The sequence below is a fragment of the Methanofollis aquaemaris genome (assembly GCF_017357525.1).
In the GTDB taxonomy this organism is placed as follows: domain Archaea; phylum Halobacteriota; class Methanomicrobia; order Methanomicrobiales; family Methanofollaceae; genus Methanofollis; species Methanofollis aquaemaris.
The window spans coordinates 906,070-1,133,129 of sequence record NZ_CP036172.1; the positions used below are offsets into that span (position 1 = coordinate 906,070).

Below are 227,060 nucleotides of genomic sequence, written 5' to 3' on the forward strand. Positions count from 1 at the left end.
CACATCTGAACCCCTGCGCGGGGAACACCCGGTGGTACTCATGGGCTTTCCCGGCAACGGGCTTGTCGGGAGCATCGCCCTCCAGTACCTCGTTGAACAACTGGACTTCAACCTGATCGGGAATATCACCAGCAAATACTTCCCGCCGGTCGCCATGATGGCAAACGGGGTCATCAACGTACCGGTCAGGATCTATGAGAAAGGCGATGTCGTGGCCATCGTCGCAGACATTCCCATTCACCCGATGATCTGCTACGAGGTGGCGAACGGGATCATGGACTGGATCACCCCCTACCAGCCCAGAGAGATCATCGCGATCGCCGGGATCGTCACCAACGAACCTGAGAAACGGGTTTTCGGGGTTGCAACACAGAAGGGGATGCTTGAGAGGATCCAGGAGCATACGGTTGTCCTGCCGATGGGGAGCATCTCGGGGATCGCCGGGAGTGTCCTGACCGAGTGCAAGATCAGAGACATTCCCGGCTTCGGATTCCTGGGCGAGACGGTCAACACCCCCGACCCCAGGTCTTCGGCGGCCACCCTTGCGGTCCTCAACACCCTCTACGGCTTCGACGTCGATATCGACCCGCTCCTCGAACAGGCGGTCGATATCGAGGCGACGATGCACAAACTCGCCGAAGAGGTTCAGCGGAACGAGCCGGTACAGAAGAAAGAGTACCTTCCGATGTACGGGTGATCGAGATGAAGATGACCGCATTGACAGGGATCTCAGGGGCCGTTCTCAACGAACTGAAGATGGGCAAGCCTCGGACCCTTGAACTGCAGAGCGCCCACAACGTGATCTCGATCGCCTCCCTTGAGGCCGGACCTGACACCTACCTCTTCCTCACCAATGTCGACCTCGAGGATCTTTCTCCGGGCGACGTCGGGATCATCGTCAGGGTACTCTCGGTGAGCGTCAGCATGAAAAGGGTGGTCGACTACATCCATCCGGTCTATTATGAGGAGCGGGAACGGCTCACGGCACGGACCCAACTCCGCTACTGCGCAAACTCGATGGTGAAGACCGTGCGGACCGGCACGATCTGCGAACCGGTGACCGTCGAGGTGGTCAAGGCAGCCCACTACCGGGCGATCTGACCTCCTCCATTCAAAAATTTAATAATCTGGGAGAGCAATAGTTATTGGCTCAGCCGGGGCCTGTGGCTTAGCCAGGATATAGCGCCGGGCTTCTAACCCGGACGTCGGGGGTTCGAATCCCTCCAGGCCCGTCTAATTCTGCCAATGTCTCGATATTCTCCCGGATGATCATTCTTATAGTATCAACGCCTGGTTCTCCTTCTTCATAGCGAGGGGCGATGTTCTCGCCTGCTGCTCTATCATGAAGAGCATGATCGATGGGGGTCACCAGATTTCTTCTTCCGGTGACTCGTCTTTAGACGTCCATCAGTGAGGGCGATCTCCTCATCGGGATCTCCGGCGTGAGCGTGGGGGAAGGCGCGGGATCGATCAGCGCGAGATGAATCCGCAGGTGATCAGGATCTCCCGCGTAGCCTTCCCGCCCCAATCGCAGTCCCGGGTGTCCGGGGGTGGAGCCCCACCGTGAGGATGGGGAAAGGCGTGAGAAGTGATCAGTGTGAGAGCCAGCAGGTGATCTGAGGGCCGCACAGCCCTAAAAACGTATGAAAAACTCTACAAAACCAAAAAAAGAATTTTAGCAGATCTTCGTCCCCGGCTTGACGTCCCTGAGGGGCGTCAGGAGGGAGGCCTCCTCGCCGGCGGCCAGGATCATGCCGTTGCTCTCGATCCCGAAGATCTTTGCGGGCTTGAGGTTGGCGATCATCACCACGTTCTTGCCGACGAGGTCTTCAGGATCATAGAACGGCGCGATGCCCGAGACCACCTGGCGCTGCTCCTCTCCAAGGTCGACCTGGATCTTGAGAAGTTTCTTCGAACCCTTCACCGGTTCGGCGGCGAGGACGCGGGCGACCCGCAGGTCCATCGTCGCAAAGTCATCGATAGAGATCTGGTTTGCTTCGGTCATAGTTTTCAGTTCCTTCTTCTTCGCTTCTGCGACGCGGCCTTCGAGGATCTTCTCAAGGACGGCAACCTGATCGTCCTCGAGTCTGGCAAAGAGCGGCGACGGCGCGGGGAGAGCGCCCTCCTGCACCGGTGCAAGTCCTTCGCTGACCGGATGGGTCGAGACAGAGTCCTCGTGGCCGAGCATCTCCCAGGCCCGCTGGGCGGCCTCGGGCAGCACCGGTTCGACCAGGAGAGTGAGAGCCTTGGCCACCTGGAGACAGTCGACGATGACCTGGGCGGCGGCCTCGCGGTCCTCCTTGATCAACTTCCAGGGGGCGTGGTTCTGGATATGGGTGTTCCCGTAGGCGGCCAGGGCCATCATGGCGTCGACCGCACCCTTGAACTCGTACTCCCGCACCGCGTGGTCGACGGCCGCAAGCGACCGCTCGATCTCGGCCGTCACCTCGGGCGCCGCCGTCCCCGCCGGCACCCCGCCGAAGAACTTCTGGGCAAAGTGGAGCGTGCGGTACAGGAAGTTGCCGAGGGTGTTGACGATCTCAGAGTTCACCCGCTCCTGGAAGACCTTCCAGGAGAAGTTCAGTTCCTTGGTGTGGCTGGTGTACGAGAGGAGATAGTAGCGGAGATAGTCGGCGGGGAGGCCCTGGTCCAGGTAGTCCTCGTTCGTCCAGACCACGTACCCCCGCGACTTCGAGAACTTCTGGTCGTCGATCTTGACCATCCCTGAGGCCACGACCGCAGAGGGCGTGCCGTAACCGGCACCGCTGAGCAGGGCCGGCCAGAAGATGCAGTGGTGGTAGATGATGTCGCTGCCGATGAAGTGGACGATATCGCCGTCGCCGCACCAGTACCGCTTCCAGTCGTTCCCGGTCTCCTCGGCCCACTCCCTGGTGAAGGAGATGTAGCCGATGGGGGCGTCCACCCAGACATAGACGACCAGGTCGTCGCGGCCGGGGAACTTCACGCCCCAGTCGAGGGTGCGGGTGATGCACCAGTCGTGCAGTTCTTCCCGCACCCACCCGGTGGCATAGTTGCGGGCATTGGCCGTGCCGCCGAGGTGGCTGAGATGGTCGAGGAGAAACTGCTGAAACTCGCCGAGTTTGAAGAAGTAGTGCTCCTGCTCGCGCATCTCGGCCGGCGACCCGCAGACCTTGCAGATCGGGTTCTTGATCTCGCCGGGCTCCAGGTGGCGCCCGCAGCCCCGGTCGCACTCGTCGCCCCGCGCCTCGGCGCCGCAGTACGGGCAGACGCCCTCCACGTACCGGTCGGGGAGGAACCGCTTGCAGGTGGTGCAGTAACTCTGCTGGATCGTCTCGGAGTAGACATACCCGTTGTCGATCAGGGCCTGGACCATTGCCTGCGTCTGCCGGTGGTTCATCTCGTCGTCGGTCATCCCGAAGTGGTCGAAGGTGATCTCCATGCGCTTGAAGGTCTCGTCGAAGTGCGCGTGGTAGCGCATGGCGAGGTCGCGGGGGGTCGTGCCCTCCTGCTCGGCGCTGATCACGATCGGCGTGCCATGGTTGTCAGACCCGCAGATGAAGACCACGTCCTCCCCGCAGCGGCGGAGATATCTGACATAAAAGTCAGCCGGGACATAGGTCCGGAGATGCCCGAGGTGACAGGGGCCGTTCGTATAAGGGAGGCCGCATGTCACCAGCAACGGTTTGCCACTCATCTCATACCTCTTGGTGGTGAAGATATACAAACATTATTTAAACCGCATCCGCTCATCCGAGTTCAAAGGTCGTGACGCCGAAGACCCGGTCCAGGGGGACGGCCGGCGCCGGGCCGAGATAGATCCGTGCGGTCTCGAAGACCTGCTCCATCCCCCGCGCTTCGGTGAGGGCGAGGGCGGCGGCGTTCGGTTCGGGGACGTCGAAGAAGTACGCCTCGCCGGGGACCGAGGCCGCCAGGCCGTCGAGAAGCGTCCCGGCGGTCGCCGGCGAGTCGGCGAAGAGCGGACCGATCTTGTAGCCCTCGAAGCACGGCCTGACGACGCCGTATCCCTGCAGTCTCCGGTCGGCCCCCAGCGCGGCGAGGGCGGTCGCTCCCTCCTGCGCGAGCCATGGAGCAAGGAACCGCGGGCGCCCGGCCCGGAAGATTTCGGCGTCGTAGGCGACGACCTCCTCGAACGGCACCTCGGAGATCGGAACCAGTCCCTCGGGCATCTCCCCCCCTCCCATACCCCGGAACCTGATGTTCCGGTAATGGAGGGCAAACCCGAACCGGTCGCGGTACTTCGGCTGCATGGCCACGACCCCGTCGGCGCCGATCGCCCGGCCGCCGGCATGGGCGAAGGCGGCCCTGGTGACAGCAAGCCCATAACCCAGGCCGCGGTATTCGGGCTTGACGATCAGGAGCCCCCAGAAGGCAAACTCATCGTCGTAGCACACCATCGAGGAACAGGCGACCGGTTCGCCGTCCGCCTCACCGATAAAAAAACCCTCAGGATCCTGGGCATAGAAGGCCCCCGCATCGTGGAGGCCGGGGTTCCACCCCTCCTCCCGTGCGAGGCCGACGGCAAAGTCGACATCGGCGCGCTCCATTCGCCTGATGACACACTCTCTCTCCATGGAGAGGATGGGAGAGGAGGGGTACATCAGTGTTTCTCTTCATCACTCCTATATGGGGGGAAGGAGCATTTCTGGTTATGAAGCGGATACCGGTCAGGACACGGGGCTTCGGGGCCGAGGTCGGGACGCCTGCGGTGGGGGATCTGGCCGATTGGGTGGAAAGGCGAAAGGGACGGGGCGGCGACCTGCTCGCGTACCGGATCGAACGCTCCGCCGCACTCCAGGACGGCGTGGACTTCCCGGCCGCCGGCGGGCTCTTCTACGGCGAGCGGGTGCTCGAGTGTCTTGCCGGCGTCGTTGACGGGGCGGTGACCGGCGAGGTCGGGAGCGTGCCCGACGCCGCGCTCGACGATCTCAGGGGATGGAAGAAGAACGCCTGGATCTCCCTGCCCGCGCCCTCGGTGCTCGGGCTCGAAGACCGGTACTTCGGCGATCCCGAAGAAGCGGAGGAGGAGGTCTGCCGGGCCTTCCGCCGCCTGCTGCGCGAGATGCGGGACGCGGGGGCCGGGGGGCACGTGCTCCTCATCGACGAGGCCAACGAGGTCGAACTCGATCTCCTGACAGGGACCAGGTGCATCGTCTTCCCGCTCACGCGCGATTCCTCCACCCTCGAAGCAGTGCTCGAACACCAGCACCTCCTCCCCCTCGCCCCGGCCGAACTGAGACTGGCCGCGGACCTCGTTGACCGCTACGAGATCCGCGAACTCTCGCTCCTCCACCCCGACCACCAGGCCCTCGGCGAGGCGCTCGACTTCTTCGATCCCGACGAGATCTCGGCCGGGGGCTACACAAAAGCAGGTGAGGAGGAGGCCTGGGCCGCGCTCCTCGAAGAAGCGTACGTCCTCAAATAACTTCAGCGACTTTGACGAGTTCCTTGAAGTGGCGGTTGCGCTTCAGGAGCCAGAAGAAAAAGCGGTCCATAAGAGAGAAGGTGAAACTCCCGCCGGCGGCGTTGGGGTGCCCGCCGCCCCCGAACTTGCGGGCGATGAGATGGCTGACCGGCGGGACCGATCGGATAGAGAAGCGCCCGTTTTTGGAAACGATCACCTCGATGTCGGTGCCGAGGGCGTCCCTGATGGCGTGGGCGGTCTCCGAGGGGTAGCCGTGGAGGGGAGCGAAGGCGATGGTGTATTTCTCCCGGTAGATCTTCGCCTCACTGATGCTGGCCCCGATGGCGGCGTCCATCTCGGCCCTGATCTCCGCATAGATCTCCTCGACCTTCCGATCAGTGAACTTCCCCTGCGAGAGAAGGTTTCTGATATGCGGAAGGAGGTGGCGGCGCTGAGTGACGAGCCCGAGGACGTCGGCGCGGGGATCCTCTTTCTTCCAGAGGTCGTAGTCGCAGACGACCCTGGCCACCTCCACGGCTGCACTGTCCCCCGGCCGAAGATCCTTTGCGACGATCCCGGTGGCGCAGACCGAGGTGTCGATGGTGAGAAGGGCGCAGTGCGGCCTGACCAGATCGGCCTCGGCATCGGTCCACCGGTGGTGGTCCCGCCACTCGATCTTCCATCCGTTCGCGGCCGCGGCCTTCGCCGAGGCTTCGACCCCTCTTTTGTACCCGAGGTCGCTGATCGAGAGGACGTCACCGCGGCCAGGGAGTCCGGCGATGAGTGCAAGGGTCGAGTCATACCGCCCGACCGATGCGAAGATCGTGGTGATCTTCCCGTACACCATCCGGTGGATGGCATCGGCGCCGGCGGCGTCGAGGTCGTTGTGCGTGAGGTGGAGGATCCCGTTCTTCCGCCCCTCCACAGCGGCGACAATATCCTCGTCGGTGGTCTTCCTCCCTTCGATGACGCTTACCATTACCTATTCTTGGAACCATGGAGGGATAAAAAGGGCGGCGGTGGAGACCGCACCGTTTATTAATCAGGAGTGCCAACATGTAATGGCTGCCCTAGTAGCTCAGACTGGGAGAGCGCCAGACTGAAGATCTGGTTGTCCCCGGTTCAAATCCGGGCTGGGGCACTCCTTCTTATTTTCTATTCAAATACTGAAAGCGCCAGTGCAAGCGCTTTTTATCACACTATTCATCTCGATGCATCCTCCTCAAAGCGCTCCCGCCCACGCGGGACGACACCCTTATCCCTCCTCCAGAGGAGAAACGAGGCCATGCTGCTAGACGTGATCATCCATACGAGCATGAGCATCGACGGTGCGGTCACCGGATTTCTGCCCGACATCGGCCTCCACTACGAGGTCGCCGCAGAGTTCACGCCCGACGCCATGCTGGTCGGGTCGATGACCGCCGTGAGCGGCGTCGAGCGCTACCTGGAGGAAGTCCCGCCCGAAGAGGTCGGGGACCTGGAACGGCCCGCGGTGCACGCAGGAGACACCCGCCCCCTCTGGGTCTTCGTAGACAGCAGAGGAAAACTGCACGGCCTTCTCCATGTCTACCGGCGCTCCGAATACTGCCGGGACATCGTCGTCCTCGTCGCCGAAGAGACGCCGGCGGCGTACCTCGAGTACCTCAGCGCACGCGACTACCCCATCATCAGGGCGGGGGGAGAGCGGGTCGACCTGCGAACCGCCCTGGAGGCGCTGCACAACCGGTTCGGCGTGCAGATTGTCGTCTCGGACAGCGGCGAGCGGTTGAACTCCGCACTCCTGGAGGCCGGTCTGGTGAAGACCCTCAGTCTCGTCCTCACCCCCACGCTCGCCGGCCGCGGCGCAAAGCACCTCTTCGAGAGCCTGGACGAGAAGAGAGAGAATTTTGTTCTGGAGCGGTTCGGCGAAGTGGGCGACGGGTGCGTCCATCTCGTCTACCGGGTCGGGTGAATGGGATTAAGAGCTCTGTTAAAATCCCTGTCTGCAATGGAACAGGATCACCATCTGAACGGTCCCTGGCGCAAGGGTGTGGGAAGGAGTGATGATCAGGCGTGCCGCCCTCAATCGCAGGATCGTCACCGGCATCTCGCACTGGGGGGAGATCCCCCGGACCCCCTACGGACGACGATACCCGAGGGGCGACGATTGAGTGCAATACTCACTGTTGCCCTGTCGTGAGGAGAGGGAACCCTCAAAACTCTGAAGCGCAGCTCTGAACAATATTCAACCGCGTATGCCTGAGCCCGGGGTTCATGCCTGCTCCAACAGAAGAAGGCGAGAAAATTCATCGTCGTCCGGTTTGCACCTCTGCATCGGCATACACCTCTTTGCACTCAGCAACTATCACCAAATAAAAGATATTTAGATCTCCGTTCTTCAATACGGGCCTTTTCGTTCCGATCTCATCCTCATGTGCATCCAGATCTCGATCGCACACAGGCCCTCACAGAGAGCCAGAGAGATCAAGGGCGGTGTGTGTGTTCTCTCGTTCTGGTGCAATATAGTATTATGAGAGAGATCTCTCTCTCTCCTCTCTCTAGAATAGGTACTCTGAGCCCTCTTCTCCGTCCGCGTCCATCACACTTTTTCAGTGCATTTTCGGTGCAGATGAGGTGCAAATGTGCCAGGCATGCTCTCGACTCACGTCTGATTCTACCTGGCCGAAAAAAAGGAAATTCAGAGTGCCGCCGCCACCGCGCCGGCACATCCCCGCCCGGCATAGAGCGCGAGGACGGTCAGCAGGAGCGTCGCCCCTATATAGGCCCCAAAGCCGAAGAGATTGTCGTCCTCAAGGCGCCTGAACGACTCCAGCCCGAAGGTCGACATCGTCGTGAAGGCCCCGAGGAGCCCGACGGTCAGGAAGATCCGCATCTCCTCGCTCACCACGCCGGTATACTCGGCAATATAACTCACCCAGCTGAGCGCAAAACAGCCGAGCACATTTACTCCAAGCGTCCCGACAGGGAAGGAGGCATACCCTTCATGGAGCCATCCGCTGATCTCGTAACGCAACAATGCACCGGCAAACCTGCCGGTCCCGATAAGCAGCAATCCATCATGGCCCCTGCGCGCTTGAAAACCCGTGGAAAAAAGAAGTCATCAGTTAGGACGGCGGTTCAAGGCGACTTCATCGCCCGGCCCCCCGAAAAGGGGCTCGAATCTATGGTGTGTAATAACACGGCCCGGAGAGATCTCAAGATGGCGGAGTCCACCGATCCCCTACAAAAAGAGAAAAGGAAAGAGACCCCTCACTCGGCCGCCAGCGCCGTGATCGGGGAGAGACGCGAAGCCTTCCAGGCGGGATACACCCCGGAAAGCACGCAGATCCCGATACCCACCCCGATCCCGACGACCACGTTCATCAGCACCGACGGGGCGAAGAGATACGAGATGTCCTGAAGCATCAGCACGATGAGGATCGCACCGGCTATCAGGCTGAGTATCCCACCGATCACCGCTCCGATCGCCCCCAGGATCCCGGCCTCGTACAGGAACATCTTGATGATCTCCCTGCTTTTGACCCCGATACTTCGGAGGATCCCGATCTCGCGCGTCCGCTCGGTCACCGACATCATCATCACATTGAAGATGCTCACTGCCGCGACTAAGAGCGAGATCCCGGCGATCCCGGTGACCGCCATCGATACCGCCCCGAGAACCCCCGAGATCATCTCGACCAGGGCCTTCGGGTCCGAGATATCGACCGTCTCCTTCCTTCCGTTGAGACTCTTGTCCAGGCTCTCTCGCACCTTCTCGACCCCGTCGAGATCCTCGACGATGACCAGGGCCCTATCGTACCCGCTGTCTTTCCCGTTGAGTTCCTGGTACAGCCGGTCGGTGATGATGATCGAACTGTAGGTCGAGATCCCGGTGCCGAACCCGGAGTTCTTCAGGATGCCGGCGACCCGCACCTTCTTGGCATGCTCATCGTCGCCGATGGTGATCCTGCTCCCGATCGTGAGGTCATGCTCCTCGGCGATGTCCGAGGAGATCAGCGCGCGGTCGCCGCCATGGATCATCACGCCTTCCTCGACCTTGACGACAAGAGGCATGTCGGCAGGGTCAAGCCCATAGACCGAGGCATACCCATCCTCGCCGGCCGCCCTGAACTGCGAGAAGGTCGAACGGTACGGGACGACCGGGTTGCCCATGCTTGCCCGCTCGATCTTTCTCACCTCAGGGATGCTGAGCGTCTCCTTGCTCCCGCCGAAGAAACCGCCCCCGCCACTCGCGGGGGAGACGGTGATCTGCCCGCCTCCGTCGCCCAGGTCGCCGGTCACCGCGACCTGGAGGGCCGAGCCCATGATCCCCATCGTGGTGATGGCAAAGACCCCGATGACGATCCCGATCGCCGCCAGGACCGACCTGAGGAAGTGGAGGCGGACATTGCGCTTTGCCAGGTCGAAGTAGATGTCGGTGCCGATCACGCCACCACCCTCCCGTCCATGAGCCTGACCACCCGGTCGGCGTACTCCGCCGTGCTCGGGTCATGGGTCACCATCACCACCGTCTTGCCGGCCTGGTTCAGTTCGGTCAGGAGTTCCATGATCTGGACCCCCATCTTCGAGTCCAGGTTCCCGGTCGGTTCGTCGCAGAGAAGGATCGCCGGGTCGTTGACCAGGGCCCTGGCGATGGCCACCCGCTGCTGCTGCCCGCCGGAGAGTTCGTTGGGAGTGTGAGTGGCGAGTTCGGCGTCGAGCCCGACCTTCTCCAGGAGTTCCAGGGCCTGCCCCTCCTCTTCCCCATGTTTGTGCTTGATGATATAGGGATACTCCACATTCTCCCTGGCCGTCAGGACCGGGATGAGGTTGAACTTCTGGAAGATGAACCCGATGGCGTCCCGGCGGAGATCGGTGAGAGCGTCGTCGGAGAGGTTTCTGGTGTTCACCCCGTTGATGACGACGTCTCCTTCGGTCGGCGTGTCCAGGCAGCCGACCTGGTTGAGGAGGGTCGACTTGCCTGAGCCGGACGGGCCCATGATCGCCACGAACTCCCCGGGGTCGATGGTGATCGAGACGCCGTCGAGCGACCTGACGTCTCCGGCGACCCTCGGATAGATCTTGACGACGTCAACGAGGCGGATGACCGGCTCGTCTCCCATTATTTCCTCCACCTGTTCAGGAGCCCGCTGCTCTTCAGGATCGCCCCGAGGACACCCAGGCCGACCACGCCGAAGAGGATCATCACCGGCAGGGGGATGGACTCGTCCTTTGTCTCGGTGGCGGCGGGGGCATGCACCCCGGTTGAGATAGTCTGGTGCTTGGTGATGGCGAGTGGCATCGTCCGGGTATACGGCGTGCCGTCGGCGTCGCGGTAGGTGATCACGAGCGGGACCGACGTGGCGTTCTCGGCGCTGAAGTCGAGTTCAAAACTCGCGAGGTCGTCGGGGTCGAGGCTGCCGATGGCGTACTCCGGATAGGGATTCTCAGGCACGGCCGGGTCGCCGGAGGTGACGACGACCGACTTGGCGGCCTCGAGCCCGGCATTGGCGATGTCGCCGCTGACCGAGTACGAGCCGAAATTGCCGTGGACCTCGATATTGTTCACCACCAGCTCGGCCCGGGTGTTGGACTGGCCGAAGACGACCGGAAGGGTGACGGTGGCGGTGTGGGTGTTGGGCCCGGTGTGGTAGGTGACGTCGAAGGCGAGGTCGGTCTCCTGGGTGGCGGTGACGTCGAGGGTCACGTTGGCCTGGGCCGAGGGGGCGAGGGTGCCGACAAACCACCCGGTCTGAGCGGCCTCGATCCCCTCGCCTCTGGGGGTGACGGTGATCCCGGTCACCGGGGAGGTGCGTGGATTGCCGACGACGAGAGTGATGTGCTCCTTCTTCCCTTCGGTGAAGGCGTCCGGACGGCCGGTGACGACGACCGTCAGGGGAGTCTCCTCGACCCTGACCGGGACACGGGTGCTCAGACTGCCGTCCTGACCGTAGTCCAGCGAGAACCATGGGTAGTAGACGCCATCATGGGTGTTTGGATCGGCCCTGATCGTGAAGGTATACGAGACGGTGGTACCGGGTCCGATGGTTCCGGCAGCTTCGTAGGCCCCGTCGTTGAGGGTTTTGATTTCGGTGCCTTTCAGGACGGCCCTGCTGACCTGAACCGGTTCGGTGCCGCTGTTCATGACTTTGGCGGTGATTGTCCCGGTGTCGCCGGGCATGAGGGTGGCCGGGTCGACAGTCGTGTTCGTGACCGAGACATGCGAGGCCGCTCCGGTCGCGGAGGCCGCGGCGGCGGAGCAGACGAGGATCATCAGCCCGAGAATGAGGGCGAGAGGTGTGCGGTATGTCATAGATATACTGATCTCCGTGGGTGGGCACCCGCGCCCACCTTTGTGTAAAGCATGTTGTACATTTTGTCTTTAATACCTTACCATATGTCAATAGTAGTATTCATATAGACAAACACATCTTACATTTCTCTGCACCAGGCCGCCGCAGCGGCCACTGCTCTAAGGAGAACACCATGGACACAGACACATCCTTCATCGACATCCTTACCGGCCCAGAACGGTTCTTCGAATCGCTGGGCGAACGTATCGAGAGCATCAAGATCCCCGGCATCATCATCCTCTTCACCGCCCTGCTGGCGGCGCTCACCGCCTACCTCGCCGCCGGGGCCGTGCCCCTGACCGGCCTGGAAGGCGCCGACGCAGAAGCCCTGAGACCATTTGTCGGGATCTTCGCCGCAGCCGCCATCTTCATCGGCATCTTCATCATCTGGGGCATCCAGTCGCTGATCCTCCATGTGATCGCAAAGGTTCTCGGCGGCACCGGCTCATTCAAGTCGACGCTCGCCGTCGTCGGGTACGGCAACCTCCCGCAGGTTCTGATGGGAGTCTTGGGCCTCGCCCTCCTCCTCGTCTACCACATGGACATCGAGAAACTGAGCGCCGCCCTCGGCCTCGTCATCATGGGACTCATCTTCACCCTCTGGTCGACGGTGATCTGGTTCTTCGGCTTCAAGCATGCCCACGAACTCACCACCGCAAAGGCCGGCGTAATCGCAGGGATCATCCTCATCATCTCGATGCTGTCCATCGCGATCTGAGGGCGAACAGACACCTCCGGACCCTCCAACCAGCACACACACAGATGGGCGGGAACATACCACCGTCTCCCCCGCCCCCACTTTTTTGGGACGTTCTTCCCCCGGTTTTGTAGGACCGGGCATGAGGTGAGAGCAGGCCGCAGGCACGATTACTATGGGGTCATCCCAGAACTTCTATGGCCCTGATAGGTGAGTGGAAGAAGTTTCCGAAGCACGGTTTCGTTCAAGAGATTGGTGCCGCCCCGCCCCTATCTTCGTGGTGGGGGGGTGGGGGGGTGGGGGGGTCTCCCCACGGCGAGGATCGGCGGGGGGCAATGAAGTGGTGGTCCTATGTGGTGTCCTACTCTGAAGAGGGAACAAGGATTCACTCACCAGAAACCAACAAGAATTTTCATCCCGTATGCTTGAACCCCGTGTTCATGGTGAATCTACAGAGCCCTCAACTGCCACCCCCTCCCCATCCTCGCCGTGGTGGGGGTGAGAGTCAGTGTTCCTCATCTGCTGTTCTGTCATGAAGTGAGGAGTCAGGATCTCCGGCATGCCCTTCCGGCACCCGGCAGACGCGAGGCGGTCACCGACCGTCATCCGGCGAGAAGATCTCCTCGATTGTCACATTAAAATAACGGGCGATCTTGAAAGCAAGGTCAAGGGAAGGGTCGTATTTTTTCTTCTCGATGGCGATGATCGTCTGCCGGGTCACCCCCAGAGCCACCGCCAGTTGCTCCTGGGTGAGGTCGTGCAGTGCCCGGTAGACCTTGAGTTTATTATTCATCGTCCCCTTCATCCCAGAATGGCTTTATCGCGATGATCCAGAGGACCAGGTACAGCAGGATGATCCCGCCCGCAAGTTGGAGGAGGAACATCCCGTCATTCATCGCTCTCTCAAGTTGGAGGAGCGCCCCCGAAACAAAAAAGCCCAGTCCGAAAAAGATCATCAAGAAAAGCGCGATCTTCAAGGTCTTCTCGGCCACCTGCTCTTCAACCTGACTCAACCGCTCGTCCCAGATCACCCCCTTCACCCGCTGCCTGCAGACAAAGACCAGGAGCAGGGCGATATAGAAAGAGAGTTCTGCAAGGTTGTCAAAGCCCGCGCTCAGGACGAGCGTGAAGACGACAACCTCAACAACGGCGATGAGGGCGATACAGAGGAAAAACTGGCTTCGATTCATGTACAGCCTTATAAAACGTGTTCGCGGCCACTGTTAATATACCTTGACATCAGGGGATGGAGAGGCTCACTCCATCGCCAGATCATAGATCCTGGCATAATACCTGGCCTGGAAGATCGACAGCGGGATCGTAACCAGTGCGAGAAGTGCAAACGCAACCACGTCCACCGGGATGAGCATGACAAGAGCGATGACTGCATTTGAAAAGGCGGCGACAAGGACCACGGCAGCTACATACTGCCAGAAGCCGATACGGTCGATGCACCTCCAGATCTTTCCGAACGAGAATGCGGCAAAAAATCTCCGCTCCCGGGCAAACAAGATCAATGCAATGTTTACAAACAGAGACAGCAGGATATAAAGTACCAGAACACCAAGGACTCCGCCGATTATCTCGGGCAGAAGAGGCTCGATCGCACCGACGCCTTCCATCTCGTAGAGAACCAGGACAGAACCGGCAAGCGCCATGACCCCCACGATCACCGGGACGATATAGAACATCCAGATCATACAGATCTTGATCCCATCGACGAACATCCCCCAGGACCACCGCACCGGCGGCGCCGGATCTTCCCCACGCAGAATCGAGACAAGATACCCGAAGAAGAGAGGGAAGATGACCAGACTGACAAGCAACTTGAGGTTATCCTTCCACCGCCCCCAGAATGCGCCCTTCGTATAATGGGCCGCGTCCATAAAGTGTGCACCAAGATCCATCAGATACTCACGTCTCTCTCATAGGTGTGCCGGGGGGGTAGAGAAGACTTGCGGCGTCTACCCGGAGAGACGGAATCATGAATCCGAAGAAGTTCGATAGATAAGTATTCTCGCTCACAACACAGTAGCAGGCGAGAGCACAAACTATCACCGTCCCCCGGCGCGAGAGAGCAGGTTAGCATATCCTTCTGGTGGGGCGGCCCTTCTGATCGACGTGCCTTCCCACTCCATCAGCAGGAGGCGCGGCCTCCGGACCTCCGGGATTGCGATGGGGACGGGAAGGCGGCGGGGAGATCATGAAGGGGGTGTTGCCGTCACAAGCGGAAGTGTCGGACAGGTGAGGGACGCCGCCCTCTCGACCAGCGGCACCGGAGTTACGGGGCCGGAGGACAACACGAAAACGCTCCATCGATACTCTCCAGGAGAGGGCGACGGGCGATCGAACAGGCACTGAAAGAGAGCCTCGACGGATCAACCTGCAAAAAAATGGTCCAGCACCTTTTTCAACTCCAGCGGTGCGATCGGTTTCTCGAGCACCTCGACGATTGAACCCTGATGCCGTTCGTACTCGGCCGATTCCAGGGGACGCGCGGTGAAGAGCATCACCGGGGTCGCCGGGAGGTCCGGGTCTGCGGCCAGGGCATCGAGCACCTGCCAGCCGTCGACCGGGGCCATCGTCACATCGAGGAGGAGGAGTTCAGGACGGGCCGACCTGACGAGGGCCAGACCTTCATCTGCCGAAGCGGCGAGAAGAGGCCGGTACCCGATCCGTTCCAGGACTATCTTCATCATCTCCAGGATGGGACGGTCATCGTCGATCACCAGGACCTCAGGTTTCACTGCCGTCCCTCCGCCTCCAGCACGATGGTGAAGGTGCTCCCCTCTCCAGGTGCGCTCTTCACCTCGATCCTCCCGCCGTTCTGGCGGGCATATCGCTCGGCTATGGGGAGACCGAGCCCCATCCGCCCATATCGACGGCTCAGCACCTCGCCGTCTCCGATGGAGAAGGGCTCGAAGATCATACTCTGTTTGGCCGGGTCGATCCCCGGACCGTTGTCCCTCACCCTCACCCACTGTCGCCGTCCCTCCTGACCGCAGGAGATCTCGACGAGACCTGGTCCTTCGCTGTACTCGACGGCATTGGAGACCAGACCTTCCAGCACCTGGAAGAACTGTTCCCGGTCGACCAGGACCGTCATCCCCTCAGGGACCGACACCCTGAAGGTGGCCCTGGAGGTGAAGTCAGGGCGGTCGAGCACCTCCTCGACCAGGGCGGCAAGGTCTACCTCGGCAGGCCTGCTCTTCATCTCGCCGCTGTCAAGGAGACTCAGTTCAAGCATCCGGTTCACGATACGCCGTTCCCGGTCGATATTCTCAAGGCAGACACCCAGCATCCTGGCCGCCTCATCTCCCACCCCATAGTGATCGCGGTCATCGAGGAGGAGGCTGAGATAACCAAGGACCGGTTGGAGTGGGGTTCTGAGTTCATGGGCCGCCGTGGTGGTAAAATCCTGCCACCTCGCCGCCTCGGCCCCGGCCCTCTCTTCCATCTCTCTGAACAGGTAGAGCGAGGAGAGGTCGAGGACGGTGCACTGACACCCCCGATCTCCCGGGACACAGGATAGGAGGACCGGCACCTCCTCCCCTGATCGGTCACAGAAGATGGTCTCAAATCTGGCGACCTCCATCCCGCCACCAACCAACCCGGAGAACACCTCCGCCTCATTCGGATCGGTGCAGAGCGACGACAACAGAATATTCCCGGAAGAAGACTCAGGAAATCCAAGACGGACTGCAAGATCCCGACTCATCTTGTTGACCTCAAGAGTTTCAGGGTTCAGAGAGAAGAAGAGAGACGATCCCCCGGGCATGGTCATAGGAGATGACTGTTCAGAAGAGAAGAGAGTGACCGCCGTCATCCCCCAGAGATAGAGCATGGTGAAGAGGAAGAGAAGGACCGGATCGAGGGAATAGCCACCGAAGGCGAGGAAGAGCGTTACGGTGGTGTATCCCAACGAGAGAGCAGCAGCCGTCCATATCGACCGGTTCGAGTACCAGACCGCCACCATAACGAGTGGGATATAATAGAGATATGATTGCGCCACCCCTACACTGGAGAAGAGTGAATAAAGGACGGTAAGAGAAAGAAAAGCCAGTATAAATCCTTTTACTCCTACGGTCTGGATGTATGCCATCCACTGAGTGAAAGGGACATCTGGTACGCTCAAACGCCTTGAAAACATTGTACAAATGAGATGTAAACGGGATCGTTATTTATGCCCTTTCATTTCTTTCAAACAGGCACATGAATAAGTAATCATCCATCGAACCTCAGGACATGCGTCCATATGTCTTTGTCAACCTCGCGATGAGCGCAGACGGCAAGATTTCGACACGAGAACGACGACAGGTTAAGATCTCAGGCGCAGACGATTTCAAACGGGTCGACGAGATAAAAGCAGGCTCTGACGGGATCATGGTAGGGATCGGCACAGTCATGGCCGACGATCCGTCGCTCACCGTTAAATCGCCCGAACTGAAGGCCGCGCGCAGGGCGCGGGGAGAGGATGAGCACCCGCTCAGGGTCGTCGTCGACTCGATGGCCAGGACATCCCCGGACGCCGACATCCTCTGCAAGGGCGCGGGGCAACGGGTCGTCGCGGTCTCGGCTGCGGCGCCGGCCGGAAGGGTCGAAGCCCTTCGAGAGAAGGCCGAGGTCGTCGTCGTCGGAGAGAAGGGCGTCGACCTCACCCTCCTGATGCATGAACTGGCCACCCGCGGCGTGAAGCGACTGATGGTCGAGGGTGGAGGCACACTGATCTGGGGACTCTTCAAGGCAGGTCTGGTGGACGAGTTGATCACTTATATCGGCTCAACCGTCATCGGAGGAGTAGACGCCCCGACCCCTGCCGACGGCGAGGGGTTCGTGAGAGAGGACGAGTTCCCGCGTCTCGAACTCGCCGGCGTCGAACGGGTCGACGACGGGGTGTTGCTGCGTTGGGTCGTGAAAAAAGAGGAGTAGTCCCGGTCACTCAAGAGGGAGAGCCGAGTCGTAGATCTTGAACACGGTCTTTCCGTCCGCACCGAGCGGCCGGTCCATGGTGGCCCAGACCTGGATCCTGTCCTGTTTTGCAGTCCCTGCAAACTCAACGCTCTCTCCGGTCGAGAGTGACTTACCCGACGGCTTGGTCATCGTCTGTGTCTCGGTCGTGCCATCCGAGCGGGTGACCGTCACCTTGATCTCCTTCACATTCTCCTGTCCCATGCCCCCGGCAAAGGTGACGGTGATCGTGTTGTAGATGGAGTCCTTCCGTGCGGATGCCTTGACCTGATAATTGGTCGGCATCTCATCGGTTGGTTCAGGTTGAATAGATGGCGCAGGCGTCGTCTCAATCGGGGCCACGGTGGTGGTCTGGACCGGTGTCGGGGTGGGGGTCGCCTCCGGCGATGTGCCCGTGCATCCCGCAAATATCGCCGCTACGGCGACAAATGCAAGAGCAAGGAAGAAAGGTACTGTTTTCATACCTTCGTGTCTGCGAAGTACCTCTATTTGAGTGTTGCGATTGTCAGCCAGGCAAAGATATATCATAGGCCCGGTGCATCTCCCGCCGAGGGGGAGATATGGACGAGATCGCAGTGCTCATCGGAGGGAAAGCAGGTGAGGGGATCAACATCGCGGGTTCGGTGGTCATGCGCCTCATCTCGGGCTGCGGGCTGCGGACCGCGATGTACTACGACTATCCCTCCCTGATCAAGGGAGGGCATAACTTTGCCGTGATTCGGGGGGCGGCAGTGCAACCGTACTGCCACCGGGAGGGGATCGACCTTGTCCTTGCCCTGGACCAGGAGACGGTCCGCCGCCACCAGGGACGGATCCGTCCCGGCGGCCGGATCATCTACGACACCGGCAGGGTGCGGGAGTTGGATGGGACCGGTCTCCCCCTCGATGAGATCGTGAAAGAAGAGGTAGCACCCGCAGTGACGCGGAACATGGGACTGATCGGGGCCTTCTGTAAGGCCTGCGCCATCCCGTGGGAGACAGTGGAAGCGGTGCTCCGTCGGACGGTGCCAAAGGCGGTGGAGGCGAACCTGCGGGTGGCCGGGCGCGGCTACGAAGCGGCCGGGACGGTCAGGTCCCTCCCGGCCCCGACTGCAGGCAGGCGGGTGCTCCCGGCGCTCACCGGGAACGAGGCCGTCGCTCTCGGTCTGGTGGAGGCCGGGCTCGAAGGCTATATCGCCTACCCGATGACTCCCGCCTCAAGCATCCTCCACTTCCTGGCCGCGGGGCAGGAGGAGTTCGGGATAAGTGTCGTCCACCCAGAAAACGAAATCGGGGTGATGCTGATGGCACTGGGTGCGGCGTACGCCGGGCGGAGGGTGGCGGTCGGCACTTCGGGCGGAGGGTTCTGTCTGATGACCGAGGGGTTCTCCCTGGCCGGGATGGCCGAACTCCCGGTGTTGGTCGTTCTCGCCCAGCGGCCGGGGCCGAGCACCGGCGTCCCGACCTACTCAGGCCAGGGCGATCTGTCTTTTACGCTTTCGGCCGGGCAGGGCGAGTTCCCGCGCCTGGTCGCCGCCCCGGCCACACTTGAAGAGGCATGGTACTGGGCCGGGGCACTCCTCGACCTTGCCTGGCGGTTCCAGACGCCGGCGGTCCTGCTCACCGACAAAAATCTCGGCGAGGGGATGTACACCTTCCACAGTGCGCCGGAGAGGCCTCCCCTCCCGCCGGTACGCTGGGACGGGGACGGCGGGTACCGCCGGTACGCTCCCGGCCCCGACGGTGTCTCGCCGCTCGCCGATCCCGGGACGGCCGGGGCGGTCGTGAAGGTGAACTCGTACGCCCACGACGAGGCCGGGGTCACCGTCGAAGACCCGCCAACTGTTACCCGGATGGCCGAAAAACGGAAAAAAAAGGAGAAGGCCATGGCCGAGGTGCTCAGGGGCTACCCTTCGGTCATGACGGCCGGCGATCCCGCGGCCGGGACTGTCCTCCTCTGCTGGGGCTCGACCGCCGGGGTCTGCACCGAGGCGGCAGGAGACCTGGGGCTCCGGGTGGTCAGGCCGGTCGTCCTCTCTCCCTTCCCGACCGAACCATTCGGTGCGGCGCTTGCAGGGGCCGGGCGGGTCGTCGCCGTCGAAGAGAACCTGGACGGGCAACTCGCCCGACTGGTCAGAGGAGAGGGACACTGGGTGGACGCCATGATCGGGAAGTACGACGGACGGCCCTTCTTCCTGGAAGACCTGGAGCGGCGGCTGAAGGAGGTGGGGGTATGAAGTGGATCACCGGTGCGCAGAACACCTGGTGTCCTGGATGCGGCAACTTCGCCGTGCAGCACGCCCTCAAGGACGTTTTCGCCGATCTCGTCGCAGAAGAGGAGCGGCGGGCCGAGGAATTCGTGCTCGTCGCAGGGATCGGGTGCCATGCCAAGATCGCCGACTACCTCGCGGTCAACAGTTTCTATGCCATCCATGGCCGGACCCTGCCGGTGGCGACCGGGATCACCCTGGCCAATCCGGAACTCACCGTGGTGGCCTGCGCCGGCGACGGCGACGCCTACGCCGAGGGGCTCGGCCACTTCGTCTTTGCGGCCAAGCGGAACACCGACATCACGGCCATTATCCACGACAACCGGGTCTACGGCCTCACCACCGGGCAGTACACCCCGACCTCGTACACCGGGTTCAGGGGGCGCTCGACCCCCTCGGGTGTGAAAGAACGCCCCTTCAACCCGATCGAACTGGCCCTCGCCTCGGGAGCAACCTTTGTGGCCAGGGCCTACACCCGCCGCCTCGACCACCTCAGGGAGGTGCTGCGCCGGGCGATCCTTCACCGCGGCTTCTCGTTTGTGGAGGTGCTCCAGATCTGCGCCACGTACAACAACCTCACCGCTGCCTACAACGACCAGGTCTACGAACTCGACGGCCACGACACCTCTGACCTTAACGCCGCGCGGGAGCGGGCGCGTGAATGGGACTACTCGGACGGTGCCCCCATCGCCCTCGGGGTCTTCTACGAGACTGAGCGGGAGCGCGAGGCCTGGCCGCCGATGGGACGGTTGCCCGACCACCAGCGCCGGGAGGTGGTCAGGGGGGTGCTTGAGGGGAGGAGGTAGGGAATACCGTTCCTCACTCCCCGCACTTCGCCGCCGGCAGGGCCAAACGATCCCTTTATTGCCGGGCATGCCAAGGAGACATCTGGTGAGAGCATGATCTCGCACACGATGCTTGAGGCGCTGAACCGCCAGATCAACCGCGAACTGTACTCTGCCTACCTGTACCTCTCGATGTCGTCCTGGTTCTCGGACCGCGGCCTTCTTGGTTTTGCGAACTGGATGCAGGTCCAGGTGCAGGAGGAGCAGTTCCACGCGATGAAACTTTACGACTACTGTATCGCACGGGGCGGACGGGTGACGATGCTCCCGATCGAAGCGCCGCCCAACGAGTGGGAGTCGCCGCTTGCGGTCTTCGAGGCCACCTATGCCCATGAACAGCGAGTGACCAGGATGATCAACGACCTCGTCGACCTCGCCATGGCCGAGAAAGACCACGCCACCACCAACTTCCTCCTGTGGTATGTGGACGAGCAGGTCGAGGAAGAGGCAAACGACACCGAGATCATCGGGAAACTCCAGTTGATCGGGGACGAGACCAACGGACTCTTCATGCTCGACAAAGAACTCGGGACAAGGGTCTTCACTCCCCCGGTACAGGGGGCACCCTGAGATTCTTTTTTTTTTTTGCTCGTTGGGGTGATGAGAAGTTCAGCATTTCAGCAGATATTCAGCAGAACTTCAGCAGTTGCTGTCATGATCAAAAAGCCAGGAAAGGCGTTCAATCTCACTGTACTATTACAGAGAGAGAGTTAGATCTCTCTCTCAGTATGAAAGTACAGCAGCACACACACCCGCACGGCGTCACCGGTTCCCCGGTCTCAGGGTGTGCGTGCGCACCCCGGAATGCTGACACCGATCCTGTGATCTCGCCGTGTGAAGGCGAACTCCGTGATCAAACCCCTCGCCGCCGCTTTTTGAATGGCGTCACATGCTGAAACCTGCTGAAGATCACTGAATAACAGGGAGGTCTGCTGAATGAACGGTTGTGTGCGATCGATCTGAAGGCTACCCCCCGGCCCCCCGCGCCAGGATAGGGGTGGAGACAGCAACACCCTTTTCATGTTCATCGATTTTATCTTCACGCCCCAATCGCCAGCCCGGGGGTCCGGGGGCAGAGCCCCCGGCGCGAACATGTGGGAAGGCAAATGTTCTGAAGACTTGAACGGGATGACGCGAGATCAGAACTCCAATCAAACGCTCTCAAAATGAGAAAAACACAGAAATTCGCCGTTTTCGCACCATCCATTCTCCGCCACTATACCGCCCCTTCCGCAGGCGTACCGGTGAACATGATGGTTTGATTCCCTGTGATCGGATCGGCCATCAGAAGGCCGGGATTGAACCGGTTTCCTCTCCGCACCGGCTGAAAAAACGGCGATATGAGGAGATCTGAAACGAAGCCCACACCGACCCCCGATATGAGGGGATATTCCCGGAACGGGGGGAGGTATGACAGTATCCGGGGGTGGGTCACCCCTGCCTCCCAGACCTCTATCCCTGGGTGAAGGAGGAGCGATTTAACAATGTTTTTCGTTCTTTTGAGGGCCAATAAAAAATAGATCGCACATCTATCATATAATATTTATTATTTCCCAAATATATTCGATATTCGGGCACATTTGAGAGAAACCTATATATGGAGCAATGACGTATTCTCGGATCAGAGGGAGGTGACAGTAGCCTGACAAACACGCGTCCGGGAAGAGTTCACCACCGGCCTGATCCCTGCACGGGCAGCAGGCAGGCCAGACAGGGATGTCCGGTCATCTGAGACAGACCATTATAGTTCAACATTCTTCTTTCATCCGCCCACCGGACCGGAGACCGTCTTTCAAGACCGGGATCTATCCAGAACCTGAGTGCATCTGTACAAAGTCCGCTCGAAAGAGCGGAAGCTCGAACGATGAATACTGAACCTGGAGGAGAATCGTATGAACGCGATATATACCAAAATGGTAGACGAAGCCATGGCGGCCCAGCGTGCCGACGTGGCGACGATCAAAGAGAAGCGGGGGACGAAGTACACCGTCTCTGACGGGAAGGCGTACCTCGATGCCGTCACGCAGATGCGGGTCGGCGAGGGGCAGAGCAAGGAGGTGATCGACCTCCACGTAGAGTCGGTGAAGACTCATTACAAACACCTCTCCACCCTCACCGATTATGTCAGGCCTGAGGACGACCCCTTCGTCGAGCACTACCAGACGCCGCCGGTGCTTGAGATCCTCTGCGAGGAAGACCCGGCCTTCAAGAAGAGCATGGAGGTCTTCATCGAGGGGATCGGAAAAGCCGAAGCCCTTATAGGGCGCGAGTCGGCCCGCCGGTACGCCGGGTTCTACGGCCCGACCTGTGTCGTGGACTTCGCCCTCATCCCTGGAAGCACCTCGAACGTCGTCAACCAGATCCTCAGGACCGTCGATATCCCTACACCGCACAAACAGGCGATCCTCGCGGCAAAGTCCTGGGGGATGAACACCAGTTACGGCGTCGGCGAGGTCTTCGCCCAGGCGGTTGAGGCCGGCGACACGCTGGCCGACGCTACCCGGAAAGAGATCGAGCAGCTCCAGGCAATCTACGACCACCCGGTCGAGGCGCAGGTCGATTTGATGGAACGGGCCGGGATGAACTCCTTCGACCCGAAGAAGTACATGGAGGGGTACAAACAGGACATCAAACCCTTCGTGAAGGCCGCGATCGACGCCGGCGTCCACTACGGCAACATCGCCACCGTGCCGGCCTACTGTGTCGGCGACATCTCCCACCACATCGCCCAGTCCACCTACAACATGTGCAAGGACGACGTGATCATGGGGGTGATCGAGGCGGTGACCGAGGTGATGGAGCAGAGCCTGCGGGCCTCGCTCGACAAAGTCAGGAGCGAGTATCAGATCCTCTCCCTTGCCACCGGCTCATCGGCGGCGGCGACCGAGTACATCCTCGAACTCGACGGCTTCAACGCCCCCACCGTCGTCGACCTCCTCACCAAACGCTTCCACAACTATGTCCAGCTCTACCCCACCCGCGGGGCGGCAGCGGAGTTGCACAACTGCGACTTCATGGACATGATCTGGCGGGGCTGGCGGCTCCTGGATTCGGCCAGGCGCAAACGCAACGGCGCCGGCGACGACCTCGTCCCGCTCGTCGCGGGGTACCCGGTCGACCTCTCGCCCATCCACGAGAATGAAGTGCTGATGAACCCGCAGCGCTACGCCTACCCGGCCTCGGCGATCACGGTGCGCTTCTCGGCCCTGATGCGCCTTGCCGACTACCCCTGCCTGTTGACCAGCGAACCGGTGACCGCGACGATGATGACCAATGTCATCGCCCTCCACCCCGAGCAGATCGCCGCCCCGGTGCGGGCCTGCAAAGACTGCGCTTCGGCCTCGATGGTCGACTTCAGGCACGAGTACTGCCAGTGGAGAGAGGCGGTCTGAACCGACCCCGCGCTCAGGTGAGGCATCATGAAGTGCTATGTCTGCGCCCAGGAGGGCAAGGAGACCGAGGCCGCAGGGATCTGCATCGTCTGCGGGATGGGCCTCTGCACCAGGCACATGGTGCGGGAGGACGTCGACCTCTGGGAGGGGGGCTACCCCTTCCCTGCACAGAAACTCGAGAAGAAACTCCCCAGGATCCTCTGTCCTGAGTGTGCGGTGGCGTTGAAGGAGTGACGACCTATGGTATCACTCATAAAACGGAGCGTCGCCGAACTGGTCGGGACCTTCATCCTGGTATTCTTCGGCGCCGGAGCGGCGGCGGTCACCCTGATGATCGCCCACGGGGCAGCGGCGCCGAACGAGTTCAACGTCGGGATCGGCGCCCTCGGCGGCCTGGCCGACTGGCTTGCCATCGGTCTGGCCTTCGGGATCGCCATCGCGGCGGCGATCTACGCCTTCGGCCGGGTCTCGGGGGCGCATATCAACCCGGCTGTAACCGTCGCCCTCTGGGCCATCGGGAAGTTCCCGGCAAGAGACAGTGTCGCCTATATCGTCGCCCAGCTCGTCGGCGCCGCCCTCGCCAGTCTGGCCTTCTTCGCCTGCGCCGGTATGGACGCCGTGTCCATCGGCGGACTCGGTGCCACGACACCCTTCCCTGGCATCTCAATGGGGCAGGCGGTCCTGGTCGAGGCGATCGGCACCTTCCTTTTGATGCTTGCCATCATGGGGGTGGCCGTGGACAAAAAGGCCCCGGTGGGATTTGCCGGCCTGGTCATCGGGCTGACCGTCGCCGGGATCATCACGACGACCGGGAACATCGCCGGCGCGTCGCTCAACCCGGCCCGTACCTTCGGGCCGTTCCTCGGCGACTGGCTCATCGGCGGCACCAACCTCTGGGGTTTCTTCCCCATCTACATCATCGGACCCGTCATCGGGGCGGTCGTCGCGGCGTTCCTATACCAGTGGATCGCCGCCGAGGACTGAACCCCTCTTTTTTTCCGCCCGCCCTTCACTGAACGCCTCCGCTCAGGTTCAGTCCGACGACGCCGACGACAATGAGGAGGACAGATACAGCCTTGAAGAGGGTGAATGATTCCTTGAAGACGAGGAATCCGATCACCGCGACGAGTGCGGTGCCGAGGCCCGCCCAGACGGCATAGGTGACACCGACGTCCAGTTCCTTCAGGACAAGGGAGAGGAGCCAGAAGGAGGTCGCATACCCCGCCACCACCCCCAGAGACGGGAGAGGCTGGGTGAACCCGTTGGAGAGTTTGAGACAGGTCGTGGCGCAAACCTCGATAGCGATCGCACCGAGAAGGGTGAAGAGTGCATTCATGCAAGACACTGATGCGTGATGCCAGGTTATTAAGGAAGATGAAACCGGCGGGGTTGCAAACCGTCGTCTCCTCCTGGGTCCGGGTAACGGTGATGACCGACGATCCGGTATAGCATGCCTGAAGGCGATCTGGCGGAACGAATACGAGGCGCGAACCTACGTCGCCCTCGTCGGCATGGGAGAGGGTACGGCCAGGACGATCACGCAGATGAGAGATGTATCCGGGACGGCACCAACCTCTTCACGATCATCTCTCTGCCTTCCTGCCCAATCTTCACAGGGAGTCAGGTGGTCGCAAAGACCTGGCACAAAGATAGGAGAAAGCGTGGGATCAGAGAGTTATAACCAAAAATATGAGGTTTTCTCCACGGTCGGGGCACCATCTTTTTTCTTGAAGCAATGATAGACGGAGTACTATGACAGCCACGGTCTACTTTGCAGAGGCCGGGATCGGCCCCCGGCGGGAGAACACCCTCACGAAAATCAGGCGGCTCTTCGACGCCGCGGGGATCGCTTCGTGCATCGGCGACGGCGACCTGACGGCGATCAAACTTCACTTCGGTGAGTGGGGTAACGATACCCATATCAGCCCGGTCTGGGTGCGGGAGGTGGTCGACGGCGTGCGGACGGCCGGGGGCAACCCCTTCCTCACCGACACCAACACCCTGTACTCGGGGATGCGGGAGAACACCGTCGACCACCTCGCCACCGCCCTCCGTCACGGCTTCGGGTACGAGGTGACCGGGGCGCCGCTGGTGATCGCCGACGGCCTCAGGTCAGGGAACTGGCGTGAGGTCGCGATCAGGAAGAACTATTTCGAGCAGGTGAAGATCGCCGGCGATATCCTGGACGCCGGGAGCATGATCGTCCTCTCCCATGTGAAGGGACACGGGATGGCCGGGTTCGGGGGCGCGATCAAGAACCTCGCGATGGGGTGCGCCCCGGCCGCCGGAAAGATGGCGCAGCACCAGGGGCTCTGCCCGGTCGTGGACGAGGACGCCTGCGAGGGGTGTTGGGCCTGCGTCAATGCCTGCCCAAAGGGCGCCCTCGAAGCCGGGGCCGAGACGGTGGAGGTGGTCTCGACACGGTGCATCGGGTGCGGCGAGTGCATGACCGTCTGCCCGACCGGGGCGCTCGACTTCGACTGGGCAAACGGGCTGGTGCCCTTCATGGAGATGATGACCGAATACGCCCTCGGCGCTGTGCAGGGGAAGGAGGGGAAAGTTGGGTACCTCAACTTCCTGGTGGACATCACCCCGGACTGCGACTGCTGCCCGTGGAGCGACTCGCGGATCGTCCCCGACATCGGGATACTCGCCTCCACCGACCCGGTCGCCATCGATGCGGCAAGTTTCGACCTGGTCAATGCCAGGCAAGGGATCAAGGAGAGCCGTCTTCTCGGCAACCATGCGCCCGGCGAGGACAAGTTCAAGGGCGTCGCCCCGTACACCGACGGGATGCGGCAGGTACGGTACGGCGAGGAGATCGGACTGGGCGATGCCGACTATGAACTCATCACCATCTGAAGGGCCCGACCTCGCAGGACTCAGGGAGGAGGAGGCCGGGCTTGCGGCGGCGGCTGCCGGGGTCACTGGGGCGCCGGGGGTGACCGCCCTCGACCACCTCGTCATCAGGGCCGGGGCGGGAGAGGCGACGGCGGTGGCCGGTGAAATCCTCGGGCTCTCCAGGTACTGCCCGGCACGGGCGACTGAGGCCGACGGTCTTCTCACCATCGTCCTGGAGCGTCCGAACTGTCCGCCGCTTCTGGTCAGAGAGGAGAGAACGATCGGGAAAGGGACCGGATGTGCGGCGGTGGCGTTCAGGGTGCGCGATCTCTCTGCGTTCACCAGAGCGTGTGCGGCCGCGGGCGTCCCGTACCGCCCGGCCGGTGCCGTCATGGTCGAGGCTGGCCGCCCGACCCTCACCGGTGTGCGTTACCTCTTCACCGCCAGCGGAATGCCTGAGTCCGAAGGGCGGGAGGTCAATCTCTCCCTCAACGTCCCGGATCGTCCCTACCTCGCGGCCGCCGGATGCCCGGACCACCTGGCCGTACGCCTCGACCCCCGCGACCGTGCGGCGGCGGTGATCGAGTGTCTCCACCTCACCGGTGGGATCTTCGAGGGTTCGGAGTATGTCACCCCCTTCCGCTCGGTCAACAGCGTGGTGCGAGTGAAGAATGCAGACTTCGCTCTCAATTTTGTCTCAGGAACAACACCCGGCGCACCCGACCCCTTCCTCGCCCGCTTCGGCCCCGGTGTCCACCACCTTGCCTTTACGACTCGCGGCGTCGCGACCGTGGCGGCGGGGCTGGAGGAGGACGGCGTCGGGTTCGCCCTCCCGCTCACCGAGTCGCCGGCTGCCGGCGTCAGGCAGATGATGGCCGCGAGGTCCGAACTGACCGGGTTGATCGTCGAGTACATCGAACGGTTCGAAGAGTTTGCGGGCTACTTCGATCCAGGCGCCACCGTGCGGCTCTGATAACTTATTCGACAGGAGGCTCGCCGGCCAGAGCCCGCACCACCAGTCCCCTGAGGTACACCACCTGACCGTGCTCAGGGCAGACCTCCAGAACGGCATCGCAGGTCTCAAGCGCTTTCTCATACTGTCCGAGTTGGTACAGGGACCAGGCCGCGTTCTTGCGGGCGTCAAGGTCGGTCGGGTCGAGTTCGATGGCCCGGTCAAAGTTTGCGACCGCCTCCTCATGCTGTTCCATGAGGGCGAGGACGATCCCGCGCATGAACCAGACCGCCTGGTTCTCGGGCTCGATCTCCGCGGCCCGGTTATAGGCGTTGAGGGCGCTATGCAGGTGGCCCACCGCCTTCAGGGATCGGCCGAGAACATACCAGGCGTAGGCGTATCCCGGGTCGATCGCGACCGCCTGGCGGGCGCTCTCCGCCGCCTCCCAGAACCGGTCCACATAGTACAGGGCCACCCCCCGCCGCAGCCAGACCTCAGGGAGGTCGGGGTTGACGGCAAGCGCCCGATCAAAACACGCGATCCCCTCGTCGGTCCGCCCGGTCTCGGCGAGGACCATACCCTTTCGATACAGGGCACCGGGATGGGCCGGTTCTTCCTTCAAGGCGGCGTCATATCTCTCCAGCGCCCCGGCATAGTCGCCCTGCTCCATGCGGGCATCCCCCTCAGCGACCAGCCGCGCCGCACTCTCAACCAACTGCTGCATGGGGCCGGGATCGGTGCGTCCCCTGATAAAATATACGGTGAAGCGAGGGTTTCATCATCTTACGTTTCCTACCCTGAGAGGCAATGGACCTCCCCACAGTATTCCTCATCGCGGTCGGCCTGGCCATGGACGCCACCGCCGTCTCGGTCGCGGGCGGCGTCTCGGTCAGGGAAGGGCGAGCCAGGACCGCCCTCACCCTCGCCCTCATCTTCGGCGGGTTCCAGACTGGAATGACCGTGCTCGGTTGGTATGCCGGGTCGGCCCTCGCCGGTTTCATCGGCTGGATCGACCACTGGATCGCCTTCTTCCTCCTCCTCGTCATCGGCGGGAGGATGGTCTACGATGGAATGAAAGGGGAAGACGGCGAACCGGTCGCCTTCGAGAGCCCGCTCGTCCTCCTCACCCTGGGTATCGCCACCTCCATCGACGCCCTTGCCGTCGGCCTCTCCTTCGCTGTCCTCGGGTCGGCCGTGCTGGTGCCGGCTGCGATCATCGGGATCGTGAGCGCCCTCCTCTCGCTCGTCGGGTTCTGGTTCGGCGGAGTCTTTGGCGGCAGGCACCGGGAGTGGGCCGAGGTCGTCGGTGGGGCGGTGCTGATCTTCATCGGGGTGCGGATCCTCTTCGAGCACCTCTTCATCTGACCGGCCCGACACGCCGGCGCATCTTCTCGAAATAGCGCTGGTGATACTCTTCGGCCCGCCAGAACCGGCTGGCGGGCGAGATCTCGGTGACGACCGGCCGCCGATATTTCCCGGACCGATCAAGTTCTTCTTTTTCTGCAAGGGCGAGATCCCGCTCCCCCTCGTCGGTGGAAAAGACCGCCGAGCGGTACTGGCTCCCGACGTCTGGCCCCTGCCGGTCAGGTGTCGTCGGGTCGTGGAGCGTCCAGAAGTGCCGGAGGAGGTCGGCAAAGGTGACTTTCTCGGGATCGTAGATCACCTCCACCGTCTCGGCATGCCCGGTCTTCCCGGTGCAGACCTGCCCGTAGGTGGGACGGTCGACGGTCCCGCCCATGTACCCGACCGCGGTCTCGACGACGCCCGGCACCTTCCGAAACGCCTCCTCCACTCCCCAGAAACAGCCGGCCGCAAAGTATGCCTTCTTCAGGCTCATGCCCCCTCCTCTGCAGGAGGGATGATAGTCCTTATGGGGAGGAGACGCCACCTCCCTCCATGCACCCGATCTGGGCCGACGATCCCGCCGAGGCTCTGGCTCTCCAGGCACGCCTCCGCCGCCGGGTCGTCGCCAGAGGTGCGCCAGCACCCGCTCTCGTCGCCGGGCTCGACGCGGCGTACTCCCGCGACGGCGCGACTATCTACGGAGCCGCCGTCCTTTTTTTGTTTCCGGGCCTGGAGCAGGTCGGCGAGGCATGGACCGAGTGTGAGGCGCGGTTCCCATACATCCCAGGGCTCTTCGCCTTCAGGGAAGGCCCCGCGCTCTGTGCCGCCCTCGAAGCGCTGGACCGAACCCCCGACCTCATCCTTGTCCACGGCCACGGTATTGCTCACCCGCGGCGGTGCGGGATCGCCTCGCACCTCGGCGTCCTCCTCGGCACCCCTTCCATCGGCGTCGCCGACCTCCTCCTCGTCGGCGAGGCCGGGGAACCAAGGGGTGAGAGGGGCGCCGCCGCCCCGGTCCGCTTCGAGGGCGAGGTGGTCGGGTGGGCGGTGCGGACGAGGACCGGCGCCCGCCCGATCTATGTCTCCCCCGGCCACCTGGTAGGCCACGCCGCCGCGGTCGAGTTGGTCCTCGCCATGACCGGGAATTACCGGAGACCCGAACCCCTCAGGGCCGCCCACCGCTGCGCCGTCTCGGTCAGGGCGGGCAAAACCAAGCGTTGATATCAGGGCAGGGCATAGAGAGGCGCATGGAGACCGGGGAGGGGGAAGAGAAGAAGGAGAAGGAGACCCGCACCGAGACCCTGAAAGTGACCGGGATGCACTGCGCCACCTGCGCCATCACCGTCGAGAAGGCACTCAAAGAGATGAAAGGGGTGAGCAGCGCCTCGGTGAACCTCGGGGCCGAACAGGCATCGGTGGAGTACGACCCTTCCAAGGTCTCGCCGGTCGAGATCGAGCAGGCGGTCACCGGCGCAGGCTACGGGGTCGTCACCGGCAGGGCCACCCTCAAGGTCGGCGGGATGATGTGCGCCACCTGCGTGAAGACCGTCGAAGCGGCGCTGCAGGCCATCCCCGGCGTCCACACCGCGATGGTGAACCTCGGGGCCGAACGGGCCTATGTCACCTACAACCCCACGGCAGTCGGCGTTCCTGAGATGAAGGCGGCGATCGAGGCCGCGGGATACCAGTACCTGGGGATGGAGGGGGAGGAGACCGGTGAGATCGAACGCAAAGCGCGGGAGGCCGACCTTCAGGACCGACTCCGGCGGACCGTCGTCGGTGCCGTCGCCTCGGTGGCCCTGATTGCGCTGATGTTCTTTGCGCCGCCGCTCCCGGTGACGATGCCCTACGTCCTCCTAGTCGTCGCCACCCCGCCGTTCCTCTACCTCTCATGGCCAATCTTCCTGGCGGCCTGGCGGGCCCTGAAGAACCGGTCCCTGAATATGGACGTGATGTACTCGATGGGCATCGGCGTCGCCTTCGGCGCTTCGGTGCTGGGGACCTTCAGGGTCGTGCTCACCACCGACTTCCTCTTCTACGAGACGGCGGTGATGCTCGCCACCTTCCTCACCCTGGGCCGGTACCTGGAGGCCAGGGCGAAGGGACGGACCGGCGAGGCGATCGCCGCCCTCGTCCGTCTCAGGCCGAAGACCGCCACGGTGCTCGTCGACGGCGAGCGGGTGGAGCGGCCCATCGACGAGGTGAAGCCCGGAGACGTGGTGCTGGTCCTGCCCGGCGCACAGGTTCCGGTCGACGGCGAGGTGAGAAAGGGAGAGAGTTATGTGGACGAGTCGATGGTCACCGGCGAACCGGTCCCGGTCGGGAAAGGGCCGGGCGAGAACGTCGTCGGTGGGACGGTCAACGGCGACGGCGTGCTGGAGGTGACGGCGACGCGGGTCGGGAGGGACACCGTCCTTGCCCAGATCATCAGACTCGTCGAGGAGGCCCAGGGGACGAGGCCGCCGGTCCAGCGGATCGCCGACACCGCGGTCACCTACTTTATCCCGACCGTCCTCGCCATCGCCGCGGCCTCTTTTGTGACCTGGTATTTTGTCCTGGATGCCCCGCTCATCTTCGCTCTCTCCACGCTCATCGCCGTCCTGGTCGTCGCCTGCCCCTGCGCTCTGGGGCTTGCCACACCGACAGCGATCACCGTCGGGGTCGGGCGCGGGGCCGAACTCGGGATCCTGATCAAGAGCGGCGAGGCGCTGGAGGTGGCCGAGGGCCTGGACGTCGTCGCCTTCGACAAGACCGGCACCCTCACCAGGGGGACGCCGGCCGTCACCGACGTGGTGGGTATCGGTGAGGACGAGACCGGGGTGCTTGCCCTGGCCGCCGGCGTCGAACAGAACTCGCAGCACCCGGTGGCCGCCGCCATCGTCCGCCGGGCCGAAGAAGAGGGACTCGCGCTCCCGGAGAGCACGGGCTTTGAGACGGTCCGCGGCAAGGGGATCGTCGCCGCGGTCGGCGGACGCCGGGTGGCCCTCGGCAACCGCGCCCTGCTCGCGGACGAGGGGGTCGTCCTGGCGGGCCGGGCCGCGGAGGAAGGGGCGCGGTACGAGGGCGAGGGCAAGACCGTCTCGTACCTCGCGGCCGACGGCGAGATCATCGGGGTCGTCGCCGTCGCCGACACTCTCAAACCGACGGCGGCGAGAGCGGTCGAGGCGCTCATGAAGATGGGGCTCTCGATCGTGATGGTCACCGGGGACAACCCACGTACGGCCAGGGCCATCGCCGACCAGGTCGGGATCGAACGGGTTCTGGCCGAGGTGCTCCCCGACCGGAAGGCGGCCGAGGTGAGGGCGCTCCAGGACAGGGGCAGTCATGTCGCCTTTGTCGGGGACGGGATCAACGACGCCCCGGCGCTGGCCCAGGCCGACCTCGGGATCGCCATCGGCGGCGGGACCGACGTGGCCATCGAGAGCGGCGACGTGGTCCTGGTCAGGGACGACCTCACCGATGTCCCCGCTGCGGTGCAACTCGCAAGAAAGACCATCGGCCGGGTGAAACTCAACCTCTTCTGGGCCTTCGCCTACAACGCCGCCCTCATCCCGGTGGCCGCCGGCGTGCTCTACCCCTCCTTCGGGATCGTCTTCAGGCCCGAACTGGCAGGCCTCGCCATGGCCGCCAGTTCGGTCACGGTCGTCTCCCTCTCGCTCCTCCTGAAAGGATATATACCGGAAGCAAAGAGGGGAGAGACGAGGTAAATCAGATGGAGATCGACCCGGTCTGCAAGATGAAAGTCGACCCGGCGACGGCGAGACACACCACGGAGTACCGAGGAAAGACCTACTATTTTTGCGCCCCGGGGTGCAAGAAGGCGTTTGAGGCGGAGCCTGAAAAGTATCTTAAGGAGTGAGGCGGGAGCGGAGGGAATACAGTTCAATCGCCGGAGACCCCGACCTTTTTCTTCACGAAATTACGGCTTTATAGAATCGTTCATGAACCCCGGGCTCAAGCATACGCGATGAAAATAATTCTGAGCGGTACTTTTAAGTGTGGAGGTATTTCTGATCACATTCCTTACAGCAGGGCAGTGGGCGGGGACACGGTTCTATCGCCGCCCCCTATGTCCATAATCATACCCCCTCCTTCCGGCCTCTATCGCGATCCCGCCCCTTCGAAAGAGTGCCAGGAGGGGCAGGAACCGGATTGTGGTTTGATACAGCATCGGTCTGATTCCCGATCTACGACGCATCTATATGCGATCTCTGATCACTTCCTCTACATATCACTTCCCGGACAAACGAGAGACTTTGAAAAATATCTGACACTTTCTGACCTCTAAAAGAGGAGGTAATCACTCTAAAATAACTCCCTACAATAATTCCGATATATCCAGTCTCCAGATGGCAGAGTATGAGGACACCACCACTTGATCACCATGATGAAATCAATTTCAGACCGGAAAACAAGGAAAACCCGTCTCAACAGACAATATCACGAAATCTCGAAAATATTCTGCAAAGAAATATACTTTTAAGTAGGGGCGGGTCTCAAATAGAGACGCAATTGATTTTACGGGTGAGCGATGGATTGACCAGAACATTTGTGCCAAAACGGGTGTTTTTCACCTGCGGCGTGGGACGGGACTCCGAGTATCTCGGGTCCTTTGAGATGGCGTTGCGAGCAGCAAAGATCGAGTGCTACAACCTGGTGACGGTGAGTTCGATCCTGCCCCCCAAGTGCCGGATCATATCGCGCCCCGACGGCCTCGCCGACCTCGAACCGGGAAGCATCGTCTTCACCGTCATGTCGCGGATCGCCTCCAACGAACCGCACCGGCGGATCTCGGCCTCTATCGGCGTGGCCATCCCCGAAGACATGGAGAACCAGTGGGGATACTTTGCCGAGCACCACGCCTTCGGCGACAACAAAGAGAAGACCGGAGAGTACGCCGAACGCCTTGCCTACAATATGTATAACAGCATCACCGACAAGATCCCGGAAAAAACCCTTAATATCACCGAGAGTGCAGTCGTAGATGAAGAAGGCACATGGACCACCGTACTCGCGGCCACCGTCTTCCTCATGGAGTAGAGATGACATCACGCACACGCGCACACCATACCGTCTGTCCGTATTGCAACGAAGAGGTCTACCTTGAGGAGTTAATCGGCGGAAAGTGCCCACTCTGCGGCTCCGCCCTCGAAGACCTCGAAGACGATTGCCTCGAGATCGATGACGGACTCGAACGCTCCGACCTCTCCTGGCTCATCTGCCACTACTTCCTCTTCAAGAAACTCGACGACCTCGGAGCCAACCCCCTCCAGGCCATGCAGATCATCGAGAAGTTCGAGGAGAAGAGAGAGAGCGGAAACGATGGCGAAAGCGTCACCTTCGAGATCGAACTGCCATACACCCGCCGGGAACAACTGCTCCCTAAACGCTGCGCAGACTGCGGCCACCTCTTCCTCAGGGGCGGCAAAAAAATCTTCACCGGGGACACGGAGAAGCCGGGATATTCCGTCTTCTTCCGATGCCCCGTCTGTTCTCAGTAAGTCCGTGCGATCACGGTCGAAGTTCCCTGCCGGCCACAGACCGCACACGGACCCTCTGACTTTTTGATATGCGGGCTGCGCACCTCGGTCCCGAGGACGCTCCCGTTGGTCACTTTTTCCAGTTCTTCGGCGCATGCCTCGTCACCACACCAGTGGACGACCGCGATCCCGGTCTTGACCGCCTCAGCCGCCTCCTCGACACTCCCGGCCTCGGTGATGTGCGAGGTGAGGAACTCCTCGGCCTTCGTGCGCAGACGGGCCGCATAAGCTCCCAGGATCTCGGGAACCGCGGTGACGACCTCGTCCCGCTGCACCGTCATCTTCTCGCCGTCCCTGGTGGCGGCGACGACCGTGCCGGCGTCCAGGTCGCGCGGCCCGACCTCGATCCGCAGGGGCACGCCGTGCATCTCCCAGTGATAATACTTCGCGCCCGGACGCATATCCCTGGTATCGATCTTCACCTTGAGACCTGAGGTTTCGAGTTCGGCCTTCAGCGCCTCGGCCGCCGCCAGCACCTCGTCGGCGCGCTTCTTCATGATGATCGGGATGACGACCACCTGGACCGGGGCCACCTTCGGCGGGAGGACCAGACCTTTGTCGTCGCCGTGGACCCCAATCGTCGCCGCAATACACCGCTCCGAGATCCCGTAGCAGGTCTGGTGGACATACTGCTGCTGCCCCTCGGCGTCCTCGTAGGTGATCTCGAAAGTCTTCGAGAAGTGGTCGCCGAGATGGTGGACCGTTCCCACCTGGAGCGTCCGGCCGTCAGGCATCAGGGCATCGACGGCCATCGTGTAGTCGGCGCCCGGGAACTTGTCCCAGTCGGGCCGGCGGGAGATGGTGATCGGGATGCAGAGGTCGTCGTAGAACCGGGTGTACAGCGAGAGGGCGATCTCCACCTGTGCTGCCGCCTCATCCCAGGTGGCATGGGCGGTGTGGGCCTCCTTGAACGAGGTGATCTCCCGCAGACGGATGAGCGGTCTCGTGTGCTTGGTCTCGTACCTGAAGGTGTTGACGATCTGGTAGACCTTGAGCGGGAGGTCGGCATGCGACCTGATCCAGAGGGCGAACATCGGGTAGATGGATGTCTCGCTCGTCGGCCGCAGGGCCAGGGGGATGTCGAGTTCGGAGAGACCACCGTGGGTGACCCAGTAGACCTCGTCCTCGAAACCCTTGATGTGCTCGGCCTCTTTCATGAACTCGGTCTTTGGAATGAGAAGCGGAAAAAGCGTCTCCTCATGCTCCGAACCGTCGAGGAGGTTGCGGAGGATGGCATAGGTCTGCCGCCGCAGCCCGAACCCGAAGGGGTACCAGACATACAGCCCCTTGACCGGGTAGCGGACGTCCATGATCTCCGCCCGCCAGAGCACGTCATTGTACCATGCCGAAAAGTCAGATTTTGATGGGAGTGAACCGCTCTCTTCTTCCATTGGGGTACCTCAAATCACTACCTGTAGGAGTGCGGGCGTAATAAATGCCTCTATAACGGCCGCCACAACGAGAAGAGGGACGACAATACGGAGAAATTGTCCGCCCATCCTGGTGGCCTCGGCCACCGCGTCGCCCCGGCCCATCAACTCCGCCACCATCGCCCTGGCCAGGGCAAGACCAAGGGCGCCGGAGATGAAGATGGCAGGAAGCTCGAAGATTCCGTGGGGAACGATCCCCGCCGCCAGGCCGAGGGGCCCGAGGGTGTCGATGATCTCGTTGACGAAGATGCCGACGACCAGGCCGTTGGAGAAGAGGATGAAGAACGTGAGCAGCCCGAAGGTCGCCCCTCCGAGGAAGAGGATTGCACAGGCCTGGAGGTTGTTGAGGAAGATCTTTGCGGCGAGCATGAGGGGTGCATCATCGGCGACCTGGGCGAAGACGCCTTCTTTAACGGTATCCAGGAGCATCTGGGCCGCGGGGTCGCCCGAGGCCGCAAAGACGTAGCCGGCACCGGCCCCGCCGAAGAAGAGGAGGAGGGCGACGGCCAGCGGGAGGAGGAGGGCGTCTCTAGACATAGAGCACCATACGCATCAGATCCCTGATCCCCGGCGCCATCCCGACAACGATCATCGCCAGCAGGACCAGGTGCCAGAAGGCGGGGTTCCCCTCTTTCCGGTAGAGTTCGAGGATGTAGATCGCCGGGACGATCACCGCCAGTTTCAGGAGGAACATCGAAAAGGCCGTGCCGGTCAGGTCGATGAGATGGGAACCGACGACGTGCTGCTCCACATAGTGGAGGGGGTGGAGGTCGATCCCGAAACTCGTGGCACTCGCATCGAGCATGTGTCCGAAGATGAGGAGGGCGTACAGGGGCTCGGTGACATATTCCCAGCCGGCAAGGTAGCGGAGGGCGCCCCAGACGGCGGCCGTCGTGGCCACTGCCATCGCCGGGATGACGAAGAGGACGACAAAGTCGATCTGCGTGTGCGTCGCACCCCAGACCATAAGCAGGAGGAAGGACGCCACCGAGAGGGCGATGCCGGTCCAGGCATAGGGCCGGGTGTAGTCGGAGACCACGCCTTTGAGTTCGAGGAGACGGGAGACAAACAGGGCCCCGGCGGTGATGAAGAAGATCGCAAAGAAGATGAGCGGGGTAATCAGCAGGAACCTGATGTCGGAGGTGATCATCCCGGTGTCCTCGACCACCCGCAGGAGACCGCCGAGCACGACGAAGGGGATGGTGGAGAGGACGAACTTCCGGTCCACCGGAATTCCAAACCGCTGGAGGCCCCGGTAGACGAGATATACCGCGATGATCAGGATTATCGCATACGTGAGCGTATCGACGACCGTGTACGCCTGACCATACCTGATCGGATCGATGTAATATTTGTAGATGAAGTCCCTAATCATCTGTGATCTCATGGGTGGAGAGGGTATTAAAGTACTGAGGGAGAAGGTCTTTGACAAGTCCAGATGGATGCAGCTCCCGCGTGACGTGCTCATCGGGCATAACATGCTCGAAGAACTCCCCTCAGTCTGCCAGGACCTTGGTCTGGGCAGACATGCCCTGCTTATCACCGGTGAACGGACACGGGAGATCGCGGGCAATCGGATCGCCTCCCTTCTGGAAGGGCGGTGCGAAGTAACCACCTTTATCGTCCGCACCGGTTCTCTCGACGAGATTGCAGCCGCCGAGGAATTTGGGACCGGATCGGACTTCGTCATCGGGGCCGGGGGGGGTCGGGTCATCGACACCGCCAAGATCGTCTCGTACAACCTCGACCGCCAGTTCGTCTCGGTCCCGACCGCAGGGGCCCACGACGGGATCGCCTCGGCGCGGGCCTCGATTCCGACCCCTGAAGGGAGTGTTTCCCTCGACGCCCACCCGCCGATCGCCGTCGTCGCCGACACCGCGATCATCGCCGCCGCCCCGACCCGCCTCCTGGCCGCGGGGTGTGCCGACATCATCTCCAACTACACCGCGATCCTGGACTGGGAACTTGCCCACCGCCTCAGGGGTGACACTGTCTCTGAGTATGCGATAGCCCTCTCGAAGATGACCGCAGAGATAATCGTCAAGAACACCGGCGTGATCAACGCCCGGACCGAGGAAAGCGCCTGGATCGTGATGAAGGCTCTCGTCTCCTCAGGCGTGGCGATGTCCATTGCAGGTTCCTCCAGACCCGCGAGCGGGGGCGAACACAAGTTCTCCCACGCCCTCGACCGCCTCGCACCAGGGCAGGCGCTCCACGGGGAACAGTGCGGGGTCGGGGCGATCATGACGATGTACCTCCACGGCGGGGACTGGCGGTGGATCCGGGACTCACTCAAGAGAATCGGGGCGCCGACGACCCCGGCAGAACTCGGGATCGACGACGAGACCGCGGTCGAGGCTCTCCTGGAGGCCCGGACCATCAGGCCTGAGCGGTTCACGATCCTGGACATGGGCCTCTCCAGGGAGAGTGCCCGGCGACTTGTCAGGATGCTCTATGAGGAGTGAATAGTCATGGCCAAACCAAAAGCAAAAGTGACCCTGCTCGGGACGTGTCTCGCGGAGAAAGGGCTTGAATTCGTGTACGAAAGCGAGGCGACGGCATGCAGGAACTGCAAACTCTGGAAGGTCTGCCACAATCTCCAGCCAGGGAAAAAGTATCAGGTCGTCGGGGTCAGGCCGAACACCAAGCAGGAATGTGCCGTCCATAAAGATGGGATCTGTGCGGTCGAGGTGATCGAGGCCCCGGTCACCACCCTCATCCCGGCCGACCGGGCCATCCTCAACTCCAGTATCCACTTCGAGTCTCCCTGCACCAGAACCAGGTGCCGGAGTTATCATCTCTGCCACCCCGACGGGATCATCGAGGGCGAGAAATACATCGTCGCCAAAGTGCTGGGCACCGGGCCGGACGTCTGCGAGAAGGGACGGAACCTAAAACTCGTAGAACTGCGCCCGGCGGGGGCCTGATCAGAGGAACTTAGACCCTATAGAATCGCTCATGAATTGAAACCTCATACATTTTTCGTAACCCTCTGTTCTCACGCCATCCCCCATCAAATCGCGCCGGGAGGGGCATGATAGACATGGTGCCGCCCCCCCATAAGGCAAACACCAGATCACAAACCCCCTCAACCCGGGGCCGCAGCGCAGAGTCTCCTCGAGAGGGCGAGGAGCCTGCCAGTGTGGCGGAGGTCAACGAGCCACCGGTGCGGTATGGATGGAAAACCGTAGCAGGCCCCGGCAAGCGCCCCCGCGATCGCGCCCACCGTGTCGGCGTCGCCACCCAGGTTTATTGCCCGCACCACCGTATTTTCAAACCCGTCCGAGCCCATGAAGACAGCCACGGCCGCGTGGGTGGCGAGTACAGCGTCGAGAGATGGTTCGATCGGCCATCGGTCGAACTCGCCCAGGCGTTCGGCGACCTCAGGGCTCTGGCACCGGTCGAGAGCATGGGTGAAGGCCCGCACCTTCGGGACGCCCCGGCACATCTCCGAAACCATCTGGTTCACGAAGGCCGAGCATTCGCCGGCGACCGGGTCATAGTGGGTGAGGGCGGAGCACACAAGGCTCACCTCACGCACCGCGTGCGGCGGGTAATAGATCCCGAGAGGCGGGGCACGCATCACGCTCCCGTTTGTTCTGCTCCCCTTGTTCATGAGGTGCGCGACGGCCGCAGCCTGTTCTAGAGCGCACCCCTGCCTGACCAGGGTGAAGACTGTCCGTGAGGTGGGCCCGTAAAATTCAGGTGCCCCTTCGAAGGCCCTGACCAGTCTCTCCATGAAGTCCTCGGGCGAGAATCCGCGGCACGAGACGAGGGACTCGGCAAGTCCGATGGCCTGAAGGGCATCGTCAGTGAACTCACCCCTTTGAATATCATGAATTCCTCCCCCAAGCATTCTGGTCACGCGGTTTTCAGGCGGGGGCAGCCCCTCGAGGGGCGCACCCAACGCGTCGCCTACAGCAAGCCCAACAAGGCACCCGGCCGCTCTCATGAAGTCCGATATAAAGATCACCAATAAACTATATCAATCGAAGAAAAAATGTAATTTTTGAAGTTAGGTGATTGCGTGCAGAAGGAAGAGTTGCTCCACTTACACATGCTCTTGATGCATATCAAGAAATATTACGAAACTACCACCGGAGATGAGGTTTACACCCCGGATTACGATGTGCTTGGCGTCTCCCCCGCCCACATCCACAAGAACAAGATCTCCCACAAGAAGGCGATCCTTGCACTCGGCGAGGACCTGGTTCACTAGCTGCGCAGTTCCACTCCCCTCGCCCAGCAGGTGGAAGGGATCCACAAGGCAACCCATAATGAGGGCGTAGCACAAGAACATTAAGACGGTATGGATGATGTCGACCTCTGCCGGGAGATCATCTCCCGCATCTCTTCTCAGCCCTGCGGGACATCAGATCTCCAGCGGGTTAAGATTGCGGTCTGCCGAAAATATAGCGTGAGTTCCATCCCCAAGAACTCCGCGATCCTCGCCGCAGCCACGCCCGACGAGGAGAAGGTGCTGCGCGAGGTGCTCATGGTCAAACCGACCCGGACGATCTCGGGCGTCGCCCCGATTGCGACGATGACCTCACCGGCCCCCTGCCCGCATGGCAAGTGTCTCCCCTGCCCGGGCGGCCCTGAACACCCCTTCGGTTCGCCGCAGAGTTACACCGGCCAGGAACCGGCGGCCCTCAGGGGCACCCAGCACGAGTTCGATCCCTATGCCCAGGTGCAGGCCAGACTCTCGCAACTCGAGGCCCTGGGTCATCATGTGGACAAGGCCGAACTGATCGTGATGGGCGGGACGATGACCGCACGCCCAAGAGAGTATCAGGAGTGGTTTGTCCACTCGTGCGTCCACGCGATGAACGAGTACCGCTCCGGCGAACACCGTCCCTTCGACCCGGCGACGGTCCTGGAGGAGAACGAATCAGCACCGGTGCGGTGCATTGCCACGACCTTCGAGACCCGTCCCGACTGGTGCCGGCGCGAGCACCTCGACGGGATGCTTGACCTCGGGGTGACCAAGGTCGAACTCGGTGTCCAGCACACCGACGACGCCGTCCTCACCCTCAACCGGCGCGGGTGCATGGTGGCCGATGCGGTCGAAGCGAACCGTCTCCTGCGGGACGCCGGGATCAAGGTCGGGTTTCACATGATGCCAAACCTCCCGGGAAGCGATCTCGAAAAGGACCGGGAGATGTTTCAGACACTCTTTGCAGACGAGGGGTTCAGGCCTGACTTTCTCAAGATCTATCCCACCCTGGTGACGCCCGGCTCAGAGATCGAAACCCTCTGGGAAGAGGGGGGGTACGCCCCATACCCTGAAGACGACCTGGTGGATCTCGTCGCCTATGCAAAGTCTCTCCTGCCCGAATATGTCCGTCTCCAGCGGGTGCAGCGCGACATCCCGGCGCGGTTGATCGTCGCGGGGTCGCGCCACTCCAACTTCAGGCAACTCGCCCAGCAGCGGTTGCACGAACATGGCGGGGCGTGCCGGTGCATCAGGTGCCGGGAGGCCGGGCGACGCCGGCCCACCGGCACCCCGGCGGTGCGAGACCTGACCTATGCGTGCTGCGGCGGGACCGAACACTTCATCCAGGTCGAGGCCGGCGACGCCCTCATCGGCTTCGCGCGCCTCCGCTATCCGGGGGAGGCGGTCAGGCCCGAACTCGACGGGGCGGCCCTCCTGCGCGAGCTCCATGTCTACGGGGCGATGGTCCCCCTCGGGACGAACAGCGGAGAGGGAGAATTCCAGCACCGCAACTTCGGCAGAGAACTTCTTGCCAGGGCCGAGGAGACCGCACGCGCAGACGGCTTCGGCCGCCTCGCCGTCAACAGCGGGGTGGGGGTCAGACCCTATTATCGGGGTCAGGGCTATGAACGCGAAGGGCCATACATGGTAAAGAGACTGCAATGAAACCCGCAACCCTCGAATTCCTCAACCAGCGCTTCAATTCGTATTATCGCGAGAATTTCCTCGCCATGCCCCCAGGGCTCCAGCAGCGGGAGTGGGGTTTCGTCTTCTTCGGCCAGGAGCAGGGGATACGGATGCGCCGTCACCTGGGCTTCGGGTCGCGCGAGGAGTGCACCGACTACATCAGGTCGATGGCACCGGCGCACGCCTATTATTCGACAGCCTACTACACCGATCCCGGCGCGGGGACGATGGGGGAGAAGGGTTGGACCGGGGCCGATCTCATCTTCGACATCGATGCCGACCACCTGGTGAAGGGCGTGCCCTACGATGCGATGCTCGCGCGGGTCAAGGAGGAGACCGAGAAACTCCTGACCATGCTCACCGAAGAACTTGGCTTCTCCCGAAAGTCGCTCACTCTCGTCTTCTCAGGCGGGCGAGGATATCATGTCCATGTCAGAGACCCAAGAGTCCTCGGCTGGGAGAGCCAGGAGCGCAGGGAAATCGTCGACTATCTCTGCGCCACCGGTCTCGCCCCCGGTTCCCTCTTTGCCATGGGGAATAGTGGGGGCTGGCAGGGCAGGTTCGCCTCGGCCCTCCAGGAGTACGCCAACCGGCTTTTTGCCGACGGTGAGAAGGCCGCCCGCAAACACCTGCTCGAGATGGAGGGGGTAGGGGAGATCTATGCCGGGCGTTTCCTTGCGTCGATGCAGTCTGCAGAGTTCGCCGCAGGCAGAATCCCCAGAGATCTCCTCTCCTCCTCGGTACTGCAGACTCTCCTCTCTGGAGAAGGTGGAGAACTCATACCCCTGATCAAGGACCGGGCCGCCCTGGTCGACGAACCGGTGACGACCGACATCAAACGGTTGATCAGAATGCCGACCTCCCTCCACGGCGGGAGCGGACTGCGGGTCGTCGAAGTCCCGCTCAAGGAACTTCCCGACTTCGACCCGCTCGTCGACGCCGTCGTCTTCTCTGAGCGGGAGGTGAAGGTGGACGCGGCCTTCGGACTCTCGATGCCGATCCTCGGGAAGACCTACACTGTGAAGAAGGGGACCAACCTCGTCCCCGAGGCCCTGGCCGTCTTCCTCTGCTGTCGCGGGATCGCCGAGATCGGGGGTGGGCGGCGATGATGGACCTCGACGATCTCAGGATCATTGTCTGGAACGAGCGGGAGAGCGGGAAACTCTCCGAGATCCCGGGCGACCTCTTCAGGACGGCGAAGCGCTCTCTGGACGAACTCTACGAGGAGATCAATCAGATCCATGACCCCTTCTCCGAGGAGAGCGCGGTCCTCCAGGACCGGTTCCAGGCGATCAAGGAGACGCTCAATGGCATCATCAAGATCAGACTCAAGAAGATCATGAGACTTGCCGAGGCCCAGAACGAGGCCGAGTACTCGGACAAGGAGGAACTGAAATTGATGCTCCCGGCAGAACGAACGATGTTCGATGCGGTCTGCCGCGAGATCGCCGCATGCCGCGAGGGCCTCCTCGAAGGAACAGAGAGAGAGTTCACCCCCACGGCGCCGGTCGAGGACGAACTGATCTTCCCCGCCGGTGAAGAGGAAGAAGTGCCGGCACCGGGGGCCGCGGCCGCGGCCGGGACTGCGCTGGTGTTGATCAGAGAGGAAGTCCCTGAGTTCATGGGACTTGACGGCCGCACCTACGCCCTTGAGACAGAGGACATCGTCACCCTCCCCAGGGAGAATGCGGACGTGCTCTGCGGGCGCAACATAGCCTTAAATATAAGGCTTATCAAATAATACAGATATTCGAGAGAATAGTGCCGGGCAATCAGGGTGGGAAGAAAATGGGATATCCTTCATTGGATCCCGGATTCCCCCCGATAATAGGTCGGACCCGGCACTGCCGCCAAGCCCGGAACGGGCTGCAACGACCATCGTGAGGGGCTTATTTCATGAAAATGCCAGCAAAATTTAGGGCTTACTGTCCGCACTGCAGATCGCATGAGGTACACGAAGTTGAGAAGGTGAAGAAGGGCCGCGTCAACGGTCTGCACTGGATCGACCGGCAGAAAGCCCGGAGAGGGAAAGTGGGCAACATGGGCAAGTTCTCAAAGGTACCTGGTGGCGACAAGCCAACCAAGAAGGTTAACGTCAGGTACCGTTGCACCAAGTGCGGGAAGGCACACCTCCGTGCGGGATGGAGAGCAGGCAAGTTCGAGATTGTGGAGTGAAAATATGGTACATCAGCACAGAGAAAACAGGAGCAAGTTCTACAGGGTCAAGTGTCCTGACTGCGAGAACGAGCAGGTGATCTTCGAGAAGGCCGCCACGGTCGTCGACTGTGCGGTCTGCGGGCATGTCCTCGCCGAACCCACCGGTGGCAAGGCAACGATCAAAGCTGAGATCACGGCAGAACTCCAGTGAGATTGTCAGATGCACGATATAGACGAATGGCCGGAAGAGAGCGAACTCGTCGTATGCACCGTTGAAGACGTCAAGGACTTTGTAGCCTTTGTGCGTCTGGACGAATACGCGAGCAAGAAAGGTCTTATTCACATCTCCGAGATCGCAACCGGCTGGGTCAAGCACATCAGAGACTACGTCAGAGAGGGTCAGAAGGTCGTTTGCAAGGTTCTCAGCGTCGATCCCAAGCGCGGACACATCGATCTCTCCCTCAAGGATGTCAACGACCACCAGCGGCGTGAGAAGATCCAGGAGTGGAAGAACGAGCAGAAGGCCGAGAAGTGGATCGGTTTTGTCGCAAAAGGTACCGGCGCCGATCCCCAACTGATCAGGGATGCCTTCTACTCCAACTTCGGACTGCTCTATTCGGCATTCGAGGAGATCGTGACAAAAGGCGACGCCGCACTGAAGGATCTGGACTTCAAGACAGAGGTCAACGAAGCCCTCAAGACCGTCGCTCAGGAAAACGTAAAGATTCCGAAGGTGACGATCACCGGGACTCTCGTCCTTGCCTCGACGAAGCCGGACGGAGTGAACATCATCCGCAGGGCTCTCCGGAGCGCACAGCCGAAGGTTGAGGAAGAAGTCGACATCGAACTCGTCTACCTTGGGGCCCCGAACTACCGGATCAAGGTCACCGCACCTGACTATAAGATGGCCGAAAAGACCATCGATAAAGCGTCATCTGCGGCGATCGGGGTCATGGAACGGGCCGGTGACACCGGAAAGTTTGTAAGAAAGGCAAAGAGCGCATGAGCGGGCGGATCCGGTACTGCGAGCGGGACCACCGCTACACCCTCTTTTTCCGCTGTCCAGTCTGTGGGGAACCGACAAGGACGGCACATCCCGCCAGGTACTCTCCCCAGGACCATTACGGTGCTTACAGGAGGCTGGCGAAGCAATGGACGACATAGGCGTAGCATATCTCACCGAAGACAAGGTCCAGGCAGACATTCTCGTCGAGGGGCTGCCGGGGATCGGTCAAGTCGGCAAACTCGTCGTCGAGCATATGATCCAAGAACTCGGCGCGGAGAAGATCGTGGATATCATCTCCGTTTTCCTCCCGCCGCAGGTGCTCATCGACCCTGGCGGCGTCGTCCGCTTGCCGGCCAACGAGATCTATCTCTGGAAGGGTGAGGAGAAGTCAATCGCGTTTCTCATCGGCGACTTCCAGAGCACTTCCAACGAGGGGCACTACCTCCTTGCCGACGCGTATCTCGATGTCGCCGAGGAACTCGGGGTGAAGCGGGTCTACACCCTGGGCGGCTTCGGAGTCGGCCACCTGGTCGAGGAACCGAGGGTGCTCGGTGCAGTGAACGACGAGAAGCTTATCGAAGAGGTGACCGAAGCCGGCGGTGTGATGGCCGGCGACGAGCCCGGCGGGATCGTCGGGGCCGCGGGTCTCCTCCTCGGGCTTGCTACGGAGCGCGGGATGGACGGGATCTGCCTGATGGGCGAGACCCCCGGCTATCTCGTCGACCCGAAGAGTGCCGGCGGGGTGCTCGCGGTTCTCACCAGACTCCTCGGGGTCGAGGTCGATCCCACACAACTCGCAGTGCATGCGGCTGAGATGGAAAAGATCCTCGCCAGGTACGAAGAGATGGAGCGGGGCAAAGAGGAAGAGTCCCTCAACTATATCGGGTGAGCATGGCCGTCTACGCCGACCTCCACATCCACTCTCCTTTCTCGATGGCCACTTCGCCCTCGATGACACCGACGGCCCTCTGCGAGGCCGCGGCCCTCAAGGGGATCAGGGTGCTGGGAAGCGGGGACGCCCTCCACCCGGAGTGGCGGGCGGCCTGGAAGATGTATGAGGACGGGACCGGGACGGTCGTCCTCCCGACCACCGAGGTGGAAGGGAAGGGGCGGGTCCACCATCTTATCATCATGGAGGACTTCTCCCTCTTCGAGGAACTCGCCCGGGTCTTCGCCCCCCATTCCCGAAACCTCCTGACCGGGGGGAGACCGCATGTGCATCTTGAGGGAGAGGCGATCGCCGCGGCGGTCCATGACCTCGGCGGACTGGTCGGTCCGGCCCATGCCTTCACCCCCTGGACCTCGCTCTATGCCTCCCATGACTCAGTCGCCTCCTGTTATGGCGAGGAGTCGATCGATTTTCTTGAACTCGGACTCTCGGCTGACACCACGTACGGCGCCGGGATCCCCGAACTCGACGGCGTCCCCTTCCTCTCCAACTCCGACGCCCACTCGGCCCACCCGGTCAAACTGGGCCGCGAGTTCAACCGCCTCGACCTCGGAGAGGCCACCCCGAAGGCCGCCTTCGACGCGTTGAAGCGGGGGAAGATCATGCTCAATGCCGGGTTTTTCCCTGAAGAGGGGAAGTACAACCGCACGGCCTGCACCAGGTGCTACCGGCAGTACTCTCTCGAAGAGGCGGGGACCCATGCCTGGACCTGCCCGGTCGACGGTGGGAAGATCAAGAAGGGGGTGCAGAACCGCGCCCATGAACTCGGCGGCGGTGGCGACCTCTCGGATCGCCCCCCGTACTATCACATTATCCCGCTTGGTGAGATCATCAGGGTGGTCCTTGGCGTCTCCTCCCCCAAGACCAGGAAGGTGGAGGCGCGATATGCCAGGCTAACCGAGACCTTCGAGACCGAGATCGCTGTCCTCGCCGAGGTGCCGCCAGCCGAGATCAGAGCGGTGGACCCCGAGGTCGGGGACGCCATCGCCGCCTTCAGGGAGGGACGGGTGAACCTTGTCCCCGGCGGCGGCGGGAAATACGGCACGTTTTCTTTTCTTTAGGTGCGGGAGAGAGAGGCCGGACTGATCGGTCTGGACCTCCCTTTTGAAGATGCAGTACAATTTTTGAGAACTGGATTCCCATCCTCTCCTCGTGGCGAATCAATACCAGAAGGTCGCCAATAGAGTGTACCCGGACGATAGAGAACTCTGGCCGTGAAAAAATATTCTGTACTCTCTTGCGAAGATAGCGCCGGGAACGACACCATTTTCTTCACGATCTCTCCTCCACCTTTCCGGCCCAATCGCAATCACGGGGGTCCGGTGGTCTCCCCGGTGCGAGAGGGCGATGAAAATTCTTTGATGGGGGCGGCCCCCCGATCACCTGACGTCCCCTCCTCAATCGTTCCTGCTCTCACGTCTTCCCACAGATTCTCGCCGGGGGCACTGCCCCCGGACCCCTGCACGATGAGAATAGGTGAGGGAGCGACGATAGCGTTGTTCATGCCCACTGTCCAGTCGTGGGGAGCGGATCAAGGGGCCCTACAGGTTGAGATTTGAGCGATGACGTGCCACAAAGTGCCTCGCGCCCCCGTTCCATCTGCAATGGCGAGTGGCGAGGGACAGAAGAGCAGAACAACCTGCGAGTGCGATCCCCTCCCCCCACCTGCGCGCGCCCCCCTCCAACGGCGGCACGACAGTCAGGTTCATATCAGAGGAGATCACGTCGTCCAGAGGGACAGCGCAGGATAAATATCATGACCACACAAAAGTACGATCGACTTTCCCTAAATCAAATAAAATTGTTAATGGTGAGATCGTGCATATTATGGAAGGATTCCTCCCACCGGCCTGGTGCCTCTTCTGGTTCCTGGTCTCGGCCCCGTTCGTCGTCTACGGGATGTACCAACTGAGAATACTGATGAGAGAGAAGAGAGAGGCGCTCCCCCTCCTCGCCGTCGCAGGCGCCTTCATCTTCGTCCTCTCCTCCCTCAAACTCCCCTCGGTGAGCGGGAGCTGTTCCCACCCGACAGGGACCGGGCTTGGCGCCATCCTCTTCGGCCCCTTCATCACCTCGATCCTCGGGCTGATCGTCCTCCTGTACCAGGCGGTCTTCCTGGCCCACGGCGGCCTCACCACCCTAGGCGCAAACCTCTTCTCCATGGGGATCGCCGGCCCGCTCCTCGCCTATGCAATCTACCGGGGCGGCCAGAAGGTCGGGCTCAACACCTACCTTACCGTCTTCCTCGCCGCAGCCCTCGCCGACCTCTTCACCTACGTGGTAACCGCGGCTCAGCTCGCCCTCGCCTTCCCGGCAGAGGCCGGAGGGTTTGTCACCTCGTTCATCGCCTTCGCCGCCGTCTACGCAGTCACCCAGATCCCCCTCGCGATCATCGAGGGCGCGGTCATCGCCCTGACCTTCAAGTACATCATCGACGTCCGCTCCGAGATCCTGGTCAGGCTCGGCGTGCTCTCCGACGCAGTGGCCGCACGCCTGCAGGAGGTGAAGGCATGAAGTACACCATGGAACTCGCGGTCCTTGCGGTCGTCCTCCTCTTCGCCGGGTCCTTCGTCATCGCCCTCAACACCGGCGAGCACGAGTGGGGCGGGACCGACGACCAGGCCGGCGACGTCATCAACAAGATGACCGGCACCGAGTACGAACCCTGGGCCGACCCCATCTACGAACCTGCGAGCGGCGAGATCGAGTCGCTCTTCTTCTGTCTCCAGGCAGCCGTCGGGGCGCTGGTGATCGGGTTCTTCTTCGGGTATTATTACCGCGGACGGCGGATAAATACCTGAAAACTCTCCCCTTTATGCAAAGAGGGGGAAAACCGGAGAGAGACATGCAGAATATCCTGGACGATTATGCTCACCAGAACGCCCTGCGGGACGTCGACACCAGGCTCAAACTCGTCCTCGGCGGAGGGGCGATCGTCGTCGGCATCCTCTCGACAGGCCCGGTCGCGCCGCTCTTCATCGCCATCTCCATGGCGGCGATCACCCTCTTCCTTGCCCGGATACCGGGGAGGTTCTACGCGACCCTCCTCACCATCCCCCTCTCCTTCGCCGTCCTCTCCGCAGGCGTGATCCTCTTTCTCCAGGGCGGAGGAGAGACCCTCTTCGCCCTGCCCGTCGGCGGGTTCACGCTCACCGCCACCACCGGCAGCGCCGACCAGGCCGCCCTGGTCCTGGCCCGGACCTTCGGGGGGATGTGCTCCCTCTTCTTCATCGCGCTCACCACACCGATGGTCGAGATCTTCGCGGTGATGCGGGCGCTCAGGCTCCCGGCCGAGTTCGTCGACCTCGCCATGCTTATCTACCACTTCATCTTCATGCTCATCGGGGAGGCAGTGGCAACCCACAACGCCCAGGAGATCCGCCAGGGGTACGCGGGTTTCAGAAACTCGCTCCGCTCTTTTCCGATGCTTGCCGGGGCGCTCTTCGTGCGGGCCTGGGAGAAAGGAGAAGATTTGATCCTCGCCATGGACGCCCGGTGTTATGACGGGAAACTCGCCCTCGAAGAAGAGGGAGACAGCCCCTCGCCCCTGAGCACCGCCGGCGTCGCCGTCTACCTCGTCACCGCCGGTGCGATCGCCCTCCTGACCGGAGGCGTACAGTTATTCTGAGAACGACCATGAGAGACGCAATTGAATTCCAGGACGTACACTTCGCCTACCCGAACCGCCCCGACTCCCTCCGCGGCATCGATATCGCCGTCAGAGCGGGGAGCAAGGTCGCCCTGGTCGGCCCGAACGGCGCCGGCAAGACGACCCTCCTCTTGATGTGCAACGGGATGCTCAGGCCGACGAAAGGGGTAGTGCGGGTCGGGGGGGTGCCGGTGAAGTACGACGCTCGCTCCCTCCGCGAGGTGAGACGGAAGGTCGGGCTCGTCTTCCAGAACTCCGACGCCCAACTCTTCGCCCCCACCGTCCGACAGGACGTGGCCTTCGGCCCCCTCAACCTCGGGATGGAGAAGGACGAGATCAAGGAGGCGGTCGAGCGGGCCCTTCACCAGGTCGGGATGAACGGGTATGAGCGACGCCCGCCCCACCACCTCTCCGGAGGAGAGAAAAAACGGGTCGCCATCGCCGGGGTGCTTGCGATGGACCCCGAAGTGCTGGTCTTCGACGAACCGACCAGCGCCCTCGACCCTGCCACCGCCGAGGAGGTGATGGACCTCCTGGACGAACTGAACCATGAGGGCAGGACCGTCCTCCTCTCCACGCACGACGTCGAACTTGCCTACCGCTGGGCCGACGAGGTCGTCCTGATGGAGAACGGAGCGGTGCTCAGGCATGGGAGCCCGGAGGCGATCTTCTCTGACACCGCCCTCCTGCACCAGGCCAGGCTCAAACCGCCTGCGGTGCTGGACCTCTACCGGGAACTCTCCGACCGCGGCCTCTTCAAGGACGAGACGCCGCCACGCAGCGCACTTGAGTTCACCGACCTGGTCGAGGGTCTGGCCGGCGACCAGCGGTCGCACGACAGTTGCGGGGCCATCCATATCTGGGACGCCGCAGGAGTCGACAGCACCGCCCTCGAAACCCTTCTTTCCTCAGGCGCCGTCACCCGGGTGGGAGCGATGGGCACCAGGGCGAAACAACGGGCCTCCGAGGAGGGGATCGTCCCTGACTTCACCTACGGCGTCATCGACAAGTGTCTCCTGCGGGCGGTCGCCGGCGAGGACTCGCTCATCCTCACCTCAGGCGGAATGCTCGCCCACACCCGCGAGCGGATCGATACCTATGCCATGGAGAGCGGGCGGGAAATCGGGATCCGAACTGTCGAAACTGGCTTTCTGGGCCGGAGGAGCACAGGGCCCGAAGCCCCTGCCAGAACCAAAGACCAGGACGGACGCAGCAAGAATGAGATCGCACCTGACTGCGAGCAGTCGGGGCGGGAAGATAATATTAATGGAATGGCGGGATAATATTGAGTACAATGCTCAATATTCGCCGGGAGATATGTGGGTACTGTGGTGCCTGTGTCTCTGTATGCCCTGAAGGGGCTCTCGAACTGATCGACGCATACCTGACCGTCGACAGCGAGACCTGCATCAGCTGTGGCATCTGCACGAAGGCGTGCCCACTCGGGGCTCTGGAGGTAACCGATGAAGTCTGAGTACGACGTCCTCGTCATCGGGGGCGGACCCGGTGGTGCCGTCGCAGCGTGGACCGCTGCCAGGAAGGGACTCTCGGCCTGTCTCATCGAGAAGAGACCGGCGATCGGGGCCCCGGTCAGGTGTGCAGAAGGGATCGGGAAGAAACTTCTCACCGATTTTCTTGAGCCTGACCCGCGCTGGATCTCCGCAGACATCAAACGCGCCCGGATTGTCGCACCTGACGGAACACAGATCCAGCTCAAGGAAGATCAAGCCGGCGCGGAGGTTGGTTACGTCCTCGACCGGAAATTCTTCGATCGTGAACTGGTCTGGAAGGCCTCACAAGCCGGTGCCGATGTCTTTGTCAAGACACGGGCCGTCGAACCGATCATCGAGGATGGCATCCTCAGGGGAGCAGTCGTCGAGTCCTGTGGCAGGAGACAGGAGGTCAGGGCACAGGTCACCATCGCCGCCGACGGTGTGGAGTCGAAGTTCGCCCGCTGGTGTGGGATCGACACGACCGTCCCGGTGCAGGATCTGATGAGTTGTATCCAGTACCTCGTCACCGACATTGACATCGATCCGGTCTGCAACGACTTCTACCTCGGCAACGAGGTCGCCCCGCAGGGGTACCTCTGGGTCTTTGCCAAGGGGGAACGGTGCGCCAATGTCGGGATCGGGATCCCGGCCTCGAAGACCGGACCAGGCAACCGCGCCAAGGACCATCTCGACCGCTTTATGGCTGAACACTTCCCTGACGGCAAGATCATCGAATGTGTCTTTGGTGGCGACCCGGTCTGCCGGCCTCTCGACTGCACGGTCTCAGACGGGTTGATGATCATCGGCGACGCCGCACGGGTCGTCGACCCCATCACCGGCGGCGGCATTGGCAATGCCATGCTCACCGGCAGACTTGCCGTAGAGGTGGCGGCGAAGGCGATCGCCACAGGCGACACCTCGAAGGCTGCCCTGATGCCGTACGACGAGGGATGGCGGAATGCAAAGATGGGTCGGGATCTTGAGCGCAACTACAAGGTCAAGGAGTTCTTTATCAAACTCTCCGACGAGAAGATGAACGACCTCGCCGATTCGATCGCAAACATCGACTTCGACGAGTTCTCGGTCAAGGCCCTGGTCCTGGAACTGATCAAGAGAAACCCGAAGATGCTCTTTGAGTTGAAAGAGCTCAAAGACGCTATCAAGCATTAGACCGATCGGTGCCGGGTCACGGACCATATAGGGCTCCCGGCCCTCTTTTTCCGACTGATTGTCTTGAAGAGGTTTTGAGGGATGATCGGACACCTGAGGGCAAAAAAAAAGGAGAGACGCGACTGTTTCAGTCTTCTGAGCCCTTCAACTGCCGGTTGAGGATGGTGATGCACTCTTTTTCGGCTTCTTTCTTGGTGAAGACCGTGATAATGTCGCCGGGCCGGATCTTGACGTCCCCGCTCGGGATGATCAGTTCGCCGCCCGCCCGTCTGATCGCGATGAAGACGAAGTTCTTCACCTCAAGTTCTCTGATCTCATGGTCGATGATCGGGGCGTCGTCCTCTGCCACAACCTCGAAGATCGTCCCGCCCGGAATGGAAGCGAGTTGTTGCATGTTCGGGCTTTCGGCCCAGTAGTAGAGACGAGTCGCCACGAGTTCGTCCGGGTTCTCACTGATCTTCACTCCCACCTCTTTGAAGAGGGCCGAGTGCTCCTTCTGGTTCACGATGGAGACGACGTTTGGGACCTTGAAGCGTTTTGCCAGCCAGCAGGTCATCAGGTTCACGGCATCATCGCTTGTCGTCGCTACGAGGCTTTGCGCCCGATCGATCCCGGCGTCATCGAGAACCGAACTGTCAGTGGAGTCACCGGCAATCGCGAGCACGTCGTAGTGCTCCAGGATGTCGTTGCATTTCGCTTCGTCCTGGTCGATGACAACGACGCTGTTCCCTTGATTCGCCGATATCGCTGTCAGGTTTCTTCCGATCCCACCGAGACCAACGATGATGATGTACACACACCAGTTTGCCGCCCCCGGCTTGAAATATCTTGTGCATCCAATCTATCCCACATGATCTGTGGTGTCGATGAGGCGGGAAAGGGCGCAGTCTTTGGCCCCATGGTGGTGGGGGTCGTCGGGTGCGAGGCCGACGACGATCTCCCGGCAGGGGTGCGGGATTCAAAGACTCTCACGCCCAGACGGCGGGAGGCGCTCTATACCGAGATCACCGGATCGTTCCCCTGGCAGGTGGTCGAGATCCCGGCGGCCGAGATCGACCGGCTCAGGGAGGAGATGACGATGAACGATGTGGTGGCGAGGGCCCACGCCGAGGCGGTCAGGAGTCTTGGCGCGGGGCGGGCCTTTCTCGATGCCTGCGATGTCGACGAGGAGCGGTACCGTTCGAAGGTCGCCGCCCTCGTCGGAGGTGGCTGCGAGGTGGTCGCCCGCCACCATGGGGACGCCCTCTTCCCGGTGGTGAGCGCCGCAAGCATCGTCGCCAAGGTGACGAGGGACCGGGCGCTCGAAGATCTCAGGGCCGAGTATGGTGCGATCGGGAGTGGCTATCCCTCCGATAAAGTCACGATCGCCTATCTCAAGGACTACGTCGCGGGACACGGCACCGCCCCGATCTTCGCCCGCACGAGCTGGGAGACGGTGGCGCGGCTCTTCGACCAACGGCGGCAGACAAGTCTCGGCGACTTTTAGGGTGTGAGCGCCGGGGCCAACCAGCCGGTGAGCACCATCAGCACTCCGGTGAGGAGGGTGACCAGGAGGAGGAGGGTGATCGCCCTGACGGTCCGGTGAGGGTAGATTTCCGACCGGCGCGACCGCCATAATCGCCCTCTATCAGTGTAATGGGACGCGATGACAAGAGAGACCATGGCTGCGGCCAGCGTCCCGGCAAGTGCGTGATAGTACCCTCCCGGTCCGGTCTGCCCAGGATATCCGATCTCGACGACCGCAACCCCCACAGCGGCCAGGATCAGGAGCATCCCGATAAGGGTCTCCCGCTCCGATCCCTCCGGGAGCACGCCGCGGGACGCCGCCCGACTGCGGCTGTACGCAAGGAGAGCGATGCCGAGGAGAGCGGGGAGCCAGTGGAACATCAGGCCCCGGCCTCTGGTGTTTGCGGGGGTGAGAGAGGTGGGCGTCGACGTGACGGTGGGCTGGCCCTCATCCCCGGTCTCATTCTCAATTCTGGGATCGTCCCCTCCGGCTGGCGGAGAGGGGATCGGATTCACCACCCCGCTGCCCCGCATCCCTGATAAGGAAGGGGAAGAGGGGATCTCGGTGAGGAGATAGGTGACCTCAAAGGAGAGGGTGTCGCCCTGGGCGTCGTTCTGGGGTTTGTAGATCTCCTGAAATTTCCAGTGCCAGGTGAGGGCGACGCTCTCCCCGGCATCGAGTCTGGAGATCGTGATCATGTTCTGATCGTCCGGTCCGTGCGGGAAGGCCGCAAGCGGCGCCGGGAACGTAACCCCACTCTCCAGTCGCTCGCCCGAGAGGGTGAAGAGGAGGTAGCGGCCGAGGGCAGCACCGTCACCCTCGCCGTCGGTCTCGATGACGCCGCTCACCCAGAGGGAGAGGGTGCCGGCGCTGATCCCGGCGTTCCTGAGCATGACGACATTTTCGCCTTCCTCTCCCGGCGCGAGACCGCTCTCGTTCCAGGGGACGGCCGTCCCCTCGTCGACGACCAGGTCGATTGTCGCGGCGGAGGCGGGGGCGGCGAGAGTTAGAGCGAGGGCCGCGATGAGGAGGAGCGCGGTGACTCGCACCGTCAGTACCCTCCTGGCGTGTACCAGACCCGCACCTCCTCGAGGACCGAGGTTCGAGTGTTATCGGTCGTAGAGAGGTTTGCCCGCCACTGGAGGTAGCGGCCGGAGGAGAGATTTGTGCTTACCGGGGAGGTGTTCCCCACTGGTTTCCAAGGAAGGGTCGCGTTGTTATATGAAAAGCTGGCGTTGGAGGCCCGCACTTCGAACGATATATTGATTTCTGGAGAGGTGATGGCATTCCAGGCGAGGGAGTCCCACTTTGAGTCGTTGGCGCCGGTGTCGAAGACGTTTGAGGTGATGGTGCCGTTCGTGTGGTAGCCAAAGGTCGGCGAGTACTTGCGGACGATGTGTTCGTCGCGGAGTTGTTCAGTTAAATCATTTACATAGAGACCGGTCTTCCCCGAGATTGGGGCATTATCTGGCAGGTTGGCACTGCCAAGCCATTGACCGTCGACAAAGAGGTCAGCCCGCCGCCCGGAGAGACCAAGTTCTTCCGTATGCCATGCATCCCAGACCCCAGAGACATCCCAGTATTCACCATTCGACCATTCATTACCCTGAATACAGCCAGAGATCATGACACGAGCAGATATAGAGAACAAGTCTTTCCGAAACTCTGCCGAAACATAGTTATTTTTACCCACATATCGAGTTGTGATCTTACCCCGTCCAACGAGGTCACTCAACTTGATACGCTCTCTGACAGCGACATCAGACCATTCTCCTTGATTTACAGTGAGATATCCTCCCTCAAAATTGAATAGACCAGTATTTTTTACAGACAATTCGTGATCTCCGGTCACTTCGGCCCGAATCCGCCCCGTTTTTGTCCATCCGTCTGGTATTTCTCCGATAGTATCATCATCAAAGTCGTCATAGAAGAGGAATGTGGCCGTCCCATTGCTCGCATCCTGTGCATCCCCATTCCCATAGTGAAGGTCGATGGTTGAATCTCCGGGGGGTATAGTCGGCACCCGCACCCAGAAGACGGCAGGATTAGATCCAGCGTGCCCATCATGCCAGTGCGGGAGAAGATGGCCCTTGTCATTCGTAAATCTGATATCACTAAAATTATCCAGCATCCCCTCTTGATGCGACACATTAACCCTCACTTGATAATCAGTGAGAATATTCTCACCGAGGTTGGTGATGGTGACCAGCGCACAATGGGTCCAGATCCCCCCTTTGGCCGCCATCACACGGGGAGGGGCGGCCGGTGCGGCGGCCTGTTCATTGCCATCGATGAACACCTGGTCTGATGGTTTCTGAAGAGGTTTTTCTCCCACGCTCTCGTTGCACGCCCCGGCTCCGTGAGGAGTGAGGATATCTGCGCCCGGAGAAGAGGGCCCTTCAAACACACTTTCATTCAGATCTTTGTCTCTTACCGCGGATGATTCATTGAATCCTATCAAAGCATCGGCCTCGCCTTCCCCTACTATCGTTTCCACAGCAGTTGCGTTTTCTCCGGCCACAGAGGATAGAAAAGCTTCCGCACCGGCATCTCCCTCAAGAACAGGGGGGGGTTCAGGCGCCTCACCGCTCACTTCTCCCTTCCCTATGATCGATTGATCAGGTGCTCTCGACCCTCCCGTCTCATTACCCACTACCGGAGCACTCACATTCGTCGCATTTTCGCAGGAAATGGTGAAAGAGATGGGTTCTTCTTCTGTGATCCCCTCAGGGATGGCAGGGGTTCCAAAATACCCGTCGTCTCCCGACTCACCAGCAGGCGTGGCTACATCATCATCATCGACACTCTGGGCCGTAGCGTACGACGCTGTCTCAGGCTCAGACCAGAGAATTAAATTCCCGGCTCCCACAATGGCTCTGGGCTCTATCGGTCCTCCGCTCTCATTTTTAGCGAGGATTACGTCACCTTGCTGTATGGTCGCATTAACATTCAGGAGGGTACAGTTCAAAAAGTCCCCCTTCGTCGTCCAGATTCGACACTCCGAGTGCCACGCCTCGAAGGTGATCTGCCCGGTCTTCTCAGTATCAACAAAGACACACCCGCTCTCGCCGAACGGAACGGTGCAGAGGGCGAAGACAAGGAAAAAAAGTATTACCAGTCTGGTTCCCCGCACGCCGGGGCCCACCTAGGCCCCCCCCTTTCTGACCTGCCGCAGGAGCGACACAGCCTCGGTCAGGAGGAGGAGGGAGGCGGGGACGACGATCAACAGGACAAATCCAGGAGGGCTCCGGATAAAGTGGCTGACATAACCAAGGAAGGGCAGGTGAAGAAACACGACGCCGACCACCTCCTTCGCCGCCACCGGCGAGGGATCAGGATCTTCGTTGGCGTCGCCCTTCGTCACGAAGGCGCGCGGCGGGCCGGGGATGACCTCGACGACGCGGTGGGTGGTGAGGTGGCCGCCCTCCCGGTAGGTGATGACCTCGCCCTCACCTATCTCGGAGGCCGCCGCCGGCCTTGTGACCACCACCCCGCCGACGTGAATCGCGGGTTCCATGCTCCCCGAGAGCACGGTGTCCACCCGCCACCCTCCCATCGCCGCAAGGAGTATGGCACCCGCTGCCACGACCAGGAGCAGGAGGAGCACCCCCCGCCTCCCGGTCAGCGCCTTTCCTATTTCTGCCATTGATCAGTTGTGTGCCGTTTCAAGACTGTCGTTCAAGCCTGTTTCAGCATGAAGGTGATGTTAAACGAGCAACTGTCGCCCTGTACCTCGTTGCCGGTCTCGTAAGGAAGTTTGTAGGCGATTGTGAAGGTGCCGATGTTTGGTGAAGCATCAACTTGGGGGGAACCCGTTGTTGTATTCGTATTGCTGAAATTATCCAGGAGGAAGTAGTTGTTGTCATTACTGGGATCGCCTGAAGAGGCCCATACTAGAGAAGAATCTCCAATATCAGGAATAAGATGATAACCAGAACCGGTCCCATTATCAAGCAATAAAGCGACTTTTAGTCTCTTCTCAAGACCAATTGGTCCACCTAATAAAGCCTCGGACACATTCTCAGGTTCAGTCCCCACACCCCCTTCATTGGTCGCCAATCCACCCACCGAGACATTGAGCACGCCAGCAACATTTCCAGTGTTGTTAAGGATCAACTCGGCATAGGACTCATTATAATCTCCTGGCTTCAGCGGATTGACAACAACCGGTAGAGTGGTATTCCCAACCACTAGGTCAAGCGTCCCGGCCGTGAAGGTACTGTTCTGAACCTCTTCGACATCACTGAAGTACGCGTACGTCCCGCCTCCGATGAAGAAGGCGATTAAAGCCACCCCCAGAGACGTTAAAATAATTTTTTTTGTCTGATCCATGGTTTCTATCACCCAATGTTTATATGTATGATCATAAGATATGCTTAAATTATAAATAAATTCCGATATGCCTGGTCGCGACCTTTGCGGAAAAATATCATCGCAGAAAGGCGACAGAGCATCGCCCCTGCCCCATGCACTCACCCAATCGCCGGGAACGATGTAGAATAAATCGGCAACAGGATCACAGCACCCTCAAAAAAAGTTCGGGCACGGCACCCGCCCCCATTCAATCTCTGACGGCGGCTTCGCCCTGTGTCAGGAGGCCGGCACTTTAATCAGAGAGGGACAACCATCAGTATTTCAGATGGACTGGTCACTGGTACTTGCATTTCTCCTCGCGATCTACATCGCTATCTCCCTCTATATCTGGAAAACCGGGCGATTCAGCGATCACATATCGTTCTATGGCCCGATCATGATGATCCGGACCTCCAGAGTAGGGTTCTTCGACCGCTTCAAACCGATCTCCGGGTTCCTCCGCGCCTACGGGACGTTCGGGGTGGTGATGGTCGTGGTGGCATCCATCGGGATGGCGCTCATGGTCATCCTCTCCTTCCAGTTGACCCTCACCCACATCGAAGAGCAGGCCGGTTCGCTCTCTCCCCAGGCCGTTCTCCTCATCCCCGGACTCAACCCCTTCATCCCCTCGACCATCGCCGTCTGGCTCGCCTTCTTCGTCACCCTCCTCGTGCATGAATGCGGCCACGGCGTCCTCTGCAGGATCGAGGACATCAAGGTGAAGAGCGCCGGCCTCCTGTACGCCGTCATCCCCATCGGCGCCTTCGTCGAGCCCGACGAAGAAGACGTCGAGAAGACCACCGGCATGCCGAAGGCCAGGATGTACGGGGCAGGGATCACGAACAACATCGTCCTCGGTGCGGTCTGCATCGTCCTCTTCGTCCTCCTCATGGGGATGGTTGTGCCGACGACCGCACCGGTGGTCTACGGCATCTACCAGGACGGCCCTGCCGACCATGCCGACATCCCGACGCCCGGCATCATCACCGAAGTGAACGGCATCGATGTCTCGACCCAGGCCGACGTCGCCGCCGTCCTCAACACCACCAGGCCGGGCGACACCCTGGACCTCGTCCTGGAGAAAGACGGAGCAGAGACACCATACACCCTCACCCTCGACGCCTGGCCCGAGAGCATCACCGCTCAGACCGGACCGCGAGAGAGCGGATACATGGGCATCTACTATTACCAGCCCCAGATCGTGACCAATACCGCCGAAAGTATCCTCTCGGTACCGGGATTCTTCCTCTTCATCTCGATCCCCCTCGCGCACCTCTATAACCCGGTGATCGGGCAGCACCTACTGATCCTCACCTCGCCCTCGCCGGACATCCAGTTCTTCACCGTCCCCTTCCCCTACTTCTGGGAAACGGTCCACCTCCTCTTCTGGATGGCCTGGATCAACATCAACGTCGGGATCTTCAACGCCATCCCCATGCTCCCCCTCGACGGTGGATACATCCTCAAGGAAGGCCTGGACCGCGTCCTCGAACCGCGGGGACTGAAGCGATACTCCCAGACGATCATCTCGGCCATCACCTGGACTTTCTTCGCCCTCATCGCAACGACCATCTGGATCATGGTCTTCTACCAACCATGAGGGGGGAGGCCGACAGCCTCCCCTTGAAAGACCTCCTTCTCATTTCTTACCCCGGCCAACGGCAAGAACATCTTTTTTCGGCTCTGTTGAAAACCTCTTCTTGAGTGTGAACCCGGTGCTGACCACACCTCCCCCGGCATGGACTTGATAGACCGGGGACGTCACCGATCTCAGAACAATTCCTTTCTCTGCCTTCCCGCCCCTATCGCAATCCCAGGAGTCCGGGGGCAGCGCCCCCGGCGCGAGCGTGTGAGAAGGGGTGAGAGCATGAACGATTGAGGGGGAGACGTCAGGTGATCGGGGGGCCGCTATCGAAGAATTTTCATCGTCCTCTCGCGCCGGGGAGACCCCCGGACCCTCACAGACAAAGAGAGCCAGGGGGCGGCAACGGGTCCTGTATAACCTCCCCCCGCAGAAGATACGGACGGAGGATAGCGTATCGCCCTCATGATGGCATGCATGGATCAATCCATCCCACAGACGACTTACCATGGGATTCTTCCACTTCTGCATGGAGAAGGTTGCCGACCCCTCACCTTCATTCGAGGGGGTCCGGCGGGGAAGAGCAGTTCAGAATTCCTGGCCCCGTAAAATTCCTCTTCTCGAGCGAACATCAGGGGTTGACCACACCCCGCCCCCGTGTGACTGAGAGACAGAGGACAGGAACACCCTCCGAATGATCACCCCACTACCCCACTGCCCGGCAGCGAGGAGCGGGATCTAGGATCACTATGAAATTGCCCTCATGCGACATGCCTGAGGCATACGTTCGCTTCATGAGCGATTCTACAAAGCCAAAAAAAAAGAAAAAGAAAAAGATCAGTCTAATCCTTTCTTTCCTGATTTCAATTCCTCGATCGATTCTCCTTCCTCGATCTTCTCTTCAAGCTGGCGGAGGAGGATGTCGACCTCTTCAGGGCTCGGGATCTCTCCAAGGATCGTCTCGTCAAGACCCTCAACCGCCTCGGTCCCCTCTTCCTCGGGCATCTCCTCGGTCGCCCCGAGGAACTTTGCGCTCTGCTTCACCAGACTTGAAATCTCGAACGGGAAGATGATCTTCGTCGCCTGACCCTCGGCCATCTGCTTGAGGGCATCGAGAGAGAGAACCGTGATCGCCTTCTTGTCCAGCGGCCTCGAACCGAGGGAGAGGATCCGCAGCCCCTGGGCCTCGCCCTGTGCCTGGAGGATCTTCGAGAGCCGCTCGCCCTCGGCACGGAGCACTTTGCTCTGCCGCTCACCCTCGGCCTGGAGGATCATGGACTGCCGCTCACCCTCGGCACGAAGGATGGCGGAACGCTTGTCACCCTCGGCACGAAGGATCGCCGCACGCCGCTCACGCTCGGCCGCGGTCTGCTCGGTCATCGCCTGCTTGACCACACCCACCGGATCGACCTCCTTGATCTCCACCCGCTCGACCTTCACGCCCCACTGGTCGGTCTCACGGTCCAGAATGTCGCGGAGTTTGGTATTGATCAGGTCCCGGTTGTAGAGAACCTCATCGAGTTCCATATCACCGATGATCCCTCTCAGACTCGTCTGGGCCAGAGCGACCGTCGCCATCCGATAGTTCGAGACCTCGAAGAACGCCTTCTCGGGGTCGACCACCCGGGTATACACAATCGCATCGACATTAGTCGGCGAGTTGTCCTTGGTGATCACCTCCTGCGAGGGGACGTCCATCACCTGGGTTCTGAGATCAAGTTTCTCCACCGTCGTGATGATCGGGACAACCCACCGGAAACCGGGGTTCAACCTCCCGATATATTTCCCGAGCCTGATCTGCAACCCCTGCTCATACGGCTGGACGATCACAACCCCCCTGGACATGATATAGATCACGACCAGGATCAGAAAGATCGTGATGAGATTGCTTGCGATCTCTTCAAGTACCATTATTTCATCTCCTCCACCACAATGTGCACCCCCTCGGAACGCACAACAACCACCTTCATCCCTTTCGGGATGATGCCATCTGTTGAGCGGGCACTCCACTCAACCCCCTCGATCGAGACCTTGCCGCGGATACTCTCAGGTTCGACCTCTTTTATCACCAGCCCTTCAAGCCCAACGACCGAGTCGCGGCTGAGAGTCGTCGGCGGGTTCTCATCCGGGGTGATCCTGGAATAGAGCCAGACCGTTACGGCTGCAGCAGCAAGGGCTGTAACAACGCCCACGATGACCCCGATAGATGAGCCGAAGACATCGACCCCGAGTACGAAGAGAATCCCGAGGATGATCATCACCGTACCCGGAACTGCGATGAAAAAACCCGGGTTTGTTGCTTCGATCAAGAAAAAGAGGGCGCCGAGGACGATGAGAATCCATCCGATAGAGATGCCCAGCAGTTCCATGTGTTGGAATTGAGTTCTCAGGATATAAAGATGCTCAATCAAGAGAATAGCAGATATAGCAGGACATATGGAATATGGAATCTATGGGGCCCCATAGGGGGCCGATGAGAATCTCACAACTACCGTCGCGTCAACCCCCAAATGTCTGATAGGAGGCCCACCGCACTCTTCACGGCAGAGCAGCGAGCAGGATCACCACTTCGTCGCCGCCCCGCCCCTATCCTCATCGTGGAGGGTCCGGGGGGATCTTCCACCACTCGCACCGGGGGTGTTGCCCCTGCGGACTCCCGGGATAAAGATCCGGACGGGAAGGCAGCGGGGTGATCGTTCAGAGGGTGTTCCCGTCCTCTGCCGATTCATCACGCAGGGACAAGGGCATGATCAACCCCCGATGTTCACCCCCAGAAGAGGGATAACCATGAAAATACTTTCATTCGGTATGCCTGAGGCGTGCTTTCGACTCATGCCCGATTCAACACAGCCGTAAAATCACTTTTTTTGTCTTCTTCATAAGGAGACCGCGATCATGAGAGCGGACACGCTCAGATCCCGGAGAGGAGAAGATAACCACATAAAGAGCAAATAAAGAGGACGAATCGGAAAAAAATGCTCAAAATCTACAATTTCAAGACATATAATATTCCAAATTAGAAGAAATCATAAATATTATTAATGAGATCAAGGAGCATGGCGAGCAGGTGACCAGGAAACACGAGATCCCGAGACAGAAACACTACGCCCTCGGCTGGTACCACGAAGGGGTTACCCACCTCTCCATGCACGAATATGAGGAGGCCCTCTCGTACTTTGACCGAGCCCTCAAAGCTGTTCCCGATCACCCGGACTTTCTCATCGGCAAAGGCGAAGTCTTGATGGCCTTCGGAGAGCACCAGGACGCATACGAGTGTTTCCTTGCAGCCGCAACCGCCGAACCGGAGAACCTCAAGGGATGTATCCTCCTCGGCACCGCCCTCCTCAAACTCCGGAAATACGAACCCGCCGACGAGGCCTTTCTCGCCGCGATCACCCTCAACCGCTACGACGGCGAAGCATGGCTCGGCCACGCAATCGCATCCTATCATCTCGGTGAAGAGGCCGGAGCGAAGGAGGCACTTCTCACCTCATATCACCTCAAGCCAGAACAGCCCGAACTTATGTATTACCTTGCAAGGACCGCCAGTTCAGATCAGGAGGCGATCAGTTATCTCGCCAGAGGCTGCCGTCTCGACCCGAAGAACCTCAACCTCATCACCGCAATAGCCGAGCGACTCATGAACATCGGACGATTTGAAGAGGCCGCGATCTTCTGCAGACGCGCCTGTGAACTCTGCCCCGAACATCCGGAAGTCAGAGCGGCCGCAGGGAGATGCAAAGAGGCGCAGAAAAAAAGTGAGTTAACCTCTCAGAAAAGCAACGCGTGAGCCCTTCGGCACGCCGACCATCTCCGCGATCGTCTCGCACTTGACGGCCATCAGATGCGCGACCGGCGGGAAGTCATCGTATTCGGTCAGAGACTCGTAGTTTGCCATTCCCTTCGCGATGACCAGCGTGCACCGGCCCAGGGCATCAAGCAGTTCTGGCGGGGCCAGGTCCAGGTTCACACCGAGTTCGCGCTCGCCGGCTGTCGTCGTGAGAACCGCGTCGGCAAGAGCGTCAAGCCCGAGAGCGCGGGCGTCCTCGATCGTGGCATCATTCAGGATCGGAGCCCCCCTCACCACGACGGTCACCTCGGCCCCGGCCTCCTTGAGGTATCGGATCAGGAGCCGGTCAAAGACCACCTCACCGCAGTTGTCAGTCAGATACACCACACGATCACAGAGAGAGAGGATCGCATCGGTCTCGTCGATGGTCAGACCTTTCGGGAACTCCTCATCAAAGAACGCAAGAAAGTCGTCGGTCACCTGGTGGGACTGGACGCCATAGTCGAAGGTGTTGGCAAGGACCGCAGCACAGACATAGTCCCTGAAGGTCGAGAGCCCGGGCCCGATCACCTCGACGGCGGCGAGGGCATCGGCATTGTTCTCCCCTTTAAGCGCGAGATAGGGATCGTCGGAACCGATCATCTCATACGCGCACCGGTGAACAGCACTCGCAATGACCGGGGCCGCAATTCCGGCATCCCGACCGGAGGCAAGAACCTCGGCCGCAGCGCGCCGCACCGCCTCGATCCGCTCCCGATCATCAAGCACCAGACCTGCCTCATAGACTACTCTTGAGAGGAGACAATCAGTACACCGCGGCTGAAACTTCATAAAAACACCAAAAACAAAGAAATGGGGTCACCGCGATTCGAACGCGGGTCAGAAGACCCCCAGTCTCCTAGGATGGTCCAGGCTACCCTATGACCCCAATGACTCAATACTATTCGACCTCACGATATATGTACCCTTCCGTCCGGAGCGTATGCCCGGCCGGGTGTTGAGAGGCGATGGCCATCCAAACGCAGGAAAAAATTAAACCAAAAAAAGATGAATGGCCTGAATCAGGCACACAACTCAGATCCTGAGCTGCTTGAATTTTTCGACGTTTTTCGTAAGTGCTTCAAGTTCGCTGTCGGTAATCTGCATCCTGCTCCCAAGGACATTCACCTCACTGAGGAGTTGCTGGATCCTGACGTACATAATGTACATGATAAAGAGCTGGATGACGATCACGATACCAAGAATGATGAGGAGAATTCCTCCCATGTCAAATGCTTCTGCTGTCATCTAGTTTTTCCCCCTGAACAGTGTTCTTGCAAGACGGTCAATGAACCCTTCACGCTCCTTAGCGCCGTCGTCATGATACTCGCAGCCTGCGATCTCCGCGGCGATCCTCTTGATCGCCCGTGATGCTGGGCTGGTCGGGTGTTTGATCACGATCGGCGTCTTGTAGGCCGCCGACTCCCGGACAAATGTGTCCTCAGGGACAGCGCCCAGGGACTGAACCCCGAGCGACTTCTCGATCTTGCGCTCGACAAAATCGACGTTATCTCTCCCGGCCCGATTGATGATCGCATACCTGACATTCCCCCCAACCAGTTCGGTCAGGATCTTCGTCTTGAGGGCGTCCACAATCGAGGAGAGTTCAGGGTTGACGACAAGGATTACCTCATCGGCGATCGCAAGCGGGACCACCCCGTCCCTGCTGATGCCTGCCGGAGCGTCGATAAGGAGATAGTCGCACTTGTTGACAAGTTCGTGCATCACCTCGCGAAGGCGGTCAGGATTGGCGTCCTGGAAGCCCTGAAGCGATATCCCGCAGGGCACCACCTTCAAACCGGCAGGGCCGTCGTAGACCGCCTCTTCAATGGTTGCCTTCCCGGCAAGCACCTCATGGAGGGTGACAGGGACATTCTCAAGCCCGAGCAGGATCCCGATGTTTGCCATGCCCACATCGGCGTCGAGGATATAGGTCTCCTTGCCAAGTTGTGCGAGGGCCGTCCCGAGATTGACCGTCGTGGTGGTCTTGCCCGTCCCGCCCTTGCCTGAAGCAATCGTATACGCTTTGATCATCTCATTCCTCGCCTGTTTCAATGTCTCTTCGTACAGATGGATGCAGAGGCCCTACAACCACCGTCGCAGAACCTCCACCGCATCATGCTCCATGTCCTGGACCCATGTATCAGGGATGTTGTGCTCAGTATGCAGGATGCCGACCAGACTGGAACCCTTGTGCTGGATGCCGAAGAGCATCACCGTCGGGTCATCAGGGAGCCCACCTTCTGAGAAGATGTAACTGTATTTTGCGGCATCCGACGCGGCGTCTCCCTCAGAAGAGGCGACGACAAGACCATCGTCGGTCGAGATCGTGAAGGCATCGAGGTAATATTTCTCACAGAGTGCCTTCATACTCTCCAGAATATCGGCACGTCCCCCGATGAGTTCAATCTTACGAGGAGGCTTCTCCCACTCGACCTCGCGGGAACGCTGGATATGTTTGAAGAGTTTAAACATATCCACCGGCCCCCGACCTGTGCCGCCAACCATCTCCCGGAGACGCCCGACCTGCTGGCTCTCCTGAGTATCCGTCCTCACCTCTTCGAGAAGGCCCCTGACCCGGACCATCTGGAGCACGCACCCTGCGATGCCGACCCCGATCAGGGTGAGGAGGACAACTATGATCTCCCCCAAAACAACAAGTGTCGTTCCGTCATCCATACTCTTACTTCACTCCTTTTTCCTTGTTTTCCCCGATGAGATGTCCGAGTTCCAGGCGGTCGAGTATCGAGACGTAACTGTCCTTCAGGTCGGCCGCCATCTGATCGGCATCGATTCCATCAAGGGCAGCCAGATCCCTGAATACCGGATCCTCATGAGGAACCTCTGCGGGCGCCCGGACATGACGCTCCCTTTCCAGATGTTTCCCTGCCCCGGATCCGCGGGTCAAATCCTTTCCAGCAGGAGACAAAGGTTCGGGCGCAGCACCAACCTCGCGCCTGCGCGTGGGAGGGACAGGGGGGGACGGGGGCTGCTCTTCGCCACCCTCCACCAGGCACCCCTGATTGAACTCCCTGGCGAGGGCGAGTTGCGGATCGGTCAGGGAGTATACGGCCACCTCTCCAGGGGCCGTCATCTCCCCGACTTTCACGAGCGCCGAGGCCCCGCGTTCACGCTCCCCCCCGGCGAGGATACATACTCCTCCCGAGAAGACGAGGGTAAAACTGTCAGAACCAAGGTTAAAAATGGCATATCCCGTGAAACCAGAATGTTTCAGACCATCAAGCATCTCCAGACCGGTCGCATTCCGTTTGATCTCGATGAGGCAACCTCTGGGCACCTGAAGAGAGGCGTTCTTCCCCTTCGCTGGCCCCGGCTCCGATTTCTGGCGATTACGAGGTTTCTCCTGGGAGGAGCACATATCAGAGCGTGGGACCGAGGCCTTCGCATTGAACTCAGCCGCCAGACGGATCTGCGGCCCGTTCAGGAGATACAAGGCCGCTTCTACCGGATCATCCGCCAGGCCTCTGACCGCATCCCATGCACGAGCACCCTGAAGATCCTGGTACTCGGCAAGTATGCAGGTACCTTCAGAGAACACCAGCGAGATCGGGGCACCCTCATGGTTCACCATCACGTGGCCTGAGAAGGAAGTCTCCGCTATCTCAGCAAGTATGAAAGATAAAGAGATATCTCGCCTGATAGAAGAGAAGTTACCTCTCGGAATATCCATTACTAGTTTGTAGTGATTGTAGATAATATAACTATATGTTAATCAGGCGAAATAGAACAAGATATATATGACCTCACAATGGCAGAGGGCAGGATTTAAAAACATACCCATAATAGATAACACAGAATAGAAGTTCAGACACCAAAAAGGAGCATTTTCAAACTGAAAAAGAATATAGAGGGGGCCAATTGGCCCATTCAACTTCCAAAGACAAAAAATCCGAAAAATTTTAACAAATATCATAGAGAGTAAGGGGAAGGGGAATTTGAGCACCTTTTATTGAGAAGTAAGCCCCACATTTTCATCAAGAGAAAGCAAAATAAGTTATATGAGCAGAGGCAAGGTACGGTGGGCATGACAGAACAACTGGGATTGAAGGAGAGAATCAACCGGTTCATCAAGGGCATCATGGAAGTAGAGGGAGTCTCGGCCTGTGTTCTCTCTTCCAGAGACGGGATCCTGATGGGCAAGGCATTTCCTGATAACATATCCGTACCCTCTTTTGCCGCCATGAGCGCAACGCTCCTGGCCTCCGCCGAAGCAGCAGCCAGCATCGCACACGTCCACCCCCCGCAGAAAATCGTGGCCACCGGCCAGGGCACATCGATGATGGTGATCAGCGCCGGGGAGCGGACACTTGTCGCAGCAATACTCAAAGAAGACGCAGACCAGGAAGAGATCTATGCATCTCTGACGGAGATCGCGCGCGAGATCGCGGAGGTACTGTGATGTATTCCATCATGGTCATCGACGACAGCCCTTTCATCGTAGATGTCTTCGTCACGATGCTGGAGCGCGGAGGGTACCAGGCAATTGCAGCCTACAGCGGAGAAGAAGGGCTTGAAATCCTCAAGACCGTAACCCCCAACCTCATCCTCCTCGACATCATGATGGAACCGATGGACGGTTGGGAAACCCTCGAAAATATCAAGATCAACCCTGAAACCAGAGACATCCCGGTGCTGATGCTAACCGCCAAGCAACTGACCCCCGACGAAGCCGAAGGTTACGGGTCGTACATCGAGGACTATATTCTCAAACCGATCACCCACCGGGAACTCTATGAAGCGATCGAACGGGTGCTCCAGCGCCGCGAGATGATCAGAGACGATGTCGAGCGCGCACATCAGGTCGGACTGGACCGACACCTGGTCGACGAATATGCCAGGCTTGCCAAGGGAGTCGATGTGAACACCCGACTGCTGCGCATCCTTGAGACCACCTACAACATCAAAGACTCCAAAGCGAGCGAGAAGATATCGCTTGCAATCAAGAATATGGAGAACAGCATCAGGTTCCAGGAAAGCAGACTCAAACAGATCAAAGAAGACATCGAGGCCCTCCAGCAAAAAAGTCCCCAATAACAACTCTGCTAAAATTCTATTCTAGAGTTTGACAGCGAGGGGCCAGGCAGCCCCCTCCTTCAATCCCGTTATCTCCTCAGCCCCAACCCGAGTAGAGGCGTGTGGGCGACATCCCAGGCACCCAACAATGTTGTGCCGGGTTCCACGACCCTGCTGGCGGTCAGGAGCACAGGTCGCCAGGAGAATACACTTGAACGACAGACCTTTTTGGCCGTGAAGAGAGCGCCGGGGACGACAACACCCCCCATGATCTCCTCGCTGCCCTCCCGTCCCCATTCCATCCCGGGGTTCCGGGGGCAGCGACCCCGACGCGAATGGTGGGGAGGCGAGAGACCAGACGGACCCCCCAACATAAGAATGAGAAATACGAACCCCCCCTCTCGCGCCGGGGGCGCTGCTCCCGGACCCCCCACAGCGAAGATAGGCAGGGGGCGGCACCACGCGCGTCACGATCACTTTCTGGCGATCGTTATGACCGTGCACTCCGGGGCGAGAAGAGAGAGAGTGCGGGGACCACAGGGTTGCGAAAAAAGTGTCAGACATTTGAGTGATGACAGGGCACTACTTTTCTTTTCCGATCAGCGCGACAGCCAGGGTCAGCACAGCGATGATGGCCACCGTCCCGGCCACATCATAGATATCAAGAGGTTCCAACCCATAGACAAGGATCTTGCGCACCATCGCCGTGAGACCAGCAATGAGGATCGGCCTGACCTGGAGCCGGCAGGTTCTGAAATAGGCCGTCACAGTCTCCAGGATCTCGATAATAATGATTGTGACCAGGAGTGCATGCAGAACCCCGAGCACCCCTTCGGTCATCGAACCCCCGTCCAGAAGAACAAAAAACCTGAGTGCAACGTCATATAAAGAAACGACAGCGAGGAGAGAGAGCACGATGGCGATCACAATATAGATGACCGAGTTGACGCCCATGATCGCGCGTATCGCCCATCCCATACCCAGATGACACTCATCTCCGTTCTTCATCATCCGATGTTGCAAATCGAAGCAGTTAAATCTTATCATGACCTATAGAGCAATGGATAATCGGGAGCGTATGACCATATGGTCCCGAAACCCTTATCTTCTCTGAAAGCATTGTAATAGTGCTGTCTGGACAATGGGCCCATAGCTCAGTTAGGTAGAGCGCTTGGCTTTTAACCAGGTGGTCGGGGGTTCAAATCCCTCTAGGCCCGCTTCCATGGCCAGACTGTGGTTTTTACGTGGTGATAACCTGAACTTGACTCTTTCTCACCCGGGGGATAAAATTGAGCACCAGATTTAATGTTATAGATCATGAGATGGTGCCAGATCACCAGATAATGAGCGAGGGAGAGGTCGCGGAACTGCTGTCCCGCTACCAGATCGCGCTCGAACAGCTTCCACGGATTTACGGCGACGATCCTGCAGTGAAGTCAATCGGGGCAACAACCGGAGATGTCATCAAGATTGTTCGGAAAAGTCAGACAGCAGGACTTGCCGAGTCGTATCGGTACGTGGTCAAGAGACCGAAAAAATAATCGGGGCGGATAAACCTGTTAGATAGAAGTATTTTATCGCGGGCATACTTCTCAGGCGATCATGTCGCCCGCCACCAGCTGGACTCGTTCAATTACTTCCTTGAACACAACCTTCAGAAGGTGGTGGACGAACAGCGGATCATCGAGACTGATATCGAGAACAGAGGCAAGAACAGTGAGGCGGTCTGGGTCGAACTCGGGACGATCCATATCAAGAAACCGAGGGTCAGGGAGGCGGACGGCTCCCAGAGTACCCTCTTTCCCACCGAGGCGCGTCTGCGCAACCTCACCTATGCAGCACCACTCGAACTGGATCTAACCCTGGTCCAGGGAGACATACGCGGCGAACCCATCACAACAACAATCGGGCAGATGCCCATTATGATCGGGTCGGTAGCCTGCAATCTCTCAGAGATCCCCGGCAGCGAGCAGATCGACCATGGCGAGGATCCGTATGACCCGGGCGGCTATTTCATCGTAAACGGCTCCGAACGGGTGTTGATGACCCTCGAAGACCTCGCCTCGAACAAGATCATGACCGAGTTCACCGAGCGGTACAACGAGCGGATCTATGTGGCGAAGGTCTTCTCACAGTATCGTGGTTACCGTGCACTCGTCGTCGTCGAGAAAAACAAGAAGAACCTCCTCGAGGTCTCGTTCCCCTCGGTCGCCGGGCACCTCCGCTTCGTCGATCTGATGCGGGCCCTCGGTCTTGGGACCGACCGGGAGATCGTGGAGGCCGTTTCGACCGATGAGGAGATCCTCACCTACACGATGCAGAACCTCGAAGAGTCGGAGTGCGATTCGATCGAGAGTGGCGTCATGTACGTAGGCAAGAAACTCGCCCCCAACCAGACGAAGGAGTACCAGCGTCGGCGGGCTGAGTTCGTCCTCGATTCCTATCTCCTGCCCCACCTCAACTACCTGATGCCCGAGCACCTCAAAGAGGGCGACGAAGGTTACGAACGGACTATCGAGAGCGTCAGGCTCGCAAAGGCTCATTACCTCGGCCGCATGGCCGAGGCCTGCTTCGACCTGGTGCTTGGCCGTCGTAAGGTCGACGACAAGGACCACTACTCGAACAAGCGGCTCAAACTCGCCGGCGACCTGATGGAAGACCTTTTCAGGATCTCGCTCAACCGACTCACCAGAGATATCAAGTACCAACTCGAGCGGGCAAGCATGCGCCATCGCGACCTTTCGATCTCAACTGCGGTCAGGGCCGACGTGCTTACCGAACGGCTCCTCCACCCCCTGGCCACAGGAAACTGGGTCGGAGGGCGGACCGGTGTCTCCCAGTTGATGGACCGGACCGACCGGATGAGCGTACTTTCGCACCTGCGCCGCGTTATCTCGCCGCTGTCCAGGTCACAGCCCCACTTCGAGGCCCGTGACCTGCACCCGACCCAGTGGGGACGGATCTGTCCATCCGAGACCCCAGAAGGTCCGAACTGTGGCCTTGTGAAAAACTTTGCACAGATGGTAGAGATCTCAAAAGGCTATGACAATACAGAGGAGGTCAAGAACATCTTTTACAACCTCGGTGTCGAACCGTTGACCATCGGGATCGGAGGTGAGCAACAGTGAAGAAATCACGCGTATTCCTTGACGGCTCACTCATAGGGCTGGTAGAGAACCCGAAAGAACTCGTCGATAAGGCCCGGGCGATGCGCCGACATGGAGCGGTCTCGGCCCAGGTGAACATCGCCTACGAGGAGTTCAACGGCGACGTGGTCATCAACACCGACCGCGGGCGGGCACGCCGCCCCCTCATCGTCCTCAAGGACGGCAAACCTCTGATCACCAACGACGACCTCGCCCACCTTCAAAACAACGATGAAACCTTTGGCGACCTTGTCAAACAGGGATTCATCGAGTTCGTCGACGCAGAGGAAGAAGAGAACCTCCTCATCGCGATCACCGAGGACCAGGTCACCCCCGAGCACACCCACCTCGAGATCGACCCCTCGCTGATCCTCGGGATCGGGGCGGCACACGTTCCCTTCCCCGAGCACAACGCATCACCTCGTGTCACGATGGGCGCAGGCATGGTCAAGCAGGCTCTCGGTTTTGCGACGGCCAACATGAAATTGCGTCCCGACACCAGGGCCAACTTCCTCCACTATGCCCAGAAACCGATGGTCTACACCCAGGCCTCGGACCTGATCGGATCTGACGACCGGCCAGCGGGCCAGAACTTTGTCGTGGGCATTCTCTCCTATGAGGGGTACAATATTGAAGATGCCCTCATCTTCAACAAAGCCTCTATCGAGCGCGGCCTTGGCAGATCTCACTTCTTCAGGACCTATGAAGGTGAAGAGCGGCGGTATCCGGGCGGTCAGGTCGACAGGATCGAGATTCCCGACGAGGAAGTTTCGGGCGCCCACGGCGCAGAGTTCTACCAGAACCTCGACGACGACGGGATCATCAACCCCGAGACAGCCGTGCGCGAGAAGGACGTCCTCATCGGGAAGACCTCTCCACCGAGGTTCCTCGAAGAGCCAAGCGGCGAACTGATCGCCGTCGAGAAGCGGCGCGACACCTCGGTAACGATGCGGAGCAACGAGCACGGGATCGTGGACACGGTGATCATCACCGAGGGCGAGAACTCAGCCCGCCTCGTCAAGGTACGGACCCGCGATCTCAGAATGCCAGAGGTCGGGGACAAGTTTGCGTCCAGGCACGGACAGAAGGGTGTCATCGGGTGGATCGTCCCGCAGGAGGACATGCCCTTCACCGAGGCCGGGATCGCCCCCGACCTCGTTATCAACCCACACGCCGTCCCGAGTAGGATGACCATCGGGCACATGCTTGAGATGCTCGGCGGCAAGGTCGGCGCCCTGGAAGGACGGCGGATCGACGCCACGCCCTTCCGCGGCGAGAAAGAAGAAGACATGCGCGCGGCCCTCAAAAAACTTGGGTTCTCACACACCGGCCGTGAAGTGATGTACGACGGCTACACCGGCAAACACTTCCAGGCCGACATCTATGTGGGGATCATCTACTACCAGAAACTCTACCACATGGTGTCCTCGAAGATGCATGCCCGGTCCCGCGGCCCGATCCAGGTGCTCACCAGGCAGCCGACCGAGGGGCGTGCCCGCGAGGGAGGTCTCAGGTTCGGTGAGATGGAGCGCGACGTGATGATCGGTCACGGCGCCGCCATGGCCCTCAAGGAACGTCTGCTCGACGAGTCCGACAAGGTCGAGCAGTATGTCTGCGCCAAGTGTGGGATGATCGCGATGGTCGACCGCAAGCGTAACGTGACCCGCTGCCTCAACTGCGACAGCGAGACCGATATCTACCCTGTAGAAATGAGTTATGCGTTCAAACTTCTCCTCGACGAGATGAAGAGCATGGGCATCGCACCCAGGATGCGGCTGGAAGACATGGTATAGGGGGGATGAGGAGATGACAAGCCCGAAGAGAGTTGGAAAGATCGAGTTCGGCCTTCTCTCGCCGAAGGAGATCCGCCAGGTATCGGTCAGAAAGATCATCTGGGCCGACACCTATGACGACGACGGTTATCCCTATTCACAGGGATTGATGGACCTCAACCTCGGGGTCATCGACCCGGGGATGCGATGCAAGACCTGTGGCCAGAAAGCAAGCGATTGTCCGGGCCACTTCGGCCATATCGAACTCGCAAAGCCAGTGATCCATGTCGGATACACCCGGTTGATCAGGAAACTCCTGCGAGTCACCTGCCGCAGCTGCGGCAGGATCCTTCTCTCCCCTGAGGAGATCACCAAGATCGTCGGGGACGAGAAAGACGATGTCATCGGCGAACTGGTCACCGAGAAAGATATCAAGAAAGAGCGGGTCTGCCCATACTGCGACGAGCAGCAATTGAAGGTCAACTTCGAGAAACCGACGACCTTCTCAGAGGTCGTCGTCACCACCGACGACGCCGGGAAGGAGAAGAAAGAAGAGCACAAACTGACACCGGCAGATATCCGTGCCAGACTCGAACGGATCCCGGACGACGACCTCCGCCTCCTCGGGATCGACCCGACGGTGGCGCGGCCAGAGTGGACAATCCTGACCGTGCTCCCGGTCCCGCCGGTAACGATGCGTCCGTCGATCATCCTGGAGAACGGACAGCGTTCTGAGGACGACCTGACCCACAAACTCGTCGACATCATCAGGATCAACCAGCGTTTCAAGGAGAACCAGGACGCCGGTGCCCCGCAGTTGATCATCGAGGATCTCTGGGAACTCCTTCAGTACCATGTGACCACCTACATGGACAACGAGGTGGCCGGGTGCCCACCGGCACGTCACCGTTCTGGCCGACCCCTCAAGACCCTCTCACAGCGTTTGAAGGGGAAAGATGGCCGTTTCAGGGGTTCGCTCTCAGGGAAGCGTGTAAACTTCTCAGCCCGTACAGTCATCTCCCCCAGCCCATATCTTCACGTGAACGAGGTCGGGGTGCCCATGGCGATCGCCAACGAGATGACGATCCCGGTCCCGGTAAACGCACAGAATATCGAGGTGGCCAGGTCATATGTCAGAAACGGCCCTGAACGCATAAACCTCACCGACCCACCGGGCGCCAATTATGCCATCAGGCCAGACCAGCGGCGTATCCGCCTTTCCGACGAGAACAAGGAGGATGTTGCCGAGCAACTCGAACCAGGGTGGACCGTCGAGCGACAGATGCAGGACGGCGACCTCGTCCTCTTCAACCGTCAGCCCTCCCTGCACCGGATGTCGATCATGGCCCATCACATCAAGGTCATGGACGGCAAGACCTTCAGGTTGAACCCGGCAGTCTGTCCCCCATACAACGCCGACTTCGACGGGGACGAAATGAACCTCCATGTCCCGCAGACCGAGGAGGCGCGGGCCGAAGCCGAGATCCTGGTCAATGTTCAGGAGAACATCCTCTCGCCGCGTTTCGGCGGGCCGATCATTGGCGGTATCCACGACCACATCTCAGGGATCTTTATCTTAACCCACGAAAAGCGCTGGTTCGATAAGAGCGAGACCCTCTATATGCTGCGGAACGTCGAGTTCGATCACCTCCCCGAGCCCGATAAGGTCGTGGACGGGAAGCCCTACTGGACGAACAAGCAGGTCTTCTCGATGATCATCCCGGACAAGATCAACATGATCTTCCGGGCCTCTTCCTGCGAACACTGTGATGTCTGCAAGCGGGAGGCATGCGAGCGGGACACCTACGTCAAGATCAGAGACGGTGAACTGATCACCGGCACCATCGACAAAAAGGCGATCGGCGCCTTCGACGGTGAGATCGTAAACCGTATCATCCGTCAGTATTCCCAGAAGCGGGGAGCACAGTTCATCGACGACGTGACCAGGCTCTCCATCCGCGGGATCATGCACGATGGATTCTCCTTCGGTATCGACGACGAAGATCTCTCCAAGACCGAGTATGGTCTCATCCGTGAGATGCTCGACAAGGCCGAGGACGACGTCCGCCGGCGGATCCAGATCTATGAGGAAGGACAGCTCGAACCGATGCCAGGCCGGACCGAGGAGGAGACCCTTGAAATGCAGATCATGCAGGTGCTCGGCAAGGCTCGTGACCGCACCGGTGAGATCGCATCCCAGCACCTGGGTCTCTCAAACAGTGCTGTTGTGATGGCGGTCTCCGGTGCTCGTGGTTCGATCCTGAACCTGACCCAGATGGCCGGTTGTGTCGGACAGCAGTCTGTTCGTGGTGAGCGTATCGTGCGTGGTTACGACCAACGGACCCTGCCGCACTTCAAGCGCGGCGACCGGGGCGCGGGGGCTCACGGGTTTGTCAGGTCCTCATACAAGACCGGGCTCAACCCGACCGAGTTCTTCTTCCACGCCATCGGTGGGCGTGAAGGTCTGGTCGATACTGCGGTCAGGACGTCGCAGAGCGGGTACCTGCAGCGGCGGATGATCAACGCTCTCCAGGACCTCAAGGTCGAATACGACCGTTCGGTGCGGACCACCGGCGGCCGGATCCTCCAGTTCAAGTTCGGCGAGGACGGGACCGACCCGACAAAGAGCAACTATGGGGAACCGGTGGATGTGAAAGGCGTCATTGAGAACGTACTCAAAGAGGAGGTCTGAAGATGGACGAAGCAATGCGTACCGTCATCGAAGCGACAGATTTCCCTGACAGTACAAAAAACGACATGATCAAGTACCTCGAAGACCGGGAGATCACCCCCGAGCAGTTCGAGACGATCATGAAAGGGATCACCAAGGAGTACACCCGGACCAGGATCGAACCCTGCGAGGCCTGTGGAGTCATCGCAGCCCAGTCTCTGGGCGAACCGGGCACGCAGATGACCATGCGTACCTTCCACTACGCAGGTGTGGCCGAGATCAACGTTACCCTCGGTCTCCCGCGTCTTATCGAGATCATGGACGCCAGGAAGGAACCCTCCACCCCGACGATGACCATTTATCTCGAGCCCGAGTATGCCTCCGACCGTGACAAGGCCCGTGAGGTCTCATGGCAGATCGAGGCGGCGCCGCTCCACGAGTTCGGCGACATCGTCACCGATATGGCAAACATAAAAGTGGAAATGCGGCTGAACCCGGCGGTCTGCGACAAGCGCAAGATTTCGGTGGAGGAGATCATGGAGCGGGCCCCACAGAAGATCAAGGACCGTCGCCACTACCGGGACTTCGAGTCTGATTCCGACGTCGCCGAGGCCAGGATCACCTTCTATCCCAAAAACGAGAGTTACCAGAACCTCTTCCAACTTGCCGAGCATGTCAGAGGTGTGATCGTGCAGGGGATCGACGACATCGAACGAGTCGTTGTTCGGAAAGAGAAGGGAGAGTATATACTTTATACTGAAGGCTCCAACCTAAAAGACGTGTTCGAGGTCGAAGGTGTCGACACCACCCGTACCCGCACAAACAATATCAACGAGATATCTCAGATTCTCGGGATCGAAGCGGCACGGAACGCGATCATCGACGAGATGAAAAACACCCTGGGTGAACAGGGTATCTCAGTCGATGTGCGTCACATCATGCTCATTGCAGATATGATGTGCATGGACGGTGAGGTCAAACAGATCGGGAGGCACGGAATCGCAGGCGAGAAGGAGAGCGTCCTTTCGCGTGCAGCCTTCGAGGTGACGGTCAACCACCTCCTCGATGCTGCGGTCGCCCATGAGACCGATATTCTCAATGGCGTGACCGAGAATGTCATCGTCGGCCAGCCGATTCAACTCGGAACCGGGGACGTCAAGTTGATTGCAAAACCCTTACACCAGGAGAATTAAAAATGGACTTTAACGAGTCTTTAAGAAGAGCTATCAAAACCGGAGAGGTCTTCCTTGGGCAGAACTCGACCGAAGAGTGTGTCAAGGCAGGGAAGGCCAAACTCGTAGTCGTCGCAAAGAACTGCCCTGCAGAGTTCAAGGAGGCCATCCTGGTCCGCGAGGACGTCGAGACATATGTCTACAATGATTCAGGTGTCCAGCTCGGGAAGGCATGCGGAAAGCCTTTTGTTGTTAGCGCACTCGCCATCGTAGACGCAGGCGAGTCCGACATCCTCAGCATCAAGAGGGCCTAAATGGCAGAAATTAAAATTACCGAAGACTGTATGCGGTTGATCTCCCAGTTCGAGAACATGACCGGCGCTGGGAGCCGCGACTGCATCGTCGACGAGCGGAACGACCGAATCATCTTTGTCATCAATCCTGGCGATATGGGGCTTGCAATCGGGAAGGGCGGTTCGACAATCAAGAAGGCTTCCGAAGTCTTCGGCAAGAGGATCGAGGTCGTCGAGTACTCAAACGAACCTGAACAGTTCATCAAGAACTGTTTCCTGCCGGCCCAGGTGACCTCTGTCGCCTTCGAGGAGGATGAAGAGGCCGGGACGGTTGCGTATGTGGACGTAAAGGCCGAAGAACGCGGTCTTGCCATCGGAAAGGAAGGCAAGAACATTTTCAAGGCAAAGAAGCTCGCAGCACGGCAGCACAGCATCGGAGATGTGCAACTCGTGCAGGACGACGAAGGCTTCTAAACCTCTTTTTTTTTCTGACGACCAGATCGTCTATATAGTGGGGCAGCACCTGCTCCGTTATGGTACTGAAAGCGCTCTTTCTCAACTGCACTCTGAAGTACTCTCCCGAAGTCTCAAACACCGAGGCACTGATCCGGAAGGCGATGGGGCTCTTCCATGACCTGGGAGTGGAGAGCGAGGTGGTGCGGGTCACCGACTATGTCGTCAGGTTCGGGACGTCATCAAACGAGGGGCAGGGGGACGAGTGGCCCGTGATCCTGCACAAGATCAAAGACTGCGATATCCTGGTGATCGGGTCGCCGATCTGGTTTGGGGTGAGGTCTTCAGTGGCACAGCAGGTTCTTGAACGTCTCGATGGCACCTATGCCGAAGGTAATCCCCAGAGCGGGCGGTATCCCCTGTACGGGAAGGTGGCCGGGGTGATCGTCACCGGCAACGAGGACGGGGCCCACACGGTGGCGGCCCACACGCTCTTCAACCTCACCCATCTGGGATGCACAATCCCGCCGAACGCCGACTGTTACTGGGTGGGAGATGCCGGACCCGGGCCCAGTTATATCGAGGCCGGGGGCGACCGCCACCTGTATACCAACCGGACGGTGCGCTACATGGTCCACAACCTTGCGTTCATGGCCGGGCTCCTGAAGGAGCACCCGATCCCGACGAACCTGAAAGCACTCGACGAGGAGGCGAGGGCGGTCAGCCGGTGAGAATGGATCGTTTTATATCGACCGGTAGAGAGTGAGTGACATGGAGATCGCATTCAGGGGTCCGGTTCTCTTTGTCAAAGATATGGAGCGTGCAAAGGAATTTTATATCGACATCCTGGAACAGGAGGTGAGCCTGGACCTGGGGGTGAATGTCGGGTTTGTCGGGGGACTTGCCCTCTGGGAGCGAGGGTACGTGAACGACCTCCTCTTTGAAGGGAAGATGCCGGCAGACGAGGGGGCGCCGAGGATGGAGGTGTACTTTGAGACACGAGAGATCAAGGAGGCAGCTCGCCGCGTCGAGGCAGCGGGGATCAGGTTCCTCCATCCCCTCACCGAGCAACCCTGGGCACAGATGGTGATGCGGTTCTATGATCCGGACGGCCACATGATCGAAGTGGCCGAACCGATGGACACAACGGTTCTCCGCCTCGCCGACGAAGGGCTTTCAGAGGCGGAGATCGTAGAGCGGACCACTCTCCCCGGACCGGTGGTCGCGGCGTTCTTGCGCGGCGAGTGTTGTGACTGAGGCCGGGTTCAGGGAAGTGCAACACTTCACCTCCCCCCGCTCTGGGCACTCCTGCTCTTCATTGCAGGGTTGACCTGGTGGGGTGCGGTGCAGCAACTTATGCTGGGTGTTCCCTTTGGGAACTGGCCGGCGCCGACTCCTCGATCGCCCCGGTCACCGCGGGGTCGTCGGAGAAGGTGGTGGTAAGCGCCCTGACCGGGCCGAGTGCCGGGGTCGTCGCCCAGACGATGAGCCAGGGCGGGACGCCCCGCACCACGAAGACCGCAAGGAGCGGGCCCCAGAGAAGGAACCAGCGTCTGGCCCGCGCCCCCATCGTGCCAAGCACCTCGGCGTTGATGATCGCGTTGTCGATGGATGAGATGATCTCGAAGAGACAGAGGCCCGCAACCGTGAGGAGGATCCCGAGGAGGTCGAGCATGGATGGTCAGAGGAGGAGGGATCTCTGAGAAATAAATCCAAGCGAAACGGGGAAGTGCGCCAGGTCATCGGATCGTCAGAACCCGACATATCCCCCGCACGCCGGCCATGAAGGCCGTCTCCTCCCCAAGAAGAGGGGTGACGGCGGGACCGGTCCGGCACACCGCTTCATCATATGGGAGGTAGGTGATCGTGGAAAAGAGGTGGCAGGGACCGACGGAGCGCCCCACCTCCTCCAGGTCGGTCTCACCGCATACCCGGTTCACCACCAGGTGAATATCACCGATCCCGAGGGTGCGGGCGAAGTCGGCCGCACGGAGAGCGACGGAAAGAGCGCTCTGCGAAGGGTCGGCCACCACGAGCGCCCGGGAAAACCCTTCCGCCACCGCCCGGCCGAGGTGCTCCACCCCGGCGAGGGTGTCGAGGAGGACCACCCCCTCTGTCCGGCGGACGAACTCGCTGATCGTCCCTCCAAGGCCGGTGTTCCCGAACTCTCCGACCCCATCGGCTACAAACAGCGTGAGACGCTCACCGAGCCGCATTCCACAGCGCTCCAGAGCGTCCGACACCCTGGGGCGGAGGTGCAGGAGCATGCCGGTGCCGCCCGTATCCTCCTCCACTCCACCCTCATGCCATGACGGCGGGACAAACTCGATCCCAGGGAGGCACCCCAGGGAAGCGGCAAGACGCCGCTCCGGATCGGCGTCCACGGCGAGCACCTCCATGCCCTGCATGACAAAGAGATGTGCGAGGAGGGCGACAAGGGCAGTCCTGCCCGTGCCCACCCTGCCGGTGACAAGGAGCCTGAGCCCCCTCTCCTCTTCCCTGACCCCGCCCCTCATGACATCGAACGCCCGCTGGACCCCATCCTTCTCGATCATGATCTCGACCCCCGGTTCCACTCTTCTGTCTCTTCATATCCATCTCGACAGACGTGGACCCTCCTCTCTTCAGACCGGGGAGGCATTGCCTCCACCAGGGAGAGACACAGCCCTTCATCTCGTGAAACCGGGATCAGCCGGCGATCAAATTCTCCATTTTTATCCCCATTGTCCATTCCCCCTCCGTAACTCCGGGCATTCCATGCCGCTCATCAGCAATAACTCTTGGGGCGAGGATCCGATGTCGGGAGATAATGGGGAAAAATGCCTCAGGGCTATACAAAGGCCCTTATAACGCGAGCAAGTCTTTCCATCCCTTCGTTGATGCTCGCCTCATTAGCATTGGAGAAGTTGAGACGGATGGTGTTCTCTCCACCGCCGTTTGCGTAGAAGGGGACACCAGGCAGGACGGCGACGCCCTCCTTCACACCGGCGGAGAAGATGTCCAGCGAAGAAACCCCCTCGGGCAGCGTGACCAGCATGAACATACCTCCCTGCGGGGTGGTGTGGGTGACGCCGGCAGGGAAGCGGTCATCGAGGAGGTCGCACATCAACCGGCAGCGCTCGCCATAGATTGCAGAGACTTTCCTGACATGGGCGTCGAGGTCGGTCCGGGTGAGATAACGGTGGAGGATCATCTGGCAGAAGAAATTGGAGTGGAGGTCTGCCGCCTGTTTAGCGACATTGAACTGTTTCAGGATGGAGGCCGGGGCGTATATCCATCCGATCCGCATACCGGGCGCAACGATCTTCGAGAAGGAACCTGAGATGAGCGCACCGTCTGGGAGATATTTCTTCACGGGAAGACGGGGTTGGCCGTCGAAGAAGAGTTCCCCGAAGGCGTCATCCTCGTAAAAGACTGTCCCCGAATCCTCGAGGATCGAGGCGACGGCCTGCCGTTTCCCCTGCGAGTAAGTGAGACCCGAGGGGTTCTGGGAGTTCGGGATCCCGTAGAAGAACTTGGGGGCCTTCTCGGCGACCATCGTCTCGAAGGCCTCCAGGTCAGGACCGTCCTCTTCAAGAGGGACGGCACAGAACTCAGGCTCGTACATCGAGAAGGCCTCAATGGCCCCGAGGTACCCGGGCTGCTCCACCCCCACGACGTCGCCGGGATCGAGGAAGATCTTGGCCACCAGGTCGAGGCACTGCTGGGAACCGTTGACGATCTGGATCTCCGGGGCAGTGGCCGGGATGCCAAGACGTTTCCGGTATCGTTCGGCAATGAACTCACGCAGCGGCAGGTAGCCGTCGGTCGTCGAATACTGGAGGGCGCACGCCCCTTCTTCGTCCATCACCTCGCGAGTGGCGCGGGCGATCCCTTCCACGTCGATGAGCGACCCGTCGGGGAGGCCGCCGGCAAAGGAGATGACGCCAGGCTCTCCCGAGACCCGGAAGAGTTCTTCGATAAATGATTCAGGTGCTTTGTACATCCGGTCTGCAAAACGATAACTCATCATGATCCTTACCTCCCTTCCATACGCTCCCGAGCACATCGACCCTCTCTACCTCCTCCGGGCCGGGCACTGTAGCAGCACGTATCTCAGAGATTCGAGGAGAGAGACCAAAAACATATCCTGTCGCAGGAGATGTCGCAATGTTTATCCCTTCCAAAGGCCGATGCCGGTCGATGAAGTATCCAGTCACAGCCATCACGCTCCTGACCCTTGCCCTCGCTCTTGCCCTCGGTGCCGCCGGGTGCATGGGGGCCCCGGACCTGATCAGGGTCGGCGAGGAAGAGAATGGGAGCACGGTCACGATCGCCTCAGGTGGGCAGGTGGTCATCACGCTCCCATACGATACCATCACCGGGAGTCAGTGGCGGACCGACCTCAGCGACGGCCTCGTCATCACCGACGAGCAGACCGCACCGGGGAGGCAGGAGTGGACGGTCGAAACTCTCTCCACCGGCACCTTCACCTTCAGGGCCTCCCTGACGGGGACATGGGATCCCGAAAGTATGGCAGAAAAACGGTTTATCCTTACGATCCGGGCGGTTTGAAGCAGAATCTGTGATCAAAGGATCGGAACGGATCAGGTCTCGGCCGAAAGGGAAGATGATCGCACTCACCAGTCCTTCCACTCGGCCGTCCCCCACCTATCGCCATTGCGAGGGTCAAGGGGGCAGAGCCCCCGGCGAAGATGAGATCCCCCTCCCCCCCACTCCTTCACAACGAATTCCTCCGCCTTCTCCCCTTCTCGCACTCCTCGGTCCGCTCGATCAGCCCGTCCCTCAGATAGATCACCCGGCAGAAATAGTCGATGTGCCAGTCCTCGTGGGTGACCATCACGATCGTCTGGCCGCGTTCCTCGTTGAGCCGCTCGAAGAGATCGAGGATCGTCTTCGAGGTGGTGGTGTCGAGGTTTGCACACGGTTCGTCGGCAAAGAGGATGGATGGATTGTTCATCAGGGCGCGGGCGATGGCCACCCGCTGCTGCTCGCCGCCGGAGAGTTCCCCCTGCAGGTGGGCCCGCCGCTCCAGCAGCCCTACTTCGGCCAGGATCTCCCCGCTTATCCTGATCGCCTCCTCCTTTTGCATTCCGCCGACGAGAGCGGGAAGAAAGACATTTTCTTCGACGGTCAGTTCGGGCATGAGGGCATAGTCCTGAAAGACATAGCCCAGACGGTGCAGCCGGAACCTCGTCTTCTGCCGTTCAGAGAGGGCGAGGACGTCGGTCCCGTCGATCTCGATCGTGCCGGCGGTCGGGCGGTCGAGGAGACCGAGGGCATGGAGGAGGGTCGACTTGCCAGAGCCCGACGGCCCCATGATCCCGACAAACTCGCCGCTCCCTATGGTGAAACTGACGCCGCGCAACGCATGGACCGCGACCTTCCCCATCAGATAGGTCCTGGCAAGGTCGGCGACGACGATCATCCCCTACCCCCTGATCGCATCCAATATCTCCTCCCTAGTGGTCAACCATGCCGGGACATACCCGGCGACGAGCGAGACAGCAAAGAGTCCAAGGATACTCCGGGCGATGACCCCGGCGCCGACCACCGGTCGCACCTCGCCGCCCGGAAAGACCAGGGGGTTGGCGGTGAGGTACAGGAAGAGTGCGGCGGTGAGGGCAAGGCCCGCCGCCGTACCCAGAAGAGCGATGAAGGCGACCTGGGCAACGTACGAGTTGATGATCACCTGCCGCTCGATCCCGATCGCCTTGAGTATCCCGATCTGTTTGCGCTTGTTGACGGTGTTGATGAAGATGATGATGAAGATGACGACGATGGCGATGATCAGGGAGACCAGGGTCGAGATGGCGTTGATGATGTCGAAACTCCCGATGGCGTCCTTCACAAACCCCTGGGCCTTCTCCCTGAAGGTCTTGACCTCCTCCTGGACGCCGTAACTCAGGAGCGTGACCTTCATCTCGGCCTCGGTGCCGGGCTCGACCAGCCTGACCAGCACCTGGGAAGCCTGGTCCGAGAGGCCGTAGACCTCCTCGATCTCCTGCATCGTGACATAGGCCTGGGCGTCCACCCCGACGGCCTGGGTCTCGATGATCCCCTTCACCCGGAGATCCCGGGTCACCCCGTTCCCGAAGGTGACCGTGACCGTGTCGCCTACCTGCACCCCGCCCAGCGAGTCGATCTTGTCTTTGGTCTCGTCCTCATTGCCCGCGAGGAGGGTGCCGAGGAGGACCTGCCCCCTGTCCCCATCGGAGAGAAACTCGCCGTCCACGACCCTGGAGGCGATCTGCGTCACCTCCTGTTCATCGCTCGGCTTAAACCCGACGACCGAGGTGGCAAGCGAGGTGCCCCTGTACGCGATGGTCGCCCCGACCTGGATCCGCGGCGAGGTGCCGGCGACGCCAGGCACCCGATCGACCCGGTGCGTGAGACAGGTGACATCGTCGATGTAGAGATTGTTCTCTCGCGGCTCGATGACCAGGTCGCCGTAGGTGTAGTCGACCGACTGGCGGTCGAAGATCTCGATGACCCCGAGGATGATGGAGGGGAGGAAGACCAGGTTGACAAAGACCAGGGCGATGATCGCCACGGTCAGGAGAAAGGTCCACCGGTTCCCGCGCTGCACCGCCCGCGCCGCCAGGAAGAGCGAGACTGAAAGACTCATCTCCTTCACTCCTCCTCGTTCTTCCTCCGTCTCATCCAGATGATGATCCCGACCGCCACGACGACGAGGACGACGACGGCGATGAGAAGTCCGGACCGGTCCCTGGTCTCGACGGTGAGACGAAGGTCCTCTTCGGCGACATGCTCTCCCCGGTCGTCACGGTAGGTGACGGTCAGTCGGTAGGGCCGGTCGCCGGCCTCCCCCGCCCTGAGGATGAAGACCGCAGGTGCGTCGTTGTCGGGCTCGATCGTCCCGACAAAGGCCTCTTTGTTCCCCTCGAACGGAAGGTCGACCGTCGCCCGCACCGAGTTGGCGTCGTCGGTGCCGGTGTTCTCGATCCTGATGATGAGAGTGAAGGGGTCACCGGCGGCAAGGCGCGGCGGGTCGGTGGAGAGGGAGGCGATCCCCATCTCGGCCCGGCCCTTCACCTGCACCCCGACAGTCTCAGTCATGTTCGTCTCGGTGGTGTCGGGGGCGCGGTAGGTGAGGGCGAGCGGAACCTGCTGGACGCCGGTCGGGGTCTTCCGATCGGTCATGAAGGTTAGGTTGAGCCCGACCTTCTCGCCCGGTTCGAGCGACTCGAAGTAGTAGTGTTCAGGGGTGAGGGAGACGAGGGAGTCGTTGGGCGAGACCTGAACTGAGAGGTCGCGGGCCCCGGCCCCGCCGACATTCATGAGATCAAGGGCGAGGGAGAAGGACTCTCCGGGGACTACCTCATCGGGAAACGTCCTTGCCACCGTGATCGCCGGTCTCTTGATGACGGCATAGGCCGAGTTCACATTGACAGGAACCGGGAACTTCACGCTCCGCGCCCCCTGAACCCGCACCCAGACCTCGGGAAAATAGATCCCCTCCTCGACCGGCGCCCTGACCAGGAAGGTGAGGGTGACCGACTGGCCGGGACCGACCTCGCCGACCCGGCCATAGGCTCCGTTCAGCACCTGGAGCCCCTCGCCCTTGAGGGTGACACTCTCGACGTAGGCGTTGATGGCCGTGCTCGTCGTCTCGGTCTGCGTCCCGGTTCCCGGCCCGACCGAGGTGTCCGAACTGGTCCTGACCGCCTCTTTTGCGGTGTTGGTGAGGGTGACGGTGATCGTCCCCTCGTCTCCGGGCATCAACACCCGGGGGGTGAGCGTGGCATTCGAGACGATCACCGTCGGTTCGTCGGCGGCCGCCTGGGAAACCAGGCAGAGAACAACAAGCAGGATAAGCGGTGGTATGTGGTGGTTCGTGTGACTCCCTCCACACCGGGATCAGGAGGATGACTTATTATGGTTTTGTGTGGTGTGCTGAACCGCTCATGCCAGCCCAGGGCATACCTGTTGTTCAGGGCAGGTCTTCCAGGTCCTGACAGGGGGATAAGGCCAGGGAGTGCTGGGATGACCTCGTCGTATGCCCCCGGGGTGCGCCTGGTGCATGGGGGATCTCCTGGTTCTGTAGAATCGAGCATGAACCCCTGGCTCAAGCATACGCGATGAAAATTGTTCAAATTCTGATCGACGTGCCTTCCCGCACGCTTGCGCCGGGGGCTCTGCCCCCGTACCCCCGGGATGAAGATAGGGTCGGAAGGCAGAGGACTGATCGTTCTGAAAGTGGTTCTGTCTTCTGCGTATCAAGGTCATGCGGGGGAGCGGCGTGGTCAAATCCTCATTCCCCCCTATAGAGCCGATATTCGGGATCATTTTCATGATAACCCCTCACTTTTCGGGCACGAGCATGAACCACCTGTCACCCCCAGAGCCAATTGATATATGTTATCCTGACAAATGAAGAGGGAAGATCATGGGGATCGCGTTCTGGAGTCCGGTCCTCTTTGTGAGAGATATGGAGCGTGCGAAGGAATTCTATATCGATGTCCTCGGGCAGGAGGTGGCCCTCCGCCTAGCCGACGAAGGGCTCTCTGCCGACGAGATCACAGAGCGGACCATGCTCCCCCTCCCGGTGGTCGAGGCGTTCCTCCGAGGGGCGTGCTGTGACTGAGGTGAGGTGCAGGGAGGTGCAGCACTTCACCTCTCCCTGGCTCTGGGCGTTCCTGCTCTTCATCGCAGGATTGGCCTGGTGGAGCGCGGTGCAACAACTTGTGCTGGGCATTCCTTTTGGGAATAATCCGGCGTCTGATGGGGGGGTAGTGATCATCGCCCTTATTTTCGGTATACTCTTCCCCCTTTTCTTCGTCGTCACACATCTCACCGTCGAGGTGCGGGACGACGGGATCTATTACCGTTTCTTCCCTCTCCACCTCGGGTTCAGGGCTATCCCCTGGGAGGAGATCAGTCGCCTGGAGGCCTGCACCTACCGTCCCTTCGTCGAGTTCGGAGGGTGGGGAATCAGGTGGGGCGGCCGGAACCGGAGGGCCTACTCCACCGGCGGGGACCGGGGGGTGCGGGTGTACCTGAGAGACGGGCAGATGGTCCTCCTTGGGAGCCGGGATCCTGAGGCGCTCGTTGCCGCAGTGAACGCCGAAATGAGATGAGAGACTCTACATGAAGGGCCTGGCGGGGGTTGCGAATTCTACGCACTCCACTCTCCTATGATGAGGGCAGGTGAGGAGGGGCGGAGCAGAGAACTTTCCCCATAAGGCTTTGTACAACAGACCCTCACTAATTCCTGGTGTGAGCGCGCCTCCCCCGCCTTCCCTCAACTTCTCGCCGGGGGCCCTGCCCCCGGACCCCTGTTATCCTCGCATCGACAGACTCCGCACCATCTGATCCCTCCGTTGTGATTAGGGCAGGAAGGCAGAGCGACAGATCCTGACAGAGAACACTGTCGCCCCCCACCCATCCTCAATGCAGGGACAACTCATATCACTCCTCGCCGCAAAACCCGGAGCAATGATTGGTGCTCTGCCGGCAGAGACCGGGATCGTCCTCGACGCCCAGGGATATCTCGGATGGGCTGCACCATTCTGGACGGTGGTCTCCTTCACCGGGGCGGCGGCGTTCTTTCTCCTCCTTCTCCCCCTCGTCTACTGGTGCGTCAGCCCCCGCCTGGGGCTGCGGCTCGGTCTCCTCCTAGCGATCTCGGTCGGAGTCAACACCGGTGCGAAACTTCTCCTCGCCACCCCGCGTCCGTACTGGGTGAGCACCGCGGTGCATCCGCTTGCCGTCCACCCCTCCTTCTCGATGCCTTCAGGGCATGCCCAGAACGCCGTCCCCTTCTGGGGACTCCTGGCTGCCTGGACCGGGTGGAAGCGGTGGGCCGTGGCCGGGGCGACGGTGCTCGTCCTCCTCACCGGGCTCTCGCGGGTCGTCCTCGGCGTCCACTTTTTCAGAGATGTCCTGGCCGGTTGGGCGATCGGGGCTGTCCTCCTCGTCGGTTTTCTCTGGCTGGAGAGGCCGGCATCGGCATGGGCGAAAGGTGTCCCCTGGCCCAGAAAGATCGCGGCTCTCCTCATCGGGGCGGCCGCCCTGGTCGTCCCCGCGGCGGTGGCCGTCCTCTACCTCCAGGCACCGCTCCCTGCCGCGTGGGTCGAGACGGCGACGGCAACCTCAGGCCTCCCAGCGGCGCTCGCCATCGATCCCTACTCCATGACCCCGGCCCTCTTTGCGGCCGGCACCCTCTTCGGGATCGGTGCCGGGGCCGCCTGGACCGGCACCGACTTCGACGCCGGCGGCAGTCTCCGGGTGCGGACTACCCGCTATCTCCTCGGGACATTCCTCGCCGCCCTCATCTGGGTGGCCCTCGACCTCGCCTTCGGATGGATGGGCGGTGCGCCGACCTGGCTCCTCGATCTGCTGCACCCAGCGGCCCTCGGGTTCTGGATGACCGGGGGGGCTCCGCGGCTCTTTGCCAGGGCCGGGCTCCTCGGAGCGAAAGAGGAACAGAGATAAAGTGACAACGCCATCCAGGATTTCTCCCGGACGGTGCCGCACCTTCTCTCCTCTTCCCAGACCTCACAGAAAAAGAAATTTCAGGACACTCTCGGGGAATATTCAGACAATAGGCGTTTCGATCCACCGGATCCCCTCTCCGTCCCGGAGATGAATTTGTATTTCGACCGAAACAATAGATCCAGATATATAGAAATTATTTAATTTGGTAGCGCCATCCCAGAGCTATGTTCCAGATCCATGGGGTTAACCGGATGACACCCCTCACTCAGCGCGGCACCCGCCTCATCTGCTGGTGTATGCTCATTTTTCTTGTCCTCGTCCCGGCATGGGGGGCCGGACTGCAGGTCGGCGTGGAGGGTGACCTGCCCGGCGAGGTCGCCGAAGGGGAAGGTGTGGCGTTCACGCTCATCCTCACCGGCCTCCCGCCTGCCGCCGACGACCTGGTACTTGAGACCGATCTCGTCCCTGAGGAGGGCACGCCTCTCTTCTCGCTTGAAGGAACAGAGACCGTCTCCAACAGCACACCGTTCATCGTCCCCCTCCCCGCGGCGAACAGCCCGCTGAAGATCGCCGTCACCGGCCAGACCCCCAGAGCCGCGGATGTGCGGCAGTGCGGGGCGGTCACCCTCACCACCTATGACCCCAGGCTGAGCGGCTACGCCTACTACCGGGTGAGGTTCACCGACGACGAAGGCAACCGTCTGGCCGAGAGCGACACGCGGGTCTTCGCTCTCAGGGTCGAGGCCATCGAGGAGTTCAACGAGAAACTGAGAGGCATATCGGATCCCTTCATGGACGCATACCTCCAGGACCTCTTTGACAAAGGACTTGTCGGGGAGGCGAACGCCCTTGCCGACCACGAACTCTCAAAAGAATCGACAGTCCCGACCCTCTGGGCGGTCGCGGGCATCGTCCTCGCCGCAATCGCAGCCCTGATCGTCGGGATCAGGATCGGCGGACGAGAATCTGAGGTGAGTGAAGAATGAAGCGTGAAAGAGAGGCCGGAACCGCCCTCCAGCTCCCGATAGACCTGACGATCTGCGGACTCGGCGGGTGCGGGAAAAAACTGGTCGGCGAGATCTGCAGACAGGAATGGTTCCTGAACTACTACTCCAGGACAGGCCGACACCTGAGCATCTATACGATGGACACCGACGCCAACGAGCGGTTTCAGGACGAAGCCATGCGGGAGAGGGTGCTTGAGACCGTCGACACCCTGGGTGGCCGGGGCAATATCGAGTACGACGCCCTGTACCTCCCCAACCTCGCGAACATCAGCCAGGTCTCCGACCTCGCCGGTCTGGACATCGCCGAGAAGATCAAAGGAACCAAATCCGAACCCGGCACCGCGGTCTGGTGGCTGAACGACCCCTCGGAAGAGGGCCTGCACTTCGACGAACTCAGGACCATCGACCCCTTCGTCACCGACGACTTCGGCGGCGGGGTGCACAGGCGGCGGGCGATCTCCAAGGCGATCCTGTATAAGGTGATCAACGAGGGACAAGCAAGCGGGTTCCCCATGTTCTCGACGATGGGGACGACGGTCATCGTCGTCGGGCTCGGCGGGGGGACAGGTTCGGGGATGTTCATCGATCTCGCCCGGTATATCAGGGGACAACGGGGCGAGACCGCCCAGGTCTGGCTGTATATCGTCCTCCCGACCACCATGGAAGGGGAGAAGGAACAACTCAACGCCGCCGTCGCCCTGACCGAACTGGAATATCTCAACCAGAACGAACGACTCTTCAACTACATCGTCCTCACTCCGCTCGGCCCGACCGGGTACAAAAAAGGTGAGGAGGCACGGGAGGAGGTGCACGAGTTCGACGCTGTCTTCCCGTACATCTTCACCAACTTCCTCCACCTAGAGAAGGGCGACATCAATATCGGAGACGCAAAAAAACCGTACGCCTCGTTCATCATCGCCGACGCCCATGTCATTTCCTATCCGGTCGAGGAGTTGCGGCGCCTCAAGGAGGAGTACGAGGTGGTCATCGAGGAACTGGAGGAGATCACCGCCAGCAGAAAACACCTCAACCAGGCGGTCGGCGACCTCCTGGACGAGAACGGGTTGACTGCAGTGGTTCCGCCGACGAGGAGCGACTTCGACTATATCAAAAAGGAGTTCGGGACCATCGAGAAGGTCTGGAGGAATGAGATCGGCAGGCTCCTCGACTACCAGACCGGCATCGCCGTCGAGTTCTTCATCGAGAACAATGTCCCGCCGGAACTCCGTCCCGACATGGTCAGGACCTACGACGACCTCGTCGCTTTTCTCGCACGGGTCAGGACCTTTGCCCAGGCGGTGAAGGAGGACGAACTCAAGGACGACCTTGACCGGAAACTCTTCCGAAGTCTTCCCGAGTCGTTTCATGCCCTTGAGACCACGGCCAGGCTCTTCAGGCGGATCGCCGCCATCGACGACGAGGCGATGCATGCCGCCCTGATGGAGACTCTCAAAGGGAGAGAGGAAGTCGCGCCGTTTGTGCGGGAGGTGGTCGGCAGACGAAAAGAAGTTCTGGACGAGGCCCACCTCCTTGAGACGGCCCTGGCGGAGAAGAAGGGCGACCTCGATCGAATGGAGGCCCAGAAGGAGGAGATCGACCGGTCGGTCGAGCGCACTCTCTCGGACGTGGACATCATGCTCGACCAGTTCGTCACCCTGAAAGAGAAGGCCAGGGCAATCGAGGGGCCGGAGAAGGGGTTGCAGGAGTCGATCAACAGGAGTATCGAGGCCCTCCAGAAAAAAAAGGTCAAGGCCGGGGACAAAGAGGCGTGGCTCAGGGCCGCCGGGGTCGCCGAGGTCCAGCAGGAGATCACGGCGTTGTCCCATGAGAGCGGCGAAGGTCTTGACAGCCTGGCCGACCTCGTCGAGGCGATCGCCCTGTATCACTATTATGAGATGCGGGTTGCGCGGATCGACGCCGGGGGCATCGGCTCAAAGGTTGTCGGGTTCATCAACAAAAAACCTGCACGGGAACGGAAAAAATTCGAGGCGCTCAGAAGAGAGAAGGAGGAGTTCATCAAGGCGAACGCGAGGTACTGGAACCTCCAGATCGATCCGTCCTTCGAACTCAGGTTCCCCGAGGACTTCATCGTCGCGGGTCTGCAGCGGCGGGCCGAGGAACTGAGAAGAAAGATCACCGAGACCCTCTTCGCCCACCTTCCTCTCGACGACCCGGAGGGAGTCGAGGCCCTCTTCGAGGCCGGTGAGCGGGGAACAATCAGGGCGGCCCTCAGGGACCGCCTCAACGGAGCGGCCCTCAGACAGGAAGGGTTCACCGAGAAGTACACCGCACACGAAGAGGAGTATTCGAAACTCGGCAGGCAGACCAGGGAGAAACAGGAGATGGTCCATGCCCTCGAAGAGACCGAAGAGGTGACCGACAGAACCTTCCCGCAGAGGCGGGAGATCAACCGGCACTACCGGACCTTCTCGGATACCATCGTCAGGATCAACGAGGAGAAGACCTACGGGAAACACACAAGGAAGGGGTTGTATATGACAAAATTCGGGGACATCAACCCCAGGATCCTCTCGCTCATCCATGACGACTCCTCACTGTGGGACCTGGACTGGGAAGACAACGGCCGCAAAGAACTGGACAAACTGGTGGCCGAGATCACCGGGACGTACAAACATCTCATCGACAACTACAAACTCGGCATCCACAACCTGATGGTCCCGATCAGCGCGACCGAGCGGTGGAACTTCGGGAAGGTCGGTCTGATCGTCGCTTCACCCTCTGACTACATTGCACGGACCATCGCAAGCGCACGGGTGGGGGATCTGATGACCCGCGAGGTCAACGAGACCCTCGCGCTCAGGAACATCAACGATTCCCGTCTGGTCACGCACAACCACACCAGGCCCTGGGAGATCGCCCTCACCTTCGTCGCCTCCGCCTCGTTCCTCGACAATATCTCGCCGCTCATCGCCGGGGGCGGATACTGGGAGATATATGAGAAGAATCGGGACAATATCCTCCATCATGTCCTCCTGATGCATGAGGGCAAATATATCACCAGAGAACGGTTGCTCGATCTCAAAGAGGCGGGACAGCTCTCGAACCTGGAGAAAAAAGGGACCAATATCTCTGATGTGATCCTGGAACTCTACACGGTCAAGGGGATCCGGGAGGCACTGCCCAGATGAGAGTGCGCAACCGGGAAAGGCTGCTGAGAGAGGGCGTCGTCGTCGTGCTGGCCTTCGCCCTCTCGGTGGTGCTGCTCAGAACCACACCGCAGGTCATCTCCGGGCCGATACCACCCTGGTCCGGGTCGCCGGCGATGTTCTGTCTGGGCTTTCTGGTTCCCGGCGCACTGGGTCTGCTGGTGGAAGAACGGACGAGGTCGGGGGGGGTGGCGCTACTCGCTTTCACCGTACCTCTCTTCTTCTTCTCCTTCCTCAATTCGCCCCAGCCCGGGTTCACTGCCCTCCTCGGCGGCCTGGGTGCCGGAGCGGCCGTCGCCCTCGGCACCTTCTGGAAGAACCGCTCCGACATCCTCTCATGGGCCAGTCGTTTCGTCGTCAAACTCTTCTCGGTCACCATGGCGGCCGTCATCATCATCCTGCTCGTCTCCGCACCCGTTCTCTCCCTGGCGGGAGGGTTGGCCGTCATCATCGCCCTCACTTTCCTGGCCCTCTGGGCCGTCCGCAGGGTCAGGAGGTCGGAGACCTTCATCCTGGGACCGAAGGGATCTGGAAAGACTCTCCTTCTCCTCGCGATGTACAGCCATATCGTCAGGGAGTTCTCAGGGCGGAGAGAGGAGGTGATCCTCGCGGAGGACGAAGAAAAAATGCGAATTGAAGATCTCCTCTCAGGTCTGGAAGAGGGAATACTCCCTCCTCCGACAGAGGAGACTGGCCTTGCGGTCTATCGCCTTTCTGGACAGAGGTTCGAGATCGCGCCGGTCAGGGTCGCCTTCGTCGACTATGCCGGGAAGTACGCGGCGCCGCTCTCCGGGACGGCATATGCCGATGCCCTCAAGAGGGTCGCCGCAGCGGTCGGGGCCGAGCCGCGCCTGGTCGAGGCGAAGATCGGCAGTTTCGAGTACCTGAAACACCTCAAAGAACACCACGCCGGGGCGATCGCCGGGGAGATGGACGTCCTCGTTCCCGTCTGCATCCACCGGCACCTGGAAAAGGCCGGGAAGGTGCTCTTCCTCATCGACGGCGATCATATCGTACACTTTCACCAGGAAGGGCGCAGGGCGCTGACCCATCTCTTCGGGCAATACTCGCGGGTGATGGAGAGCCTGGGTGACGATCGGGTCTACGGTTTTGTCGTCACGAAGACCGACAGGATACGGGATCTTGCAGAGATCGACGAGACATCAGAAGGAGCGGAGCGGATAGAACGCGAGATCTATCAGCAACTCATCCAGATCAGCACCTTCAATGAGATCCACAACCGCGCCCTCTCGGTCCCGGTCTATTTCCTTGCGGTCAGCACCGATGCAACGCTCAAACCGGCCGGGGCGGGAGAGGGCAATGGCCGGGAAGATACACTCAGACAACTCTATCCCTGGAGGATCGACGAACTTGTCAGGTTCGGGTTCTGAAATGTTCGTCAGAGCGTGAGGAGAGACAATGGGAGAGAAGGTTGAGAATATTGTCGTCCTCCTCGTCGGGGTGCTCCTCCTCGTCGGTGCCCTTGCAGTCCAGCAGCCGTTCCCTCTCTTCCCGCCGGAGAGGAACGGAGAAATAACACCCACGGTGCCCACACCGGAGAGCACCTACACCCCTGCCGGCACACAGGAGATCTTTCGCTATGCCTCCGCGGGGTACGAGAACCAGACCTTCGTCGTCCCGGTGAATGCGACAGCACCGCCGCTGACGATCAGGTACTCGGTCACCCCGCGGCTGATCGAGGAGGGTTCGGACCGCGTTCCCTCACTCGACTCCTGGTTCGTGGTCAGGGTCGTCGACGAGGAGGGCACCGTCGTCGGAGAAGATGGATACGGCACACCTGCGGGGGAAAAGGGAGGATACAGTCGGAATGAGAAAGGAAATCTTGAAGTCTTTGCCGCAGGGGTCTACACCGTCGAGATCAGGTTCCACGAGATGATCGCCGAGATCGTCGTCGAGACAGAGACACCGCTTACCCCACAGCCATCCCCAGGATCTCCTTGAGCCTGACCATGTGCCCGACCTCGGTCCCTTCCCTGGCGGCGATGACGTCCACCCGAAGCCTGGCGGTTCTGGTCCGCCCGTCCCTGGCGGTGATCTGGACCACATAGGGTTGATCGAGGAGGGCGGCGGTATGGATGTCGTTGAGGAGCGTCATCCTGCCAAACCTGACCGGGGATGAACGCTCTTTCATCACCAGGACGGCCGGCAGGGGTCTGAGGAAGGCCTCTTCATATCCCCAACCGGTGAGGCGGCAGGCAAACCAGTTCATGAAGATGATCCCGCCGTCCTTCCCCGCGAGGAGATAGGCGTCGTCATGGGCCATCATCGAGAGGAGGGCGGTGCGCCTCTCTTCGACACCCGGGTTGTTCAGCAGGAAGGTGCGATACGCCACTTCGAGCGCAGCACCGAGGGACTCTGCGGTGAAGGGCCTGGTGAGGTACCCGATGGGCTCCGCTTTTCTGGCCCGTCCCAGGATGTCGGGGTCGGCATGTGCCGTCAGGAAGGCCACCGGCGTGTTCAGGCAGTGGAAGATGTAGGCTGCGGCATCGATCCCGTCGAAGGTCGTCCTGAGATCGATATTCATCAGCACCAGACCAGGAGCCCTCTCCACCACCTGCTTGAAGGCTTTCACGGGGGTGGCGACAATCCCGGTCACTCTATAGCCGAGGCTGACGAGCATCTCCCCGGTACGTTCGGCGAGTTCGGCATCGTCTTCGACGATAAGGACATCGGGCTTTTTATCAGGCACCATATCACATGATCCCCCATGAAAAGGGCATGCTACCATATTTGTGAGATAATATATATGTCTTGCGTACTTCTGACGCGTAAAAAATGATAGAATGGACTTTGTTGCAATTCTGGCTTTGTTGAATTCGGCATGAACCTTGGGCTCAAGCATACGCGATTGAAAATTGTTCTGAGTAGGGTTTCGAGGTATGGATAGTTCCCTCTCCTCGCAACAAGGCACCTGGGAGGATAATATTCAATCGCCACCCCCTGGCTATCTTCGTCGTGGAGGGTCCGGGGGGCACGGCCCCCCGCCGTAAGAAAGCGGTGAAGATTCTGCGATGAGGGCGGCCCTTCGTTTGCCTGCCTTCCCCCTATCAAATCGCGCCGGGGGCGGGATCAGGTCAGCCCCGAATTCACACTCCTGAAGAGAAATTTTACCCGGCCAGAAGATCTCAGATCTTGCCCCGGCGTCTCCGCCATACTTCGAGGAGACCAAAGCACCCGGTGAGCATCATGTCCCCGAAGGGCGCCGCCTGGTAGGCGTCAGGGAGGAGACGGGCGCGGTTCGGACCGGTGACCGCGATCGGTGTCTCGCCGATCGCCTCCCTCACCGCCGCACCATGCCCGCCATCCTCGAAGACCTCCTCGTTGGTGAGGGTGCCATCCTGCAGTTTTCCGAGGAAACGATTGAGTCGTGCGGGGTCGAGAGAGGAGGTGTGATGCTCGAAGAGTCCCAGCACCTCGGTGCCCCGTAGCGTGAAGGCCAGGGTGTGGCCGTTGCCGACATTGACCAGGGTCACGCCGTCGGCGTTCGCCTGCGCCGCAACCCAGGGGTCGAGGAGGGCGCCGATCGCCGCCACCGGTCCGGTGTCGGTGACCAGGGCGTCGGGCGCCCCCGAGAGTACGGCCTGCATCCTGCTCATCGGAGGGTACGGCGGGTCGGGGGCAAGGGCGAAGAGATCCCAGTCCCCTTCTTCCAGGAGTTTCTGGAAGACCGAGAACCGGAAGATCCGGTTGGAGACCTTCGGGGAGAACCCGTGGTCCTGGACGGCGATTGCCACCCGTTCGGGATACGGGACGCCAAAGAGCGCAAGGGCGGTCTGCAACTCGTGGACCATATAGTCCCCGGTCCGCACCGTCACGGCATCGGCAGGCGCCTCGTCGGCGACCTCCACTCCGAAGGCCGCCACCCGTGCCGGGTCGTCGTGGACCGTCAGGGCGGCCTCGGGCGTGGCCGTCACCCTGACGCCCGCGGCCAGGGCGGCCTCCCGCACTGCGAGCACGCTCCCGCCCCCGCCCATACACGCACCCTCCAGATGAATGGGGCGGCCCGACCGGGCGGCCTCGCGCACGGCATTGCCGACGACGACCGTCGGGGACGGGAGGACCAATTTGACCGAGTTCTCGACCGGCACCTCGGGGTCGTACAGGAGGACGTCCTGTGTCCCCCGTCCGACATCGATGGCAAGGATCCTCCTATCAACCATCGATCACGCCTCCAGTTTTCCCCTGACCTGCGGATCGCCGTGATATTCCTTGAACCGTTTCAGGGAGACGGTCAGGTCGCGGGTGAAGGCGAAGTAGCCGATCTGCGTCTTCCGGCAGAGGTTCATCGCCATATCGTACAGCCCCCGCGGGTCCGGCCGCGCCTCGCCGAGCCAGATATGGAAGATGTTGCCGCCGTCGACGATCGGGAAGAAGACGTGCTCCACCTCCATCCGCCTGGTGAGGGGGACGTCGGCCCCTGGCGAGACATGGGTGCCGTTGGTGTAGTAGACCGGGAGGTCCCGTGTCGTCCCGCAGTCGGCGACCGCCGTCTCGGTGTCGCCCTGCATCACGCCGAGCGCCGCCTCCCTGAACTGGTCGTCGAGCATGTCCGCGACCGCAAAGCGTTGTCCGGTCGTCTCGGCCGGCGTCCGTGCCAGGGCGATGGTCATCCCGTTCTTCTCGGAGAGCGTCCGGGCATAGAGTTCCATCTCGGTCATCGCCCGCACCGCCATCTTGAAGGCCCCCTTCGACTCGTGGATCTGGTGGCCGGTATGGTGCTGAACCATCTCGTTCACCCCCACGACCCCGATGGTGTAGACCAGACTCTCGAGGTCGACGGCCACCGCCCCGCGCTCACCGGTCTGCGGGTCTTTCGGCCGCTGCATCGCAAAGGGCATCCGGCCGTTCGTCCGGATCGTCTCCATCCACCGCCGTTTGACCTTGAAGACCTCGACGGCCACGTCCATCAGAGCGCGGAGTTCGGCGAAGAGACGTTCGTCCTCGCCTTCGGCCTTGAAGGCGGCCCGCGGACAGTTGACCGAGACGACCTCCCAGGAGCCCATCGAGAAGTGCGACCCGTCCTTGAAGGAGAGTTTCTCCTCGAAGTGATCGTCCTTCTCGTAGGTGGAGGAGAACTGGTAAGCGCAACACTGGTAGCACGAGATCCCCTTCCCGGCCCCGCGGTACGGCGGGAGCTGGTTGTCGTAGTAGGGTGTCCCGAACTTGGAGGCAAGTTCGAAGGTGAGAAGATAGAGATCCTGGTAGGTCGGGAGGTCGGGATGAGTACGGTTGAACACCTCGTCTTCGACCATGAAGTCGGGCTCGATGGAGATCTCGGGCTTCGGGAAAGAGAAGGGCTTGCCCCAGTAGTCGCCCTCGAGCATCACCTCCATCATCGCCTTGAAGAGGAGGCGGACCTCGCGCTCGAACTCGCCGTAGGTCCGGAGAGGCGCCTGTCGGCCGTCCCAGACCTTGCCCTTGTAGACGCAGGGTTTGTCCCACCAGAGGCTTGGGACACCCGGCGAGAGCTGGACCGACGAGAAGACGAGTTGTCCGCCGCGGGCGACCATCATCTGGGTCATCTCGTAGACGAACATCTGCATCAACTGCTTCATCTCGCCGTACTCCATCCCCTCGAAGTACGGGGCCATGAAGGTGAGGAAGTTGTAGTAGCCCTGCCCACCCGCAAAGTTGGTCTGAGCGCTTCCGAGTGCCTTGACCGCATGGAGAACCGCGACCTCGGCGCGCCTGGCTGGACCGGCAACCGAGGCCTTGGTCCCGTTGCCGTCGGGCATCAGCCCGTAGTAGAAGAAGTAGCGGAGATCCCAGTCCTGGCAGAAGGGGCGAGAGCCAAAGTATTCCAGGTCATGGATATGAAGGTCGCCGGCCAGGTGGCGGTCGGCAAGTTCGGGCGGGAGTTGGAGGAGGTACTGCTCCTTGGAGATCTTGTCGGCCTTTTTCTTATGCGAGGTCTCGGCGTTCTCCTGGAGGTTGGCGTTGTCGTGGGCTTCGAAGCCGCGGCCGACGTCGATGAGGTGGGCGTCGTAGACCGGGGTGCCGACCCTGGTGCAGACATTCCTGTACTCCACCATCCCCTTCTCCAGGAAGACCATGTTGACGATCTCGCGGATCAGCGCCCCGGAGAGGAAATGCAGGTCCAGGTTCCGGATCCGTTCTTCGACGATCCGTCCAATCTCCTCGGCCTGCTCCTTCGTCGCCGGCGCATACCCGTAAAAGTGCTCGACAAGCCGGGTTTCTTTCTCGATCTGAGCGACGATCTTGGCGCGGTCCCACTCGAAGATATGCCCCTCGGTGGAGCGGACCTTCGGGAGGGGCGGGACGAAGACACCGTCAAGCGTCGCCTGTTTGCTCTGCCGGTCCACCGTCACTCACCCGAGGCAAGACCGTCGACGAGTTCGCCGCGCACATGTCCGTCCTCGAAGAGATCTGAGGAGGTGTAAAAATCGTCCCCGAGCCTGAGCACCGGGGCTTCGTTGACAAAGACGCCATTCACCCGCATTTCGGTCAGTGACTCGGCGGATGACATATCCTGCTCCTCATAGGGGTAGCCTTTCTCGGCGAGGTATGCCTTGAGGAGGTCGCAGTTCGGACAGAATTCAAGGGTATAAACAGTAAATTGCGGATATCCAGCCATGGAAAATACTCTCCCACGATCCTCTAAAGTGATCAGTTCAGCCCGTATAGTATCGGGATGATCCCATATGGATTGATCCCATCAGCACGGAAGACCTTCAATGGGAGAGAGAATGAAGGTTGTGATCTCGTGCGATGGTGCTTTGTAGAATGGTGGCATATCATGCTGGTATGGTCCGGGCCTTTGTCGCAATAGAACTCTCTGAAGAGATAAAAGAGGGGCTGCGGGACGCACAGGTGCACCTCGGTGACTGTAACGCGCGGCTGAAGATGGTGGACCCAACGCTGGCGCATATCACCCTCAAATTCCTCGGCGAGGTGGAGCCTGAGCGGATCGAGCAGGTGGAAGAGGCACTGCGCGGGGTGCGGGGCGCGCCCTTCACCCTCACGGTCGGAGGGGTCGAGGGGAGCAACCGGCGCCGGCCGCGGGTCGTCTGGTGCACGGTGGCGGACGGCGGCGAGACGGCACGTCTGGCGGCGGCGGTGGAGAAGGCCCTTGAACCGCTCGGGTTCGAACGGGAAAAACGGCAGTTCACCCCGCATATCACCCTGGCGCGGGTGCGTGAGTTCGACCCGTCGCTCCTTGAGGTGATCGAGGATCTCGCCACGGCCAAACCAGGAGCATGCGAGGTGAGGGCGATCATCCTCAAGAAGAGTACCCTGACCAGGACCGGTCCGATCTACGAGACCTTGATGGAGGTGTCTCTGGGTGAGAAGTAATGTCGAAGAGGTGGTGCTCGGACGGATCAAGCCGCGCCCGCCCGAACAGCAGGAAGTCCTCGGGGTGGCCGAGGAGATCATCGGGGCGGTGAACCTCTCCGGCCGGGCCGAGGCGATGCTCGTCGGTTCGGTGGCACGCGGCACCTGGGTACGGGGCGACCGCGATCTGGACATCTTCATGCTCTACGACCCGGAGCTCCCACGCGAGGCGCTGGAAGAGTACGGGCTTGGTCTTGCGAGGGACGTTGCAAAGCGGTTCGGAACCGACTGGCGGGAGAAGTACGCCGAGCACCCGTACATCAATGCCACCATTCATGGAATGGACGTCGACCTGGTCCCCTGCTACCGGGTGGCGAGCGGGGCGGAGATCAGGAGCGCGGTCGACCGGACGCCGTTCCACACCCGCTATATCAGGGAACGGATCGCACCGCTCGTCGAGGACGTCCTCCTTCTGAAACAGTTTACAAAGGCTGGTGGGGTGTACGGTTCCGACCAGATGACCGAAGGGTTTGCCGGGTATCTCTGCGAACTGCTGGTCCTCCACTATGGGGGGTTCACGCCGCTAATCGAGGCCGCAGCCCGCTGGAAGCCCGGACTCTTCATCGATCTCGAAGAGCACGCGGCCAGGTCTTTCGACGACCCGATGGTAGTCATCGACCCGGTGGACCCAAGGCGGAATGTGGCGGCCTCGGTCTCCATCTCCAAGATGTTCGCCTTCGTCGAACTCTGCCGGGGCTACCTGGAGGTACCCTCGGAGGACTTTTTCTTCCCGCCGGAGGTGGTACCCTTCACCCTGGAGGAGTTCGAGGTCGAGGCCGCCCGCCGCGGGACGCATCTCTTTGCGGTCTCCTTCGAGACCCCTCCCTTCATCCCCGACGTCGTCGTCCCGCAACTCCGCCGGAGTCTGGAGGGGATGCGGGCACTTCTTGAGCGCTCAGGATTTTTGGTGAATCGTGCCGAAGAAGTGATGGGGGAGGAACGGTGTCTGCTCCTCTTCGAACTCTTCTGCCGGGAGATGCCGGCGGTCGTCAGGCACATCGGCCCGCCGGTCTGGAGTCGATCGAATGCCGAGAAGTTTGCGGGCAAATGGCGCGAGTGCGAGCGTTTCGCTGGTCCGTACATCGAGGACGGACGGTACATCGTCGAGGTGGAACGGAAGTACACGCATGCCGCCGACCTCCTGGCCTCGCCTGAGGTGCTCGGCGTGGGCCTGGGCAAGCATGTGAAGAAAGCAATGGAGAAGGAATGGGTGGTGCTTGAGGGTTCGGAGTGCTGGAGCCCCGAGTTCGCCGATTTCCTCACCCGGTTCCTGCAGAAGGAAACGCCCCTGACAAGAGTGTTGCGGGAGCGGGAAGAATAGGCACTACCGCCCAACGATCCATTTTTTCACTCGTCGAACCGCACAACAGATGTCACGGCCCTGAGTTTTTATCCTGCCCGGAAACATCCTCGATCGCCCTGGCGACTTCGTCAATACCTTCGAGTGACTTTGAAAAGACCCGGAGTCTCTCGTTTGTTTCGGCTTCTTTTCGCACTTTCTCCCTTGCCCACATCATCCCTGCACAGAGGAGGCCCAGAAAGAGTACGAAGAAGAAAGGCAAAATAAGCACGCCGATCTCGATGCCGAAGACCATATACATCAGCACCAGGAGGAGAAATATCTCAGCGATGACGATAGGGGCCAATATCACAAATTTTGATGAGAGTGTTCTGTGCATTATCCCAACTCCAGACCGGAATACCAGAAATATATTTTCAGACATATCATTATTCTGATCCAGGTCATTGGAGGGGGATCTGATGAGAAGAAGAGAGTTCTAGCGACCGGTCATTCGATATCCCGGATATATCGGATGAAAGAATCGAGTGCCCCTTGAACGGCCGGAGGGATCTCCGCTCTTGAAAATGTAACTCTGTAGATATCCGCCATCTCCCCTCTCATCTTGACCCGACAATCGGATCGATCGACCGGAGGGCTTCCGGAGAACTGAGATCTAAACTTCATAGCAACATTTTCCGGGGTCCAGAGTCGGACCCCGGGAAACTGGTGTAAGAAAATTGTAGAGAGAAGGCTTAGATTGCCTCCTCTCCCTCCTCGCCGGTCCGGACCCGGATGGCCCGTTCCACAGGAAGGACGAAGATCTTGCCGTCGCCGATCTGACCGGTCCTGGCCGCCTTCGCAATAGCATCGACAACCTCCTCGACCCGGCCGTCAGGGACGACCACTTCGACCTTGGTCTTCGGGAAGAGATCGACGACATACTCGGCACCACGCCACTGTTGCATGACGCCTTTCTGCTGACCCCGACCCTTTACTTCGGAGACCGTCATCGAGGCGATCCCGATCGCCTCAAGGGACTCCCTTACTGCCTCGAACTTCATCGGTCTGATCACCGCTTCGATCTTTTTCATCCATCCACCTCCTTGGCAGGGTCGGTGACTACGAAGTACGGGTAGGCTGTAGTCCCGTGCTCCCCACGGTCGAGCCCCTCGAGTTCCTCGGTCCCGGACACGCGAATCCCCACGACCACTCTGAGAAGGCCGAAGAGCGCGAGGCCCGTCCCGAAGGCCCAGGCAAAGTTGACCGCAACCGATACCGCCTGCACGACGAAGAACCCCATGTTGCCGTACAGAAGGCCGGTCACGCCACCATAGGTGCCGTCCGCGAAGATACCCAGGGCAAGCAGCCCCCAGGCCCCGTTGAAGCCATGGACAGGAACCACCCCGACGGGATCGTCGACACGGAGCACATGGTCGAGGAACCAGACTCCGAAGACCACAACCGCACCGCCGACCGCACCGATCAGGACCGAGGCCTGCGGGCTCACCCAGGCACAGCCCGCCGTGATCGCGACGAGCCCACCGATCGCGGCGTTCCCGGAGATGGAGACGTCGGGCTTTTTCTGCCAGGCCCAGGTGATGATCATCGCCGTCACCAGGGCCGCCGCGGCCGCCAGCGTGGTGTTTGCCGCGATGACTGAGATCCGCAGTTGGTCTGCCGCAAGGGTCGAACCGCAGTTGAACCCGTACCACCCGAACCAGAGCACAAAGATCCCGAGCACCCCGAGGGTCACCGAGTGGCCGGGTATGGCCTTCAGCGTACCGTCAGGCCCGTACTTCCCGATCCTTGGACCGAGCAGCATGGCCGCGGCCAGGGCAAGCCACCCACCGAGAGCGTGGACCACCCCCGAACCGGCAAAGTCAAGGGCGCCGAGGTCGGCAAGCCAACCGCCGCCCCAGAGCCAGTGGCCATAGATCGGATAGATGAGTGCCGTAATCATGATGCTTGCGATCACGTAGGTCGAGAACTTGCACCGCTCCGCAACCGCACCTGAGACGATCGTCGCTGCGGTGGCCGCAAAGACCATCTGGAAGAACCACGAGGCGATGGTCGAGACATCGTAGGCGTCTCCGATCAGGAAAAATCCCGACCAGCCAAAGAGCCAGGAAAGCGTGCCGGCGGTTCCGTACATCACCGCAAACCCGACCGCCCAGTATGAGAGCGCCCCGACCGAGAAATCCATCAGATTCTTCATCATGATGTTTGCCGCGTTTTTCGCTCTGGTAAACCCGGTTTCGACCAGGGAGAATCCCGCCTGCATGAACATTACCATGAAACCGCAGATCAGGATCCAGATGAAGTCCAATGCCGCACCAGGGTTTTCTTCAAGGGTCGTTACCCCTCCGGGGTCTGCAGCCGCTACGGGCGCGGCAAAGAGGCCCAGAAGGACGAGGACCAGAATTGGCAAGAGCCTGTGTCCTGTATGCATGGATGTGTCGCTCCCTCCTCTGCGAGGAGATAGAAGGAAGTTTCCATCCAATCTATAAAAAAGTATACATTGGGGCAGGGCCAGGACACTTCCCGGTTAGACCATATCGACAGACATATAAAATCAGAGACATTTCCGATCCTATGGACCCCATGAGCACCATCACAGGGCCACACCCACGAGGTTGAACTATGGAAGAAGAGTATGAAGGCCCATTCTGTCAGAACTGCGGGATGCCGATGAGAAATCCCGGCGAACACGGAACCGAAGAGGACGGGTCACCCTCTGAAGACTACTGCGTCCACTGCTACCGGCAGGGGTCATTTATCGACCCCGATATCACCATAGAAGAGATGGCCGAGCTCTGTGCGAAAACGATGGCAGAAATGGACATTATGCCCCATGAAAAAGCCAGAAACCTGATGTATTCTTTTCTCCCCGCCCTCAAACGCTGGAAGTCCTGAAGGCCAGGCGAAAGGGGGGAGGCTGCTCCCCTCACCTCCGAGCCATCTTCTTCTCCGCCAGGGCCTCCACCCGTGCAAGGTCGACCGGTTCCCCCACCTCAAGGAGACCGGCGTTCATCGCCTCCTCGAAGAAGCCCCTACCCGCCGAAGTCCTGATGAGCAGGGTGGTGTAGCCCTCCGGACTCCCCACCGCACCCGCCGAGATGTCGGCCCCCCACGCCGCAAAATCGGTGCAGTGCCGGCACCCCTCGGGGATGCATGTCTCCAGTTCGTCGAGCGGGATCTCGAAGATCTGCTCGCCGGCCGTCACCTTGAGACTCCCCCTGACATCCATCCTTTCGATCTCCCAGGGCTCGATCCCGAGTTCGCCCCTGACCTTCCCCTCCATCAACCGCTCGTAGTCAAACGTCTCGGTGCAGAAGAGCCCGACCACCAGGCGGACCGCCCTGGCATAGGGGGCATGGAGATCGAGGCCGCTCGAACGTATCCGTGCGAGAGCCGCGGCCGCACACGGCAGGGCGACAACGGCGACCCGCCGATACTTGCGGACGACCACCGCCTCCTTCAGGGCGGCAAGGAGCGGCACCCACCAGTTGTACCTGCTCCCCGCCTGAGCGACGAGCGCCTCCTTCTCGGTGATCACCACCGACTGCGGCTTTCTGGTCCAGGGATCCTGGGCGACCGTAACAACCGCGTCGACCAGGCCTCTCTCAAGGGCGTTGACCAGGAGCGCCGTCACCGCCCCACCACTCTGCCGTCCCGGAATCGGGAAGGTCGCCTTCGCCGTCACCGCCAAGAGATAGTCGCCGACCGGATCCTCTGGCAGACTCAGATCCTCGACCCGCGGACACGCCAGATAACAGGAGCCGCACGATACATCGTCCGCCTCCATCTTGCAGTACCTCGGCGGCTCAGGGTGGGCGGGCGAACCCGGCGGGAAGGTGAAGGCATCGGCCGGGCAGACCGCCGTGCAGGCCCCGCACCGCGTGCAGAGCCCTTTCTCCCAGACTTCGCGTTCAAGATCCTTGTAATTCTTCTCAGCCATTCTCTTCACTCCCACGTATATTTCCCGGCAAACGGACGGGCGCTCGCCGGCCCGATCCTCGTATAGTCGTCGGCAAGGAGAGGGGCGGCATCGCATCCGAAGTGTCGGCAGTACTCCTCGATAAGCGGCCTGATCCCGGCGCGTTCCTCGTCGCCGAAGGATTTTTTCACCGCACCCACCGCCAGACAGCCATCGTCGACCTCCCCCCTGACAAAGATCTCGCCGCCATGGATCCCGCTGGCAAGCCCCCGTTCGGCAAAGGGCTCTTTTGAGCCCCGTCTCAGGAGGAGGATCGTCCCCCCGGCCATATACTCGCCAAGGAAGGCCCGCGCCTCCCCGCCGACAACCAGGTACGGGTGGCGGGCATTGTAGGCCTTCATGTGGATCCCGCCGCGGTAGCCGATATCGTCCCTGACAAAGACCATCCCGCCCCGCATCGAATGGGCGACCGCGTCCCCCGCACTCCCGTGGATGACCAACCTCCCGGCCTCCATCGTGTTCCCCGGCGCATGATCGGCATTGCCGTGGACGACCACCGTCGGCCCCCGCATAAACATCCCGATATCGCCGCCCGGCACGCCGTTCACGACGAGCGTCACCTCGCCCACCAGACCGTCGGCGATGAACCGCTGGCCCAGCACATGCTCGATGACGATCTCGTCCTCGCCCGCGGCCACCGCCTCGCGCACCTGCCGGTTCAGGGGGGTGTAGTGAAGACCCGCCGCATCAATTTTCTTGACCATCTTCACGCCCCCGCCGGCAGAACATCCAGCACCTCTAACATCCCCTCGTCGAGCATATACCCGCGCAACCGATCGCGGTTGCCCCGCAGACTCTCGATCGCGTTGATCCCCGCTGCGCCCATCAGTTCGGAGACCTCCAGGGTCCAGGCCTCGATGAGGTTGGCGACATGCACCGCCTCCTTCTCCGGGTCAAGACGGGCAACCAGGTCGGGGCGCTGGGTGGCGATCCCCCACGGGCAGAGCCCGCGGTAACAGTTGCCGCAGACCCGGCAGCCCATCGCCACCAGAGCCGCGGTCCCGATATAGATGGCATCGGCGCCTAGGGCGATCGCCTTGGTCACGTCGGCGGAGTTCCTGATCCCGCCGCTTGCAATGACCGAGATCTCGTTACGCACCCCCTGGTCGCGGAGTTTGGCGTCCACCGCCGAGACCGCCGCCTCGATCGGAATGCCCACATGGTCGCGGAAGACCTTCGGCGCCGCCCCGGTCCCGCCGCGGAAGCCGTCGACCACCACGGCGTCGGCACCCGACCTGGCGATCCCGGCTGCGATCGCCGCGGCGTTATGGACCGCAGCGATCTTGACGAAGACCGGCTTTTTCCACTCAGTCGCCTCCTTGAGAGAACGCACCAGCTGCGCCAGGTCCTCGATGGAGTAGATGTCGTGGTGGGGCGCCGGGCTGATCGCATCGCTCCCGAGCGGGATCATCCTGGTGCAGGAGACATCGGCGCAGACCTTCTCACCAGGCAGGTGGCCGCCGATCCCCGGCTTGGCGCCCTGCCCGATCTTTATCTCGATCGCCGCCCCGCGTTCGAGATAGTCGATCCCGACCCCGAACCGCCCTGAGGCCACCTGCACGATGAGGCGGTCCTGGTACGGGTAGAGGTTGGGGTGCATCCCACCCTCGCCGGTCCCCATGAAGGTTCCGGTCTTATGCACGGCCCTTGCCAGGGCGAGCTGGGCGTTGAGCGAAATCGCCCCATAACTCATGTGTCCGATCATGATCGGTGTCTCAAGCATGAGGTTGGGGGTGAGCTTCGTCTCCAGTTCCACATCGCCGGCCCCGGTCCGCGAGAACTCCAGTCTCTTCGGTTTCTTGCCGATGTAGGTCCGCAACTCCATCGGCTCCCTGAGCGGGTCGATGGAGGGGTTGGTGACCTGGCAGGCGTCGAGGAGGAGGCGATCGAAGATCGAGGGAAGGGGTTGGGCATTGCCCATCCCGGCAAGGATCACCCGACCGGTCCTGGCCTGGTTGAAGATCGCCTCCCGCGCCTCGACGGTCCAGACCGGATGAGAACGGTAGTCCACCGGCCGCTCCTCCAGACCAATCGCGTCGCGGGGACACATGGCGATGCAGCGATGGCATGCCGTGCAGTTCCTGGAGACGGCGGTGATTTTGTCGCCCTCCCATCTGAACGTCCCATACGGACAGTTCTCAATGCACCGCCCACACTCCATGCACCGGTCGCGGTCGATGGTGACCCTGTACTTCACAGGGACACTCCCCAGCACCATCAGCGCACCCTCCCGATCACCGGTTCGCCTGCACGCGGCATCCAGACGCGGTCCAGTTCAGGGGCCATCCTCCGGATCGCCGCCTCTTCACTGGAGATATAGAGGCGGTCCCCCTCCTCGGCGGCGACCAGGGGCCTGAGTTTGATCCGGTCGGTGAACCCGACGATCCCGTCCCGGTTGGCGACCACGATCGCAAACGGCCCGTTCATCATCGCTGAACCGTAGGTGAGACGGATGGCCCGGTATAGATTCTTCTCGCGCTCGGGCATCCCGTCGATCTCGTCCCAGAACGGCGGGGCAAGTGCACGGACGGCGAGGCCCTCGTCGAGGCCGTGCCGACGCGCCAGCAGGTCGACGAGATAGGCCACCACCTCGGTGTCGGTGAACATCGTGCACTTGTAACCGAAACTCTCGATATACCGGCGGTTGGTGCCGTAACTGGTGATCTCGCCGTTATGCACCACACTCCAGTCCAGGAGATTGAAGGGGTGGGCCCCGCCCCACCAGCCCCGGGTGTTGGTCGGGTAGCGGTTGTGGGCGAGCCAGATGTAACCCTTATAATCCTGGATACGGTAGAAATCGGCGACCTCCTCGGGCCATCCTGCCGCCTTGAAGACCCCGATATTCTTACCGGAAGAATAGATCAACGTCCCCGGTATCGCGGTGTTCACCTTCATCACCAGATAGGTGACGATGTCCTCCTCAGGCGAGGGCGTCCCGGTCATCAGCGAGGGATCGGGCCTGAAGAAGTAGCGCCACGGGGTGTGGACCTTCTTCAGGTGCGGTTGCTCATAGGTCGGGATCTCTTCTTCATGGACGATCGCTCCCCAGGTCTCAAGGAGGGTGTCCAGCGCGGCCTTGGTCTCGATGATATTGTCAAAGAATACATGGAGGGCGTAGCACTCGGCATACTCGGGGTAAGCACCGTACACCGCATACCCGGCACCTTCGCCGCTGCCCCGTTCATTCATCATCGCGAGAGCATCTCTGATCCTGGCGCCGTCCATCGCCGCCCCCGAACGGTCGACGACACTGATGATTCCACACATAATCCGCTCCAACACCACCCAACAGGGTGGCAGTGCTCGCAACCAGTTGACCCAGTAACCATATATAGTATTGGGTGGAACCATGTTTCCATTATGCCAGCCGATGAGGTTACAGCACTGCTGGAGAGAATCAAAGCAGACAACGTCAAATTTATCCGTCTGCAGTTTTCCGACCTCCAGGGGCAACCGAAAAATGTGGCGATCCCGCCCGTCCAGGCAGAGAAGGCCCTGACCGATGGCATCTCATTTGACGGCTCATCGATCGAGGGTTTTGCCAGGATCGAAGAGTCCGACATGGTGCTGAAGCCCGACATGGCGACCTACACCCTCCTCCCCTGGAGGAAGGAAGAAGGACGGGTCGCCCGTTTCATCTGTGACGTCCATCTCCCGGACAAGAGACCGTTCGAGGGCGACCCGCGGCAGATCCTCAAGAAGGTCGTGGCCGACGCGGCCAGGGACGGGTACGAGTTCAACACCGGACCTGAACTGGAATTCTTCCTCTTCAAGATGATCAACGGGAGGCCGTCCCTTGAGTTCCAGGACCATGGCGGGTATTTCGATCTCGCGCCCACCGACCTTGCCGAGAATGTGAGACGGGCCATCGTCCTCGCACTCACCGAGATGGGCTTTGTGGTCGAGGCCTCGCACCACGAGGTGGCCAAGAGCCAGCATGAGATCGACTTCAAGTACGGACCCGCCCTCCAGACGGCGGACAACGTGGTCTCCTTCAAGTTCGCCACCAAGACAATCGCCCTCATGAATGACCTTCATGCCACGTTCATGGCCAAGCCGATCTATGGGATCAACGGGAGCGGGATGCACACCAACTGTTCGCTCTTCAAGGACGGCGAGAATGTCTTCTATGATCCGGACGCACCGCGCCAGCTCTCTGAGACCGCCCTGCACTTCATCGGCGGTGTCCTGAAGCACATCCGGGGTATCACCAGGATCGCGAACCCCACCATCAACTCTTACAAGCGCCTGGTCCCCGGCTACGAGGCGCCGGTCTACATCTCATGGAGCGCCTCGAACCGGACGGCCCTCTGCAGGGTCCCCTCCCCCCGCGGCAAGTCCACCAGGATGGAACTGCGCAGCCCTGACCCGACCTGCAACGCCTACCTCACCTTTGCGGTGATCCTTGCTGCAGGGATGGACGGGGTGAGGAACAGGATCGAACCGCCGGCAAGCGCCGACCAGAACATCTTCGAGCTCTCGAATGAAGAGAGACAGGCCGCCGGGATCGACACCCTGCCCGACAACCTCCTTGAGGCGAACGAGTACCTGCTGAAGGACGAACTCCTCTGCTCGGTCCTGGGGAACCACGTCGTCGAGAACCTCACCAGGCTCACCGAGATGGAGTGGGACAGTTACCGTTCGATGGTCCACCCCTGGGAAGTGGAGCACTACTTCTACCAGCACTGAGGGTCAGGACTCACTTCCCCTATTTTTAGTCGCGCTCCATCCCATACGTTGAGCACCACACCGCTCTCTTCCATGAGATAAACGGCCGTTTGAGCGGCAGAAATCTATTTATGTACATTGGCCTGGAGTTCAACAGATTAAACAACTATGATATGGACCCATATTTTAATATTGCCCATAAATAGATCATAAAATCGCAATCAAAGGTATTTGGGAGCATTTTTCATTCATCCAACCATACCGATCAGACATAGAATTCATAGAACTGGTTGAACCATGTACCGATGTAAACAAGAACACCATACTCGCGCGGCCGCACTGGCCGTGGCCGTCACGCTCCTCTGCTGTGTGCTGGTCATGCCCGCTGCCGCCGAAGACACAGCCCTTGGGGCGGCAATCGACGCCCCAGACCTCGTATGGACGACCGACACCTCCACAAAGGCGTGGACGGTCGATACCGAACATGCCGTGAAAGGCGGAAGTTCTGCCAGGAGCGGGCCGGATTTAAGCTGGGGCGACTCGAAGATCGAGACCTCGGTCACCGGCCCAGGCACTCTCTCCTTCTCATGGAACGTCTCCTCCCCTTCGAGTGACTATTACATGTTCTCGATCGACAGTGCCGAGCAGAAGCAGATCTCCGGCACCGAGTCTGTCTGGACAGAGGAGTCTTTTGAGATCAGTGCCGGCGAGCACACCCTCACCTGGACCTATCACAAAGGGGGCATGGGCGTCCAAAACCAGAACGGCGGATGGCTCGACGCGGTCACCTTCGCAGCGGGAGAGTGTACCGACTTCTCCGCCAACGTCACCACCGGCATGGCACCCCTTGCCGTGCAGTTCACCGACCTCTCCACCGGCGACGTGAGCGGATGGGACTGGGACTTCGGCGACGGTCCAGACCACGCCACCGTGAAGAGTCCGGTCCATGTCTACCAGGACGCCGGCACCTACGATGTCACCCTGACCGTCCAGAAAGGTGGGTCTCCTGACACGGTCAAGAAGACAGAGTTCATCGAGGTCGTACAGGCCCGGACTCTCGGCGACGCTGTGGGCGCATCCTCCCTTGCCTGGACCACGGGCGGCAAAGCCACCTGGGGCGTCGACATCACGGACGGCGTGACAGATGGAGACAGTGCCAGAAGCGGTTGCCTCTCCAGCTCTGGGTCCACCGGGATCAACACCACAGTCAGCGGCGCCGGCACCCTCTCCTTCGACTGGAAGGCAAACATCCAGTATAACTCTATGTTCGGATCCCAGGGCAGCCTGGAATTCTCCATCGACGGTGCGACCTCATCTGACGGGAACAACTACAGGAAGATCACGGCGACTAAAGACTGGGCGCATGAGTCTTTCGACCTCGGCGAGGGCGAGCACACACTGCAGTGGACCTACGCGGCCAAGATGAGTGACAAACCCGAGAACGGCGGCTGGCTCGACAACGTCACCTTCACCCCGAAGGCGGTGCCAGAACCCACCACCCTCAAAGAGGCCCTCGACGCCCCGAACCTTGAGTGGACCACAGATGGAGCATTTGAATGGACGGTCGACACTGAGAACGGCGTGAAAGGCGGCGGCTGCGCACGGAGCGGTCCGCTTGAATACAGTTACCAGGAATCAAACCTCCTCACCAGCGTCACCGGCCCCGGCACCTTCACTTTCTGGTGGAACGTCTCCTCCAGCACTGAGGAATACTATTATTTCGCAATTGACGAAGACGAGAATGTCATTTCCAGTATCAATGGTACCAACCACACGTGGGAGGAGTGTACCGCTGAGATCGCACCTGGCAAGCACACCCTCAAGTGGTGTTACTTCCGGTTCACTGATGAGCCAGAAGGCGAGGACTGCGGTTGGGTCGACAATGTCTCCTACACCCAGCATATCGCCACCGCCTTCACTGCCAACACCACCGGCGGTGAAGCCCCGCTCACCGTGCAGTTCACCGACCAGAGCACCGGCGCGATCACCTTCAGACTCTGGGACTTTGGCGACGGCACCACCTCCGACGAGCAGCACCCGGTCCACACCTTCGAGGCCGGCACCTACGACGTCTCCCTGACCGTCACCAGAGACGGCGTGGAGGAGACCGAGACAAAGACCGGGTATATCCATTCGGTCGGCGAGGTCACCCTTGCCGAGGCCCTGGACGCCCCTGACCTCGCGTGGACCACCGGCGGCAATGCCACCTGGTCGGTCGTGAAGGGCCCAGAGTATGTCGGTGCCTGCGCCGGCAAGAGCGCCGGGGCACTGACCTGTAGCCAGAACTCCTGGGTCCGGACCACCGTCACCGGTCCCTGCACCCTCTCCTTTGACTGGAAAGTGAAGCCTGGCAAGGTATATGGGATGGCAATGGGCAGGATGGAGTTCGCAGTCGACGACGCCGACCAGTACGACGACCTCTACAAGAAGATCCAGCACGGCTCCGACTGGTACCATGAGACCTACCACATCGGCCACGGCATTCACACTGTCACCTGGACCTATTCAACATCCACAACCGACGCCGAGGAGAATGGCGGTTGGCTCGACAACGTCACCTACACCTACGGCGGCGGCGAACCGGTCGCGGACTTCGTCACCAACGTGACCGAGGACCGCGGCATGGCGCCCCTGGCCGTGCAGTTTGCCGACAACTCCACCGGCTTCCCGACCGCATGGTCCTGGGACTTCGGCGACGATTCGGCACCGGCCACCACGGAGCGGGCGACCCATGTCTATACCAACCCCGGCGAGTACCCGGTCACCCTGACGGTCACCAACATCGTCGGGAAGGACGCTGACGGCAAGGCCGTCCTCGGCACCGACAGCGTGACAAAGACGATGAAGGTCGTCAAGGCCATCTCGCTCGGCACTGCGGCCGACGCTCCCGACGAATTTGTCTGGACGACCGGCGGCGACGCCGAATGGTTCACTGACCTTTATTGTGCCCTGAAGGGCGGAAGTTCCGCGAGGAGCGGGGTCATCTCATCCAAGGAGAACACCTCCTGGATCGAGGCGACGGTCACTGGTCCGGGCGTGCTCACCTTCAACTGGAACATCAATTCCAGTGCCACCACCTACAGCGGGCTGCTGAAGTTCTCGGCCAACGGCGTCCCGGTCTCAGAGATCAAGGGAACCCATGACGGCAAAGACTGGCCTGGCGTATACTATGAAGTCCCGCCCGGCGAGCAGACCTTCAGGTGGACCTACTCCAACGAATACCGGTACAAAGAGAACGACTGCGGTCACCTCGACAATGTCACCTACACCTCGGGCGCCATCCTCCCGACGGCCGCCTTCGAGGCCAATGTGACGCGGGCGATGGCCCCGGCGACAGTGCAGTTCAACGACACCTCTGCAGGATGCCCTACCGCATGGTCCTGGGACTTCGGCGACGGCGCCACCTCTGACAAGCGGCACCCGACCCACACCTTCGAGGAGGTCAGGGAGTACACTGTCACCCTGACGGTCACCAACGACGCCGGCACCAGCACCACGACGCAGACCATCACGCTCGTCCCCTTCGCCACCCTCGGCGAGGCCGTCGAGGCCCCTGACCTGGAGTGGTCCACCGGCGGCGACGCCCCATGGTTCGTCGACGTCGACTGCGTCCACATCGGCACCACCTCGGCGCGGAGCGGCGCCATCGGCAGCAGCCAGGAGTCCTGGCTCCAGGCAAACATCACCGGCCCAGGCTACCTCGCCTTTGCCTGGAACGTCTCCTCTGAACCCAGGCACGACTACCTGAGACTCTACATCGACGGGGAAGAGGAGAAGAACCTCTTCGGTTTCCCTGAGAACTGGACAGAAGAAGAGTACAGGCTCGGGTTCGGCACGCACGCCGTCAGGTGGGTGTACGAGAAAGATTCCACCTCCGATATGATGGAGGACTGCGGCTGGGTCGACAATGTCACCTTCACGCCCGTAGACGACACCGACTTTGTCGGCAACGTCACCTGGGGCGAAGTCCCGCTCACCGTTGACTTCACCGGGTACACGACCGGCACCGCGACCCGCTGGGCCTGGGACTTCGGCGACAAGGAGTCGACGGTCGGCAGGAACCAGACGCACACCTACACCACGCCCGGTGTCTACAATGTCACCCTCATCGTGAAGAAGGACACCGCCCCTGAAGGCCAGATGGAGGTCAAGAACGGCTACATCACCGTCACCCCGACCTTCGAGGAGGCCCTCGACGCCGAAGGCCTCGTCTGGAAGACCGGTGGCGACGCCCCATGGTTCGTCCAGTTGAACGAGTCCTTCACCGGCGGGAGTTGCGGGCAGAGCGGCGCCATCGACGAGCGCCACCAGCAGTCATGGATCCAGACCACCGTCACCGGCCCCAAGAACCTCACTTTCGACTGGAAGGTCTCCTCCTATAAGGGCTACTCGATGAAGTCCTCAGACGCCCTCAACTTCTCCATCGACGGCGAAGTGCAGGACGAGATCGCCGGCACCGACGAAGGATGGCAGCGCACGACGTACACCCTGGCGAGGGGCGAGCACACCCTGCGGTGGGTGTATGAGAAGCGTTCATACAGCAGCACCACCGGGGAAAACTGCGGATGGCTCGACAACGTCACCCTCACCGATATCGCACCGGTGATCTCGTTTGCGCCGGCCCCGGCGATGGTCGCCGCCGGCACCGAGCGCGAGGTCGCCATCGTGGCGGATCACTTCCCTGAAGGCTTGAAGAACATCAGCCTCACAGTCAGCCTTGAGAATACGCACGCCGAGATCACCGGCGTGACCTCGGCCTCCATGGCGGACACCCTCTCGTACTCGGGTGTGCCAGGCACCACCGTCACTCTCTCCGCACGCGACGACGGCAACACCATCGAGGCAGGTGCCGAGGATGTCGTCCTCGCCACCCTGAAGGTCAAAGGTCTTACCGACGGCACAGCCGGGATCACGGTCAGCGACGCTGTGGTTTACACAGACAACAGCGAAGAGACTGTCGTAATCTGCAGGCCGGGCGCCATCGATGTCGTCGGCCTCTCGCCCCTCCCCGGATGCACGCACATCCCCGGCGACGGTGACGGCGACGGCCTCTTCGAGGACGTGAACGGCGACGGCACCCTGAACGCCGACGATGTCAGGGTCTACTTCGAGCACTTCGAGAGCATCTTCTCGCAGAAGAACCCGCGGGTCTTCGACTACAACAGCAACGGCCGGATCGACTTCGACGACGTCGTGACGGTCCACCGCGCCATGGAGACCGACAGAACATGAGACAGGTGGCTTGAGAAATGAATTCCAACATACTGAAAGGTCTGGCAGGCGCGCTCCTCTGCGTCTGTCTCCTTCTCTGGGTCGCGGCCCCGGCAGCCTCCGCACTGGAGGTGACCGAGGCACCGCTCAACCCTGAGTTTGTGAAATATCTTGAGGAGAAAGAGGCCCCGGCCGACCGCATGATGACGGCCGCCGCCGCCCCTATCGAAGAAGGCGAACACACCGACAAGATCTGCGGCGAGATCCCCTCGCCGGTGACCGTCGCCTGGCCCGAGGGCAGCGAGGTGCAGACCACCTCGGCCTTCAGGCCCGCACCCTCGGAGAGCCGTTGTGACCTCCGCGACGAAGGGCGGGTCGGGTCGGTGAAGGACCAGGGAGAGTGCGGGAGTTGCTGGTCGTTTGCGGCCCTCGGTTCCCTGGAGTCCACGCTCCTCCCCGAAGAGGTCCGGGACTTCTCCGAGAACAACCTGAAAAACACCCATGGCCTGGACTATGCCCACGACAAAGGCGGGAACGCCTACATGGCCACCGCCTACTTCTCCCGCTGGTCTGGCCCGGTGAACGAGTCCGACGATCCCTACAGCGAGGTCTCGGGCGTCTCCCCCACAGGGCTCACCGTGCAGAAGCACGTCCAGGACGTGGACTTCCTCCCGGTGCGGAAAGACCGCTCCAACGTCACCCTGATCAAGCAAGCGGTCAAGGAGTACGGCGGGGTCTACTCCTCGATGTACTGGTCGAACGGGTTCTACGACGAGGGGCATGCCAGTTACTATGACCCCTGGCTCGTCGGCGGCGGCCATGCCGTCCTGATCGTCGGCTGGGACGACACCTACAGCAAAGACAACTTCACCTTCACCCCGCCTGGCGACGGTGCGTTCATCGTGAGGAACTCCTGGAACGCCGACTGGGGCGACGACGGCTACTTCTACCAGTCATACTACGACGCCGACCGCGGCTGCAAGGCGATCTTCACAGCAGAAGATACCAACAACTACCGCGACGTCTATTTCCACGACCCCCTGGGTTGGACCTCGGCGATCGGGATTGGGAGCGAGACGGCGTACGCCGCCAACGTCTTCACCGCCACCTCTGGCAACAGCCTGGGCGCGGTCGGGTTCTTCACCCCGGCCCCGAACGCCGCCTACGAGGTCTCGGTCTATCTCGACCCGACCGACAGCCCTCTCTCCGCAGACGGTCCGGCGACGACCATCTCAGGCACCCAGGTGTTGCCTGGCTACCACACGCACCCGCTCACGACGCCGGTGCCTCTGAAACCCGGCCAGACGTTCTCGGTGGTCGTGAAACTCACGACGCCGAACTATTACCAGCCTCTTGCAGTCGAGAAACCGATCGCAGGCTTCTCCTCCGGCGCAAAGGCGTCGGCAGGCGAGAGTTATGTCAGCGCCGACGGCGTCGAGTGGGAAGACCTCACCACCACCATGCCCAACACCAATGTCTGCCTGAAGGCCTACACGGTCTACGAGGAGCCGAAACTTTCGTTCAATACCGCCCATTCATCTCTGAACGCAGGTGACGAGACCGAGGTCGCCATCACGATGAGCCGCGCTCCCTGGGGGCTTGCCGGCTACGAGATCGACGTCTCGGTCGCCGACCCTGAGGTCGCCACCATCACCGGCGCCTCCTACCCCGCCTGGGCGACGCTCAACCTCTCGCGCGAGACCGACGGCGGTCTCATGATGCGGGCGGTCGACCTTGAGGACGCCGTCCATGCAGGCGACGAGGACGTCGTGCTCGGCACGGTCAGGGTGAAAGGCCTCATCGGCGGGTCTTCAGACCTGAAGATCGCCGTGCGGCAGATCGACGGCGACGGCGGCGATCTGGTCACCACCACGGCAAACACGAGCAGCGTCGCGATCACGCCGGCCGGAGAAAATGAACAGGCCGAGAAAGTCAGACTGGACCTGCCGGGATGCAACTTCTCAGGTGCGAATGTCTCGGTGACGGCCTCGGCAGACGCCCGGGTTTCTGAGGACAGAAAGAGCATCATCATCTCCGGGGATTCCTTCGACCTGACCATCAGGACCATCGGAAGGGTGACCGAGGAGGGCGGCACCATCAAAGGCACCGTCGAGAACTTCGTCATCCAGACCAGGGCACTCACGGTCCGATCCGAGGATGCCGGCGAAGTCCGCGGCTCGGCCATGGCAGACCTCTCCAGCGTGCCTGAGGGTGCCGCCGTCACCACGGCCCTGAGAACCGAAGCAAGGGCCGGGACGATGGAGATCTTCGAGCGTGCGGCCGCAGAAAACGGACTGACAATCGACGCCCTCGCCGCGTCCCTTGAGATCCGGACCACCAATCTCAACGACGGCGAGGAGATCACCGGCGCCACCGTGCTGATGAGCGTCCCGACCGCCTGGGTGGAGGCGCACGGCGGTGCAGAAAACATCACGATCATCCGCAGTGGCGACGACGGGACGGCAACAATCCTCCGGACCCACGTTCAGGGGACCGAAGACGGCATGACCACCTTTGCCGCCACGTCACCTGACGGATTCTGTGAGTTCGGGCTCGTTGCCGTCTCGGCGGCACCGATCGAACCGACACCGGTACCGACCACTGAACCTGTCCATGTCTCCTCGCCCAGCAGCGGCGGCAACAGTCAGTCGGACACCGCAGTCGGTACGACGGGCGCCCTCCATGCAGGGGAGAACATCACCCTGAAGATGCGCAACACCCCGATCACGGCGGTAACGCTGAGGGCGAACGAAGACATTGACAGCCTCATGCTCTCGGTGAAGAAGACTTCACGCCCGTCGGCAGCCGATGCCCCTGAGGGCGCGGTCTATGCTTACGTTGAGGCGACCCTGTACCACACCACCGAAGACCACCTCTCCAGCGAGACCATCACCTTCGCCGTGCCCACGGCATGGATGGAGGCGCATTCCTGCACTGCCAGCGACATCGGCCTCTTCAAGCATGTCGACGGCGCATGGAAGCCTCTCAAGACGGTGGTCACCGGTGAAAACAGCGGCATGGCACACTTTGATGCGGAGAGCGACGGCTTCTCCACCTTCGCCATCGCCGCAACCGCGGGGACGCCTGAGACCCTGACACCGACCGTGACCTCGACCAGCGCCGAATCAGGTGTGGTGACCCCGGCAGAGACCGGAGCGGTCCCGGCGGCGACGACACAGAAGTCGCCTCTGCCCCTCTGGGCCGCGGCCCTCGCGATCGGCGCCGCCGTCCTCCTGGCAAGGAAACACTAAATCTTTTTTTTTGTTCAGTTGTGCATATGACAGGGGAACAACAACCCCCCCTCACAAGATCACATCATTCAACACGTCGAGCCAGTCCCTGAGCAGCCTCGTGATCAAGAACTTCTCCTTCACCGTCCTCCTCGCGTTCTTCCCGAGGCGCCGGGCCAGGCCGTCGTCCTGGAGGATCTGGACCACCCGCTCGGCACACCCATTGATGTCCTGCGGGTCGACCAGGAATCCATTCTCGCCATCGGTGATCTGGAGACCGATGCCCCCCACCGACGAGGCGACGACCGGCCGTCCCTTCCAGAGCGCCTCGGTGACCGTGAGCCCGAACCCCTCGCGCAGCGACTTCTGCACCACCACGTCCGAGGCCCGCTGGAGGGCGTTGACCAGGATGTTATTCTCGCTGTTGATGACGATGACATCACCGTTATTACTGAGTTGCGACGCCTTGCGCTCCACCCGCTCGAAGATCTCCTGCCCTTCGGGATCGTCTGCCGCCATGCTCCCGCAAAGGACAAGCCGGCAGTCCACCTCCTTCTCGACCTCCTGGTAGACTTCGAGGACACCCTCCGGGTCTTTCCAGGTATCAAAACGCGAGATCTGGGTGATCAGGGGTTTGTCGGTCGGGATGCCGAACTTCTCGAGGTACCGCTCGGCCAGGTCTTCGGGGATCTCGATGTTTTTGGGGGAGAGCGGGTCGAGGGCCGGGTGGACCACCTGCTGCTCCACCGGCAGATCCTCCTTGAGATATCTTGTATTGGAGACGAGCATCAGATCATATCTCAGCAGATACTGCTTGAGATAATCCCAGAGTTCTTTGTTCGGGTCGCTGAGGTCGATATGGCAGCGCCAGATCCAGGGCTGCTGTTTTCGGCAGCACCTGACAAGGGGAAGAGGTTGGGGGTCGTGGATGATGACACAGTCGTGATCGATGTGGGTGTAGACCTTGAAGTCCTGACTCGCCCTGACATACAGGCTCTTCTTCATCTCGGTGAGGTTCACCTCGGCGCCCTGGAGGGCATTGTGGAACTTCTTAGTGATAGTGAAAAAGTCCGGATTGCCATGAAGAATCCTCCAGCCCATGTCGACGCCGAGGTCGTTCATGAGCGGGACCACCGAGGAGAGAAGTTCGGCCACCCCTCCCCCCTGGTAGGTCGAGTTGATGCAGAGGACATGTTTGCCGGTCAGGCCCCTGGCCTTCTGGTAGATCTCATAGATCTGCCGGTCGCTCACGATCCCATGGTAGTCATCCAGGCTTCGCATACCGTCTCCCCCGGGTGCGTCCATGCACCCACCCCCACGGGAACCCGCGCCCTTATATCTCTTGCCCGCCGTCAGGCCGGAGGCAGTCTTCGAGGAGGGCTCGCACTTCCCTGAGCGACCTCACATGGACCCTGGCCTTGGAGAGGCCCATCCCGACCTTGACCGAGCACGCCCCCTCAGGAAGGGCCTCGAAGAGATATTCGTCGGTCCAATCGTCTCCCACACCAAGGACAAAATCCCATGGACCTTCATCCAGCCACCTGGCCGCCGCCCGCCCCTTGTTGTAGCCGGCACTCTTCACTTCGAGCACCCGACTCCCTTTCAGGATGTCCAGGTCGCGATGGGCGGTCAGGTCAAAGAGCATGCTCCTGAGTTCCTTCACCCTGGCAGAGGCCAGGTCGGGATCGGCCATCCGATAGTGCCAGACCAGGGAGAAGTCTTTCTCCTCGATGAAGGAACCGGGAGTCCGGTCGACGTAGATTTCAAGGACCGGTCTGATCTCCTCCTTCCACTCCTGCTGGAGGGGGCCGGTCATCTGCCACTCGCTGCCAGGCCGGCATGCCCAGACCCCGCGCTCGGCGATGAGTCCGACGTCCAGGCCGCCGAACCACTCAGTAAGGGTCCGGCGGTCCCTGCCGCTGATCATCACCACCTCGGTCCCCTCCTCGGCGGCCAGGGTCCCCAGCAGGGAAAGAAGAGCGGAGTCAGGGACCGCATGTTCCGGCCTGGAAGCAAACGGAGCGAGAGTACCGTCATAGTCGAGGAGAAGGAGACGCCGCCCGGCTGCCTGGTACTTCCGGACCAACCTTTCACGCTGCTCAGTCGAGAGGAGTGAGGCCTCAAGTTCTCTCTGTCTCGTTTTCGTTGCCTTCAGACGCTGCATGAAGTCCCTGGCCCAGTGGAGGATATGGTAGCGCCGGAGCCGTTCCTGCATCCACCGGTTCCGCCGCACCTGCTCGTTCTCGGGCATGGTGAGGGCATCCTTGAGGGCGCCGACCATCTCCTCGGTGTTGAAGGGGTTGACGATGATCGCCTCGCCGAGTTCGGCGGCGGCGCCGGCCATCTCGCTCAGGACCAGGACACCAAGGCCGTCGTGTTTGGTGGCCACGAACTCCTTGGCCATCAGGTTCATCCCGTCCCGCAGTGAGGTGACAAAGGCGACGTCCGCGATCTGGTAGAGGGCGACGAGAGTCTCGAAAGGGAGGACGTCGTAGAGGTACCTGACCGGTGCCCAGTCGATGGTGCCGTGCTTCCCGGTGATCTCACCGACCAGCCGGTCCACCTGCCGTTTGAGGGTACGGTACTCCCGCACCGCCGTCCGGGACGGGACGGCGACGACGATGAGGACCACCCCGTCCCTGTACTCGGGGTAACGCTGGAGAAAGAGGTCGAAGGCGCGCAACCGCTGCGGGATCCCCTTGGTGTAGTCGAGGCGATCGAAGGAGAGGATGACCCGTCTGCCGCCGTACTTCTCTCGCAGCCGTGCCGCCTCCTCCCTCACGCCCGGATCATCGACCGCCCCGGAGTACCGGGTATAGTCGATGCCCATCGGGAAGGTGTCCACCTTCACCAGGCGGTTTCCGGTCAGGATCTCACCTGAGGTGTGCTGGTACCCAAGGATCCGCCGGACGCTGTCGGTGAAATGGCGGACATAGTCGTAGGTGTGGAACCCGATGAGATCAGCACCGAGGAGGCCTTCGAGGATCTCCCGGCGCCAGGGGAGGATCCTGAAGATCTCGTAGGATGGGAAGGGGATATGGTTGAAGAACCCGATGGTGGCCCTCGGGAGTTCTCTGCGGAGCAGGGCAGGGAGGAGAAGGAGATGGTAGTCATGCACCCAGATTATGTCGCCCGGCCGATACTCCCTGACGACCGCCTCGCAGAAGGCCCGGTTCACCTGTTGATAGGCCTCCCATGAGACATTCTCCCAGGTGCTGCTGGTATGGAAATAGTGGAAGAGCGGCCAGATGGTGGAGTTGCAGAAGCCGTCATAGTAGGCACCTATTTCGTCGGCGTCGAGGAAGACCGGGATGCAGGCGCGTTCCTCCAGCATGGCGGCGACCTCTTCCATACCTTTCTCGCCGAGTGTCCCCGAGTCGGCGCCCGGCCATCCGACCCAGACACAGTTGTGGTCCTGGTAATAAGATGCGAGTCCTGTTGCAAGTCCGCCAACGCTCGGCTCCACGCTGAGATTCTCGCCGTCCTGCCGGACACTGTACGGAAGCCTGTTCGAGATGATGAGCGTCCGCCGCCCTTCTGTGCCGGTATCGATCGTTCCGTCCCCCGACCCAGGATCTGCATTCTTTACAGATAATCTTTCTCTGACGGTCGGGGTCGGATCCGGTCGGCATCCTCCGACCCCGTTAGTTCACGAAAAATTATGATCAGACGACTCTGGTGAATTCCTTAACCACTCTCCTTATGGCAAAGCGGCGGGTGGTTACAGAATACGTTGCCGTCCCTCGGCTATCTTCGTCCGTGGGGGGTCCGGGGGTCTCCCCCGGCGTGAGAGAACAGTTGAAATGTCTTCATCCTTCTGGGGAGTCATGTAGGGGCAAGGGTGTGAGCAGCCCCTCATGGTCACGCCAGAAGAGGAATGCAACAGAGCCAGAATTACTGGATCCTGCGGGGGTGGGAGTGGTCCCCCCTACTCGCGCACCACCGGTGAGGCGTTCTCGTCGAAGGGGTTGGTCCGCATCGCCAGGGAGAAGAGGTACGGATAATTTTCCTTGAGATATGCCATGTAGTCGAGCCACTGGACGACCAGGAGGCGGTAGGCCCGGTTGACATCGTTGTTCAGGTGGGCAAGGTCGGTCGCGGGGGTATGCGCAAGGTCGTCGCGCCGTTCGAGTTCGTCGGCAAGGTGGAAGACCGCTCGCAGCACCTCGGTGAAGTGTTCGTGTTCGAGGAGTACCGGGTTTTCCAGGAGACGCAGGAGGAAGGGACGTTTCTGGATCAGAAACGACCTGATCTCACTGAGTTCGTCGGCGTCCACCGTCACCTGAGAGGGGTGGTCGGTGATACAGGCCCGCACTTCATCAAACTCTTTCGCAGACCAATCGTCCCCGACCATCAGGTCGCACCGGATCGCGTCCATGCCGACGTCGCGGTCGGAGAGCCTGACCAGGAGGCGGGTGCCGACCTCAGAGAAGAAGGTTCCGATGACCATATTCAACTTCTGGAGTTTGTCCCGTCTCGCCCGCACCGTGAGGAGTTGGTTTAAGATGAGCGTGACAAGCAGAACATTGATCGGGAGGAAACCCAGGGCATTGAAGATGTAATAGTAGGTGTTCTCAGGGGTGCCGAGGACGAGGAACTTCACCGTATAGATCGCAACACTTGCCATCACCAGGAAAATTCCAAGCCTGGTCTCCCAGGTTAGCCGTATCATGGACCGATTCATCGTGCATCATGGTTGATGCCCGACAACAAAAAATACCTGCGATTGAAGAAGACGGAAAAAAAGAGTGCGTGAATTTTATACAGGTCGGCTCAGACCCAGCCGCGCAGCTTCATCGCGTCGACGACGCGCTTCATGGCCAAGGTGTAGGCGGCCTGGCGCATGGAGATGCTGTGCTCCTGTGCGATCTCGGCGACCTCGTGGTAGGCGCGGGTCATCTTCTTGCCGAGACGGGCCTGGACATCGTTCTCCTCCCAGCGGTCGAGGGAGAAGTTCTGGACCATCTCGAAGTATGAGACCGTCACACCGCCTGAGTTGCAGAGGAAGTCAGGGATAACGGTGATGCCCTTCTTGAAGAGGATCGCGTCGCCCTCCGGGGAGATAGGGCCGTTTGCAAGTTCACCGACGATGGTCGCCTGGACTTTGTCTGCGTTCGTCTCGTTGATGGCGTTCTCAAGAGCCGCGGGGATGAGGATGTCGACCTTCAGGGCAAGGAGATCGTCGTTGGTGAGATTCTCCGCACCCTCGAAGTCCCTGACTGAGCCGGTCTTTGCCTTGTGGGCGGCGAGTTTCTTGAGGTCGAGGCCTTCTTCGTTGTAGATCGCACCGTGGCTGTCGCTGACCGCGACGATGGTGCATCCGAGTTCTTCGCCCAGGGTGGCGGCGTGAGAGCCGGCATTCCCGAAGCCCTGAATCGCGATCTTCGCCTGGGTGAGGTCGATCCCGTGGTCCTTTGCCGCCTCTTTGAGGACATACCAGCCGCCGCGGGCGGTGGCGTCGCCCCTGCCTGCCGAGCCGCCGAGGAGGATCGGCTTGCCGGTGATGACACCACAGGCATTGTGGCCGACAAGGGTCGAGTACTCGTCCATCATCCAGATCATGATCTGGGGGGTGGTGTAGACGTCAGGGGCCGGGACGTCGCACTCAGGGCCGATGTCCTTGTAGATCGCCCGGATGTAGGCGCGGCTCAGCCGTTCGAGTTCGCCCTCGGAGAGTTCCTTGGGGTTGCAGATGATACCGCCCTTGCCGCCGCCGAGGGGAAGGTCGAGGAGAGCGCACTTCCAGGTCATCAGTGCTGCAAGAGATCGGATGGTGTCGATGGTCTCGTGGGGGTGGAACCTGATCCCGCCCTTCGTGGGGCCAAGGGCACTGTTGTATTGGACACGGAAGCCCTGGAAGACACGGACTGTGCCGTCGTCCATCCGTACCGGGAGGGCTACGTGGATCTCACGCATCGGAGTTTTGAGGAACTCCTCGACATTCGGGGAGATCCCAAGGAATTCGGTACACGAGCAGATCTGCTTCTTGACATTTTCAAAGGGGTTCTCATTGGTCATTGGATTCACCAGTTTCCCTCTAATAATTAACCGTAATCGGGCTTATAGATGCCGAATGGGCCGAATAATAATATATTGCAGATAAAGTTTAAAAAACCCCCGATTTTGAATTTGTGAGAGGAATACAGACGATAAAACGTGGCCGCCCACGAAGGAAGGAAACTTCCTACCTGCGCCCCTCGGGGGCGGTGCAGAATAGCGAGCGGTGAAGGGAAGAAGGAGATGCAGATGGTGTAAAAAAGAAGATGAAGAGATCTGAAAATTCTACGATCAGCATAGGCAGAGTGCTCGTCACTTCAGTGGTGAGATGAATATTGTTTTCACCGACAACCAGATCTCAGGAAAAGATAATAGTGCGGTTCTGTTGGATCCCTATTCTGGAGTGTGAATCAGTGGCTGACCACCTCTCACCACGCGTGGACTTGATACGCAGAGGACAGGAACAACCTCTGAACAATCATCTCCTCTGCCTTCCCGCCCCTATCGCAATCCCGTGGGTCCGGGGGCAGAGACCCCGGCGCGATTCATGGGGGAAGGCACGTCGATCAGACGTGCCGCCCCGACCGCAGAATCTTCACCGCCGTCTCGCACCGGGGGGCGTTGCCCCCCGGACCCCCCACGGATGAAGATAGCCGAGGGGCGGCAGTTGAACAGTATCCTTCAGGTGCCCTGTTGCGAGGAGAGGAATCAAGTACCCCTTCGCACTCAGGAGAACTACAACGAGAAATTTTCATCACGTATGCTTGAGCCAGGGGTTCATGCCTGATTCTACAGAATCCATGAAGATTCTAAGAACAAAAAAAGAGGATGAAAGAATCCAGAGATTCTATTCGGCTGCAGAGGACTCAGCCTCTACCATCAGGGAACCGAAGATGAGCCGTTCGAGCACCTGGGCAACATACTTCATCCACTGTGTCTGCTCGATATTCTCATAGCGGTGGATGTCGGCATAGACCTGGAGGCGCACCAGCGCGAAGCGCAAGTGCTCGAGTTCAGGGTCAGGGAGGGCCGAGGCTGCGGCGACGATCGGTTCGAGCCGATCCGGAAACGTCGCAACATCCGCCAGGACCGCGGCGATCTCGGTATGGATCTCCAGGGGCTCCCCGGCCCCCCGGAGCACCCGGAGAAATTTTTCCATTTATTCCTCGACGACTTTGACGAGGTTCTCCATCACGGCGTCGATCGCCTTCCAGGACGAAGAATCGTTGTGCCGGTTGATGAACGGCCTGCCCTCGTCGCCGGCCTCGCGCATCGCAGGGTCGATGGGGATGGCCCCGAGGAATGGGACACCGAGTTCCTCGGCCGCGATCTTGCCGCCGCCCTTGCCGAAGATGTCGATCTCCTTGCCGCAGTCAGGGCAGATGAGACCGCTCATGTTCTCGACGATCCCGAGCACCTTGAGGTCGAGTTTCTCGACAAAGCGCACCGCCTTGCTTGAGTCGAGCGTCGAGACCGCCTGCGGGGTGGTGACGATGACCGCACCCTCGATCCGCGGGGCGAGCTGGATGATCGAGAGCGCCTCGTCGCCGGTTCCGGGCGGGAGGTCGACAACCAGGTAGTCGAGGTCGCCCCAGTTGACTTCCTCCAGGAACTGCTTGATCGCCGTCATCTTCATCGGACCGCGCCAGATCACCGGGGTCTCGCCATTGGGGAGGAGGAACTCCATCGAGACCACCGAGAGGTTGCCGGTCACATGCACCGGCTCGATCTTGTTGCCTGCCACCATCAGTTTCTCGTCCTCAACACCGACCATCTTGGGGACATTCGGGCCGTGGATATCCAGGTCGAGGAGACCGACATTCTTACCGTGGTTTGCAAGCGCGAAGGCGAGGTTGACCGAGACCGTGGTCTTGCCCACACCGCCCTTGCCAGAGAGGACAAGGACCACATGTTTCACGTTCAGATCTACCTTCGGCGGGAGGCCACAGGTGGCCTGCCCGTTCTCGTCCTTCTTAGCGCTCGGGCAGGTGCCGCAGTTGCCGTCGCACTCTGATCCCTGTTGAGACTGATTCTCTGCCATGACTATCTCCTCATTTTGTGTGCTCTCAACACTTCTATAAGTATCTGTTTGCGCGGCCCTTAAATAGTTTAGATCCAGGCAACAGACCCCGGAAAGGAACCAGAACATCTCGCCCCTACGGTCCCGCCCGTGAACGCGACCCCCAGGTTAAGTTTATCATGCCGACGACGCCCATGGGGGACGGAGGAGGGAGTATGAAAGGTTATGCCGACCGTCTCCTTGCGGTTGACCTCACCGCGGGGAGGTGCAGAGCACGCCCCTATCCGGACGAGTGGAAGCATGACTATCTCGGTGGCCGGGGCCTCGGGGTGAGGCTCCTCACCGAGATGATCGACGCATCGACCGAACCGCTCAGCCCTGAAAATCCGCTGGTCATCGCCACCGGCCCACTGACCGGCAGCGGTGTCCCGTTGGGATCGCGTTTCGACATCGTCACCAGGTCGCCCCTGACCCGGACGCTTACCAGTGCGAATTCAGGGGGGTTCTTCGGGAAAGAACTGAAACGAGCAGGGTTTGACGGCATCATCGTCACCGGCCGGGCCGAGCGGCCGGTCTATCTCTGGGTCAACGACGGAGCGGCCGAGATCAGGGACGCCTCCGGCATCTGGGGGAAACGGGTGAGCGAGACGGTGCGGGAGATCGAGGCCGAGACCCCGGGGCCTTCGACCGAGGTGCTCTGCATCGGCCCGGCCGGCGAACGCCTCAGCCCGATCTCCTCGATCATGAACGAGACCTTCAGGTCGTCGGGGCGGGGCGGCGTCGGAGCGGTGATGGGGAGCAAGAACCTCAAGGCAGTCGCCGCACGGGGCGAGCAGAAGACGGAGGTCGCCGACCCCGAGGGGCTGAAGGGATTGAAGGCCGCGGTCAGGGCAAAACTCAGGGAGAACCCGGTGACCGGCATCGGCCTCCCGACCTACGGGACGGCGGTCCTGGTCAACATCATCAACGAGCACAACATCCTCCCGACCAGAAACTTCCAGCGCGGCTACGATCCGGAGGCCGGGGCGGTCTCAGGGGAGGAACTCGCGGAGCAGTATCTCAAGAGCAAGAAGTGCTGCTACTCGTGCATGGTCTGCTGCGGGAGACTCACCGAGATCGACGGCGTCGAAGGGGACGGCCCCGAGTACGAGACTCTCTGGGCTTTCGGGTCGAACATCGGGTGCCACGACCTCGGGATGGCGATCCGGGCGAACAACCTCTGCAACGATCTCGGCCTGGACACCATCTCGGTCGGCGGGACGATCGCCGCGGCGATGGAGATGAACGAGCGGGGATACCTCGACACCGGGATCAGGTTCGGGGAATGCGAGAAGGTTCTCGATCTGGTCGAGGCGATCGGCGAGCGGCAGGGGATCGGCGACGCACTCGCCAAGGGGAGCGCCGCCTTCACCCGGCGACACGGCCATCCCGAACTCTCGATGGGCGTGAAAGGGCAGGAACTCCCTGCCTACGACCCCCGCGGGCTTCAGGGGCACGGCCTGGCCTACGCCACCTCGGTGAGAGGAGGCGACCATGTCTATGCCTACCTCATCTCGCCGGAGGTGCTCGGTCTCCCCGAGGCACTCGACCCCTTCACCGACGAGGGGAAGGCCGATTGGACGAAGGCCTTCCAGGACCTCACCGCCGTCATCGACTCGATCGGGATCTGCCTCTTCACCTCCTTCGCCCTCGACGCCGACGACTATGCGGCGTTGGTCAGGGGAGTGACCGGCATGGAGATGAGCGCCGCCGACCTGATGGTGATCGGCGAGCGGATCTGGAACCTCCAGCAGCTCTTCAATCTCAGGGCCGGGTTCACACGTGCGGACGATACCCTGCCTGGCAGGCTGCTTGCCGAGCCGCTCACCGACGGCGCACCAGCCGGGAGGGTCTGGAGACGCGAGCCCTTGCTCTCAGAATATTACCGGGCCCGCGGCTGGGACCGGCACGGGGTTCCGGACCCGGAGAAACTGAAGGAACTCGGGATCGCCTGGGCGGCACCGCTTCCCGTGACATGACCCAGAAGTAGAGGCTGCCAAGAAGCCCGAGGGCCCCGGCCGCCCAGAAAACCCCAAAGACCCCGGCGACGTCCATGACGACGCCCGAGAGGAGGGGGCTTATGATCATCCCGACGGAGAAGGCGGTGTTGAAGACCCCGAGCGACGCCCCCACCCCCCAGACCCTGCCCCGCTGCACGGCCATGGCGGCGGCCGCGGACATGGAGAGAGCAGTGCCGAGGCTTGTCAGCGAGCAGGCGAGGAGGAGGGTGACGAAGTCGCCGGAGAACGGGATGAGGAGGAGAGCCACCGAGGAGACGACCGACCCGGCGAAGACCAGGCCTCTCTTGTTGCCGTGGTCGGCCCGTTCGCCTGACGGGATCTGGAGTACGGCGATGGCGAAGATGTGGACGAAGAGGAGGATGCCAATGCCTTTTGGTCCGATCGCGAGCGTCGAGGCGAAGATCGGGACGAAGGCAAGGATGCCCCCGCGTCCGAGGGCATGAACCGCCCTGAAGACCAGGAGACCTCTCATGCCGGGGTCGGCGGCGATCGCACAAAACGAGTGCTCTGATGCGGGCGGGGGCGGCCTGACCGTTCCCGGCGGCAGGGCAATGGCGAGGAAGCCAGCCGCACCGGCGACCAGGGCCATCACGGTGAACGCCCCCTGCACCCCGGCATACTCGCTGATCACCCCGCCGATGAACGGCCCGGTGGCCATGCCAAGATAGATCGCAGCGTGAAAGATTCCCATCGCCGTCCCTTCCCGGCCGGGCGGTGCCGCTTCGGCCATGCTTGCCATGGCAACGGTGATCACCACCGCGGCCGCCGCACCATGGAGGAACCTCACCAGGAAGAGTTCGGGGGCGGTCACGGCAAAGGGGTACAGGGCCGAGACGACGGCAAAACCAAGCAACCCGGCGACGACAAACCATCGCCGGCCCTCCCGGTCGGAGAGTGCCCCCGCATAGGGAGAGAAGATCCCGCGGGCAAGGGGGAAGGCCGCAAAGATGAGGCCGAGAACCAGGCCGGAGGCGTCGAGAGCTCCGGCATAATAGGGCATGAGCGGACTGATGACGCCGAGCCCGGCCATGGACGCAAAGACCGCTACCGAGGCGATCGCGAGGGCTCGGATGTGAGGAGAGATATGAAACGCCGTTTGCCCCTCACCTTCTGGATTTCCCAGGGATCTCGATCAGCGGCAGAGAGGGCTTGAGGTCGAGGAGGGGGCTGCCGTCAAGGGCCTCAAGTCCCTGCACCCGGAGGGTCGTCCCCTTGATTGCAAGGAGGTCGACGACCGAGAGGGCGATGGGGTTGGGGCGGTGCGGGGACCGGGTCGAGAAGACGCCTCTCGAACGGGTCTGGCCGGGCGGGGTCGCCCTGAGAAGAGAGCGGTCTGCACGGTCCAGCCAGTAGAGAACGACCAGACGATCGCACCCTTCGAGGTCTTCGAGCCCCTCCGCATACGCGGGGTAGACCTCGATCTCGGATTCCACATCGTTCAGCCACCCCTGACGCGGAGCGTCGTCGGGTGTTGTGTATGGGGACCGGATCGTCCCGATCGCTACCAGTTCCATCATCGCTCATCTCCGAGGGCGGACCCGCACTCCTCCCGATAGGTGCAGGACCGGCACCGCACCGCCGCGTTGTGGTTCCGCCTCGCGGTCCCGTCCTTCAGGCAGGTCCGCATCTCGTCCACGGTGGCAAGGACCTGTTCCCTGAGGTCGGGGGTGAACTCGATCCGGTGCTGCCCCCCGTTCCCGTAGACCAGGGTTCCGTACGGGACCGAGGTGCCGTACCGCTCCTCGACAAGGATACAGTATGCGGCGAGCTGGAGGATGTGGTTCCAGTACGGTTTTCTCGCCCGTCCGCTCTTCACCTCGACCGGGATATAGGCCCCGGTCATCTCGTCTCTGAGCACATAGTCGGGTTTGCCCGAGATCCGGTGTGCCTCTGAGAAGAGCACCTCAGACGGGGCGTCGAGGTCTGAGTAGAGCAACTCGCCTTCGGGGATCCCGAACTCCTTTCGCACTGTCCGGGTCTGATAATATTTTCTGAGAGCGACGGTGAAGAAGACCGTGGCAAAGACCAGGAGGAGCAGAATTTCCATGTAGTTCCCAACCTTCCCGCCCATTGCACCCTCCCCGAGCAGGACGATGAGGGCGAGGGCAAGGAGAGCATAGCCCACGACGGTGAGGAGCCAGAAGATCCGCCGTTCTTGTTCGACCTGGAAGAGGGTCCTGCCCACCTCGGCATGCACCCGGCGGCCCCGTTCGACCGATGGCGTGACCGGTTGGGTCGGGGCTGTTTTGCTCCGCTGGAACTGCCATGAGAGCGCACAGTATGAATATTCGGCGATCTCAGAGGCCGAAACCACCGGGACGTTCTGCTCTGTCTCGTTCATCCCCTTTCCCTTCTGTCGAGTGCAAGGTTGCAGAGGGCGTCGGCCCTGCTGACATAGCGGTCGGAGCGCCGTACCGAGGAGAAGGTGACCTCGCTGAACGCTCCGGCAAGGGTGAAGACCTCCTCTCTGAGGGTACGGAGGTGTTCTTTGTTCACCCGGTATTCCCCGCGCAACTGGCGGACCACCAGTTCGCTGTCCGAGTGAAGCGCGACCGGCCCGTCGGTCCAGTCCATCGCCTCCCTGAGAGCGTTGATCACGGCCAGATATTCGGCGGTGTTGTTGGTGGTGACACCGGCAAGCCCGGAAGACTCGTGAACGACCTCACCGTCTCTGACAAAGAGATAGGCATAGGCCGCGGGCCCCGGGTTGCCCCTCGATGCCCCGTCGGTATAGATGGCCAATCCCCCTCTTTCCGTAGTGGTCATCCTGATACAATGGTGGGGGCCGCCCCCAGATATGGATACTGGTCAGGGAAAAAGAAGAGCATGAAGATGAGCGCGTCATCTTCAATTATTCTGCATATCAAGACAGATGATCCGGTAGCCCTTGACGGCCTCCCAACCGACGAAGAGGACGCCGGCGAGGACGAGCAACATCCCCACCAGGAAGGAGGCGATGGTGAGGAGGCCAAGGGCTTCGATACCTCCCAGCACCGAGAGGCCGATGAAGATCGAGGTGAGGACGAAGAACGCCACTGACGCTGAGTAGCAGACGATGGCGTCCCTCTCGAACTGTGCACGTGTCCGGAGTTCTGAGAGTTGTTCGAGCACGCACGAGAGGCGCGGGTCGTCGTCTTCCTGGCGGCCGGGTGCATCGTGGAGATGGATCCGCTTCTCCTCGTCAAGGACGCGGATCCGGTTGAGCACCACGGAATATTTGTTGCTCATGCCGAGGAGAAGGAGACCGCAGGCCGAGATCATAAGTCCGGGGGCGAGCATGGTCTGGATGATGTCAGCGGATGTCACAGGATCCTCCAGGTTTTCATTCGGTTTACTATAGGACAGCATGGAAAAAATATCTTGGTGAAGAGGCGGCATTCTCCATCCTCTCTGGAAAAAGGAGATCAGATCTTCGGTCGGCCTGCCCTGATCACCTCTGCGATCCGGCCCATCTCCTCTGCGAGCAGAGCGATGATATCGTCGACCGTGATGATCCCGGTAAGGGCGCCCTGCCCGTCCACCACCGGGACACGCCTGACATTCCGTTCCCGCGCCTTCCCCAGCGCCTCGTAGAGGCCGGCGGTGGCCGGGAGGACCATGAGGTTCCCGGTCATCACGGCGCGGACCGGCACCTGCGCCGGGTCCAGGCCCTCGGCAGTGACCCGGACGGTGATGTCGCGGTCGGTGAGGATCCCGACCGGCCTCTTCTCCTCCACCACGACGATGCTCCCCACATTCTGCTCGGCCATGATCCTGGCGGCGTCATAGACCGGTGTCTCAGGCGGGACCGTCACCACCGGCACCTGACAGCAGTCCATCAGTGTCATCTATTCCATCCCCTCCGTTGCGTCACCCCTCTGGGGAAGCGAATATTTGAAGATGCGCGCGCGCCGAACCTGCTGACAATGGCGATCGAGGTACCGGAATGGGAAGAACTGGCCCGGGCCCTCACTCACAGGGGGGCGGCGGGCACAATCTATCTCCTCGGAGCCACCGACACCGGCAAGACCACCCTGGCCTCCTTCCTCCTCGGTTGTCTCGGTGAGCGGACGGCCTACCTGGATGCCGACGGTGGCCAGGCCGCCCTCGGGCCGCCCGGGACACTGGGCGTCGTCCTGCCGGGTGGGGACATCCGTCTCCGTTTCACCGGCGCGCTCACGCCGACGCGGGCGCTGGATGAGACCTTCGAGGCTCTCGGAGCCCTGCTCATGGAGGCATACGCGGCGGGCGCGGAGACGGTGGTCGTCGACTCCTGCGGATATGTGGAGGGGCGGGGCGGCGTCGCCTTCCAGCGCCGTTCGGTGGCGGCCCTCAGGCCCGACCATATCATCGCGATCCAGCGGGGTCGGGAACTCGAACCTGTCCTCGGCCCGTTCAAGGGACGGTTCGGCCCGAAGTTTCACCGTATCCCCCCGTCACCTCATGCACACGAACGATCACGGGGCGAGAGGCGGCGGTACCGGGAAAGAAACTTTGCAGCCCATATGGAAGGGGCGGTCAGGACAACTTTCCCTCCTGACCTCCCGGTCAGGGGGGCGGTCCCAAAAGACCCGAACGGGATGGCCGCTGCGGTCTGCGACGCCGCGGGGTGGGTCCTCACCATCGGGGTCGTCGAGGAGATCGATGAAACTGGGGTCACCCTCCTGGCCCCGCCGCCGGCCTCCGGCGTGCCGGCCTTCATCATGATGGGACAGTATCGGCCCGGTCACCGCGGCCGGCCGGGCACAGCGTGAAGGAGAAGGCCGCCCCCTCCTCAGGCCGGCCAGGCACCCGATCGCCGACCCGGATCTCGCCGCCGTACCGCTGGACCAACATCCGGGCAATATACAGCCCCATACCTCTCCCGGGCTTCTGCTGTCCGTTGCGGTAGAGACGTTCGAAGACGCGGGGTTTGGCCGGGTCCGGGATCCCGGGACCGTTGTCCGCTACGGTGATCACCGCACGGTCGCCTTCCTCCCTCACCGAGACTATGATCCGCACCCCTTCTCCGCCGAACTTGATGCTGTTGCCAAAGAGATTTCCAAAGACCCGGCCGAGCAGTTCGTCGGCGAGGACGGCCATGCCGCGGCCTTCATACGAGAACTCAGGCCCCTGAAGGCGGGCGGCCTCGGCCCTGACCACCCGGTCGAGCGGGACCGGGCGGAGGGCCGGTTCCTCTTTCCGGCACGCCCGGATCACCCTGACCTCCTCGATGATCTCGCAACTCTCCCTGATCCCGGAAAGGCACCGTCCGGCGAGGGCATGTTCCTGTCCGGAGAGGTCATCCATGAGCAGGTCCAGAGAACAGAGCGAGACCATATTGGCATTGTTGATATCATGGGCCATCAGGTCGAGGTAGAACTCGGCCTCCTCACGGGCGGCGGCGAGGTTCTCGGTGAGGACGGCCCGGTGAACAAGCCCGCCGATCTCCCGGCCGACCGCTTCGAGGGTCTCCTGCTCGATGGGAGTGAAGCGATGGGGGCTGCTGCTGGCGGCGGCAAGCGCCCCGATGACCGCACCCGACGGCCCGAGCACCGGGACGGCCGCGACCGAGTAGATCCCGAGTTCTCCCTTCTCATGGGGAACGCCAAGATAGGCCTCGGCATAGGAGGCGCGGCCCTCGCAGAAGACAGTATGCCAGTAGCCTTCCCGCTCACCGGGCCCGACACTCTCGGGGAAATACAGGCGATACAGACCATGGTATGCCTGCAACCTCGCCGACCCGCCGGCGCGATCAGCCAGATAGACCGCCCCGGCATCGAAGTCAAGGAGCCTGACGGTCAGCCGCGCCACATTGGTCAGAACCTCGGCAAGGGTGCCAGGGGCGGCGGCCGCCCTGATGATGGCGTTGAGGATGGCGAGACGGCGACCGGCCTGCTTTTCGGCGGCGTCATCGGGGAGGAGAGTGACGGTCACCTGGCGGCCCCCTGATCCGGGGACCGCCTTCCCCCGCACCTCGCAGAGGTCTGAACCGATGCAGAGGGACACCGAGGCAGCACCCTCCTCTCCGGCACGGGTGAGGAGGATAGAGAAGTCCGGCGAAGAGAATGTTTCCTCCGGCACTGACAGAAACCTCGTGTTTGCATCGATTACCCGACCGTCCCGGTCGACCACGCCGACAGGCATGGGGAGAGACTCCAGCACCGCTACGAGATCGGGATCATCCATAGTCATGACTTCAGATCACCTCTCTGGCAGGAATAATAAAAATATGGAATTGAAAGGGGATGGTGTCGATCAACCCGGTCCCCTGAGAGGGGAGAGGGCTGTCATCCGATCTCCTCGGTGGGCATGGGTACCCCGGTCTGCACCGGCGGGGGCGCGGTCGGCCCGCCGAGGACGACCGCCCCGGCGCGGGTGCAGTCGGGAAGAGCGGTCAGAACAATCGATTGTTCAGAGACGGTGGCCAGGGTCTCGCCGAACCGGACGGTCCGCTCCACCCTCCCTTCCCATGACGGTTCATGAGTGACAGTGCCGATATGGTCGATGCCGTCCTTTTCAGAGACAGTAAAGATGTACGCACCGTTCCACGGTGTAGAATACCCGGTGCCGTCCCGGTCCCGGTCAGAAACCGGGAGGGCGAGGACGCCGCGCCTCTCGTCGAAGAAGAAGGCCTTATGATCGTCGAGGGCCGGGGAGTGGGTTCTCCCGGTGCCGATGACCGCGGTGTCGATGACGGCCGGGGCCGAGACATTGCCGACGTCGAAGAGGGCGACCTTCAAGCCGCCGGTGACGGTGCCGCCCCACTCGTTCACCGTCGTCTCCCGGCCGACGCCGATGAGGCAGTGATCGCCGCAGGGGTGGAGATACTCGGAGTAGCCCGGGATCTTCAGGGCGCCGAGGACCGCGGGCTTCGTCCCCGATAGGTCGATGACAAAGAGGGGGTCGATCTGCCTGAAGGTGACGAGGTAGAGACGATCGCCGATGAAACGGGATGCATAGATCCGCTCGCCCGGGGCGATTCCCTCGAGGGCGCCCCGCACTTCCATCCGGTCGTCGAGGAGGTAGACCCCGCTCGTGCTGTTCCCCTGGAAGGAGGTCGTCGCCACCCTGAGGGTGTCCCCGGTCTCGTCCATCGAGAACTGGTTCTTCACCGTGCCGTTGACCATGCCGGTCGCCGCATACGCAGCACCGCCGGATGTGAGGGCGAAGCGGTGGATGACTGACCGGCCTGCCGGGCGGTCATGATAGGCGATGTAGAGATTTTTTTCAGAGACGTACATTGTCCCGCCCTCGCCGAGGAGGAAGGAGACCGCCGACGCCTCGCGCCCGCCCGCGACCGGGAAGGAGGCGAGGGTGTGGAATGCGTAATACCGCTGGGGCATGGGCGGGGTGTACATCGGCGGACGAATACCGCCGGCCTCGGGCAGAGGATAGACCGGATACTGCGGGTGTTCCACGGTCATGAGCCAGACTTCGCTGTCGATGAGCCGCGCCTCTTGGAAGGTACCGGTGATGGTGACGGTGTCGATGAGGTGAGGGTTCGCCGGGTCTTCCACCGACCAGATCCGGGCCAGGGTCACGGTCCGGTGCACCGGCACCGGGGCGACGCTCCCCTCAGGGGTGACAAGATCGTCCTGCATCTCCTCGGTGAAGACGACGAGACGGTCGCCCTCCAGGAAGAGGGCTCGGGGCCGACCGTCCACCGCGGTCCGGCCGACGACGGCCGCCTCGTCGGGTGGGACGGCGCGGACGATGACAAACTCATCCTCCCTGAGAATATAGAGGAACTCGCCATCGTTCTTGACGATGTCGGCCTCGTCCACCCCGGCGACCTGGACGTTTGTTGATGAATGGTCGACGCCCCCGGCACCGGGTGCGAGCGGGGCCGGCGGGGCCGACGTCGGTGCCTTCACACCCTCAGTCGCCGTACCAGGCATGATCTGACCCGTGGATTCACGGGACGGGTCTCGGGCATGCTCTTTGAGGAAAACGATCACCTCGTCGTCCGAGGAAAAAGCGCGCAGCCCGCTCTCTTCGATCTCTTCCCCGGCGTCAGGGAGCACGAGGGCGAGACCACCTACAAGAATGATCAGGATGGCCCCGATAAGGGGCAGAAAGATCCAGCGGTCCATAGAGGATCATGGGGACAACATTATATATCAGAATCGATATCTACGAATTTTTTCGCACCCTTCCTCACTTATTCCGGTTTTGGCTTTGTTGAATCAGACATGAGCCGAAAGCACGCCGCAGGCATACCGCATGAAAATTGTTCTGAGCAAAAGGATCTTTGCTCCCTCTCAATCGCCGCCCCTCGCCTATCTTCGCCGTGGGGAGGGTCTCTCCCCGGCGCGAGACGGCAGGTTCGGATCGGTCAGGTGGGGCGGCCCATCTGATCGAAGTGCCTTCCCACACGCTCGCGTCGGGGGCGCTGCCCCCGGATCCCAGGGGTTGCGATAGGGACGGGAAGGCGGGGAAAATCGTTCAGAGGGTGATCCTGTCCTCTGCCGATCTGTCACGCAGGAGCAGAGGTGTGGTCAACCCCTCATGGTCACGCCAGAAGAGGTGTTCAACAGCGCCCCGGTTTCCTGAAAAGAACAATCCGGTTCGTGTTCGTCCCTCCCCGGTTGTTCCTGATCCCCCAGATGTTCGAGGTCTTGGTGAAGACCTGGGTATTGACCATCACGCCCTCAGGCACGAACCCGACCCCCGCCCCGAGCGGGACGACGTGCTCGTCGAGAGAGACGCTGCCGTTACGCACCTCGCCGACCTCGAAGGCGACCCGGCCGCCGGGCTTTGTCACCCTGAAGAGTTCGGCAAAGACCTGGCCCATCGTCTCCTCCCACTCCCTGACCGTCCTCGCCATAGTGATCCCCTCGCCGATCGCCCTGGCGTCCAGGCCGTTGAACCAGCACCTGAGCCAGTTGTCCTTTGCGTACTGAACGATATCGAGAAAGGGGGGCGAGGTGACGGTGAGGGCGACCGAACCTGAAGGGAGACGAGGCGTCGAGGCGGCGTCGCCGGTGAGAAAGAGGGCGTCCTCTCCGGCGCGGCGGAGGGCCGAGAGTTCTTCCTTACTCATCCGCCCGAGGAGCCGCCGGGACTTCCGGAGAATGAGGGCATGGGTGTCGCGGTATTCAGGCACCTGGCCGCGCTTTGTGTTGATCCGCCGCTGACTCTCCGGCGAGACCGCCTGGTTTGGCGGGAGAGTGTAGACCGAGAAGAACCCCCTCGAGTGGCCGGTGAGCCTGGTGGTCGCCACCATCCTGATCCAGCGGTCGACGGCGTCCTCCTCGTCGCCCCGGCCGATCAGGTACGAGCGGAGGGCCACCAGTTCCCCCTCGGTCTTCGGGTGATAGAACATCGAGAGATCGGTCCCGGCACACAGCCCCACACCCCGCGGGATCTCCTCCAGCCGCGCTCGCACCTCGTCGAGGTCGGGTGGGGAGAGACGGGGACGCGCCAGGATCCCGGAGAGCGGATTGGCATCGTTTGCGGCGACCCGTCGGCCGAGCAGCGCGGCCTCGACCGCCGTTGTCCCCCGCCCGCTGAAGGGATCGTAGACGAGGTCCCCTGGCCGGGTAAGAAGATCGATGAAAAACCGCGGGAGTTGGGGCTTGAAACACGCCCGGTACGAGACCTCGTGGATCGACGACGCCTGCCTCTGCCGCGCCGTCCAGAACTCATTTGCATACCGCGGGACCGTCACGCCTCCACAGGTCGCCTCGTCATGGCGGGTCGGCGTGCCGTCGGCCGCGGTGAAGTCCTCAAAGTAGTCGTCGAGGGAGGTCGGTCGCATCAGAGAAGATTTCTCCCCCCGAGTACCTGAAGGCTTCGATCGAGGAGGACTCGATCGATCCGGAGGCTCTCAACAATGCCCGTTTTCCGGCTCCGGAAAAAGCCTCTTCCGGACCGATCACGGAATGATCTCGCAGCCATTGTATCGCTCGTACGCAAAGTCGTCCAGGGAGACGACCCCTTCCCTGATCAGTTCCCTGATCTCGGGGAGAGACGAGACGACGGCATCGCGGAGGTTTCGGACCGTCCCGCAGACCATGTGCCGCCCAACCTCCGGCCAGGGGCGGAGGATACTGGAGTACAGGCACCTCCCCCCACAGAAGTCGATAAGGTCGCAGGCGGTGCAGGGCCCTTCGACCGACACTTCGGGCAGATCCTGCGGTCTGGTCGTCGCCACATTGCCGAGATACCAATCCCGCATCCCGACCATGCAGGGGCACGGGATGATCGTCCCGTCAGTCATGACCGTGTAGTTCGCATACCCGCATCCGCACCGCAACCCCCCCTCCCGACCGAGGAGGAGGTCGGCGGTCACGCCGAGGAAGGGGTACCATGTCGGAACTGTTCCCTCCTTCATCCTCTCCACCCAGTGGCCGACCAGGCGGCGGATGCCGGGGTTGTACGACCCGGCCGCCCAGCGACCGAAGTCCCGCTTCGAGTAGTCGCCCCAGAAATCGGCGTCGATCTGCCAGTGGATCGAGGAGAACGAGTGGTCAGAGTTTTCTGAGAGATAGAGAACCGCCTTCTCGATATCGGTCTTCTCCGTGATGGTCATCCTGGCGATAAGTTCGCCGGTGTAACCCCCATCGAGGAGAGCATGCACATTTTCCATCACCCTCCGGTAGACACCTTTCCCGCGGTGGGCGTCGGTGAGAACTTCGGGGCCGTCGATGGAGACCAGGACCGTCGAGAAGCGGTTCCGATACTCGGGTTCCAGGCGGTCGAGGAGAAGGGCGTTGGTCTGGAGCATGAACCGTCCGATCGGGGCATGGTCCATCACCTCTCTGACGAGGTCAAGGCGCAACAGCGGTTCGCCCCCATAGAAGGTGAGTACGGCACCAGAGTCTTGTGAGAGGAAACGATAGAGATCTCTGAGGTCGAAGGAGAGTTCGGGCGGGACATCCTCATCAAAGGCTATCCACCTCCCGAAGGGGTCGCTCTCTTCGAAGTCCTTGGCCCGACAGTACGAGCAGCAGAGATTGCAAGCGTCGGTGAGAATGAGGTGGTAATACATCTGCTCCATACAAATTTGCAGCGATTCCCGATAAATCTCTCCGCAGAACCCCAATCGATCTGCAACCCATACGGGAGAATTTAAAGAGTCAATTTCCGAAAAAACATATTATAAATAAATATCCACGACATTATATCTACCATAGTCGATTAATTTCTGGACGGAGAATTCAGATGATCACCGACACGACGACAGCACATGAGATCGCCATGCGAATCGATGCCGACATGGCTGTTTCCAGGTGGAAAGATTGGCGCTGGCAGGTCAGCCACTCGGTCAGAGACATCAAGACCTTCGAGCGGGCTCTCGGTATCACCTTCCCCCCCGAAGAACGGGTCGAACTGGAGCGGACGGTCGAGAGGTTCCCCCTCTGTGTCACCCCCTATTACCTCTCTCTCATCGACCCCGAGGACTTCAGAAACGATCCCGTCTTCATGCAGTGTTTCCCCTCGGTCAGGGAACTCGACGTAGAGGACTACGATCTCTCTGACCCCCTGGCCGAGGACGCCGACATGGCGGCACCCTGCATCACCCACCGGTACCCGGACCGGGTGCTCTTCCTGATCTCAAATATCTGTGCGATGTACTGTCGGCATTGCACCAGGAAACGAAAGGTCGGCGACACTGACTCGGTCCCGGTCAGAGAGGAGATCGATGCCGGCCTCGCCTATATCAGAGATCATCCCGAGGTGCGCGACGTCCTCCTCTCGGGCGGCGACCCCCTCATGCTCCCTGACGAGAGCCTCGACCGGATCCTCACCGAACTCGACGCCATCGAGCATGTGGAAGTGGTGCGGATCGGCACCCGCGTGCCGGTCGTCCTCCCCTACCGGATCACCCCCGACCTCATTGAGATGCTCGGCCGCCACCACCCCCTCTGGATCAACACCCACTTCAACCACCCCAAAGAGTTCACTGCCTCTTCAGAGGAAGCGCTCGGGAAACTTGCCGACGCCGGCATGCCCCTCGGCAACCAGACGGTTCTCCTCGCCAATGTCAATGACTGCCCGCGGCTGCAACGCACTCTTGCTCACAAACTGGTCAGAAACCGGGTCCGCCCCTATTATCTCTACCAGTGCGACCTCTCGGAAGGTCTCTCTCATTTCAGAACCTCGGTCGCCAGGGGGATCGAGATCATCGAGAACCTGATCGGGCATACGAGCGGGTTTGCGGTGCCGACCTATGTGGTCGACGCACCGGGCGGCGGGGGCAAGATCCCTCTGATGCCAAACTACGTCCTCTCCTGGGCCGACAACAAGGTGGTGCTGCGCAACTACGAGGGAGTGATCACCACCTACCAGGAGCCCAAGGACTACTCTCCGGTCTACTGCGACGGAAACTGCAAGGAGTGCACCCTTCAGCTCAAGGAAGAAAGTGCCGAAGAACCGGGACCGGTCGGGATCGCCAGGATCCTCTCAGACCTCGACGAGACCTCGACCCTGGTCCCAGAGCATACCGAACGGATGGAGCGGCGCAGCGATGTCTGATGTAGTGGTGACCATCGGGAAGTCGCGGGTTCAGCATGGCCCGGCCAACAACCGGGTCTACCTGATCAAACTCAACCCTGCAGATAGCGCCACAATGCCCGACCGTCTCCTGACCCTTGCACGGGAGCACGGGTACACCAAGGTCTTCTGCCGTGTCCATGCGGGGGCGCTGGAGGCGTTTCTCAAGGCGGGGTACCAGATCGAGGCGCAGGCACCGGAACTCTTCCGCGGGGTGGAAGACGGCTACTTTCTCAGTTATTTCCTCGACCCGACAAGGGAGAGGATCAAGGTGCCTTTCCCACCCGTCCCACCCACGAAGACCGGGGTATGCCTCCCTCCTCCTCTCCCGCCGGGGTATAGAGTGAGAGAGGCGGGCGAAGAGGACGCCGGGAGTCTGGCCGCCCTCTATAAACAGAACTTCGAGACCTATCCGTTCCCGATCGACGACCCTGCCTACATCATATCGGCGATGAGAGAGCAGGTCAGGTTCTTCGTCGTCGAGCGCGAGCAGGACGGCGGGGTGGACGTGGTCGGGGCCTCGTCCGCCGAGATGGACCCGGCGGGCAAAAGTGTGGAGATGACCGACATGGCGATCAGTCCGTCCTGCCGGGGCCTCGGGCTCTCGGTGCATCTCCTGCATGCGATGGAGGCGGAGATGCGGCGGGCCGGGATGATCGTCGCCTACACCATCTCTCGGGCGGCGTGGGAACCGGTCAACCGCCTTTTTGCCAGCGCCGGGTACCGTTACGGTGGTACGATGGTCAACAACACCCAGATCTGCGGGCGGTGTGAGTCGATGCATCTCTGGTACCGGCGACTGGACCGCCCCGCATAAGGCATATATGAGGGCACCGCTATTGAGGGGAGTATGCAGATGTACAGGTGCACCAAGTGCGGTTATGTCTATAACCCGAAGACCGGGGACCAGACGCAGGGGATCGCCCCAAACACCCCCTTCGAGGATCTGCCTGAAACCTGGGTCTGTCCCCGATGCAACGCCCCCAAAAGTGCCTTTGAACCTATCGATTAAATGAACCAGAAAAGCGGACGCGTCGCCTGCGTCGACATGGAGTTCGGGCATATCTACGGGACGCACCGCGCCCTGGTCATGCCCATCGAGGTCGGGGCGGTCATCTATGATCCGATGTCCGACCAGGCAAAATTTGCCGGGATTACCTCGGGCTATGATATCGAGGTCGAGGTCTGGCTGAACACGACCGACGCCCTCGGCCGGAAGACCGGGGTGGTGACGCATGTGGCGAATCCGGGAAGGATGCACACAGACATTGCATACGACCCCCGCCACCGCCTCGACCGGGACGGGTGGCGGGCGGCACGCAAGACCGTCGCGGCATCCTTCGACGACCTCGGGGTATTCATGGAGCGGCTTTGCCTGGAAGAGGAGGTGGAGAGATTTGCTTTCTTCGCCAAGAACATGGAGTGCCGGGCTCTTGACCGGGCCGGGTTCGACCTTGCACCGTACCGGTGTACCGATCTCCAGCGCGATATCAAGACGGCCCTCCACATGAAGGACTTCCTCTCTCTTGACCGCAGCGCCAGCATCATCGGTTTTGAGACAGAAAAAGGAGAAATAAAGTCAAACCGTTTCTCATATTCGGTCCCTGACCGATACCTCCCTTCCATCCGCCCTCACTCTGCGGTCGGGGACGCCGCCAGGATCTTCCTCCTGGCCCGCGAGTTCTATACCGGCACCGAGCGATTCCTCTCTGAGGCGGAGATCTATCTGACCAGATGTGAGAGGGAAGGATCCTCAGCCTGAGGCGAGGCGCTTCCCCAGTTCATAGGCCCGCCGCATGAGTTCCCCATCCTTTGCCGCGTCGCCGACATCAAGAAGTCCCGCACCGACGAGGGGCGCCGCCACCTCGATGCCGAAGAACTCCATGGTGACGGCAAGGTGGGTGGCCATGGGGCCGTAGACGTCGGGGTTCGGGTCGCCCTGCGCAAGGATGATCGCCGCTTTCTTGCCGGGCCTGAGCCTTGAGGTGAACTCAGGGCCCATAAAGGCGTACCACCGGTCGATGAAGCTCTTGGTGATCCCGCTCACCATCCCGAAGTAGACCGGCGAGCCCAGGATGATCCCGTCGGTCTCCTCGATCATCTGGTAGAGGCCGGTCATGTCGTCCTCAAGTTTGCATGTCCCGCCGTCATTGCAGAAGCCGCAGCCCTGACAGTCCAGAAAGGCCGCATCGTTGAGGTAAATCAGGGTCGTCTCGGCCCCGGCGTCCTCCGCACCCTGGAGGGCCTCTCTGACCAGCACCTCGGTGTTCCCGCCAGGCCGCGGGCTCCCGACAAACGCAGTGACTTTCATGATCTCTCTCCGGGAGAGGCATGCCTCTCCTCCTATATCAAATAAATACACGCGAAAAAAGGGAACGGCAGTCCGGACCGACTTCAGGCCCTGGGGACTACCTTGAGAACAAGGGAGAAGTTCGTCTCGGTCCCGGTCGTGTTCTCCCACGGACGTTTGTAGATCGCAGAGAAGGTCTGGTTGCCCTCACCGGCGGCTTCGATGAGCCAGGTGTGCGTCCCGCCGACACCGACCATGCCCTCGGGGTGGGGGTCGACGGTGTAGGTGTCGTTGAGGAGGGTCAGTCCGTCGGTGAGGGTGGCGTTCCACTCATATCCGGTCGTCGGGTTCGCCCGCAGGTCGACCTGCACGATGCTCCCGAGGCTCACCTCGACAGAGGTGTTGTCTGCGGTCTCGTTGAAGACGAAGGCAGGTGTTGCCATGGCGGCGCGGTATGCCTCCCATGCGTCCATCTCAGTGCCGTTCTCGAAGATGCAGACGCCGTATTCGCTCCCGTCGGCGTCCTTCCTGATCTCATACCCATAGCCCATCTCCTGGCACCAGACCGCGGCGGGGTTCGGCATCCCGATGGTCGTGTTCTCGGTCGGGGCCGGCGTTTCGTTCGTCGTCGTCTCAGGGACAGGCGTAGTCTCTGGAGTCTCCTGCTGGTCCGCCGAGGTGCATCCTGCACCGATCAGAGAGGCGGCAAGGACCAGGAGGACGACTCCGGCAAGGATCTTTGCTTTCATACCTAACACCTTAGCATCATCTGAAATAAACGATTCCTTGAGCGCGAAGATTTTCACACTCAAATTTCACTTTTTACGGCTGCGTAGAATCGGGCATGAGCCAAGAGCACGTCTCAGACATATCGCATGAAAATCTCTCATCGCGGTTCTTCGGGGTATGGAAGGATCCTTGATCCCTCCCCTGAACACTGTTCAATCGCCTCCCCTCGGTGATCCTCATCGTGGAGGGGTTAGGGGGGTCTCCTCCCGGCGCGAGACGGGGGTGAATCCTTCTGGTGGGGCGGCCCTTCTGATCGACGTGCCTTCCCACACGAATCGCACCGGGGGCGCTGCCCCCCGATAGGGGCGGGAAGGCAGAGGGATAACCGTGCAGAGGTTGTTCCCGTCCTCTGTCTATCAACCCCATGGGAAATCAGGGGCGGCCCCCCCCAACGAGATCAATCCAGAAAAGTTCAACAGAGCCTTTACCCACATGAAACAGCGAAGCCTTTTGATCGAATAATTTTACCTATCCGGACATCATCCAATCTTCAAGTGTCGCCATTAAGAACCAGACTGTTTTTCATCCTGAAACACACATATGCACCAATATTTTTTGAAATATAATTAGAATTATGCGAAATCTATTAATATTCAAACACAATATTACCCAATCATGCCCCCATACCCCCCTGCTGAGATCCGCGTCCTCGCGGTAGACGATGATCCGGGACTTCTCGATATTATCAGAATTTTTCTCGAAAGCACCGGCAATATCGTCGTTTCCCGGGACATGTGTGCCAGAGATGCCCTTTATACCCTTGAAACAGAATATTTCGATGTTTGTATCTCAGACTTCGATATGCCCGGCATGAACGGAGTCCAGTTCATCAGAAAGATCCGGGAAGACGGCTATGACCTCCCCTGTATCCTGATGACAGGGAACAGACGGAAAGAAGTGCATGACGCTGCCCTCGGCGCCGGTGCATGGTGTGTGATCCAGAAGGGTGGGAAAGGCCCGGCCTTCTTCAGTGAACTTGCAGAGGCCGTAAAAGAGGCTGCAGAAAGAGGACCGACCAGCGGCTATCCGGGAGTCAGAACCAGTGACGGCGGCCGTGATGTTCGCCTGACAGTCAAGGGAGGAGCGGACGTTTCCTGAGTCTGCTCACGCAGGACTCATAATTAATATCACCTGGCGTCGCACATTTCTGCATGGTACAGTGTAACGCGTCCCACATCCTGGTAGGGAGCATGGCAGAGGCGCATGAACTGATCGAGCGGATCAAATCAGGAGAGGACTTCGAGGCCCTCGCACGGAAACACTCCATCTGCCCGTCCGGAAAAGACGGAGGGAAACTTGGATGGTTCGGGAAGGGGCAGATGGTTCCGCCCTTCGAGAAGGCTGCATTTGCAGGGAAGGAAGGCGAGGTCGTCGGGCCGGTGAAGACTCAGTTCGGCTGGCACGTCATCCGGATCAACGGCAAGAAATAATCCCTTTTTTTTCTGACCGGTTCGAATCGTTCACAGGCCGGGAGCACGCCTCATGCCTTCCTCTCCAGATCCTTTTCCTCAGAACAACCTGATGTGCCGCCGTGCGGCCTCGGTCGTCTCCCGCCCTTGCGGGGTCCGCTTGAGAAACCCGATCTGGATCAGGTACGGCTCGTAGACCTCCTCGACCGTCCGCACCTCCTCGCCGATCGAGATGGCGATCGTCCTCGCACCCACCGGGCCGCCGCCGAAATCGTCGGCGATCACCGTGAGGATCCGGCGATCGAGATCGTCGAGGCCCAGACTGTCGATGCCGAGCATCGTCAGTGCACGGTCGGCCGTCTCGCCGTCGATGGTGCCGTCGCCCCTGACCATCGCAAAGTCCCGCACCCTCCTGAGAAGCCGGTTTGCGATCCTCGGCGTTCCCCGACTCCGCTTCGCAATCTCTTGCGCTCCGTCCGGGGTGATCGGGGTCTGCATGATCAGAGCGCTCCGCTGCACGATCCCCACCAGGTCGGCCACTTCATAGAGGTTGAGGCGGAAGACCAGACCGAACCGGTCCCTGAGCGGAGATCCCAGCAACCCGATCTTCGTCGTCGCACCGACCAGCGTGAACTCCTCAAGCGGGAGCGGCACCGACCGCGCCCCCGGTCCCTCGCCAATCATCACATCGATGCAGTTGTCCTCCATCGCCGGATAGAGAATCTCCTCGACCACCGGGTTGAGACGGTGGATCTCGTCGATGAAGAGGACGTCGCCGCGAGAGAGCGCCGTCAACTGAGCGGCAAGGTCGCCCGGACGGTCCAGCACTGGCCCTGAGGTACTCCTGATCCCGACCCCCATCTCCCGCGCCACAATCCCGGCAAGCGTCGTCTTGCCAAGGCCCGGAGGCCCGGAGAAGAGGATATGATCGAGAGACTCCCCCCGTTTCTTCGCCGCCTCGATGGCGATGGCAAGTGTCTCCTTGATCTGGGGTTGCCCCACGAACTCGTCCAGCGACCCCGGCCTGATCCCCGCCTCGTCGGTCTCGTCCGGGAGCATATCCGGTGAAGGGATGCGTTCGTTCATGCCGACCCGCGCCCCCGCAGAGATGCCAGTGCAGCGCGTATCAGGGCCTGCACCGTCGGGCCTTCGCCCAGACCGGGCAGGACGGCGTCGATCGCTTCCTGCGCCTCGTGCGCTGAAAACCCGAGCGACACCAGGGCGCTCGCCGCGTCGCAGACCGCCGCGGGACGCCGGTCAAGGGAGAGCGTCGCCGCATGTTTCTTCATCTTCTCCTTCAGTTCAAGGATGAGCCGTTTCGCACTCTTCGGGCCGATGCCGGGGATCCGGGTGAGCACCTTCTCGTCGTCGTTGAGGATGGCAAGGGCGAACTCCTCGAACGAGATCCTGGAGAGGATGTTCATGGCGATCTGCGGCCCGATGCCGCTGACCCCGATCAGGATCGTGAAAAGTTCGAGTTCGCCGGGATAGAGAAACCCGAACAACTGGATGTCGTCGTCGCGGACCGCCATGTGCGTGTGGAGCATGACGCGCCCTCGCGTCTGCTTGAGAGTCGCCAGTGCAGGTTCGGTCACCTGCACGCGGTACCCGACGCCGCCGACGTCGATCACCACCCACCGCTCGCCGGTGGATGCCAGTTCTCCGGAAAGGTGTGCGATCATCTTATCGTACCATATTGATGTGGCAGAGAGCGACGGCAAGACCGTCGGCGGTGTCGTCGGGCTGCGGCACTTCCCGCAACCTGAGCAGCCGCCTCATCATCTCCTGCACCTGGTGTTTGTCGGCACGCCCCGAACCGGTGACCGCCTGTTTGATCTGGTTGGGGGTGTACTCGGCGATCGGTATCTTGCGCTGCTCGGCGGCGAGGAGGAGGATGCCTCGCGCCTCGCTGACGCGCATAGCAGTCGTGACGTTTTTGGAGAAGAACAGTTTTTCCAGGACGACCCATGCGGGTTCGTACTCGTCGAAGAGTGCGGATACGCGCTCGTAGATCTCCAGCAGACGCTCGGGCTGACTGCGGTCGGCCGCGGTCTCGATACAGCCGTAGTCCAGCGGCACGGGGTACCGGCTGCCCTTCCTGAGGACGCCGTACCCGGTCCTCGCCACGCCGGGGTCAATACCGATCACGATCATGCTCAGCACGGAGTACTCCGTGCTCCTGGTTGATACGGTTTTTGCGAGGGGCGAAGCGCGAGAAGATTCTCATCTTTTTGCGCTCTCCGCCCCGGCCTTCCCGGCCAGGACGAAGAGGGCGGCGACGGCCAGGGCAAGGGCCGCCGGGACAGCGAACCCGGCCGCATATCCGACGCTCCCGATGACGATGCCGGCGACGAGAGGGCCTGAGGCATGGCCGATGTCCATGATCGAACCGAGCGCCCCGACCGAGGCGCCGAGTTCCTGGGTGCGGGCGACGTCGGCGACATAGGCGCCGGTGGAGACGGTGACCAGGGAGAGGGCGAGGCCGAAGAGGACTCCGATCGCCATCACCACCGGCACCGCGGCGGTGAGGGGGACGGCGGCGATGCACCCGGCGATCGCGAGGAGGCCGAGCACGATCTGCGCCCGCCGGCCGGTCCGGTCGGAGAGCGCCCCGAAGAAGGGTTTGGAGAGGGCGATGGCCAGCACCTGGAGGGCGAAGAGGAGGCCGATGAGGTACTCCTGCACCCCGATGCCGGTGAGGTACAGGGGGAGCCAGGTCTCGAAGATCCCGAAGGCGAAGTAGGTCGCCATCTCCACCAGCGCAGTGGAGAGGAGAAGACGATTTTTCCCGAAGCCCGCGAGGCGTTCGCCGAACTCGCCGAGGGTGACCCGGCTCTCGCCGCCCTCGGACGCCCTTCCTTCCTTGATCCCGAGGATGAGGAAGACGACCGGGAGCGAGGCGAGGAAGGCCGCGACATAGACGATGCGGTAGTTCAGGAGCCCGGCCGAGGCCGCGAAGAGCGAGATGAGGATGCCGCCCACGAGCGGGGCGATCGTCCTCCCGACGAGGGTGGCAGAGGAGTAGATGCCGCTCTTCTCTCCCTTCGCATCAGGGTAGGCCGAGTAGATCATCATCGCGGCGACCGGGCCGAGGATGGCGGTCGCGAGGCCGTGGAAGAACCTGACCGGGATGAGCCAGAGGGGGTCGACGACGAGGAGGTACAGGAGCGGGGCGGAGAGGAAGACGGCACCCGAGGCGATCAGAAGACGCCGCGGGCCGAGGCGGTCGGCCATCACTCCGACCGGGAAGGAGAAGAGGATCCCGGCCGCGGGGGAGACGAAGGCGATGAGGCCGATCATCGTCTCGTCCGCGCCGAGGGCGCTGGAGAAGAGGGGGAGCACGGGGTTTTTCGAGATGGTCGTGGAGAAGATCGCGAAGAACCCGATGATCGAGAGATAGGTGATGAGGGACGGGCCCGCCCGTCCGATTTTTGTCGGTTGCACCATGCCGGTCACCTGGTACCGGAAGATGGACACCGGCGAGCGATGAACCTATCGGGGACATGGTGATATACCGGGAGGTGCCAGAGGGACGGTGGTGACGGATATGGTTGTTGACGCCATTCCCCGGATCGTCGGTTTTGTCTATGCGATCGTTCTTGCCCCCGCCCTTATACTGCTCTGGCGCAGCGGACGGATCACGCGGCGGCGGGCGCTGCCTCTTCTCGCCGTCTCCGCCGTCCTCGGTTTTCTGATCTTCGCCCCGATGGCGCCGTACCAACTCCAACTCCTGGTCGCCGGCGACCTCGCAGGGCTCGACGCCCCCGTAGCCCTGGTCCTCGGAGGTCTCGCCTTCTTCGTTGTCGTGGCCCTCGTCGGGGGCAGAACCTTCTGCGGCCACCTCTGCCCCGTCGGCGCCGTCCAGGAAATTCTCTCCCTGGCCGGGTACGCACGGGTCGGCCGCACCAGAAAGAAGGAGACGATCGTCCTGCGGTCTGTAGTCTTCGCCGCCGTCCTCCTTGCCGGTCTCCTCTTCTCTGAAAATATCCTCGGTGCCCTGGGGCTGGAGGACTTCTTCTTCCTGAATGTAACTTCGGTCTCCTTCTTCGTCTTCGCCGCCCTGATGATCCTCGGCGTCGCGGTGTATCGACCTTTTTGCCGCGTCATCTGTCCGTACGGTGCGGTGCTCGCCCTCGCCGCCGCTCAGGCGCAGTACAGGTTCAGGAGGACCGACCTCTGCATCAAGTGCCGGAAGTGCGAGAAGGCCTGCCCGGTCGACGAGGCAAAAGAGAGCGACCGAAAGGTCGAGTGTTATATGTGCGGGAGGTGCGTCGAGGTCTGCCCGGTGGAGGGAGCGCTCCGCTATGCCAGACGGTAGATGACCGAGGGCGGCCCGGCCCCGGTCACTTCGCGTCCTTCATCCGGTACTCGGCGTCGTAGACCGTTCCCCCTCCCTGGCCCGGCGCCGCGGCCGCTTCCTGGTAGATGACGGTCCCGGCCTCCTGGAGGACGGCCTTGAGTCTCTCCACCTCCGACCTGACTGCGTCCATTTCCTTCCCGGCAAGGGCGCTCTTCAGGTCGGCGAGGGCCCCCTCGACCTTTTCTTTCGGCCCGGCACCCATCCTCTCCCCCAGATCGGCGAGGGTCTTTTCCGCGGTGTAGACAAGGGCGTCGGCCTCATTTCTTACCTCGGCCTCGTCCCGCCGTCTCTGGTCCTCGGCCTCGTACTCCTCCGCCTCCTTCACCATCCGGTCGATCTGGTCCCCGGGAAGTTTGGTCGAGGCGGTGATGGTCATCTGCTGCTCTTTGCCGGTGGCGCGGTCCTGTGCCGAGACCTTGAGGATGCCCGAGGCGTCGATGTCGAAGGTGACCTCGATCTGCGGGATGCCCCGCGGCGCAGGCGGGATGCCGACGAGGTTGAACTGGCCGAGGCTGGTGTCGTCCTGCGCCATCGGGCGTTCGCCCTGGAGGACGTTGATGGTCACCGCGGTCTGGAGGTCAGCGGCGGTGGTGAAGATCTGGCTCGTCCTGGTCGGGACCGTGGTGTTGCGCGGGATGAGGGCGGTTCTCACATGGCCGAGGGTCTCGATCCCGAGGGTGAGCGGGGTGACGTCCAGGAGGACCATGTCGGTGATCTCGCCGGCCAGGATCGCTCCCTGGACCGCCGCCCCGACGGCGACGCACTCCATCGGGTCGACGCCGTGCTCGGCCGGTCGGCCGGTCTTCTCCTCGACGAACTGCCTGACGACCGGCATCCTGGTCGGGCCGCCGACCAGGATCACCTTCCCGATCTCGTCCTTCGTCATCTTCGCATCGGCGAGGGCCTGCTCGAAGGGGGCGCCGCACCGCTCGATGATGGGCCCGACCAGGCCTTCGAGTTTTGCGCGGGTCAGTTTCATCACCAGGTGCTTCGGTCCCGCCGCCCCGCCGGTGATGTAGGGGAGGTTGATCTCGGTCTCAAGGACGGTCGAGAGTTCGATCTTCGCCCGTTCGGCCGCCTCTCTCAGGCGTTGCACCGCGATCCGGTCTTCGCGCAGGTCGATCCCCTCCTGCCGTTTGAACTCGTCGGCGATCCAGTCGATGACGGCGTCGTCCATGTCGGTGCCGCCGAGATGGGTGTCGCCCGCGGTCGCGAGCACCCGGAACGTCCCTTCACCGAACTCCATCACCGTGACGTCCAGGGTACCGCCGCCGAAGTCGAAGACCAGGATCTTCTGCTCGCCCCCCCTGTCCAGGCCGTATGCCATCGAGGCGGCGGTCGGTTCGTTGATGAGCCGCACCACCTCCAGACCCGCGATGGTCCCGGCGTCCTTCGTTGCCGTCCGCTGGTTGTCGTCGAAGTAGGCCGGGACGGTGATCACCGCCTTCGTCACCGGTTCGCCCAGGAAGGCCTCGGCGTCCCGTCTGATCTTTTTGAGGAGGAAGGCGGAGATCTGCTGGGGCGTGTAGTCGGTGCCGTAGATGTGGTAGATGTGGTCGGTCCCCATCTTCCGCTTTGCCGCCATCACCGTCCCCTCCGGGTTGGTGACCACCTGCCGCCGGGCCGGTTCGCCGACGAGCACCTGTCCGTCTTTCGTGAAGGCGACGTACGACGGGAACATCTTCCCCGCCCAGGTCGCCCCCTCTGCGGACGGGACGATCGTCGGTTTCCCGCCGATCATCACCGCCGCCTGACTGTTCGAGGTTCCGAGATCGATCCCGATGATCTTCTGGTCTGACATGGCCACATCCCCCTGTTGGTATGCCGTCTTCGGGTGCTCTGGAGAGATAAGGGTTGCTGGGGCGGGGGAAGAGACGGCGCATCGTCTCCCGAAATCGCGCCGATTTCCACGCGATTCTCCAGGCCATCTCTCCCGCGTGGCAGAAGGAACCGGATAGATTCTATCACCTCCAATCATATCGGCCCTCAGCGAGCGATTATACCCTCTGCATTTCAGAGCATCCGACAAACAGACCCCATTTTCCCGGCATCTCAAAAAAGGCCAAAACTATCGCTGATCAAAGCGGCCGATCGCAAAACGGAGGGCAAATCAGCGGCATAAGGGTCGGTAAGGGGGCAGCCCCGCCACCCCCGCCCGTCCGGGCACAACCATAATGAACCGGGGAGGGAGAGATCTCCACATCAGCACCGGAGAGACGGCATCCATGAACGAGAAAAATGAACCGCCCGACGTCGGGTACGTGACCGCGAACGGGATCAGGATCGGCTACCGGGAGTACGGGAGCGGCGCACCCCTGCTCCTGATCGCGGGATACACGGGGAGGATGGACGACTGGGACCCCCGGATCATCACGGCCCTTGCCGCGGGCTTCAGGGTGATCGTCTTCGACAACCGCGGCATGGGGGAGACGGGGTCTGACGGGAGGCCTTTCTCCATCGAACTCTTCGCGGAGGACACCCGCGCCTTCCTCGACACCCTCGGGATCGCGCGGGCGCATATCTGCGGCCACTCGATGGGATCGTTCGTCGCGCAGGAACTCGCGATCCGCCACCCCGAACGCGTGGACGGACTCGTCCTCGCCTCGACCCTCCCTGCGATCGATTCCGATCGCCACACCGCCCTCACGGCATTCCTCGGCGAGATCGCGGAGGACACCGCCTCCGTCGACCTCACCCTCAGGAGATTGTACGGGGCGGCGTACGCGGCCCGGCATCCTGAACTGGCCGCGGTCCTCAGGATGAACCTGACATTTCTGCACACCTCCGGCCTCTTCGATCCCGCATCGATACGCGGGCAGGAGCAGGCGATCCTCTCGTGGCCGGGAAGCGCCGGGCGCCTGGACCGGATCAGGGCGGACACGATGGTCCTCGTCGGGACCGACGACGAACTCAGCCCGCCGGAAGATGCGGTCAGGGTGGCGGCCGGGATACCGGGGTGCTGGCTCATTCAGGTCCGCGGCGCCGGGCACGACCTCTTCTTCCAGGCCCCCGACCTCTGCGCAGAGGTGATCAGGATGGTGCTCTCTTCACCGGGGCTCACGCCTCTTCCCAATCATAACCCCGGCGGTAGCGCGATCCCTCCTCCACCGCCTTCCCCAGGGCCAGCAGGTCGGCAAGGGCCTCGGTGACCTCCTCCTCGGCGGCCCGGATCTCGTACCGGCGGGCGAGCGCCGCCCTGATCTCCGCCGTGGTGAGGGGCTCTTCCAGGAGCACCTTCTCGGTGAAGCCCGTCAGGTCCTCGTGGAGCGCCCACGGATAGACCACCCACCGCCACCCGGCAAGATATTCGGCATAATAGTCGGGATCGAAGGAGGAGGTGTGCTTGTGCTGGAGCACGCCGGTCCTCACCTCCCGCGGCCCGAACTCCTCCACGTACCAGACCGCACGCTGGAGGGTCTCGCCCGTATCGGTGATGTCGTCGACGATGAGCACCGAAAGGTCTCCGACATCGGTCGCCAGCGGGTAGCGGACCACCGCCTCCTTCTTCTTTCTCGCCGCGATCCCCCAGTGCTCGATCTTGATGCTGGTCAGGGTGTCGATGAGCAGACGGTCGCAGACGATCCTGGCCGGGACATACCCGCCGCGGCCGATGGCGATCACCAGGTCCGGGCGATAGTCCGCGGCCCGCACCTTCGCCGCGAGGGCACGGGAGAGGCGGACGGCGTGGTCCCAGGCGACGAGATCGCAGGTGAATGATTCGGGGATCATGAATCCCCGGAGGGCGTGCGGGGATATAAAACCGGGGCATGGAGGGGAAGGGGGCGCCCGGGGTGCCGGTCACCCTGCCTGCGTTCGATCCCGGGGAGGTCGAGCGCCTTCTCAAGCAACTCGAAAAAGAGGTGGAGAGCGGCGAGACGATCGAGGAGGTGAAGACCAGATCTGTTTCAAAGGCCCCGCGATCTTTTTTCGGCACGGATACGATTTTTCCCGGTTCAGGAAAAATTCCTGCCTCTTATCGGATCTTCCTGAAGTGATACCACTCTCTGACGTGCTCGTTGAAGTAGGTCCCGTGGGAAGGGGCCGCCATCAACTCCCGATAGACCGGCTCCGGGACGTCGGAGTACTGGTAGAGAGAACCGTTCGTGAACTCGATCTCCAGGGTGCCGGAGAGAGCACTGTATCCGACCGATTTGATGGTGCCGGAGGTGACGGTTTGGCGCAACATGGATCTGCCTCTAGCGTGTCTGTTGATATACTGTTCTATTTGAGGTATCGAGCCTCAACAAGCAAGGTGCATGGTTTCTCGGGGCAACTAACTCAGTCCATATCCGGTGTGTCGGTGCAGCCCGCGAAGGCGACAACGACGACGACCATCACGACCGCCGCGAAGATGAATTTCTTCTGTACCACACCATACCCCTCCGTTCATCCGCCGGATTGGGATGGAAAGATGATAAGAACGATCCCGGATGCAGAACCTCCGGATTTCCACCGCCGGAGATTTTATACATCCGGGACTTTGAATCCTCTGTACGGTGAACGATGAAAAGGAGCGTCTATTTCTTCGCATGTCCTGCTTTTGCCGACTGGGAACCGCCGCTTGCGGTCTCCATGATCTCTGATACGAACGAATTCCCGAAAAAAAGAAGTTACAGGGTGATCACCTTCGGGCTTTCGAAAGATCCGGTCTCGTCGCTCGGCGGGATCACGGTCCTCCCGGACGTCGACGTCGACGGGGTCGACCTTGCGGATGCGGCGATGGTGATCCTGCCCGGGTCGTCATTCTACGAAAATCACGACCCTGTTGAACTGTTCCCTCTGATCAGGGAGTGCGTACGGCACAAGATCCCCGTAGCGGCGATCTGCGGCGGGACGCTCTTCCTCGCACGGCACGGTTTTCTGGACGACGTCCGCCACACCAGTTGCGGTCCAGAGTGGCTGAAGGAGCACGCTCCCGACTATCGCGGGGAGGTGCATTACGTTCATGCGCCGGGCGTCGCCGACGGCGGCATCATCACGGCAAATCCCTTCGGTTTCGTGGAGTTTGCCGCCGAGATCATCAGGGCGCTGGACGTGTTCCCACCAGAATATCTCGAATTCTGGGTGCGCACCATCAAGACCGGCTACCTGAACGTCGATTCGGTCGACCCGACGGCGGGAAAGATGAATGAGTGAGGGGTGGCGGGGCGGCGGCGACCTCTGGCGCGGCAAGCCCGAGACTCCTGTCCGTCGTCACCTTTCCTCTCTCTCGATGAACTCCCTGATCTCGGCGGTCGCACGTTCCCCTTCGGGCGTGTCCTCGACGACGAAGAAGATCGTCCCGGCAAGGAGGGCCGCACCCCCGGCCGCCAGGACCGGGAGGGGAAGCGTAACGAGCATGAGGATGCATGAGCCCGCACCGACCAGGGGGATGAGAGGGCCGAACGGGATCCTGAAGTAGGTCCGATCGCCGGGGACGGGCCTGTGCCCGAGGGTGAGGATGACGGCGCTGATGTTGACGAGGCCCATCGAGACGAGAGCGACGGTGTTGGTGAGGTCGACGATCACCCCGAGGTTCCCGAGGAGGATCAGCCCGGCCGCGACGCCTGCCGAAAGGAGCACGGCGTTTGCCGGTTGTTCGCCCTTGAGGGCAGCAAAACGTCCGGGGATCTGCTTTTCGGCCGCCATCGTGAGGATCACCCTGGACCCCCCGATGATGTTGGCGTTCGCGGCCGAGAGCGTGGAAAAGATCGCCCCGATAGCGACGATCGTCCCGCCCCACCCGCCGAAGAAGACGACCGCGGCGTCGAAGAGGCTGCTGTCGCCGTACGCCGGGAGATGGGCGGCGAGGAGGGCGACCTCGACGCCGCAGTAGATCACGGCGACGATCCCGATCGAGGCGAGGGTGGCGAGGGGAACGACCCGCGCCGAACTTTTGATCTCGCCGCCCATCATCGCCACGACCTGGAAACCGAGATAGGCGAAGAAGACCATCGCGACACCGTCGAGCATCGCCCCGGTCCCGTGCGGGAAGAAAGGCGTGAAGTCGGCGGGGGTGAGATTGATCACCCCGACGGCCGCCACCAGGAGGAGGACGACGATCTTCGCCGCCACCAGGGCCACCTCGGCCCGGCCGGCCTCGGCGGTGCTCCTGAGGTTGAGGAGGGTGAGCAGGACGAGACCGACGAGGGCGGCGATCCTGGGGTCGAAAGCGGTGCCGAGAAGGCGGTTTGCATAGATCCCGAGACCGAGAAGGACGAAGGCCGAGGCGATGGTGACGCTGATGTACATTCCCCATCCGGCAAGAAAACCCGGATACGGCCCGAGCATGTGGTGGGCATAGAGATATCCGCCGCCGTCGCCGGGGCAGATGCTCGCAAGGACGGCATAGGATAGACCGGTGAAGGCGACGAGGATCCCGCAGAGGAGATAGGACAGAACGGCCGCGGGTCCGGCCGTCTGGACCATGAGACCCGAGAGGACGAAGACCCCGGCCCCGACCATGTTTCCGACCGCAAAGGCGACCGCGGTGCCTGCGCTGAGCCCCCCGCTGCGGGTGTAGCCGTCGGCCATCAGGTGGTTCTCGCATCTCCCCGTTAAAAAAGTGATCCTCAGATGGAGAGGAGAGAGGGGACGGCGGTCAGTTCCTCCTCTCTCCTCAAAGAGTGATATATTCCATCCGCCCGCCCGACGACGCACCCGACTCATTTTCAAAACGCATACCGCAACCCTGGATGGCCCCGATGGATCTGACCTGCCGGTCGGCCGAGAAGATCACCTTTCTCCGCGACACGGCGGACCTCAACGTTGTATTACACGGCATATCCGTGACGTAAAGAATGAGGGGAAGGGCCGGGGAGCCGCCAGCCCCCCGCAGAGATAGCCGCCCAGAGTATTTTTACAGGGTCAACAAAGAGGAAAAGCCATATCATCTCACGCGTATCACTCCATCAATAGCCAGGAGGAAGAGAGGGAATGCACCGAACCGTAGCAGAAAAAATACCGGAGATAACAGAGATCTGCAGGACGCACCGCGTCAAAACGCTCGAACTCTTCGGGTCGGCGGCCGGGGAGGGGTTCGACCCCGCTACGAGCGACCTCGATTTTGTCGTCGAGTTCGAGGCCATGTCGCCGGCCGAACACGCCGACATCTATCTCGACCTCGCCCGTGATCTCGAAGCACTCTTCGCCCGTCCCGTCGACCTGGTGGAGATGGCGCCCATCAAAAATCCCTATTTCAGAAAGGCGGTGGAAGAGTCCAGGGTCCCCGTATATGCCGCCCCATGAGATCAGGAAGTACCTCTACGATGTGGCCGCGGCCTCAGATCTGATCACATCATTTGTTGATGGGAAAAACTTCGACGATTACCGGAACGACTCGATGCTCCGCTCCGCAGTTGAGCGCCAGTTCGAGATCATCGGGGAAGCGCTGAACCAGGCGGTCAAAAGATATCCCGATCTGAAAGATGAGATCCCCGACGCTTCCCGCATCATATCGTTCAGGAACCGGCTCATCCACGGGTATGCCACGGTCTCGGACGAGGTCGTGTGGGGTATCGTCGAAAAGTACCTGCCTCCTCTCCGAAAACAGGTGAAGATGATGCTGGAAGGATCGTCCTGAACCATCCCGCGGGGGACGCCTTCATCCCCCCTCCGACCGACTCCCTGCCACGCGGTACACCGAAGGCAGGATCGGCCGGGTCTTCTCTCTCCGGATCGACGACGGCGAGGACATCCTCGAAGAACTCACCCGCTTTGCCGGGGAGAAGGGGATCGCCTGCGGCATGGTCCAGGTGCTCGGGGCGCTGAGGCCGGTCTTCCCCCCCGTCCCCCATGTGGAGAAGGTCGCCGCGGGCGGGGGGTCTCCGGGAGCGTGCGGCTGTCTACCTCGTCGTGAAGGCGGTCATCGTGGAGCTCGTCGGGATGGCGGCCGGACAGGCGTGCACCTCCCGGTCTTCGGAAGAGGGTGAGGGGTTCGCCGGTCCCGTCGACAGGGGGAGAGGTCTGATCATGAGACTCTCTCCGGGCCGACAGGGGAATGACACACCGCGCACCGTACGGCAATCCCGTGCCGTTGCTCACCATATAAATTCCGATATGGACAGTTATGCCGATATGAGAATCCGAAATCATATATATGATCAAATTGCTCTCATAAAAATGAGCAATCATCAAAATACCACTTCTTTACGTATAATAGGGATAATTATTGCAGCTTTTTTGCTTTTTGTCGGCACGACGAGCGCTGCCGTCCCCGCGGCATCATTCACCGCCGCACCGACGGAGGGCGTCGCACCTCTCACCGTCGCCTTCACCGACACCTCCGACGGCGACCCGACCGGGCAGGCGTGGTTCTTCGGCGACGAGGACTACACGCAGGCCTGGACACCTCTGCCCGACGCCGGGTGGTCGGCGCGGAGTTTCCCTGCGACGGTCGCACTGCCCGACGGCACCATTGTCCTCATGGGCGGCTGTGAATGGCCCGCCTACACAAACGACACCTGGAAGTCGACAGACGGCGGCAGGACCTGGACGGAGGTGAACGCGAGTTCAGGGTGGACGGCACGGTCCGGCCATACCACCGTCGCCCTCCCCGACGGCACTATCGTCCTCATGGGCGGTTTCGACGGCACCGCCGAACGGAACGACACCTGGATCTCGACCGATAGGGGCGTCACCTGGGAGCAGGTGAACGCGAGTTCGGGGTGGACGGCGCGGCAGGCCCATACCGCCGTCGCCCTCCCCGACGGCACTATCGTCCTCATGGGCGGTTTTGACGGCACCGGCTTCGTGAACGACGTCTGGCGGTCGGAGGACGGCGGCGTTACGTGGACGAAGCTGCCCGACGCAGGGTGGTCAAAAAGGATGTACCCTGAGAGCGTCGCCATGCCCGACGGCAGCATCATCCTCATGGGCGGTGCCAGCGGCGGTCCCACCGGCGGACTCTGCAATGACACCTGGCGATCGGAGGACGGCGGCAGGACCTGGACGGAGTTGCCCCGCGCCGGGTGGACGGGACGGATGTACCCCGAGAGCGTCGCCATGCCCGACGGCAGCGTCCTCCTGATGGGAGGGTACGACGGCGGGTATACGAACGATGTCTGGCGGTCGACCGATGACGGCGCCACCTGGACACAGGTGCCCGATGCCGGGTGGATGGGACGGAGCGGCCACACCTCCGTCGCCATGCCCGACGGGAGCGTCGTCGTCATGGGCGGTTCCGACGGCACCGATAAAAACGACGTCTGGCAGTTCGGGCCCGCTGGGTCGACCGACCAGAACCCCACGCACACCTACGAGGTCGCAGGCACCTACACGGTGACTTTGCAGGCGTTCAACGCCGACGGTCCGGCGCGGGCGACCGGGACGGTCACGGTCGCGGCATGTGTCCCGCCGACGGCGGCGTTCACCGGCACGCCGCTGTCCGGCACCGCACCCCTCACCGTCTGCTTCACCGACGCCTCGACCGGCGACCCGACCGGGCGGACCTGGTTCTTCGGCGACGAGGACTACACGGAGGCCTGGACACAGCTCCCTGATGCCGCGTGGCCGGCACGGATCTGTTTCAGCAGCGTGGCGACGCCCGACGGCACCATCATCATCATGGGCGGGTGGGACGAGACCACCAATCTGAACGACGTCTGGCGGTCGGCCGATGGCGGCGCGACCTGGACGAAAGCGGGGGATGCCCGGTGGTCAGCACGGTCCCATCACGCGGCCGTCGCCCTGCCCGACGGGAGCGTCGTCGTCATGGGCGGTTCCGACGCCGCAAGCCTGAACGACACCTGGATCTCGACGGATAAAGGCAGGACATGGACGCTCCAGAACGCGAGTTCAGGGTGGACGGCACGGGGAGACCCGGCCGTCGTCGCGCTTGCCGACGGGAGCATCGTCCTGATGGGCGGTTCCGATCCCTGGTGGAAGAACGACACCTGGATCTCGACCGACAGGGGCATGACCTGGACGATGCAGAACGCGAGTTCGGGGTGGACGGGACGGACCTTCCACAGCAGCGTCGCCATGCCTGACGGGAGCATCATCCTCACGGGAGGTCTCGACGGCACCGCCCGCCTGAACGACACGTGGCGCTCGACCGATGAAGGCGTTACCTGGACGCTGATGAACGGGAGTTCGGGGTGGGCCGGACGGACCTCCCACAGCATGGTCGCCATGCCCGACGGGAGCGTCCTCCTCATGGGCGGGTGGAACGGCACGCCTCTCCACGACGCCTGGCGGTCGACGGACAACGGCGCAACCTGGACGAGACTGCCCGATGCCGCGTGGGCGGGACGGTATTATCACGCCAGCGTCGCCCTGCCGGACGGGAGCGTCGTCGTCATGGGCGGTCTCGATGACGACGCCCGCCTGAACGATGTCTGGCGTCTCCGGCCCGCAGAATCAGGGCAGAACCCCACGCACACGTACACGACGCCGGGCACCTATACGGTCACGTTCCAGGCGTTCAATGCCGGCGGGTACGACCGCGAACAAAAGACTGTCACGGTCAGGGTGCCATCGTCGGGCGGCGGCGACGGTGACGACTCGTGGACGGCACCGGCGGCGCAGTCGCTCACCTCACGCGACGTGACCGTGAGCGGGAGATCGGCCGTGAGCCGGGTCAACGTCACCGGCACCGGGACCTCCGGGATCATCGTCACGGCCACCGTCCTCTCCGCACCGCCCGCCGGCGTCCCGCCGGTGCCGGGCAGCGTCCTCGAGTACGTCGATCTCGTGCCGGCCCGGTACACGAACATCACCGGGGCGACGGTCACCTTCACGGTCCCGGTCGCATGGATGGAGGAGCACCGCCTCTCCCCGGCCGACGTCGTGCTGTACCACTATGCCAACGCCACCTGGAACGCCCTGCCGACGACGGCCGGGGCGACCGCGGACGGGGGGGTCACCTTCACGGCGACGAGTCCGGGCTTCTCCCTCTACGCGATCTCCGGAGTAGCGGAAGTCCCGGCAGAACCGACAACAATCCCGACACCGGCGGCGACGGCCTCGCCCGCGACGCCGGTGACGACCGCGGAGGAGACCACGGCCGTGCCGACGACGCAGCAGGCGGCGCCCGCTCTCCCCCTGGCGGCGATCGCGGTCGGCGGCGGGTTCCTCCTCAGGCGCCGGCGGATACAGCGGTAGAACCGGGTGCCCTTCCGCGAGTATGATTCATTCCTTTTTTTCCGCACTGCGGCGTCACCACACCGCCCCGAGGATCATCCCGCCCGCATACACCACCATCGCCAGGTGAAAGAGGGGGAGCACCCGCATCGCGGCCTCCGGCGTCGGCCCTCTGAGGATGACGACGTTCGCGACGAGGAGCATGGCAAACCCGACGAGCAGTCCGGCCCGCGCCGTCGGGCCAAGCACCCCGGCGAAGAGGAGGGCCGCACCGCCGTGGAGCGCGGTGAACCCGGCGATCCAGTGGGCCGTCCCCCGCGTTCCGTACAGCACGGTGACCGTCCGCATCCCCCTGGCGTGATCGTTTTCCACGTCGACAAGGTCGTTTGCGCCGAGGTGGGCGAGGGCGTAGGGGTAGAAGAAGAGGAAGTAGAGGAGGGCGGTGAGGTCGGGCGTCCCGGCGACAAGGTAGCCCGCGACCGGGAAGAGGGCGAAGTCGGTTCGCCCGACGACCTGGGCGATGGGGAATGTCTGGTCCCGCTTCTTCACCTGGTAGAAGACCTCGACGGCAAAACTGTAGCCCATGATGGCGGCCACCCAGAGGGAGTGGGGGTACGGTAGCGTGGCGATGAGGAGGAGCGCGAGAAGGCCGAGGATGAGGAAGAGGCCGAGGGCGTGCGTCGCGGGGATCTCTCCGGCCGCAAGGGGCCGCGTCCCGAAGAGCCGCCAGTACCGGGTCAGTCGCCCTTCGACGTCTTTTGTGTCGCGTTCGCGGTCAACGTAGTCGTTGAGCACCATCCCGGCCTCGAAGCCGAAGAGGCCGATGAGGGCGGCGGTGACGACGAGGGGCCAGGAGAAGTTTTGGTACGCGGTGAAGGCGAGGAAGAGGCCTGAGCAGAAGAGGAGCGGCCAGGCGAAGGCGAAGTGGATGCGCAGGAGGTCGGCGTAGGCGCGGAGGGTCATGGGGGGTTCCTCCGGTGGGGTTCGCGGGTGATGGGTGTTTTTTGGATGGGTGTTTTCATAGGACTTCGGGTCAGGGGTTCATCTTTCCTTATGGGTTTTATTGTCTTGTGGTTGATCCTGGGGGTGGGATGGGGTGTGGAGGAGGAGAGTGTCACAGCGGATGGGGAGCGGGCGTGGTGAACGGCATGATCCCGGGTGATGAGGTCACAGATGAAGGCTTTGGGGATCATCGGATAAATGAATTACAGAATTCCCGGTAAACGGTGCCTCGATCCAGGCAAATTTTTAAGTCCCGGGTTCCTTTGAGATCTGCCTCTAGACAAAATGGCCAATCGTATCGCTTAAAAAATAAAATAACCTGCCCCACAACATAGAAAATCCGATCATCCATAGAATAGAAACAATTCCCTTTTAAATATCAAAAACAAAATCCAGACTATTATCTAATAACGGTGATCTTTTGTCTACCGAAGATAACAAAAAAGACCTACAGGAAATACTGGGAGAATATGCAGACCCCAGGCCCTCTGCACTGATAGAGTCACTGAGGGCCTTTGGATATGATCTAAAAACATCCATTGCGGATCTGATTGACAACAGCATATCAGCACATGCAAAAAATATCTATGTTGATTTTTATTATAACGGCTTCGATTCATCCGTTACCATCACAGATGACGGCATCGGAATGACGCTTGAAGGTCTTGTCAATGCCATGAGGCCCGGTTCCTTCAGTCCGCTTGAGGTCAGAAAACCTGAAGATCTTGGGAGATTTGGTCTGGGCTTAAAAACGGCCTCATTTTCCCAGTGTCGGCGGACAACAGTTTTTTCAAAAATAGAAGGATCTACTGGCAATGCCAGAACATGGGATCTTGACACGGTAATTGCAGGAAACAAATGGCAACTTATTATACCTAATTCATCTGGTGAGATCAGAGAATTTTCAAGAATCAGAAATTTTAATTCAGGAACTGTGGTATTATGGGAAAAAACAGACCGAATATCGTCCGGAATGGAAACCGAATGCGCAAATGATCTCAACCGTTTCAACGATATGATCGATGAGGTTTCTGAACATCTTTCAATGACATTTCACAGATTCCTGGAGGGACACGGGAAAATAAACATATTCATAAATGGAAATCCAGTAGAGCCCTGGGATCCATTTCTGTCATCACATCCCTCAACCCAGGAAATTACAGATGAACCCATTCCCCTAAGCAAAGAAATTGTTAATATTACGCCTTATGTCCTCCCCCACCATTCAAGAATCACCGATGAAGAGCATGAAAGATCTTCAGGACCTAAAGGATGGAACGATCAGCAGGGATTCTACATATACCGCAACAGAAGGCTTCTCGTATCAGGAAGCTGGCTTAATCTTGGATTTAAAAAGGAAGAACATTACAAACTCGCGAGAATAAAGGTTGACATTCCTAATTCACTTGATAGCCAGTGGCAGATTGATGTAAAAAAGGCAGTTGCCCGTCCCCCCCCACAGATAAGAGATGATCTCAAAAGGCTGGCAAGACTGACCCGTAAAAGGGCATCGGACATATACCGGCACAGAGGAAAAATCATTGCAAGAACACAGTCTGGAAATGATACATTCATGTGGGAAATAATAACGAAAAACAGAAAACCCACATACAAAATCAACAGAAAACATCCGCTTGTCAGTGATCTCCTGAATGACGATTCAGTGAATCACACAAAAATCAGACAGTTATTAAAAGGCATTGAGGAGACCGTTCCTATCAGTGCAATAATACTGAAAAATTCTGAGAATCCAGACAGTATTTCAGCACCTTTTGAGCATTCCAGCGAAGATGAGATTTATGGATACATTGATGTATTCTATTTGGCTTTGAAAAAAAGAGGTTTTACGGATTCGGCTATCCTGGAAAAACTCAGATTTCACGAAGAATTCAGGGATTATCAGGATCTGATTGACATCTACTTTGAAAAGAGGCGTAAAAATGAATGATGTAAAGAGAGGCACAAAACTGGTTCGAGATCTGATCGAGGATAAAATAAAGGAAGGTTTGCTTAAAAGAGAAGATATTGCAGAAGCAATTGAGGACTTAATGCCTGTCCTGAAAAAAATGTTTGACTGGGACGAGGGAAAAATAAGGGATACACTCCAACGTGAAGTAGAAAGCCAGACAAATACCTGGCTTGTGGAAAACGCTGCGGTTCTTGAAAATGATGAAAACCACGCTCCATGGCTTGATGATAAACGTGGTAAACTGAACTGGGAGTTCTGGAACAGTTATATTGAGTACCTTCAGGATAAGGGGTGGAGCGGCACCCTGATAGAAAATCTTGACAATACAACAGATAATATCCTCAGGAGACTTGAAGATCCAGTTCGAGAAGGGAACTGGGATCGCCGTGGAATGGTTGTCGGTGAGATACAATCCGGAAAAACCTCAAATTATATCGGGCTTGCATGTAAGGCATTTGATGCAGAATATAAACTGGTAATAATTCTCGCAGGCATACACAACAGTCTTAGAAGTCAGACACAGATACGTGTCAATGAGGGTATTATAGGGAGCAATACCATTTCAGGGATAGATGATCCTGACTCACAAAAAAGAACAGGAGTTGGACTACTTCCGGGCTATGATTATAAGAAGAGACCCGGAACCCTGACTTCTATCGAAGACAATGGCGATTTTTCAAAAAAGGTCATGAAAAGCGCCGGCATAAAACCTGGCCAGATGCCATTGATTCTGGTTGTCAAAAAAAATGTGACATCACTTAAAAATATAAAAAACTGGGCCCTTTCCGAGGCGCAACGTGTTGAAACAGGGGAAAAAATTCTCCGGGATGTACCTCTTCTTCTGATAGATGATGAGGCTGACAACGCCTCAATAGATACAAATAAGATCCCCGATGCTGAACCAGATGAAGAGTCAGATGAGGAGTATGAACCGACAAGGATAAATGGACTAATAAGAGGAATTCTTCACAGTTTTGAAAAATCTTCATATGTTGGATATACCGCAACACCCTTTGCAAATATATTCATATATCCCGTTAAATACCTCACAAAGTACGGAAGAGATCTGTTCCCGAGGAATTTTATCATCAGTCTTCCCACCCCTTCAAATTATATAGGTCCTGAAAAAGTATTCGGTTTCGATGACGACCCGGAGACCGGCATTGAAGGGCAGGACGGGCTCCCACTTGTAATCCCAGTACATGACAGCGCGGATTACATACCTTCAATTCATAAAAGTGATCATTATATCAGTGAAATTCCTGAATCCCTCAAAAAAGCGGTAAAATATTTTATTCTTTCCTGTACTGCAAGAACAGTCCGTGGACATCCGAATGAACATAATTCCATGCTTGTACATGTTACAAGATATATCAATGTGCAAACACGAATAGGAGTATTGGTGGAATCAGAGCTCAGAGCAGTTCAACAGAAACTAAAATACGGAACCGGCCGGAACTCCGAGAATATTCTTGAAGAATTCCATGAGATATGGGAGACAGATTTTGTCCCGGTTACAAGGACTGTTATAGAAAAAACAGGCGATGCTGCAATCTCCGAAGTGTCCTGGGATGAAATAAAAGAGCATATTGTCCCTGTGGCATTAAAAATACGGATAATCATTGCAAACAGTTCTTCAAAAGACGTTCTTGAGTATAGAAACCATGAGAAAGTCGGGCTATCAGCGATCATAATTGGAGGAGACAGACTATCCCGAGGGCTGACACTTGAAGGTCTTACGATCAGTTACTATCTCCGTTCAACCCATATGTACGATACTCTTATGCAGATGGGAAGGTGGTTTGGTTATCGTCCCGGATATCTTGACCTCTGCCGGATTTTTACAACAAGCGAACTGATAGAATGTTACCGCCATATAGCCCTTGCAGGAAAGGAACTGCGTGAAGAATTTATTCATATGGCAGACACAGGCGCAACCCCTGAGGACTACGGCCTGCGGGTACGAACGCACCCGGGAAATATGATAGTTACAAGCGTTAACAAGATGCGTTACGGTGAAAAGATGAGGCTTTCGTATGCCGGAACAGTCAGCGAAAGTGTGGTGTATTTTAGAGACAGGAATCAAAATGAGAAAAACATAAAATCAACAGGGGATTTCATTACAGAACTTAACAGTGGCAGGGATTTCAGTAATATGAAAAAATATTACCTCTGGAGAAATATTCCCGCTGAAGATGTCATATCATATATGGACTCCATTAAGACACATCCGCATTCATATAAGGCAAATTCGTCCCTGATATCAAAATATATTAAAAAGGCATCGGCAAAGGGTGAACTAACCTCATGGACCATTGTACTGATGAACAGCGGAAACGGGGATAAAATAAAAATCGGGGATTACGAGGTAAAATCAGTAATCCGTTCACGTCTCAACACTGAAGACACATCTTCGGATAAGTATACAATACGCCGTCTGATATCAACCCGTGACGAATGGCTCGATATGGATGAACCAGTCCGGAAAAACATCATGGCCATGACAGTGGAAGCCTGGAAAAATGGGAAAATAAAATCAAAAGAAGCACCAGAGATCCCTTCGGGCAGGATTATTCGCGAAAAAAGGGATAAATCAAGCGGACTGCTTCTCATATATCCTGTTGATCTTCGTGAGGGCAATAAAATACTTGTCCACACTACTGGATTTGCGGTAAGTTTTCCATACAGCAAAACCGCTCCAGACATTGAATACATCGTAAACAAGATCTACTGGGATAATGAGGTTCTTGATGGAGGATATTGATTCAGTCTGGAACATTCTCTGTTCCGATGCAAAATCCGGGCACTTACAGGGAACTGCACGCCGTCTTCTCAACCCCGAAGGATGTTGTCCCGTGTATGCAGGCGTAAGATCTTCTGACCTTTCAAGGATAATTTTTTTTAATGTAGGTAAGGAAAATCTTCCGTCCAGAAATAGATTTTCTCAGACCCGCGCAATGGAGGTATATTCAGGGAAAATCCCCGGGGATAATTCATATGCAGTGTGCCTCATTCTCAGAGATAAGAGTTTTTCGGATCTCTTCTCAGTACTGGCAGTAGATATTGTCAGTGAGATTCAGGATGAACCGGGTGAAAAAGCAGCAGTAAAGAGATTTGTCCGGAGAATTAATACCTGGATATCATTCTTCGAAAAATTCGGCAATTCGGGGCTTACACCTGAAAAGGTAAGGGGCCTTTATGGTGAATTATGGTTCATAAGACAATACCTTCTTTCCAGCAAGGATCGTTATAAAAAAATAAGAGGCTGGACAGGTCCAGATGGTACACCGCATGATTTTCAGTTTGGAAAAACCGCTTTTGAAGTAAAGACAACTGCAACAAAAAAACCGTGGAAAGTCAAAATCTCCAATGAAATACAACTTGATGATTCAGGAATCGAAAATCTCTTTCTCTATCACCTGGCACTGAGAGAGATCGAAGGGGGCGCTCCGACACTTCCAGACCTTGTCGATGAAATACTGGATAATTTAAAATATACTCCTGAGATCCGTGGATATTTATTGGATATGCTGTTAAAAGCAGGTTATATGGAGGCTCAAAAAGATCATTATATCCATAAAGGATTTATAATATATGAAGAAAATTTTTATAGAATCTGTGATGGATTTCCAAGGCTTACAGGCAAGGATCTCCCTGAGGGAACCGGAGATATTAATTATAGTGTCTCTCTGGCATCTGCAGGCAGTTTTATAACCGAAAAAGAAAAGATAGACAATATATTGGGGAAATTAAGTAATGATATTTAATCTGACTCATCTCAACTCATTCTGCAGCGACTTCAGACAGGATGTCATCAGGGGATCTGAAGAGGACGGGAGCACACATGAGGACAAATTCACCGAACTCATAATGGATGCACTCGAAGAGGCAGATGAGACAGAAAATGCCGTGGTCTGTTACCACAAAAAGACCGGAATAAAGGTAAACGGTTATGGAGTAAATGATTCCGGCGACATTCTGGATCTATTTATCTCAGAATATTCCGGCCAGTCGCCACCGGGCAGCATTCCTAAATCCGACATTAGATTGGCATTCAGACGTGTTGAAAAATTCTTTGAAAAATGTCTGGATGGTTACTACAGATCTCTTGAAGAAGCACAGCCGGTCTATGATCTTTCAGACAGAATATACAGATTCAGCAGTGAATTAAGAAAAATAAGATTTTTTCTTCTGACTGATAAAACATCAAGACTTGAAGAGATTAAAGACAAGGAACAGGGAGATTTTGTATATACATACCAGGTGTGGGATATCAACAGGTATCACAAACTTGTTAGTTCAGGAAGAAGCAGGGAATCCATAATAATAAAAATAAAGGAAGATTTTGACAGCTCTCTGCCCTGCCTGGATGAAGGCGGTAAAAATCCAGTTTATACCTCTTATCTTGCAGTAATACCCGGGAAGACACTTGTTAGCCTGTACGATGAATACGGCCCAAGACTGCTTGAAAGGAATGTACGATCATACCTTCAGGTAAGAGGAAAGGTCAATAAAGGCATCCGGAACACTGTTCTAAACGATCCTGAAATGTTTCTTGCATACAACAACGGTCTTTCAACCACTGCCGAAGAGGTAACAACAGAAGTTATCGGAGGCAGGACATACATTACAGAGATTCGCGATTTTCAGATTGTCAACGGTGCACAGACCACCGCAACAATACATGATACATATGTGAAGAACAAAGATAAGGTTGATCTTCAGTATATTAATATTCCCATGAAACTGACAGTTTTGAAAGACAGTTCTCAATTAAATGAGATTGTTCCCAGAATATCACAGTACTCAAATACACAGAATAAAATAGATATGGCGGATTTTTCGTCAAACCATCCGTTCCACATAAAAATGGAGGAACTTTCTGGAAGGATTCGGGCTCCTTCTCGGGAAGGTATCCAGCTTGAATCATACTGGTTCTATGAGAGAGTCAGGGGCCAGTACCTGAATAAAAGAAATAGGGAAGTTACACCTGCAAAAAAGAAACTTTTTGATAAGATCTATCCCAAGAGTCAGAAAATTGAAAAGACAGAACTTCCAGTTTTTGAGCATACCTGGCAGATGCGACCCTATGATGTCAGTCTCGGCAAACAAAAAAATTATAAACTTTTCATGGACGAGATGGCATCCAGAAGTGTCATTGAACCAGATGAAAAATATTTTATCGGCGCCGTTGCAAAGGCAATACTTTACAGGACAACGTATTCAATTGTCCGGAGGGAACTTGAAGGGGGATATAGGCCCAATATTGTAACTTATTCCATTGCTTATCTGAATTATAAAACCGGTAGTAAAATCAATCTCGAAAAAATCTGGAAGGAACAGGATATCTGTCCTGAACTCCGGGATGTCCTCTCCCAACTTGTAAAGGATATACAGCAGTTTATTATAACCGCTCCAGAGGGCAAAAATGTCACTGAATTCTGTAAAAAAAAGGAATGCTGGGATAAACTTTGTCAGGGAAATATTGAGTTAGCTGAAGGGGTCAGGGCGGCGTTTTCAGATGCTGAAAAACCAAATAAATCAGGGATAACAGCAAGTATTCCATTCAGCAGTGTTTCCCCGGAAGAATGGAAAAAAATTGAAGTTTGGGGCCTTCAAACAAGTTATCTTAACTCTAAACAGCGTAATATTGCAAAAAAGATCTTTTCAAATATGAAGGCAGGCAGATACTGTTCTCCTGATCTTATGCTTGAAGCCCTGGCTGTAATTAACATCGCCAAAAATATGGGTTTTAATTTTTCCTCGTACAGTACGTCCAGAAAAGATGAATCTGAAAAATACAATATTTTTAGTGAAGAACCTGCAAAATCAAATTCAGAATCCACCCCGGTATCCCCGGTTGAATCCTCAGGAATTTCCGATAAAATGATAGAAGCGGAGGTAATTCGGGTTCTGAAAAAGCATGGCGGCAAATGTAGAGTATCAGATTTGATCGGAGAACTGGAAAAAACATGGGATAGTCAGTTGACAGAATATGATCGTGAGATCTATGGGTCAGGTTATTCCAGATGGAGAGTCAGGGTTACGGGAATGAAAAATCATCTGATTGAGAATAAAATTCTGAAGAAGCACTCAGAGAATGGAATCTGGGTTCTGAATCCGCGTTATGGCCCTGGAAAGATAACCGGCCCAGAAAAAATAAACGATAAACCAGAGTTGATAAAAGATAAGTATGGAAAAATACTGAACACAGGCATTTCAGATGAAAAGATCGAAGAGGATATTGTCCGTGTTCTTAAAATGCACGGTGGTGCCACACAACTTTCCACTCTTCTTTCTGAACTTGAGGATGTTTGGGGCGGAGTTTTAACCCCGGTGGATCTTGAGAAAAGTAAGACAGGATATGTCAGATGGCGAACAAGGGTTTCCACAAAAAAGAATAACCTGATTAAAAAAGGAATCCTTGATAAAAATCGTCAGTCCGGGATCTGGAAGCTTGATAAGAGGACATATAATGATTCAGTTAAGGTAACTGAGGGATTTTTGTCTGAGGATTCAGTGCATGCTCATGATTAAAGTAAAAGGAAAAGACACTCTTTTAGAAGATATGACAAAAAATACCCGATGTCAGGAAGGGAATAAATTGTACGATTAATCCTCCCTGACCTGCACCCCTTCCAGGTAATACCTGCACATCTCCTTTAACGGACACTCCTGATGAAGAGGAACCTGTGCTCTGCAGATCGCAGCGGTAAAATCCAGGATTGCAAAGAGAAGTCGTCCCGGATCTTCCACAGAAAAAAGATCTTCTGCGATGGTTCTGACATCCCTCTTTCTTCTGATCTCACCGGTGAGATGTAATCCATAGAATCTGTTGATAAACCTCGCAATGTTTGAATCAATAACCGGATGCGACTTTCCATAACATATGGTGAGGATTGCTCCAGCCACATACTCTCCGACTCCCGGAATTTCTCTCAATCCATTCTCTGTTTCAGGGAACTTTCCTCCAGATTCCCTGACGATGTATCGGGCTGCCTCGATGAAGTGTGCTGAACGCCAGTGAAGCCCGAGGTGTTCCGTCACCAGCCGGACATCAGAAATATTCGCCTGTGCAAGGCTGAAAACATCCGGATAATGAAGGATAAACTCAGTATATACTGGAACAACCTGATCTGCCCGCGTTCTATGCAGCATGAATTCAGCAATCATGACCCTGTAAGGATCACGAGTGTGACGCCAGAGATAGTCCCTGAAATGTTCAGCTCCCCACTCCTGCAGCTGTCTCTGTATTTCTCCTGCATCTACAGATTTCATCATACTCAACACCTGCAATTCAGATATATTTCCGACTCTCAATCATTTCCCGAATGACCCGGGCCATCTTCTGTGCCGCGATGGGGCTGACGGCATTGGCAACCATCTGATACCTTATGCTCAGGCCCATACCTGCGGGAAACCGGAAATCTGCAGGAAAACCCATGATCTCCATGGTTTCCCGCACCGATAATACTCGCAGCGGGAAGTTTCCCTCTCCAGCCCTGGGATGGAGAATGTAGGTCTTCATAATGTTGCCAAAGGAGGGAGCATACCCATCATACTCCAACTTTGACCACCCATATTTGCCTGAATCATAATATTCCCGATACCGGTCTATTGTATTGAGGTGTGGCCATTCGTGATCGGGAACCTTTCCCTCTGCGTACCCTTCATATTTTTCGATTGCCTGGCCAACGGTGATTGGTTGCTCCTTTAAACGGTCCATGCGAATGAAAAAATCCTTTGCATCTAGTCCGAAATCTCTGAAGCCTACTGTGAATAGTCGCCGTCTTTTCGTTGCCGCCCCGAAATCGAGATATTTCAACGATTGTGAGGCTACGCTATATCCTTCTCTTTTGACCTTTTTTATGAGCGATCGAAAGCCTTCGTCGCTCCCCATAGGGGGTACATTCTCCATCAGGAAAGCATGGGGTCTGAGTTCGATCACATGGTCGAAGAATCGTTCGAGAAGCCGATAATCCGGATGGAGCGATCCCCGCTTCCGTGTGTTGATACTCGACCAGGGGCGACATGGAGGACCACCCATCACAACATCAAATGTCCCGGGAACCGAGCCCAAGGTGAGATCGGCCTCAATACATTCACCAATATCATTGGTTGAAAATATATCTGCAGAGTACTGATTGATGTCAGCACCTGTTACAGAAAATCCGTCGTCTCTAAATCCCAGTGAGAGCCCGCCAGCGCCACAGAATAGGTCAAGTGCTCTCATTATTTCACCATTATCCAGTTTGTGAACCAGATCATGTTTTCAATCTACAACCTTTTGTATCATTTTTTTAATTTCCCGGGCGATTCCTTCGGCCATTAGAGGGGGAACCGCGTTTCCTATCTGAACATATTGTGCAGTCCGTGGCCCTTCAAAGAGATAGTTGTCAGGGAATGACTGGATACGAGCAGCCTCACGCACTGTAAGAGAACGGGCCTGACTTATATCTGGATGAATGAAAAAATGCCCATCTTTCGAGAGATGAGCGACAATTGCATGTGAAAGTCCATCTCCATCGACAACCTTGAATCGATCCAGGAATGAAGATTGATTGGCATGTGTCTTCAGGTTTTCAGGTAGTTCATTATAACGCAGCCGCTTTTTACTGTCATTCCACATCCTGATCGCAGTTCGATATATCTCACGATCTCTGTCATTATGATTTCTTGCAATGTGGTGACGGACATATCTATGATTGTTACGGATATGGGATCTCTTGAGGTACCCAGAGGGCCGGCCGACCCTGTATCTCTGTGGTCCATCCGTTCCTTCCCCGGGTTCGAGTTCACGAAGGTCTTTCAGTACATCCCAGATTTTATACCGGGGTTCAGCGATTTCGAACCCAGGATAGGTAAGATCATGATCTTTCTTCCATCCTATGAATATGATACGTTTTCTGTTCTGCAGAACTCCAAAATCCCGTGCATTCAGGATCTTAGGCTCTGGAGGAGTATAATATCCAAGACTTTTAATCCGCTCCAAGAAATCAGAGTAAATCTCTCCATTTCTAGCGCTTATCAGACCCGGTACGTTTTCAAAAACAAATATTTCAGGTTTAAATTCATCGATGAATCGTAAGTAGTGAATATAGAGGTGATTCCTAGGATCATTCCGCATTTTATTCAAATCTCGCGCTCTCCCTATCAGAGAATATGCCTGACAGGGTGGACCACCTATGATAACATCGACGTTGTTTCGATTCAGGTCATCAAGACGAGCATGGACATCGGCTATAGTTTTATCCAGTGTTTCTACAGATAGTTCACGGTCTATGATTCCAGTGTCCGAAACATCCAGTGATTTACACTCTTCAAGGAATTCATCACGGGAAATTTCCTGATCATAATACTGATAATAGATGTCCTGCTGCCCTTTTTCAACAAGAGCATGGAACAAGGTCCGGGTTTCAAGCGTCCGCGCTGCATGGACGTTCATCTCGATGTGGGAAACGATATTGAAATCATTCCGAAAAAATCCCTCGGTGAGTCCACCTGCACCTGCAAACATATCCAGGACTATTTTTTTTGACACCACCGATTTCTCACCTGCAAACGAATATTACTATGAATTAATCAATTGTTATAATCTGTTTCTGAAAATCAAAAAAGATTTCCTTTCTTTTGCTATAGAATAGAAATTGATAATGTCCCCCTCATTTTTTGTTGAAAAAATCAGCAGTTGTCACTATTATTAAATCCAGAAAATGGCAGCATCCAGAACACTATCCGACATGGCCCGATAAAAATTCCGGAAACCTAAAATCAATCCCAGACCAGCAAGATCCAGGAGAGGAGAGCCACCCCTCCAGGGGGTCTCCCACTCACGCCAGCGCTGGCACGCCATCGGCCCGGGCCTCGCGGCGTTGTCGAGGATCACGGTCTTCACCGCGTTGAAGCCGACCTGTGTCGGCGTACAAAGGTCATTCGGGCTGGCATGGATCTCCGGCCCCCATGTTCCGGCACCGCCGCGGCCGTCCCACCCCAAACCTCACACACCCCTCCTCATCCCCCACCCCATCACACACAAACCCGCACTTCTCCAGCACCCGCACCGAAGCACCATTCCCCGCTTCCGCCTGCGCCACGACACGCACCACCTCAGGAAACCCAAACGCCCACGCCACCAGGGCGGCCACCGCCTCGGTCGCATACCCGCACCCCCGGTACGCCGGGAGAACCGCATACCCGATCTCCGCCTCGCCCTCAAGCGACGGCCGCCCGACAAACCCGCACGAACCGACGAGCACCCCCTCCGCGGAGATCACGTACCAGAGATTCCAGCCCACACTCTCAGGGTCATTCTTCAACCAGGAGAAAAAAATTGGGAGGGCGTCGGGGAGCGTCTCGGGCGGCCAGTCATCGGGGACGGCGGCGCCCAGCAGACCGGCAAGCGTCGGGGCGTCGGCGGCAAGGTGCGCCGCCGTGGCCGGGACCAGGCGGAGACGGGCGGTCTCGAACGCCTCACTCACTCCATCCCTCGGCCCGCAACCGCTCCTTCGCGCGTCCCACATACCCCTCGTCCGAATCCACGCAGACAAAGTGCCGCCCCGCCTGCAACGCCGCGATCCCCGTGCTCCCCGCCCCCGCAAACGGATCGAGGACCACGTCGCCCTTGAACGTATAGAGCTGGATGCAGCGGAACGGGAGTTCGACCGGGAACGGTGCCGGGTGGCCCACCTTCTTCGCCGAGACCGTCGGGAACGTCCAGATGCTCTTGGTCCACTCCAGGAACTGGTCCCTCGTGATCGTGTCCTCGCGCTCGCCCTTCTTGCGGGAGTACGTCCCCTTCGAGAAGACCAGGATATACTCGTGGACATCGCGCAGCGTCGGGTTCGAGGCCGAACACCAGCTCCCCCAGGCCGTCGAGATCCCCGCCCCGGTCGCCTTGTTCCAGATCACCTCGCCGCGCATCAGGAACCCCAGGTCGTGCATCACCGAGATGATATAACTGTGATACGGGATGTAGGGCTTTCTCCCGACATTCGCCACATTCACGCAGGCCCGCCCGCCAGGGACGAGCACCCGGTAGACCTCGGCAAAGACCGTGCGCAGGAGAGAAAGATACTCGTCGAGATCGAGGTCGTCGTCGTAGGTCTTGCCGACATTGTACGGCGGCGAGGTGACCATCAGGTGGACACTGTCGTCCGGGAGGAAGGAGAGATCCCTGCTGTCCTTGCAGATCACCTCATCGAGGCACTCCTCCGGCACCTCGTTCTCACCGGTCCCGCCCTGACTCCCCTCTCCCCCGGCCGCATAGATCCGCCGGCCGTAGAAGGCGCTTGCGTTATGACATTCCCGTTTCGAAACCCCGAACTCACTGGTCTCCGACTTCTTCCTCCCGAAGGTGACGCGCTGCCTGCACGTCGGGCAGGTGGTGGAGTACTTCGCCTTCCCGGTATATTCCCAGGAGAAACCGCATGCCGGACAGGTGAGATGCATCGATCACATCTTGGCTCCATCTGGTAATAGGAGTGCCGAAACGCCCCCGACAGATCCCGGGACCAGGGTGCGCCACCGGCCCCGATTTATAATAAATTATATATGGGGGAGGCGCCTCCATACCCCCGGAGGAACCATGCCAAAAGGGAAATTTGAGGTTTACCGGGACAAAGGAGACGAATACAGGTTCAGACTGAAGGCCTCAAACGGTCAGGTCATCGCCACCAGTCAGGGCTACAAGTCGAGGGAGTCATGCATGAAGGGGATAGAGAGCGTCAGAAACAATGCCCCGAATGCCGAGATCCTCGAACTGAGCGAGTGACTCTTTTAAAAAAAGATTATTTTTTGACCTTGCAGAAGAACCGGTCCATGATCTCGGGTGCCCGGTCCTTGAGACCGAAGCCGACGATGATCGCGATGGCGGCACCGATCCCGAGCGCCACACCCCATGCCAGCGGCCCGATGAAGATGTAGATGATCGTCAGGTCGAAGGCAAGCTGGGTCAGCGCGAGGATGATCACGACAAAGTACAGGAACAGCCTGATCAGAAGGATCATCGGCCCGATCAGAGAGATCTCCATATTCTCTCCATAGCGCTCCATCCAGTCCGCGAAGAAGTCGATGAGAATGATGCCGACCACCAGGATCAGGATGAAGGCCACGACATTCGGGATGTACGCGACGATGACGGCCATCGCCTTCGAGAGCGACTCGATCTGAAGGACATTCGTTGCCGCCATGATGGCGATGAGGTAGATGAAAATTCTCACCAGGATATCGAAGAGATGCACGATCGATAACCCGCTCTTCTCGATCGCGGCCCCTGGTTCTGTCTTCCTGAGGGCATCGTCCACCCCGATCTTGTCGAGGAAGACCGAGATCGCCTTGCCGAGCACCCGCCCGATGATCCATCCGATGATCAGGATGATGATGGCGGCGACGATGTTCGGCAGGAAGATCACGACTCCGCCGACCATCTCAGAGATCTGGGACATGATATCAACCATAAGACATCAGGCCCAAATTATAATATTTACATATATAATTTCCCTCGCCGCCTGATTCCTACCACTCCCGAAGAACCATGGCCGGAATGCCCGGTCTCATTCACCCGGCGATATCGGAGAGGAGATCGCTCAGGAAAGATCACGGAAATCGATACGAAACACACACCCTGCTTTTCCAGGGGGAGGGCGGAGAGCATGGCGTCCGGGGTGGGGCATGCCGCGGCGAGTGCTCCGCTCCGATCGGCGGCGCTGCTCGTCGAATATCGGAGCGCACGAAAAATGAGAGTTCATCCCATCCCGATCTCGATGACCGTCGGGTATTTCTGCATGATCGCATACACGATCGTGTTCGAGACCCAGAGTTTCCCTTCCCGCATCTGGCGCATCTCGCTCAGTTCGCCGAGTGCCTGCAAGGCCCTGAACGCGGTTTCGTCCCTGAGATAATAACTGTCCGTGACGTCGAGCGTGGAATAGAAGGTGATCGGGATCATGAGGCGGCCGTGGACCTTCTCGGGCAGACGGTCGCCAAGCGTCCGGATCACCTCTCGATCAAAGGCATGCTCTTTTCCACCTTTCGTCACCGAGGACGGGGACGTCTCCGTGAGCAGTCGGGCAAGGGACTTCTTCTCGGCCACCAGCCCGTCTTTGATCCTGCCGACCTCCAGGGAGACCCATTTTTTGAGGACCGATTCCTCGCCGAGGTTGGGGCGGTATGACATCGATCCGCCGGATAGGAGCGTGGAGGTATATATCTTTGCCGGGGCGTGGTGAAGAGACAGGATCGGGGCCGGAGGAGATAAATTACCGTCAACGGGGAGTCCCTGTTCTCATCGTTTCACCGAGAGATAGACCGATATCGCCGCGATCAGTGCCCCGGTGCCCAGACTGAACTCAAGAATCGCGCCCTCGCCCCGCCAGGTCACGGCCTCGCCAAGGAAGAGGACGGCCAGGGCGATGACGACGACTCCCAGGAGTTTGGTCTTGAGGTCGTCGAGGGTGCGGATCTCCGCCCACCCGGGGAGGGGCGCCCTGGCGATGAAGAGTTCGTACAGTCCCAGAGAGATGATGTAAAAGACCGTGGCCACCAGAAAGGTGTCGATGACCTTGATGGAGATGGAGAGTATCTCGACCCGCGCCTCGGCACCGGCACTCCAGGCGACGAACATCTCGACGACCATGACGAGGGAGAGAAAAAAAACTGGAGATAAACAGGGTGACTGAGGTCAGGGCCGAACCGACCACTGCCAGGGTGAAGAGCACTCTGCCAGACGAGGCGATGACCCGCACACAGCACTCCGATGAAGCATTCCCCCACGGGTTGGTCGTCGGACGCTCTCCGTTGACCGGGCCTTCATCGCCTTGTCCACTCATCGCCCTCCCCCGCGGGCCGAACCGCAGGAGGGGCATGGGGACGGCAGGATATAAAACTCATCGCCGCGACGATCCCCGGAAGAGGAGATACGCAGCGTGAAGAAGAAATGCCTGAAAAGAGCCGCTGGAGGGATTCGAACCCTCGACCTGCTGATTACGAATCAGCCGCTATACCACTAAGCCACAGCGGCACGTCACCTCTATAGGTGCTCTCCTATGTTGGCGCCGCTGAATAATAAAGGTAGTTGTCGCCCCTCAGCCCTCCGGTCCCTCCCGTGGGTGTCCGGTCGGGAGAAGGAGAAAGAGCGCGACGAGGGCCGCCCCCATGAAAGCCGGGAAGAGAAGACTCTCGCGGAGCAGATACCCGGTCCAGAACCCGAAGATCAGCACCGCACTCGACGACATCGACGGCGGGGGCACGCTCCCGCCGGCACCGCGGTGGAAGACCCAGGCATAGAAGACCCCGGTGATCGCCCAGCCGACGAAGTTCACCACCGGGATCCCGTAATAGATCCCCAAGTTCTCCCAGGCCCAGAACCCGGCACTGACCGCCGCCGGGTCGAGGACGAGATCGGCGGCGACGAGGAGGAGGGCGCTTGCCGGGAGAAAACGGCGAAGAGTCGGTCCGACAAGGATCCCCGCCGCCGTGACAGCGCCCAGGAAGACCGGCGGGTACGCCACCCCCACGGTCCAGGGGACCAGCCCGAAGACCTTCCAGCCCAACGCGTCGGCGTACGCGAAAGAACCGTACGGCACGCCGGTCGCCACCGCCGCCGCCTCGACCAGGAGGGGGAGGACGGTCAGGACGCCGAGGAGCACCGCCCCCCGCCGCCACCCGAGCCATATGATGAGGGCGGCATAGGAGGGGAGGGCCATGAGGACGAGAAAGAGCACCGACGCCGCACCGCTCTCTGCTCCGAAGTCCACCAGGACGAGACCGACGAGGCCGAGGACCAGGGCGCCGAGGGCCGTCACCGCCCGCCATGCACGAATGTTCATCTCATTTTCTCCTAGATGGCCTTCGAGAGGGTGACGGCCGTAAAGGCCAGGCCCCCGAGGGCCGTGTTGACGAGCGGGAGGTACCAGTACACCGCATCAATGCGCATCCTCCTGGAGAGAAGAAGCGAGAGGGGAACCGCGGGGAAGAGGAGGACCGGCAGAGCGAGGAGCGAAAAACCCGCGAGCGCCATCACCAGGATCGCGAAGCCCGACCAGAAGAGCAGACAGAGAAGAAGCGACCGCCGCTCGCCGAGGAAGACCGCCGTCGTGGTAATCCCGGCCGCCCGGTCGCATTCGATGTCGGGCACCGCCGAGAAGAGGTGCATCGCGGCGATGTGCAGGTAGCCCGCGGCGACGAGGAGGGCCGGCGGGAACGTCCCCGCGGCCAGGAGATACCCGAAGATGCCGGGCATGATATAGAGCATGTTGGAGGAGAAGTCAAGGACCGGCACCTCTTTGAACCTGAGCGGCGGGGCGCTGTAGAAGTAGGAGAGAAAGAAGAAGAGCAGAAAAACGATCTTCTCCGCCGGAGTCTGCGAGACGAGGAGGAGGAGGCTGAACCCGGCGACGAAGAGGAGGACCGTCCCGAGGTCCCGGCGCTCGGCGTCGACGAGATAATGTTCCTTCTCCCCCTTCTTCTGGTTGAGACGGTCGGTCTCCCGGTCCCAGCGGTCGTTGACGCCGTAGATGAAGACGTTTGCCAGAAAGAAGAAGTACAGGAGATAGAGGGTGTATGCCGGCAGGAAGAAGGCCTTCCACGAGGCCATCCCCAGGGCGTAGCCGAGGACATAGGTGCCGCCGGTGTAGATCCAGAACCGCGGCCTGGAGACCGAATAGGCAAGGGCGAGGGGAGCGGTCACCCCGTCTCACCCCGCCCGGGCCGGGTGAGGACGAGAGCGTTGGCACAGGCGCGGCCGACCGCTCGCAGGGGCGAGGGCTTGACCTTCCGGCGGTAGACGACGAACGGGTCTTTTCTGATCTCTTCGGCCGTCCAGCGGTAGAGGTCTGAGGCCGTCTTCACCGGCACCAGGTACCTGAATGGGATGAACGCAAAGCCTGCCTCCCCCTCGCTCTGCCAGCGGGAGTAGCGCTCGACCTGCGCCCTGACAAACGAGGCGAAGGCATCGGGTGCGGCCGCGGTCGCTGCATGTTCGAGCGAGGAGAGATCGAAGGCCGCCAGTTCGTCCTGCGGGAAGTAGGTCCGGCCGAGCGCGAGGTCTTCTGCAATGTCCCTGATGAAGTTGATATATTGCATCGCCTTCCCGAGGGCGCGGGCGGCTTCGAGCGCCTCCCCGGAGAGGCCCATCACCCGCGCCATCATCAGCCCGACCACCTCAGACGATCCGTACAGATACTCCTCGAGGTCGGCGACGGTTGCATAGGTCGTCGTCCGGAGGTCGGACTCCATCGAACAGAGAAAGGCCTCCACCCATGCCGGTTCGATCCCTTTGCGCTCCATCAGGTCGACGAAGGCGTCAACGACGAGGTCGCCGCCCGGTTCGCCCCCGAGCGCTCCCAGGTACCGCTCCTTGAACGCAAAGTATTCGGCGGTCTGCTGGGGCATGGCGTCAACGAAGTCGTCGGCCGTCCTGACAAACGAGTACAGAAGAAAGACGTCCTCTCTCACCGGCCGCGGAAAAAAGAGCGTGCTGTAAAAGTACGTCGTGCTCCCGTGCCTGAAGATCCGGTAATGGGTGGGCGTGACCATGGCCTCGCCGCCCTACCCCCCATGCCGGTCGGCGATCTCGCGTGCCACGATGCTGGAAGAAATAAGGGTCATCGGCACCCCGATCCCCGGATGGGTATACTGCCCGGTGTAGTAGAGGTTCCCGACCTTTTTGCTCAGGTGCGCCGGCCGCCAGAGGGCCGTCTGGAAGAGCGTGTGCGAGAGGCCGAGGGCCGTGCCCTGGTAGGCGTTGTAGCGCTCCTCGAAGTCGTGCAGGGCAAAGATCCGGCGGACCACCACGGCGCTGCGGAGGTCGTCGTCCAGTTTTCGTTCGAGGTCGCTGATGACCCGCTCGAAGAACGCCTCTCTCAGGGCCGGTGTGTCCTCGAGGCCGGGCGCGAGGGGCACCAGGATGAAGAGCGCCTCGCCTCCGGGCGGCGCGGCCGTCGGGTCGGTCTTCGAGGGGACGTTGACATAATACGAAGGATGGTCAGGCCATGCCGCCTTCTTCGGGTCGAAGATCAGGTCGAACCCCTCCTCCCAGTCCCGGTCCAGGACGAGGGTATGGTGCGCCAGGCCCTCCACCCGCCGGTCCAGGCCCAGGTAGACGACGAATGCCGAGGGCGCCAGCACCCTGGAACGCCAGTACTTCTCCGGATAACTCCGGTGGGCAGGGTCCAGGAGGTCGAGTTCGGCATGGGCGTAGTCGGCATTGACCAGGACCAGGTCGGCGTCGCGGCGCCCTGCGGCGGTGACGACGCCGGTCGCCTCCTTCCCCGTCACCTCGATCCGCTCCACCGGTTCGTTGAGGGCGACCTGGACCCCCAGGGACCGGGCAAGATCGGAGAGGCCGCCGACCACCGCCCGCATCCCGCCGACCGGGTACCAGACCCCCATCGTCATGTCGATGTGGGACATGATATGATAGAACGACGGGGTGTTCTGCGGCGAACCGCCGAGAAACCCGATGGAGTACTGGACGATCTTCTGCGCCTCTTCGCTCTCGAAATGCCGCTTGACAAATTTTTCCAGGCTCTCGAAGATATGCATCCGCCGACCCTGCATGATCAACCGGCCGCTGAGAAAGTCGAAGATCGAGCGGTAGTCGCGGTACAGGAACTCGTTGATCGAGAGGTCGTAGATTTCCTTTGCCGAGTCCAGATACGCCTTCAGTTTCTCGCCGCCCCTCTCCTCGAAGGAGTCGAAGAGGGCATAGTCCTTCTCAAGACCTGCCGGGAGATCGACGACCTCGCCGCCGCCAAAAAAGATCCTGTACGCCGGGTCGAGACGTTTGAGTTCATAGAAGTCGGCCGGGCGCTTCCCGACCTCGGCGAAGAACTTCTCGTAGACGTCGGGCATCAGGTACCACGAGGGGCCCATGTCGAAGGAGAACCCCTGCTCCTGGTAGACACCTGCCCGGCCGCCCGGCTGCTCGTTCTTCTCGACCACCTCCACCTCGAAACCCCGGTGCGCCAGCAAGGCAGCCGCCGAGAGGCCGCCAAAGCCCGCTCCGACAACAATAGTTTTCATCGCCTCAACATCTCCCCTCTGGGGCCGCAACGGCCCCGACGCTCCATCCGCAATAGCGCCAGAAAAAGGTATCGTCCCTCGGCTCCGGTCACCCCCTCCTGACCAGGACAGCATACACCGCCACCACCCCGATGACGACCGCCACAAGGTAGCCGAGAAACGTCACCGACGAGACCACCCCGCAGAGCCCGGCCTCGACGGGGCGGTCGGTGGAGAGCATCACGAGCGACGAACCCATCATGAACCCGGCCGCGACCATTCCGATGAGGAGCAGTTTTGCGGCGTACCTGATGGAGGCGCCGAGGGCGAGCATGTCGGGGCTCTCGATATAAAACTTGACATCTCCGGCCGCGACCTTCTTGAGCGTGGCGTTGGCAGTCTGCGGGAGATCGAGGAGGTCACCGAGGCGTCCTTCCGCCGACCGTAAGATCTCTGCGAAGCATTCGGGGGAGAAGATCTGCCTCCTCCGGATCTCCGCGATCCTGGGTCCGGCCTGTTCAGGGAAATTAAATCCAGGGTCGAGGTCTCTGCAGATGGTGGTGAGGAAGAGGAGCACCTTGACCACCTGCATCATCGTGAGCGGGACGGTGAGACGGTAGCGCTGGAGCGTGTCGGGGATCTGTTCCATCACCTCCCCGAAGTCCACCTGTCCGAGTTCATACGTCCGAAACTGCCGGAGGGTGGTGTAGATCTCGTCCTTGAATGCCTCCAGAACTTCGTCGCCGGGGACGATCCCCAGGTCATGGTAGGCAGCGACGATGCTCTCGACGTCCTCGTCCACGACGCCGGACATGAGACGGATGAAGGCGTCCCGGCGCTCGGGCCTGAGAACCCCGACGGTCCCGAAGTCGACGAAGGCCAGCGACCCGTCTCGGGTCACGAGGAGGTTGCCGGTATGGGGGTCGGCATGGAAGAACCCGTCCTCAAAGACCTGCTTGAGATAGGAGGTGAGCAGGAGGTCGGCAACCTCTTCGGGGCGGACGCCGTACGCCCTGATCCCTTCGAGGTCGTCGACCCTCACCCCCTCGATATAGGTCATCGTCAGGAGACGCGGGCCCGAGCACTCCCAGTAAATTCTCGGGATGACGACGCGGGGGAAGGCCTTCAGGTTGTGGGCCAGCACCTCGGCATGTTTGCCCTCCTGCACAAAGTCCAGTTCGCGCCTGATCTGGAGGGCGAACTCCTGGACAAGACCGACCGGGTTATACACGGCAAGGTCGGGGTACCGCCGCTCGATCCGGCGGGCAAGCGCGGCAAGGATCTCAAGGTCTTCCTCGATGACCTTCCTGATCCCCGGCCGCTGCACCTTGACGGCCACCTCGGTCCCGTCTTTGAGGACCGCACGATGGACCTGCGCGAGGGAGGCGGCCGCGACCGGAGTCTCGTCGAAAGAGGCGAAGGCCTCCTCGATCGGGCCGCAACACTCCTCGATCACCGGCCTCACCGTCTCGAAGGGGAGAGGCGCCACCTCGTCGGTCAGCCGCGTCAGTTCCTCGGCGAGAGGTTGGGGCAGGAGTTCCCGGCGGGTGCTCAGGATCTGCCCGAACTTGATGAAGGCGGGGCCGAGTTCCTCCAGGGCAAGACGGACCCGCCGATAGACCGGGACGGTCCCATCAGCACGCTCCCGCTTCCAGAGCCCGAACCTGACCGAAGGGGGGACGATCCCGTCGACGACGGCGCCCAGGCCGTACTTCACCAGCACCCCGGTGATCTCCCGGTACCTGCCCAGATGCCTGATCACGGTTCACCCCCCGGCCAAAAAACCCGCCACGGACGACGGGCTTATGCTCGTGGGAAAAGGGGGACGAAGATATATAATACCGGTGCCGGAGGGAGGGAGAAAAAGATTCAGGAGAAAGAAGCATGAACCGGGAGCACGCCTGAGGCATGCTTTCGCTCATGACCGATTCTACACAGCCGAAAAAAAGGAGTATGGTCTCTCTTGGGGGCCGGACCTACGAGTAGCCCCGCATTGTCACGTTCGTGCTCGGGGCCTTCTCCTCGGGCGGCTGGATGGTCCCGAACTTCTCTTCATAATCGTTCATGCTCTTCGAAAGAACAGCAAGGAGGTTCTTGGCATGTCTCGGACTGATGGAGACGATCGCCTTGGCTCTGGCCTGGTTGGTCCCGGGGATCTCGTGAAGGAACATGAACGTGAACTCATCTTCCTTATAGGCCACCTGGATCCGGTTGGCGTAGACCGGGTCCAGCGTCTGCGGGACATTCACCGAGAGGTCGTGTTGTGCCATAGAGTAAAGTATAAGCAAGGAGGGATTAAGGGTTTTTGCGATGGACGACCTGACCGGGATCGCCGCGGTCATCACCGCACGCTTCTGTCCCCTCCGCTTATACCTCGATCGACAGGAGAAACACGAGGAGCCGCCGCGCTATGCGGTCTGCAAACAGGTCTCGTACCACCTCGGCGCACCCTTCGAACCCGACGCCGTCTGGAAGGAGGTATGCACCGTCCTCCCGTACGCCGGCGAGGAGGAACGAGCCCTCTTCGAGCAGTGCGTGACAAACTGCCAGGGGAAAGAGTGGCCGCGCTTCTCAGACCACGACGTCCCGGTCGCCTCCGCGGCTCACGGGATCAGGGGGACCGTCGACAAGATCGACCCTGCGCTCCCGGCCTTCGCACTTACCAGAGCAAGCGAGGCGCCGCAGGCCGGAGTCTGGGGAGCCGACCGGGTCAGGGTCGCCGGTTTTATCGCCTGCGTCAGGGAGAGCCTCGGACTCGAGGTAAGCGGCGGGTGGGTGGAGTACGTCCCCTCTGGCGTCCTCAGATTCTGCACCCCCGGCCCCAGGGACCGGCGGGTGATGCTCAGGGCGGTCGATGCCGCAAAAAAAGTTGAAGAGGGACAGATCCCGAGAAAACCGCTCAACCCGCCGTGCGCCAGGTGCCCGCACGAGGAGCGGTGCGCACCCGGACCGCGGCGACTCTCGGACCTGCTGTGAGATGGCTCTCTGGATTTTCCCCTTCCGAAACGTGAATCGAGAATCGACCACCCGGCGCGAAGAGGGGGGAAGGCGTGATGATCTGGGCGTGCCGCCCATATTGTAGAATTGCTCATGAGGCGAAAGCACGCCTCAAGCATACGAGATGAACATTTCTCGCCGCACGATCGCTCATTTCAAGACTGAAGAACCGATGGGAATCGTGTTCCATCGCCGCCCCCGCCTATCCTCATCGTGGGGGGTCCGGGGGCAAAGCCCCCCGGCGCGAGACTCCGGGAAATATTCTGCGATGAGGGCGGCACACCTGATCATCACGCCTTCCCGAACATCGGTGCCGGGGGGCGGCGATTGAAAGGGATCGGCCCACACGCTGAAGCGTTGCTCAGAACAATGTTCAACCGCGTATGCTTGAGCCCAAAACTCATGCCGAATTCTACAGAGCCGAAAAAAGAGATTTATGCAGGAAGAGGGGGTTCCCCCCTCTCAGGCCTGTTCCATCAGCGTCTTCGAGACGATATACTCGCCCTTCGCCTCGCGGGTCGTGCCCACGATGAGCCACTGTGTATCGCCGTGCTGCTCCAGGACACCCTGGGCCTCGATCACCTCGCCCGCGAGGGCCTGCCCCGAATAGGTGTGGGTGAACGAGATCACCCGCGAGACCGACTCGTGCTCCACCTCATAGACCGCAGGGGAGTCGAAGGCGTTGGAGGCGTCGGTGACCGTCGCCTCGATCCGCGTTCTTCCGAGTTCCTTGCCCTTCCCCGCGGGGGCCGAGGCGAGGGCGTCGTACGACCGCGTATACAGGAGGTCGAAGTAGGTGTCGCCGAACTCCCCCCGGTTCCATTTGCGCGACTCGTGGAGGACGAAGGCATCGAAGGAGATCTCGGGGATACGTTTGGTGTAGACCTTCCGCCACATCTCCTCGCTCATCCGCGGGAGTTTCCCGGCCTCGACCAGTTTTTTCAGTCTGGCCTGGGCCGTGAACCATGCTGGCCCATAGACCACCAGGTCGATGTCGGAGGCCCCGTTCTCCAGACCGAGCACCCGCGATCCCGTGCATCCGACCGCACCTGCCGGGAGATCGAAACAGTTGAGAAGGCGCTGAACGCGGGGATCGCGCGAGGCGATCCAGTCCATCCGCTCGTCGGGCTTGTAGACCTTCGTGACGTCGCTAAGCGGCACGCGGTGGAGGGTGTCGAGGTACTCGGGCTTGTGCTCCCTGATATATTCGAACGCAGGTTCGAAGTCCAGTTTGGTGTACCGCCGGCCCTCCGGGTTCACCCGCTCCCCGTGCTCGTCGGGGACGTACCTGAGCACGCACCCGACCCGTTCGTCGTTGTCATATGCCGAGACGGCGTAGATATGGCCGTCGGTATCCTCGATAAAATCACGTAGTCTGATCGCGTTCATTCCAATGCTCCCAGAAATGCTCCGACCTCCTCGACCTTCGCACCGGGCCGCAGAACCTTCCGGTGCACGAGGTCGACGACGGTGCTCGGCGTCCCGGGGAGGACGCCGCCGTCGATGAGATAGTCGTGGGGGACGTGGACCTGATCGACGGTGATCGGGTCGGGCCCTCCGTGGATATTCGCGCTCGTCGCCGTGATGGGGGCGTCGAGTTCCCGGATCAGGGCGAGGGCGACCGGGTGGTCCGGGAACCTGACCCCGATATTCCCGGTGCCCCCGGTGAGAGTGGCCGGAAGGCATGACTTCGCCTTCAGCACGACCGTCACCGGACCGGGCAGGAAACGGTCTACGAACGCCTCGGCCACATTGTCGAGACGGGCGATCGCACCGAGCATCTCGATGTCGCTGACCGCGACCGAGACCGGCATGGAGGGCGGGCGCATCTTCGCCTCGTACACCCGCTCGACGGCAAGTTCGGAGAGTGCATCGGCCCCGAGGCCGTAGATCGTGTCGGTCGGGTAGACCACCAGTCCGTCGCGCCTGAGCACGCGGACCGCCTTCTGGATGACCGCTTCGTCCATCTTAAAACTCCTGCCCGCGGACACGGGCGATATTGAAGACTGCACGTTTCGAAACGTGCATCACGGCAAAGACCCCGGCCTGGATGGGATCGGTGACCACCAGGTCGGCGTGCTTGGGGACGCTCCCGGCCATCTTCAGGGCGATGACCGGGATCCCGGCCGCCCGCACCCGGTCGACCGCCGTCGAGATCGTCCCTCCCATCAGGGATCCGGCCAGGACCAGGATCGAGGCTCTGGGGAGGCGGGCGACGGCCTCAACAGCCTCGGCAAGATTTTTTTCACCGACGAGCGGGATGGTGTCCACCGAGATCCGCTCGCCCCTGATGTTGTGGCGGTCGGCCTCGTTCACCGCCCCGAGCGCCACCTGCGCCACCTGGGCTCCGCCGCCGAAGATGATCACTCTGGATCCGAAGATCTTGGAGAAGGTGTCGAGGGTGGTGACCTGGTGCATCGTCGGAACGGCTAGAAGGTCGGCGATCACCTTCCCGATCCCGCCTGCACACTCGACCTCGAAATAAAAGAGCGCTCTTCCCGCGTGGTCGCCCGAGTGCAGGATCGACTGCTGGACCGTCACCACGTTCGCTCCGTTTGCAGCCATAATTGCGGCGATGTCGCGCAGGACGCCGGGCTGATTCTCGGCGATGATGCTGACGGCATGGAGTTCGAGGATATCAAGTGCGTGCAGATGTTCAGACTCTTCCATATGCAGCAGAGACAGGAATTTGGCCTGTCCCCCTCCTTTTGCGATAAGAATCATTGACCGCCGTACACTTTAAGGTGTTTCATTCTGCGCATCGCGCGGCGAGGAGAGGCGAGGGTCGCCCCCCGTGCGACGGAGTATAAAGTCTCCGGTTTGTGATAGGGGGTAGATGAGTAGATCCTGAAAGAGGGGAGCATCCTCTCTTCGATTCTTGACCGACCCGCTCTAATTTATCTCAATATAGGGCGTGAGGGTTCCCCCCACACAGCGCCGCAAAAAAAGATCGAAGCCCTTACCGTTCGAGCCCGAGGGCAGCAAAGACCTCATCCGGCCCGAGGCGGTCGAGCATCTGGCCGAGACGTTCGCCCTTCCGGGTGTGCTCCGCGAAGTAGTCGATGACCCTCGCGACGAGGGCGGGGACCTCCTCTTCGGGGACGAGTCCGGCGAGGCGGGTGCCGGCCCTGACCCGGCGTCCGGCCTGGCCGCCGAGGAAGAGGGTGAGCCCCTGCTCGCGGACCGAGATGGCGTCCTTCGGGCAGACGGCGATGCAGTCCCCGCACCCGATGCAACGCTCCGACGAGAAGACGAACGTCCCCTCGTCGATCGAGACCACGCCCTCCCGGCAGAGTCGCACACAGGCGCCGCACCCGATGCAGGCGTCGGCGTCGAAGGTGGGGTAGGCACGGCCCATCAGCCCGATGTCGTTGAACTGCACTCTGGAGCAGTTGTTCGGGCACCCGGCGATCCCGATCTTGATTTTTCTGGGGAGGGGCCGGCCGCCCTGCGCCTCCTCGATCGTCCGGGCGAGAACCTGGGTATCGGCGCACCCGTGCCGGCAGACCGTACCCTTGCAGGCGACGACCGACCGCACCGTCGGGCCGGTGCTCCCGGTCTCCAGACCCGCCGCCTTGAGGGCCGCGGCGACGGCCCCGGCGTCCTCGCGCTTCACCCAGGGGATCTCGAGGTTCAGCCTGAAGGTCGCTCCCACATAGTCGCGGCCGTACTTCTTCGCCGCCGCGGCGACGGCCTCCAGTTGTTCGGCCGTGAGGTTCCCGGCCGGGGCCTTCACCCTCACCGAGACATAGCCCTTTTCTTTCTGCGGCAGGACGCCGTCCAGTTTTGTGCCCGTCATGTGTCAGGATCAGGGTTGGACCGGATCCGGCATCAATCTGCCCGATGCAACGAGCAGATCGGCTTTTGCCGCAGTGATGATAACTTTCATCCGGCGAGCCGCTTGAACCGCATCCTCCTGGCCGACGACTGCGGAGACGACGGCGACACCGTCGGCGCCCGCGGCGATGACCTCGGCCACGTTTTCAGGGCCGATGCCGCCGATCCCGAGCAGGGGGAGGGCGACCGAGGATCTGATCTCGCGCAGAGTTCTAAGCCCGTGGCCTGGCCCGGCGTCGGCCTTGGTGCCGGTCGAGAAGGTGGGGCTGAGTGCGAGATAGTCCGCACCCCCCACCACTGCGGTCGTCGCCTCAACGACGTCCCCGACCGAGACTCCGATGAGGAAACCCGGCGGGGCGAGGGCCCGCGCCTCCTCCACCGGGAGATCGTCCTGCCCCAGGTGGACGCCGTCGGCCCCGGCCGCGAGGGCGACGTCCAGACGGTCGTTGACGATGAAGAGGGCTCCGGCCGTCGAGGTGACCGCACGGATCCCCCGCGCCGTCCTCAGGAGGTCGGCGGTGCACATCTGTTTGTCCCGCAACTGGACCACATCGGCCCCGCCGGCGACAGCGAGACGGGCCTGGTCGAAGTGGGAGCGGCCGCGGCCGACCTCGCTGTCGGTGACGACGTACAGGTCGTACGCCACCATCAGACGACCTCCAGCCGCGCCTCCTCTTCGAGATCTTCGGGCGTCAGGCGGTAGAGTTCATCGAAGAGCGCCGTCCTGAACGAGTACGGTCCCCGCGCGCAGGCGGCTGCGTGCTCGCCCGCACGCCCGAAGGCGACGAGGGCCGCCGCCGCACCGACGAGGGGATCGTCGGCGACGGCCACGAACGAACCGACCACCGAGGAGGCCATGCACCCGGTGCCTGAGAGACGGTCCATCATCACATGGCCGTTCCCGACCAGGACTACGCGGTTCCCGTCGGTGACGACATCGGTCTCGTCGGTCATCGCCACCACCGTGCCGGTCGCCAGGGCGCAGGCCTTTGCGGTCTCGACCGGGTCGCCGGCAAGCCCGCACGAGTCCACGCCCCGCACCTTCCCGCCCATGCCGGCGAGGACACCGATCTCCCCGGCATTTCCTTTCAGCACCGCGACCTTCACCTCTCTGAGGATCCGCAGCACCGCCTCGGTCCGCAGCGCCGTCGCCCCGGCGCCCACCGGATCGAGGACGACCGGCACGCCGAGTTCGTTCGCCCGCTTGCCCGCGAGGAGCATCGACTCCACCTGGGCCGGGTTGAGCGTCCCGATGTTGAGGACGAGCGCCCCGGCCGCCGCGACCATCTCGGCCGACTCTTCGGCGGCCTCGGCCATCACCGGGGCGGCCCCAGCGCAGATAGTGATGTTCGCGCAGTCGTTGATCGTCACGGTGTTGGTGATATGGTGTACGAGCGGCCGAGTCTCCCGCAGGCGCGAGAGGAGGGCAGCGCAGATCTTTGCGTCCATGGTTATGATGAAAATGGGTCGGATGAGATGAGAGGTGTTGCGGTGGGGGCAGTCACCTGCCGTACAGGTGCTCGTGCACCCGCGTCATGAGCGCCGCCTCGCGCCGCTTCAATGTCCGGAGGTCGGGGTCGCCGTCGCGGTACAGCGCGAAGAGCGAATACAGAAAGTCGGCCGTCAGGTCGATCACCTCGCGCCTGAACCGCACCTCGACCGTCGTGTCCCCGGCAAACCCCTTGATGGAGAAACAGTCGGGCTTCTCGAAGGTGTAGAAGCCCTCGCCGACGCCCGGCATCGCCGTCACCGTCCCAAAATCTTTGAGGTACGAGAAGAACTCCGCGGTCAGGGGAGCGCTGAGGACAAACTCCTTCATCTGGGTGCCGTCGGCACAGGACTTATGCCGAATCGACCTGACGATCCGCATGGCGTGCCACCTCCCTGATCGCGCGGGCCGCGGTTCTGCATTCCTCGTCGGTCGTGAACCAGGAGAGGCTGAGCCGCACACAGCCTTTCCCGTCGTCGATGGCCCGGTGCACCAGAGGGGCGCAGTGGAGCCCGGGCCTCCCGACCACCCCGTAGGCGCGGGCCAGGACGAACCCGAGATCGTCGTCGTCCATTTCCCGGATGGAGAAGGAGACGATCGGGAGCGCGGGGCGCTCGGTGTAGACGAGGATGTTTGGCTCTTCCTTGAGTTCCCGGATGATCAGTGCCGTCTGGCGTTCGGCCTTCTCCGCGATCGCGTCCGTGCCGACCGAGCGGACGAACTCCACGCCGGCCGCGAGCGCCGCCAGGCCGGGGTGGTTGGGTGTCCCGGCCTCGAACCGCTCCGGCATCTCCCGCGGCTGGAGGAGGGAGAACGAATCGGTCCCGGTGCCCCCGACCCGCACCGGTGCCACGGCTTCGGGGTCGCGGATATAGAACCCGCCGGTCCCGGAGATCCCGAAGAGACCCTTGTGCCCGGTGAAGACGTAGGCGTCGACCGGGAGCGCCCCCAGGTCCACCGGAATATGCCCGGCGGTCTGCGCCCCGTCGACGATGAAATAGATCCCGTGCTCGTGGAGGATCTCCCCGATCGCTCCGACGTCCTGGACAGTGCCGAGGACGTTGCTCCCGTGCGCCATGACCATGAGCCCGGTCTCCGGGCGAATGACCGCCCGGACCGCCGCGGGTGAGACGAACCCGTCCTCCTCGAAGGGGAGGACGGTGAGACTGATCCGCCCCTCGTGTTCCAGTTCGTGGAGCGGCCGGAGCACCGAGTTGTGGTCGAGGGCAGTGGTCAGGACATGGCAGGGACCGGGATGGGCGGCGAGGAATCCGTGGATGAGAAGGTTGAGCGAGTCGGTGGCATTCAGGGTGAAGATATAGTGCTCCGGAGGCCCGGCATGGAAGAGGCAGGCCAGGGCCTCGCGGGCGAGGGTCGGGTAGTCCTCGCCCTGCGTCCCCGCGGTCCGTCCCGACCCGAAGACCGGGGCGGCGAGGGCGGTCGTGACCGCGGCGATCACCTCCGGGGGTTTGGGCCAGGTCGTCGCGGCGTTGTTCAGGTAGATTATCGGTTGATCGTCTCTCATGCTCTTCTCTGTCACTGTAATCTGCCGAACACACGAAAAACGTGATGGTAAGGGACATCAGGGCATGCTGCACCGCAGAGTCGGGAATACACGATCAGGAGAGGAACGCAGAGACGATCCCATCGAGGAGTCCTTCTGATCCATACTGTTCTCCGTACGCCTTTTTCGCCAGTGCCAGGTGATTCAAGGACTCGTCCATGGCACGGTCCCCCAGTCCCCAGTAATATTTTTCTCCGGTGAGGTTCGACTCCATCAGAGTCCGGGCCCGCTTCATCTCATACTCGCACGCGAGCAGACCGCACTCGTCCGCAAGACAATACTCCTCCTTTATACCCTCGAACCGGTCAGATACCGGCATCGAAGCGAGGGCCTGCATCCTCTTCTCATAGACCGCCCTCTGGGTTTCAGCGATCTGGTACATCTTCTGATAATCTCCGGCCAGTTCCGCGCCGATGGTCGCGTCCCACCTCCCCATCGGCAGGTCATTGCACGCGTCCAGATACGCGACGTCTTCATCGGTCAAGTTCTGATCCTGGGAATCATCCCGGACCTGAAGACACCCGCACGATGCCGAGGCGAAGAGAAGAAGAAACACGATCCATACGACCAGACCGATTCCAGAAAAGGTACGACGACCACCAGGACTTTTTTGTATCATGAAATTTTGTATCATGAAAACGCCCACTCCAATGCTCGGACGACTCATGCCCCGCATCGAAGGGAGGGGGCGGAGGAAAACTCAACTCCATGCGCCGCCGACATACCATTCATGATACCATATATGACGATTTTAATATTGTGATCGGTTTCTGGTTTCGTTGAATCAGGCACGGGCCGTGAGTGCGCCTCAAGCATGCCGCATGAACATTGGTGGAAGGATCCTTGATCCCTCTCAATCGCGACCAGGCGACGGGGAGGGCACCACCCGCGCTTTTTTGCGATCATTCGACAAAGACCTCAATTGCACACGACGCGGTGGACCCATGCAGTACAGGACCGTACCGAAAAACGGCGACAAACTCTCCGCACTCGGCTTTGGCGCCATGCGTCTCCCGACACGGATGGGCCGGATCGACGAGGGGCGCGCGATCAAACAGATCAGGAGCGCCATCGAGAGCGGCGTCAACTATCTCGACACCGCCTACCCCTATCATGGCGGCGAGAGCGAGAAAATTCTGGGCAAGGCCCTCGAAGACGGGTACCGGGAACAGGTGAAGATCGCCGACAAACTTTCGCCCTGGCTCGTCAACTCGCGGGAAGAGATGGAGCAGATCCTGGACGTGCAACTCAGACGGCTCAGGACCGATCATATCGATTACTATCTCCTCCACATGCTCGATGCGCGGTCGTGGAAAAAACTGGTCGACCTGGACGTCTTCGCATTTCTGGAGGCGGCACGGGACGCAGGGAAGATCACCAACATCGGATTCTCCTTTCACGGCGACCGCAAGACCTTCAGGGAGATCGTCGACGCCTATGACTGGACAATGTGCCAGATCCAGTACAACATCCTCGACGAGAACCTCCAGGCCGGAAGAGAGGGACTGGAATATGCGGCGTCAAAAAAGATCGCCGTGATGATCATGGAACCCCTGCGGGGAGGGATGCTTGCCCGCGACCTGCCTGACGAGGCGCAGGCAATCTACGACCGCCCAGGGCTCTCCCGCTCCCCCGCAGACTGGGCGCTGCGATGGATCTGGGACCACCCCGACGTGACGATCGTCCTCTCGGGGATGAACGACGAACGCCACATCCGGGAGAACCTCCTGACCTGCGAAGACGCCCTGCCCGGTTCGATGAGCAGTGCCGAGCATGCCGTCGTCGACGAGGTGAGGGCCGTCTACAAACGGTTGATCCGGGTCGACTGCACCGGGTGTGCGTACTGCATGCCCTGCCCCTTCGGCGTCGACATCCCGCAGTGCTTCCACTTCTACAACCAGTATCACATGACCGGCAACCGGATCATGACGCGGGGATTTTACATCGGGCAGGTGATCGGGTTTGACGGCGATCCGTCCAACGCCTCGCGCTGCCGGAGTTGCGGGAAATGCGTCGGGACATGTCCGCAGGGGATCGCGATTCCCGACGAACTGAAGAAGGTCAGGCGAGACCTCGACGGTCTTGCTACAAAACTGATGACGCCGCTGGTGAAGATGGTGATGAAGCGGCGGAAAGAGTGAGGGATCGCCGCAGTGAAGCAGAGCGCATGCTCTCCTGCCAGGACAAACACACAAAACAAATCAGAAAATCTGCATGCGATAGCCGGGATTCGAACCCGAGTTAGTGGCTTGGGAAGCCACTGTCCTACCACTAGACTACTATCGCCTGAACCATATTTCATTGGCGTTCCCGGATTATAAAGGTTCTTTCTCCCCCGGCCCCGGCACCGGAAAGGGCGACAGCCTTAAGACCACAGCATTGCATTATATATACAGCACTGAACGGTGCTGGCTGACGTAAGTCCGACGTGCCCCATGGCACGGCCCGGAGTGGCTCGGGATTACAGAGAGGTCAGTAGCAATACTGCTCTTTTCTGGACTTACTCTGGTCAATGTGAGGTAGAATATGGCACGAATGCATGCACGGCGGAGGGGTAAATCCGGATCGGTCGCTCCGTACCGCACCGAAGCACCAGAGTGGTGTGGGATCTCCGGGGAAGAGGCCGTGAAGGTCGTCATCGACCTCCGCAAGACGGGCAAATCCAGCAGCGAGATCGGGTTTATCCTCAGGGACAAGTACGGTATCCCCGACATCAAACTCGTAGCCGGTAAGAAGATCGGCGAGATCCTCGAAGAGAACGGGCTTGGCACCGACATCCCCGAGGACCTCAGGAACCTCATCGTCAAGGCGCTCGCGATGCGCAAGCACCTTGAGGAGAACAAGAAAGACCTGCACAACAAGCGGCAGCTCCAGCTCACCGAGTCCAAGGTGCGCCGTCTTGTGAAGTATTACCGGTCGAGCGGGAAACTCGCTGCGGACTGGACATACAAACCAGAGACTGCCGAAATCCTCCTCTCCAGATAAGTCATGTCCATCCAGGCCGTTGCCGAAGAGGTTGCAGACCGGATCCTCGCCGCCGACTTCATCGAAGTCTACGCCCACCATGACGCCGACGGGATCGCCGCAGGGGCGATCCTCTGCCAGGCGATCCTCAGAGCGGGCGGGCGGTTCAGGCTGCGGGTGCGTCGGACCATCAGCGCGGACGACATCGTCCACCCTGAATCGACGCTCCTCTGCGACCTCGGCGCCGGCCTTGCCGACCTGCCCGAGAGCGTGATGGTCGTCGACCATCATGTCCCCCACTTCGAGGGGGCATATCACGTCAACCCGCGCCTCGCCGGCATCGACGGGGAACGGGAACTCTCGGCTTCAGGGACGGCATACCTGGTGGCACAGGCGCTCGGCGACCACCGCGACCTGGTCGGCCTCGCACTCATCGGGATCTACGGGGACAGACAGGAGTTCACCGGGAAAAATCGGGAGATCCTCAACGACGGGATCGCCAACGGCTACATCTCCCCGGAAAAAGGACTCCTTCTCCCCGGACGCGGGATGCGCGAGGCCCTCGAGACCGCCATCGACCCCTACATCAGAGGAGTGAGCGGGCGCCCCGAGACGGTGACCGGGATCCTCGAACACGCGGTCGGCGAGGAGGAGGTCGCCGAAGATCTCCTCCTCTCCCTGCTCGTGCTCGAGGCCGGCGGCGATGTCGCACCCTCGGTCTTTTCACGACTCTACGGCGAACGCTACCGGCTCGAACGCGAGGTCGTCGAAGACGCCCGCACCCTTGCCGCACTCGTCGACGGTTGCGGCCAGGAAGGCCGGGGCGGCCTCGCCGCCTCAGTCTGTCTCAGGTCGCCCGGCGCCGTCGAAGAGGCCTTCGGGGTGGCACAGACGCACCGGCGCCGGGTGCTTGCCGGCGTCGAGGGGGCCAGACCCCTCGACAGGAGCGGGCGAGTCTACGGCGTCGAGGACGCAGGTGCCGCGAGTGGCGTGGCCGACTGCCTGGCCTTCGACCTGAAGCGAGACGCCCCCGTGGCGGTCCTCGCCCCGCGAGACGACACATGGCAGGTCTCGGCACGCTGTCCGCCAGGAGTGGAGGCCGACCTGGAGTTCATCCTCCGCGACCTCGCCGCAACCCTGGGCGGGTCGGGCGGCGGTCACCGGAACCGGGGCGGTGCCTCGATTCCGGCCGACCAGGTCGAAGCGTTCAGAGACGAGTTCATCAAGGCGGTGGCCTCATGATCGGCATCAAGGGCCGGATCACCACCGAGAGCGCCAGAAGCAGATGCGTCGCGGCCTCTCTCGCCCCGGACAATCTCACCGGGATGGAGACCAGGGCACAGGGCCCGGCGGTCGTGACCGAGGTCACCGGCACCCACCTGCGCTCGGTGATCGCATCGGCGGACGATTATCTGATGAACCTCGCCATCGCCGAGGAGGTCTGTGCGGATGTCTCGGAAGAACCCTGACACCTCAAAACGACCTGGAAATATGACAAAACTGGTTGGAGAAACAGAGCAGAGGTTTAAATTCTTATAATAAGGTGATTTCATGGCAAAGAGAAAACAGGTTGGAAAGCGGGTCGAGGGCTGGAAGGCCAAGTCCTGGTACAAGGTCTATGGCCCCGAAGCCTTCGGCAAGGCCTATCTCGGCGATACGATCTCCGCCGACCCCGAGAAAGTAGCGGGACGCGTGCTGCAGACCACGCTCGGCGAGATCTCTCACGACTACGGAAAGCAGCACATCAAGATGCGCTTTAAGATCAACAACGTGGCAGGTGACGCGGCATACACCGAGTTCGTCGGGCACGAGATCACCCGCGACTACATGCGCGGGCTGGTGAAGAGGAAGACCTCGCGGATCGACTCTATCGTCCTGACCAACACGAAGGACGGGAAGAAGGTACGGGTCACCGTCACCTGCTTCACCATCAACCGTGCCGAAAACAGTCAGATCCACGCGATCAGGGGGACGATCATGAAGAACCTCCTCGACACGGCGGCGCAGAACACCTTCGACGAGTTCTCCAAGATGATCGTCTCCGGCGATCTCGCCAAGGAAACCTTCAAGGCCATCAAGACCATCTTCCCGGTCCGCCGGGTCGAGGTCATCAAGAGCAGGGTCGAGACCCCGGTCTCGTTCGTGGCCTGAACACTCTCTTTTTTTCTGAAAATTGTCCCCGCAGAGCCCATGCTCTCTGTGGAGAAACTTTTGATCTCGCTCCTCACGACCGGAAAGCGGGCGGGAACAGAAGGTCGCCAATCGAATGCACTTGAACGGTGGACATTTTTGACCGTGAAGAAAACGCCGGGGATGAGTACGCCCCCTTCATGATCTTCTCGCCGCCTTCCCGGCCCTATCGCAATCCCGGGGGTTCCGGGGGCGCGCAGCGCCTCTCCCGCAGCCCGACCTCTCCCGATCTCGGGGGCCGACGGTGTCATGGCCTATCCCGACGGTTCCTGCAGAAGAAAGGACAATCGATCTCATAAAAAATTCCAAACTCCTCCCTGTACCCATCGAAGAGATTGAAAATACTCATAAGCCCCCGAGATGAGAGATGTACAGTTTCATGGAGAACGGAGTTCAGAACTGGCTCCACCAGTGTTCACTCCCTGACGGCACCGAACTCCAGGAGCACACCCTGAAGACCGAGAGGAACATGATCATCGGGGATCGGTGCACCATCGATTACGGGCTGAAAGGGGAGGACATTATCGTATGCGAGTTTTGCACGCTCAACGGGAGCGTTATTGCGGACGGAGACGTGCGGATCGATAACTGGTGTGAGATTAACGGAGATGTGATCGTGGCCGAGGACGCGTACCTCGGCGAGGGGGTTAAAGTCCACGGCAGACTGATCGTCCAGGGCGACCTCGACATCGGGGACAACGTGCAGATCGACCGCGGTTTCGAGGCGAAAGGATGGATCTCGATCCGCAACCCGATGCCGGTGATCGTCTACCTTCTTCTCTATGTGATGACCCTCCTCAAGATGGAGGACCAGAACGAGATCGAAGACGCCCTCTCTGAACTCTTTGGAGATGAAGACGAAGAAGACCAGAACGAAAAAGCACCCCTCCTCATCCCTTCAGGCTCGCACCTCGACATGAAGGTCTTCTCTGTCCCGGCGGCCATGAGCATCGGAGACGGGTGCCGTCTCCATGGAAACATCAGGGCCAATTCGGTGGATGTGGGGAACGGCACGACTATCTTTGGGAGCCTGAGGGCACACGGCACCATCGGGATCGGCCCCGAGACAAAGGTGCACGGAAATGTCGAGGGAGAAGACGAGGTCATGATTGCGGAACAGGTCCGCATCCTCGGCGATGTCGTCGCCGACTCCCTTGTCCTCCATGAGGAGGCGCGTGTCGACGGAGTCATCAGGGCGCCGCAAGGGGTGCGGATCGATCGAAAAGCGGAGAACAACGGCGATGAAAGCAGCGAAAATTCTGGAATTGGACAGCCTGAACTTTGTTGAAGGCTCTTTTGCGGATCTGGCGGACCCCGAATCGGCCCTGCCGATCCTCTCCTGTCGACCGGAGGAGGGGAGGCTCCTTGTCGACGAGAATGAGGATCTCCTGGCGGTCGCATTCAAAACCGGCGACGACTGGATCGGGGCGAGTTATCTCTTCCACCCGCCTGAGAGCGAGGTGATCGATCTCTTCGACGAGATCGATGCCGAGATGTATCAGGAGAAGCGGGAGGTCTGGGCGGCGGCGATGCGGGAGTATTACAGCACCGAACTGCTCCGCACGGTCAGCCCGACGATGGAGGATATCCCTCCCGACCGGCAGGACAAGATTGTGGATCTTGTCAGGGAGGTCTGGGAAGAAAAAGAGGGAGGGGTCTGCCTTGACTGTTGCTGCGGTTCGGGAGTCGGCGCGGCCGCGCTCAGGTCGATCGGGATGCGGCCGCTGGCCTACGATCACGACCCGACCCTGCTCGCCCTCGGGTTGGGGGAGGGGCGGCTCCTGACCGACGAGACGGCCTGCATCGACGCCACCGACGCGACGGTCTATTTCAGCCCGGCACCTTACGGGGCGGTCTTCATGATGGGGACGATCCGCTCCTTCGACGCCGAGATCTGGGAGGCGATCACCGCGGAACTGCTGGAACTCTCCGAAGAGACTCTCATCACCGTCGCCACCGAGGAAGAAATCAGACTCGTTGCAGAGTGGTGCCGTCTGGCGGGCAGGACGACCGAGGTCAGGGAGAACACGCGCGATCCCATCTACGATCGCTGGGTCTGCCTGGCGAGAAGAGGGTGACATTCCCCTGGCGGCGAGTCAAGAACACAGGGTCACCACCAATAGACTACAATTATTGGCCGTGAAGAAATTCTCGGCCCTGTAGAAACCATCCTCTTTTCATCCCTTCAACCCCCCTATGACCGAATCCATCGCCTTCCCTCATTCTTGCACCGGGGGCAACGCCCCCGGCGAGAACATGTGGGAAGGCGTGAGAGCGGGAACGATTGATGGGGAGGACGGCAACGGGCTCTGGAAACACTCACCTCTCCACCATAAGGAGAGTGATTAAGGATCTCACCAGAGCCATTTCTTCTATCAGAAAAAATAGCGGAGCGCCGGGTCTCATGAGAGCACATCCACCGATTGCAATCGATCGGCCCGGTGGATTTCTTTCAGAAAAGCGTTTCAGGAAAAATGTCAGGCGAGGGGGTCGTATTTTTTCAGTCTGTCGATCACGGCATCGGCAGGCGGAATGACCTCTGCGTGTTCCCCGATGAAGGTTCGCACTGCCTCCTCACCCTGAACAATTTTTCCGCAGTCAAGTCCGTCTCCTTTGATTTTTCTGGCAAATGACCACGACATCTCGTTTCTCCGATCCTGGGGCTGGGTCTGTCCCCTGTTCATGGCAGAATATTCTCATCTTATGGCATAAATAATGTTTCATTTTCAATATATTTTTTAATCTGTTAGAGGGAGTTTGAAATACATTAACCTCGATGGTTTCGGCTTCAAGGGTATGAAGAGGGATATATCCGGGAGATCCGATCAGGTCTGCCCTGAGACCGCACGGCGGTCAAATCGCAGACCTCAGATCCGGGAGAAGAGCAGAGAAGAGATCCGCGGGAAAAATGAGAATTGATTTCGACCCCTAAGATCATCCACAGGGCCGAGTTTTCACTTCTGTCTCCACATGACATATCCCCCGACCGCCAGTGTGCAGAGGAGCAGCAGTCCTCCGGCCCCGATCAGCGCCCAGGGAGTCTCTCCGGCGGTCGGTGCCGGTTGTGGTTCATCCGGCCCGATCGTGGTGACCGTAGCGGCCGGGCGGTCCGCCGAGGCCGCCACCGATTCTGGAGTGGCCCATGAGAGGGCGAAGAGGCTGAAGTGCGAGACGCGGGCGGTCACCGTCCGCGTGGCCGGGTCAATGGTGGCGGGGACTTCCTGCCAGGCCCCGCTCTCGGGGTTGTACCACATCACCGTCAGGGTGGCCGGGTCGCCGATCTCCTCCCACTCTTCCGCGGAGAGCGTGTAGGTGAGGGTGATCGGCGGGTCGAAGGTGGCGCCGGCCGGGCCGCAACTGAGGGCGAACCCGACCGTCGTCCCCGGCGGGATCGGCGGCGTGCCGGTCAGTCCGGCCTTTTTGACGGTCACTTCACCGAGCGGCTCGCCGTCCCGGTCGCGGGCGACCGTGCCCTCCCTGAGAGTCACCGAGCCGACGCCGTCGCCGGTCCGCACGGTTACGCTCTCGGTCAGTTCACCGCTCTTTGTCATCAGGAGAGAGGCGCGTTCGACGGACGTCGTCTGAGTCGCGGTCGGGGCGGGCGGGTTGGAGACCGGGGACGGTCCGCCGCCACCGCCACTGCCACCGCTCGACGGAGGGTTCGGCTTCGGCGTCGGCGTCACATCGCCGCTCCCGACGCTCAGGTCAACGCGGCTCGTGCCTTTCGGGGTGAAGGTCGCCGTCTCTTTCGCCGTCTCCCCGTCGACCAGGAAGGTGATCGTCTCGCCGGCGAGGTCGTCGGTACCAAGGACCAGCAGTTTCTCGCCTGCATGCCGGGTGGAGCCGCCGTACGTCCCGTCCGCCGCGGTCGTCACCGGCCCGTACGTCTCGCCGCCCAGCACCGCCGTGATCTCGATGTCGGCCGGTGCCGGGGAGCCGTCGATCGTCACGCTCCCTTTGAACTCATGGGGAAAAACGGGGACGCCCCCGTCGGCCGCCGCCGCCCCTGCGACGAGGCCGCAGAGGAGGAGGAGCACCGCAATGCTTTGCCAGGTCTTCATCTTCACGCCCCGATGGCGCAGAGTTCTGCGGCATCGCTCATGTACAGCCAGTAGCCGTTCATCGGTTCCATCGTCCGCATCTCACCGTGCCGTCCCTCGGCGCCGCGGATGATCGAGGTCTCGTATTCCTGTGCGCCGGCGTCGAAGCCGATGACGGTGGCCCAGCAGTTCTCGATCGACCTGAGGGTGTTGGCCGCGGGTTCGGCGATGGTGTCGGTGAACCCGATCGCGTTCCAGCCCTCGTCAAGGGTCTTCTCCGGCGGGGTCGCAATGCCGCCGGTGTCGAAGACGAGCGGGATATTGTAGGTGGAGTTGGCATAGATCCAGATCCCGTCGAGCGGTCTGAACGCTTCTTCAGAACTCATCGCCTCCCACCGTGCGGTCCCGTTGTACAGGAGCACTGAGTGGTCGGCGGTGTCCACCTCGTCGAAGACGGCGATGGTGTCGTGGCCGGGGGCGAGGGTCTTGGGGGTCGAGACAAAGTTCCAGCCGGGGAGGAGAGTGATCGAGGTCGGGGCGGGGTCGAAGTGGACCGCGACGCTCTCGCCTTCGAAGACCGTCACCGTCTCCTCAGCCTCAAGATATCCATCGAGACTCACGGTGACGAGGTGCTCGCCGACCGGGATGTTGGTGAGTGTGGTGTTCGTCTGCTCCCCGGTGTCTTCTCCGTCAAGGAAGATCCTGGCACCGTCCGGGGAGGAGGTGACCGCGATGCTTCCCGAGGGTTCGGCGAGGGTGAATTCGACCGAGATGGTTTCGTTGTCGACGACGGTCACGGTCGTCGAGGCGTCCATGTACCCGGACTTCGTCACGGTGATGGTGTGTTCGCCGATGGCGATGTCTTCGAGGAGAGCATCTGTTGTCTCCCCGGTGTCCACATCGTCCAGGAAGATCGTGGCACCTTCAGGCGTCGAGGTGACGGCGATGCACCCGACCGCTTCCTCAAGGTCGAGGTGGGCGATCGCGGTCTCGTTCTCCATGATGGTGACATCGGTCGCCGCCTCGCGGTACCCCTCCATCTTCAGGGTGACGGTGTGGTCGCCGACGGCGATCCCCTCGAGGGTGGTGTCGGTCGTCTCGCCGGTGTCGGCGCCGTCGATGAAGATCGAAGCGCCGTCGGGAGTCGAGGTGACGGCGAGGCTGCTGGTGAGGGTGGTCAGGGTCAGGTCGACGGTTGCGGTCTCGTCTTCGACGACGGTGACCGTCGCCGAGGCGTCGGCGTAGTCGTCCCTCTTCAGGGTGACCACGTGCTCGCCGACCGGGATCTCCTCAAGGGTGGCGGGGGTCACGAGACCGGTGTCCTCACCGTCGAGGAAGATCGTCGCTCCCTCCGGCGTCGAAGTCACCGCGATGCACCCTGTCGGGACCGGGTAGGTCATCACCAGGAAGGCAGCCGCCGCCTCCATGTAGTCGGCGCTGCTCCGGAACGCCGCAACATTCCCTTCAGCAGAAAGGAGCGAGGTGACGTCGCGTTCTGCCGCACCGATCTGGCTCTGCCCGGTGGAGTTCCAGGCGTCGGTCCACACCTCGTCGTTGAAGATGAGTTCGCCTTCGTTCGGGCCTGCGCCGGGTGCGAGGGCGACGAGGGTTGCGTTGAGGGCGTCGGCGGTGTCAATGGTGAAGGGAGCGTAGGCGGTCGCCTCGTCAGGGGTGGTCGCCTGGCCGCTGCCGCCGTACAGGAGGTCGAAACCCTCGTTGATGACGATGGTGTGCGGGGCGGTGACTCGATCGTCGTAGACCACCGCAAGCACCATCCCGCGTACCGAGACGTTCCCGCCGCCGGGGAAGGTGCTGGTGAGGACGGCGGCGTTCGCGTCCTTGTTGAAGGCGTCCTTCACATCATAGACGGTCATGCCGTACGGGTATGAACTGCCCCACAGCTTCTCGTCGGCGTAGAAGGCGGCCTTTTCAACGGCCACATCGTTGAAGGTCAGTTCCACTGCGTCGGGGAAGACCGGGCCTTTGTCCCAGGTGTAGGGGACGTAGAGTCGTGCGGCGGTGACGGTGGCGTTCTCGGGGATCGAAAGGTCGTCTGCCGTCCAGTTTGCGGTGTACGCCTTCCAATTGCTCTTGGCGCTCAGGTACGCACTGTCGCCCGAAGAGTACGCCAGGTCGCCGCGGACGGTGTAGGTCGCCGCAGTGGTGAGGTCGTCACCGTCGGTCCACCGCTTGCCGCGGTACCCGTTGTCGACGACGGTCTTCTCGATGGTGCGAATGTTGTTCTCTTCGTTCGATTCAGAGATCACATCCTCCGCATCGGCGGTGACGGTGAACGTCGCCGGCTCCCCCGCCGCACGCACCGTCCCGTCGGTCCAGGTGAGAGTAACATTCGCACCCGCGGGGAGGCCGTCGGGCACGGCGACCGTGCCGATGACTCCGCTCACGTTGAATTCGGCCGCGAACGCACCGGCATCAGCGGTACCGATGTTCGTGATCTTTGTCGAGTAGGTGTTCTCGCCTGCAGAGAAGATCTCGTTCTTGTTGGGGGCGAGGGTCGAGATCGTCAGGTCGGGTGCGGCGGGTTCAGTGTATTCAACGACCAGAACCTGCTGGAGAGCGGCCATGCCCCCGCTGGTCGTGCCCTGGACGGCAGCCTCGTTACCGGTCGCGTTGAGGAGGCCGGTGACGTCGAAGGTCTGTGCAGAGGCGGTGTTCAAAGTACCATGCCAGGCGTTCGTCGCCACGACGTTGCCGTTGAAAATCAGGTTGCCTTCATCGGGTCCGGCGCTGCCCACGAAACTGTACAGCGTGGCGCTCCGGACGCCGGCGGGGTCGATCTCCATGCCGGTGAAGGGTGCGTAGGCGGTCGCTTCTTCCATGGTCGTGCCGTAGCCGGACTCGGAATACCCGAGTTCGTCGCACTCCTCGTTGATGAAGATCTGTTTCCTGGTGGCGGTCGGGTCACTGTAGATCACCGCAAGAGTGCTCGGGTACAGGGCGTTCTTGTTGCCGGTGTTCGGCATCGTGACGAGGATGTTGTCACCATCTCTGACTAAGAAACTCGTGACGTTGACAACGTAGAGGCCGTATTCGTAGTCGGCAAAGGCGCCGAAGTTGCTCTTGTCCATGTACGGCGTGCCGAGCGCGAGGGTGTTGTCGTTGAAGGTTGCCGTCAGGTTCGGCAGTCCGCCGGGGGTCTGGTCCCAGTTGTACGAGACGTACAGCCAGGCCTTCTCGACGGTGGCGCCGTCGGGGACGGGCAGGTCACCGGCGGTCCAGGTCTCCGTCCGGTCGGTCCAGCCGACCGATTTATAGGCGGACTCGGGCTGGGTGGAGGAGACGATGTCACCGCGGAGGTCGTAGGTGTGCTGCGTCGTGATGTTGCTGCCCCCCTCCCAGTACAGCCCTTTGCCCTTGTACCCGTTGTAGCGCACATTCTTGACAGGGCTGGTCTTGTTGTTGTTGCTCTCGTCGGTCTCGACGATCAGGTTCTCCGGGTCGAGGACGGCGGTGTAGGTGACGGTGCCGCCTTCGAGATCGCGGATCGTCGGGTCGATGAGAATTACATCGGTCTGCTCACCGCCCGACAGTGACGAAACGACCGTTGAGTTTATCGCAACCGTGCCGTTCGATACATCGCTCGCATACAGGGCCACCGTGATGTTGGAGGCGTCGGCGGGGCCGCTGTTCGTGACTTTCTGAATCTTGACGGGGTTAGAGTCCTTTGCAAAGACCGCACTGGCGGGCACCGGGTTCACGATGCCGCCGATGATCAGGTCGACCCCCTGTGGCGCTTCACTGATGGAGATATAATTGTTCTTCACCTCGGAGTCGCTGCCGGCCGCGGTCGTGATGGTAAGATTGACCGAGTAGTTCCCTGCAGTTTCGTAGGTGTACTCGGGGTTCGGGTCTGTGCTGTCGATGGAACCGTCGTTCTCAAAGTCCCAGGCCCAGGACGTGGTGCTATTGGTTCCGATCGCACTGATGCCGTCGAGGACCAGGTTGACACCCCCCGGACCATCTAATTCGGTTCCTATAAGAGAGAAAGTGACAGTCTGCATCCCCGTATACGAAGATGTGTCAATCGTCACCGTTCTCCATTTATTATCATTATACGCTTTCTGCCAGACGACATCGTCTCCGATGAACACTTTTACTGCAGAATAACCTCCACCCATCAACTCTTCTCCATAACAGTAAGAGAATTTCAGCGAGTTGGCGTTGGTCAAGTCGACATCCTGCGATATGTTGGCAGCACCGCTCCCGATATAGCCGTCGGCTTCCATTTCAATGTTCGCCACGGAGTTCCTCATTCTTACTGTACCTAAACTCCTGGAGATGGTCCAACCGGATGAACCGGCCTCGAACCCCCCATTCACGATACGTTCCGAACTGCCACTGCTGCTGCTCTGGTCGGCGAACTGAACGGTTAAGGGTGCGATACCCGATGTCGGTGTTGCCGTGAAGGCGGCGAGCGGCGCGGTGGTGTTCGTTACGATAATGTAGCCCGTCTTGACTTCGTCGTCGGAACCGTGACTGTTGGCGGCGGTGAGTTTCACGGAGTAGACGCCGGGGGCCATAAAGGTGTAGGAGGGGTTCTGGAGCGTGCTGTCTTCAGTTCCGTCGTTGTCGAAGTCCCAGGCCCAGGAAACCGGATCGTAGGCAGACTGGTCGGTGAACTGGACGGTCAACGGAGCAGGGCCCGAGGGGGGCGTCGCGGTGAACGCAGCAAGTGGCGTGGTACCCGCAACTGTGATGTAATCTGCCTTCGTCTCATAATCAGATCCTGCTGCGTTTGTTGCCGTCAGATTCACCGCGTAAATGCCGGCCGATGTGTACGTATGTGATGGATTCTGCTCTGTACTGTCTACTATCCCATCATTGTCGAAGTCCCAGGCCCATGACCTGGGTGAATTCACCGACTGGTCAGTGAAGGAAACAGTGAGGGGTGTATCTCCACGAACCGGTGTGGCGGTGAAGTTTGCTACCGGTACTACCGGGGTGGTGACGATGATGTAGTCTGTCTTCACAGTGGAATTGCTTCCACCTCCGTTAGAAACCGTGAGGTTGACCGTATAGGTGCCGGGCACATTGTAGGTGTGAGTGGGATGCTGGTCGTTACTGTCGATGATACCATCGTTATCGAAGTCCCAGGCCCAGAGCAGAGGTAAATTCGTAGACTCGTCCATGAAGTTGACGGTGAGCGGTGCGTCGCCGCAGGCTGGCGTTCCGCTGAATTCAGCAACAGGTACCGGCGCCGAAGTCGTGCCGACACGTGTATCCAGCATGTTGTTGCTTTCTTCTATTTCATCAACCGCATTTTCGGGATCTACAACGACAGTCATCGTATAAGCGTATACAGTGCCGTCGGGTGTCCAGTGCAGATCCACACTCGTGCTGCCGCCGGCTGCAAGCCCGGACACGGTCTGCGTATCCACGAACTTCCTGTCCGCCATAAGAGAGACGTTAAATGCAGATGCATCAATATTACCGGAATTTCTAACTGTTGCAGTCATGGTATTGACGGTGCCGGCGGTCACATACATCGGAGTGAGACTCAGCGGGACCAGGTCGACAGTATCATACTCTATTGTAAGGCCGTGCAGGACAACGGAACAGTAATTATCCCCTCCGCGTCCCACGTTAACGGTCTGGTTCTCGGCCACAAGAGAATCTTTTACATTGTCCCACCTGATATAGTTGAAATACTCGCCGCTTGCCGAATCAGCAGCACCTGAGAGTGAATTCCCGTTAAAATCCTCGTAGTTATATCCTGTAAGATGGGTTGAATAGAGACTTGCACTATTCACTTCGTCGAGATCTATAGTACCATTGAAATACGTCGTTGAATTGTCTACTCCATATCCTACATAATCATCATAATGCATCCAGTCAAGACCTTCGGCAACCCAGTATTCTGCCCGGGATTTGCTTTCATTTTGCAATACGACGACAAGCGTACTGCCGTACTGCCTGCCGTCTCCTCCGGAGGTCGAATCGATTGTTGCAGTATTTGTTTCACCCGGGACGATGTAGTCTGTGACATTGTAGGGGATCCACGTTACACCCATATCGGAGGAATAACAAGATGGAGAAGCCGGGAAGGCATGTCCGTTGAATGTGGTGTAGATTGGGGGGGCCGCACACCATATCCCAACATAATACTTTGCAAAAATTACGGTGCCGTCTGGTACGTCAAAGTTATTTGTACTATTTTTAGAGTACCAGTTTGCCGTGGAGTCCACATAGACTTCACCCCGCACGGTATCGTGCGCTATTACAGGTAAAGCTGCGGCAGTGCCGACAAGCAGCAGGAGTACCAGCACCAGCAGCGCAGATTTCGTATACTGGCTCATGTTCAACACCTCAAAATGCAGGAACGCGGTACATTCGCGGGCGCAGCCATGCAAAGCAGTGCAGCGATACAGAGAATCAGTAATTTTTGTCGCATATTTTGCTCAACTCCATGATTGTGAAGATATCCGGCTCTTCCCACGACCCTGATCAAAAGATGGAATGACGAGGAGGGACGGCTCGGTGTATAGAAGTGTAATTATTTGATCGCATATATACCCGGATCGTTCACACTCGATCATATCTTTTTTATAGATCATCTGATCTCCGGCACACGAAACAAAAAATCGTATTCATGCCCGGTGAGGCGGACAGCCCCGCACCCGGCGCTCTATCCTGCAACCCGAAAGGAGAAGGCGGCCGTCGGCCGAATGCCCGCGCCGGCCAAAATATTAGGGAGGCGGACCTCAGGGATCAGACAATTCTCTCCGGAGCAGAGATCAAAACGACACACTGCGACGACCCGCACCGGCCCCCGTCACGCCCTGAGGGCGGCAATTCGATCGGAAAAAAAGATATGAGATCAGGCGTCCTCTTTTCTGACCTCGGCACAGTCGATCTCGGCCGCGATCTCGAGAGGATCGTCGATCTTCTTCACCAGGTGGCGCACCAGCAGCAACCGCTCGACCCCGATGAAATGCCTGGCCATCACCCCGGCAAGTTCGGAGAGCTCGATATGCCCCTGCTTGCGCTTGACCAACCGGTGCTTCTGGAGCATCTCAAGCACCGGCTCGGTGGTCCCGACCATCTGCTGCTCCATCCACCGCACCTCGGCCTCGTCGCCCTTGCAGACGACGGCATTCGCGGCAAACTCCTCCGAACTCCCCTCGACATCGTAGACCGGGGCCACCTCCTCCATCTCGCCCTTGAGCAGAGCGATCGCCATCTCCTCCTCGGTCACCTTCGACGTCCTCGAGTACGAACCCCCCGGCTCGGCAAGGAGGACGATCCGCCCCCGGTCATGGAAATCCGGCCGCCCCGCCCGACCGAGCATCTGGTTGAACTCCTGGACCGTGAGCCACTTGATCCCCATCGCAAGAGCATCGAAGACCACCTGGGACGCCGGGAAGTCCACCCCCGCGGCAAGAGCGGCGGTCGTCACCACGCAGGCGATCTTCTGCGACCCGAAGAGCTCCTCGACATGCCGACGCTCCTTTGCGGTGAGCCCCGAGTGGTACGGGCGGGCCGTGTTCGCCCCGATGGCATCGGCGAGCGTGTGACACCTCGCCCTGGAGTTGGTGAAGACGATCGTCTGCCCCTGGTAGCCCTTCGACGACCGCCTGGCAAACTCCTCCCTCACCATCGACTTGATGAACTGCACCTTCTTCTTCTTCTCGCAGAAGATGAGGTGGCGGTCGAGCGGCACCGGCCTGCTGTCGTACCGGATCAATTTTGCATTGAGTTTTCCGGCCAGCACATTCGGCAACCCGATCGTCGCCGAAAGATAAAGGAACTGGGCCTTCGGAGACGTCTTCTTGATCCTGGCGATCAGCCCGTCGAGACGATGACCCCGCTCGGGCTCCTCCAGGTTCTGGACCTCGTCGATGACCACCGTCCCGACATCTTTGAGTTGCCGGCCGTTGCGGAAGATCGTGTCGACCCCCTCGTAGGTCCCGACGATGATCTGCGCCCGCGTGTTCCGCTCGCCCACCGGCCTCGTCTCAGGCAGGTTGAGCCGACTCGTTCCCGTCTGGAGCGAGACCGAGGCCAGATCCTTGTACCGTTCCCTGAACCTGAAGTACTTCTGGTTGGCAAGGGCCACGAGCGGGACCAGGAAGAGCAGACGCCCGCCCTTTTCGAGCAGGTTCTTCATCCCCGCCATCTCCCCGACAAACGTCTTGCCGCTCGCCGTCGCCGAGACGACCAGGAGATCCTTCCCTTCGAGGAGCCCGCCATTGACCGCGAGCTGCTGCACCGGCGTAAGATACTCCACCCCCGACGCCTTCGCAAACGCCGGCGGCACCGGAACCTGGGTGATATGGCGGGTCGTGATCGGCTTGACCGCCTCCATCCGGTCGAAGAGCGTCTGGGACGGATCCCGCTGTTCGGGCTGGAGCAGCCCGAGCACCCGGTCGACGTCCTTGTACGACTCCAGCAGCGCCCTGATATGCTGGAACGAACGGTGCCCGAACTGCCCCAGGTACCCCATCTCCCGTCGCAGTTCGCGTTCCGCACAGTCCATGCAGACCCGCTCGCGCCCGTACTTCACCGCGTTCTTCTTGTTGAGCACCGTGACCCGGTCTTCGAGGAGACAGGTCCGGCAGAGCGGAGCCGACGACGTCGAGACCTGGAAATCACCGAGAAAAGCCATGAGCGCCGGGTCCGGCTTCGTGATCCAGATCTTCGAACTGCGGATGAGGTCGACGAGCTGTTTCGTCGGCACCTTCTGATAATTTCGCCGTCCCGGCTTTCGGGTCTTGAAATCGACCGGGCGATACCCCTTCGCCGTTGAAGTCAACCCGAAAACACCGGTATCGAGAACCTTCTTTCCATTATAGATGATCAGCCGGTATGACCCTCGTTGGGGGACGATGATGACCGTCATGGCAAAATGAGGTCGTGGATCACGTACGTGAGGCCGGCATTCTCAAGCCTCTTCAGGAAATCGGTAAACTCTTCGTCGACGATGAGAATCGCACACTCCACCCCGTGGAAGGCGGCCTCGATCACACCTTCCCGCGAGCCGAACGAGATGTCGGGCTTACGTCCGACACTTTTCATCACGACCGCGGCTTCGAGCCCGGCGATCCCCACCTGCTGGACGCCGGCGAGCACTCCCCGCACCCCGGCCAGGTCCATCTTCCTGGAACCGCCCCGCTCGATCCGCGGCACCTTGAGGACATGCACCGTTCCCTCGGCATGATCGATGAGCCCGGTGAGCCTCGCGACCCCGACGTCCTGCCCGGCCTCGGCGTCGGCGATCACCTCACCCATCGCACTCTGTTCGGTCTTCGAGGCGTAGAGCCAGCCGTCCTTCATGAAGACCCCGACCGCGTCGCCCTTGTGGAGAGGTTCGGCCGCGACCGCCGGCCAGACCCGCACCTTCTGGATCACATCGCGGGTGACATGGCGGGCATAGTTCTCCAGCACCTCGGCATTGGCAAGCACCCACTCGATCCCCTCCTTGGTGACCTCGTAGCGACCCCTGCCATAGGCCGAGACGAAGCCGTCGTCGGCAAGTTCTCGAATGTATTCGGAGACCGCCTGGGGCGTCACCCCCATCTTCTCAGCGACCTCCTGCTGCCTGACCGCCGGTTGATGCTCGGCGACCTCGACCAGAATCTGAAAACGCGTGATCTCCCGTTTGCTTCGGAGGAGTGAAGCCACCGGATCTTCACCGGCTGTCTTCGACATACATCAACCCCTGCCCCTTCACGTCAAGGTTCGGGATCCGCTTGGTGAGACCCTTGACATAGAGCGGAGATACCCCATACTTCCTGGCAATATCAGCGATAGACGTGTTCCCGACATTCAACTCGTCTTCTACATGGGTGACCATCGTCCGCAGGTTCTCGTCGGTCGATAGTGCCAGGTAGATGATATCGGCCAGGTCGGTCATCGTACACTGGAAGTTCGCCCTGAAACCACCATAGGTGGTCCGGTATTCTTTGCTCGGCATATCGCCCGGTTTGGGCATCCGCCACTGTTCCTCGATGAGATTGCCCTTCTTCAGGATCGATAGACACGGCCCGACGCAGGTGCTGTCGCACTCTTCGCAGAGTTCTTGCTCGGTCATCCACTGTTTGTTTAAAAGTCCATAGATCTCTTTGAATTTCGGATTGTTAAATGTCAACAAGAGAGGCACGATCTCAACGGGATCATTCACTATCCTGATATGACCTGTCACGCAAAACCCTATTTATATAGGGCACTGTAACCCAATAAACCTTTGCAGGTCGCGCAATGCAAAACAGAGGAAAGATCATCATCCGAGGAATCGTGCAGGGCGTCGGATTTCGCCCTTTCGTCTATGCTCTCGCCGAGAAATACGATATATCAGGATGGGTAAAAAACCTCGGGAGCCGGGTCGAGATTGCCGCTTCCGGTGCGCGCTTTTCCGAATTTTGTCAGGCGGTGGCCGGGGGGACGCCCCTCTCGGTCATCGACTCGGTCGAGGTGCTGCCTCTTGACGAGGAGGCGGCAGAGCCGGGGTTTGTGATCAAACCGAGCGGCACAGGGACACTGGACGGACTGATCACCCCGGACGTCGCCGTCTGCGACGAGTGTATCAGGGACATTTTCACGCCCGGCGGACGGTACGAGAACTACTGGGCGACCTCGTGCGTCAACTGCGGGCCGCGCTACAGCATCATCAGGAGCCTCCCGTACGACCGGGAGCGGACGGCGATGGAGGAGTTCCCGATGTGCGATGCCTGCGGTGCGGAGTACACCGATCCGGGGTGCCGGCGACATCATGCCCAGACGATCGCGTGCGACGCCTGCGGGCCGGGCCTCGCCCTCTTCGACACGGAGGGGAAGGCGTGCGGGGGCGACGATCCGGTCGGCGCCGCGGCGGCGATGCTCGACGCCGGGGCGGTCCTCGCCATCCGGGGGGTCGGCGGGTTCCATCTTGCCTGCACCGAGGAGGCGGCCGGGACGCTCAAGGCCAGACTTGGCCGGCCCGAGCAACCGCTGGCGGTGATGATGAAGGAGGATGTGGTGGAGCGCTATGTCGAGCCGATGGCATGGGACCGCGAGGCGCTCACCAGCCGCGTCCGCCCGATCGTCGTGATGAAGAAGCGGGAGGCCGCGGCCAACCCCGGACTCTCGTCTCTCCACACCCTCGGCGTGATGCTCCCCTACACCGGGCTCCACCACCTCCTCTTCGCCCGCCTCGACCACGACCTCCTGGTCATGACCAGCGCCAACGTGCCGGGGACGCCGATGATCACCGCCACCCCCGACGCCCTCGCCCGTCTCGGCGGGACAGTCGACGGGTTCCTGGTCCACGACCGCGAGATCGTGAACCGGTGCGACGACTCGGTGGTGCGGGATGGTCATATCATCAGGCTCTCGCGAGGCATCGCCCCCAAAAGGTTGCAGATCGATCTCGGTGAGCGGTGCATCCTGGGGGTGGGGCCCGAACTCAACGCCACCACGACGATCTACCGGCACGGGTTCGCCGTCACCTCCCCGCATGTCGGGAACGTGCGAAACCCCCAGACCCTCGCCTACCTGCAGGAGACGGTGGAGAAGATCGGCGGACTGCTCGGCGCCGAATTCGAGGTGATCGCCCACGACCTCCACCCGCAGTTTCTCTCGACGCGGTACGCCCGCACACTCGCGGAGGAGTGCGGCGCCGAACTCGTCGCGGTCCAGCACCACCGCGCCCATATCGCGGCGACGACGCGGGAGGAGTGCGTCGGGATCGCCATCGACGGCGTGGGCTACGGCGACGACGGCACCATCTGGGGCGGCGAGATCTTTGCCGGGGCCGCGCCTCACCTGGAGCGGACGGCCCACCTGGAGAGTGTCGGGATGCCTGGCGGCGACCTCGCGACAAAGTTCCCGGAACGGATGCTCTACGGGATCCTCCCCGAAGAGCGGACCCTCGACCTCCTCGCCTCCCGCGGCTGGGGCGAGACCGAACGCGGGGTGCTGGCCCGCCAGGTCGAACGGGGATTCAATGTGGCGCAGACCAGCAGCACCGGTCGGGTGCTCGACGCCGCCTCGGCCCTTCTCGGGATCTGCCGGGAGCGGACCTATGACGGGGAACCGGCGATGAAGCTGGAGGCTGTGGCGGCCGGGGGCACCCCGCAGACCTGGGATCTCTCCTTCGGGCGCGACGGCGCCTGCGAGATCCTGGAGACCTCGGCCCTCCTCGCCACGGCCTTCGACGCCTACGAGAGCGGGACAAAGGTCGCCGACGTCGCCGCCTCGGTCCAGTACAACCTTGCCCGCGGGGTGGCCGACCTCGCGGTGAGGACCGCACACGAACGCGGGATCAAGAGGGTCGCCCTCTCAGGCGGGGTGGCCTACAACCAACAGATCAGGGAGACGATCCGCTCGGTCGTCGAGGGCGAGGGCCTGGACCTCGTCGTCAGCCGCGAGTACCCCCTCGGCGACGGGTGCATCAGCCTCGGCCAGTGCGTCTGGGCCGGGGCGCTCCTGGCGGAGCGGTAGGAGGTCACCACACCCGCGGCATCCGGTGCCGCCGGCGGACGCCGCGGAGAAAGTCGTCCGTCGCCCTGGCCCGTCGCTCGATCGTCCGGCGGTCGCACCCGCCGCGTGCCAGTTCTTCATCGATGACGGCCTCCACATCGTTCACCCATGCGGCGGCGTACTCCGAGAGAGCGGCGTGCTTGAACCTGGAGACGGTCTCGAAGGCTGTCTCATGAAAGCAGAACTTGTCGAAGAAGAGGTCGTCGATCCCTGACCGCACCCGGTCCCTCATCAGGTACCGCACCGAGAGCGGGCCGAAACAGAGGCGCCCCACCGGTTCGCCGGCGTCGTCGTACCCGAGACACGCGAGCGGCGGCGTCCTCAACAGCACCCCCGACCGCGAGGCAAGCATCCGGTTCGCCGCCGCGATCGCCCGCCGGTCGGCGGCGAGGTCGCGGAGAGAATAGGGTTCTCGCGGGAGGAGGAGACACTCGACAGTGCAGGGGTCGGGGGTCGTCCTGACTTTTGTCCGGAACTTCAGGGCCCGCCTGCCTGAGGCACTTGGAGACGCCCCGCCGCCGTCGAAGGTCATCCCGACGGCGCCGACCAGGTCGTGGAGATCAGAGGCGAGGGTGTACTGCCCCGGAGGTTCGGGGTAATGGCACTGCACCGAGAACCAGAAATTGAGCCAGGGTTTTCTGAAGAAGGGCACCTCACCAGGATCCAGGTCTCCACCCCCACACACCGGGGCCGACCGGCCGGCCGCCAGTGCCATTGAGATACATCAACCACGATATATAAAAGATATAAATCTTATGAAATCAGTGGAGGAGACGGTGAAGACGTATGCAATGCACGGCCTATGCCCACCTCTCTGAAGAGAAACTCAAACAGCTCCGGAAAATTGAGGAAGAGTTCGGGACCGTCCTCGTGGCCTACGAGAAGGTTCCGGCATTTGCCGCTCTCTCCGATGACGAGGTCAGGGAAGTACGGGAAAAAGAGAAGAAACTCGGCAAGATCCTCATCGCCTACGAACAGTGACGAAGGTCACCCATCTCACTCTTTTTGAAAAGGGATCGCGCCATAGCCAGGGTCCATGTCGACGGCCACCGCCTCCCAGACCTGTTCGAGCGGACCGAGACGTTTCGAGAGGTCGGCTGTCAGGCAGCGGAAACGATAGCAGCGGACGATGTCGGCATAATCGTCACGGCGGAAAGAGTCACGCCCGCCCGGAGGGGCGAGACAGTGGACGCAATCATGGGTCACGACCACCATCCCCCGCCCTATCCTCTCGCGAGACAGCAGAACAGATGCGGTGAAGGGGGACGGCTCGTCCTTGATCATCACGCATTCCCCGGCGTCGCAACCCCAAAGATAGAACCCGGACAGGAGAGAACTGATACTCCGGATCATTCTCATAGCCCTCGACCATGAACCGGGAGCACGCCTCAGGCATACCGGACGGAAAAACACCCCACAGATCGCCAGGGCTCGACCCCTCGCACCTGCACAAACAACCGGACCGAACGAACAGAAAAGAAAAAAGATTTAGCCGAAGAGGGCACCGAGACCGGCCATACCGGACTCTTCCTTCTCTTCCTCAGCCTCTTCCTCAGCCTCTTCCTCGACAGCCGGAGCGGCTGCGGCGGCGGCGGCGGCCGGAGCGGCTGCGACCGGAGCGACGGCGGCCTTGGAGATGGCCTCTTCAATGTCCACACCGTCGAGTGCGGCCACGAGGGCCTTCACACGGGCGTCGTCAGCTTCGATACCGGCAGCGGAGAGAACCGTCTTGACGTTCTCCTCGTTGATGTCCTTGCCTGCGTTGTGCAGGAGCAGTGCAGCGTAGATGTACTCCATGATTTTCACCTATATCTCAATTTACAAATATGAATGATATTCTGTTCATCCGAAGAGAGCCCCAAGACCGGCCATGCCGGACTCTTCCTTCTCCTCTTCTTCCTCTTCTTCCTCTTCGGCGGGGGCTTCCTCAGCAGCCGGCGCTGCGGCTGCGGGTGCGGCTGCGGCAGCCGCAAAAGCCTGCGTGATCGACTCGTCGAGTTCGAACCCGCCTTCGGAGGCCTTCATGGCGATAGCAAGCATCTCGCGGTATGCCCGTCCGACGATGAGGTCGGCGACATCCTTCTCGTAGATGCACGCCTCGACCGCCAGGTTCCTGGCTTCCTGTGCCGCCTTGCCGACGATGGTTTCCGTCGTCAACGGCGTCAGGATCGTTGCGTTCACCGAGAGGTTGAATGCCTGCTGGGCCGCGAGCGTAATCTGGTTGAGGTAGACCGTCTCGTCGATCGCCAGAGTCTCGGGCGCAAAGATCGTACCGTCCTGGAACGCCGCCTTGAGAATAAGGCCCACGTCCATCGGCTTGATCTCGAGTTTCGCCAGGACGCCGGCTATCTTTGCGTTGATAACCTCGCCCTTCTTGACGACCGTCTTGGTCTCCCTGATCTTGACCTTCCCGCCCTCGATCATCGCCGGCACCCCAGCCTGCTGGAGTTCACCGACGATCGGACCCGGCTTGAAGCTCGTGGGCCCCTTCGCGACGACGATGTCCTCAGGCGCCGTCTCGCCGGGCTTGGCGGCCATCTTCGTCTTGGTCAGCTCGAGTTGCTTGTAGAGCTTGAAGGGGTTCTCCTTCGTGAAGATGAGCGCACTCTGCCCTGAGATATGCCCGCCCATCTCGACCACATCGCCACCGATCTCGTTGAGGGCATGATGAGTGAGCGTTTTGCGGGCCATCTTGATCTCAGCGACCCCGCGGAGATTCTGCCTGATGTCCTGGAGCTGGCTTGCCGGAATCCCGTGCATATCGACCAGCCCGACCACCGGGTACTCTGCGAAGCGCTGCTTGATCTCCTCGACCTGCTCGCGCTTCCACGCGGGCAGGTGGTGCGTGTAGAGACCCATCTCAGATCACCCTCACTGCCGGTCCCATCGTTGTCTTGACATAGACCGAGCGGATGTTCTGCGGACCCTGCTCCAACGCCGTCTCGATCTTCTTGAGGATCGCGTCGATGTTCTCCGCGATCTCCTCGGGCGCCATCTGGGTGCTGCCCACCGGGGCGTGGAAGACCTTCTTGTCCTTGGACCTGACCTTCACCGACGTCTTGAGTCGCTCGATGATCGGGCGGACATCCGTTCCGGTCGGAATCGGCGTCGGCATCCTCCCGCGCGGACCGAGCCTCGGACCGAGCCAGCGACCTACCTGACCCATCACGCTCGTCTCCGCAAGGAAGAAGCGATACTCGTTCGCAACCTTGCGTGCTTCACGAGGTTCGCCGCCGAGCCGCTCAATCTCCTCGGGACTGATGATCAGATCGACCCCGGCCTCTTTGGCCTGCGTCGTGATCTCGCCCTTTCCGAGTACAGCGACCTTAATCGGAGTGCCCAGACCGTTGGGAAGATTTATAGTCTCGTCGATACGGTTTTTGGGCTGCGCCATGTCGATGTTCTTGAGGTTGATGGTAATATCAACGCTCTCCTGGAACTTTCGTTCAGGCGCAGTCTCCAGGGCCGTTTTCACGGCCTCCAATATCTGCTGTTTCTCAACCATTGAGAACCTCCATAGTCTGCGACCTTGTTCGATCTCCTATGGATGAATACCGATTACTCCTCAAGGACGCCGTCGAACTCGCCCGCATCGATAGCGGCCAGCATCTCCTTGGGTGCACGGCCTTCGACCGTTACACCTACTGAGACACAGGTCCCGACGACCTCTTTCACTGCCGTCTTAAGACGGTAGGAGAGCATGTCGTCGAACTTCATGCGTGCGATCCTGACAGCGGCCTCGAGCGGCAGATCACCCACAAACTGGGTGGCAGGCTCACCAGATCCCTTTGCGATACCAACTTCCTTCATGACCAGGGCCGTCGTCGGCGGAATACCGACGGAGACGGTGAAGTTCTTCTTGTCGTCGACTTCGACCTTCACCGGCACCTGCATGCCATTGAATTCTGCGGTCTTCTTATTGATCTCGTCAATGACCGCTTTTACGTTGATACCGAGGGGACCCAGAGCAGGACCGATAGGCGGCCCTGCCGTTGCTCTGCCTCCGGGTACCAATACCTCGACCGTTTCTGCCATAGCTTATCACCATGCTTTCCCCGCGAGGGTACTATGCTTGGGTTGACTAAGGTTTTCCGGGCCGACTATTAAAACTATCACTTTCGCGTGAAAAGAGGGGAAGAAGGATCAGGATTCGCCCCGGTCGATCACCCGGACATTATCGCCGCGCACGGTGATCGGGATCGGGACCATCGACTCGTAGAGTTCAACGGTAATCTCTTCTTTGTTTGAATCGACCCGTTTGACCACGGCCTTCTCGCCCTTGAACGGCCCTGCGATCAACTCGACGATCGTACCCTCGTCGATCCCCGTGACCGTCGGTTTCGGTTCGAGATAATGGGCGATTTCCTCCATTTTCGTCTCGCCGGGCACCACGACTCGGGCGCTCGGCACGCTCTCGATCAGTTCGGCGATCCGCGCGAAGGGTTCGGCCGCTTCGATGAGGACATACCCCTTCAGTTCGTCAGGCGACACCACGGAGAGCACCTTGAACGAAGGGTCGTGCAACACCGCACGGTAAAGCGAGTCCACGACCGCACGCTCCTGCTTTGCCGTCGTCTTGATGGCAAAGATCCTGATCTCGGGTTCCTCAGTCATGAGCATCAGTGCATCGGCGCGGTCATGATCACGTAGATAATGAATCCCAGGAGCCCGATGATGAACACCCCTATCGCGGCGACGATGGCGATCTTGGTGAACTCATCCCGGGTCGGCGTCCGCGCCAGCTTCAGGACGCGCATGTACTTTTTAAAGAACTCCTCGTTGATGGAGCTCATCTTCACAGACTCAGTGCTGATAGCCATATATATATTTCACCTCAGGAAGTCGATGTCAAATTCCTTGGAAACCTTGGGGAGAGATTTGCGTTCGTTTCGCCCATATATTTGTGGGGAGTTTACCCCGGTAACCACGAGCATCGTGCGCATACTGCCCTGCATATCAGGGTCGACCTGCGCGCCCCAGATGATCCGCGCACTCGGATCGATGCGATCGTAGACCTCCTGGACCACGCCTTCGGCCTCGACCATCGTCATGTCGGGACCGCCGACGACATTGACGAGCGCGGCGGTCGCGCCGGATATGTCCACGTCGAGGAGGGGGGAGCGCAGCGCTTTTTTGACCGAGTCGGCCGCCTTGTCCTCGGAGTCCGACTCGCCCATCCCGATCATGGCGACGCCGCCGCGTTCCATGACGGTGCGCACGTCGGCGAAGTCCAGGTTCACGAGACCGGGCACGGTGATCAACTCGGTGATCCCCTTGACCGCCCGCATCAGCACCTCGTCGGCCACCTTGAAGGCGGCATAGAGGGGAAGGCGCGGGACGACTTCGAGCAGACGGTCGTTGGGGACGACGATGACCGTGTCGGCCACGTCGCGCAACCTCTCCAGGCCGGCCTCGGCGTTCTCCATCCTGATCGTTCCCTCGGAGGTGAACGGCAGCGTGACGATGGCGATCGTCAGCGCCCCTTCCTCACGGGCGGCTTTCGCCACCACCGGGGCGGAACCGGTGCCGGTACCGCCGCCGAGACCGGTCGTGATGAATACCATGTCGGCCCCGCCAAGGGCGGCCTTGATCTGGTCTTCGTTCTCGAGGGCCGCCTCTTCGCCGATCTGGGGGATCGAACCTGCGCCCAGGCCGCGGGTCCGCTGCCTGCCGATGAGGATCCGCGTGTCGGCCCTCGTCCGGATCAGGTGCTGGGCGTCGGTGTTGACCGCCACCAGTCTGGCACCGGTGACGCCCTCCTCGGCGATCCTGCTCATGGTGTTCGAGCCGCCGCCGCCGCACCCGACGACGACGACCTCGGTCCTGAGCTCGCGCAGGAGCGCCTCAAGTTCGTCATCGGGCTGGACGGACCCCTCATATTCGTCTTGTGCCCGTGATAATGCCTCTTCAACAATGGACTTCATCGATATACCTCTCCAACCCCGGGATGTGAATGCGGGTCACACTGCTCGACTGTACCATGGATGGGGTGACCGTTGCGTCCCCGACCTCGACGGCACAGCCGCCGGAAAGTTTCCCAAAGAGGGGGCCTTTCGGAACTCCCAGCGCCCGGGCCTTGCCGGGGTCAAAACGCGTCCTGGTGATGACAAGGTCGTCCCCGTCGGCAACAGTGCTCCACCGTACATCTATGATATTAATACACAGGGATATGATATCATGTATTATTTCTTCGCTTTGATTTTTGAAGGTAATGAATGACGGAGAGGTGTTGCCGTTGGGGGTGGCGATGTGGGCCGCCCGGAGACGGTCGAGTCCTTCCCTGAGGGCGTGCTGGTCGGACCGTTCGGCTTCCTTGAGGAGTTCGTCGGGAACCTGGACGGCGATAAGGTCGCCCTCCCCTTCCAGTCCGCCGGGATGGACCCGGCCGCCGGGGACGGTTCGCTCGGCCGCTGCCCTGAGCGCGGCATAGGTCTCCCAGGAGAGGGTGCCGATCTCCGCGATCTCTCCTTCCGAGAGGACCGGCACCCCGAGGGCCGAGAGGTGCGCGTCGATCGTGCCGATCTCTTCTTTCGAGAGGGCCTTGCGGTCGAGGTACGCAGCGACCGCACCGGTCTCTTCGACCATCGTTGTGATCAGATCGCGGTCCAGGGAGGGTACGACGCGCGAGGGGGCGATGTGCCCGAAGGCCCCTCGGGAGGTGAGGGTGATCTCGGTCTGCCTGACCGCGTAGTGGGTGCCCCCAAACCCGACGAGGGGGATCACGGGGGTGGGCGCGGCCTCGAGGACGGCGCGCGCGGCGGCGTCGGCGGCGGCCGGATCGTTCCATTCGGTCTCGGTCGACCCGATCTCGACGAAGAGGGAGGGGGTCGAGAGGGTGGTGGGGCCGTGGTGGGTGGCCTCGTAACTGGCCCGGTATCCGGGCGGGGCGTGGCGGGCCATGCCGCGGAGGACGGCGTGCATCATGGCCGGGGCCGCGGGGGCGAGGGTCCGGGCCTCGCCGCCGTAGACCGGGTCGCCGTAGTTGCCGGTGACGTGGACGGTGAGGGCCGGGAGGGGGTGGCTGCTGCTGTGCCTGGAGAGGAAGAGGAGGAGGTCGGCGCCGAGATCGGTGTCGGCTCCCTCGGCGTAGATGAGTCTCTCGTCGATCTCGCGGAAGGTGAGGTCTGCGGCCCGGAGGAGGGGCCAGTCTTCCCGTTCCCCGAGGAGTGCCTTGAGCCGTCGGGCGAGGTTGGTGCCCGCCGGGTCCAGACGGGAGGAGAGGAGGGCGATGTGCATACAGAGCATCGGTGCCGCAGGGGCTAAAATCTTGTCAGGGTGGTGCGGGCAGGTGGAGGGGGATCGTCCGGAGGGTGTTCCCGACCGGGACGAGTCTGAGATAGGCTCGCGTGACCGCCGCCGGAGATTCCCGCACCCGGCCTTCACCCCTCGCCTCAGGGGAAATACTATCTTTTTGAAGGGCAATCTCATCTTCATGGACAAAGAGTTGATCGAGAAAGTCTTCGCGGAGTCCGGAATCACCACCGAGATCCGCTGCGAGGAGGCATTCGCCATCTGCGAAAAATATGATATCTCCAGGATGGACATCGCCAGGTATTGCAATCGCCACGACCCGAAGATCAAGATCCGCGCCTGCCAGCTGGGCTGCTTCAAATGAGTCTTTTTCTTGAGGTGGTGCCGGTCGGCGAGGCGGTCGAAGTCGCTCGCTCGATCGCATCTGAGGTCGGCACCGAGGAGGTCGGGCTCAAGGACGCCCTCCACCGGGTGCTTGCCGGGGACGTCACTGCCACCGGCGACCTCCCCGGTTTCGACCGTTCGGTGGTGGACGGCTACGCCGTGACGGCCGGGGACACCACCGGGGCCTCGGAGGCGCTGCCTGCCATGCTCACGCTCAGGGGAAGAATCGAGATGGGCCGGGCGCCGCCCGGCACCGTGGAGAGCGGGTTCTGCTGGTATATCCCGACCGGCGGGGTGCTGCCGCCGGGTGCCGACGCCGTTGCCATGGTCGAGTATTCCGAGGTGCTGGAAGACGAGGTGCTCATCCACCGGGCGGTGGCGCCCGGCGAGAACGTCCTCGGTCATGACGAGGACTTCCCGGAAGGGGCGGTCGTCCTCCCGGCAGGCCGACGGCTCAACCCGCAGGACCTCGGGGTGCTCGCCTCGGCCGGCGTGACCCGCGTGCCGGTGAAGAAGATCCCGGTCGTGGGGATCATCTCGACCGGGAACGAGGTGGTGCCGGCCGACGCACCCCTCGCCCCCGGACGGGTGCGGGACGCCAACTCGTATCTCTGCGCCGGGTTTGCCCGCGAGCACGGGTGCGAGGCGAAGAGGTACGGCATCGTGAAAGACGACCCCGCACTCCTCAGGCCGATCCTCACGCGGGCGGTGGAGGAGTGCGACCTCGTCCTCATCTCCGGAGGTTCGTCCAAGGACGTGCGGGACATGAGCGCCGCAATGATCGGCGAACTCGGCGAGGTGCTCGTCCATGGCATCGCCCTTTCGCCGGGCAAACCGACGATCATCGGGCACGTGGGGAAGACCCCGGTCATCGGGCTGCCCGGCCATCCGGGCTCGGCCTACATCGTCCTCACCACCATCGTCGCCCCGCTCCTCGCCCTCGCCGCCGGTGCGCCGGTGCCCGAACGACGGGTGCGGGTGCGCCTGGCCGCGAACATCCCCTCGGCCAAAGGCCGGGAGGACCATGTGCGGGTCAGGATCGAGAACGGCGAGGCGGTCCCGGTCTTCGGGAAGTCAGGGCTCCTCAACACTCTCGTCAGGAGCGACGGGGTCGTCGTCGTCCCGGCAAGCCGGGAAGGCTTTGAGGAGGGCGACGAGGTGGAGGTGGTCCTGTGGTAAGACGCTACCTCGACCTCGTCTCTCTCGACCGGGCGCTCGAAATCATCAGGGATGAATGCGGCGGGCGGCCTGGCACCGAGACGGTCCCGCTCGACGAGGCCGCCGGGCGGGTGACCGCGGCCCCGATCTTCGCGCGGTTCTCGGTGCCCGGCGTCCACATCTCCGCGATGGACGGGATCGCCGTGCGGAGTGCGGACACGCGGGGCGCGAGAGAGACGCGGGCGGTCACCCTGCCCGACGCTCTCCGGGTGAACACCGGCAACCTTGTCCCCAACCAGTACGACGCCGTCGTGATGATCGAGGACGTCTGGCTCGGCGAGGACGGTACGTACACCATCAGGAAACCGGCCGCACCCTGGCAGCATGTCAGACCGGTGGGCGAGGACATCGGCGAGTCGGAGATGATCCTCCCCTCCCTGCACACGGTCAGGCCCCACGAACTCGGTGCCCTGGCGGCGTACGGGGTGACCGAGGTGGCGGTGCTCGCCCTCCGCGCCGGGATCATCCCGACCGGGACCGAACTGGTGCCGCCGGGCACCAGGCCGGGGCCGGGGCAGGCGGTGGAGAGCAACTCGCTGATGGCCGCGGCCCATCTCCGGTCTCTCGGGGTGACGCCGAAGCGGTACGGGATCGTCCCCGACGAGCCCGACCTGATCAGGGCGACGATCGAGCAGGGGATCGAGGAGAACGATCTCCTCATCGTCTCCGCGGGCTCGTCGGCCGGGACGCGGGACTTCACCGCCTCGCTCATCGCCGAACTCGGCGAGGTGCTCGTGCACGGGGTCGGGATCAAACCGGCCAAGCCGGTGATCATCGGGAAGGTCCGGGGCAAACCGGTCATCGGGCTGCCCGGCTATCCGCTGGCGGCCTTCACGATCCTGCGCGAGGTGATCACCCCGCTCGTCGCCGGCTACGGTTTCCCGGTCCCTGACGCAGAGACGGTCGAGGCCGCACTCACCACCACCCTCCACTCGGACATCGGGACCGACGAGTTCGTCCTCCTCTCGGTGGGCCGGATCGGCGACCGCTGGGTGGCCGTCCCGCAGTCGCGGGGCGCGGGGGTCCAGATGAGTGCGGTGCGGGCGAACGCCGTGATGACGATCCCGTCCGCCAAGGAAGGGGTCGAGGCCGGCGAGTCGGTCACTGCCCGTCTCATGGTCCCGCACCGGCAGGCACGCGAGGTGGTGCTGATCACCGGGAGCCACGACCCGGCCCTCGACCACCTCGCCGACCTGGTGAGGCCGCAGGGCGTGGAGGTCCACTCCACCCATGTCGGGTCGATGGGCGGGCTGCTCACCCTCAAAAAGCGGCAGTGCCATGCGGCGCCGATGCACCTGCTGGGCGCGGACGGGGAGTACAACCTCCCGTACCTCAGAAAATATATGCCGAACGAAGATCTCGTCTGCGTCTGCGTGGCCGAGCGTGAGCAGGGGCTCATCGCCCGCGAACCGGTCGCCTTCGGGGATCTCCCGAACCTGCGGTATGCCAACCGGCAGAAGGGTTCGGGCACCAGGATCCTCCTCGACCATCTCCTCAAAGAGCAGGGGACCGACCCGGCGACCATCGCCGGATACGACCGGGAGTTCACCACCCACCTCGGCGTCGCCCTGGCCGTCCGGTCAGGCGAGGCCGAGTGCGGGATGGGGGTGTACTCCGCGGCGAAGGCGCTCGGCCTGGCCTTCACGCCGGTCGCCACCGAACGCTACGAGCTGGTCCTCCATGCCGATACCCTCGACGACCCGCGGGTGGACGCCATCCTCAGGGCAATCTCGTCCGAGGAGTTCAAAGGGGTGCTCACCGCTCTCGGCGGGTACCGGGTCAGTGAGACAGGCGTGCGGCGCGGACTGCCGTGAGCACCGCCTCTTCGGGGGTGAGGCAGGGAAAGACCCCGTCGATCTCCCAGGTCTTCACCCCGAAGACCGCTTTTTTCATCGTGAGCGCAAGGGCGATCTCGGAGAGCGTGCCGTACGCCCCGCCGACCGCCACGACCGCATCGGCCGACCCGACGACGAGGGCGTTTCGCGCATGCCCCAGGCCGCTCCTCACCACGATATCGACGTACGGGTTCTCGCCGGCGGTTCCCGGAATGATCCCGACCGTTCTCCCGCCGCCCTCCTTCGCCCCCCGACACGCCGCTTCCATCACACCGCCGAGCCCTCCGCAGACGACGGCGGCCCCGTTCTGTGCAAGGAGGTAACCGACGGTCTCTGCGGCCTCGACCTCTTCAGGCGATGCGTCTCCGGCACCGATGACAGCGATCTGCATACCGCGATCTTTGGTGGGCGAGGCCAAAATTCTCCCGCCTCTTCGGGAAACTTATATATACCAATTCCGGTCCAGATGGGGTCATGCGGGGGGAAGTCAATCTTGAACGCCGGGCCATCTCTCTTCTTTCAGCCGTCTTGAGCCCTTCAGGTGCGTGCGACGCGTACCGAAACCTTCGGAGCGGTCTCGGAGGCGGGACAACGATCTATACCTTCCACCGCGTGGGCCCCCAGCGTCATGACTGGCTTATCCCCACCATGGAGACCGCCGAGTTCGAGCGGACGGTTCGATGGCTTGCCGAACACCACCGCATCCTCCCTCTCAGCGAGGTCGTGAAAGCCCTCAGGGAGGGGCGGGAACTGCCCGAAGGCACCGCCGCGGTCACCTTCGACGACGGTTACCAGGACATCCACACCCATGCCTGGCCGGTGCTCCAGAGATACGGGGTGCCGGCCACGGTCTTTCTCACCACCGGCCCCATCGACCGCCGGGAACTCTTCTGGTTCGACCGGTTCAGGCACGTCATCCACACCACCGGGAAAACGAGATTCGAGGTGGAAGGACTCGGAGAGATCCCGCTCAGGACGCGGGACGAGCGGTTCAGGGCCGTCACGCTCATCGAACGAAACATCCTCAAGGTCGCCGACGAGGCCGAGAAACTCGCGTGCATCGGTGCGATCGAGGACGACCTCGACGTGGACCCGCCCGAGATCGGGGACGACTACATCCTCACCTGGGAGCAGGTGCGCGAGATGGGGCAGGACAGCGTCAGTTTCGGTTCCCACACGGTCACCCACCCGCAACTCACCCACATCCCTCTCAAGCAGGCGGCGAGGGAGATCAGGTGTTCGAAGGAGCGGATCGAGCGGGAGACCGGAAAAGAGATCCTCTTCTTCTCGTACCCCAACGGGGGCGCCGCCGACACCTCGGCGGAGATCGAAACTCTGGTCAGCGAGGCCGGGTACCTCTCGGCCTTCTGCGGGATACCGGGACCGGTCAGGGCCGGGAACAACCTCTTCAGGCTCAACCGGATCTTCTCGGGCTGGGACTTCGACACCTTCAAGTTCTTCGGCTCCGGGGCGTTTGCCGACCTTGCCTGGTTCCATTTCAGACGGTGATGCATCATGAATGTGCGGACTATTCAAACCGATGAGTATGAAGGCCTTGCGACCTTCCTTGCAACGCAGGTCGAAGCCGACCCGGCTGATCTCTGGATGCGCCGGTTTACGATGTGGTGGGACGAGAACCCCGCGATGGACGAGACGGTTCCGCGAGGGTGGATGATCGAGGACGACGACCATGAGGTCGCCGGGTTCCTGGGCAACATCCCGGTGCCCTTCTGGGTGGACGGCAAAGACGCCCTTGCCCGCGCCGCCTCATCCTGGTATGTCCGCTCCGAGGTGCGCGGGGTGCTCGGGCTCCAGTTGAACATCGCCTACTCGCGCCAGAAAGACGCCGACCTCTTCATCAGGACGACCCCGAACGAACTGGTCCAGGCGATGTTGCCGCGCCTGGGGTTCACCAGGATCCCGTTCCCCGCCGGCGGCCGGGAGTACCTCTCGGTCTTCGACTACGGGGGGGCGGCGGCGCTGTACGGGGCGAGTCCTGGAGCGGGGGGAACAAAACGGACCCTCTCCTCGATCGCCCGCGGCCCGCTCTCCGCGGTCTCGCCGTACCTGAGGAAAAAAAATGGTGTCGCCCCCGGCGCATGGGAGGTCTGCACCGGGTGCGGGGAGGAGTTCGACGCACTCTGGGAAGCGCACCGCACGCCGGGCACCGCCTCGGTGGCGCGGGACGCAAAGACTCTGGAGTGGCTCTACTTCTCCGAGACCGTCGCCGGGAAGAGGATGGTCGTCGCATGCCGGGACGACGAGGGGGCGCTGAACGGTTACTGCGCCTTCGACCTGCTCACCCCGTACGGCGCCGGGGTGCGGGTGCTCCTCCTCCGCGACGCCTTTCTCCCCGACCGGGCGAGCGCCCGGACGGCGGTCGCCGCAGGCAAAGCGCTTGCCGAGGAGAAAAAAGCTGCCACCGTCGCCTTCTGGCCGGCGTCGCCCGAGATGGAGGAGGTGCTCAGGGCCGAGACCACCACCTCCAGACCGATCGACTACAGTTACTTCTACCGCTGGGGCAGGGCCGGGCCGGCCGGGCTCCTCCCCTCGACCGTCGACCCCGACCGCGGGACGCTGTAACCGTTCTCACGTTTCCACCGAACCACCGGGACGGCGACAGAGACGGGAAGGCCGAGAGCGGATCGGTCAGAGGATGGTGCCGTCCCCTGCCTCTCCTCGTCCGTGGATCGGTCCGATCTCCTCGTACCCTCCCACCTCCTCCCCGGCCCGGAGAGCGGCGACCGCCGCCTTCAGCCTGATCAGGTCCACCTTGTCCGAGGCATTGAGGGGCATCGACTCCGCAAAGACCACTGCCTTTGGCACCTTGTACGACGGGAGGGTGGTCTGGCAGAGGTACATGATCTCG

At 60.6% G+C, this 227,060-nt stretch carries 221 protein-coding genes, 6 tRNA genes and 3 pseudogenes (2 of these 230 only partly in view); 106 read left to right on the plus strand and 124 right to left on the minus strand.

Annotation, left to right across the window (positions count from 1 at the left end; all coding sequences use genetic code 11):
• From RJ40_RS04400 to RJ40_RS04410, 3 genes are all read left to right on the plus strand, one after another.
• Positions 1–697: the 3' portion of a proteasome assembly chaperone family protein gene (locus RJ40_RS04400; RefSeq protein ID WP_265582146.1), read on the plus strand. The gene continues 26 nt to the left of window position 1, outside the view; the window shows 697 of its 723 coding nt (coding positions 27–723); its start codon lies off the left edge, out of view; it ends in the stop codon at positions 695–697.
• 11 nt (positions 698–708) lie between these two features.
• A complete protein-coding gene (locus RJ40_RS04405) occupies positions 709–1,101 on the plus strand; it encodes a DUF473 domain-containing protein (protein ID WP_265582147.1) in 393 nt (130 codons plus the stop codon).
• 56 nt (positions 1,102–1,157) lie between these two features.
• Positions 1,158–1,232 (plus strand) — tRNA-Arg (locus tag RJ40_RS04410).
• Between the two features lie 443 nt (positions 1,233–1,675).
• Here the strand turns inward: RJ40_RS04410 and metG are convergent.
• Together metG and RJ40_RS04420 are read right to left on the minus strand one after the other, a co-directional pair.
• Positions 1,676–3,676 carry a methionine--tRNA ligase gene (gene metG, locus RJ40_RS04415; protein ID WP_265582148.1) on the minus strand — a complete coding sequence of 667 codons (2,001 nt, stop codon included), beginning with the start codon at positions 3,674–3,676 and terminating at the stop codon, positions 1,676–1,678.
• A gap of 52 nt (positions 3,677–3,728) precedes the next feature.
• Positions 3,729–4,601, minus strand: coding sequence for a GNAT family N-acetyltransferase (locus RJ40_RS04420; protein WP_265582149.1), 873 nt, complete (start codon positions 4,599–4,601; stop codon positions 3,729–3,731).
• 50 nt (positions 4,602–4,651) lie between these two features.
• Between RJ40_RS04420 and RJ40_RS04425 the strand changes: the two genes are divergently transcribed.
• Positions 4,652–5,425 (plus strand): hypothetical protein, encoded by a 774-nt coding sequence (locus tag RJ40_RS04425; protein ID WP_265582150.1) that lies wholly within the window; start codon positions 4,652–4,654, stop codon positions 5,423–5,425.
• On the opposite strand, the gene RJ40_RS04430 is transcribed toward RJ40_RS04425, so the two are convergent.
• Positions 5,418–6,383, minus strand: a complete 966-nt coding sequence (locus RJ40_RS04430; RefSeq protein WP_265582151.1) for a DHH family phosphoesterase — start codon at positions 6,381–6,383, stop codon at positions 5,418–5,420. The genes RJ40_RS04425 and RJ40_RS04430 overlap by 8 nt on opposite strands.
• A gap of 88 nt (positions 6,384–6,471) precedes the next feature.
• Here RJ40_RS04430 and RJ40_RS04435 point away from each other — a divergent pair.
• Positions 6,472–6,545: transfer RNA gene (locus RJ40_RS04435), tRNA-Phe, on the plus strand.
• A 144-nt stretch (positions 6,546–6,689) separates the two neighbouring features.
• Complete coding sequence (locus RJ40_RS04440) at positions 6,690–7,355, plus strand: dihydrofolate reductase family protein (protein WP_265582152.1); 666 nt, start codon at positions 6,690–6,692, stop codon at positions 7,353–7,355.
• Positions 7,356–8,081: 726 nt separating this feature from the next.
• Here the strand turns inward: RJ40_RS04440 and RJ40_RS04445 are convergent.
• The 4 genes from RJ40_RS04445 to RJ40_RS04460 all read right to left on the minus strand — a co-directional run bounded on the left by RJ40_RS04445 (position 8,082) and on the right by RJ40_RS04460 (position 11,696).
• Positions 8,082–8,456: a fluoride efflux transporter FluC gene (locus RJ40_RS04445; protein ID WP_265582153.1), complete on the minus strand. Its 375-nt coding sequence runs from the start codon at positions 8,454–8,456 to the stop codon at positions 8,082–8,084.
• A gap of 197 nt (positions 8,457–8,653) precedes the next feature.
• On the minus strand, positions 8,654–9,832 hold the full coding sequence (locus RJ40_RS04450; RefSeq protein WP_265582154.1) for an ABC transporter permease: 1,179 nt from the start codon (positions 9,830–9,832) through the stop codon (positions 8,654–8,656).
• Entirely contained in the window at positions 9,829–10,506 is a 678-nt protein-coding gene (locus RJ40_RS04455; RefSeq protein WP_265582155.1) for an ABC transporter ATP-binding protein, read from the minus strand. Before RJ40_RS04455 ends, RJ40_RS04450 begins: the two co-directional genes overlap by 4 nt.
• Positions 10,506–11,696, minus strand: coding sequence for a COG1361 S-layer family protein (locus RJ40_RS04460; protein ID WP_265582156.1), 1,191 nt, complete (start codon positions 11,694–11,696; stop codon positions 10,506–10,508). Before RJ40_RS04460 ends, RJ40_RS04455 begins: the two co-directional genes overlap by 1 nt.
• Before the next feature lie 173 nt (positions 11,697–11,869).
• Between RJ40_RS04460 and RJ40_RS04465 the strand changes: the two genes are divergently transcribed.
• The gene (locus RJ40_RS04465) at positions 11,870–12,454 is read left to right on the plus strand and encodes a Yip1 family protein (RefSeq protein ID WP_265582157.1); all 585 of its coding nucleotides are present in this window, start codon (positions 11,870–11,872) and stop codon (positions 12,452–12,454) included.
• A 417-nt stretch (positions 12,455–12,871) separates the two neighbouring features.
• Here the strand turns inward: RJ40_RS04465 and RJ40_RS04470 are convergent, their stop codons facing one another.
• The 6 genes from RJ40_RS04470 to RJ40_RS04495 form a co-directional block, all read right to left on the minus strand.
• Positions 12,872–13,039 carry a hypothetical protein gene (locus RJ40_RS04470; RefSeq protein ID WP_265582158.1) on the minus strand — a complete coding sequence of 56 codons (168 nt, stop codon included), beginning with the start codon at positions 13,037–13,039 and terminating at the stop codon, positions 12,872–12,874.
• A complete protein-coding gene (locus RJ40_RS04475; protein WP_265582159.1) occupies positions 13,026–13,226 on the minus strand; it encodes a helix-turn-helix transcriptional regulator in 201 nt (66 codons plus the stop codon). The genes RJ40_RS04470 and RJ40_RS04475 overlap by 14 nt, the downstream gene beginning before the upstream one ends.
• Entirely contained in the window at positions 13,219–13,623 is a 405-nt protein-coding gene (locus RJ40_RS04480) for a DUF2178 domain-containing protein (RefSeq protein ID WP_265582160.1), read from the minus strand. The genes RJ40_RS04475 and RJ40_RS04480 overlap by 8 nt, the downstream gene beginning before the upstream one ends.
• 66 nt (positions 13,624–13,689) lie before the next feature.
• Positions 13,690–14,340, minus strand: coding sequence for a DUF4013 domain-containing protein (locus RJ40_RS04485; RefSeq protein ID WP_265582161.1), 651 nt, complete (start codon positions 14,338–14,340; stop codon positions 13,690–13,692).
• 471 nt (positions 14,341–14,811) lie between these two features.
• Entirely contained in the window at positions 14,812–15,180 is a 369-nt protein-coding gene (locus RJ40_RS04490) for a response regulator (RefSeq protein WP_265582162.1), read from the minus strand.
• A complete protein-coding gene (locus RJ40_RS04495) occupies positions 15,177–16,445 on the minus strand; it encodes a sensor histidine kinase (RefSeq protein WP_265582163.1) in 1,269 nt (422 codons plus the stop codon). Before RJ40_RS04495 ends, RJ40_RS04490 begins: the two co-directional genes overlap by 4 nt.
• A 233-nt stretch (positions 16,446–16,678) precedes the next feature.
• On the opposite strand from RJ40_RS04495, the gene RJ40_RS04500 reads away from it, so the two are divergent.
• A complete protein-coding gene (locus RJ40_RS04500) occupies positions 16,679–17,362 on the plus strand; it encodes a 2,5-diamino-6-(ribosylamino)-4(3H)-pyrimidinone 5'-phosphate reductase (protein ID WP_265582164.1) in 684 nt (227 codons plus the stop codon).
• Between the two features lie 6 nt (positions 17,363–17,368).
• Here RJ40_RS04500 and RJ40_RS04505 read toward each other — a convergent pair whose 3' ends face one another.
• Positions 17,369–17,863, minus strand: a complete 495-nt coding sequence (locus RJ40_RS04505; RefSeq protein WP_265582165.1) for a hypothetical protein — start codon at positions 17,861–17,863, stop codon at positions 17,369–17,371.
• Positions 17,864–17,961: 98 nt separating this feature from the next.
• Here RJ40_RS04505 and RJ40_RS04510 point away from each other — a divergent pair, with 98 nt between their 5' ends.
• The 6 genes from RJ40_RS04510 (at position 17,962) to RJ40_RS04535 (ending at position 24,871) form a co-directional block, all read left to right on the plus strand.
• A complete protein-coding gene (locus RJ40_RS04510) occupies positions 17,962–19,617 on the plus strand; it encodes a 2-oxoacid:acceptor oxidoreductase subunit alpha (protein WP_265582166.1) in 1,656 nt (551 codons plus the stop codon).
• Positions 19,614–20,456 (plus strand): thiamine pyrophosphate-dependent enzyme, encoded by an 843-nt coding sequence (locus RJ40_RS04515; RefSeq protein WP_265582167.1) that lies wholly within the window; start codon positions 19,614–19,616, stop codon positions 20,454–20,456. Before RJ40_RS04510 ends, RJ40_RS04515 begins: the two co-directional genes overlap by 4 nt.
• 93 nt (positions 20,457–20,549) lie before the next feature.
• On the plus strand, positions 20,550–21,065 hold the full coding sequence (locus RJ40_RS04520) for a ferritin (protein ID WP_265582168.1): 516 nt from the start codon (positions 20,550–20,552) through the stop codon (positions 21,063–21,065).
• A gap of 1,322 nt (positions 21,066–22,387) precedes the next feature.
• Positions 22,388–23,887, plus strand: coding sequence for a DUF2193 domain-containing protein (locus tag RJ40_RS04525; RefSeq protein WP_265582169.1), 1,500 nt, complete (start codon positions 22,388–22,390; stop codon positions 23,885–23,887).
• 27 nt (positions 23,888–23,914) lie between these two features.
• Complete coding sequence (locus tag RJ40_RS04530; protein WP_265582170.1) at positions 23,915–24,121, plus strand: DUF2180 family protein; 207 nt, start codon at positions 23,915–23,917, stop codon at positions 24,119–24,121.
• A 6-nt stretch (positions 24,122–24,127) separates the two neighbouring features.
• Positions 24,128–24,871, plus strand: coding sequence for an MIP/aquaporin family protein (locus tag RJ40_RS04535; RefSeq protein WP_265582171.1), 744 nt, complete (start codon positions 24,128–24,130; stop codon positions 24,869–24,871).
• A 25-nt stretch (positions 24,872–24,896) separates the two neighbouring features.
• Here RJ40_RS04535 and RJ40_RS04540 read toward each other — a convergent pair whose 3' ends face one another.
• Positions 24,897–25,223, minus strand: a complete 327-nt coding sequence (locus RJ40_RS04540; protein ID WP_265582172.1) for a DMT family transporter — start codon at positions 25,221–25,223, stop codon at positions 24,897–24,899.
• Positions 25,224–25,639: 416 nt separating this feature from the next.
• Between RJ40_RS04540 and RJ40_RS04545 the strand changes: the two genes are divergently transcribed.
• Entirely contained in the window at positions 25,640–26,749 is a 1,110-nt protein-coding gene (locus RJ40_RS04545; RefSeq protein ID WP_265582173.1) for a DUF362 domain-containing protein, read from the plus strand.
• Complete coding sequence (locus tag RJ40_RS04550; protein ID WP_265582174.1) at positions 26,730–27,701, plus strand: VOC family protein; 972 nt, start codon at positions 26,730–26,732, stop codon at positions 27,699–27,701. Before RJ40_RS04545 ends, RJ40_RS04550 begins: the two co-directional genes overlap by 20 nt.
• A gap of 4 nt (positions 27,702–27,705) precedes the next feature.
• On the opposite strand, the gene RJ40_RS04555 is transcribed toward RJ40_RS04550, so the two are convergent.
• Entirely contained in the window at positions 27,706–28,404 is a 699-nt protein-coding gene (locus RJ40_RS04555; RefSeq protein ID WP_265582175.1) for a tetratricopeptide repeat protein, read from the minus strand.
• A gap of 83 nt (positions 28,405–28,487) precedes the next feature.
• Between RJ40_RS04555 and RJ40_RS04560 the strand changes: the two genes are divergently transcribed.
• Positions 28,488–29,045, plus strand: coding sequence for a manganese efflux pump MntP (locus RJ40_RS04560; protein ID WP_265582176.1), 558 nt, complete (start codon positions 28,488–28,490; stop codon positions 29,043–29,045).
• On the opposite strand, the gene msrA is transcribed toward RJ40_RS04560, so the two are convergent.
• On the minus strand, positions 29,038–29,517 hold the full coding sequence (gene msrA, locus RJ40_RS04565) for a peptide-methionine (S)-S-oxide reductase MsrA (RefSeq protein WP_265582177.1): 480 nt from the start codon (positions 29,515–29,517) through the stop codon (positions 29,038–29,040). The two genes, RJ40_RS04560 and msrA, sit on opposite strands and share 8 nt — an antisense overlap.
• 59 nt (positions 29,518–29,576) lie before the next feature.
• Between msrA and RJ40_RS04570 the strand changes: the two genes are divergently transcribed.
• The 5 genes from RJ40_RS04570 to RJ40_RS04590 all read left to right on the plus strand — a co-directional run bounded on the left by RJ40_RS04570 (position 29,577) and on the right by RJ40_RS04590 (position 34,525).
• Positions 29,577–30,245, plus strand: a complete 669-nt coding sequence (locus tag RJ40_RS04570) for an endonuclease V (RefSeq protein WP_265582178.1) — start codon at positions 29,577–29,579, stop codon at positions 30,243–30,245.
• A gap of 26 nt (positions 30,246–30,271) precedes the next feature.
• Positions 30,272–32,731, plus strand: a complete 2,460-nt coding sequence (locus RJ40_RS04575; protein ID WP_265582179.1) for a heavy metal translocating P-type ATPase — start codon at positions 30,272–30,274, stop codon at positions 32,729–32,731.
• A gap of 5 nt (positions 32,732–32,736) precedes the next feature.
• The gene (locus RJ40_RS04580) at positions 32,737–32,883 is read left to right on the plus strand and encodes a YHS domain-containing protein (protein ID WP_265582180.1); all 147 of its coding nucleotides are present in this window, start codon (positions 32,737–32,739) and stop codon (positions 32,881–32,883) included.
• 692 nt (positions 32,884–33,575) lie between these two features.
• Positions 33,576–34,064 carry a pyruvoyl-dependent arginine decarboxylase gene (locus RJ40_RS04585; protein ID WP_322743912.1) on the plus strand — a complete coding sequence of 163 codons (489 nt, stop codon included), beginning with the start codon at positions 33,576–33,578 and terminating at the stop codon, positions 34,062–34,064.
• A 2-nt stretch (positions 34,065–34,066) separates the two neighbouring features.
• Positions 34,067–34,525, plus strand: coding sequence for a hypothetical protein (locus RJ40_RS04590; protein WP_265582182.1), 459 nt, complete (start codon positions 34,067–34,069; stop codon positions 34,523–34,525).
• Here the strand turns inward: RJ40_RS04590 and proS are convergent.
• Genes proS through RJ40_RS04605 form a run of 3 tightly spaced genes read right to left on the minus strand, consistent with a single transcriptional unit; the run spans position 34,519 to position 37,369 of the window.
• Positions 34,519–35,955, minus strand: coding sequence for a proline--tRNA ligase (proS, locus tag RJ40_RS04595; protein WP_265582183.1), 1,437 nt, complete (start codon positions 35,953–35,955; stop codon positions 34,519–34,521). The genes RJ40_RS04590 and proS overlap by 7 nt on opposite strands.
• Positions 35,956–35,964: 9 nt before the next feature.
• Entirely contained in the window at positions 35,965–36,531 is a 567-nt protein-coding gene (locus RJ40_RS04600) for a stage II sporulation protein M (RefSeq protein WP_265582184.1), read from the minus strand.
• Positions 36,524–37,369 (minus strand): DUF63 family protein, encoded by an 846-nt coding sequence (locus RJ40_RS04605; protein WP_265582185.1) that lies wholly within the window; start codon positions 37,367–37,369, stop codon positions 36,524–36,526. Before RJ40_RS04605 ends, RJ40_RS04600 begins: the two co-directional genes overlap by 8 nt.
• Positions 37,370–37,379: 10 nt before the next feature.
• On the opposite strand from RJ40_RS04605, the gene RJ40_RS04610 reads away from it, so the two are divergent.
• Complete coding sequence (locus RJ40_RS04610; protein WP_265582606.1) at positions 37,380–38,459, plus strand: NAD(P)-dependent glycerol-1-phosphate dehydrogenase; 1,080 nt, start codon at positions 37,380–37,382, stop codon at positions 38,457–38,459.
• A 6-nt stretch (positions 38,460–38,465) separates the two neighbouring features.
• A complete protein-coding gene (locus RJ40_RS04615; protein WP_265582186.1) occupies positions 38,466–38,921 on the plus strand; it encodes a UPF0179 family protein in 456 nt (151 codons plus the stop codon).
• Positions 38,922–39,082: 161 nt separating this feature from the next.
• On the opposite strand, the gene RJ40_RS04620 is transcribed toward RJ40_RS04615, so the two are convergent.
• Positions 39,083–39,967 (minus strand): ADP-ribosylglycohydrolase family protein, encoded by an 885-nt coding sequence (locus RJ40_RS04620; protein ID WP_265582187.1) that lies wholly within the window; start codon positions 39,965–39,967, stop codon positions 39,083–39,085.
• 54 nt (positions 39,968–40,021) lie between these two features.
• Here RJ40_RS04620 and RJ40_RS04625 point away from each other — a divergent pair, with 54 nt between their 5' ends.
• The 16 genes from RJ40_RS04625 to RJ40_RS04700 all read left to right on the plus strand — a co-directional run bounded on the left by RJ40_RS04625 (position 40,022) and on the right by RJ40_RS04700 (position 52,320).
• Positions 40,022–40,213, plus strand: coding sequence for a UPF0058 family protein (locus RJ40_RS04625; protein WP_265582188.1), 192 nt, complete (start codon positions 40,022–40,024; stop codon positions 40,211–40,213).
• Positions 40,214–40,303: 90 nt separating this feature from the next.
• Positions 40,304–41,875, plus strand: a complete 1,572-nt coding sequence (locus RJ40_RS04630) for a tRNA uridine(34) 5-carboxymethylaminomethyl modification radical SAM/GNAT enzyme Elp3 (RefSeq protein ID WP_265582189.1) — start codon at positions 40,304–40,306, stop codon at positions 41,873–41,875.
• Positions 41,872–43,005: a DNA primase catalytic subunit PriS gene (gene priS, locus RJ40_RS04635; protein WP_265582190.1), complete on the plus strand. Its 1,134-nt coding sequence runs from the start codon at positions 41,872–41,874 to the stop codon at positions 43,003–43,005. Before RJ40_RS04630 ends, priS begins: the two co-directional genes overlap by 4 nt.
• Complete coding sequence (locus tag RJ40_RS04640) at positions 43,002–43,637, plus strand: DNA replication complex subunit Gins51 (protein ID WP_265582191.1); 636 nt, start codon at positions 43,002–43,004, stop codon at positions 43,635–43,637. The genes priS and RJ40_RS04640 overlap by 4 nt, the downstream gene beginning before the upstream one ends.
• A gap of 155 nt (positions 43,638–43,792) precedes the next feature.
• A complete protein-coding gene (locus RJ40_RS04645; protein WP_265582192.1) occupies positions 43,793–44,071 on the plus strand; it encodes a 50S ribosomal protein L44e in 279 nt (92 codons plus the stop codon).
• A 4-nt stretch (positions 44,072–44,075) separates the two neighbouring features.
• A complete protein-coding gene (locus RJ40_RS04650) occupies positions 44,076–44,264 on the plus strand; it encodes a 30S ribosomal protein S27e (protein WP_265582193.1) in 189 nt (62 codons plus the stop codon).
• A 9-nt stretch (positions 44,265–44,273) separates the two neighbouring features.
• Positions 44,274–45,059 (plus strand): translation initiation factor IF-2 subunit alpha, encoded by a 786-nt coding sequence (locus RJ40_RS04655; RefSeq protein ID WP_265582194.1) that lies wholly within the window; start codon positions 44,274–44,276, stop codon positions 45,057–45,059.
• On the plus strand, positions 45,056–45,217 hold the full coding sequence (locus RJ40_RS04660; protein WP_265582195.1) for an RNA-protein complex protein Nop10: 162 nt from the start codon (positions 45,056–45,058) through the stop codon (positions 45,215–45,217). Before RJ40_RS04655 ends, RJ40_RS04660 begins: the two co-directional genes overlap by 4 nt.
• Complete coding sequence (locus tag RJ40_RS04665) at positions 45,205–45,948, plus strand: proteasome assembly chaperone family protein (RefSeq protein ID WP_265582196.1); 744 nt, start codon at positions 45,205–45,207, stop codon at positions 45,946–45,948. The genes RJ40_RS04660 and RJ40_RS04665 overlap by 13 nt, the downstream gene beginning before the upstream one ends.
• A 2-nt stretch (positions 45,949–45,950) precedes the next feature.
• Positions 45,951–47,069 carry an endonuclease Q family protein gene (locus RJ40_RS04670; RefSeq protein WP_265582197.1) on the plus strand — a complete coding sequence of 373 codons (1,119 nt, stop codon included), beginning with the start codon at positions 45,951–45,953 and terminating at the stop codon, positions 47,067–47,069.
• A gap of 757 nt (positions 47,070–47,826) precedes the next feature.
• On the plus strand, positions 47,827–48,522 hold the full coding sequence (locus RJ40_RS04675) for an energy-coupling factor ABC transporter permease (protein WP_265582198.1): 696 nt from the start codon (positions 47,827–47,829) through the stop codon (positions 48,520–48,522).
• Complete coding sequence (locus tag RJ40_RS04680) at positions 48,519–48,809, plus strand: energy-coupling factor ABC transporter substrate-binding protein (protein ID WP_265582199.1); 291 nt, start codon at positions 48,519–48,521, stop codon at positions 48,807–48,809. Before RJ40_RS04675 ends, RJ40_RS04680 begins: the two co-directional genes overlap by 4 nt.
• Before the next feature lie 44 nt (positions 48,810–48,853).
• The gene (gene cbiQ / locus RJ40_RS04685; protein WP_265582200.1) at positions 48,854–49,636 is read left to right on the plus strand and encodes a cobalt ECF transporter T component CbiQ; all 783 of its coding nucleotides are present in this window, start codon (positions 48,854–48,856) and stop codon (positions 49,634–49,636) included.
• An 8-nt stretch (positions 49,637–49,644) separates the two neighbouring features.
• On the plus strand, positions 49,645–50,940 hold the full coding sequence (locus RJ40_RS04690; protein ID WP_265582201.1) for an energy-coupling factor ABC transporter ATP-binding protein: 1,296 nt from the start codon (positions 49,645–49,647) through the stop codon (positions 50,938–50,940).
• Positions 50,941–50,951: 11 nt separating this feature from the next.
• Positions 50,952–51,131, plus strand: a complete 180-nt coding sequence (locus tag RJ40_RS04695) for a 4Fe-4S binding protein (RefSeq protein ID WP_265582607.1) — start codon at positions 50,952–50,954, stop codon at positions 51,129–51,131.
• A complete protein-coding gene (locus tag RJ40_RS04700) occupies positions 51,121–52,320 on the plus strand; it encodes an NAD(P)/FAD-dependent oxidoreductase (protein WP_265582202.1) in 1,200 nt (399 codons plus the stop codon). The genes RJ40_RS04695 and RJ40_RS04700 overlap by 11 nt, the downstream gene beginning before the upstream one ends.
• Before the next feature lie 127 nt (positions 52,321–52,447).
• On the opposite strand, the gene RJ40_RS04705 is transcribed toward RJ40_RS04700, so the two are convergent.
• Positions 52,448–53,116: a potassium channel family protein gene (locus tag RJ40_RS04705; protein WP_265582203.1), complete on the minus strand. Its 669-nt coding sequence runs from the start codon at positions 53,114–53,116 to the stop codon at positions 52,448–52,450.
• Positions 53,117–53,170: 54 nt separating this feature from the next.
• On the opposite strand from RJ40_RS04705, the gene rnhB reads away from it, so the two are divergent.
• A complete protein-coding gene (gene rnhB, locus RJ40_RS04710) occupies positions 53,171–53,806 on the plus strand; it encodes a ribonuclease HII (protein ID WP_265582204.1) in 636 nt (211 codons plus the stop codon).
• Here rnhB and RJ40_RS04715 read toward each other — a convergent pair.
• Genes RJ40_RS04715 through RJ40_RS04730 form a run of 4 tightly spaced genes read right to left on the minus strand, consistent with a single transcriptional unit; the run spans position 53,803 to position 58,159 of the window.
• Positions 53,803–54,876, minus strand: a complete 1,074-nt coding sequence (locus tag RJ40_RS04715) for a hypothetical protein (RefSeq protein ID WP_265582205.1) — start codon at positions 54,874–54,876, stop codon at positions 53,803–53,805. The genes rnhB and RJ40_RS04715 overlap by 4 nt on opposite strands.
• A gap of 2 nt (positions 54,877–54,878) precedes the next feature.
• Positions 54,879–56,972 carry a DUF2341 domain-containing protein gene (locus RJ40_RS04720; protein ID WP_265582206.1) on the minus strand — a complete coding sequence of 698 codons (2,094 nt, stop codon included), beginning with the start codon at positions 56,970–56,972 and terminating at the stop codon, positions 54,879–54,881.
• Positions 56,973–57,473 (minus strand): signal peptidase I, encoded by a 501-nt coding sequence (locus tag RJ40_RS04725; RefSeq protein ID WP_265582207.1) that lies wholly within the window; start codon positions 57,471–57,473, stop codon positions 56,973–56,975.
• Between the two features lie 32 nt (positions 57,474–57,505).
• Positions 57,506–58,159, minus strand: a complete 654-nt coding sequence (locus RJ40_RS04730) for a TasA family protein (protein WP_265582208.1) — start codon at positions 58,157–58,159, stop codon at positions 57,506–57,508.
• Between the two features lie 307 nt (positions 58,160–58,466).
• On the opposite strand from RJ40_RS04730, the gene RJ40_RS04735 reads away from it, so the two are divergent.
• Positions 58,467–59,780, plus strand: a complete 1,314-nt coding sequence (locus tag RJ40_RS04735) for a site-2 protease family protein (RefSeq protein ID WP_265582209.1) — start codon at positions 58,467–58,469, stop codon at positions 59,778–59,780.
• Positions 59,781–60,599: 819 nt separating this feature from the next.
• Here the strand turns inward: RJ40_RS04735 and RJ40_RS04740 are convergent.
• A complete protein-coding gene (locus RJ40_RS04740; protein WP_265582210.1) occupies positions 60,600–61,673 on the minus strand; it encodes an SPFH domain-containing protein in 1,074 nt (357 codons plus the stop codon).
• Entirely contained in the window at positions 61,673–62,131 is a 459-nt protein-coding gene (locus tag RJ40_RS04745; RefSeq protein ID WP_265582211.1) for an NfeD family protein, read from the minus strand. Before RJ40_RS04745 ends, RJ40_RS04740 begins: the two co-directional genes overlap by 1 nt.
• A 698-nt stretch (positions 62,132–62,829) precedes the next feature.
• Between RJ40_RS04745 and RJ40_RS04750 the strand changes: the two genes are divergently transcribed.
• Positions 62,830–63,552, plus strand: a complete 723-nt coding sequence (locus RJ40_RS04750) for a tetratricopeptide repeat protein (protein WP_265582212.1) — start codon at positions 62,830–62,832, stop codon at positions 63,550–63,552.
• Here the strand turns inward: RJ40_RS04750 and RJ40_RS04755 are convergent.
• The 6 genes from RJ40_RS04755 to RJ40_RS04780 form a co-directional block, all read right to left on the minus strand.
• Positions 63,526–64,383: a damage-control phosphatase ARMT1 family protein gene (locus RJ40_RS04755; protein ID WP_265582213.1), complete on the minus strand. Its 858-nt coding sequence runs from the start codon at positions 64,381–64,383 to the stop codon at positions 63,526–63,528. The genes RJ40_RS04750 and RJ40_RS04755 overlap by 27 nt on opposite strands.
• A gap of 22 nt (positions 64,384–64,405) precedes the next feature.
• Positions 64,406–64,480 (minus strand) — tRNA-Pro (locus RJ40_RS04760).
• Positions 64,481–64,626: 146 nt separating this feature from the next.
• Positions 64,627–64,839 carry a hypothetical protein gene (locus tag RJ40_RS04765; protein ID WP_265582214.1) on the minus strand — a complete coding sequence of 71 codons (213 nt, stop codon included), beginning with the start codon at positions 64,837–64,839 and terminating at the stop codon, positions 64,627–64,629.
• Positions 64,840–65,625: a cell division ATPase MinD gene (gene minD / locus RJ40_RS04770; protein ID WP_265582215.1), complete on the minus strand. Its 786-nt coding sequence runs from the start codon at positions 65,623–65,625 to the stop codon at positions 64,840–64,842.
• A 51-nt stretch (positions 65,626–65,676) separates the two neighbouring features.
• On the minus strand, positions 65,677–66,270 hold the full coding sequence (locus RJ40_RS04775; protein WP_265582216.1) for a hypothetical protein: 594 nt from the start codon (positions 66,268–66,270) through the stop codon (positions 65,677–65,679).
• Between the two features lie 4 nt (positions 66,271–66,274).
• Positions 66,275–67,183: a hypothetical protein gene (locus RJ40_RS04780; RefSeq protein ID WP_265582217.1), complete on the minus strand. Its 909-nt coding sequence runs from the start codon at positions 67,181–67,183 to the stop codon at positions 66,275–66,277.
• A gap of 453 nt (positions 67,184–67,636) precedes the next feature.
• On the opposite strand from RJ40_RS04780, the gene RJ40_RS04785 reads away from it, so the two are divergent.
• Together RJ40_RS04785 and RJ40_RS04790 are read left to right on the plus strand one after the other, a co-directional pair.
• Entirely contained in the window at positions 67,637–68,011 is a 375-nt protein-coding gene (locus tag RJ40_RS04785; RefSeq protein ID WP_265582218.1) for a roadblock/LC7 domain-containing protein, read from the plus strand.
• A complete protein-coding gene (locus tag RJ40_RS04790) occupies positions 68,011–68,646 on the plus strand; it encodes a response regulator (protein WP_265582219.1) in 636 nt (211 codons plus the stop codon). The genes RJ40_RS04785 and RJ40_RS04790 overlap by 1 nt, the downstream gene beginning before the upstream one ends.
• Before the next feature lie 68 nt (positions 68,647–68,714).
• On the opposite strand, the gene RJ40_RS04795 is transcribed toward RJ40_RS04790, so the two are convergent.
• Both RJ40_RS04795 and RJ40_RS04800 read right to left on the minus strand, forming a co-directional pair.
• Positions 68,715–68,927, minus strand: coding sequence for a hypothetical protein (locus tag RJ40_RS04795; protein WP_265582220.1), 213 nt, complete (start codon positions 68,925–68,927; stop codon positions 68,715–68,717).
• A gap of 280 nt (positions 68,928–69,207) precedes the next feature.
• A complete protein-coding gene (locus RJ40_RS04800) occupies positions 69,208–69,603 on the minus strand; it encodes a phosphate-starvation-inducible PsiE family protein (RefSeq protein WP_265582221.1) in 396 nt (131 codons plus the stop codon).
• A 165-nt stretch (positions 69,604–69,768) separates the two neighbouring features.
• Here RJ40_RS04800 and RJ40_RS04805 point away from each other — a divergent pair.
• The 10 genes from RJ40_RS04805 (at position 69,769) to RJ40_RS04850 (ending at position 79,389) form a co-directional block, all read left to right on the plus strand.
• A tRNA-Lys gene (locus RJ40_RS04805) sits at positions 69,769–69,842 on the plus strand.
• A 72-nt stretch (positions 69,843–69,914) separates the two neighbouring features.
• Positions 69,915–70,166 (plus strand): DNA-directed RNA polymerase subunit H, encoded by a 252-nt coding sequence (locus tag RJ40_RS04810; protein ID WP_265582222.1) that lies wholly within the window; start codon positions 69,915–69,917, stop codon positions 70,164–70,166.
• Between the two features lie 15 nt (positions 70,167–70,181).
• Positions 70,182–71,753, plus strand: a complete 1,572-nt coding sequence (locus RJ40_RS04815) for a DNA-directed RNA polymerase subunit B'' (RefSeq protein WP_265582608.1) — start codon at positions 70,182–70,184, stop codon at positions 71,751–71,753.
• Entirely contained in the window at positions 71,750–73,564 is a 1,815-nt protein-coding gene (gene rpoB / locus RJ40_RS04820; protein ID WP_265582223.1) for a DNA-directed RNA polymerase subunit B, read from the plus strand. The genes RJ40_RS04815 and rpoB overlap by 4 nt, the downstream gene beginning before the upstream one ends.
• A gap of 13 nt (positions 73,565–73,577) precedes the next feature.
• Positions 73,578–76,235, plus strand: a complete 2,658-nt coding sequence (locus RJ40_RS04825; RefSeq protein WP_265582224.1) for a DNA-directed RNA polymerase subunit A' — start codon at positions 73,578–73,580, stop codon at positions 76,233–76,235.
• A 14-nt stretch (positions 76,236–76,249) separates the two neighbouring features.
• On the plus strand, positions 76,250–77,407 hold the full coding sequence (gene rpoA2 / locus RJ40_RS04830) for a DNA-directed RNA polymerase subunit A'' (protein ID WP_394357410.1): 1,158 nt from the start codon (positions 76,250–76,252) through the stop codon (positions 77,405–77,407).
• Positions 77,408–77,409: 2 nt separating this feature from the next.
• A complete protein-coding gene (locus tag RJ40_RS04835; RefSeq protein WP_265582226.1) occupies positions 77,410–77,700 on the plus strand; it encodes a 50S ribosomal protein L30e in 291 nt (96 codons plus the stop codon).
• Complete coding sequence (locus tag RJ40_RS04840) at positions 77,701–78,153, plus strand: NusA-like transcription termination signal-binding factor (RefSeq protein WP_265582227.1); 453 nt, start codon at positions 77,701–77,703, stop codon at positions 78,151–78,153. It begins immediately after the preceding gene.
• Between the two features lie 59 nt (positions 78,154–78,212).
• On the plus strand, positions 78,213–78,863 hold the full coding sequence (locus RJ40_RS04845) for a flavodoxin family protein (protein WP_265582228.1): 651 nt from the start codon (positions 78,213–78,215) through the stop codon (positions 78,861–78,863).
• 40 nt (positions 78,864–78,903) lie between these two features.
• Positions 78,904–79,389 (plus strand): VOC family protein, encoded by a 486-nt coding sequence (locus RJ40_RS04850; protein WP_265582609.1) that lies wholly within the window; start codon positions 78,904–78,906, stop codon positions 79,387–79,389.
• A 127-nt stretch (positions 79,390–79,516) separates the two neighbouring features.
• On the opposite strand, the pseudogene RJ40_RS04855 reads toward RJ40_RS04850, so the two are convergent.
• From RJ40_RS04855 to RJ40_RS04865, 3 genes and pseudogenes are all read right to left on the minus strand, one after another.
• A pseudogene (locus RJ40_RS04855) lies at positions 79,517–79,807 on the minus strand (DUF475 domain-containing protein); the annotation flags it as partial.
• Positions 79,808–79,871: 64 nt separating this feature from the next.
• Positions 79,872–80,687, minus strand: a complete 816-nt coding sequence (locus tag RJ40_RS04860) for a nucleotide-binding protein (protein ID WP_265582229.1) — start codon at positions 80,685–80,687, stop codon at positions 79,872–79,874.
• A 275-nt stretch (positions 80,688–80,962) separates the two neighbouring features.
• A complete protein-coding gene (locus RJ40_RS04865; protein ID WP_265582610.1) occupies positions 80,963–82,141 on the minus strand; it encodes an aminotransferase-like domain-containing protein in 1,179 nt (392 codons plus the stop codon).
• Positions 82,142–82,314: 173 nt separating this feature from the next.
• On the opposite strand from RJ40_RS04865, the gene RJ40_RS04870 reads away from it, so the two are divergent.
• On the plus strand, positions 82,315–82,686 hold the full coding sequence (locus RJ40_RS04870) for a protease inhibitor I42 family protein (RefSeq protein WP_265582230.1): 372 nt from the start codon (positions 82,315–82,317) through the stop codon (positions 82,684–82,686).
• A gap of 166 nt (positions 82,687–82,852) precedes the next feature.
• On the opposite strand, the gene RJ40_RS04875 is transcribed toward RJ40_RS04870, so the two are convergent.
• From RJ40_RS04875 to RJ40_RS04885, 3 genes are read right to left on the minus strand one after another with little or no spacing between them, the layout of a single operon-like run.
• Positions 82,853–83,560 carry an ABC transporter ATP-binding protein gene (locus RJ40_RS04875; RefSeq protein ID WP_265582231.1) on the minus strand — a complete coding sequence of 236 codons (708 nt, stop codon included), beginning with the start codon at positions 83,558–83,560 and terminating at the stop codon, positions 82,853–82,855.
• Positions 83,561–83,563: 3 nt separating this feature from the next.
• Positions 83,564–84,760: an ABC transporter permease gene (locus RJ40_RS04880; RefSeq protein WP_265582232.1), complete on the minus strand. Its 1,197-nt coding sequence runs from the start codon at positions 84,758–84,760 to the stop codon at positions 83,564–83,566.
• A gap of 5 nt (positions 84,761–84,765) precedes the next feature.
• Positions 84,766–85,875 carry a COG1361 S-layer family protein gene (locus RJ40_RS04885; RefSeq protein ID WP_265582233.1) on the minus strand — a complete coding sequence of 370 codons (1,110 nt, stop codon included), beginning with the start codon at positions 85,873–85,875 and terminating at the stop codon, positions 84,766–84,768.
• A gap of 667 nt (positions 85,876–86,542) precedes the next feature.
• Between RJ40_RS04885 and RJ40_RS04890 the strand changes: the two genes are divergently transcribed.
• From RJ40_RS04890 to RJ40_RS04920, 7 genes are all read left to right on the plus strand, one after another.
• The gene (locus RJ40_RS04890) at positions 86,543–86,740 is read left to right on the plus strand and encodes a VOC family protein (RefSeq protein ID WP_265582234.1); all 198 of its coding nucleotides are present in this window, start codon (positions 86,543–86,545) and stop codon (positions 86,738–86,740) included.
• Positions 86,733–87,233, plus strand: a complete 501-nt coding sequence (locus tag RJ40_RS04895) for a DUF6141 family protein (RefSeq protein WP_265582235.1) — start codon at positions 86,733–86,735, stop codon at positions 87,231–87,233. The genes RJ40_RS04890 and RJ40_RS04895 overlap by 8 nt, the downstream gene beginning before the upstream one ends.
• 313 nt (positions 87,234–87,546) lie before the next feature.
• Positions 87,547–88,590 (plus strand): phosphatase PAP2 family protein, encoded by a 1,044-nt coding sequence (locus RJ40_RS04900; protein WP_265582236.1) that lies wholly within the window; start codon positions 87,547–87,549, stop codon positions 88,588–88,590.
• A gap of 254 nt (positions 88,591–88,844) precedes the next feature.
• Positions 88,845–89,579, plus strand: coding sequence for a hypothetical protein (locus tag RJ40_RS04905; RefSeq protein ID WP_265582237.1), 735 nt, complete (start codon positions 88,845–88,847; stop codon positions 89,577–89,579).
• Positions 89,576–92,749 (plus strand): tubulin-like doman-containing protein, encoded by a 3,174-nt coding sequence (locus RJ40_RS04910; protein WP_265582238.1) that lies wholly within the window; start codon positions 89,576–89,578, stop codon positions 92,747–92,749. Before RJ40_RS04905 ends, RJ40_RS04910 begins: the two co-directional genes overlap by 4 nt.
• Positions 92,746–94,158, plus strand: a complete 1,413-nt coding sequence (locus RJ40_RS04915) for a hypothetical protein (protein ID WP_265582239.1) — start codon at positions 92,746–92,748, stop codon at positions 94,156–94,158. The genes RJ40_RS04910 and RJ40_RS04915 overlap by 4 nt, the downstream gene beginning before the upstream one ends.
• 28 nt (positions 94,159–94,186) lie before the next feature.
• Positions 94,187–94,729 (plus strand): hypothetical protein, encoded by a 543-nt coding sequence (locus RJ40_RS04920; RefSeq protein ID WP_265582240.1) that lies wholly within the window; start codon positions 94,187–94,189, stop codon positions 94,727–94,729.
• Here the strand turns inward: RJ40_RS04920 and RJ40_RS04925 are convergent.
• The 4 genes from RJ40_RS04925 to RJ40_RS04940 all read right to left on the minus strand — a co-directional run bounded on the left by RJ40_RS04925 (position 94,698) and on the right by RJ40_RS04940 (position 99,383).
• On the minus strand, positions 94,698–95,480 hold the full coding sequence (locus RJ40_RS04925; protein WP_265582241.1) for a response regulator: 783 nt from the start codon (positions 95,478–95,480) through the stop codon (positions 94,698–94,700). The two genes, RJ40_RS04920 and RJ40_RS04925, sit on opposite strands and share 32 nt — an antisense overlap.
• Positions 95,481–95,913: 433 nt before the next feature.
• A complete protein-coding gene (locus tag RJ40_RS04930; protein WP_265582242.1) occupies positions 95,914–96,948 on the minus strand; it encodes a DUF1786 domain-containing protein in 1,035 nt (344 codons plus the stop codon).
• Between the two features lie 3 nt (positions 96,949–96,951).
• Positions 96,952–99,111, minus strand: coding sequence for an anaerobic ribonucleoside-triphosphate reductase (nrdD, locus tag RJ40_RS04935; RefSeq protein ID WP_265582243.1), 2,160 nt, complete (start codon positions 99,109–99,111; stop codon positions 96,952–96,954).
• Between the two features lie 2 nt (positions 99,112–99,113).
• Positions 99,114–99,383, minus strand: a complete 270-nt coding sequence (locus RJ40_RS04940) for a glutaredoxin family protein (RefSeq protein ID WP_265582244.1) — start codon at positions 99,381–99,383, stop codon at positions 99,114–99,116.
• Positions 99,384–99,532: 149 nt separating this feature from the next.
• Here RJ40_RS04940 and thpR point away from each other — a divergent pair, with 149 nt between their 5' ends.
• Positions 99,533–100,102 carry an RNA 2',3'-cyclic phosphodiesterase gene (gene thpR, locus RJ40_RS04945; protein ID WP_265582245.1) on the plus strand — a complete coding sequence of 190 codons (570 nt, stop codon included), beginning with the start codon at positions 99,533–99,535 and terminating at the stop codon, positions 100,100–100,102.
• Positions 100,092–101,462, plus strand: a complete 1,371-nt coding sequence (gene cca, locus RJ40_RS04950) for a CCA tRNA nucleotidyltransferase (RefSeq protein ID WP_265582246.1) — start codon at positions 100,092–100,094, stop codon at positions 101,460–101,462. Before thpR ends, cca begins: the two co-directional genes overlap by 11 nt.
• A 52-nt stretch (positions 101,463–101,514) precedes the next feature.
• Here cca and RJ40_RS04955 read toward each other — a convergent pair whose 3' ends face one another.
• The 3 genes from RJ40_RS04955 to RJ40_RS04965 form a co-directional block, all read right to left on the minus strand.
• Positions 101,515–101,865, minus strand: coding sequence for a hypothetical protein (locus RJ40_RS04955; RefSeq protein ID WP_265582247.1), 351 nt, complete (start codon positions 101,863–101,865; stop codon positions 101,515–101,517).
• Between the two features lie 310 nt (positions 101,866–102,175).
• Positions 102,176–102,514, minus strand: coding sequence for a P-II family nitrogen regulator (locus RJ40_RS04960; protein ID WP_265582248.1), 339 nt, complete (start codon positions 102,512–102,514; stop codon positions 102,176–102,178).
• A complete protein-coding gene (locus tag RJ40_RS04965) occupies positions 102,511–103,872 on the minus strand; it encodes an ammonium transporter (RefSeq protein WP_265582249.1) in 1,362 nt (453 codons plus the stop codon). Before RJ40_RS04965 ends, RJ40_RS04960 begins: the two co-directional genes overlap by 4 nt.
• Positions 103,873–104,063: 191 nt before the next feature.
• Between RJ40_RS04965 and RJ40_RS04970 the strand changes: the two genes are divergently transcribed.
• Positions 104,064–104,336 (plus strand): zinc ribbon domain-containing protein, encoded by a 273-nt coding sequence (locus RJ40_RS04970; RefSeq protein WP_265582250.1) that lies wholly within the window; start codon positions 104,064–104,066, stop codon positions 104,334–104,336.
• Between the two features lie 31 nt (positions 104,337–104,367).
• Here RJ40_RS04970 and RJ40_RS04975 read toward each other — a convergent pair whose 3' ends face one another.
• Genes RJ40_RS04975 through RJ40_RS04990 form a run of 4 tightly spaced genes read right to left on the minus strand, consistent with a single transcriptional unit; the run spans position 104,368 to position 108,687 of the window.
• Positions 104,368–105,381, minus strand: coding sequence for a Coenzyme F420 hydrogenase/dehydrogenase, beta subunit C-terminal domain (locus RJ40_RS04975; protein WP_265582251.1), 1,014 nt, complete (start codon positions 105,379–105,381; stop codon positions 104,368–104,370).
• Positions 105,382–105,386: 5 nt separating this feature from the next.
• Complete coding sequence (locus tag RJ40_RS04980) at positions 105,387–106,124, minus strand: GltB/FmdC/FwdC-like GXGXG domain-containing protein (protein ID WP_265582252.1); 738 nt, start codon at positions 106,122–106,124, stop codon at positions 105,387–105,389.
• Between the two features lie 2 nt (positions 106,125–106,126).
• Positions 106,127–107,638 (minus strand): glutamate synthase-related protein, encoded by a 1,512-nt coding sequence (locus RJ40_RS04985; protein ID WP_265582253.1) that lies wholly within the window; start codon positions 107,636–107,638, stop codon positions 106,127–106,129.
• Positions 107,638–108,687, minus strand: coding sequence for a class II glutamine amidotransferase (locus tag RJ40_RS04990; RefSeq protein WP_265582254.1), 1,050 nt, complete (start codon positions 108,685–108,687; stop codon positions 107,638–107,640). The genes RJ40_RS04985 and RJ40_RS04990 overlap by 1 nt, the downstream gene beginning before the upstream one ends.
• Before the next feature lie 93 nt (positions 108,688–108,780).
• On the opposite strand from RJ40_RS04990, the gene RJ40_RS04995 reads away from it, so the two are divergent.
• The 3 genes from RJ40_RS04995 (at position 108,781) to RJ40_RS05005 (ending at position 118,550) form a co-directional block, all read left to right on the plus strand.
• Positions 108,781–110,109, plus strand: a complete 1,329-nt coding sequence (locus RJ40_RS04995) for a glutamine synthetase family protein (RefSeq protein WP_265582255.1) — start codon at positions 108,781–108,783, stop codon at positions 110,107–110,109.
• Positions 110,110–110,385: 276 nt separating this feature from the next.
• Positions 110,386–115,320: a PKD domain-containing protein gene (locus RJ40_RS05000; RefSeq protein ID WP_265582256.1), complete on the plus strand. Its 4,935-nt coding sequence runs from the start codon at positions 110,386–110,388 to the stop codon at positions 115,318–115,320.
• Positions 115,321–115,337: 17 nt separating this feature from the next.
• Complete coding sequence (locus RJ40_RS05005; RefSeq protein ID WP_265582257.1) at positions 115,338–118,550, plus strand: lectin like domain-containing protein; 3,213 nt, start codon at positions 115,338–115,340, stop codon at positions 118,548–118,550.
• Positions 118,551–118,601: 51 nt separating this feature from the next.
• Here RJ40_RS05005 and RJ40_RS05010 read toward each other — a convergent pair whose 3' ends face one another.
• The 6 genes from RJ40_RS05010 to RJ40_RS05035 form a co-directional block, all read right to left on the minus strand.
• Positions 118,602–119,810, minus strand: a complete 1,209-nt coding sequence (locus RJ40_RS05010) for a glycosyltransferase (RefSeq protein ID WP_265582258.1) — start codon at positions 119,808–119,810, stop codon at positions 118,602–118,604.
• Positions 119,811–119,862: 52 nt separating this feature from the next.
• Positions 119,863–122,082 carry a bifunctional alpha,alpha-trehalose-phosphate synthase (UDP-forming)/trehalose-phosphatase gene (locus tag RJ40_RS05015; RefSeq protein WP_322743913.1) on the minus strand — a complete coding sequence of 740 codons (2,220 nt, stop codon included), beginning with the start codon at positions 122,080–122,082 and terminating at the stop codon, positions 119,863–119,865.
• A gap of 375 nt (positions 122,083–122,457) precedes the next feature.
• Positions 122,458–123,201, minus strand: coding sequence for a hypothetical protein (locus tag RJ40_RS05020; RefSeq protein ID WP_265582259.1), 744 nt, complete (start codon positions 123,199–123,201; stop codon positions 122,458–122,460).
• 101 nt (positions 123,202–123,302) lie between these two features.
• On the minus strand, positions 123,303–124,547 hold the full coding sequence (locus RJ40_RS05025) for a Glu/Leu/Phe/Val family dehydrogenase (RefSeq protein WP_265582260.1): 1,245 nt from the start codon (positions 124,545–124,547) through the stop codon (positions 123,303–123,305).
• Between the two features lie 826 nt (positions 124,548–125,373).
• Complete coding sequence (locus tag RJ40_RS05030; RefSeq protein ID WP_265582261.1) at positions 125,374–125,685, minus strand: hypothetical protein; 312 nt, start codon at positions 125,683–125,685, stop codon at positions 125,374–125,376.
• Positions 125,686–126,567, minus strand: coding sequence for an Mrp/NBP35 family ATP-binding protein (locus RJ40_RS05035; RefSeq protein ID WP_265582262.1), 882 nt, complete (start codon positions 126,565–126,567; stop codon positions 125,686–125,688). It lies immediately after the preceding gene.
• A gap of 194 nt (positions 126,568–126,761) precedes the next feature.
• On the opposite strand from RJ40_RS05035, the gene RJ40_RS05040 reads away from it, so the two are divergent.
• Positions 126,762–128,564, plus strand: a complete 1,803-nt coding sequence (locus RJ40_RS05040) for an aldehyde ferredoxin oxidoreductase family protein (protein WP_265582263.1) — start codon at positions 126,762–126,764, stop codon at positions 128,562–128,564.
• 19 nt (positions 128,565–128,583) lie between these two features.
• Here the strand turns inward: RJ40_RS05040 and RJ40_RS05045 are convergent.
• The 6 genes and pseudogenes from RJ40_RS05045 to RJ40_RS05070 all read right to left on the minus strand — a co-directional run.
• Positions 128,584–129,729, minus strand: a pseudogene (locus RJ40_RS05045) (MFS transporter); the annotation flags it as partial.
• Positions 129,710–130,123 carry a tRNA (N6-threonylcarbamoyladenosine(37)-N6)-methyltransferase TrmO gene (tsaA, locus tag RJ40_RS05050; protein WP_265582264.1) on the minus strand — a complete coding sequence of 138 codons (414 nt, stop codon included), beginning with the start codon at positions 130,121–130,123 and terminating at the stop codon, positions 129,710–129,712. The pseudogene RJ40_RS05045 and the gene tsaA, both read right to left, overlap by 20 nt.
• Positions 130,120–130,947 carry a CRISPR-associated protein Cas4 gene (gene cas4 / locus RJ40_RS05055; RefSeq protein WP_265582265.1) on the minus strand — a complete coding sequence of 276 codons (828 nt, stop codon included), beginning with the start codon at positions 130,945–130,947 and terminating at the stop codon, positions 130,120–130,122. Before cas4 ends, tsaA begins: the two co-directional genes overlap by 4 nt.
• Complete coding sequence (locus tag RJ40_RS05060; protein WP_265582266.1) at positions 130,944–131,348, minus strand: ribonuclease HI family protein; 405 nt, start codon at positions 131,346–131,348, stop codon at positions 130,944–130,946. The genes cas4 and RJ40_RS05060 overlap by 4 nt, the downstream gene beginning before the upstream one ends.
• 105 nt (positions 131,349–131,453) lie before the next feature.
• A complete protein-coding gene (locus RJ40_RS05065) occupies positions 131,454–131,912 on the minus strand; it encodes a DUF2721 domain-containing protein (RefSeq protein WP_265582267.1) in 459 nt (152 codons plus the stop codon).
• 98 nt (positions 131,913–132,010) lie between these two features.
• Entirely contained in the window at positions 132,011–132,433 is a 423-nt protein-coding gene (locus tag RJ40_RS05070; RefSeq protein ID WP_265582268.1) for a CBS domain-containing protein, read from the minus strand.
• A gap of 78 nt (positions 132,434–132,511) precedes the next feature.
• Between RJ40_RS05070 and RJ40_RS05075 the strand changes: the two genes are divergently transcribed.
• Positions 132,512–133,339 carry a Clp1/GlmU family protein gene (locus tag RJ40_RS05075; RefSeq protein WP_265582269.1) on the plus strand — a complete coding sequence of 276 codons (828 nt, stop codon included), beginning with the start codon at positions 132,512–132,514 and terminating at the stop codon, positions 133,337–133,339.
• Here RJ40_RS05075 and RJ40_RS05080 read toward each other — a convergent pair.
• The 4 genes from RJ40_RS05080 to RJ40_RS05095 all read right to left on the minus strand — a co-directional run bounded on the left by RJ40_RS05080 (position 133,287) and on the right by RJ40_RS05095 (position 139,569).
• A complete protein-coding gene (locus RJ40_RS05080; RefSeq protein ID WP_265582270.1) occupies positions 133,287–134,753 on the minus strand; it encodes an ATP-binding protein in 1,467 nt (488 codons plus the stop codon). The two genes, RJ40_RS05075 and RJ40_RS05080, sit on opposite strands and share 53 nt — an antisense overlap.
• Before the next feature lie 101 nt (positions 134,754–134,854).
• A complete protein-coding gene (locus RJ40_RS05085) occupies positions 134,855–136,660 on the minus strand; it encodes a beta-propeller domain-containing protein (protein WP_265582271.1) in 1,806 nt (601 codons plus the stop codon).
• A 437-nt stretch (positions 136,661–137,097) separates the two neighbouring features.
• On the minus strand, positions 137,098–138,327 hold the full coding sequence (locus RJ40_RS05090) for a DNA methyltransferase (RefSeq protein ID WP_265582272.1): 1,230 nt from the start codon (positions 138,325–138,327) through the stop codon (positions 137,098–137,100).
• 117 nt (positions 138,328–138,444) lie between these two features.
• The gene (locus RJ40_RS05095; protein WP_322743898.1) at positions 138,445–139,569 is read right to left on the minus strand and encodes a TIGR04084 family radical SAM/SPASM domain-containing protein; all 1,125 of its coding nucleotides are present in this window, start codon (positions 139,567–139,569) and stop codon (positions 138,445–138,447) included.
• 164 nt (positions 139,570–139,733) lie between these two features.
• Between RJ40_RS05095 and kamA the strand changes: the two genes are divergently transcribed.
• From kamA to RJ40_RS05115, 4 genes are read left to right on the plus strand one after another with little or no spacing between them, the layout of a single operon-like run.
• Entirely contained in the window at positions 139,734–141,047 is a 1,314-nt protein-coding gene (kamA, locus tag RJ40_RS05100) for a lysine 2,3-aminomutase (RefSeq protein WP_265582273.1), read from the plus strand.
• A complete protein-coding gene (ablB, locus tag RJ40_RS05105; protein ID WP_265582274.1) occupies positions 141,040–141,882 on the plus strand; it encodes a putative beta-lysine N-acetyltransferase in 843 nt (280 codons plus the stop codon). Before kamA ends, ablB begins: the two co-directional genes overlap by 8 nt.
• 39 nt (positions 141,883–141,921) lie before the next feature.
• Positions 141,922–142,077 carry a rubredoxin gene (locus tag RJ40_RS05110; RefSeq protein ID WP_322743899.1) on the plus strand — a complete coding sequence of 52 codons (156 nt, stop codon included), beginning with the start codon at positions 141,922–141,924 and terminating at the stop codon, positions 142,075–142,077.
• Complete coding sequence (locus RJ40_RS05115) at positions 142,078–142,827, plus strand: hypothetical protein (RefSeq protein WP_265582276.1); 750 nt, start codon at positions 142,078–142,080, stop codon at positions 142,825–142,827.
• Here RJ40_RS05115 and RJ40_RS05120 read toward each other — a convergent pair.
• Both RJ40_RS05120 and RJ40_RS05125 read right to left on the minus strand, forming a co-directional pair.
• Positions 142,819–143,376 carry a flavodoxin family protein gene (locus tag RJ40_RS05120; protein ID WP_265582277.1) on the minus strand — a complete coding sequence of 186 codons (558 nt, stop codon included), beginning with the start codon at positions 143,374–143,376 and terminating at the stop codon, positions 142,819–142,821. The genes RJ40_RS05115 and RJ40_RS05120 overlap by 9 nt on opposite strands.
• Before the next feature lie 83 nt (positions 143,377–143,459).
• The gene (locus RJ40_RS05125) at positions 143,460–144,104 is read right to left on the minus strand and encodes a protease inhibitor I42 family protein (RefSeq protein WP_265582278.1); all 645 of its coding nucleotides are present in this window, start codon (positions 144,102–144,104) and stop codon (positions 143,460–143,462) included.
• A gap of 655 nt (positions 144,105–144,759) precedes the next feature.
• Between RJ40_RS05125 and RJ40_RS05130 the strand changes: the two genes are divergently transcribed.
• Complete coding sequence (locus RJ40_RS05130) at positions 144,760–145,242, plus strand: response regulator (RefSeq protein WP_265582279.1); 483 nt, start codon at positions 144,760–144,762, stop codon at positions 145,240–145,242.
• Positions 145,243–145,334: 92 nt separating this feature from the next.
• Positions 145,335–145,574, plus strand: a complete 240-nt coding sequence (locus RJ40_RS05135; RefSeq protein WP_322743900.1) for a peptidylprolyl isomerase — start codon at positions 145,335–145,337, stop codon at positions 145,572–145,574.
• Positions 145,575–145,652: 78 nt separating this feature from the next.
• Here the strand turns inward: RJ40_RS05135 and ruvB are convergent, their stop codons facing one another.
• From ruvB to RJ40_RS05155, 4 genes are all read right to left on the minus strand, one after another.
• On the minus strand, positions 145,653–146,639 hold the full coding sequence (ruvB, locus tag RJ40_RS05140; protein ID WP_265582281.1) for a Holliday junction branch migration DNA helicase RuvB: 987 nt from the start codon (positions 146,637–146,639) through the stop codon (positions 145,653–145,655).
• Complete coding sequence (gene ruvA, locus RJ40_RS05145) at positions 146,636–147,235, minus strand: Holliday junction branch migration protein RuvA (protein ID WP_265582282.1); 600 nt, start codon at positions 147,233–147,235, stop codon at positions 146,636–146,638. Before ruvA ends, ruvB begins: the two co-directional genes overlap by 4 nt.
• A 1-nt stretch (position 147,236) precedes the next feature.
• The gene (gene ruvC / locus RJ40_RS05150; RefSeq protein WP_265582613.1) at positions 147,237–147,707 is read right to left on the minus strand and encodes a crossover junction endodeoxyribonuclease RuvC; all 471 of its coding nucleotides are present in this window, start codon (positions 147,705–147,707) and stop codon (positions 147,237–147,239) included.
• 69 nt (positions 147,708–147,776) lie between these two features.
• Positions 147,777–149,000: an MFS transporter gene (locus RJ40_RS05155; RefSeq protein WP_265582283.1), complete on the minus strand. Its 1,224-nt coding sequence runs from the start codon at positions 148,998–149,000 to the stop codon at positions 147,777–147,779.
• Positions 149,001–149,100: 100 nt separating this feature from the next.
• Between RJ40_RS05155 and RJ40_RS05160 the strand changes: the two genes are divergently transcribed.
• Positions 149,101–149,871 carry a 4Fe-4S binding protein gene (locus tag RJ40_RS05160; RefSeq protein WP_265582284.1) on the plus strand — a complete coding sequence of 257 codons (771 nt, stop codon included), beginning with the start codon at positions 149,101–149,103 and terminating at the stop codon, positions 149,869–149,871.
• A gap of 25 nt (positions 149,872–149,896) precedes the next feature.
• Here the strand turns inward: RJ40_RS05160 and dnaK are convergent, their stop codons facing one another.
• Positions 149,897–151,714: a molecular chaperone DnaK gene (gene dnaK / locus RJ40_RS05165; protein ID WP_265582285.1), complete on the minus strand. Its 1,818-nt coding sequence runs from the start codon at positions 151,712–151,714 to the stop codon at positions 149,897–149,899.
• 424 nt (positions 151,715–152,138) lie between these two features.
• On the opposite strand from dnaK, the gene RJ40_RS05170 reads away from it, so the two are divergent.
• Positions 152,139–153,062: an alpha/beta fold hydrolase gene (locus RJ40_RS05170; RefSeq protein WP_265582286.1), complete on the plus strand. Its 924-nt coding sequence runs from the start codon at positions 152,139–152,141 to the stop codon at positions 153,060–153,062.
• Here RJ40_RS05170 and RJ40_RS05175 read toward each other — a convergent pair.
• Positions 152,971–153,642 (minus strand): phosphoribosyltransferase, encoded by a 672-nt coding sequence (locus tag RJ40_RS05175; protein WP_265582287.1) that lies wholly within the window; start codon positions 153,640–153,642, stop codon positions 152,971–152,973. The two genes, RJ40_RS05170 and RJ40_RS05175, sit on opposite strands and share 92 nt — an antisense overlap.
• Before the next feature lie 38 nt (positions 153,643–153,680).
• Between RJ40_RS05175 and RJ40_RS05180 the strand changes: the two genes are divergently transcribed.
• A complete protein-coding gene (locus RJ40_RS05180) occupies positions 153,681–153,908 on the plus strand; it encodes a hypothetical protein (protein ID WP_265582288.1) in 228 nt (75 codons plus the stop codon).
• Here the strand turns inward: RJ40_RS05180 and RJ40_RS05185 are convergent.
• A complete protein-coding gene (locus RJ40_RS05185) occupies positions 153,887–154,099 on the minus strand; it encodes a KTSC domain-containing protein (protein ID WP_265582289.1) in 213 nt (70 codons plus the stop codon). The genes RJ40_RS05180 and RJ40_RS05185 overlap by 22 nt on opposite strands.
• A 317-nt stretch (positions 154,100–154,416) precedes the next feature.
• Here RJ40_RS05185 and RJ40_RS05190 point away from each other — a divergent pair, with 317 nt between their 5' ends.
• Positions 154,417–155,049, plus strand: coding sequence for a type 1 glutamine amidotransferase family protein (locus tag RJ40_RS05190; protein WP_265582290.1), 633 nt, complete (start codon positions 154,417–154,419; stop codon positions 155,047–155,049).
• A gap of 57 nt (positions 155,050–155,106) precedes the next feature.
• On the opposite strand, the gene RJ40_RS05195 is transcribed toward RJ40_RS05190, so the two are convergent.
• Positions 155,107–156,426 carry an APC family permease gene (locus tag RJ40_RS05195; protein ID WP_265582291.1) on the minus strand — a complete coding sequence of 440 codons (1,320 nt, stop codon included), beginning with the start codon at positions 156,424–156,426 and terminating at the stop codon, positions 155,107–155,109.
• A gap of 85 nt (positions 156,427–156,511) precedes the next feature.
• Positions 156,512–156,646, minus strand: coding sequence for a hypothetical protein (locus tag RJ40_RS05200; RefSeq protein ID WP_265582292.1), 135 nt, complete (start codon positions 156,644–156,646; stop codon positions 156,512–156,514).
• A gap of 182 nt (positions 156,647–156,828) precedes the next feature.
• Here RJ40_RS05200 and RJ40_RS05205 point away from each other — a divergent pair, with 182 nt between their 5' ends.
• The 4 genes from RJ40_RS05205 (at position 156,829) to RJ40_RS05215 (ending at position 160,995) form a co-directional block, all read left to right on the plus strand.
• Positions 156,829–157,140, plus strand: a complete 312-nt coding sequence (locus RJ40_RS05205; protein ID WP_265582293.1) for a nucleotidyltransferase family protein — start codon at positions 156,829–156,831, stop codon at positions 157,138–157,140.
• The gene (locus tag RJ40_RS05210; protein ID WP_265582294.1) at positions 157,127–157,474 is read left to right on the plus strand and encodes a HepT-like ribonuclease domain-containing protein; all 348 of its coding nucleotides are present in this window, start codon (positions 157,127–157,129) and stop codon (positions 157,472–157,474) included. The genes RJ40_RS05205 and RJ40_RS05210 overlap by 14 nt, the downstream gene beginning before the upstream one ends.
• Before the next feature lie 70 nt (positions 157,475–157,544).
• Positions 157,545–157,823: a PCC domain-containing protein gene (locus RJ40_RS13020; RefSeq protein ID WP_394357411.1), complete on the plus strand. Its 279-nt coding sequence runs from the start codon at positions 157,545–157,547 to the stop codon at positions 157,821–157,823.
• Positions 157,824–158,073: 250 nt separating this feature from the next.
• Positions 158,074–160,995: a kelch repeat-containing protein gene (locus RJ40_RS05215; RefSeq protein ID WP_265582295.1), complete on the plus strand. Its 2,922-nt coding sequence runs from the start codon at positions 158,074–158,076 to the stop codon at positions 160,993–160,995.
• A 54-nt stretch (positions 160,996–161,049) separates the two neighbouring features.
• Here RJ40_RS05215 and RJ40_RS05220 read toward each other — a convergent pair whose 3' ends face one another.
• Positions 161,050–161,937, minus strand: a complete 888-nt coding sequence (locus tag RJ40_RS05220; RefSeq protein WP_265582296.1) for a UbiA family prenyltransferase — start codon at positions 161,935–161,937, stop codon at positions 161,050–161,052.
• Between the two features lie 460 nt (positions 161,938–162,397).
• Here RJ40_RS05220 and RJ40_RS05225 point away from each other — a divergent pair, with 460 nt between their 5' ends.
• Genes RJ40_RS05225 through RJ40_RS05240 form a run of 4 tightly spaced genes read left to right on the plus strand, consistent with a single transcriptional unit; the run spans position 162,398 to position 170,482 of the window.
• Positions 162,398–163,924: an ATP-binding protein gene (locus RJ40_RS05225; RefSeq protein ID WP_265582297.1), complete on the plus strand. Its 1,527-nt coding sequence runs from the start codon at positions 162,398–162,400 to the stop codon at positions 163,922–163,924.
• On the plus strand, positions 163,917–166,709 hold the full coding sequence (locus RJ40_RS05230; protein ID WP_265582298.1) for a Z1 domain-containing protein: 2,793 nt from the start codon (positions 163,917–163,919) through the stop codon (positions 166,707–166,709). Before RJ40_RS05225 ends, RJ40_RS05230 begins: the two co-directional genes overlap by 8 nt.
• Positions 166,696–167,712 (plus strand): PD-(D/E)XK motif protein, encoded by a 1,017-nt coding sequence (locus RJ40_RS05235; RefSeq protein WP_265582299.1) that lies wholly within the window; start codon positions 166,696–166,698, stop codon positions 167,710–167,712. Before RJ40_RS05230 ends, RJ40_RS05235 begins: the two co-directional genes overlap by 14 nt.
• Positions 167,702–170,482, plus strand: coding sequence for an AIPR family protein (locus tag RJ40_RS05240; RefSeq protein WP_265582300.1), 2,781 nt, complete (start codon positions 167,702–167,704; stop codon positions 170,480–170,482). Before RJ40_RS05235 ends, RJ40_RS05240 begins: the two co-directional genes overlap by 11 nt.
• A gap of 75 nt (positions 170,483–170,557) precedes the next feature.
• On the opposite strand, the gene RJ40_RS05245 is transcribed toward RJ40_RS05240, so the two are convergent.
• The 5 genes from RJ40_RS05245 to RJ40_RS05265 all read right to left on the minus strand — a co-directional run bounded on the left by RJ40_RS05245 (position 170,558) and on the right by RJ40_RS05265 (position 175,393).
• A complete protein-coding gene (locus RJ40_RS05245; protein WP_265582301.1) occupies positions 170,558–171,226 on the minus strand; it encodes an HhH-GPD family protein in 669 nt (222 codons plus the stop codon).
• 16 nt (positions 171,227–171,242) lie between these two features.
• Positions 171,243–172,178 carry a DNA cytosine methyltransferase gene (locus RJ40_RS05250; protein ID WP_265582302.1) on the minus strand — a complete coding sequence of 312 codons (936 nt, stop codon included), beginning with the start codon at positions 172,176–172,178 and terminating at the stop codon, positions 171,243–171,245.
• A gap of 39 nt (positions 172,179–172,217) precedes the next feature.
• Entirely contained in the window at positions 172,218–173,489 is a 1,272-nt protein-coding gene (locus RJ40_RS05255; RefSeq protein ID WP_265582303.1) for a DNA cytosine methyltransferase, read from the minus strand.
• Between the two features lie 385 nt (positions 173,490–173,874).
• Entirely contained in the window at positions 173,875–174,423 is a 549-nt protein-coding gene (locus tag RJ40_RS05260) for a GNAT family N-acetyltransferase (protein WP_265582304.1), read from the minus strand.
• Positions 174,416–175,393 carry a DNA-methyltransferase gene (locus RJ40_RS05265; protein ID WP_265582305.1) on the minus strand — a complete coding sequence of 326 codons (978 nt, stop codon included), beginning with the start codon at positions 175,391–175,393 and terminating at the stop codon, positions 174,416–174,418. Before RJ40_RS05265 ends, RJ40_RS05260 begins: the two co-directional genes overlap by 8 nt.
• Before the next feature lie 136 nt (positions 175,394–175,529).
• Between RJ40_RS05265 and RJ40_RS05270 the strand changes: the two genes are divergently transcribed.
• Positions 175,530–175,715 carry a YegP family protein gene (locus tag RJ40_RS05270; RefSeq protein ID WP_265582306.1) on the plus strand — a complete coding sequence of 62 codons (186 nt, stop codon included), beginning with the start codon at positions 175,530–175,532 and terminating at the stop codon, positions 175,713–175,715.
• Between the two features lie 16 nt (positions 175,716–175,731).
• Here RJ40_RS05270 and RJ40_RS05275 read toward each other — a convergent pair whose 3' ends face one another.
• The 3 genes and pseudogenes from RJ40_RS05275 to RJ40_RS05285 all read right to left on the minus strand — a co-directional run.
• Positions 175,732–176,388, minus strand: coding sequence for a mechanosensitive ion channel family protein (locus RJ40_RS05275; protein ID WP_265582307.1), 657 nt, complete (start codon positions 176,386–176,388; stop codon positions 175,732–175,734).
• A 299-nt stretch (positions 176,389–176,687) separates the two neighbouring features.
• Entirely contained in the window at positions 176,688–177,119 is a 432-nt protein-coding gene (locus RJ40_RS05280; RefSeq protein WP_265582308.1) for a DUF61 family protein, read from the minus strand.
• Positions 177,120–177,227: 108 nt separating this feature from the next.
• A pseudogene (locus tag RJ40_RS05285) lies at positions 177,228–177,584 on the minus strand (YqhA family protein); the annotation flags it as partial.
• Positions 177,585–177,613: 29 nt separating this feature from the next.
• Between RJ40_RS05285 and RJ40_RS05290 the strand changes: the two are divergent.
• Positions 177,614–177,871 carry a hypothetical protein gene (locus RJ40_RS05290; RefSeq protein WP_265582309.1) on the plus strand — a complete coding sequence of 86 codons (258 nt, stop codon included), beginning with the start codon at positions 177,614–177,616 and terminating at the stop codon, positions 177,869–177,871.
• 19 nt (positions 177,872–177,890) lie between these two features.
• On the opposite strand, the gene RJ40_RS05295 is transcribed toward RJ40_RS05290, so the two are convergent.
• The 7 genes from RJ40_RS05295 to RJ40_RS05325 form a co-directional block, all read right to left on the minus strand.
• Positions 177,891–177,962, minus strand: a tRNA-Thr gene (locus tag RJ40_RS05295).
• Between the two features lie 64 nt (positions 177,963–178,026).
• The gene (locus tag RJ40_RS05300; RefSeq protein WP_265582310.1) at positions 178,027–178,770 is read right to left on the minus strand and encodes a carotenoid biosynthesis protein; all 744 of its coding nucleotides are present in this window, start codon (positions 178,768–178,770) and stop codon (positions 178,027–178,029) included.
• A gap of 11 nt (positions 178,771–178,781) precedes the next feature.
• Positions 178,782–179,630, minus strand: a complete 849-nt coding sequence (locus RJ40_RS05305; protein ID WP_265582311.1) for a prenyltransferase — start codon at positions 179,628–179,630, stop codon at positions 178,782–178,784.
• Positions 179,627–180,478 carry a phytoene/squalene synthase family protein gene (locus RJ40_RS05310; RefSeq protein WP_265582312.1) on the minus strand — a complete coding sequence of 284 codons (852 nt, stop codon included), beginning with the start codon at positions 180,476–180,478 and terminating at the stop codon, positions 179,627–179,629. Before RJ40_RS05310 ends, RJ40_RS05305 begins: the two co-directional genes overlap by 4 nt.
• Before the next feature lie 12 nt (positions 180,479–180,490).
• The gene (locus tag RJ40_RS05315; protein WP_265582313.1) at positions 180,491–181,966 is read right to left on the minus strand and encodes a phytoene desaturase family protein; all 1,476 of its coding nucleotides are present in this window, start codon (positions 181,964–181,966) and stop codon (positions 180,491–180,493) included.
• Positions 181,967–182,054: 88 nt separating this feature from the next.
• Positions 182,055–183,707, minus strand: a complete 1,653-nt coding sequence (locus RJ40_RS05320) for an ABC1 kinase family protein (RefSeq protein WP_265582314.1) — start codon at positions 183,705–183,707, stop codon at positions 182,055–182,057.
• Between the two features lie 214 nt (positions 183,708–183,921).
• Complete coding sequence (locus RJ40_RS05325) at positions 183,922–184,215, minus strand: DUF3467 domain-containing protein (RefSeq protein WP_265582315.1); 294 nt, start codon at positions 184,213–184,215, stop codon at positions 183,922–183,924.
• A gap of 40 nt (positions 184,216–184,255) precedes the next feature.
• On the opposite strand from RJ40_RS05325, the gene RJ40_RS05330 reads away from it, so the two are divergent.
• Entirely contained in the window at positions 184,256–184,921 is a 666-nt protein-coding gene (locus RJ40_RS05330; protein WP_265582316.1) for a CRISPR-associated protein Cas4, read from the plus strand.
• Positions 184,922–185,404: 483 nt separating this feature from the next.
• On the opposite strand, the gene RJ40_RS05335 is transcribed toward RJ40_RS05330, so the two are convergent.
• The 9 genes from RJ40_RS05335 to RJ40_RS05375 form a co-directional block, all read right to left on the minus strand.
• Positions 185,405–186,331 carry a nucleotidyltransferase domain-containing protein gene (locus tag RJ40_RS05335; RefSeq protein WP_265582317.1) on the minus strand — a complete coding sequence of 309 codons (927 nt, stop codon included), beginning with the start codon at positions 186,329–186,331 and terminating at the stop codon, positions 185,405–185,407.
• Positions 186,328–186,909 (minus strand): L-threonylcarbamoyladenylate synthase, encoded by a 582-nt coding sequence (locus tag RJ40_RS05340; RefSeq protein ID WP_265582318.1) that lies wholly within the window; start codon positions 186,907–186,909, stop codon positions 186,328–186,330. The genes RJ40_RS05335 and RJ40_RS05340 overlap by 4 nt, the downstream gene beginning before the upstream one ends.
• A 1-nt stretch (position 186,910) precedes the next feature.
• A complete protein-coding gene (locus RJ40_RS05345) occupies positions 186,911–187,612 on the minus strand; it encodes a DUF5612 domain-containing protein (RefSeq protein WP_265582319.1) in 702 nt (233 codons plus the stop codon).
• Between the two features lie 289 nt (positions 187,613–187,901).
• Positions 187,902–188,741, minus strand: a complete 840-nt coding sequence (locus tag RJ40_RS05350; RefSeq protein WP_265582320.1) for a 4Fe-4S dicluster domain-containing protein — start codon at positions 188,739–188,741, stop codon at positions 187,902–187,904.
• A 9-nt stretch (positions 188,742–188,750) separates the two neighbouring features.
• Positions 188,751–189,425 carry a thiamine phosphate synthase gene (gene thiE / locus RJ40_RS05355; protein ID WP_265582614.1) on the minus strand — a complete coding sequence of 225 codons (675 nt, stop codon included), beginning with the start codon at positions 189,423–189,425 and terminating at the stop codon, positions 188,751–188,753.
• Between the two features lie 2 nt (positions 189,426–189,427).
• On the minus strand, positions 189,428–190,228 hold the full coding sequence (thiM, locus tag RJ40_RS05360) for a hydroxyethylthiazole kinase (protein WP_265582321.1): 801 nt from the start codon (positions 190,226–190,228) through the stop codon (positions 189,428–189,430).
• 52 nt (positions 190,229–190,280) lie between these two features.
• Positions 190,281–190,649, minus strand: coding sequence for a hypothetical protein (locus RJ40_RS05365; protein ID WP_265582322.1), 369 nt, complete (start codon positions 190,647–190,649; stop codon positions 190,281–190,283).
• Positions 190,621–191,793 (minus strand): aminotransferase class V-fold PLP-dependent enzyme, encoded by a 1,173-nt coding sequence (locus tag RJ40_RS05370; RefSeq protein WP_265582323.1) that lies wholly within the window; start codon positions 191,791–191,793, stop codon positions 190,621–190,623. Before RJ40_RS05370 ends, RJ40_RS05365 begins: the two co-directional genes overlap by 29 nt.
• A 94-nt stretch (positions 191,794–191,887) precedes the next feature.
• Positions 191,888–192,316 carry a hypothetical protein gene (locus tag RJ40_RS05375; protein ID WP_265582324.1) on the minus strand — a complete coding sequence of 143 codons (429 nt, stop codon included), beginning with the start codon at positions 192,314–192,316 and terminating at the stop codon, positions 191,888–191,890.
• Positions 192,317–192,776: 460 nt separating this feature from the next.
• Between RJ40_RS05375 and RJ40_RS05380 the strand changes: the two genes are divergently transcribed.
• Positions 192,777–193,973: an aldo/keto reductase gene (locus RJ40_RS05380; RefSeq protein WP_265582325.1), complete on the plus strand. Its 1,197-nt coding sequence runs from the start codon at positions 192,777–192,779 to the stop codon at positions 193,971–193,973.
• A 74-nt stretch (positions 193,974–194,047) separates the two neighbouring features.
• On the opposite strand, the gene RJ40_RS05385 is transcribed toward RJ40_RS05380, so the two are convergent.
• Positions 194,048–194,118, minus strand: a tRNA-Gly gene (locus RJ40_RS05385).
• Between the two features lie 240 nt (positions 194,119–194,358).
• On the opposite strand from RJ40_RS05385, the gene RJ40_RS05390 reads away from it, so the two are divergent.
• The 6 genes from RJ40_RS05390 (at position 194,359) to RJ40_RS05415 (ending at position 199,064) form a co-directional block, all read left to right on the plus strand.
• Complete coding sequence (locus RJ40_RS05390; protein ID WP_265582326.1) at positions 194,359–194,817, plus strand: 30S ribosomal protein S15; 459 nt, start codon at positions 194,359–194,361, stop codon at positions 194,815–194,817.
• A gap of 3 nt (positions 194,818–194,820) precedes the next feature.
• A complete protein-coding gene (locus RJ40_RS05395) occupies positions 194,821–196,038 on the plus strand; it encodes a DHH family phosphoesterase (protein WP_265582327.1) in 1,218 nt (405 codons plus the stop codon).
• Positions 196,035–196,265: a KEOPS complex subunit Pcc1 gene (locus RJ40_RS05400; protein ID WP_265582328.1), complete on the plus strand. Its 231-nt coding sequence runs from the start codon at positions 196,035–196,037 to the stop codon at positions 196,263–196,265. The genes RJ40_RS05395 and RJ40_RS05400 overlap by 4 nt, the downstream gene beginning before the upstream one ends.
• Positions 196,266–196,347: 82 nt before the next feature.
• Positions 196,348–196,947, plus strand: coding sequence for a 30S ribosomal protein S3ae (locus RJ40_RS05405; RefSeq protein WP_265582329.1), 600 nt, complete (start codon positions 196,348–196,350; stop codon positions 196,945–196,947).
• Between the two features lie 406 nt (positions 196,948–197,353).
• Positions 197,354–198,274 (plus strand): polymer-forming cytoskeletal protein, encoded by a 921-nt coding sequence (locus RJ40_RS05410; protein ID WP_265582330.1) that lies wholly within the window; start codon positions 197,354–197,356, stop codon positions 198,272–198,274.
• Positions 198,228–199,064: a class I SAM-dependent methyltransferase gene (locus RJ40_RS05415; protein ID WP_265582331.1), complete on the plus strand. Its 837-nt coding sequence runs from the start codon at positions 198,228–198,230 to the stop codon at positions 199,062–199,064. The genes RJ40_RS05410 and RJ40_RS05415 overlap by 47 nt, the downstream gene beginning before the upstream one ends.
• Positions 199,065–199,463: 399 nt before the next feature.
• On the opposite strand, the gene RJ40_RS05420 is transcribed toward RJ40_RS05415, so the two are convergent.
• The 6 genes from RJ40_RS05420 to RJ40_RS05445 all read right to left on the minus strand — a co-directional run bounded on the left by RJ40_RS05420 (position 199,464) and on the right by RJ40_RS05445 (position 211,188).
• A complete protein-coding gene (locus RJ40_RS05420) occupies positions 199,464–199,670 on the minus strand; it encodes a hypothetical protein (protein ID WP_265582332.1) in 207 nt (68 codons plus the stop codon).
• A 270-nt stretch (positions 199,671–199,940) separates the two neighbouring features.
• Entirely contained in the window at positions 199,941–201,047 is a 1,107-nt protein-coding gene (locus RJ40_RS05425; RefSeq protein WP_265582333.1) for a hypothetical protein, read from the minus strand.
• Positions 201,048–201,049: 2 nt separating this feature from the next.
• A complete protein-coding gene (locus tag RJ40_RS05430; protein WP_265582334.1) occupies positions 201,050–207,343 on the minus strand; it encodes a DUF3344 domain-containing protein in 6,294 nt (2,097 codons plus the stop codon).
• A gap of 521 nt (positions 207,344–207,864) precedes the next feature.
• On the minus strand, positions 207,865–209,886 hold the full coding sequence (locus RJ40_RS05435) for a DEAD/DEAH box helicase (RefSeq protein ID WP_265582335.1): 2,022 nt from the start codon (positions 209,884–209,886) through the stop codon (positions 207,865–207,867).
• The gene (locus RJ40_RS05440) at positions 209,883–210,695 is read right to left on the minus strand and encodes a DUF7839 domain-containing protein (RefSeq protein ID WP_265582336.1); all 813 of its coding nucleotides are present in this window, start codon (positions 210,693–210,695) and stop codon (positions 209,883–209,885) included. The genes RJ40_RS05435 and RJ40_RS05440 overlap by 4 nt, the downstream gene beginning before the upstream one ends.
• Positions 210,676–211,188, minus strand: a complete 513-nt coding sequence (locus RJ40_RS05445; RefSeq protein ID WP_265582337.1) for an ArsR family transcriptional regulator — start codon at positions 211,186–211,188, stop codon at positions 210,676–210,678. Before RJ40_RS05445 ends, RJ40_RS05440 begins: the two co-directional genes overlap by 20 nt.
• Before the next feature lie 56 nt (positions 211,189–211,244).
• Between RJ40_RS05445 and hypF the strand changes: the two genes are divergently transcribed.
• The gene (gene hypF, locus RJ40_RS05450; protein WP_265582338.1) at positions 211,245–213,464 is read left to right on the plus strand and encodes a carbamoyltransferase HypF; all 2,220 of its coding nucleotides are present in this window, start codon (positions 211,245–211,247) and stop codon (positions 213,462–213,464) included.
• 4 nt (positions 213,465–213,468) lie between these two features.
• Here the strand turns inward: hypF and RJ40_RS05455 are convergent, their stop codons facing one another.
• Positions 213,469–214,218 carry a hypothetical protein gene (locus RJ40_RS05455; RefSeq protein ID WP_265582339.1) on the minus strand — a complete coding sequence of 250 codons (750 nt, stop codon included), beginning with the start codon at positions 214,216–214,218 and terminating at the stop codon, positions 213,469–213,471.
• Between the two features lie 71 nt (positions 214,219–214,289).
• Between RJ40_RS05455 and RJ40_RS05460 the strand changes: the two genes are divergently transcribed.
• A complete protein-coding gene (locus RJ40_RS05460) occupies positions 214,290–214,484 on the plus strand; it encodes a hypothetical protein (RefSeq protein ID WP_265582340.1) in 195 nt (64 codons plus the stop codon).
• A 15-nt stretch (positions 214,485–214,499) separates the two neighbouring features.
• Here the strand turns inward: RJ40_RS05460 and RJ40_RS05465 are convergent, their stop codons facing one another.
• The 9 genes from RJ40_RS05465 to RJ40_RS05505 all read right to left on the minus strand — a co-directional run bounded on the left by RJ40_RS05465 (position 214,500) and on the right by RJ40_RS05505 (position 220,739).
• Positions 214,500–214,787, minus strand: a complete 288-nt coding sequence (locus RJ40_RS05465) for a hypothetical protein (RefSeq protein WP_265582341.1) — start codon at positions 214,785–214,787, stop codon at positions 214,500–214,502.
• Positions 214,788–214,991: 204 nt separating this feature from the next.
• A complete protein-coding gene (rpl12p, locus tag RJ40_RS05470; protein ID WP_265582342.1) occupies positions 214,992–215,300 on the minus strand; it encodes a 50S ribosomal protein P1 in 309 nt (102 codons plus the stop codon).
• A gap of 45 nt (positions 215,301–215,345) precedes the next feature.
• Complete coding sequence (locus RJ40_RS05475; protein ID WP_265582343.1) at positions 215,346–216,362, minus strand: 50S ribosomal protein L10; 1,017 nt, start codon at positions 216,360–216,362, stop codon at positions 215,346–215,348.
• A 1-nt stretch (position 216,363) separates the two neighbouring features.
• Positions 216,364–217,008, minus strand: a complete 645-nt coding sequence (locus RJ40_RS05480; protein WP_265582344.1) for a 50S ribosomal protein L1 — start codon at positions 217,006–217,008, stop codon at positions 216,364–216,366.
• A 53-nt stretch (positions 217,009–217,061) separates the two neighbouring features.
• A complete protein-coding gene (locus tag RJ40_RS05485) occupies positions 217,062–217,538 on the minus strand; it encodes a 50S ribosomal protein L11 (protein WP_265582345.1) in 477 nt (158 codons plus the stop codon).
• 108 nt (positions 217,539–217,646) lie between these two features.
• A complete protein-coding gene (locus tag RJ40_RS05490; protein WP_265582346.1) occupies positions 217,647–218,123 on the minus strand; it encodes a transcription elongation factor Spt5 in 477 nt (158 codons plus the stop codon).
• Positions 218,123–218,323 carry a protein translocase SEC61 complex subunit gamma gene (locus tag RJ40_RS05495; RefSeq protein WP_265582347.1) on the minus strand — a complete coding sequence of 67 codons (201 nt, stop codon included), beginning with the start codon at positions 218,321–218,323 and terminating at the stop codon, positions 218,123–218,125. Before RJ40_RS05495 ends, RJ40_RS05490 begins: the two co-directional genes overlap by 1 nt.
• 9 nt (positions 218,324–218,332) lie before the next feature.
• On the minus strand, positions 218,333–219,427 hold the full coding sequence (ftsZ, locus tag RJ40_RS05500) for a cell division protein FtsZ (RefSeq protein WP_265582348.1): 1,095 nt from the start codon (positions 219,425–219,427) through the stop codon (positions 218,333–218,335).
• Positions 219,411–220,739 carry a D-aminoacyl-tRNA deacylase gene (locus RJ40_RS05505; protein WP_265582349.1) on the minus strand — a complete coding sequence of 443 codons (1,329 nt, stop codon included), beginning with the start codon at positions 220,737–220,739 and terminating at the stop codon, positions 219,411–219,413. Before RJ40_RS05505 ends, ftsZ begins: the two co-directional genes overlap by 17 nt.
• Between RJ40_RS05505 and RJ40_RS05510 the strand changes: the two genes are divergently transcribed.
• The 3 genes from RJ40_RS05510 to RJ40_RS05520 are packed head-to-tail and all read left to right on the plus strand — an operon-like array spanning position 220,732 to position 224,170.
• Positions 220,732–221,118 carry a hypothetical protein gene (locus RJ40_RS05510; RefSeq protein ID WP_265582350.1) on the plus strand — a complete coding sequence of 129 codons (387 nt, stop codon included), beginning with the start codon at positions 220,732–220,734 and terminating at the stop codon, positions 221,116–221,118. The genes RJ40_RS05505 and RJ40_RS05510 overlap by 8 nt on opposite strands.
• Positions 221,115–222,317: a molybdopterin molybdotransferase MoeA gene (locus tag RJ40_RS05515; protein ID WP_265582351.1), complete on the plus strand. Its 1,203-nt coding sequence runs from the start codon at positions 221,115–221,117 to the stop codon at positions 222,315–222,317. The genes RJ40_RS05510 and RJ40_RS05515 overlap by 4 nt, the downstream gene beginning before the upstream one ends.
• The gene (locus tag RJ40_RS05520; RefSeq protein WP_265582352.1) at positions 222,311–224,170 is read left to right on the plus strand and encodes a molybdopterin biosynthesis protein; all 1,860 of its coding nucleotides are present in this window, start codon (positions 222,311–222,313) and stop codon (positions 224,168–224,170) included. The genes RJ40_RS05515 and RJ40_RS05520 overlap by 7 nt, the downstream gene beginning before the upstream one ends.
• On the opposite strand, the gene RJ40_RS05525 is transcribed toward RJ40_RS05520, so the two are convergent.
• Positions 224,136–224,582, minus strand: coding sequence for a TIGR00725 family protein (locus tag RJ40_RS05525; RefSeq protein WP_265582353.1), 447 nt, complete (start codon positions 224,580–224,582; stop codon positions 224,136–224,138). The two genes, RJ40_RS05520 and RJ40_RS05525, sit on opposite strands and share 35 nt — an antisense overlap.
• Positions 224,583–224,665: 83 nt before the next feature.
• Here RJ40_RS05525 and RJ40_RS05530 point away from each other — a divergent pair, with 83 nt between their 5' ends.
• Together RJ40_RS05530 and RJ40_RS05535 are read left to right on the plus strand one after the other, a co-directional pair.
• Complete coding sequence (locus tag RJ40_RS05530; protein WP_265582354.1) at positions 224,666–225,700, plus strand: polysaccharide deacetylase family protein; 1,035 nt, start codon at positions 224,666–224,668, stop codon at positions 225,698–225,700.
• Between the two features lie 6 nt (positions 225,701–225,706).
• The gene (locus RJ40_RS05535; RefSeq protein WP_265582355.1) at positions 225,707–226,774 is read left to right on the plus strand and encodes a hypothetical protein; all 1,068 of its coding nucleotides are present in this window, start codon (positions 225,707–225,709) and stop codon (positions 226,772–226,774) included.
• 66 nt (positions 226,775–226,840) lie between these two features.
• Here RJ40_RS05535 and RJ40_RS05540 read toward each other — a convergent pair whose 3' ends face one another.
• On the minus strand, positions 226,841–227,060 hold the 3' portion of the coding sequence (locus tag RJ40_RS05540; RefSeq protein ID WP_265582356.1) for a class I adenylate-forming enzyme family protein. It continues 1,328 nt past the right edge of the window; only the last 220 of its 1,548 coding nucleotides appear in the window; its start codon lies off the right edge, out of view; it ends in the stop codon at positions 226,841–226,843.

Coding starts and splice junctions, on each gene's coding strand:
- RJ40_RS04405 (WP_265582147.1), top strand. CDS start 709: ATGACCGCATTGACAGGGATCTCAGGGGCCGTTCTCAACGAACTGAAG.
- metG (WP_265582148.1), bottom strand. CDS start 3,676: ATGAGTGGCAAACCGTTGCTGGTGACATGCGGCCTCCCTTATACGAAC.
- RJ40_RS04420 (WP_265582149.1), bottom strand. CDS start 4,601: ATGTACCCCTCCTCTCCCATCCTCTCCATGGAGAGAGAGTGTGTCATC.
- RJ40_RS04425 (WP_265582150.1), top strand. CDS start 4,652: ATGAAGCGGATACCGGTCAGGACACGGGGCTTCGGGGCCGAGGTCGGG.
- RJ40_RS04430 (WP_265582151.1), bottom strand. CDS start 6,383: ATGGTAAGCGTCATCGAAGGGAGGAAGACCACCGACGAGGATATTGTC.
- RJ40_RS04440 (WP_265582152.1), top strand. CDS start 6,690: ATGCTGCTAGACGTGATCATCCATACGAGCATGAGCATCGACGGTGCG.
- RJ40_RS04455 (WP_265582155.1), bottom strand. CDS start 10,506: ATGGGAGACGAGCCGGTCATCCGCCTCGTTGACGTCGTCAAGATCTAT.
- RJ40_RS04460 (WP_265582156.1), bottom strand. CDS start 11,696: ATGACATACCGCACACCTCTCGCCCTCATTCTCGGGCTGATGATCCTC.
- RJ40_RS04465 (WP_265582157.1), top strand. CDS start 11,870: ATGGACACAGACACATCCTTCATCGACATCCTTACCGGCCCAGAACGG.
- RJ40_RS04470 (WP_265582158.1), bottom strand. CDS start 13,039: ATGACGGTCGGTGACCGCCTCGCGTCTGCCGGGTGCCGGAAGGGCATG.
- RJ40_RS04475 (WP_265582159.1), bottom strand. CDS start 13,226: ATGAATAATAAACTCAAGGTCTACCGGGCACTGCACGACCTCACCCAG.
- RJ40_RS04480 (WP_265582160.1), bottom strand. CDS start 13,623: ATGAATCGAAGCCAGTTTTTCCTCTGTATCGCCCTCATCGCCGTTGTT.
- RJ40_RS04485 (WP_265582161.1), bottom strand. CDS start 14,340: ATGGATCTTGGTGCACACTTTATGGACGCGGCCCATTATACGAAGGGC.
- RJ40_RS04500 (WP_265582164.1), top strand. CDS start 16,679: ATGCGTCCATATGTCTTTGTCAACCTCGCGATGAGCGCAGACGGCAAG.
- RJ40_RS04505 (WP_265582165.1), bottom strand. CDS start 17,863: ATGAAAACAGTACCTTTCTTCCTTGCTCTTGCATTTGTCGCCGTAGCG.
- RJ40_RS04510 (WP_265582166.1), top strand. CDS start 17,962: ATGGACGAGATCGCAGTGCTCATCGGAGGGAAAGCAGGTGAGGGGATC.
- RJ40_RS04515 (WP_265582167.1), top strand. CDS start 19,614: ATGAAGTGGATCACCGGTGCGCAGAACACCTGGTGTCCTGGATGCGGC.
- RJ40_RS04520 (WP_265582168.1), top strand. CDS start 20,550: ATGATCTCGCACACGATGCTTGAGGCGCTGAACCGCCAGATCAACCGC.
- RJ40_RS04525 (WP_265582169.1), top strand. CDS start 22,388: ATGAACGCGATATATACCAAAATGGTAGACGAAGCCATGGCGGCCCAG.
- RJ40_RS04530 (WP_265582170.1), top strand. CDS start 23,915: ATGAAGTGCTATGTCTGCGCCCAGGAGGGCAAGGAGACCGAGGCCGCA.
- RJ40_RS04535 (WP_265582171.1), top strand. CDS start 24,128: ATGGTATCACTCATAAAACGGAGCGTCGCCGAACTGGTCGGGACCTTC.
- RJ40_RS04540 (WP_265582172.1), bottom strand. CDS start 25,223: ATGAATGCACTCTTCACCCTTCTCGGTGCGATCGCTATCGAGGTTTGC.
- RJ40_RS04545 (WP_265582173.1), top strand. CDS start 25,640: ATGACAGCCACGGTCTACTTTGCAGAGGCCGGGATCGGCCCCCGGCGG.
- RJ40_RS04550 (WP_265582174.1), top strand. CDS start 26,730: ATGAACTCATCACCATCTGAAGGGCCCGACCTCGCAGGACTCAGGGAG.
- RJ40_RS04555 (WP_265582175.1), bottom strand. CDS start 28,404: ATGCAGCAGTTGGTTGAGAGTGCGGCGCGGCTGGTCGCTGAGGGGGAT.
- RJ40_RS04560 (WP_265582176.1), top strand. CDS start 28,488: ATGGACCTCCCCACAGTATTCCTCATCGCGGTCGGCCTGGCCATGGAC.
- msrA (WP_265582177.1), bottom strand. CDS start 29,517: ATGAGCCTGAAGAAGGCATACTTTGCGGCCGGCTGTTTCTGGGGAGTG.
- RJ40_RS04570 (WP_265582178.1), top strand. CDS start 29,577: ATGCACCCGATCTGGGCCGACGATCCCGCCGAGGCTCTGGCTCTCCAG.
- RJ40_RS04575 (WP_265582179.1), top strand. CDS start 30,272: ATGGAGACCGGGGAGGGGGAAGAGAAGAAGGAGAAGGAGACCCGCACC.
- RJ40_RS04580 (WP_265582180.1), top strand. CDS start 32,737: ATGGAGATCGACCCGGTCTGCAAGATGAAAGTCGACCCGGCGACGGCG.
- RJ40_RS04590 (WP_265582182.1), top strand. CDS start 34,067: ATGACATCACGCACACGCGCACACCATACCGTCTGTCCGTATTGCAAC.
- proS (WP_265582183.1), bottom strand. CDS start 35,955: ATGGAAGAAGAGAGCGGTTCACTCCCATCAAAATCTGACTTTTCGGCA.
- RJ40_RS04600 (WP_265582184.1), bottom strand. CDS start 36,531: ATGTCTAGAGACGCCCTCCTCCTCCCGCTGGCCGTCGCCCTCCTCCTC.
- RJ40_RS04605 (WP_265582185.1), bottom strand. CDS start 37,369: ATGATTAGGGACTTCATCTACAAATATTACATCGATCCGATCAGGTAT.
- RJ40_RS04610 (WP_265582606.1), top strand. CDS start 37,380: ATGGGTGGAGAGGGTATTAAAGTACTGAGGGAGAAGGTCTTTGACAAG.
- RJ40_RS04615 (WP_265582186.1), top strand. CDS start 38,466: ATGGCCAAACCAAAAGCAAAAGTGACCCTGCTCGGGACGTGTCTCGCG.
- RJ40_RS04630 (WP_265582189.1), top strand. CDS start 40,304: ATGGATGATGTCGACCTCTGCCGGGAGATCATCTCCCGCATCTCTTCT.
- priS (WP_265582190.1), top strand. CDS start 41,872: ATGAAACCCGCAACCCTCGAATTCCTCAACCAGCGCTTCAATTCGTAT.
- RJ40_RS04640 (WP_265582191.1), top strand. CDS start 43,002: ATGATGGACCTCGACGATCTCAGGATCATTGTCTGGAACGAGCGGGAG.
- RJ40_RS04645 (WP_265582192.1), top strand. CDS start 43,793: ATGAAAATGCCAGCAAAATTTAGGGCTTACTGTCCGCACTGCAGATCG.
- RJ40_RS04650 (WP_265582193.1), top strand. CDS start 44,076: ATGGTACATCAGCACAGAGAAAACAGGAGCAAGTTCTACAGGGTCAAG.
- RJ40_RS04655 (WP_265582194.1), top strand. CDS start 44,274: ATGCACGATATAGACGAATGGCCGGAAGAGAGCGAACTCGTCGTATGC.
- RJ40_RS04660 (WP_265582195.1), top strand. CDS start 45,056: ATGAGCGGGCGGATCCGGTACTGCGAGCGGGACCACCGCTACACCCTC.
- RJ40_RS04665 (WP_265582196.1), top strand. CDS start 45,205: ATGGACGACATAGGCGTAGCATATCTCACCGAAGACAAGGTCCAGGCA.
- RJ40_RS04670 (WP_265582197.1), top strand. CDS start 45,951: ATGGCCGTCTACGCCGACCTCCACATCCACTCTCCTTTCTCGATGGCC.
- RJ40_RS04680 (WP_265582199.1), top strand. CDS start 48,519: ATGAAGTACACCATGGAACTCGCGGTCCTTGCGGTCGTCCTCCTCTTC.
- cbiQ (WP_265582200.1), top strand. CDS start 48,854: ATGCAGAATATCCTGGACGATTATGCTCACCAGAACGCCCTGCGGGAC.
- RJ40_RS04690 (WP_265582201.1), top strand. CDS start 49,645: ATGAGAGACGCAATTGAATTCCAGGACGTACACTTCGCCTACCCGAAC.
- RJ40_RS04695 (WP_265582607.1), top strand. CDS start 50,952: ATGCTCAATATTCGCCGGGAGATATGTGGGTACTGTGGTGCCTGTGTC.
- RJ40_RS04700 (WP_265582202.1), top strand. CDS start 51,121: ATGAAGTCTGAGTACGACGTCCTCGTCATCGGGGGCGGACCCGGTGGT.
- rnhB (WP_265582204.1), top strand. CDS start 53,171: ATGATCTGTGGTGTCGATGAGGCGGGAAAGGGCGCAGTCTTTGGCCCC.
- RJ40_RS04725 (WP_265582207.1), bottom strand. CDS start 57,473: ATGGCAGAAATAGGAAAGGCGCTGACCGGGAGGCGGGGGGTGCTCCTC.
- RJ40_RS04730 (WP_265582208.1), bottom strand. CDS start 58,159: ATGGATCAGACAAAAAAAATTATTTTAACGTCTCTGGGGGTGGCTTTA.
- RJ40_RS04735 (WP_265582209.1), top strand. CDS start 58,467: ATGGACTGGTCACTGGTACTTGCATTTCTCCTCGCGATCTACATCGCT.
- RJ40_RS04740 (WP_265582210.1), bottom strand. CDS start 61,673: ATGGTACTTGAAGAGATCGCAAGCAATCTCATCACGATCTTTCTGATC.
- RJ40_RS04745 (WP_265582211.1), bottom strand. CDS start 62,131: ATGGAACTGCTGGGCATCTCTATCGGATGGATTCTCATCGTCCTCGGC.
- RJ40_RS04755 (WP_265582213.1), bottom strand. CDS start 64,383: ATGAAGTTTCAGCCGCGGTGTACTGATTGTCTCCTCTCAAGAGTAGTC.
- RJ40_RS04765 (WP_265582214.1), bottom strand. CDS start 64,839: ATGACAGCAGAAGCATTTGACATGGGAGGAATTCTCCTCATCATTCTT.
- minD (WP_265582215.1), bottom strand. CDS start 65,625: ATGATCAAAGCGTATACGATTGCTTCAGGCAAGGGCGGGACGGGCAAG.
- RJ40_RS04775 (WP_265582216.1), bottom strand. CDS start 66,270: ATGGATGACGGAACGACACTTGTTGTTTTGGGGGAGATCATAGTTGTC.
- RJ40_RS04780 (WP_265582217.1), bottom strand. CDS start 67,183: ATGGTGAACCATGAGGGTGCCCCGATCTCGCTGGTGTTCTCTGAAGGT.
- RJ40_RS04785 (WP_265582218.1), top strand. CDS start 67,637: ATGACAGAACAACTGGGATTGAAGGAGAGAATCAACCGGTTCATCAAG.
- RJ40_RS04790 (WP_265582219.1), top strand. CDS start 68,011: ATGTATTCCATCATGGTCATCGACGACAGCCCTTTCATCGTAGATGTC.
- RJ40_RS04795 (WP_265582220.1), bottom strand. CDS start 68,927: ATGGAATGGGGACGGGAGGGCAGCGAGGAGATCATGGGGGGTGTTGTC.
- RJ40_RS04800 (WP_265582221.1), bottom strand. CDS start 69,603: ATGGGATGGGCGATACGCGCGATCATGGGCGTCAACTCGGTCATCTAT.
- RJ40_RS04825 (WP_265582224.1), top strand. CDS start 73,578: ATGACAAGCCCGAAGAGAGTTGGAAAGATCGAGTTCGGCCTTCTCTCG.
- rpoA2 (WP_394357410.1), top strand. CDS start 76,250: ATGCGTACCGTCATCGAAGCGACAGATTTCCCTGACAGTACAAAAAAC.
- RJ40_RS04835 (WP_265582226.1), top strand. CDS start 77,410: ATGGACTTTAACGAGTCTTTAAGAAGAGCTATCAAAACCGGAGAGGTC.
- RJ40_RS04840 (WP_265582227.1), top strand. CDS start 77,701: ATGGCAGAAATTAAAATTACCGAAGACTGTATGCGGTTGATCTCCCAG.
- RJ40_RS04845 (WP_265582228.1), top strand. CDS start 78,213: ATGGTACTGAAAGCGCTCTTTCTCAACTGCACTCTGAAGTACTCTCCC.
- RJ40_RS04850 (WP_265582609.1), top strand. CDS start 78,904: ATGGAGATCGCATTCAGGGGTCCGGTTCTCTTTGTCAAAGATATGGAG.
- RJ40_RS04860 (WP_265582229.1), bottom strand. CDS start 80,687: ATGATCGAGAAGGATGGGGTCCAGCGGGCGTTCGATGTCATGAGGGGC.
- RJ40_RS04865 (WP_265582610.1), bottom strand. CDS start 82,141: ATGAGTTATCGTTTTGCAGACCGGATGTACAAAGCACCTGAATCATTT.
- RJ40_RS04870 (WP_265582230.1), top strand. CDS start 82,315: ATGAAGTATCCAGTCACAGCCATCACGCTCCTGACCCTTGCCCTCGCT.
- RJ40_RS04875 (WP_265582231.1), bottom strand. CDS start 83,560: ATGATCGTCGTCGCCGACCTTGCCAGGACCTATCTGATGGGGAAGGTC.
- RJ40_RS04880 (WP_265582232.1), bottom strand. CDS start 84,760: ATGAGTCTTTCAGTCTCGCTCTTCCTGGCGGCGCGGGCGGTGCAGCGC.
- RJ40_RS04885 (WP_265582233.1), bottom strand. CDS start 85,875: ATGCCCGGAGACGAGGGGACGATCACCGTCACCCTCACCAACACCGCA.
- RJ40_RS04890 (WP_265582234.1), top strand. CDS start 86,543: ATGGGGATCGCGTTCTGGAGTCCGGTCCTCTTTGTGAGAGATATGGAG.
- RJ40_RS04900 (WP_265582236.1), top strand. CDS start 87,547: ATGCAGGGACAACTCATATCACTCCTCGCCGCAAAACCCGGAGCAATG.
- RJ40_RS04905 (WP_265582237.1), top strand. CDS start 88,845: ATGACACCCCTCACTCAGCGCGGCACCCGCCTCATCTGCTGGTGTATG.
- RJ40_RS04910 (WP_265582238.1), top strand. CDS start 89,576: ATGAAGCGTGAAAGAGAGGCCGGAACCGCCCTCCAGCTCCCGATAGAC.
- RJ40_RS04915 (WP_265582239.1), top strand. CDS start 92,746: ATGAGAGTGCGCAACCGGGAAAGGCTGCTGAGAGAGGGCGTCGTCGTC.
- RJ40_RS04920 (WP_265582240.1), top strand. CDS start 94,187: ATGGGAGAGAAGGTTGAGAATATTGTCGTCCTCCTCGTCGGGGTGCTC.
- RJ40_RS04925 (WP_265582241.1), bottom strand. CDS start 95,480: ATGGTGCCTGATAAAAAGCCCGATGTCCTTATCGTCGAAGACGATGCC.
- RJ40_RS04930 (WP_265582242.1), bottom strand. CDS start 96,948: ATGGTTGATAGGAGGATCCTTGCCATCGATGTCGGACGGGGGACACAG.
- RJ40_RS04940 (WP_265582244.1), bottom strand. CDS start 99,383: ATGGCTGGATATCCGCAATTTACTGTTTATACCCTTGAATTCTGTCCG.
- thpR (WP_265582245.1), top strand. CDS start 99,533: ATGGTGGCATATCATGCTGGTATGGTCCGGGCCTTTGTCGCAATAGAA.
- RJ40_RS04955 (WP_265582247.1), bottom strand. CDS start 101,865: ATGTCTGAAAATATATTTCTGGTATTCCGGTCTGGAGTTGGGATAATG.
- RJ40_RS04960 (WP_265582248.1), bottom strand. CDS start 102,514: ATGAAAAAGATCGAAGCGGTGATCAGACCGATGAAGTTCGAGGCAGTA.
- RJ40_RS04965 (WP_265582249.1), bottom strand. CDS start 103,872: ATGCATACAGGACACAGGCTCTTGCCAATTCTGGTCCTCGTCCTTCTG.
- RJ40_RS04970 (WP_265582250.1), top strand. CDS start 104,064: ATGGAAGAAGAGTATGAAGGCCCATTCTGTCAGAACTGCGGGATGCCG.
- RJ40_RS04975 (WP_265582251.1), bottom strand. CDS start 105,381: ATGGCTGAGAAGAATTACAAGGATCTTGAACGCGAAGTCTGGGAGAAA.
- RJ40_RS04980 (WP_265582252.1), bottom strand. CDS start 106,124: ATGGTCAAGAAAATTGATGCGGCGGGTCTTCACTACACCCCCCTGAAC.
- RJ40_RS04985 (WP_265582253.1), bottom strand. CDS start 107,638: ATGGTGCTGGGGAGTGTCCCTGTGAAGTACAGGGTCACCATCGACCGC.
- RJ40_RS04990 (WP_265582254.1), bottom strand. CDS start 108,687: ATGTGTGGAATCATCAGTGTCGTCGACCGTTCGGGGGCGGCGATGGAC.
- RJ40_RS04995 (WP_265582255.1), top strand. CDS start 108,781: ATGCCAGCCGATGAGGTTACAGCACTGCTGGAGAGAATCAAAGCAGAC.
- RJ40_RS05000 (WP_265582256.1), top strand. CDS start 110,386: ATGTACCGATGTAAACAAGAACACCATACTCGCGCGGCCGCACTGGCC.
- RJ40_RS05005 (WP_265582257.1), top strand. CDS start 115,338: ATGAATTCCAACATACTGAAAGGTCTGGCAGGCGCGCTCCTCTGCGTC.
- RJ40_RS05010 (WP_265582258.1), bottom strand. CDS start 119,810: ATGCGAAGCCTGGATGACTACCATGGGATCGTGAGCGACCGGCAGATC.
- RJ40_RS05020 (WP_265582259.1), bottom strand. CDS start 123,201: ATGATACGGCTAACCTGGGAGACCAGGCTTGGAATTTTCCTGGTGATG.
- RJ40_RS05025 (WP_265582260.1), bottom strand. CDS start 124,547: ATGACCAATGAGAACCCCTTTGAAAATGTCAAGAAGCAGATCTGCTCG.
- RJ40_RS05030 (WP_265582261.1), bottom strand. CDS start 125,685: ATGGAAAAATTTCTCCGGGTGCTCCGGGGGGCCGGGGAGCCCCTGGAG.
- RJ40_RS05035 (WP_265582262.1), bottom strand. CDS start 126,567: ATGGCAGAGAATCAGTCTCAACAGGGATCAGAGTGCGACGGCAACTGC.
- RJ40_RS05040 (WP_265582263.1), top strand. CDS start 126,762: ATGAAAGGTTATGCCGACCGTCTCCTTGCGGTTGACCTCACCGCGGGG.
- tsaA (WP_265582264.1), bottom strand. CDS start 130,123: ATGATGGAACTGGTAGCGATCGGGACGATCCGGTCCCCATACACAACA.
- cas4 (WP_265582265.1), bottom strand. CDS start 130,947: ATGAACGAGACAGAGCAGAACGTCCCGGTGGTTTCGGCCTCTGAGATC.
- RJ40_RS05070 (WP_265582268.1), bottom strand. CDS start 132,433: ATGACACTGATGGACTGCTGTCAGGTGCCGGTGGTGACGGTCCCGCCT.
- RJ40_RS05075 (WP_265582269.1), top strand. CDS start 132,512: ATGGCGATCGAGGTACCGGAATGGGAAGAACTGGCCCGGGCCCTCACT.
- RJ40_RS05080 (WP_265582270.1), bottom strand. CDS start 134,753: ATGGATGATCCCGATCTCGTAGCGGTGCTGGAGTCTCTCCCCATGCCT.
- RJ40_RS05085 (WP_265582271.1), bottom strand. CDS start 136,660: ATGGACCGCTGGATCTTTCTGCCCCTTATCGGGGCCATCCTGATCATT.
- RJ40_RS05090 (WP_265582272.1), bottom strand. CDS start 138,327: ATGCGACCGACCTCCCTCGACGACTACTTTGAGGACTTCACCGCGGCC.
- RJ40_RS05095 (WP_322743898.1), bottom strand. CDS start 139,569: ATGGAGCAGATGTATTACCACCTCATTCTCACCGACGCTTGCAATCTC.
- kamA (WP_265582273.1), top strand. CDS start 139,734: ATGATCACCGACACGACGACAGCACATGAGATCGCCATGCGAATCGAT.
- ablB (WP_265582274.1), top strand. CDS start 141,040: ATGTCTGATGTAGTGGTGACCATCGGGAAGTCGCGGGTTCAGCATGGC.
- RJ40_RS05110 (WP_322743899.1), top strand. CDS start 141,922: ATGTACAGGTGCACCAAGTGCGGTTATGTCTATAACCCGAAGACCGGG.
- RJ40_RS05115 (WP_265582276.1), top strand. CDS start 142,078: ATGAACCAGAAAAGCGGACGCGTCGCCTGCGTCGACATGGAGTTCGGG.
- RJ40_RS05120 (WP_265582277.1), bottom strand. CDS start 143,376: ATGAAAGTCACTGCGTTTGTCGGGAGCCCGCGGCCTGGCGGGAACACC.
- RJ40_RS05125 (WP_265582278.1), bottom strand. CDS start 144,104: ATGAAAGCAAAGATCCTTGCCGGAGTCGTCCTCCTGGTCCTTGCCGCC.
- RJ40_RS05130 (WP_265582279.1), top strand. CDS start 144,760: ATGCCCCCATACCCCCCTGCTGAGATCCGCGTCCTCGCGGTAGACGAT.
- RJ40_RS05135 (WP_322743900.1), top strand. CDS start 145,335: ATGGCAGAGGCGCATGAACTGATCGAGCGGATCAAATCAGGAGAGGAC.
- ruvB (WP_265582281.1), bottom strand. CDS start 146,639: ATGAACGAACGCATCCCTTCACCGGATATGCTCCCGGACGAGACCGAC.
- ruvA (WP_265582282.1), bottom strand. CDS start 147,235: ATGATCGCACACCTTTCCGGAGAACTGGCATCCACCGGCGAGCGGTGG.
- ruvC (WP_265582613.1), bottom strand. CDS start 147,707: ATGATCGTGATCGGTATTGACCCCGGCGTGGCGAGGACCGGGTACGGC.
- RJ40_RS05155 (WP_265582283.1), bottom strand. CDS start 149,000: ATGGTGCAACCGACAAAAATCGGACGGGCGGGCCCGTCCCTCATCACC.
- RJ40_RS05160 (WP_265582284.1), top strand. CDS start 149,101: ATGGTTGTTGACGCCATTCCCCGGATCGTCGGTTTTGTCTATGCGATC.
- dnaK (WP_265582285.1), bottom strand. CDS start 151,714: ATGTCAGACCAGAAGATCATCGGGATCGATCTCGGAACCTCGAACAGT.
- RJ40_RS05170 (WP_265582286.1), top strand. CDS start 152,139: ATGAACGAGAAAAATGAACCGCCCGACGTCGGGTACGTGACCGCGAAC.
- RJ40_RS05175 (WP_265582287.1), bottom strand. CDS start 153,642: ATGATCCCCGAATCATTCACCTGCGATCTCGTCGCCTGGGACCACGCC.
- RJ40_RS05180 (WP_265582288.1), top strand. CDS start 153,681: ATGGAGGGGAAGGGGGCGCCCGGGGTGCCGGTCACCCTGCCTGCGTTC.
- RJ40_RS05185 (WP_265582289.1), bottom strand. CDS start 154,099: ATGTTGCGCCAAACCGTCACCTCCGGCACCATCAAATCGGTCGGATAC.
- RJ40_RS05190 (WP_265582290.1), top strand. CDS start 154,417: ATGAAAAGGAGCGTCTATTTCTTCGCATGTCCTGCTTTTGCCGACTGG.
- RJ40_RS05195 (WP_265582291.1), bottom strand. CDS start 156,426: ATGGCCGACGGCTACACCCGCAGCGGGGGGCTCAGCGCAGGCACCGCG.
- RJ40_RS05205 (WP_265582293.1), top strand. CDS start 156,829: ATGCACCGAACCGTAGCAGAAAAAATACCGGAGATAACAGAGATCTGC.
- RJ40_RS05210 (WP_265582294.1), top strand. CDS start 157,127: ATGCCGCCCCATGAGATCAGGAAGTACCTCTACGATGTGGCCGCGGCC.
- RJ40_RS05220 (WP_265582296.1), bottom strand. CDS start 161,937: ATGACCCTCCGCGCCTACGCCGACCTCCTGCGCATCCACTTCGCCTTC.
- RJ40_RS05230 (WP_265582298.1), top strand. CDS start 163,917: ATGAATGATGTAAAGAGAGGCACAAAACTGGTTCGAGATCTGATCGAG.
- RJ40_RS05235 (WP_265582299.1), top strand. CDS start 166,696: ATGGAGGATATTGATTCAGTCTGGAACATTCTCTGTTCCGATGCAAAA.
- RJ40_RS05240 (WP_265582300.1), top strand. CDS start 167,702: ATGATATTTAATCTGACTCATCTCAACTCATTCTGCAGCGACTTCAGA.
- RJ40_RS05245 (WP_265582301.1), bottom strand. CDS start 171,226: ATGATGAAATCTGTAGATGCAGGAGAAATACAGAGACAGCTGCAGGAG.
- RJ40_RS05250 (WP_265582302.1), bottom strand. CDS start 172,178: ATGAGAGCACTTGACCTATTCTGTGGCGCTGGCGGGCTCTCACTGGGA.
- RJ40_RS05265 (WP_265582305.1), bottom strand. CDS start 175,393: ATGCATCTCACCTGTCCGGCATGCGGTTTCTCCTGGGAATATACCGGG.
- RJ40_RS05270 (WP_265582306.1), top strand. CDS start 175,530: ATGCCAAAAGGGAAATTTGAGGTTTACCGGGACAAAGGAGACGAATAC.
- RJ40_RS05275 (WP_265582307.1), bottom strand. CDS start 176,388: ATGTCCCAGATCTCTGAGATGGTCGGCGGAGTCGTGATCTTCCTGCCG.
- RJ40_RS05280 (WP_265582308.1), bottom strand. CDS start 177,119: ATGTCATACCGCCCCAACCTCGGCGAGGAATCGGTCCTCAAAAAATGG.
- RJ40_RS05300 (WP_265582310.1), bottom strand. CDS start 178,770: ATGAACATTCGTGCATGGCGGGCGGTGACGGCCCTCGGCGCCCTGGTC.
- RJ40_RS05310 (WP_265582312.1), bottom strand. CDS start 180,478: ATGGTCACGCCCACCCATTACCGGATCTTCAGGCACGGGAGCACGACG.
- RJ40_RS05315 (WP_265582313.1), bottom strand. CDS start 181,966: ATGAAAACTATTGTTGTCGGAGCGGGCTTTGGCGGCCTCTCGGCGGCT.
- RJ40_RS05325 (WP_265582315.1), bottom strand. CDS start 184,215: ATGGCACAACACGACCTCTCGGTGAATGTCCCGCAGACGCTGGACCCG.
- RJ40_RS05330 (WP_265582316.1), top strand. CDS start 184,256: ATGGACGACCTGACCGGGATCGCCGCGGTCATCACCGCACGCTTCTGT.
- RJ40_RS05335 (WP_265582317.1), bottom strand. CDS start 186,331: ATGAACGCGATCAGACTACGTGATTTTATCGAGGATACCGACGGCCAT.
- RJ40_RS05340 (WP_265582318.1), bottom strand. CDS start 186,909: ATGGACGAAGCGGTCATCCAGAAGGCGGTCCGCGTGCTCAGGCGCGAC.
- RJ40_RS05345 (WP_265582319.1), bottom strand. CDS start 187,612: ATGGAAGAGTCTGAACATCTGCACGCACTTGATATCCTCGAACTCCAT.
- RJ40_RS05350 (WP_265582320.1), bottom strand. CDS start 188,741: ATGACGGGCACAAAACTGGACGGCGTCCTGCCGCAGAAAGAAAAGGGC.
- thiM (WP_265582321.1), bottom strand. CDS start 190,228: ATGGACGCAAAGATCTGCGCTGCCCTCCTCTCGCGCCTGCGGGAGACT.
- RJ40_RS05365 (WP_265582322.1), bottom strand. CDS start 190,649: ATGCGGATCGTCAGGTCGATTCGGCATAAGTCCTGTGCCGACGGCACC.
- RJ40_RS05370 (WP_265582323.1), bottom strand. CDS start 191,793: ATGAGAGACGATCAACCGATAATCTACCTGAACAACGCCGCGACGACC.
- RJ40_RS05380 (WP_265582325.1), top strand. CDS start 192,777: ATGCAGTACAGGACCGTACCGAAAAACGGCGACAAACTCTCCGCACTC.
- RJ40_RS05390 (WP_265582326.1), top strand. CDS start 194,359: ATGGCACGAATGCATGCACGGCGGAGGGGTAAATCCGGATCGGTCGCT.
- RJ40_RS05395 (WP_265582327.1), top strand. CDS start 194,821: ATGTCCATCCAGGCCGTTGCCGAAGAGGTTGCAGACCGGATCCTCGCC.
- RJ40_RS05400 (WP_265582328.1), top strand. CDS start 196,035: ATGATCGGCATCAAGGGCCGGATCACCACCGAGAGCGCCAGAAGCAGA.
- RJ40_RS05405 (WP_265582329.1), top strand. CDS start 196,348: ATGGCAAAGAGAAAACAGGTTGGAAAGCGGGTCGAGGGCTGGAAGGCC.
- RJ40_RS05410 (WP_265582330.1), top strand. CDS start 197,354: ATGTACAGTTTCATGGAGAACGGAGTTCAGAACTGGCTCCACCAGTGT.
- RJ40_RS05415 (WP_265582331.1), top strand. CDS start 198,228: ATGAAAGCAGCGAAAATTCTGGAATTGGACAGCCTGAACTTTGTTGAA.
- RJ40_RS05420 (WP_265582332.1), bottom strand. CDS start 199,670: ATGAACAGGGGACAGACCCAGCCCCAGGATCGGAGAAACGAGATGTCG.
- RJ40_RS05425 (WP_265582333.1), bottom strand. CDS start 201,047: ATGAAGACCTGGCAAAGCATTGCGGTGCTCCTCCTCCTCTGCGGCCTC.
- RJ40_RS05430 (WP_265582334.1), bottom strand. CDS start 207,343: ATGAGCCAGTATACGAAATCTGCGCTGCTGGTGCTGGTACTCCTGCTG.
- RJ40_RS05435 (WP_265582335.1), bottom strand. CDS start 209,886: ATGACGGTCATCATCGTCCCCCAACGAGGGTCATACCGGCTGATCATC.
- RJ40_RS05440 (WP_265582336.1), bottom strand. CDS start 210,695: ATGTCGAAGACAGCCGGTGAAGATCCGGTGGCTTCACTCCTCCGAAGC.
- hypF (WP_265582338.1), top strand. CDS start 211,245: ATGCAAAACAGAGGAAAGATCATCATCCGAGGAATCGTGCAGGGCGTC.
- RJ40_RS05455 (WP_265582339.1), bottom strand. CDS start 214,218: ATGGCACTGGCGGCCGGCCGGTCGGCCCCGGTGTGTGGGGGTGGAGAC.
- RJ40_RS05460 (WP_265582340.1), top strand. CDS start 214,290: ATGCAATGCACGGCCTATGCCCACCTCTCTGAAGAGAAACTCAAACAG.
- RJ40_RS05465 (WP_265582341.1), bottom strand. CDS start 214,787: ATGATCAAGGACGAGCCGTCCCCCTTCACCGCATCTGTTCTGCTGTCT.
- rpl12p (WP_265582342.1), bottom strand. CDS start 215,300: ATGGAGTACATCTACGCTGCACTGCTCCTGCACAACGCAGGCAAGGAC.
- RJ40_RS05475 (WP_265582343.1), bottom strand. CDS start 216,362: ATGGGTCTCTACACGCACCACCTGCCCGCGTGGAAGCGCGAGCAGGTC.
- RJ40_RS05480 (WP_265582344.1), bottom strand. CDS start 217,008: ATGGTTGAGAAACAGCAGATATTGGAGGCCGTGAAAACGGCCCTGGAG.
- RJ40_RS05485 (WP_265582345.1), bottom strand. CDS start 217,538: ATGGCAGAAACGGTCGAGGTATTGGTACCCGGAGGCAGAGCAACGGCA.
- RJ40_RS05490 (WP_265582346.1), bottom strand. CDS start 218,123: ATGCTCATGACTGAGGAACCCGAGATCAGGATCTTTGCCATCAAGACG.
- RJ40_RS05495 (WP_265582347.1), bottom strand. CDS start 218,323: ATGGCTATCAGCACTGAGTCTGTGAAGATGAGCTCCATCAACGAGGAG.
- ftsZ (WP_265582348.1), bottom strand. CDS start 219,427: ATGAAGTCCATTGTTGAAGAGGCATTATCACGGGCACAAGACGAATAT.
- RJ40_RS05510 (WP_265582350.1), top strand. CDS start 220,732: ATGTGCATACAGAGCATCGGTGCCGCAGGGGCTAAAATCTTGTCAGGG.
- RJ40_RS05505 (WP_265582349.1), bottom strand. CDS start 220,739: ATGCACATCGCCCTCCTCTCCTCCCGTCTGGACCCGGCGGGCACCAAC.
- RJ40_RS05515 (WP_265582351.1), top strand. CDS start 221,115: ATGAGTCTTTTTCTTGAGGTGGTGCCGGTCGGCGAGGCGGTCGAAGTC.
- RJ40_RS05525 (WP_265582353.1), bottom strand. CDS start 224,582: ATGCAGATCGCTGTCATCGGTGCCGGAGACGCATCGCCTGAAGAGGTC.
- RJ40_RS05530 (WP_265582354.1), top strand. CDS start 224,666: ATGCGGGGGGAAGTCAATCTTGAACGCCGGGCCATCTCTCTTCTTTCA.
- RJ40_RS05535 (WP_265582355.1), top strand. CDS start 225,707: ATGAATGTGCGGACTATTCAAACCGATGAGTATGAAGGCCTTGCGACC.